At 30.1% G+C, this 230,686-nt stretch carries 215 protein-coding genes, 1 tRNA gene, 2 pseudogenes, 1 riboswitch and 1 other annotated feature (1 of these 220 only partly in view); of the genes and pseudogenes, 36 read left to right on the forward strand and 182 right to left on the reverse strand.

Going from position 1 to position 230,686, the window contains the following annotated elements; translation table 11 throughout:
- Positions 1-190: 190 nt before the first annotated feature.
- The 5 genes from ACSYT2_RS11615 to murG form a co-directional block, all read right to left on the reverse strand.
- The gene (locus ACSYT2_RS11615) at positions 191-1,384 is read right to left on the reverse strand and encodes a pyridoxal phosphate-dependent aminotransferase (protein ID WP_430855369.1); all 1,194 of its coding nucleotides are present in this window, start codon (positions 1,382-1,384) and stop codon (positions 191-193) included.
- 16 nt (positions 1,385-1,400) lie between these two features.
- Positions 1,401-2,225 carry a PHP domain-containing protein gene (locus tag ACSYT2_RS11620; protein ID WP_430855371.1) on the reverse strand — a complete coding sequence of 275 codons (825 nt, stop codon included), beginning with the start codon at positions 2,223-2,225 and terminating at the stop codon, positions 1,401-1,403.
- 122 nt (positions 2,226-2,347) lie between these two features.
- Positions 2,348-2,662 (reverse strand): DUF1292 domain-containing protein, encoded by a 315-nt coding sequence (locus ACSYT2_RS11625; RefSeq protein ID WP_438384819.1) that lies wholly within the window; start codon positions 2,660-2,662, stop codon positions 2,348-2,350.
- 147 nt (positions 2,663-2,809) lie between these two features.
- Entirely contained in the window at positions 2,810-6,322 is a 3,513-nt protein-coding gene (nifJ, locus tag ACSYT2_RS11630; RefSeq protein WP_430855373.1) for a pyruvate:ferredoxin (flavodoxin) oxidoreductase, read from the reverse strand.
- A 279-nt stretch (positions 6,323-6,601) separates the two neighbouring features.
- Positions 6,602-7,672 carry an undecaprenyldiphospho-muramoylpentapeptide beta-N-acetylglucosaminyltransferase gene (gene murG / locus ACSYT2_RS11635; protein ID WP_430855374.1) on the reverse strand — a complete coding sequence of 357 codons (1,071 nt, stop codon included), beginning with the start codon at positions 7,670-7,672 and terminating at the stop codon, positions 6,602-6,604.
- Positions 7,673-7,804: 132 nt separating this feature from the next.
- Between murG and ACSYT2_RS11640 the strand changes: the two genes are divergently transcribed.
- Positions 7,805-7,984 (forward strand): alpha/beta-type small acid-soluble spore protein, encoded by a 180-nt coding sequence (locus ACSYT2_RS11640; RefSeq protein WP_430855375.1) that lies wholly within the window; start codon positions 7,805-7,807, stop codon positions 7,982-7,984.
- A 41-nt stretch (positions 7,985-8,025) separates the two neighbouring features.
- Here ACSYT2_RS11640 and recJ read toward each other — a convergent pair whose 3' ends face one another.
- From recJ to ACSYT2_RS11680, 8 genes are all read right to left on the reverse strand, one after another.
- Complete coding sequence (gene recJ, locus ACSYT2_RS11645; protein WP_430855376.1) at positions 8,026-9,801, reverse strand: single-stranded-DNA-specific exonuclease RecJ; 1,776 nt, start codon at positions 9,799-9,801, stop codon at positions 8,026-8,028.
- Between the two features lie 20 nt (positions 9,802-9,821).
- Positions 9,822-10,373, reverse strand: coding sequence for a DJ-1 family glyoxalase III (locus ACSYT2_RS11650; RefSeq protein ID WP_430855377.1), 552 nt, complete (start codon positions 10,371-10,373; stop codon positions 9,822-9,824).
- A 20-nt stretch (positions 10,374-10,393) separates the two neighbouring features.
- Complete coding sequence (locus tag ACSYT2_RS11655) at positions 10,394-13,306, reverse strand: DNA topoisomerase IV subunit A (RefSeq protein WP_430855378.1); 2,913 nt, start codon at positions 13,304-13,306, stop codon at positions 10,394-10,396.
- 17 nt (positions 13,307-13,323) lie between these two features.
- Entirely contained in the window at positions 13,324-15,273 is a 1,950-nt protein-coding gene (locus tag ACSYT2_RS11660) for a DNA gyrase/topoisomerase IV subunit B (protein ID WP_430855379.1), read from the reverse strand.
- 185 nt (positions 15,274-15,458) lie between these two features.
- Complete coding sequence (locus tag ACSYT2_RS11665) at positions 15,459-16,850, reverse strand: glycosyltransferase family 2 protein (protein ID WP_430855380.1); 1,392 nt, start codon at positions 16,848-16,850, stop codon at positions 15,459-15,461.
- 444 nt (positions 16,851-17,294) lie between these two features.
- On the reverse strand, positions 17,295-18,641 hold the full coding sequence (gene gdhA, locus ACSYT2_RS11670; RefSeq protein WP_430855381.1) for an NADP-specific glutamate dehydrogenase: 1,347 nt from the start codon (positions 18,639-18,641) through the stop codon (positions 17,295-17,297).
- Positions 18,642-18,913: 272 nt separating this feature from the next.
- On the reverse strand, positions 18,914-19,531 hold the full coding sequence (locus ACSYT2_RS11675; RefSeq protein ID WP_430855382.1) for a DUF2238 domain-containing protein: 618 nt from the start codon (positions 19,529-19,531) through the stop codon (positions 18,914-18,916).
- 63 nt (positions 19,532-19,594) lie between these two features.
- Positions 19,595-20,569 (reverse strand): rhomboid family intramembrane serine protease, encoded by a 975-nt coding sequence (locus tag ACSYT2_RS11680; protein WP_430855383.1) that lies wholly within the window; start codon positions 20,567-20,569, stop codon positions 19,595-19,597.
- Positions 20,570-20,644: 75 nt separating this feature from the next.
- Between ACSYT2_RS11680 and ACSYT2_RS11685 the strand changes: the two genes are divergently transcribed.
- Positions 20,645-22,225 (forward strand): hypothetical protein, encoded by a 1,581-nt coding sequence (locus tag ACSYT2_RS11685; protein WP_430855384.1) that lies wholly within the window; start codon positions 20,645-20,647, stop codon positions 22,223-22,225.
- Positions 22,226-22,318: 93 nt separating this feature from the next.
- Here ACSYT2_RS11685 and pepF read toward each other — a convergent pair whose 3' ends face one another.
- Both pepF and ACSYT2_RS11695 read right to left on the reverse strand, forming a co-directional pair.
- On the reverse strand, positions 22,319-24,118 hold the full coding sequence (gene pepF, locus ACSYT2_RS11690; RefSeq protein WP_438384820.1) for an oligoendopeptidase F: 1,800 nt from the start codon (positions 24,116-24,118) through the stop codon (positions 22,319-22,321).
- Positions 24,119-24,148: 30 nt separating this feature from the next.
- Positions 24,149-24,547 (reverse strand): DUF6762 family protein, encoded by a 399-nt coding sequence (locus ACSYT2_RS11695; protein WP_430855386.1) that lies wholly within the window; start codon positions 24,545-24,547, stop codon positions 24,149-24,151.
- A 161-nt stretch (positions 24,548-24,708) separates the two neighbouring features.
- Between ACSYT2_RS11695 and ACSYT2_RS11700 the strand changes: the two genes are divergently transcribed.
- From ACSYT2_RS11700 to ACSYT2_RS11710, 3 genes are all read left to right on the forward strand, one after another.
- Entirely contained in the window at positions 24,709-25,089 is a 381-nt protein-coding gene (locus ACSYT2_RS11700; RefSeq protein WP_430855387.1) for a hypothetical protein, read from the forward strand.
- A gap of 68 nt (positions 25,090-25,157) precedes the next feature.
- The gene (locus tag ACSYT2_RS11705; protein WP_430855388.1) at positions 25,158-25,817 is read left to right on the forward strand and encodes a metal ABC transporter ATP-binding protein; all 660 of its coding nucleotides are present in this window, start codon (positions 25,158-25,160) and stop codon (positions 25,815-25,817) included.
- Position 25,818: 1 nt separating this feature from the next.
- Positions 25,819-26,610 (forward strand): metal ABC transporter permease, encoded by a 792-nt coding sequence (locus ACSYT2_RS11710; protein WP_430855389.1) that lies wholly within the window; start codon positions 25,819-25,821, stop codon positions 26,608-26,610.
- 38 nt (positions 26,611-26,648) lie between these two features.
- On the opposite strand, the gene ACSYT2_RS11715 is transcribed toward ACSYT2_RS11710, so the two are convergent.
- Together ACSYT2_RS11715 and ACSYT2_RS11720 are read right to left on the reverse strand one after the other, a co-directional pair.
- The gene (locus ACSYT2_RS11715; RefSeq protein WP_430855390.1) at positions 26,649-27,062 is read right to left on the reverse strand and encodes a Fur family transcriptional regulator; all 414 of its coding nucleotides are present in this window, start codon (positions 27,060-27,062) and stop codon (positions 26,649-26,651) included.
- A gap of 68 nt (positions 27,063-27,130) precedes the next feature.
- Positions 27,131-27,682: a manganese efflux pump MntP gene (locus ACSYT2_RS11720; RefSeq protein WP_430855391.1), complete on the reverse strand. Its 552-nt coding sequence runs from the start codon at positions 27,680-27,682 to the stop codon at positions 27,131-27,133.
- Positions 27,683-27,880: 198 nt separating this feature from the next.
- On the opposite strand from ACSYT2_RS11720, the gene ACSYT2_RS11725 reads away from it, so the two are divergent.
- Positions 27,881-29,098 carry a 6-phosphofructokinase gene (locus ACSYT2_RS11725; RefSeq protein WP_430855392.1) on the forward strand — a complete coding sequence of 406 codons (1,218 nt, stop codon included), beginning with the start codon at positions 27,881-27,883 and terminating at the stop codon, positions 29,096-29,098.
- 364 nt (positions 29,099-29,462) lie between these two features.
- Here ACSYT2_RS11725 and ACSYT2_RS11730 read toward each other — a convergent pair whose 3' ends face one another.
- On the reverse strand, positions 29,463-30,779 hold the full coding sequence (locus tag ACSYT2_RS11730; protein ID WP_430855393.1) for an aminotransferase class V-fold PLP-dependent enzyme: 1,317 nt from the start codon (positions 30,777-30,779) through the stop codon (positions 29,463-29,465).
- A gap of 145 nt (positions 30,780-30,924) precedes the next feature.
- Here ACSYT2_RS11730 and ACSYT2_RS11735 point away from each other — a divergent pair, with 145 nt between their 5' ends.
- Positions 30,925-31,665: a hypothetical protein gene (locus ACSYT2_RS11735; protein ID WP_430855395.1), complete on the forward strand. Its 741-nt coding sequence runs from the start codon at positions 30,925-30,927 to the stop codon at positions 31,663-31,665.
- A 19-nt stretch (positions 31,666-31,684) separates the two neighbouring features.
- Positions 31,685-32,299, forward strand: coding sequence for a DUF4397 domain-containing protein (locus tag ACSYT2_RS11740; protein ID WP_430855766.1), 615 nt, complete (start codon positions 31,685-31,687; stop codon positions 32,297-32,299).
- Positions 32,300-32,369: 70 nt separating this feature from the next.
- Here the strand turns inward: ACSYT2_RS11740 and ACSYT2_RS11745 are convergent, their stop codons facing one another.
- Positions 32,370-32,981 carry a TetR/AcrR family transcriptional regulator gene (locus tag ACSYT2_RS11745; protein ID WP_430855396.1) on the reverse strand — a complete coding sequence of 204 codons (612 nt, stop codon included), beginning with the start codon at positions 32,979-32,981 and terminating at the stop codon, positions 32,370-32,372.
- 198 nt (positions 32,982-33,179) lie between these two features.
- Here ACSYT2_RS11745 and ACSYT2_RS11750 point away from each other — a divergent pair, with 198 nt between their 5' ends.
- Positions 33,180-35,108, forward strand: a complete 1,929-nt coding sequence (locus ACSYT2_RS11750; protein WP_430855397.1) for an ABC-F family ATP-binding cassette domain-containing protein — start codon at positions 33,180-33,182, stop codon at positions 35,106-35,108.
- A gap of 269 nt (positions 35,109-35,377) precedes the next feature.
- Here ACSYT2_RS11750 and dut read toward each other — a convergent pair whose 3' ends face one another.
- The 4 genes from dut to ACSYT2_RS11770 all read right to left on the reverse strand — a co-directional run bounded on the left by dut (position 35,378) and on the right by ACSYT2_RS11770 (position 40,607).
- The gene (gene dut, locus ACSYT2_RS11755) at positions 35,378-35,815 is read right to left on the reverse strand and encodes a dUTP diphosphatase (RefSeq protein WP_438384821.1); all 438 of its coding nucleotides are present in this window, start codon (positions 35,813-35,815) and stop codon (positions 35,378-35,380) included.
- Between the two features lie 134 nt (positions 35,816-35,949).
- Positions 35,950-36,903, reverse strand: a complete 954-nt coding sequence (locus tag ACSYT2_RS11760; RefSeq protein WP_430855399.1) for a hypothetical protein — start codon at positions 36,901-36,903, stop codon at positions 35,950-35,952.
- A 78-nt stretch (positions 36,904-36,981) separates the two neighbouring features.
- Entirely contained in the window at positions 36,982-39,219 is a 2,238-nt protein-coding gene (locus tag ACSYT2_RS11765) for a putative bifunctional diguanylate cyclase/phosphodiesterase (RefSeq protein WP_430855400.1), read from the reverse strand.
- A gap of 128 nt (positions 39,220-39,347) precedes the next feature.
- Positions 39,348-40,607 carry a uracil-xanthine permease family protein gene (locus ACSYT2_RS11770; RefSeq protein WP_438384822.1) on the reverse strand — a complete coding sequence of 420 codons (1,260 nt, stop codon included), beginning with the start codon at positions 40,605-40,607 and terminating at the stop codon, positions 39,348-39,350.
- 334 nt (positions 40,608-40,941) lie between these two features.
- Here ACSYT2_RS11770 and ACSYT2_RS11775 point away from each other — a divergent pair, with 334 nt between their 5' ends.
- Positions 40,942-41,646 carry a polysaccharide deacetylase family protein gene (locus tag ACSYT2_RS11775; protein ID WP_430855402.1) on the forward strand — a complete coding sequence of 235 codons (705 nt, stop codon included), beginning with the start codon at positions 40,942-40,944 and terminating at the stop codon, positions 41,644-41,646.
- A 59-nt stretch (positions 41,647-41,705) separates the two neighbouring features.
- Here ACSYT2_RS11775 and ACSYT2_RS11780 read toward each other — a convergent pair whose 3' ends face one another.
- The 4 genes from ACSYT2_RS11780 to chbG all read right to left on the reverse strand — a co-directional run bounded on the left by ACSYT2_RS11780 (position 41,706) and on the right by chbG (position 45,574).
- Positions 41,706-42,218: a tryptophan transporter gene (locus tag ACSYT2_RS11780; protein WP_430855403.1), complete on the reverse strand. Its 513-nt coding sequence runs from the start codon at positions 42,216-42,218 to the stop codon at positions 41,706-41,708.
- 115 nt (positions 42,219-42,333) lie between these two features.
- Positions 42,334-42,569 (reverse strand) — a binding site (T-box leader).
- A gap of 47 nt (positions 42,570-42,616) precedes the next feature.
- Complete coding sequence (locus ACSYT2_RS11785) at positions 42,617-44,362, reverse strand: putative bifunctional diguanylate cyclase/phosphodiesterase (RefSeq protein WP_438384823.1); 1,746 nt, start codon at positions 44,360-44,362, stop codon at positions 42,617-42,619.
- Between the two features lie 211 nt (positions 44,363-44,573).
- On the reverse strand, positions 44,574-44,762 hold the full coding sequence (locus ACSYT2_RS11790) for a DUF4250 domain-containing protein (RefSeq protein WP_430855405.1): 189 nt from the start codon (positions 44,760-44,762) through the stop codon (positions 44,574-44,576).
- 14 nt (positions 44,763-44,776) lie between these two features.
- Positions 44,777-45,574, reverse strand: coding sequence for a chitin disaccharide deacetylase (chbG, locus tag ACSYT2_RS11795; protein WP_430855406.1), 798 nt, complete (start codon positions 45,572-45,574; stop codon positions 44,777-44,779).
- A gap of 253 nt (positions 45,575-45,827) precedes the next feature.
- On the opposite strand from chbG, the gene ACSYT2_RS11800 reads away from it, so the two are divergent.
- Positions 45,828-46,697, forward strand: coding sequence for a Cof-type HAD-IIB family hydrolase (locus tag ACSYT2_RS11800; protein WP_430855407.1), 870 nt, complete (start codon positions 45,828-45,830; stop codon positions 46,695-46,697).
- 77 nt (positions 46,698-46,774) lie between these two features.
- On the opposite strand, the gene ACSYT2_RS11805 is transcribed toward ACSYT2_RS11800, so the two are convergent.
- The 13 genes from ACSYT2_RS11805 to ACSYT2_RS11865 form a co-directional block, all read right to left on the reverse strand.
- Complete coding sequence (locus ACSYT2_RS11805; protein WP_438384824.1) at positions 46,775-47,641, reverse strand: tRNA 2-thiocytidine biosynthesis TtcA family protein; 867 nt, start codon at positions 47,639-47,641, stop codon at positions 46,775-46,777.
- A 93-nt stretch (positions 47,642-47,734) separates the two neighbouring features.
- The gene (locus ACSYT2_RS11810) at positions 47,735-48,385 is read right to left on the reverse strand and encodes a TIGR00266 family protein (RefSeq protein ID WP_438384825.1); all 651 of its coding nucleotides are present in this window, start codon (positions 48,383-48,385) and stop codon (positions 47,735-47,737) included.
- Positions 48,386-48,410: 25 nt separating this feature from the next.
- The gene (locus ACSYT2_RS11815; RefSeq protein WP_438384826.1) at positions 48,411-48,701 is read right to left on the reverse strand and encodes a Dabb family protein; all 291 of its coding nucleotides are present in this window, start codon (positions 48,699-48,701) and stop codon (positions 48,411-48,413) included.
- Between the two features lie 128 nt (positions 48,702-48,829).
- Positions 48,830-49,576 carry a hypothetical protein gene (locus ACSYT2_RS11820; RefSeq protein WP_430855411.1) on the reverse strand — a complete coding sequence of 249 codons (747 nt, stop codon included), beginning with the start codon at positions 49,574-49,576 and terminating at the stop codon, positions 48,830-48,832.
- Between the two features lie 21 nt (positions 49,577-49,597).
- On the reverse strand, positions 49,598-50,938 hold the full coding sequence (locus ACSYT2_RS11825) for a TIGR03111 family XrtG-associated glycosyltransferase (protein ID WP_430855412.1): 1,341 nt from the start codon (positions 50,936-50,938) through the stop codon (positions 49,598-49,600).
- Positions 50,938-51,525, reverse strand: coding sequence for an exosortase family protein XrtG (xrtG, locus tag ACSYT2_RS11830; RefSeq protein ID WP_430855413.1), 588 nt, complete (start codon positions 51,523-51,525; stop codon positions 50,938-50,940). The genes ACSYT2_RS11825 and xrtG overlap by 1 nt, the downstream gene beginning before the upstream one ends.
- Positions 51,526-54,042, reverse strand: coding sequence for a 6-pyruvoyl-tetrahydropterin synthase-related protein (locus ACSYT2_RS11835; protein ID WP_438384827.1), 2,517 nt, complete (start codon positions 54,040-54,042; stop codon positions 51,526-51,528).
- A 22-nt stretch (positions 54,043-54,064) separates the two neighbouring features.
- Complete coding sequence (locus ACSYT2_RS11840; RefSeq protein WP_430855415.1) at positions 54,065-54,421, reverse strand: 6-carboxytetrahydropterin synthase; 357 nt, start codon at positions 54,419-54,421, stop codon at positions 54,065-54,067.
- 37 nt (positions 54,422-54,458) lie between these two features.
- A complete protein-coding gene (locus tag ACSYT2_RS11845) occupies positions 54,459-56,048 on the reverse strand; it encodes a glycosyltransferase-like membrane protein (RefSeq protein WP_438384828.1) in 1,590 nt (529 codons plus the stop codon).
- A gap of 279 nt (positions 56,049-56,327) precedes the next feature.
- The gene (locus ACSYT2_RS11850; RefSeq protein ID WP_438384829.1) at positions 56,328-56,786 is read right to left on the reverse strand and encodes a YdeI/OmpD-associated family protein; all 459 of its coding nucleotides are present in this window, start codon (positions 56,784-56,786) and stop codon (positions 56,328-56,330) included.
- Between the two features lie 105 nt (positions 56,787-56,891).
- Positions 56,892-57,272 (reverse strand): RidA family protein, encoded by a 381-nt coding sequence (locus tag ACSYT2_RS11855; protein WP_430855418.1) that lies wholly within the window; start codon positions 57,270-57,272, stop codon positions 56,892-56,894.
- Positions 57,273-57,299: 27 nt separating this feature from the next.
- Complete coding sequence (gene ilvA, locus ACSYT2_RS11860) at positions 57,300-58,520, reverse strand: threonine ammonia-lyase (RefSeq protein WP_438384830.1); 1,221 nt, start codon at positions 58,518-58,520, stop codon at positions 57,300-57,302.
- 133 nt (positions 58,521-58,653) lie between these two features.
- Positions 58,654-60,006: an FAD-binding oxidoreductase gene (locus tag ACSYT2_RS11865; protein ID WP_430855420.1), complete on the reverse strand. Its 1,353-nt coding sequence runs from the start codon at positions 60,004-60,006 to the stop codon at positions 58,654-58,656.
- A gap of 234 nt (positions 60,007-60,240) precedes the next feature.
- Between ACSYT2_RS11865 and ACSYT2_RS11870 the strand changes: the two genes are divergently transcribed.
- Complete coding sequence (locus ACSYT2_RS11870; RefSeq protein ID WP_430855421.1) at positions 60,241-60,384, forward strand: hypothetical protein; 144 nt, start codon at positions 60,241-60,243, stop codon at positions 60,382-60,384.
- Positions 60,385-60,420: 36 nt separating this feature from the next.
- On the opposite strand, the gene ACSYT2_RS11875 is transcribed toward ACSYT2_RS11870, so the two are convergent.
- The 4 genes from ACSYT2_RS11875 to ACSYT2_RS11890 all read right to left on the reverse strand — a co-directional run bounded on the left by ACSYT2_RS11875 (position 60,421) and on the right by ACSYT2_RS11890 (position 66,097).
- Positions 60,421-61,650 (reverse strand): leucine-rich repeat domain-containing protein, encoded by a 1,230-nt coding sequence (locus ACSYT2_RS11875; RefSeq protein ID WP_438384831.1) that lies wholly within the window; start codon positions 61,648-61,650, stop codon positions 60,421-60,423.
- A gap of 189 nt (positions 61,651-61,839) precedes the next feature.
- Entirely contained in the window at positions 61,840-64,077 is a 2,238-nt protein-coding gene (gene clpA / locus ACSYT2_RS11880) for an ATP-dependent Clp protease ATP-binding subunit ClpA (RefSeq protein ID WP_438384832.1), read from the reverse strand.
- Between the two features lie 5 nt (positions 64,078-64,082).
- A complete protein-coding gene (locus ACSYT2_RS11885) occupies positions 64,083-64,382 on the reverse strand; it encodes an ATP-dependent Clp protease adaptor ClpS (protein ID WP_430855424.1) in 300 nt (99 codons plus the stop codon).
- A 95-nt stretch (positions 64,383-64,477) separates the two neighbouring features.
- Positions 64,478-66,097 (reverse strand): Na/Pi cotransporter family protein, encoded by a 1,620-nt coding sequence (locus ACSYT2_RS11890; protein ID WP_438384833.1) that lies wholly within the window; start codon positions 66,095-66,097, stop codon positions 64,478-64,480.
- 243 nt (positions 66,098-66,340) lie between these two features.
- Between ACSYT2_RS11890 and ACSYT2_RS11895 the strand changes: the two genes are divergently transcribed.
- Complete coding sequence (locus tag ACSYT2_RS11895; protein WP_430855426.1) at positions 66,341-66,757, forward strand: hypothetical protein; 417 nt, start codon at positions 66,341-66,343, stop codon at positions 66,755-66,757.
- 86 nt (positions 66,758-66,843) lie between these two features.
- On the opposite strand, the gene ACSYT2_RS11900 is transcribed toward ACSYT2_RS11895, so the two are convergent.
- From ACSYT2_RS11900 to ACSYT2_RS11910, 3 genes are all read right to left on the reverse strand, one after another.
- Positions 66,844-68,145, reverse strand: coding sequence for a DUF2812 domain-containing protein (locus tag ACSYT2_RS11900; protein ID WP_438384834.1), 1,302 nt, complete (start codon positions 68,143-68,145; stop codon positions 66,844-66,846).
- Positions 68,129-68,461 carry a PadR family transcriptional regulator gene (locus tag ACSYT2_RS11905; protein ID WP_430855428.1) on the reverse strand — a complete coding sequence of 111 codons (333 nt, stop codon included), beginning with the start codon at positions 68,459-68,461 and terminating at the stop codon, positions 68,129-68,131. The genes ACSYT2_RS11900 and ACSYT2_RS11905 overlap by 17 nt, the downstream gene beginning before the upstream one ends.
- A 175-nt stretch (positions 68,462-68,636) precedes the next feature.
- Positions 68,637-69,338 carry a flavodoxin family protein gene (locus ACSYT2_RS11910; RefSeq protein WP_438385019.1) on the reverse strand — a complete coding sequence of 234 codons (702 nt, stop codon included), beginning with the start codon at positions 69,336-69,338 and terminating at the stop codon, positions 68,637-68,639.
- Between the two features lie 413 nt (positions 69,339-69,751).
- On the opposite strand from ACSYT2_RS11910, the gene ACSYT2_RS11915 reads away from it, so the two are divergent.
- The 4 genes from ACSYT2_RS11915 (at position 69,752) to ACSYT2_RS11930 (ending at position 74,348) form a co-directional block, all read left to right on the forward strand.
- Complete coding sequence (locus ACSYT2_RS11915) at positions 69,752-70,135, forward strand: BlaI/MecI/CopY family transcriptional regulator (RefSeq protein WP_430855429.1); 384 nt, start codon at positions 69,752-69,754, stop codon at positions 70,133-70,135.
- Positions 70,135-71,826 carry a M56 family metallopeptidase gene (locus ACSYT2_RS11920; RefSeq protein ID WP_438384835.1) on the forward strand — a complete coding sequence of 564 codons (1,692 nt, stop codon included), beginning with the start codon at positions 70,135-70,137 and terminating at the stop codon, positions 71,824-71,826. Before ACSYT2_RS11915 ends, ACSYT2_RS11920 begins: the two co-directional genes overlap by 1 nt.
- Before the next feature lie 110 nt (positions 71,827-71,936).
- A complete protein-coding gene (locus ACSYT2_RS11925) occupies positions 71,937-73,352 on the forward strand; it encodes a glycosyl hydrolase family 18 protein (protein WP_438384836.1) in 1,416 nt (471 codons plus the stop codon).
- Between the two features lie 135 nt (positions 73,353-73,487).
- Positions 73,488-74,348: a hypothetical protein gene (locus ACSYT2_RS11930; RefSeq protein ID WP_438384837.1), complete on the forward strand. Its 861-nt coding sequence runs from the start codon at positions 73,488-73,490 to the stop codon at positions 74,346-74,348.
- A 96-nt stretch (positions 74,349-74,444) separates the two neighbouring features.
- On the opposite strand, the gene ACSYT2_RS11935 is transcribed toward ACSYT2_RS11930, so the two are convergent.
- From ACSYT2_RS11935 to ACSYT2_RS11995, 13 genes are all read right to left on the reverse strand, one after another.
- Positions 74,445-75,434 carry a hypothetical protein gene (locus tag ACSYT2_RS11935; RefSeq protein WP_438384838.1) on the reverse strand — a complete coding sequence of 330 codons (990 nt, stop codon included), beginning with the start codon at positions 75,432-75,434 and terminating at the stop codon, positions 74,445-74,447.
- 320 nt (positions 75,435-75,754) lie between these two features.
- Positions 75,755-77,047 (reverse strand): DUF3329 domain-containing protein, encoded by a 1,293-nt coding sequence (locus ACSYT2_RS11940; RefSeq protein WP_438384839.1) that lies wholly within the window; start codon positions 77,045-77,047, stop codon positions 75,755-75,757.
- A 724-nt stretch (positions 77,048-77,771) separates the two neighbouring features.
- The gene (locus tag ACSYT2_RS11945; RefSeq protein WP_438384840.1) at positions 77,772-78,494 is read right to left on the reverse strand and encodes a hypothetical protein; all 723 of its coding nucleotides are present in this window, start codon (positions 78,492-78,494) and stop codon (positions 77,772-77,774) included.
- A gap of 424 nt (positions 78,495-78,918) precedes the next feature.
- Complete coding sequence (gene codA / locus ACSYT2_RS11950) at positions 78,919-80,184, reverse strand: cytosine deaminase (protein WP_438384841.1); 1,266 nt, start codon at positions 80,182-80,184, stop codon at positions 78,919-78,921.
- A gap of 12 nt (positions 80,185-80,196) precedes the next feature.
- Positions 80,197-81,450, reverse strand: coding sequence for a cytosine permease (codB, locus tag ACSYT2_RS11955; RefSeq protein WP_430855436.1), 1,254 nt, complete (start codon positions 81,448-81,450; stop codon positions 80,197-80,199).
- Between the two features lie 307 nt (positions 81,451-81,757).
- Positions 81,758-82,747, reverse strand: coding sequence for a questin oxidase family protein (locus ACSYT2_RS11960; protein ID WP_438384842.1), 990 nt, complete (start codon positions 82,745-82,747; stop codon positions 81,758-81,760).
- 153 nt (positions 82,748-82,900) lie between these two features.
- A complete protein-coding gene (locus ACSYT2_RS11965) occupies positions 82,901-84,115 on the reverse strand; it encodes an amidohydrolase (RefSeq protein ID WP_438384843.1) in 1,215 nt (404 codons plus the stop codon).
- Positions 84,116-84,426: 311 nt separating this feature from the next.
- Positions 84,427-85,554 (reverse strand): glycerate kinase family protein, encoded by a 1,128-nt coding sequence (locus tag ACSYT2_RS11970; RefSeq protein WP_430855439.1) that lies wholly within the window; start codon positions 85,552-85,554, stop codon positions 84,427-84,429.
- A gap of 42 nt (positions 85,555-85,596) precedes the next feature.
- Positions 85,597-86,859, reverse strand: a complete 1,263-nt coding sequence (locus ACSYT2_RS11975; RefSeq protein ID WP_438384844.1) for a GntP family permease — start codon at positions 86,857-86,859, stop codon at positions 85,597-85,599.
- Positions 86,860-86,966: 107 nt separating this feature from the next.
- The gene (locus ACSYT2_RS11980) at positions 86,967-88,031 is read right to left on the reverse strand and encodes a CdaR family transcriptional regulator (protein WP_430855441.1); all 1,065 of its coding nucleotides are present in this window, start codon (positions 88,029-88,031) and stop codon (positions 86,967-86,969) included.
- Between the two features lie 228 nt (positions 88,032-88,259).
- Entirely contained in the window at positions 88,260-88,634 is a 375-nt protein-coding gene (locus ACSYT2_RS11985) for a hypothetical protein (protein ID WP_430855442.1), read from the reverse strand.
- A 4-nt stretch (positions 88,635-88,638) separates the two neighbouring features.
- Positions 88,639-89,064 carry a MarR family winged helix-turn-helix transcriptional regulator gene (locus tag ACSYT2_RS11990; RefSeq protein ID WP_438384845.1) on the reverse strand — a complete coding sequence of 142 codons (426 nt, stop codon included), beginning with the start codon at positions 89,062-89,064 and terminating at the stop codon, positions 88,639-88,641.
- Positions 89,065-89,250: 186 nt separating this feature from the next.
- On the reverse strand, positions 89,251-90,060 hold the full coding sequence (locus ACSYT2_RS11995) for a dimethylarginine dimethylaminohydrolase family protein (protein WP_438384846.1): 810 nt from the start codon (positions 90,058-90,060) through the stop codon (positions 89,251-89,253).
- Positions 90,061-90,437: 377 nt separating this feature from the next.
- On the opposite strand from ACSYT2_RS11995, the gene ACSYT2_RS12000 reads away from it, so the two are divergent.
- A complete protein-coding gene (locus tag ACSYT2_RS12000) occupies positions 90,438-92,234 on the forward strand; it encodes an AIPR family protein (protein WP_438384847.1) in 1,797 nt (598 codons plus the stop codon).
- Between the two features lie 646 nt (positions 92,235-92,880).
- Here ACSYT2_RS12000 and ACSYT2_RS12005 read toward each other — a convergent pair.
- From ACSYT2_RS12005 to hemA, 20 genes are all read right to left on the reverse strand, one after another.
- Positions 92,881-93,078 (reverse strand): hypothetical protein, encoded by a 198-nt coding sequence (locus ACSYT2_RS12005; RefSeq protein ID WP_438384848.1) that lies wholly within the window; start codon positions 93,076-93,078, stop codon positions 92,881-92,883.
- Between the two features lie 240 nt (positions 93,079-93,318).
- On the reverse strand, positions 93,319-94,245 hold the full coding sequence (locus ACSYT2_RS12010; RefSeq protein ID WP_438384849.1) for a DUF8370 family protein: 927 nt from the start codon (positions 94,243-94,245) through the stop codon (positions 93,319-93,321).
- Between the two features lie 217 nt (positions 94,246-94,462).
- Positions 94,463-95,701, reverse strand: coding sequence for an AAA family ATPase (locus ACSYT2_RS12015; protein ID WP_438384851.1), 1,239 nt, complete (start codon positions 95,699-95,701; stop codon positions 94,463-94,465).
- A 277-nt stretch (positions 95,702-95,978) separates the two neighbouring features.
- On the reverse strand, positions 95,979-97,535 hold the full coding sequence (locus ACSYT2_RS12020; RefSeq protein WP_438384852.1) for an ABC-F family ATP-binding cassette domain-containing protein: 1,557 nt from the start codon (positions 97,533-97,535) through the stop codon (positions 95,979-95,981).
- A 246-nt stretch (positions 97,536-97,781) separates the two neighbouring features.
- Complete coding sequence (locus ACSYT2_RS12025) at positions 97,782-98,339, reverse strand: DUF3867 domain-containing protein (RefSeq protein ID WP_438384853.1); 558 nt, start codon at positions 98,337-98,339, stop codon at positions 97,782-97,784.
- A 76-nt stretch (positions 98,340-98,415) separates the two neighbouring features.
- Positions 98,416-99,480 (reverse strand): ABC transporter substrate-binding protein, encoded by a 1,065-nt coding sequence (locus ACSYT2_RS12030; RefSeq protein ID WP_438384854.1) that lies wholly within the window; start codon positions 99,478-99,480, stop codon positions 98,416-98,418.
- Positions 99,481-99,547: 67 nt separating this feature from the next.
- Positions 99,548-100,087, reverse strand: coding sequence for a hypothetical protein (locus ACSYT2_RS12035; RefSeq protein WP_438384855.1), 540 nt, complete (start codon positions 100,085-100,087; stop codon positions 99,548-99,550).
- A 101-nt stretch (positions 100,088-100,188) separates the two neighbouring features.
- Positions 100,189-100,731: a nitroreductase family protein gene (locus tag ACSYT2_RS12040; RefSeq protein WP_430855449.1), complete on the reverse strand. Its 543-nt coding sequence runs from the start codon at positions 100,729-100,731 to the stop codon at positions 100,189-100,191.
- A 31-nt stretch (positions 100,732-100,762) separates the two neighbouring features.
- Positions 100,763-101,536 (reverse strand): formate/nitrite transporter family protein, encoded by a 774-nt coding sequence (locus ACSYT2_RS12045; RefSeq protein ID WP_430855450.1) that lies wholly within the window; start codon positions 101,534-101,536, stop codon positions 100,763-100,765.
- A 96-nt stretch (positions 101,537-101,632) separates the two neighbouring features.
- Positions 101,633-102,922, reverse strand: a complete 1,290-nt coding sequence (hemL, locus tag ACSYT2_RS12050) for a glutamate-1-semialdehyde 2,1-aminomutase (protein ID WP_438384856.1) — start codon at positions 102,920-102,922, stop codon at positions 101,633-101,635.
- A gap of 114 nt (positions 102,923-103,036) precedes the next feature.
- Positions 103,037-103,999: a porphobilinogen synthase gene (gene hemB, locus ACSYT2_RS12055; RefSeq protein WP_438384857.1), complete on the reverse strand. Its 963-nt coding sequence runs from the start codon at positions 103,997-103,999 to the stop codon at positions 103,037-103,039.
- A 3-nt stretch (positions 104,000-104,002) separates the two neighbouring features.
- Positions 104,003-105,475 carry a uroporphyrinogen-III C-methyltransferase gene (gene cobA / locus ACSYT2_RS12060; RefSeq protein ID WP_438384858.1) on the reverse strand — a complete coding sequence of 491 codons (1,473 nt, stop codon included), beginning with the start codon at positions 105,473-105,475 and terminating at the stop codon, positions 104,003-104,005.
- 7 nt (positions 105,476-105,482) lie between these two features.
- Positions 105,483-106,361, reverse strand: coding sequence for a hydroxymethylbilane synthase (gene hemC / locus ACSYT2_RS12065; protein WP_430855454.1), 879 nt, complete (start codon positions 106,359-106,361; stop codon positions 105,483-105,485).
- Positions 106,362-106,632: 271 nt separating this feature from the next.
- A complete protein-coding gene (gene asrC / locus ACSYT2_RS12070) occupies positions 106,633-107,595 on the reverse strand; it encodes a sulfite reductase subunit C (protein ID WP_430855455.1) in 963 nt (320 codons plus the stop codon).
- Positions 107,596-107,606: 11 nt separating this feature from the next.
- Entirely contained in the window at positions 107,607-108,398 is a 792-nt protein-coding gene (gene asrB / locus ACSYT2_RS12075) for an anaerobic sulfite reductase subunit AsrB (protein ID WP_438384859.1), read from the reverse strand.
- Between the two features lie 2 nt (positions 108,399-108,400).
- The gene (gene asrA, locus ACSYT2_RS12080; protein WP_438384860.1) at positions 108,401-109,408 is read right to left on the reverse strand and encodes an anaerobic sulfite reductase subunit AsrA; all 1,008 of its coding nucleotides are present in this window, start codon (positions 109,406-109,408) and stop codon (positions 108,401-108,403) included.
- An 11-nt stretch (positions 109,409-109,419) separates the two neighbouring features.
- Positions 109,420-110,190, reverse strand: coding sequence for a formate/nitrite transporter family protein (locus tag ACSYT2_RS12085; protein ID WP_430855458.1), 771 nt, complete (start codon positions 110,188-110,190; stop codon positions 109,420-109,422).
- 75 nt (positions 110,191-110,265) lie between these two features.
- Entirely contained in the window at positions 110,266-110,940 is a 675-nt protein-coding gene (locus tag ACSYT2_RS12090) for a Crp/Fnr family transcriptional regulator (protein WP_438384861.1), read from the reverse strand.
- Positions 110,930-111,595: an NAD(P)-dependent oxidoreductase gene (locus tag ACSYT2_RS12095; protein ID WP_430855461.1), complete on the reverse strand. Its 666-nt coding sequence runs from the start codon at positions 111,593-111,595 to the stop codon at positions 110,930-110,932. Before ACSYT2_RS12095 ends, ACSYT2_RS12090 begins: the two co-directional genes overlap by 11 nt.
- Positions 111,553-112,758, reverse strand: a complete 1,206-nt coding sequence (gene hemA, locus ACSYT2_RS12100; RefSeq protein WP_430855462.1) for a glutamyl-tRNA reductase — start codon at positions 112,756-112,758, stop codon at positions 111,553-111,555. Before hemA ends, ACSYT2_RS12095 begins: the two co-directional genes overlap by 43 nt.
- Positions 112,759-112,928: 170 nt before the next feature.
- Here hemA and ACSYT2_RS12105 point away from each other — a divergent pair, with 170 nt between their 5' ends.
- Entirely contained in the window at positions 112,929-113,570 is a 642-nt protein-coding gene (locus tag ACSYT2_RS12105; protein WP_438384862.1) for an undecaprenyl diphosphate synthase family protein, read from the forward strand.
- A gap of 34 nt (positions 113,571-113,604) precedes the next feature.
- Here the strand turns inward: ACSYT2_RS12105 and ACSYT2_RS12110 are convergent, their stop codons facing one another.
- The 6 genes from ACSYT2_RS12110 to ACSYT2_RS12135 form a co-directional block, all read right to left on the reverse strand.
- Positions 113,605-115,047: a HAMP domain-containing sensor histidine kinase gene (locus tag ACSYT2_RS12110; protein WP_430855464.1), complete on the reverse strand. Its 1,443-nt coding sequence runs from the start codon at positions 115,045-115,047 to the stop codon at positions 113,605-113,607.
- Complete coding sequence (locus ACSYT2_RS12115; protein WP_438384863.1) at positions 115,047-115,751, reverse strand: response regulator transcription factor; 705 nt, start codon at positions 115,749-115,751, stop codon at positions 115,047-115,049. The genes ACSYT2_RS12110 and ACSYT2_RS12115 overlap by 1 nt, the downstream gene beginning before the upstream one ends.
- A gap of 82 nt (positions 115,752-115,833) precedes the next feature.
- On the reverse strand, positions 115,834-117,186 hold the full coding sequence (locus ACSYT2_RS12120) for a sodium-dependent transporter (RefSeq protein ID WP_438384864.1): 1,353 nt from the start codon (positions 117,184-117,186) through the stop codon (positions 115,834-115,836).
- 164 nt (positions 117,187-117,350) lie between these two features.
- Positions 117,351-118,352: a tyrosine-protein phosphatase gene (locus tag ACSYT2_RS12125; RefSeq protein WP_438384865.1), complete on the reverse strand. Its 1,002-nt coding sequence runs from the start codon at positions 118,350-118,352 to the stop codon at positions 117,351-117,353.
- Between the two features lie 9 nt (positions 118,353-118,361).
- The gene (gene metA / locus ACSYT2_RS12130) at positions 118,362-119,285 is read right to left on the reverse strand and encodes a homoserine O-acetyltransferase MetA (RefSeq protein ID WP_430855468.1); all 924 of its coding nucleotides are present in this window, start codon (positions 119,283-119,285) and stop codon (positions 118,362-118,364) included.
- Positions 119,286-119,334: 49 nt separating this feature from the next.
- The gene (locus ACSYT2_RS12135) at positions 119,335-119,868 is read right to left on the reverse strand and encodes a DUF4825 domain-containing protein (protein ID WP_438384866.1); all 534 of its coding nucleotides are present in this window, start codon (positions 119,866-119,868) and stop codon (positions 119,335-119,337) included.
- 145 nt (positions 119,869-120,013) lie between these two features.
- Between ACSYT2_RS12135 and ACSYT2_RS12140 the strand changes: the two genes are divergently transcribed.
- Together ACSYT2_RS12140 and ade are read left to right on the forward strand one after the other, a co-directional pair.
- Entirely contained in the window at positions 120,014-121,039 is a 1,026-nt protein-coding gene (locus ACSYT2_RS12140; RefSeq protein ID WP_438384867.1) for a lactonase family protein, read from the forward strand.
- Positions 121,040-121,142: 103 nt separating this feature from the next.
- Positions 121,143-121,244, forward strand: a riboswitch (purine riboswitch).
- 31 nt (positions 121,245-121,275) lie between these two features.
- A complete protein-coding gene (gene ade / locus ACSYT2_RS12145; RefSeq protein WP_438384868.1) occupies positions 121,276-123,012 on the forward strand; it encodes an adenine deaminase in 1,737 nt (578 codons plus the stop codon).
- Positions 123,013-123,230: 218 nt separating this feature from the next.
- Here the strand turns inward: ade and ACSYT2_RS12150 are convergent, their stop codons facing one another.
- Both ACSYT2_RS12150 and yidA read right to left on the reverse strand, forming a co-directional pair.
- Positions 123,231-123,902, reverse strand: a complete 672-nt coding sequence (locus ACSYT2_RS12150) for a ferredoxin-like domain-containing protein (RefSeq protein ID WP_430855472.1) — start codon at positions 123,900-123,902, stop codon at positions 123,231-123,233.
- 3 nt (positions 123,903-123,905) lie between these two features.
- Positions 123,906-124,715: a sugar-phosphatase gene (gene yidA / locus ACSYT2_RS12155; protein ID WP_438384869.1), complete on the reverse strand. Its 810-nt coding sequence runs from the start codon at positions 124,713-124,715 to the stop codon at positions 123,906-123,908.
- Between the two features lie 211 nt (positions 124,716-124,926).
- On the opposite strand from yidA, the gene ACSYT2_RS12160 reads away from it, so the two are divergent.
- Both ACSYT2_RS12160 and ytaF read left to right on the forward strand, forming a co-directional pair.
- Positions 124,927-125,847 carry a phosphatase domain-containing putative toxin gene (locus tag ACSYT2_RS12160; protein WP_430855474.1) on the forward strand — a complete coding sequence of 307 codons (921 nt, stop codon included), beginning with the start codon at positions 124,927-124,929 and terminating at the stop codon, positions 125,845-125,847.
- A 78-nt stretch (positions 125,848-125,925) separates the two neighbouring features.
- Positions 125,926-126,549 carry a sporulation membrane protein YtaF gene (gene ytaF / locus ACSYT2_RS12165; protein ID WP_430855475.1) on the forward strand — a complete coding sequence of 208 codons (624 nt, stop codon included), beginning with the start codon at positions 125,926-125,928 and terminating at the stop codon, positions 126,547-126,549.
- A 70-nt stretch (positions 126,550-126,619) separates the two neighbouring features.
- On the opposite strand, the gene ACSYT2_RS12170 is transcribed toward ytaF, so the two are convergent.
- The 3 genes from ACSYT2_RS12170 to ACSYT2_RS12180 are packed head-to-tail and all read right to left on the reverse strand — an operon-like array spanning position 126,620 to position 127,899.
- A complete protein-coding gene (locus ACSYT2_RS12170; protein ID WP_430855476.1) occupies positions 126,620-126,754 on the reverse strand; it encodes a clostri-philic family protein in 135 nt (44 codons plus the stop codon).
- A 57-nt stretch (positions 126,755-126,811) separates the two neighbouring features.
- Complete coding sequence (locus ACSYT2_RS12175; RefSeq protein ID WP_438384870.1) at positions 126,812-127,480, reverse strand: peptidylprolyl isomerase; 669 nt, start codon at positions 127,478-127,480, stop codon at positions 126,812-126,814.
- Between the two features lie 11 nt (positions 127,481-127,491).
- A complete protein-coding gene (locus ACSYT2_RS12180) occupies positions 127,492-127,899 on the reverse strand; it encodes a DUF3785 family protein (RefSeq protein WP_438384871.1) in 408 nt (135 codons plus the stop codon).
- Between the two features lie 122 nt (positions 127,900-128,021).
- On the opposite strand from ACSYT2_RS12180, the gene ACSYT2_RS12185 reads away from it, so the two are divergent.
- The 3 genes from ACSYT2_RS12185 (at position 128,022) to ACSYT2_RS12195 (ending at position 130,066) form a co-directional block, all read left to right on the forward strand.
- Positions 128,022-128,825: a hypothetical protein gene (locus tag ACSYT2_RS12185; protein ID WP_438384872.1), complete on the forward strand. Its 804-nt coding sequence runs from the start codon at positions 128,022-128,024 to the stop codon at positions 128,823-128,825.
- A gap of 54 nt (positions 128,826-128,879) precedes the next feature.
- Positions 128,880-129,446: a hypothetical protein gene (locus ACSYT2_RS12190; RefSeq protein WP_430855480.1), complete on the forward strand. Its 567-nt coding sequence runs from the start codon at positions 128,880-128,882 to the stop codon at positions 129,444-129,446.
- 68 nt (positions 129,447-129,514) lie between these two features.
- On the forward strand, positions 129,515-130,066 hold the full coding sequence (locus ACSYT2_RS12195; protein ID WP_438384873.1) for a hypothetical protein: 552 nt from the start codon (positions 129,515-129,517) through the stop codon (positions 130,064-130,066).
- A 67-nt stretch (positions 130,067-130,133) separates the two neighbouring features.
- Here the strand turns inward: ACSYT2_RS12195 and ACSYT2_RS12200 are convergent, their stop codons facing one another.
- The 18 genes and pseudogenes from ACSYT2_RS12200 to ACSYT2_RS12285 form a co-directional block, all read right to left on the reverse strand.
- Entirely contained in the window at positions 130,134-131,654 is a 1,521-nt protein-coding gene (locus ACSYT2_RS12200) for an FAD-dependent oxidoreductase (protein WP_438384874.1), read from the reverse strand.
- 6 nt (positions 131,655-131,660) lie between these two features.
- Complete coding sequence (gene rbr, locus ACSYT2_RS12205) at positions 131,661-132,260, reverse strand: rubrerythrin (RefSeq protein WP_430855495.1); 600 nt, start codon at positions 132,258-132,260, stop codon at positions 131,661-131,663.
- Between the two features lie 191 nt (positions 132,261-132,451).
- Positions 132,452-132,604 (reverse strand): zinc-ribbon domain-containing protein, encoded by a 153-nt coding sequence (locus ACSYT2_RS12210; protein WP_430855496.1) that lies wholly within the window; start codon positions 132,602-132,604, stop codon positions 132,452-132,454.
- Positions 132,605-133,089: 485 nt separating this feature from the next.
- Positions 133,090-133,245, reverse strand: a complete 156-nt coding sequence (locus ACSYT2_RS12215) for a rubredoxin (RefSeq protein WP_430855497.1) — start codon at positions 133,243-133,245, stop codon at positions 133,090-133,092.
- Positions 133,246-133,368: 123 nt separating this feature from the next.
- Positions 133,369-134,145, reverse strand: a complete 777-nt coding sequence (zupT, locus tag ACSYT2_RS12220) for a zinc transporter ZupT (protein WP_430855498.1) — start codon at positions 134,143-134,145, stop codon at positions 133,369-133,371.
- Between the two features lie 107 nt (positions 134,146-134,252).
- Positions 134,253-134,714: a GyrI-like domain-containing protein gene (locus ACSYT2_RS12225; RefSeq protein WP_438384875.1), complete on the reverse strand. Its 462-nt coding sequence runs from the start codon at positions 134,712-134,714 to the stop codon at positions 134,253-134,255.
- Between the two features lie 274 nt (positions 134,715-134,988).
- Positions 134,989-135,819 (reverse strand): ABC transporter substrate-binding protein, encoded by an 831-nt coding sequence (locus ACSYT2_RS12230; RefSeq protein WP_430855500.1) that lies wholly within the window; start codon positions 135,817-135,819, stop codon positions 134,989-134,991.
- A 10-nt stretch (positions 135,820-135,829) separates the two neighbouring features.
- Positions 135,830-136,759 (reverse strand): prenyltransferase, encoded by a 930-nt coding sequence (locus tag ACSYT2_RS12235; RefSeq protein ID WP_438384876.1) that lies wholly within the window; start codon positions 136,757-136,759, stop codon positions 135,830-135,832.
- Positions 136,759-137,598, reverse strand: a complete 840-nt coding sequence (locus ACSYT2_RS12240) for a carbohydrate ABC transporter permease (protein ID WP_438384877.1) — start codon at positions 137,596-137,598, stop codon at positions 136,759-136,761. Before ACSYT2_RS12240 ends, ACSYT2_RS12235 begins: the two co-directional genes overlap by 1 nt.
- Positions 137,579-138,460 carry a carbohydrate ABC transporter permease gene (locus tag ACSYT2_RS12245; protein ID WP_430855503.1) on the reverse strand — a complete coding sequence of 294 codons (882 nt, stop codon included), beginning with the start codon at positions 138,458-138,460 and terminating at the stop codon, positions 137,579-137,581. Before ACSYT2_RS12245 ends, ACSYT2_RS12240 begins: the two co-directional genes overlap by 20 nt.
- Complete coding sequence (locus tag ACSYT2_RS12250) at positions 138,453-139,721, reverse strand: ABC transporter substrate-binding protein (protein ID WP_430855504.1); 1,269 nt, start codon at positions 139,719-139,721, stop codon at positions 138,453-138,455. The genes ACSYT2_RS12245 and ACSYT2_RS12250 overlap by 8 nt, the downstream gene beginning before the upstream one ends.
- Complete coding sequence (locus ACSYT2_RS12255) at positions 139,721-140,809, reverse strand: ABC transporter ATP-binding protein (protein ID WP_438384878.1); 1,089 nt, start codon at positions 140,807-140,809, stop codon at positions 139,721-139,723. Before ACSYT2_RS12255 ends, ACSYT2_RS12250 begins: the two co-directional genes overlap by 1 nt.
- Positions 140,810-141,105: 296 nt before the next feature.
- Positions 141,106-142,371, reverse strand: coding sequence for a DEAD/DEAH box helicase (locus ACSYT2_RS12260; protein WP_438384879.1), 1,266 nt, complete (start codon positions 142,369-142,371; stop codon positions 141,106-141,108).
- 223 nt (positions 142,372-142,594) lie between these two features.
- Positions 142,595-143,215: a nitroreductase family protein gene (locus tag ACSYT2_RS12265; RefSeq protein ID WP_430855507.1), complete on the reverse strand. Its 621-nt coding sequence runs from the start codon at positions 143,213-143,215 to the stop codon at positions 142,595-142,597.
- Between the two features lie 74 nt (positions 143,216-143,289).
- Positions 143,290-143,730, reverse strand: a complete 441-nt coding sequence (locus ACSYT2_RS12270; RefSeq protein ID WP_430855508.1) for a MarR family winged helix-turn-helix transcriptional regulator — start codon at positions 143,728-143,730, stop codon at positions 143,290-143,292.
- Between the two features lie 1,424 nt (positions 143,731-145,154).
- Positions 145,155-145,334, reverse strand: a pseudogene (locus ACSYT2_RS12275) (cell wall-binding protein); the annotation flags it as partial.
- A gap of 30 nt (positions 145,335-145,364) precedes the next feature.
- Positions 145,365-145,619 carry a hypothetical protein gene (locus ACSYT2_RS12280; protein ID WP_438384880.1) on the reverse strand — a complete coding sequence of 85 codons (255 nt, stop codon included), beginning with the start codon at positions 145,617-145,619 and terminating at the stop codon, positions 145,365-145,367.
- A gap of 21 nt (positions 145,620-145,640) precedes the next feature.
- Complete coding sequence (locus ACSYT2_RS12285) at positions 145,641-145,931, reverse strand: hypothetical protein (protein WP_438384881.1); 291 nt, start codon at positions 145,929-145,931, stop codon at positions 145,641-145,643.
- A 190-nt stretch (positions 145,932-146,121) separates the two neighbouring features.
- On the opposite strand from ACSYT2_RS12285, the gene ACSYT2_RS12290 reads away from it, so the two are divergent.
- Both ACSYT2_RS12290 and ACSYT2_RS12295 read left to right on the forward strand, forming a co-directional pair.
- Complete coding sequence (locus tag ACSYT2_RS12290) at positions 146,122-146,595, forward strand: hypothetical protein (RefSeq protein ID WP_430855511.1); 474 nt, start codon at positions 146,122-146,124, stop codon at positions 146,593-146,595.
- Positions 146,592-146,939, forward strand: a pseudogene (locus tag ACSYT2_RS12295) (tyrosine-type recombinase/integrase); the annotation flags it as partial. The gene ACSYT2_RS12290 and the pseudogene ACSYT2_RS12295, both read left to right, overlap by 4 nt.
- An 85-nt stretch (positions 146,940-147,024) precedes the next feature.
- Here the strand turns inward: ACSYT2_RS12295 and rlmD are convergent.
- From rlmD to ACSYT2_RS12315, 4 genes are all read right to left on the reverse strand, one after another.
- A complete protein-coding gene (gene rlmD / locus ACSYT2_RS12300) occupies positions 147,025-148,377 on the reverse strand; it encodes a 23S rRNA (uracil(1939)-C(5))-methyltransferase RlmD (RefSeq protein WP_430855512.1) in 1,353 nt (450 codons plus the stop codon).
- A gap of 10 nt (positions 148,378-148,387) precedes the next feature.
- The gene (locus ACSYT2_RS12305) at positions 148,388-148,744 is read right to left on the reverse strand and encodes an RDD family protein (RefSeq protein ID WP_430855513.1); all 357 of its coding nucleotides are present in this window, start codon (positions 148,742-148,744) and stop codon (positions 148,388-148,390) included.
- A gap of 23 nt (positions 148,745-148,767) precedes the next feature.
- Positions 148,768-149,454, reverse strand: coding sequence for a hypothetical protein (locus ACSYT2_RS12310; RefSeq protein ID WP_430855514.1), 687 nt, complete (start codon positions 149,452-149,454; stop codon positions 148,768-148,770).
- Positions 149,455-149,553: 99 nt separating this feature from the next.
- Positions 149,554-150,159: a helix-hairpin-helix domain-containing protein gene (locus tag ACSYT2_RS12315; protein WP_430855515.1), complete on the reverse strand. Its 606-nt coding sequence runs from the start codon at positions 150,157-150,159 to the stop codon at positions 149,554-149,556.
- Between the two features lie 151 nt (positions 150,160-150,310).
- Between ACSYT2_RS12315 and ACSYT2_RS12320 the strand changes: the two genes are divergently transcribed.
- Positions 150,311-151,630 carry a serine hydrolase gene (locus ACSYT2_RS12320; RefSeq protein ID WP_430855516.1) on the forward strand — a complete coding sequence of 440 codons (1,320 nt, stop codon included), beginning with the start codon at positions 150,311-150,313 and terminating at the stop codon, positions 151,628-151,630.
- 36 nt (positions 151,631-151,666) lie between these two features.
- Here ACSYT2_RS12320 and ACSYT2_RS12325 read toward each other — a convergent pair whose 3' ends face one another.
- The 43 genes from ACSYT2_RS12325 to ACSYT2_RS12535 form a co-directional block, all read right to left on the reverse strand.
- Positions 151,667-152,566 (reverse strand): RluA family pseudouridine synthase, encoded by a 900-nt coding sequence (locus ACSYT2_RS12325; RefSeq protein WP_430855518.1) that lies wholly within the window; start codon positions 152,564-152,566, stop codon positions 151,667-151,669.
- Positions 152,567-152,570: 4 nt separating this feature from the next.
- Complete coding sequence (locus tag ACSYT2_RS12330) at positions 152,571-153,980, reverse strand: LCP family protein (RefSeq protein WP_430855519.1); 1,410 nt, start codon at positions 153,978-153,980, stop codon at positions 152,571-152,573.
- Positions 153,981-153,995: 15 nt separating this feature from the next.
- The gene (yqeK, locus tag ACSYT2_RS12335) at positions 153,996-154,565 is read right to left on the reverse strand and encodes a bis(5'-nucleosyl)-tetraphosphatase (symmetrical) YqeK (protein WP_430855520.1); all 570 of its coding nucleotides are present in this window, start codon (positions 154,563-154,565) and stop codon (positions 153,996-153,998) included.
- 5 nt (positions 154,566-154,570) lie between these two features.
- On the reverse strand, positions 154,571-155,170 hold the full coding sequence (gene nadD, locus ACSYT2_RS12340) for a nicotinate-nucleotide adenylyltransferase (RefSeq protein WP_430855521.1): 600 nt from the start codon (positions 155,168-155,170) through the stop codon (positions 154,571-154,573).
- 2 nt (positions 155,171-155,172) lie between these two features.
- Positions 155,173-155,478 carry a ribosome assembly RNA-binding protein YhbY gene (yhbY, locus tag ACSYT2_RS12345; RefSeq protein WP_430855522.1) on the reverse strand — a complete coding sequence of 102 codons (306 nt, stop codon included), beginning with the start codon at positions 155,476-155,478 and terminating at the stop codon, positions 155,173-155,175.
- Positions 155,479-155,489: 11 nt separating this feature from the next.
- A complete protein-coding gene (gene obgE, locus ACSYT2_RS12350) occupies positions 155,490-156,776 on the reverse strand; it encodes a GTPase ObgE (RefSeq protein ID WP_438384882.1) in 1,287 nt (428 codons plus the stop codon).
- Between the two features lie 168 nt (positions 156,777-156,944).
- Positions 156,945-157,244, reverse strand: coding sequence for a 50S ribosomal protein L27 (gene rpmA, locus ACSYT2_RS12355; RefSeq protein WP_430855524.1), 300 nt, complete (start codon positions 157,242-157,244; stop codon positions 156,945-156,947).
- Positions 157,245-157,247: 3 nt separating this feature from the next.
- Complete coding sequence (locus ACSYT2_RS12360; protein WP_430855525.1) at positions 157,248-157,619, reverse strand: ribosomal-processing cysteine protease Prp; 372 nt, start codon at positions 157,617-157,619, stop codon at positions 157,248-157,250.
- A 5-nt stretch (positions 157,620-157,624) separates the two neighbouring features.
- On the reverse strand, positions 157,625-157,933 hold the full coding sequence (rplU, locus tag ACSYT2_RS12365) for a 50S ribosomal protein L21 (protein WP_430855526.1): 309 nt from the start codon (positions 157,931-157,933) through the stop codon (positions 157,625-157,627).
- A gap of 305 nt (positions 157,934-158,238) precedes the next feature.
- Entirely contained in the window at positions 158,239-158,529 is a 291-nt protein-coding gene (locus ACSYT2_RS12370; RefSeq protein ID WP_430855527.1) for a hypothetical protein, read from the reverse strand.
- On the reverse strand, positions 158,522-159,067 hold the full coding sequence (locus ACSYT2_RS12375; protein ID WP_430855528.1) for an RNA polymerase sigma factor: 546 nt from the start codon (positions 159,065-159,067) through the stop codon (positions 158,522-158,524). Before ACSYT2_RS12375 ends, ACSYT2_RS12370 begins: the two co-directional genes overlap by 8 nt.
- A gap of 4 nt (positions 159,068-159,071) precedes the next feature.
- Positions 159,072-160,805: a carboxypeptidase-like regulatory domain-containing protein gene (locus tag ACSYT2_RS12380; protein ID WP_438384883.1), complete on the reverse strand. Its 1,734-nt coding sequence runs from the start codon at positions 160,803-160,805 to the stop codon at positions 159,072-159,074.
- Between the two features lie 150 nt (positions 160,806-160,955).
- On the reverse strand, positions 160,956-161,669 hold the full coding sequence (locus ACSYT2_RS12385) for a hypothetical protein (RefSeq protein ID WP_430855530.1): 714 nt from the start codon (positions 161,667-161,669) through the stop codon (positions 160,956-160,958).
- A gap of 18 nt (positions 161,670-161,687) precedes the next feature.
- Positions 161,688-162,224 (reverse strand): RNA polymerase sigma factor, encoded by a 537-nt coding sequence (locus ACSYT2_RS12390; RefSeq protein ID WP_430855531.1) that lies wholly within the window; start codon positions 162,222-162,224, stop codon positions 161,688-161,690.
- Positions 162,225-162,487: 263 nt separating this feature from the next.
- Positions 162,488-163,924 carry a ribonuclease E/G gene (locus ACSYT2_RS12395; RefSeq protein ID WP_430855532.1) on the reverse strand — a complete coding sequence of 479 codons (1,437 nt, stop codon included), beginning with the start codon at positions 163,922-163,924 and terminating at the stop codon, positions 162,488-162,490.
- A gap of 13 nt (positions 163,925-163,937) precedes the next feature.
- The gene (locus ACSYT2_RS12400; protein WP_430855533.1) at positions 163,938-164,642 is read right to left on the reverse strand and encodes a TIGR03936 family radical SAM-associated protein; all 705 of its coding nucleotides are present in this window, start codon (positions 164,640-164,642) and stop codon (positions 163,938-163,940) included.
- The gene (locus ACSYT2_RS12405) at positions 164,626-166,482 is read right to left on the reverse strand and encodes a TIGR03960 family B12-binding radical SAM protein (protein ID WP_430855534.1); all 1,857 of its coding nucleotides are present in this window, start codon (positions 166,480-166,482) and stop codon (positions 164,626-164,628) included. Before ACSYT2_RS12405 ends, ACSYT2_RS12400 begins: the two co-directional genes overlap by 17 nt.
- 137 nt (positions 166,483-166,619) lie before the next feature.
- Positions 166,620-167,249, reverse strand: coding sequence for a hypothetical protein (locus ACSYT2_RS12410; protein WP_430855535.1), 630 nt, complete (start codon positions 167,247-167,249; stop codon positions 166,620-166,622).
- A complete protein-coding gene (locus ACSYT2_RS12415) occupies positions 167,236-168,000 on the reverse strand; it encodes a hypothetical protein (RefSeq protein WP_438384884.1) in 765 nt (254 codons plus the stop codon). Before ACSYT2_RS12415 ends, ACSYT2_RS12410 begins: the two co-directional genes overlap by 14 nt.
- 21 nt (positions 168,001-168,021) lie before the next feature.
- On the reverse strand, positions 168,022-168,789 hold the full coding sequence (locus tag ACSYT2_RS12420) for a hypothetical protein (RefSeq protein ID WP_430855537.1): 768 nt from the start codon (positions 168,787-168,789) through the stop codon (positions 168,022-168,024).
- Positions 168,789-169,640, reverse strand: coding sequence for an ABC transporter ATP-binding protein (locus tag ACSYT2_RS12425; protein WP_430855538.1), 852 nt, complete (start codon positions 169,638-169,640; stop codon positions 168,789-168,791). The genes ACSYT2_RS12420 and ACSYT2_RS12425 overlap by 1 nt, the downstream gene beginning before the upstream one ends.
- Positions 169,640-170,014 carry a GntR family transcriptional regulator gene (locus ACSYT2_RS12430; protein WP_430855539.1) on the reverse strand — a complete coding sequence of 125 codons (375 nt, stop codon included), beginning with the start codon at positions 170,012-170,014 and terminating at the stop codon, positions 169,640-169,642. The genes ACSYT2_RS12425 and ACSYT2_RS12430 overlap by 1 nt, the downstream gene beginning before the upstream one ends.
- Before the next feature lie 184 nt (positions 170,015-170,198).
- Complete coding sequence (locus ACSYT2_RS12435) at positions 170,199-171,053, reverse strand: site-2 protease family protein (RefSeq protein ID WP_430855540.1); 855 nt, start codon at positions 171,051-171,053, stop codon at positions 170,199-170,201.
- 27 nt (positions 171,054-171,080) lie between these two features.
- On the reverse strand, positions 171,081-171,854 hold the full coding sequence (locus tag ACSYT2_RS12440) for a peptidoglycan DD-metalloendopeptidase family protein (protein ID WP_430855541.1): 774 nt from the start codon (positions 171,852-171,854) through the stop codon (positions 171,081-171,083).
- A 164-nt stretch (positions 171,855-172,018) separates the two neighbouring features.
- The gene (locus ACSYT2_RS12445; protein WP_430855542.1) at positions 172,019-173,185 is read right to left on the reverse strand and encodes an FtsW/RodA/SpoVE family cell cycle protein; all 1,167 of its coding nucleotides are present in this window, start codon (positions 173,183-173,185) and stop codon (positions 172,019-172,021) included.
- A gap of 139 nt (positions 173,186-173,324) precedes the next feature.
- A complete protein-coding gene (mgsA, locus tag ACSYT2_RS12450) occupies positions 173,325-173,684 on the reverse strand; it encodes a methylglyoxal synthase (RefSeq protein WP_430855543.1) in 360 nt (119 codons plus the stop codon).
- A gap of 20 nt (positions 173,685-173,704) precedes the next feature.
- Positions 173,705-174,868 (reverse strand): rod shape-determining protein RodA, encoded by a 1,164-nt coding sequence (gene rodA, locus ACSYT2_RS12455; RefSeq protein ID WP_430855544.1) that lies wholly within the window; start codon positions 174,866-174,868, stop codon positions 173,705-173,707.
- 175 nt (positions 174,869-175,043) lie between these two features.
- The gene (gene minE / locus ACSYT2_RS12460) at positions 175,044-175,313 is read right to left on the reverse strand and encodes a cell division topological specificity factor MinE (RefSeq protein ID WP_430855545.1); all 270 of its coding nucleotides are present in this window, start codon (positions 175,311-175,313) and stop codon (positions 175,044-175,046) included.
- Positions 175,314-175,329: 16 nt separating this feature from the next.
- Positions 175,330-176,127, reverse strand: coding sequence for a septum site-determining protein MinD (gene minD / locus ACSYT2_RS12465; RefSeq protein ID WP_430855546.1), 798 nt, complete (start codon positions 176,125-176,127; stop codon positions 175,330-175,332).
- Between the two features lie 20 nt (positions 176,128-176,147).
- Positions 176,148-176,792 (reverse strand): septum site-determining protein MinC, encoded by a 645-nt coding sequence (gene minC / locus ACSYT2_RS12470; RefSeq protein ID WP_430855547.1) that lies wholly within the window; start codon positions 176,790-176,792, stop codon positions 176,148-176,150.
- Between the two features lie 241 nt (positions 176,793-177,033).
- Positions 177,034-179,931 carry a penicillin-binding transpeptidase domain-containing protein gene (locus ACSYT2_RS12475; RefSeq protein WP_438384885.1) on the reverse strand — a complete coding sequence of 966 codons (2,898 nt, stop codon included), beginning with the start codon at positions 179,929-179,931 and terminating at the stop codon, positions 177,034-177,036.
- A 212-nt stretch (positions 179,932-180,143) separates the two neighbouring features.
- Positions 180,144-183,050 carry a penicillin-binding transpeptidase domain-containing protein gene (locus tag ACSYT2_RS12480; protein ID WP_430855549.1) on the reverse strand — a complete coding sequence of 969 codons (2,907 nt, stop codon included), beginning with the start codon at positions 183,048-183,050 and terminating at the stop codon, positions 180,144-180,146.
- Positions 183,047-183,538: a rod shape-determining protein MreD gene (mreD, locus tag ACSYT2_RS12485; protein ID WP_430855550.1), complete on the reverse strand. Its 492-nt coding sequence runs from the start codon at positions 183,536-183,538 to the stop codon at positions 183,047-183,049. The genes ACSYT2_RS12480 and mreD overlap by 4 nt, the downstream gene beginning before the upstream one ends.
- A 9-nt stretch (positions 183,539-183,547) precedes the next feature.
- Positions 183,548-184,393 carry a rod shape-determining protein MreC gene (mreC, locus tag ACSYT2_RS12490; RefSeq protein ID WP_430855551.1) on the reverse strand — a complete coding sequence of 282 codons (846 nt, stop codon included), beginning with the start codon at positions 184,391-184,393 and terminating at the stop codon, positions 183,548-183,550.
- A gap of 3 nt (positions 184,394-184,396) precedes the next feature.
- Positions 184,397-185,413 carry a rod shape-determining protein gene (locus ACSYT2_RS12495; protein ID WP_430855552.1) on the reverse strand — a complete coding sequence of 339 codons (1,017 nt, stop codon included), beginning with the start codon at positions 185,411-185,413 and terminating at the stop codon, positions 184,397-184,399.
- A 19-nt stretch (positions 185,414-185,432) separates the two neighbouring features.
- On the reverse strand, positions 185,433-186,122 hold the full coding sequence (radC, locus tag ACSYT2_RS12500; RefSeq protein ID WP_430855553.1) for a RadC family protein: 690 nt from the start codon (positions 186,120-186,122) through the stop codon (positions 185,433-185,435).
- Positions 186,123-186,160: 38 nt separating this feature from the next.
- Positions 186,161-186,727 carry a Maf-like protein gene (locus ACSYT2_RS12505; protein ID WP_438384886.1) on the reverse strand — a complete coding sequence of 189 codons (567 nt, stop codon included), beginning with the start codon at positions 186,725-186,727 and terminating at the stop codon, positions 186,161-186,163.
- A 270-nt stretch (positions 186,728-186,997) separates the two neighbouring features.
- Positions 186,998-187,681 (reverse strand): hypothetical protein, encoded by a 684-nt coding sequence (locus ACSYT2_RS12510; protein ID WP_430855555.1) that lies wholly within the window; start codon positions 187,679-187,681, stop codon positions 186,998-187,000.
- 130 nt (positions 187,682-187,811) lie between these two features.
- Positions 187,812-188,441: a C40 family peptidase gene (locus tag ACSYT2_RS12515; protein ID WP_430855556.1), complete on the reverse strand. Its 630-nt coding sequence runs from the start codon at positions 188,439-188,441 to the stop codon at positions 187,812-187,814.
- Between the two features lie 128 nt (positions 188,442-188,569).
- Entirely contained in the window at positions 188,570-189,091 is a 522-nt protein-coding gene (locus ACSYT2_RS12520; RefSeq protein ID WP_438384887.1) for a GNAT family N-acetyltransferase, read from the reverse strand.
- Between the two features lie 196 nt (positions 189,092-189,287).
- Positions 189,288-189,467 (reverse strand): HTH domain-containing protein, encoded by a 180-nt coding sequence (locus ACSYT2_RS12525; RefSeq protein WP_430855559.1) that lies wholly within the window; start codon positions 189,465-189,467, stop codon positions 189,288-189,290.
- Positions 189,468-189,568: 101 nt separating this feature from the next.
- Positions 189,569-191,131, reverse strand: coding sequence for a beta-N-acetylhexosaminidase (locus ACSYT2_RS12530; RefSeq protein WP_430855769.1), 1,563 nt, complete (start codon positions 191,129-191,131; stop codon positions 189,569-189,571).
- 209 nt (positions 191,132-191,340) lie between these two features.
- Positions 191,341-192,792 carry an aminoacyl-histidine dipeptidase gene (locus ACSYT2_RS12535; protein ID WP_438384888.1) on the reverse strand — a complete coding sequence of 484 codons (1,452 nt, stop codon included), beginning with the start codon at positions 192,790-192,792 and terminating at the stop codon, positions 191,341-191,343.
- A 170-nt stretch (positions 192,793-192,962) separates the two neighbouring features.
- Between ACSYT2_RS12535 and pyk the strand changes: the two genes are divergently transcribed.
- Positions 192,963-194,381 (forward strand): pyruvate kinase, encoded by a 1,419-nt coding sequence (gene pyk / locus ACSYT2_RS12540; protein ID WP_438384889.1) that lies wholly within the window; start codon positions 192,963-192,965, stop codon positions 194,379-194,381.
- Positions 194,382-194,497: 116 nt separating this feature from the next.
- Here the strand turns inward: pyk and rpsA are convergent, their stop codons facing one another.
- Positions 194,498-195,643 carry a 30S ribosomal protein S1 gene (gene rpsA, locus ACSYT2_RS12545; protein ID WP_430855562.1) on the reverse strand — a complete coding sequence of 382 codons (1,146 nt, stop codon included), beginning with the start codon at positions 195,641-195,643 and terminating at the stop codon, positions 194,498-194,500.
- 387 nt (positions 195,644-196,030) lie between these two features.
- Between rpsA and ACSYT2_RS12550 the strand changes: the two genes are divergently transcribed.
- The 3 genes from ACSYT2_RS12550 to ACSYT2_RS12560 are packed head-to-tail and all read left to right on the forward strand — an operon-like array spanning position 196,031 to position 197,997.
- Entirely contained in the window at positions 196,031-196,654 is a 624-nt protein-coding gene (locus tag ACSYT2_RS12550; protein WP_438384890.1) for a hypothetical protein, read from the forward strand.
- Between the two features lie 21 nt (positions 196,655-196,675).
- Positions 196,676-197,329 carry a PspA/IM30 family protein gene (locus ACSYT2_RS12555; protein WP_430855564.1) on the forward strand — a complete coding sequence of 218 codons (654 nt, stop codon included), beginning with the start codon at positions 196,676-196,678 and terminating at the stop codon, positions 197,327-197,329.
- 11 nt (positions 197,330-197,340) lie between these two features.
- Positions 197,341-197,997, forward strand: a complete 657-nt coding sequence (locus ACSYT2_RS12560) for a DUF1292 domain-containing protein (protein WP_430855565.1) — start codon at positions 197,341-197,343, stop codon at positions 197,995-197,997.
- 47 nt (positions 197,998-198,044) lie between these two features.
- Here the strand turns inward: ACSYT2_RS12560 and ACSYT2_RS12565 are convergent, their stop codons facing one another.
- From ACSYT2_RS12565 to ACSYT2_RS12610, 10 genes are all read right to left on the reverse strand, one after another.
- Complete coding sequence (locus tag ACSYT2_RS12565) at positions 198,045-198,251, reverse strand: heavy-metal-associated domain-containing protein (RefSeq protein WP_430855566.1); 207 nt, start codon at positions 198,249-198,251, stop codon at positions 198,045-198,047.
- Positions 198,252-198,279: 28 nt separating this feature from the next.
- Entirely contained in the window at positions 198,280-200,511 is a 2,232-nt protein-coding gene (locus ACSYT2_RS12570) for a heavy metal translocating P-type ATPase (RefSeq protein WP_438384891.1), read from the reverse strand.
- Positions 200,512-200,533: 22 nt separating this feature from the next.
- Positions 200,534-200,803: a metal-sensing transcriptional repressor gene (locus tag ACSYT2_RS12575; protein WP_430855568.1), complete on the reverse strand. Its 270-nt coding sequence runs from the start codon at positions 200,801-200,803 to the stop codon at positions 200,534-200,536.
- Positions 200,804-200,942: 139 nt separating this feature from the next.
- The gene (locus ACSYT2_RS12580) at positions 200,943-201,359 is read right to left on the reverse strand and encodes a CBS domain-containing protein (RefSeq protein ID WP_430855569.1); all 417 of its coding nucleotides are present in this window, start codon (positions 201,357-201,359) and stop codon (positions 200,943-200,945) included.
- Between the two features lie 59 nt (positions 201,360-201,418).
- Positions 201,419-202,393: a serine hydrolase gene (locus ACSYT2_RS12585; RefSeq protein ID WP_430855570.1), complete on the reverse strand. Its 975-nt coding sequence runs from the start codon at positions 202,391-202,393 to the stop codon at positions 201,419-201,421.
- Positions 202,394-202,413: 20 nt separating this feature from the next.
- On the reverse strand, positions 202,414-204,216 hold the full coding sequence (locus tag ACSYT2_RS12590; RefSeq protein WP_438384892.1) for a MutS-related protein: 1,803 nt from the start codon (positions 204,214-204,216) through the stop codon (positions 202,414-202,416).
- A 136-nt stretch (positions 204,217-204,352) separates the two neighbouring features.
- Positions 204,353-205,225: a metal ABC transporter solute-binding protein, Zn/Mn family gene (locus ACSYT2_RS12595; protein WP_430855572.1), complete on the reverse strand. Its 873-nt coding sequence runs from the start codon at positions 205,223-205,225 to the stop codon at positions 204,353-204,355.
- 131 nt (positions 205,226-205,356) lie between these two features.
- On the reverse strand, positions 205,357-207,291 hold the full coding sequence (locus ACSYT2_RS12600) for a glucosaminidase domain-containing protein (protein WP_438384893.1): 1,935 nt from the start codon (positions 207,289-207,291) through the stop codon (positions 205,357-205,359).
- A gap of 153 nt (positions 207,292-207,444) precedes the next feature.
- The gene (locus ACSYT2_RS12605) at positions 207,445-210,162 is read right to left on the reverse strand and encodes an AAA family ATPase (RefSeq protein WP_438384894.1); all 2,718 of its coding nucleotides are present in this window, start codon (positions 210,160-210,162) and stop codon (positions 207,445-207,447) included.
- Positions 210,152-211,285 carry a metallophosphoesterase family protein gene (locus tag ACSYT2_RS12610; RefSeq protein WP_438384895.1) on the reverse strand — a complete coding sequence of 378 codons (1,134 nt, stop codon included), beginning with the start codon at positions 211,283-211,285 and terminating at the stop codon, positions 210,152-210,154. The genes ACSYT2_RS12605 and ACSYT2_RS12610 overlap by 11 nt, the downstream gene beginning before the upstream one ends.
- A 225-nt stretch (positions 211,286-211,510) precedes the next feature.
- Here ACSYT2_RS12610 and ACSYT2_RS12615 point away from each other — a divergent pair, with 225 nt between their 5' ends.
- Positions 211,511-212,794 carry a glycosyl hydrolase family 18 protein gene (locus tag ACSYT2_RS12615; protein WP_438384896.1) on the forward strand — a complete coding sequence of 428 codons (1,284 nt, stop codon included), beginning with the start codon at positions 211,511-211,513 and terminating at the stop codon, positions 212,792-212,794.
- A gap of 69 nt (positions 212,795-212,863) precedes the next feature.
- Here ACSYT2_RS12615 and ACSYT2_RS12620 read toward each other — a convergent pair whose 3' ends face one another.
- The 4 genes from ACSYT2_RS12620 to ACSYT2_RS12635 form a co-directional block, all read right to left on the reverse strand.
- Positions 212,864-213,472: a copper homeostasis protein CutC gene (locus ACSYT2_RS12620; protein ID WP_430855579.1), complete on the reverse strand. Its 609-nt coding sequence runs from the start codon at positions 213,470-213,472 to the stop codon at positions 212,864-212,866.
- 271 nt (positions 213,473-213,743) lie between these two features.
- Complete coding sequence (locus tag ACSYT2_RS12625; protein WP_430855580.1) at positions 213,744-213,926, reverse strand: alpha/beta-type small acid-soluble spore protein; 183 nt, start codon at positions 213,924-213,926, stop codon at positions 213,744-213,746.
- 131 nt (positions 213,927-214,057) lie between these two features.
- A complete protein-coding gene (locus ACSYT2_RS12630) occupies positions 214,058-215,206 on the reverse strand; it encodes a GH25 family lysozyme (RefSeq protein ID WP_430855581.1) in 1,149 nt (382 codons plus the stop codon).
- Between the two features lie 145 nt (positions 215,207-215,351).
- Positions 215,352-215,426 (reverse strand) — tRNA-Trp (locus tag ACSYT2_RS12635).
- 162 nt (positions 215,427-215,588) lie between these two features.
- Between ACSYT2_RS12635 and ACSYT2_RS12640 the strand changes: the two genes are divergently transcribed.
- The gene (locus tag ACSYT2_RS12640) at positions 215,589-216,656 is read left to right on the forward strand and encodes an NAD(P)H-dependent flavin oxidoreductase (protein ID WP_438384897.1); all 1,068 of its coding nucleotides are present in this window, start codon (positions 215,589-215,591) and stop codon (positions 216,654-216,656) included.
- A 166-nt stretch (positions 216,657-216,822) separates the two neighbouring features.
- On the opposite strand, the gene ACSYT2_RS12645 is transcribed toward ACSYT2_RS12640, so the two are convergent.
- The 3 genes from ACSYT2_RS12645 to ACSYT2_RS12655 all read right to left on the reverse strand — a co-directional run bounded on the left by ACSYT2_RS12645 (position 216,823) and on the right by ACSYT2_RS12655 (position 219,614).
- Positions 216,823-217,812 (reverse strand): Gfo/Idh/MocA family protein, encoded by a 990-nt coding sequence (locus tag ACSYT2_RS12645; RefSeq protein ID WP_438384898.1) that lies wholly within the window; start codon positions 217,810-217,812, stop codon positions 216,823-216,825.
- 118 nt (positions 217,813-217,930) lie between these two features.
- Positions 217,931-218,341 (reverse strand): universal stress protein, encoded by a 411-nt coding sequence (locus ACSYT2_RS12650; RefSeq protein WP_430855584.1) that lies wholly within the window; start codon positions 218,339-218,341, stop codon positions 217,931-217,933.
- Between the two features lie 154 nt (positions 218,342-218,495).
- Positions 218,496-219,614, reverse strand: a complete 1,119-nt coding sequence (locus ACSYT2_RS12655; protein WP_430855585.1) for an aminopeptidase — start codon at positions 219,612-219,614, stop codon at positions 218,496-218,498.
- A 149-nt stretch (positions 219,615-219,763) separates the two neighbouring features.
- Between ACSYT2_RS12655 and ACSYT2_RS12660 the strand changes: the two genes are divergently transcribed.
- Entirely contained in the window at positions 219,764-220,123 is a 360-nt protein-coding gene (locus ACSYT2_RS12660; RefSeq protein ID WP_438384899.1) for a FlxA-like family protein, read from the forward strand.
- Positions 220,124-220,195: 72 nt separating this feature from the next.
- Here ACSYT2_RS12660 and ACSYT2_RS12665 read toward each other — a convergent pair whose 3' ends face one another.
- From ACSYT2_RS12665 to ACSYT2_RS12700, 8 genes are all read right to left on the reverse strand, one after another.
- Entirely contained in the window at positions 220,196-220,675 is a 480-nt protein-coding gene (locus tag ACSYT2_RS12665; RefSeq protein WP_430855587.1) for a COG2426 family protein, read from the reverse strand.
- A 196-nt stretch (positions 220,676-220,871) separates the two neighbouring features.
- On the reverse strand, positions 220,872-221,486 hold the full coding sequence (locus ACSYT2_RS12670; protein ID WP_438384900.1) for a hypothetical protein: 615 nt from the start codon (positions 221,484-221,486) through the stop codon (positions 220,872-220,874).
- A 227-nt stretch (positions 221,487-221,713) separates the two neighbouring features.
- Positions 221,714-222,526 (reverse strand): MerR family transcriptional regulator, encoded by an 813-nt coding sequence (locus ACSYT2_RS12675; protein ID WP_438384901.1) that lies wholly within the window; start codon positions 222,524-222,526, stop codon positions 221,714-221,716.
- A 64-nt stretch (positions 222,527-222,590) separates the two neighbouring features.
- The gene (locus tag ACSYT2_RS12680) at positions 222,591-223,334 is read right to left on the reverse strand and encodes an ABC transporter permease (protein ID WP_438384902.1); all 744 of its coding nucleotides are present in this window, start codon (positions 223,332-223,334) and stop codon (positions 222,591-222,593) included.
- Positions 223,321-224,049 (reverse strand): ABC transporter ATP-binding protein, encoded by a 729-nt coding sequence (locus tag ACSYT2_RS12685; RefSeq protein WP_430855591.1) that lies wholly within the window; start codon positions 224,047-224,049, stop codon positions 223,321-223,323. The genes ACSYT2_RS12680 and ACSYT2_RS12685 overlap by 14 nt, the downstream gene beginning before the upstream one ends.
- Before the next feature lie 150 nt (positions 224,050-224,199).
- Positions 224,200-225,687 carry a glutamate synthase subunit beta gene (locus tag ACSYT2_RS12690; protein WP_430855592.1) on the reverse strand — a complete coding sequence of 496 codons (1,488 nt, stop codon included), beginning with the start codon at positions 225,685-225,687 and terminating at the stop codon, positions 224,200-224,202.
- 14 nt (positions 225,688-225,701) lie between these two features.
- A complete protein-coding gene (gltB, locus tag ACSYT2_RS12695) occupies positions 225,702-230,246 on the reverse strand; it encodes a glutamate synthase large subunit (RefSeq protein WP_430855593.1) in 4,545 nt (1,514 codons plus the stop codon).
- A gap of 188 nt (positions 230,247-230,434) precedes the next feature.
- On the reverse strand, positions 230,435-230,686 hold the 3' portion of the coding sequence (locus ACSYT2_RS12700; RefSeq protein WP_430855594.1) for a glycoside hydrolase family 18 protein. 1,152 nt of this gene lie beyond the right edge of the window; only the last 252 of its 1,404 coding nucleotides appear in the window; its start codon lies beyond the right edge, outside the window — the gene reads right to left on this strand; the stop codon is at positions 230,435-230,437.

Below are 230,686 nucleotides of genomic sequence, written 5' to 3' on the forward strand. Positions count from 1 at the left end.
CCGAAGCTTGCCTGAGAAAAATCTTTTAGGCCCGCAGATTCCTTTTCACTCTACCTCAATAACTTTAATAACATATATATTTACAAAATTTATCCACATATCTATAAGGATTACTAATTTCTATAGAGTAAAAAAGAGAAACACTATTTGGAACAGCGTTTCTCTTAAGTCTAATTATTTCCTGTACCTACTACTTGATTTTCTTCAAGAATCTTTCTATTCTGTCTAACCCTTCAGCTATAATTTCTTGTGAAGTTGCATATGAAAGTCTTATATAATCATCTAGCCCAAATGCCGCCCCAGGAATAACAGCTACTTTTTCTTCATCTAGTATTGCACTAGCAAAATCAACAGAATCTTTTATTATCTTTCCATTAACTAATTTATTTATATAACTTCTTATATTTACCATTACATAGAAAGCACCTGTTGGCTCTATGGCTTCTATTCCATTTATTTCTTTTATTCTATCTATCATGTAGTTTCTTCTTTTCTCAAATTGAACTACCATCTTTTTCAATTCTTCTTCTGGTCCATTCAAAGCTTCTACCGCTGCATATTGAGTTATTGAGTTAATATTTGATGTTACATGGCTTTGTACAGCTATCATAAGTTTAATAATTTCCTCCTTAGCTCCCACAAAACCAACTCTCCAACCTGTCATTGCATATGACTTTGATAATCCATTTATCACTATAGTTCTATTATAACTATCCTCTGAAATAGAGGCTATACTTACATGTTCCTCACCATCATATATTAATTTTTCATATATTTCATCTGATATGATTAATATATCATGTTCCTTGGCAAATTCTGCTATTTCATTTAATTCTTCCCTATTATAAACAGTTCCTGTTGGATTATTAGGACTATTTAAAATTATTGCTTTAGTTTTATTTGATACCACAGCTTCTAATGCTTCTACAGTATATTTATACTTATTTTCCTCCTTAGCATCAACATATACAGGCACTCCATCTGCTAATTTTATTAATTCAGGATAACTAACCCAATATGGAACTGGAACTATAACTTCATCTCCTGGGTTTAAAATTGCCATAAATACATTAGCTAAACATTGCTTTGCACCTGTAGAAACAAGAATTTGATTTGTATTATACTTTAATCCATTATCTCTCTCAAACTTTTTACATATAGCCTCTCTAAGTTCTATTATCCCTGATGTAGGTGTATATTTTGTTTTACCTTCTTCCATTGCCCTAACAGCTGCATCAATAATATGCTTTGGTGTATTAAAATCAGGCTCTCCTGCCCCAAAACTTACAACATCAACTCCTGCTGCTCTCAATTCTTTAGCCTTTGCTGTTATTGCTAAAGTAATTGATGGATTGATATTTTGCGCCTTCTTTGAATATTCCATTTCTTTCTCTCCTTCATTATGACTTCTGTTTAAAGTTTATTATTTTATCTAATAATAATTCATTAATACCTTGATTTGCCAAAATTGGCTCAGAATCCCTTGAGCCATGGAAGTCACTGCCCCCTGTAATTAATAATTTATATTTTCTACTCAAGTTATAGAAAACATTTATTTGTGCTTTACTATGACTTGGGTGATATACCTCTAATCCCTTAAGACCATAACATTTTAATTCTCTAACAATATTCTCTAGCTCTAAACTTCTATATATCTTACCTGGATGTGCTAATACCGGAAGACCACCACTTTCAGTAATGATTTCTAATACCGTTTTAAAACTCAGCTTCTCACCTTTTACATATGCCGACTTTCCTTGCATTAAATAATTAGTAAATGCTTCCCTAAAGTTTTCAGCATACCCTTTACTAACCATGGCATTTGCAATATTTCCTCTTCCAATAGATAATTCACCATTAATTGCAATTTCATTAATATCTATATATATATTACTTTCTTCTAATCGCTTAAGAATTTCTCTTGTTCTCTCTACCCTTGATTCTCTTAAACTATTTACTGTTTCATTGAGCCTATTATTATTAAGATCAATAAAATAACCTAATATATGTAGTTCCATATCTTTATACTCAGTACTAAACTCTATACCAGGTATTATATGTATTCCTTCATATTCAGCTTTTATAATATATTGAGAGGCTACTGTATCATGATCTGTTATTGATATATATTTAATTCCCTGTTCTTTGGCCAATTGGATTATTTCTTCTGGTGTAAAATACCCATCAGAGTAGGAAGAGTGAATATGTAAATCTGCATACTTCATCCTCTACACCTTCCTCACTTTATATAAAAAATATAGCATTTATATCTGACATTGTAAATGTATTACTTTCATTTTATTCCAAACTTTTCATAAAAAAAGAGTGGTTAATACCACTCTTAGTTTTACTTTTCTACTAATTCATCATTATAGTAAGCAGCAACCTTTTCAAATTCTGCTTCTTCAGGAACAACTAATTCTTCACCTTCAGCTCTAAACATGTATACTGATTCATCTTCTTGATTTTGTGCTAATACATATTCTGTTCCTTCATATTCAAAAGCATCTATAATAGGACAAGAAACAACATTTCCGTTCTCATCTTCTAAATCTATTACAAAACTTTCATGTTCTCCACATCCACATCCTTCATGATCATGATCATGTCCGCAACCTTCGTGATCGTGTCCACATCCACATTTATTTAACTCTTTATCCATTTCATCTTCCTCCTTTAAATAAAAAAAGTAGTTGTCTTAATTGTAACCTTAATTAGCTAAAAATAAAAGCTATTTCTATATTAAATTTAATTTTTCTTCCTATTATACAAAAAGAGACGAGCATTTCTGCTCGCCTCTTCAAATATATTATTCTTGAGAAGCTAGTCTCTTATATCCGTTCAATCTTTCCATTGCATCATTATAAGTTTTTTCAAATAATGCATCTGCTGCTTCTGGGAATGCCTTAGCTAATGAAGAGTATCTTACTTCACCCATTAAGAATTCCTTAAAGTCTGCAGTTGGTTCCTTAGAATCTAGTGAGAATGGATTCTTTTGACCCTTTAATTGTGGGTTGTATCTATACATTGACCAGTATCCACATGCAGTAGCTCTCTTAGCTTCTTCCATGCTGTTACCCATACCAATCTTGATACCATGGCTTATACATGGAGCATAAGCTATTATTAATGATGGTCCTTTATAAGCTTCAGCTTCAGCTATAGCTTTAAGAGTTTGGTTCTTATCTGCACCCATATTAACTTGTGCAACATATACATAACCATAGCTCATAGCCATCATACCAAGGTCTTTCTTCTTAGTGCTCTTTCCTGATGCTGCAAACTTAGCGATTGCTGCAGCTGGAGTAGCCTTTGAAGATTGTCCTCCTGTATTTGAGTAGATTTCAGTATCAAATACAAATATATTTATATCTTCACCTGATGCTAGTACATGGTCAACTCCACCATATCCGATATCATAAGCCCAACCGTCTCCTCCGAAGATCCATTGAGATCTCTTAACGAAGTAGTCTTTTTCTTCTAAGATTTCCTTAGCTAAATCATTGTTTACTGTATTTAAAGCAGCTTCTAATCTTTCTGCTCTATCTCTTGTTCCTTCACCATTGTCTTTATTCTCTAACCAATCTTCAACAACAGCTTTAACTTCTTCAGAAACACCTGATTCTAATAATGTATTTAACTTTTGAGCTACTCTTTCTCTTATAGCTGTAACTCCTAAGTGCATACCTAATCCGAACTCTGCATTATCCTCAAATAATGAGTTAGCCCATGCTGGACCATGTCCATTATGATTAGTTGTGTATGGAGTTGAAGGTGCTGATCCACCCCAAATTGATGAACATCCAGTAGCGTTAGCTATCATCATTCTATCACCAAATAATTGAGTTATTAACTTAGCATATGGAGTTTCTCCACAACCTGCACAAGCTCCTGAGTACTCAAGTAATGGTTGCTCGAATTGGCTACCCTTAACTGTATTCTTATTCATTGGGTTCTTCTTAGCTGATACCTTTTCAACTGCATAATCCCAAGCTTCTATTTGATCTTCTTGAGTTCCTTGTGGCTTCATAACAAGGGCTTTTCCTGGTGCCGGACATACTTGTACACAGTTTCCACAACCAGTACAATCTAATGGAGTAACTCCAATTGTAAAGTTTAATGGTTCTTCTGACTTTAATGCCTTAGCAGCAACAAGCTTCATTGATTCTGGAGCATTTGCCTTTTCGTCTTCTGATAATAAGAATGGTCTTATAGCAGCATGTGGACAAACATATGCACATTGGTTACATTGTATACATTTATCTTCTATCCATTCTGGAACATTTACAGCTATACCTCTCTTTTCATGTGCAGCAGTTCCTGCTTCGAATGTACCATCTTCCATTCCTAGGAATGTTGATACTGGAAGAGCATCTCCCTCTTGTCTATTCATTGGAATAACAATATTCTTAACAAAGTCAGTTTGTTTATGATTATTTTCAACTACTTCATCTTGAGCATCTTTCCATGAAGCTGGAACTTCAATCTTAATGATTGATTCAACACCCTTATCTATAGCAGCATTATTCATATCAACAACTTTTTGACCCTTCTTACCGTATGAAGTTACAACAGCATCTTTTAAGTACTTAATAGCATCTTCAACTGGTATAATGTTTGCTAACTTGAAGAAAGCAGATTGCATTATCATGTTGATTCTTCCACCAAGACCTATTGATTGAGCTATTCCTACAGCATTGATAGTGTAGAACTTAACATCGTTCTCTGCAATAAATCTCTTATATGAAGCTGGTAACTTTTCTTCTAATTCTTCTGGACTCCAGATAGTATTTAATAAGAAAGTTGAACCTGGCTTTAATCCATCAAGTACATTGTACTTATGAACATAAGATTGATTTGAACAAGATACGAAATCTGCCTTATTTATTAAGTAAGGTGATTTAATTGCTTGCTTACCAAATCTTAAGTGAGAAACTGTGATACCACCTGATTTCTTAGAATCATAGAAGAAGTATCCTTGAGCGTACATGTCTGTATGATCTCCGATAATCTTGATAGCACTCTTATTAGCACCAACAGTACCATCTGATCCTAATCCCCAGAACTTACAAGCTGTTGTTCCAGCTGGAGTAGCATCGATATCTTCATGAACTTCTAATGAAGTGTTAGTAACATCATCAATAATACCAATTGTAAATCCATTCTTTGGCTCTTCCTTAGCTAAGTTTTCATAAACTGCAGCTATATGACCTGGATTTGGATCCTTAGAACCTAAACCGAATCTACCACCAACTATTAAAGGTGCATTTTCTTTACCATAGAATGCATTCTTAATATCTAAGTATAATGGTTCTCCAGCTGATCCTGGTTCCTTAGTTCTATCTAATACAGCAATCTTTTTAACTGATGCTGGAATTACTTTTAATAATTTTTCTACTGAGAATGGTCTAAATAATCTAACCTTAACTAAACCAACTTTTTGTCCATTTGCATTTAAGTAATCTATTGTTTCTTCACATACATCTGTTACAGAACCCATAGCTACTATAATTCTATCAGCATCAGGTGCTCCATAGTAATCGAAACAGTGATATTCTCTACCAGTTAACTTAGTTATTTCAGCCATATATCCTTCAACAATATCTGGAATAGCATCATAATACTTATTAACTGCTTCTCTTCCTTGGAAGTATATATCAGCATTTTGTGCAGTACCTCTTGTTACTGGATGATTTGGATTTAATGCTCTTGCTCTGAAAGCTTCAACTGAATCCCAATCAACTAACTTTGATAATTCATCATATTCAAGAACTTCTATCTTTTGAATTTCGTGAGAAGTTCTGAAACCATCGAAGAAATTACAGAAAGGAATTCTTGATTTAATTGCAGTTAAGTGAGCAACTGCTGCTAAATCCATTACTTCTTGTACTGATCCTTCTGCAAGCATAGCAAAACCTGTTTGTCTTGCTGCCATAACATCTTGGTGATCTCCAAAGATATTAAGAGCTGAAGTTGCTAATGCTCTTGCTGATACATGGAATACTCCTGGTAGCATTTCCCCAGCAATCTTGTACATATTTGGAATCATTAATAGTAAACCTTGAGATGCAGTGAATGTAGTTGTTAATGCACCTGCTTGTAATGATCCATGAACTGCACCAGCAGCCCCTGCTTCTGATTGCATTTCTACAACCTTAACAGTTTGTCCAAATATATTCTTTCTTCCTTGAGCTGACCATTCATCAACATGTTCAGCCATTGGTGATGATGGTGTTATAGGAAATATTGCTGCAACTTCAGTAAATGCATATGAAATATGAGCTGCTGCCGCATTTCCATCCATAGTTTTCATTTTTCTCATCGCGTAGACCCCTCTTTCTTTTATATAAAATTAAATAAGAAACTTAATTTAATAAGGATAAAATTTATTCAACATAAAAGGCTATGAATTATTAAGGAATTATATGTATATTTTTTATAAATATAATTGTTATTAATCCTTGTTAATTTATTAACACTACCTTCCTTATCAAAATAAATCTACCCTCTTAATTATATAACACTAATTTTTTTTTGCAAGGGTAATTGTAACTCATAAAGAAATTGGCAATAATACAAACTTTCTGTCAATGACAATTTATTACTTTATTGCAGATAATATAGTTTCTATTACCGCATCATTTCCCACCCTATCTTTTCCAGAATTCATATTTTTAATAAGTACTTCTTTACTACTTCTCAACTCATTAACCTTCTTCATAAAGCTTTCCTTATCTATTTTCTCTTCCTCCATTACTAAGGCATATCCCTCTTTATTAAAGGAATTTGCATTCAGTATTTGATCACCTCTACTTGCCTTTTTTGATAATGGTATAAGCAATGTTGGTTTTCTAAGAGCTAAAAATTCAAATATAGAATTAGCTCCTGCCCTAGATATAATATAATCAGCTGCCATCATTAAGTCTGGTAACTCTTCACTTACATATTCAAATTGCTTATATCCTTTTTTACTCAATAAATTATTATCTATATTCTCTTTACCACAAATATGGACTATATTAAACTTGCTTAATAACTCTTCTAAATTTTCCCTGATCACATCATTTATCACTTTTGACCCCAAACTGCCTCCCATGATGAATAATACCTCTTTTTCATCTTTAAAACCGCAAATCTTCAGTCCATTAAGTCTTGAGCCTTTGAATATTTCTTCTCTTATTGGGCTCCCTGTTAATACTCCCTTGCCACCTTTTATATAATTTAAACTTTCCCTAAATGTTACGCATAACTTATCACAAAAAGGTGCAGATAATTTATTTGCTAACCCCGGAGTTATGTCTGACTCATGGGCAACTACAGGTATCTTTTTCATAGATGCTGCAATTACAACAGGTACTGCAACAAAGCCCCCTTTTGAAAAAATTACATCTGGCTTTTCCTTTGTCAATATTCTTCTAGCCTCAAGAACACCCTTCATTACCTTAAATGGATCCGAAAAGTTCTTTAAATCAAAATATCTTCTTAATTTACCTGATGAAATTTCATAATAAGGAATATTACTTTTTTTGATTATTTCTTTTTCAATTCCATCTTTGCTCCCTATATATTTTACCTCAAATCCCTCTTTTTCTAATCTTGGAATAAGAGCTAAATTAGGTGTAACATGCCCAGCAGTTCCTCCACCAGTCATAATAATTTTATACTTACTCAAAATATCAACTCCTTACTATTCATATTTACTTTTAACCTACATAGCTTTTCCACTTTTCCCTTTAATTTTATACAATAAAATCTACAAAATTGCACAAGCTATTATTACAAATATAAAAGGAGGTGAAATACAATGGCACAATTAGTACCTGAAGCAAAACAAGGATTAGCAAAATTCAAAAATGAAGTTGCTAACTCTCTTAATGTACCATTTACTGAATATAATGGTGACCTATCTTCAAAACAATGCGGTAGCGTTGGTGGAGAAATGGTTAAAAGAATGGTTGAACAATACGAAAATGGACTAAAGTAATCCATTCTTAAAATTGAGAGGATAGCCCTAAGCTATCCTTTCTACTTTACTAATCTAAAATTCTTTATATTTAATTGAACACTTCTCTTACCTTTAAACTCATTTATAGTTGGATAGTATATAACATCCATTTTAAAACCACCATAACCATCATCTAACAGTTTAAGTAATCTTTCTTCGCCATACAAACTAGAAAACTCTTCTTTAAAATTCTCACACTTATCAAAATTTATTCCTTCAATATATCCAGCATTCCCATCAAATTTAAATCTAAACTTCATAAAATTCTTTTCTTTCCCCATAAAGAACATTCTGGTCACCTCTAAATTCTTTACAGCAAGTAGCGGACTACTATTCCCTTTACCAAAAGGTCTAAGAGCTTCTATTTCAGAAACTAATTCTTCGTTTATATAATTTAATGATACTGGTGAATCAATTCTAACTATCGGTACTATATCTTCACTAGATAAGGGACATTTTTCTATAAGTGCTTTCTTTAAAAGAGGTAAATTTTCCTCCTTTACAGATAGACCAGCTGCCATTGGATGGCCACCAAACTTCTCTATATATTCCTTGCACTTATTTAATTCTTCAAACATGTTATATCCTTCAATACTTCTTGCAGAACCCTTTGGCATATCCTTCCCTTTAGTCATAACTATTGTTGGAATATTAAATGTCTCTTTTACCCTCCCTGCAACTATTCCTGCTATACTCTCATGTATATCTTTATCATAAATAAGTATAACCCTTTCATTTGGATTAAATTCAGCTTTAAACTTCTCTATTACTCTTTCTACACTTTCTGCCGTTAGTTCTTGTCTAATCTTATTTAACTCAAAAAGTTTATTAGCAAGTTCTGTTGCTCTATCATCATCTTCAGTTATTAATAGTTTTACAGATAAATCTGCTGTCTCTAATCTACCTGTTGCATTTATACATGGTCCAATAACAAATCCAAAATGATATTCACTTATTTCTTTATCACCTAGGCCAGTTGCTTTAATTAGTTCTCTCAATCCTTTACTATTTGTATTATTAATTAGCTTTAGTCCCTCTTTTACTATTATTCTATTTTCACCCAAGAGTTCTACTACATCACAAATAGTTGCTATTGCAGCAAATTGAAATAACTCTTTAAAATCTTCAGTATCTCTTCCCATAGACTCTACTAAAGCATAACAAAACTTCAATGCAACTCCAGCACCACATAATTCCTTAAAAGGATACTTACAATCCTTTTGTTTTGGATTTATTACGCAGTCGGCATCAGGAACTACATTTATTCTTCTATTTCCCTCTTCTATATAAGGAATATCGTGATGATCAGTAATAATAACTTCTAAACCTAATTCTTTTGCAACCTTTACCTGCTCAATGGCAGAGATTCCATTGTCACAAGTCAATATTATCTTTGTTCCTTCATCTGCTAATTTCCTTATCCTATTACTATTCATTCCATATCCTTCATCTTCTCTATTAGGGATATAGTATTTAAAGTTTGCTCCTAATTTCTTTAGGGTTTTATACATGATAGTTGTACTACAGACCCCATCACAATCGTAGTCTCCATATATAACTATTCTTTTTCCTGATTCTATAGCATCCTTTATAATTGCTACACCTTTCTTCATATCTTTCATAAGATTAGCATCATATAAATTATCTATAGTTCCCTTAAGAAAAAGAGAAGCTTCTTCTTTGGTTGATATTCCCCTATTAGCCAGTAATCTTACTATCAATGGATTTAATTCTAATTGACTACTTAATCTTTCAAATTCATCCTTTTTATTGATTACCATCCATCTCTCCATCAAAGCTTCTCCTCCTATATTATTTATTTAATTAAAGAATTGTACATCATACCTTCTTTCAATTCAATATAATTCTTATTACCTAGTAATTCTAATAGCTTATATGAAAATTCCATTGCAGTGGCAGGCCCTCTACTTGTAATAATATTGCCATCCACCACAACATTTTCTTCTTTATAATTACATCCTTTAAGCTCCTTATCGAAGCCTGGGTATGAAGTGATATCTTTACCTTTTATGATATCAGCCTTTGCTAAAACTATTGGTGCTGCGCATATAGCTGCAATAAGTTTGTTGTTTTCATTAAAGTATTTAATAAACTCTATAAGTTCCTGATGATTTTGGAGATTTCTAGCACCAGGCATACCACCTGGTAGTACTAATAAATCATATTCTTTTAAATCATCGCCTATGCACTTATCAGCTTTAACTACTATTTCATGAGCTCCTGTAACATCAATATTGCCTATGCTGACCATATCACAAGTTATTCCAACTCTTCTGACTATATCAACTACTGTTAATGCTTCTATTTCTTCAAAGCCTTCTGCTAATAATACTGCTACCTTCTTCATAAAATCATCTCCTCAGCTCTTTATAGTAAATTAACTGTTTTTATTTCATCATCAAGGGATACTAACATTGCATTACTTCCTCTTCCTGCTCTATTTTGTAACTTAACATCAACCAATCCCACATCACACACTTCTTTATTCTTTGATATTAATTGGAATTTATACTCATTGGCAGATGTTACTGCTATTTCTCCACTATCATCTTGACTCATGGTTATAAAAGCCTTACCATAAATAACTTCATCCTCATCCTTAAGGCTTATACCTGTTACTCCAGAAGCTACTTTCCCCATTGTATTAACATTTGTTACAGGGAATTTAATTGCCATTGCTTTTTTCGTAATCATTACTAAATGTCCTATACTCTGACTTGAAATATCTATAGCTATTACCTCATCTTCATCGCTTTTAAATTTGTATGCTTGTTGCATTAAATAATCACCTTCAAATTCTTTAAGTAAGGTTTTCTTTATAAATCCTCTCTTAGTGAAGGTATAAACAGCAAGTTTATCATTAAACTCCTTAATTGAGAATAATGCAATAACTTTTTCCTTCTTTCCTAATCCATCAACTAGACTTTCTATAGATATCTCTTCTTTTATAGCTTCTTGTATTAAGAATGATGCAATCTTTATTATATTGCCTCTATTTGTGAACATTAGCAATTCACTTTTTGAATCTGTATTAACCTTTAAATTATCTTTCTTATTAGCTCTTGCGAAAGCCTTTAAAGTTCCTCTACCTGTAACTCCGACTGAATATTCAACGTATTCCATACTTTCAGTATATTCAACATTTATAACTTCATCTGTAGATGAAATATTGAATAATTGAGTTCCTAAAATATTTCTCGGTAAATCTTCTAGTGCTGGTAGCTCAAGAGTAAAGTTCAATCCATGCTTTGTTTTTACTTTTAAGAATTGCTTTTCATCTTCAATTATATCTACCTTTACAACAAATTCTCCATCTCTTAGCTTTATAGCTTGAATCTTTGAATAATTTGTTACAAACTTATCTAAAGAACTTTTCTTTATACTTCCCTTATTAGTTATAAACTGTATATATTTACTTGGATGTAATACATCCACTGATAACACGCCTACAATTGATTCATCATCAAGGTTTAAGGACTTTATTAATTTATCTACCCTCTCACCTTTTTCTTTCCACTTTCCTTCTGGAATATTCATTCCTCTTAATTGATACATATTCCCTTTATCTGTAAATAAAAGTAAATTATCTCTAGTATTAGATTTTATAAGATATTTAAGTTCATCTCCTTCTCTATACTCGATATCCTCAGCATTAGAGTTAGACCTAATATAATTCTTTTGTGGAATTCTCTTTATGAATCCATCCTTTGAAAGTGTAATCATCACATCTTCAATTATTATTAATTCTTCTATATCTATTTTCGCTTCACTATCATCCTCTACGATTTTAGTTCTTCTAGGATTCTTATATTTATCAGTTACCTCTTTTAATTCCTCTTTTATAACCTTTAATAATTCCTTCTCTTCTGATAGAATCTTTCTAAGTTTTTTAATTAATCTTTCTAATTCCTTATATTCCTTTTGGAATACGTTGATTTCTAACCCAGTTAATCTGTATAACATTAATTCAAGGATTGCAGTTGACTGTGGTTCCGTAAATCCAAACTTATTCATTAAGTTAGTTCCTGCATCCTTTTTAGATTTAGACTCTCTAATTGTTGCTATAACTTCATCTAAAACATTTATTGCCTTAATAAAACCTTCAACTATATGGAATCTTTTTTCAGCCATTTCTAATTCCCTTCTAGTTCGTCTTATTACTATATCCTTTTGATGATTAACATAATGAGTTATTATTGTTTTTAACCCCATTGTTTCTGGTTTACCATTGGCTAAGGCAACCATATTGAAGCTTATATTACATTGTAGGTCAGTTTTCTTATATAGATATTTAAGTACTTTATCTGCAACACTTTCATCAACAGCCTTCTTTAATTCAATTACAGCACGGATACCACTTCTATCTGATTCATCCCTTATATCAGTTATAGATTCAAGAGCTTTTGCATGCCTCTTATCACCAGTCATTTCAGATATTGTTTGAAGAAGCTTTGCTTTATTTCTTCTATAAGGGAATTCTGTAATTACTATCCCCACTCGTCCATTCTCAAGTCTTTCTATATTAGCTTTTGCTCTATAACTAACTTTACCTTCCCCTGTCTCATAGGCAGAAAGTAAGGAATTCTTCCCTATAAGTATTCCTCCTGTTGGAAGATCTGGTCCCTTAATATATTGCATTAATTCCTTAGTAGTTATTTCAGGATTGTCTATACAGGCAAGTACCCCTTCTGTTACTTCTCCAAGATTATGTGGTGGTATATTGGTTGCTAATCCTACAGCAATACCAAATGTACCATTTACCAAAAGGTTAGGATATCTACTAGGTAATACCTTTGGCTCTAATTCACTATCGGAATAATTTGGAACCATTTCTACTGTATCTTTATCTATATCCTTAATCATTTCCATAGCTATTGGTGTAAGTCTAGCTTCTGTATATCTCATAGCAGCTGCACTATCTCCATCTATAGATCCCCAGTTCCCATGTCCATCTATTAAGGGCTCTCTTGTTGAAAAATCCTGTGCAAGTATTGTTATTGCATCGTAAACTGATGTATCTCCATGAGGATGAAACTTACCAAGTATATCTCCTACTATTCTCGCTGATTTATAATATGGTTTATCTGGAAATGCTTTAAGTAAATATGCCCCATAAAGAATTCTTCTGTGTACTGGTTTTAATCCATCTCTAACATCTGGAAGAGCTCTTTCTTTTGCAACTTCAACGGCATATGGTAGATAATTTTCTGGCATAGCCTCTTCAAGAACTATTGGAATAATATTGTTATCCTTAGGTATATTATTTGATTTCTTTGCCATATCTCGCTCCTCCTCCCTTAAAACTCTGCATATTTGTACATGTATTTTCTTCTTGGCTCAACAACATCTCCCATAAGTAGAGATATCATTCTCTCTGCCTTAGCAGCATCCTCTATCTTAACTTGGAATAATGTTCTTGTTTCTGGATTTAAGGTAGTCTCCCATAATTGATCTGGATTCATCTCTCCAAGTCCCTTATATCTCTGAATAAGAGCTCCCTTACCTATTTCTTTCTTAACTCTTTCTAATTCATCATCAGTAAAGGCATATTTGGACACTTCCCCATTCTTTGTATTCTTATATACCTTATACAACGGTGGTTGTGCTAAATAAAGATGTCCATTAGCTATTAAAGGCCTCATATACCTATATATATATGTCATCCAAAGTGTTCTAATATGATATCCATCCACATCGGCATCACTCATTATTATAATCTTATCGTACTTAAGATTCTCTTCCTTATAATTATCTAAAGTACCTGTGCCTATAGCAGCATTAAATAATTTAAGTTCCTCTGAGGCTAATACATTTTCAAGTTTCTGTTTTTCTGTATTCATTATTTTTCCTTTTGAAGGCATAATAGTTTGGAATCTCCTATCCCTAGCCTGTTTCGCTGATCCTCCTGCTGAATCACCCTCAACAACAATGAATTCATTAACGGTATTATCTTTTAAAGTACATACTGCTACCTTACCTGCAAGAGGTGCTGTACCTTTGCCTATCTTTTTCTTTTCGGCCTCATTAATCTTTTTTATTTTTTCTCTTCTTTGAGCTGCTTGAAGGGCATTATTTATTATGTTACTTGCAAGCTCCTTATTATCCTCAATCCATTCACCAAGCTTTGTATAAGCTAAATCATTCATCATTGTATAAGCTTCATTATTACCAAGTTTTGTCTTAGTTTGTCCTTCAAAAACAGGATTAGTAATCTTAATTCTTACTATGGCGGTCATACCTTCTCTAAGATCGTCGCCCTCAAATTCTTTGTCCTTTTCTTTAACTAACCCTAACTTTCTTGCGCCTTCTTTAAAAGCCCTAGTCATACCAGTCTTAAATCCTGTTTCATGAGTTCCTGCTTCTGTTGTCGGTATATTATTTACATAACTTGCAATATTATCCGTAGTAGAGTCTGTAAATTGCATACAAACTTCTCCATACATCTGTATATTATTCACACTTCTATCTCCCTCAAATAATATAGGTATTTGATGAAGTGGTGTCTTACTTTCATTTAAATATTCAATAAAATCTAAAAGTCCTCTTTCTGAGTAGTATTCTTTTTTTACTTCCTCATCTTTTCTATTATCTATGAATTCTAACCTTATCCCTTTATTTTGGAATGCTAATTCTTGAAGTCTCTCATCTATAACATCAAATTTAAAATCAACAGTTGTAAATATATCCTTATCTGGCATAAATGTTATTTTAGAACCATTTTCTTTAGTTTTTCCCACCATTTCTAGTTTAGTAACTGCTGTTCCTGGCATATCTTTCTTAACTTCTTTATCATATGCATACTCGAATCTCTGACGATAAATATTCCCACCTTGATGTACTTCTACTTCAAGCCACTTTGAAAGTGCATTTACCACCGCAGCACCAACTCCGTGTAACCCACCAGAAGTTTTATAATTCTTATTATCAAACTTACCACCGGTATGTAACTCAGTAAATACCATCTCTACACCAGTCTTCTTCTTTATAGGATGCATTCCAGTAGGTATACCTCTTCCGTTATCCATAACAGTTACACTTTTATCTTTATTTAAAATTACCTTCGCAGTATCACCATATCCATTTGATATTTCATCTATTGCATTATCCAATATTTCCCAAACACAGTGATGTAATCCCTTGCTACCAGTAGAACCAATATACATACCTGGTCTCACTCTAACAGGTTCTAATTTTTCTAGGGATGTTAAATCTGTTACATCATATGTGGAATTAATTTCTCTAGCCATCTTTGCCCTCCATATTCTATATGTACTTTCTCGAAGATATTATTTTCAATACTTAATATAAAACATTTGTTTTATCTACATTAAAAATATACTTTTTTTTCTTACTTATGTCAAAGGATACATATATAAATTAAGGCGAAGCCTGCTAAGTATACTTAACAGCTTCGCCTTAAAATCATAATTGTCTATACATCACATATCTCTACATTTCTAACATGTTTTGTAGGATTCCACTCTTTATTGTTCTTTCTTAAAATTCCTTGGATAGTAATTGGTATCCAAGTAAGTGTATAGAAAGCATATAATAAATATCTAACAAAATATATAAGAGATTTCTTTCCTAGGAAAATAAATGTTGCTACTAGGAATATTGCATAAAATCCAAAATTAGTTGCTGCTATTATTGTTCCATCAGTAACACCCTTTAGTAAAATAGGTAGCAAGAAAATATTCGATGAGAAAAGCACAAGCATCGCAAATAATCCTTTAGATATTTTCTTATCTAGTATAAGTACCAGTGGTGTTATTACAAATTGTAATATTGCTATGGCTTTAAATCCTGCATCTCCAAACAAGTTACTTACTATAAATATATTAGCACCATCCGGGCTATTAGCATGAATCATTGTTAGTACTGCTGATACACCTAATAGTAATGTTGCAAATGGCTGTAATACATATAATGCGCAATCGAATATATACCATTTTCTTTCCTTAATGGCCTTTTTAGCAAGTTTAAAGAAATACCTTGAAGCAACATCTGTAAATCCTTGCATCCACCTTCTTCTTTGTATCCATGATGCCTTCAATTTTAATGGCTTTTCATCGTATATCTTAGCATCATGTGCCCATCCAATTTTTCCACCATTTAATACAATTTTACAAGTAAACTCTAAATCCTCAGTTAAACAAGTTGCTCCCCAACCTAATTCCTTTAAAGTATCAAAATCTATAGCAAATCCAGTTCCACCTATTTGATTAGAAAACCCAACATTATTCCTAGCAAGTTGGAACATTCTATTTTGTGACCAGAATGCTATTGAATAAGAAGTTGCAATCCATGAATCATCTGGATTTTTACTATCTATATAGCCTTGTACAACTTTATATCCTTCTTTCATTTTAGAATTAATTTCTTTTAAGAAGTCTTTATGAACTAAATTATCAGCATCAAAAATACAAACTGCATCATACTTCTCTTCCATCTTATATAACTTATCAAACATCCATTCCAGTGCATAACCTTTTCCTCTTTGATCTTTATTAAATCTTTCAAAGACCTTGGCACCAGATTTCCTTGCAAATTCTGCTGTTTTATCATCACAATTATCCGCAATTACAAAAATATCAAATAATTCCTTAGGGTAATCCTGTTGCTGTATACTCTCAACAAGTTTACTAATAACTACCTCTTCATTATGTGCAGCTACTATCATTGCAAACTTATTTTTAGGAGTATAATCTTTTTTTTCTTTTTTTCTAAATAATCCGAACATACCCAATATTAGGTAGTAGCACATTATTGCAAATACAAATATTTGAAATACTGTTGTTATATTATATATAATTTCTCCCATTTTATTCACTCCTAATGTTAAGTAAGAATCTTTCCCACTTATTATTGTTAGCCTATTTATGTCATAATACATCCTTATTAATATAGTGCAAATGTCTTAAAAAATCAAGTGCTTAAATCTTAATTTTAGATTAAGCTTTATATCTCTCTTAGTTAATCCCTTTACAATTTTCATCAAATATTTATATCTACCTTATCTTCTTATTATTAATTTACCCAATATATTATTATCATATAAATAATAATATATGGAAATTTAATAGTTTGTTCTAAAGCTTCATGAATTTACAATTCATCTCTTATTTAAAATGAAAAAAATAAATAATTTCAAAACCTTACATTATTAGATCCACTAAAACTTCTACTAATAAAAATAAAGAGACTGTCGCTAACGGATTTAAAACCCGCTAATGCGACAGCCCCTTCTGGTTATTAGTTTATACTATTATACAATACCTTGAGCCATCATAGCATTTGCAACCTTCATAAAGCCTGCAATATTTGCTCCGACAAGTATATTTTTTTCTGCTCCAAACTCTTTAGCTGCATCACTTGCATTCTTGTAAATACTCACCATTATATTTTGTAACTTCTCATCTACTTCTTCAAAAGTCCATGATAGTCTCATGCTGTTTTGTGACATTTCAAGTGCTGAACAAGCAACTCCACCTGCATTAGCAGCTTTTGCTGGTCCAAACATTATACCATTGCTTTGTAATACTTCTATTGCTTCTAAAGTTGAAGGCATATTTGCACCCTCTGAAACAGCTATAACACCATTTTTAACTAAAATTTCAGCTGATTCTTTATTTATTTCTCCTTGTGTAGCACATGGAAGGGCGATATCACATTTAACCTCCCAAATATTTCTACATCCTTCTACATACTTAGCATTTGGAACCTTATCTAAGTATTCCTTAATTCTACCTCTCTTAACTTCTTTAATTTCCTTAACTACATCTAGGTTGATTCCATTTTCATCATAGATATATCCATTTGAATCACTTAATGCAACAACTTTAGCACCTAATTGAGTAGCTTTTTGTGTTGCATAAATAGCAACATTACCTGATCCTGAAATTACTACTGTTTTACCATCAAAGCTAGTACCATTATCTTTTAACATTTCTTCTGTAAAGTATACTAACCCATATCCAGTTGCTTCTGTTCTAGTTAAACTTCCACCATAAGTTAATCCTTTTCCTGTTAGAACCCCTTGGTCATTAGCCCCTCTAAGTTTCTTGTAATATCCATACATATAACCTATTTCTCTACCGCCAACACCAATATCTCCTGCAGGAACATCTGTATCTAAACCTATATGTCTATTTAACTCAGCCATAAAGCTTTGGCAAAATCTCATAACTTCATTATCTGACTTACCTTTAGGATCAAAGTCAGAACCACCTTTTCCACCACCAATTGGAAGTCCAGTTAATGAATTTTTAAAGATTTGTTCAAATCCTAAGAATTTAACAATACTTGCATTAACTGTTGGATGGAATCTTAACCCACCTTTGTAAGGCCCAATTGCACTATTAAATTGAATTCTAAATCCCCTATTAACATGTACATTTCCTGCATCATCTACCCATGGTACTCTAAATAATATTTGTCTTTCTGGCTCTACTATTCTTTCTAATAGACCAGCTTTCATGAACTCAGGATGCTTATCAAATACAGGTACTAACGAATTTAATACCTCTGTAACAGCATCTTGAAACTCTGCTTCTCCTTGATTTCTGCTCTTAACTTTCTCTAACACACTTTCTACATATTGCTTACTGTTCATTTTTTCATCCCCTTAATAATTTTAATTTACCTTTATAATACAATAATTTTTTTTCCATTACTACAAAAAAATAATAATTGCAGTTACTTTTAATAATATTCATACTATTTCTTTATTTTATTTAACAATTTGTTAAATATCTTTAATATGTAAAGCTTTGCCCCTAGATTTTATATACTAATATCTTTAATATCTTCTTTTTTTGCTTATATATAATAAAAATTAGGATAGTAAAACATCCATTTACTATCCTAATCCTTATTAAAATTTAATTATTCCTTATCTTCCATTTCATCTATTATTGCTCTTATGAACTTAATATTATTTCCCTTACAGTGAAGATACATAAATATACATGAAAATCCTCCACCTATTGTTCCGCAAATAATATCCCACATAGTATCGTGAAGGTCGTTCATCTGAGCTGTAAGTCCAAAGATTTGATCAGTAGCAAATTCCCAAACCTCCCATATTCCTGCGGAGGCAATTGCAAATATAAATGGAAATATTACTATTGTTATCTTTCTCATTGATTTATTTTCTTTGTTCCCACTTAAATATATGTATATTATCAAACCAAAAAATGCTAATAATATACCCGAAGTCAAGTGTAAGAACTTATCATAGTATGGTATTCCATAAAAATTCAAAACATTTGCTAAGTACATAGAAATAAATATAAATGCCAATGTTACAACATATGCTGCTTTAGACCTTCTTAAGAAAGTCTTGGTAAATAATAATCTTGTAACAAAAGTGGTTAGATATATTAATCCTATTCTCCAAGCCTTTTCTCCACCCCTTGAAGTTAAATCCCAGATTAATGTTGCAGCAAGTAGGATGTAAAAGAAATATGTAATAGCAACATCATATTTAAGTTTTTTCTTCATTTTATCTCTCCTAATTAATAATACTTTTAAAGTATTATACCAAAATCTAATTACTTAGTGTAACTATTTTACCTTTTTAGGAATCACTATTATTATGACAGAAATGATCATTCCAACTATTAACCCGCCAACATGGCCATAATTATCAATATTAGGAAGGCTTAATCCTATAAACAAATTCATTCCTATAACAACCAACAAATTGCTTAATACGCCCTTCTTTAATCTCCCTCTTTCCTTAATAGCATATACAAGTAATGCTCCTAATAATCCAAAGATCGCCCCTGATGCTCCAATAGATAATGTGAATGGTGATAAGTAATAACTAAGCAAACTTGATCCTAATCCTGCCATAAAATATATTACTAAATACTTAACTTTTCCATATAAAATTTCTATTTGTGTTCCTATTGAATATAATGCATACATATTAAAGGCTATATGTATTAATCCACCATGTAAGAAGTTGCATGTTATAAGTCTCCACACTTCTCCCCTTTCTATTAAGGGCCCATACTTCCCTCCCATGAAAAGTAAAACGCTCCCATCAATATCCATAATATTTTTTGATAAAAAAGCACTTATAATATATATGACTATATTAATGCTTATTAAAAGAATTGTTAATCTACTTTCTTTTACTGGTATTCTAAAATTCTTCTCTTCTTTCTCCTGTACTTTAATAGCTATTCTAGCTAAAGCCTCACATCCACTATCGCAATATATTGACTTATTCTTTTCTATATTAAAAACAACCTTTGGAATTGCATCATTTAAACCATGTATATAATTATCTCCTGATAAAACAATTTTATGTAAAGTAAATGGTTCATTTTTTCCATTTAAATAGTCTAACGCTTCAACAGAATCAACTTCTTCATGCTTTCCATCTGTAATAATAACTGCAAAAATCCCCTGAGTAAATTTTTTTTGTGCAATCCAAACCCCTTCTCCCCTGTATTTACTCATATACTGATCCATATAAAATCCTTCACTACTTGTAATATACCCAAAAAAGTTCTGAACAAAATTATTCATTTTTATCTCCTTTTCACTTTATTCTCCTAAAGTTTATATATATAATATTTAATATATCTATTTATGGAGGTCCACATGATAGACAGTAAATTTAACAAATTATATAACAACACACTTCTAATTGCAGCAGTACTTGTGATTTTCACCTCTCTGTTATTAGAAAAACCTATTAACTTTACATTTATAGATATACTATTTATAGGTATTTTAATACTACTATTACTTATTATTGTTATATATAAAGATAAATTCTTTCCTAGAATAATATTATTTTATGACTTTATACTAATATCTTCATTATTTATTTTCAATTTGAAAACAACCATTTTAGTAATAGTATTAAGTCTATTATTTTATAGTATATTTATATCTTTTTATGGAGGGTACCAAATTAATCTTCAAACTAATTCTATAATATTAGAAGGTTTCATCATTATAATAAGTCTATTTCTTACAAAGGGTTCAGTGATGGTCTTTACGAATTTTATAGATGATGTACCTCTACTATTGGTCCAAGTAATTCTTTTAAACTTATTTTATCACTTATTTTACTATATTCTAAGTTCTTTAGATTTTTTAATTCAAGCAAAAAAATTAAAACAATTAAAAATACTTGATAATTTAAATATTATATTTATTAACTTTGTGTATACTACTACCTTAACATATTTAGCTCTTACACTTTACACATTAATAGGATATATATCTATTATTATACTTTTAATATTAAATACAGTTGTTGCCTTTTTATTTATAAAAAGCTACAAAGAAGAACAGGAAAAAGAATGTATGTCTATTATTCAACAAGCTGTTAAGACTTCTTTACATACCAGCGTTAATATAAATCAAAAAATCTATGCTTATATAGAGGCTATGAATAATATTTTACCATCTACTATATTAGGACTATATTTTTTCTTTGATAATCATAAAAGTATTTTACCTGTAAGTCATAAATATGAAGAAAATATTAACTTAAGAGATTTATCACTATGCACTGATAAGTTATCTAACTTTATGACCCTTATTGAATCAGGATCACCTATAACTTTAATAGGTTCTGAACTAAGTTCATATTTCTCATTTATAAAAGAACTAAATATGGAAGAATCTTTATTTATTATTGTTCCATTAACCATAAATGCAAAATCTTTAGGATTTACCCTTATTCATCCTAAATATCACAACTACAATAATGGATCTGTAAAACTTCTTGTAGAAGCTCAATCCTGCTTAGGATTACTAATGGAACAAAACTTTAAGACCATATATCATCACCCATTAAAGCTAAATAGCTACTCAGATTTATATAAGTGCATGGAAGAGTACATTGAAAATAAACTAACATTTACTTTAACTAAAATTTATGTTAAGAATATTAATAGCAATATTAACTTTAAAAACAAAAGTCTACAAAGTGATATAATTAATATAATAGATAAAACAGATAAAATCCTATTTTTAAATAAAGATACTTTTTATCTAATTCATACACTTGAAGACTCATTAAATGTATTAAATTTAATTCAAACTTTAAAGCATATTATAATAAACAAATTAGATTCTACTATTGACGATAGTGACATTTTATATACTAATATAGAGTATCCTACTGATGCAAATAACATTTTTGACATAACATCTAAACTTAGTTAGATGGATTCTTAGGTCTTTAATACATAAGTCCTAAACAGTACACAATGCAAAAAAATAAAGCTAGCTGGTAAAAAAGCTAGCTTTATTTTTTATTTAATCTAATACTTCTAACATATCTAATAATTCATTAAATCTGTTAATTGTCGCCTCTAATGGAGCTGATGTTGTCATATCAACCCCAGCTTCCTTTAAAATATCTATTGGATATTTACTTCCACCCATTTTCAAGAATCCAATATATTTATCAACTGCTCCTTCTTTTCCTTCTAAGATAGATTTAGCAAATGCCGAAGCAGCTGCATATCCAGTAGCATATTGATATACGTAAAAATCAGAATAGAAATGAGGTATTCTAGACCACTCTATATTAATCTCCTCATCTACAATCATATCTTCACCAAAATATTTCTTATTTAATTCCCCCCACTTTTCATTATAATCCGCAGCAGTAAGAGCCTTGCCTTCATTTAATGAATCATGAGTAAATATCTCGAATTCCGCAAACATTAATTGCCTAAATACTGTTGTTCTTATTTGCTCAAGCTCCTGATTTATTAAGAATAACTTCTTCTTTTGATCTGTTTCTTTTTCTATTTGATAATGAATCAAAAGAGCCTCATTAGTTGTAGAAGCTACCTCTGCACAGAACAATGTATATCCTGCATAATAGTACGGTTGATACTTCCTAGAGTAATATGAATGTATTGAATGACCCATCTCATGGACAAGAGTTGATATATCATTAAGTTCATAATTGTAGTTTAGTAGAACATATGGCATAGTATCATATCCTCCCCATGAATATGCTCCGCCTCTTTTTCCCTTATTTTGGTATATATCTATCCAACCACTATTTATACCTTCATTAAATATATTTAAATACTCTTCTCCTAAAGGTTTTAATCCTTCATTTGCAAGTTTAACACCTTCATTAAAGGGTATATTCTCTTTTTCTACTTCTATTACAGGTACATATAAATCATACATATGCATCTCATCTAATCCAAGAAGTTTTTTCTTGATACTCACATATCTGTGAAGAGATCCAATATTATCATTTACTGTTTTTATCGCTTTTTCATATACTGAAACTGGAATGTCATTCGGTGCTAGTGATGCTTTAAGTGGGGAATCATACTTTCTAACCTTAGCACTAAAATTAAAGTTCTTTACTGAACTTGTTAATGTTGTTGCTAGGGTATTTTCAAACTTTTTGTATTCTCCAAATAATTGCTTAAATGCTTCTTTTCTAACTTCTCTATTCTTACTCTTTATAAAAGATGAATAATTCACTTCTGTTAACTCAACAATATCTCCATCCTCATCTTTTATTTTTCCAAAGGTCATATCAGCATTTGTAAGCATACTGTGAATACTTGATGGAGCGTCTAAACAATCTGATGCTAGTGCTAATAATTCTTCCATATCCTTTGTTAGTATATGTGGCTTCTCTTTTAAGATATCTTTAAGCATAAATTCATAAGCTTTAAACCTATCATCTTCTTTTATTAATCCTTCAACAAAACCATCTGGTAATGATAAAATTTCAGGAACAAAGAAAGCATTGTAACTTGCAAACTCTGCCATAAAAGCATCAATTTTATTCATAAAGCCTTGATGCTTTTGATTCCCTGTATCCTCATCTGATTTCATGTGGGCATATACATAAAGTTTTTCTGCCAATCTAGATATCTTTTCGCTAGTATCTATATATTTTAGTATCTCTTCCTTATCATTTAACTTACCAGCAAACTCCTTAAGTTTTGGGCTCTCATCCTTTAAAATCTGAAAATCCTTTTCCCAAATTTCTTCATTTTGATATATCTTATCTAATTTCCACCTATATTCCTCACTTATTTCTTCTCTCTTTTTTAAAGTCTTACTATCACTCATACTTGCGCCTAACAGCTGCCTCCCTTCGACCTATTTATATTCTTCTTCCTTTCCTTTTATAGCATCAAAAACTTTTATCATTTCTTTTTCTATTAATGCTACACACTTCTCTAATGTTTGTTTCATTTCTAAATATTCATCATTGTACTGGAACTTTATTATGAAAGTTGGGTTGTATTCATCTAACTCTTCTTCTACTTCAAAGCCATTTTCTATAAATATATCTTTATTAAATAAATCATATATTGCAGAGTATTCCCATTCTTCTACATCTTTATTTGTATCAAAATATAAATTAACTTTATTATCTAATACAAATAATTTCGTTACATATAACGCCCCTTCATTAACTTCAAAACTTCCTAATTCTTTTGTTATATATCCAGTTTCCTTATCTTTCTCCATTAAAACTAAGCTTGAAAAATCCATATTCCTTCATCCTTTCCTGTCTATATATTATTAGTATTTACCTATATTATAGAGTTTATTAGTGAATTTAGGCAATAGTACCATAAAACATTAATACTTCTCTTTTATTTTTATGTAAAAATATGGTAATATTTCTTTAGATAATTCTCTGGAGGTGCTTTATGAGAAATGATATACCTACTATAAATAAGAAATTAATATTAAGAAGAAAAAAGAGAAGAAATAAAAGATTAGTAACTATTATCTCAATAATATTTCTTTTATTAACATCTGGCTATATTATTCGCAAAATATATATACAGACCCGTTGTAGGGATTTAGAATACGCTGTAGATTACTATTTAACCTCTGGTAATGAAGCTAATGGACTTTTACTAGTTAAAACCATAACCCTAGTATTCTCAGACAATGATACTGCCGTAATTGAGGCTTATGGACTAAATAAATCAGAACCACATGCTAGCACTGCTATTAAAGGCTATTTCAAAAAGGATTCATTTAATTCATGGACACTTGAAAACTCATATCCTATAGAAAATTAAAAGTAGTGTTTGCAAACCATTCGCAAATAGGTATATAATATAGTTAGATTAATTTGGGAGCTGATAATTTGATAAAAATAAATAATATGTCTTTCGGTTACGACATGGCTTCATCTATACTACTTAAAGATATCGATCTTGAAATACCAAAAGGGGTATATCTTTCTATAGTTGGAGAAAATGGTAGCTGTAAAACAACTTTAGTAAAGCTAATTTTAGGACTACTAACTCCTGTATCTGGCTCTATTGAATTACATACAGATAACGTTGCTTATGTTCCTCAAAGGGTTGATAGCTTTAATTCTGAATTTCCTATCTCTGTTTATGAGATACTAAAGACTCATGCCAAAGCCTTACATCTTGATGTTAAATCATCTGTTGAAGATGTATTAAAAAAGGTTAATATGACCTCCTTTAAGAATAAGCTTATCGGTAATCTTTCTGGTGGACAGCAACAAAGAGTATTTATTGCAAGAGCACTTATGGGAAAACCTGATTTAATAGTTTTAGATGAACCATCAAGTGGAGTAGATAATAAAAACCAATTAGAGATTTATTCTCTTTTAGATAAGATTAATAAGGAATATGGGACAACAATAATTTCTATAGAACATAATATGGATACAGCTTTAAAATATTCTAGTCATATACTTAAAATTTGTGAAGGAAAAATTACTCTTCAATCAAATAAAGATTTTAGAGAGGATATTCCATTAGAAGGAGCTTAATATGTTTGAATTAGATTTTATGAGAAATGCCTTTATGGCAGGTATAGTTGTTTCTATCTTATGCCCAATTATTGGGCTATTTATTGTTCTAAGACGTAATTCTATGATAGGGGATACTCTATCCCATTCATCCTTTGCAGGAGTTGCAATTGGTTTGGTTATTGGTATCAATCCTCTTTTTACAGCCTTCATATTTACTACACTATGCGCTGTTATCATAGAATTTCTAAGAGGCTATTATAAAAAATATGCTGAACTTGTTATGTCAATAGTATTAACTCTAAGCTTAGGTATTGCAATTATTTTAATAAGTTCTGGTAAGGCAGCTGCCAAAGTAAATTCTTTTTTATTCGGTAGTATACTAACAGTCTCTAAAGGTGATCTTATTATTATTGCAATTGCTGGTGTAATATGCTTAGGTGTACTAGCACTAATATACAATAAACTAATATATGTAACTTTTGATGAAGAAGGGGCTAAAACAACTGGTATAAATGTTAAACTAATTAACTACCTATTTACTATATTAGTAGGTGCTACAATATCATTATCTATAAGAATAATGGGTATACTAGTTATTTCATCAATCATCGTAGTTCCAGTTGCTACTGCTATGCAACTTCAAAAGAATTTTAACAAAACATTATTGTTTTCAGTAATATTTGGTTTTATAGATATAATGTTAGGATTAGTTCTTTCTTATTATATGAATAGTGCCCCAGGAGGAACAATAGCTTTAACTTCTGTTATTGTTTTAATACTAACTCTTATATTTAATAGATTTAAAAAATAAAAAAAGCAGCATAAGCTGCTTTTTTTATAATATAAATACTATTTTGGCTTCTTACATTCTTCACAAACACCCTTCATAATAAGATTGTGCTCTAACAATGTAAACCCAGTTTCAGTTTGTACAATTTCTTCTATTTGCTTCATAGGACAGGGAAGTTCTATCTCTTTATGGCATATACTACATTGTAATAAATGCTTATGCTCCTCACCCTTTATTCTATATGAAAATATTCCATCATTTAAAGCAAATTTATCTATTATACCCTTTTCCTCAAAAACTTCTACTCCTCTATACACAGTACTTAAATTAATTTCTACTCCGTTTTCCTTACATTCCTCTAGTATTGCTTCTACTGTCATACTTTTATCAGCTTGAGACAAAACGTGTAATATCTCTATTCTTGCCTTAGTAACCTTTAATCCTTTATTTTTTAAAAAATTATTAAAGTTCATAAATTCACCTACAATTCACAGTGTATAATTATGTCTTTATTATATCATATAAGAATATAATTTGCCCTTTAAAAAAATATGAGCTTTATGGCAAAAAATATCAAAGCAACTCCCCCAAAAAAATCTGCATATTTAACTACAAAGTTTATCTTTCTTATATACCTACATAGAAAAAATGCTATTGTGCATATTAATGCTGATATAAATCCAATCAATATTGAATCTACTAACAGAATATAAATAGTACCAATATGATGTAGTGCTGTGAATCCAACTACTAGTGCATCAATACTTACAGATATGCCTAGAACTATCACCATACTTCCCTTTGTTAATATAGAGTCACCTTTTTCCTTATATCCCTCTATAATCATAAATATCCCAATGAAAGCTATTACTGCCCCACCAAGAATATGTGGAATTGAAGCTATATATGTATCAAAAAGATATCCCATTCTCCCACCTAGAAATGTTAGTAAAAACTGAAAGAATGCAAATGATATAATGTATCCAATTTTTTTCTTTCTATTAATAACTGAGTTCACTCCAATCCCTAAACTAACTCCAAAAGCATCCATAGCTAGCGCTACTCCAATTAAAATCACCGAAAAAACATTCATATCTAAACAACCCCATCTTTATATATTTATATATTCTATAAATAGTTCATATTAGAGGTTTATATGCACTTTTTTGAAAAAACTCTTTATTTAACACATATTTTATTGTATAGTATTCAATAGAGTAGATAGTTTAGCAAATAGTATATCACATTTAAACTATACAGTATAAAATGACGAGATAAAAGGAGAGTTATTATGCCAAATTGTATAATCGCACAATCCGGGGGTCCTACTTCTGTAATTAATTCTAGTGTAGTGGGATTAATTAGAGCTAATGAAGAATTCAAGAAATATGATAAAGTTTATGGTGGACTAAACGGAATAGAAGGTATCTTAAATGAAAATATAATTGATTTATCAGCTTTAACTTCTGAAGAAATTGATACTTTTAGATATACTCCTTCATCAGGGCTTGGATCTTGTAGATATAAGATGAAAAGCTTAGATGTTTCAAGTGAAGAATATGATAAACTTTTAAAACTTTTAAAAGATTTAGATATAACAACATTCTTCTATGTTGGTGGAAATGATTCAATGGACACAACTGCAAAGCTTGGAAAATATGCAGAAGAACGTGGCCTTGATATAAACTTCATAGGAATTCCAAAAACAATCGATAATGATTTAATGTACACTGATCACACTCCAGGTTTTGGAAGCGCTGCAAAGTTCATTTCAACTTCCGTATTAGAAACATATTTAGATTCATCTGTATACATAAATAATGGTATATTTATTTTAGAAACAATGGGTAGAGATACTGGCTGGTTAGCAGCATCAGCTTGTACTGCAAGATATAATGGAGAACAAGTTGCAGACTTTATATACCTTCCTGAGAGAGCTTTTGATATTCAAGAGTTCTTAATAGATGTAAGAACTAGATTTGAAAAACAAAATCATGTTTATATAGTAGCATCAGAAGGCTTAAGAACTAAAGACGGAAAATTCCTTACAGAATCCAATTCTTTATCCCAGGATACGTTTGGACATGCTCAATTAGGCGGTATTGGAGCTTACTTAAAACAACTTATATTAGATGCTGGAATTACTAAGAGAGTAAAATCTTTAGAATTAGGTGTTCTACAAAGATGTGCTATGCACTGTGCATCTCAAATTGATATAGATGAAGCATTTAATGCTGGATATGAAGCATTAAAATATGCTGCTGAAGGTAATAATGGCTGTATGGTTGCAATTAAGAGAGAAAATAATGCACCTTATACTTATTCATTCTTCTTAGTTGAAGCTAGTAAAATTGCAAATAACGTTAAATACTTCCCAACAGAATGGATTAACGAAAAAGGCAATAATATAACTGAAGAAGCTTATGAATACTTTAATCCACTTTTAGATGGAGTTCCTACTTTATACATTGAGAATAACCTTCCAAAGTATAAGGTATTTACTAAATAAACCACACATATATTAGACCAAAACCATTAATTAAGATAGCTTAGGAATGTTCCTAAACTATCTTAATTTTTTTCTTTATAGTCATATAAGAAAGCTGGTAAAAATAAATATGAAAACAAGGTCCATATTCCCTCAAGTAAAATTATTGAAATTAACTTAAGAGGGAGTATGATAAAAATAACACAAAACATAATAAAAAAACTACTAGTCACTACCCTACTTATATCAGTAACCACTAATTTTCTACCACAATTGGGGCAATTTATTTTATTAAAATCATCTTGCTTTAATAAATAGGACCTACTTAAATCATAGTCACACCTTTTACACTTTCTCCACATTTATCTTCCCCCAAAGAATATTGCTATAGCTTAAATCCAGTATATTTATTCTTTAGTGCAATGCTTTCAATAGCATCGAGAAAATAATCAACTTCATCCTCATTGTTATACATACCGAAACTTACCCTTATCATTCCTGGCATTCTTTTTGTTTTATCATGAATAAATGCACTTGCATCTTTTTCACTTATACGCATAAGTCGTCTACAGTACGGATGTGCACAAAACCATCCTTGCCTTACAGAAATCCCATAACTTTTTGCTAAAATCTCTGCTACTGTCTGATGATACATAAATGATAAATTGAATACACCTATTCCTAATCTATCCCACCTATAATTAATGTCTCCATAATTTATAATACTAGGAATAGACTTAAGTCCATTCATCAGTCTCTCTCTAAGATATATTTCCTTCTTGTGAAGTTTGTCAAAACCAATTTTATTTAATTCGTCCAAAGCTTTTGATATTGATACAGCACCAAAAAAATTAGGAGTTCCTGCCTCATCTCTTTCTGGAGCTAATAAATACTCTACATCCTTATCCATCACAAAATTTACAGTCCCTCCTCCTTCATTAGGAGGTAAAGAATTATCAAAATCTTCTTTTAAACCAATAATCGCTCCAGCTCCAAATGGTGCGTACAACTTATGAGCTGAGAACACTAGAAAATCTATACGTTCTTCAGGAGAATATCCCCACATATTAACTTTTACATGAGGAACCAGCTGTGCACCGTCAACGATAATCTTAGCATTATACTTGTGTACAATTCTAGCTATCTTGTGTATATCATTAATATATCCAGTTACATTTGATGCACCCGTTACAGTAACATATTTAACTCTACCTCTATAATTTATGAGTTTTTCCTCTAATTCATCTATTTTTAATCTTCCTACCTCATCAACTTCAATATGGTCTACTGTGCATTGCTTTCTCCATGGTAGGTCGTTAGAGTGATGCTCCATCCTAGTAGAAATCACTACTTCATCCTTATTATTAATTAAAGTTCTAGCCAATTTGTTAATTCCATCTGTGGCATTATTCACATATATTACAGTATACTTACTTTTCTCCTTTATATTAAAGAAATTCATAAGATGATCCCTTGATTCATTATATATTCTTGTAGTTATTTCTGCCTTATGTCCAGCTCCTCGCCCTATTGATCCATAGTAACTGCTTAAATTAATAATCGAATCTACCACACTCTTTAATGGTGGAGTTGTTGCTGCATTATCAAAATTTACCCCGCGTACTTTAATTCCATCTAAGGTATCTACCTCTGAATCTATTCCCATCAATATCTTATGAAAATCTACCTTTATTTCATCCATCTGCATCTCCTCCACTATATACTATTCCCTATCACCCATTATTGTTCTACTGTTCTATCATCATATTAATATACATAGGATTTAAGGTAACAAGTACTTTTATAACTCATATATTTATAATAAAGTATTCTTTTGGAGGTATAAGATGAGACCAGATCAAAAATATATGCCAGCTTTTAGGCAAAATTCTGATGGGGATATAAAATTTGCTCCATTCACTCCTCAATCCCCCCTGAATTCTCCATCAGCAGGTTGGATACCTATATTATTCTTTAATAATTCCCCTCTGGGTAATCCCATGCAAAATAATACAGGGCTTTCCATGGGATCTCAAATAACACTACCTAATATGAGTAATTCTTTCTTTCCAAGCTTAAATACTAAGGATAATTCCCAAAATAATTCAACTAATCAGCTAAATACTTACTCAACTATTATGCCAAACAATAATCCTAACAATACTAATAAAAATCAAAATAATATATCAAACAATAACTCTGAAGATTTATTTCCAGATGAGTCTAATTCCAACACTTTATATTCTTATAACAACACTAATGAAAATTCTAATGAAACACAAAACATAAATAACTCTAAACCTAATAAATCTAATAATATGAATAATACTTCTACAAATCAAAATGATATTAATAGAAGTCCTAATCCAATCGATTTATTACGTGATTTTGATTTAGATTTAGATGAGGATGTAGATTTAGTTAGAAATTGTTGTAATGGTCATATTAATAAAATATATAAAGAAATTGAACAAGATAGCCCTGGAGTTCTATCTCTACTTGAGGCATATAATATTCCACGTCCTATGGGCAAGCTAATTATTAGACGAGTAATTAAAATTTCAGTAAATCACTGTAAAAGGGAGTAGGTGAAATATTTTGTTTTTAATGAATGATTCTTTACCTAGACTAAAAGGAACTGTTAGAATGCTTCATGCTGCCGCTGGTGCACCGAATGTGGATATATATAGCAACGGTAATCCTATCGCAATGAATCTAGCCTTCGGAAAAGCAACAGACTATAAAGATTTTTCCCCTGGTAAAAATAAAATTCAGATTTATACAGCTGGTACTTATGATAATCCTATTTACTCAGAGGATATTGAAATAATGCCAAATGATATTGTTACCATAAGTATTGCATTACTTGAAAGTGATATTAGTTTATTTACTTTAAAAGATGGTACTAGCACTGGTAACCCTCAACAAAGCTTTTTAAGATTTATAAATCTCTCAACTAATGCTCCATTACTTACACTTTCCTTGCCAAATGGCGATACTTTATTTAATGGTGTTGAATATCTAGAAACTACAGGTTACTATAATTTATCTCCAGGAATATATGACTTTTTACTTACAGCTACTGGTGCTTCTGCTTTGCGCTTCTTTATAAAACAAATAAACTTGAGGCCAGGCTCTTTTCATACCCTTTATATAATAGGACTTTTAAATAATACCCCTAGACTAGGCTCCTTGTTTCTTAAAGATGGTTTTGAAAGTTAATAGAAAATTAAAGGAATCAGATGACAGGACCTGCCATCTGATTCCTTTTTTAAATACTTCTTATGTAAGACTACTGTATCATAGCTAACACCTTTTTAAATAAAATAGGCTTTACAACCTCTATATCTGCTGGTTCTTCTAATATAATAGCACTATAGCATACGCTACCTACTAATTCAAAAATCATAAATAAGGTATACTCTGCTTCCTTTAAATTCATATTCCTATCAACTAAATTTTCAATGAAAATTCTAGCAACATCTTCAACCTCTTTATATTCTTCAGGTTTCATAAGGGCCCTTCTATATAATCCCCACGAAAAATTTTTATTTATAAGTTTTAGCATTAACCTATTTTCTTTAAAATAATTAATTACGTAATCAATAAAGAATATTGTCTTTGCTTCAAATTCCTTGATTCCCTGTTCCTCAGTTTTTACTAACCCTTCCCTTACTACAAGTGCACTTTTTTGAAGGATTAACTTATTTATTATATCGTACTTATCTTTAAAGTATAAATAAAATGTCCCCTTAGCTACCCCAGCTCTTTTTACTATATCATCTATGGCTGTATTTTGAGTTCCCTTTGTAGTAAATAACTCATATGCTGCTGAATATAATTCGTATTCTTTTTTCTTTTTCTTGGCACCAACTTTACTTTCTACCTTATCTTCATTAGCCATTTCTTCCTCCTCCATGACTAAAAGTCATTTATATCTATATTATACTTTACTCTCATTAATAATTAAATCACTCTTTACTATTTCTTTAAAATTGCTATGATAACTGTTAAATAGTATAATTAATTAGGATATTAGGATTACAGGTTTATAAAACCCATTATATATAGTTTACCTAATAATATGGCGGAGGAAAAGTAAATGATTGTATTAAGTTGTAAAAACATTAGCAAAAGCTATGGAATAGATGAAATTCTTAAAGATGTTACCTTATCTATTAACGAAGGGGATAAGATAGGAATAATAGGTTCAAATGGCGAGGGAAAATCCACATTATTTAAAATTCTTTCAAAAGAACTTTCATATGATGATGGTGAAATTTTTATAGATAAAAATAAAACTCTAGGTTATCTTTCTCAGCATTTGAATTTAGATTCTGAAAGTACAATATATAGCGAAATGATTTCTGTATTCTCAGATTTAACTAATCTAGAGGATAAACTTGCTATACTTGAAGTAAAAATGAATGAACCTTATGATGACAGTAATGCTGACTACCATAATAAACTTATTAAAGACTACACCACTGCTCAAGAGCTTTACTCACATAGGGGTGGATATACTTATAAAGGGGAAATAGGTAGAGTCCTAAAAGGACTTGGCTTCTTAGAAGATGATTTCCATAAAGAAATAGTTACACTAAGTGGTGGACAAAAAACTAGAGTTGCTCTTTGTAAACTACTTTTACTTTCACCTGATATTCTATTATTAGATGAACCCACAAACCACTTAGATTTAGAAGCTATTGAATGGCTAGAAGAGTATTTAAAGTCTTACAAAGGAACTGTATTAGTTATATCCCACGATAGATTCTTCTTAGATTCAGTAACTAATAGAACATTCCAAGTTATTAATGGTCATGTTAATACATATAATGCTCCTTATACTAAATATCTGGAGCTAAGGAAGAAAGATTATGAAACTCAGCTAAAGGCTTTTACTCTTCAACAAGCAGAAATAAAAAGGCAGGAAGCTATAATAGAAAAGTTTAGATCCTTTAATAGAGAGAAAAGTATTAGAGCTGCTGAAAGTAGAGAAAAAGCATTAGATAGAATTGAAAAAATTGATGCTCCAGATTCTGAAAAAGAAGCTTCTAAAATAGAATTTGAGACTTCTGTAAAGAGCGGATATGATGTTTTACATATAGAAAAACTAAGTAAAAGCTTTGGTGATAAGCATCTATTCTCTAACTTATCTTTAGACTTAAAAAGAGGAGAAAAGATAGCTCTTATTGGCGAAAATGGTAGGGGTAAAACAACTCTATTTAATATAATAATGGATAAACTTAAGGCTGATAGTGGAATTAAAGTTTTAGGAACTAACGTAAATGTAGGATATTATGATCAAGAACAGTCAAATTTATCTACAGAAAAAACTATTATAGATGAAGTATGGGATGACTTCCCTGAGCTTACTACATCTAAACTAAGAGGAGCTCTAGCTGCATTTTTATTTACTGGTGATGATGTATTCAAAACAATAGATAAACTTAGTGGTGGAGAAAAATGTAGGGTTAATCTACTTAAATTAATGTTATCAAAATCCAACTTATTATTACTAGATGAACCTACTAATCATTTAGATATTCCTTCAAGGGAAGCATTAGAAGAAGCTATTTTAAGCTATGACGGTACTTTAATAGTTATATCCCATGACAGATACTTCTTAAATAAAGTTATTAATAGAATTCTTGAATTACATGAAGAAGGTGTTTCAGAATACCTAGGTAACTACAGCTATTTTGTTGAGAAAAAGCAAAACCCTCAAAGGTTTGAAACCCTAGAAGAAATGTCTGGTGGTAAGACAAAAACCCAAATCAAAGATGAAAAGAAAAAGAAACGTGAATCTGAAAAAGAAGCTAAGGCTAAGAAACTTAGACTAAAAAAAATAGAAGATGAAATAAGTAAAGCAGAGGAAACTCTACTAGAGCTTCAAGAATCACTATGTAAAGAAGAAATATACTCTAACCCACAGGAAAGCGGTAGAGTTAATAAAGAAATTAAAGAAACAGAAAGTACTATTGAATCATTATATGCCCAGTGGGAAGAACTCAGTGAAGAACTTCTTTAAAGGACGTACTAAACTCTAGAGGTAATGTAACTAAAAATATCTTGGATGAATTGATTCCGCCTGATTTAGTTTGATTTCGGCAAGTATTTCTATCTTTTATCAAAAGGATAGGCTCCATTCAATTAATCAAAGATATTTTTTCTGTTATATTACCATAGTTTATACTACCTATTAAAAGATTCATAAAATAAGAACAAGGACATATAAGAGTCCTTGTTCTAGTTTACATAACATCCATAGTTAGTTCCTCATTGATATAAATCCTATAACTAAATCCCTGAAGATCCGTATCCTTTTTCGCCTCTTTCTGAGTCAGTTAAAGAGTTTACTTCTTCGACTTCTACTCTCCATACTGGTTTTATAACCATTTGAGCTATTTTCATACCTTCTTCTACAACAAAGGCTTCATTGCTATGGTTTATCACTATAACACCAATTTCTCCTCTATAGCCCTCATCTATAGTTCCTGGTGAGTTAACTAATGATATTCCATGCTTAAGTGCTAAACCACTTCTTGGTCTAATTTGAGCTTCCGTATTCTTTGGTAGCTCTATTTTAATTCCTGTATGTACTAATCCTCTTTCTCCTGGATTTAAGATTAACTTTTCTACTGAATATACATCTAATCCCGCATCACCTTCATGGGCATAATTAGGTATAATTGCTTTTTCATTTACTTTCTCTACTTTTAATAAAAACTTATCCATAGTATCTCCTATTCTTATCACTAATTTTAATTTTATTATAACAAGAATAAACATATAATTCTACTTTCTATTAATTACTAAAAATAAAACAGGTTTCTAGCTAAAGCTATAAACCTGTTTTATCAAGTGTCATATTAGTGTCCTTTCCTACAACACCTTTGATTTTTTATTTTATTAACTGCAAATATTATACTTCTATTATTACATTCATCAATTGTAACCTCATTCCAATTAATATATGAAGGCTTATCGAAGTATCTCTTATCAATTAACTGAATTACTCTATAGCTTCCTTCAGGAACACAAGTGAAAATAACCTTTCCATCACAATTTGTCTCCTTCGAATCTACTAATTCTGGACAAACCCCATTAAGTTTATATAGATTGATTTTTACTCCCTTAATTCTTGTCCCTTCTTTAACTGTAAGAGTTGAGTATACTACTATTTCCCCCTGAATTTTCTTTCTACATTCATATTCTTTTTCCTTATTCTCATAACAATCTACCCTATTTACTTCATTCCACTCATCTTCACAATTTAACCACTTATTGTCCTCTTCTTCCTCAAAAAAACTCTGAACTGATGAACACTCACAGGTATCATCATATTCCTCTACATGTTTTTTTTCAATTTCCTCACAGTAGCTTGAAGAAATATCTTCTTCATAGAACTCTTCCTGCTCAACTTCCCTATGATCATCATAGTCACATTTTCTCTCTTCTAACTTTTCCTCTTCTTCATATTTATACTCTTCTTCTACTATGCTGTCTTTCTCCCTATCTACAGATGGAATCTTAATGTCTATGTCTGTATCACTGTAATAGCATTTCATTTCTTCAGCGTCTATCTTACTTTCTATACAGCCTGAGTCTACACCTCCAAAAACCTTACTCTCAGATCCACAGGTATGGTTTTCATTAAGACCATCTGGATAACTTATGTCAAAATTAACTATTAAATCATCTTCTCTTACTCCTTCTCCGATCTCTTGTTTTTCTTTTAAATATTCTTTCATGAATTTCTCTATGACAGGGTCACTATCTTTCATGTTTGTACAATAAATCTTTTTGCCCTTTTCATTCTCCACAAAAAAAACCTCCTTAGTTTTCTTCTACTATAAAATATGAGAAACTAAGGAGATATGTGCTATATTTAGGCCATCCTATTATTTTAAAAGAAGTGCTTTTTCTTTTTCTACTAAATTTAATACGCTTTCAAAACTCTTTGGTTTACTAAAATAGTATCCTTGAATAATATCACAGTTATAATTTATTAAATAATTATATTGGTCTAAGTCCTCCACACCTTCTGCTACAACATCCAACTCTAACAAGTGTGCCAATTCTATTATTTTTTGTATTATAAATTCATTCTTATTATCAATTCCTATATCATCTACAAAACTCTTATCTATTTTTACTGTATCTATTGGCAGTATCTTTAGATAATTCAAGGATGAATATCCTGTTCCAAAATCATCTAGGGCTATTGATACCCCTAATTCCTTGAGACTTTTAAGTGTTCTTATACTGCTTTCTGGTGACTTCATAATAACACTCTCTGTTACTTCAAATTCTATATATGAAGGGTTTATTTTATATTCTTTTATTTTCTCTTTTATAAAAGGAACTAACTGCTTATCTCTTATTTGAACCTGTGATAAATTAATGGCCATCTTAAACTCAACATCAGTGATATTCATTATCTCAATGCACTTTTTAAATGCATCTTCGATAAGATAATTACCAATAGGCACTATAAGTCCTGTACTTTCAGCTAAAGGTATAAACTCCCCTGGAGAAATTTGTCCAAGCTCTTTACTATTCCATCTAGCCAAACATTCAAATCCTTGTATTCTATTGCTTCTAGACCAATACTTTGGCTGGTATTCAAAATATATCTCTTTATTATCTGGAACTTTTCTTAAAGCTGCCTTCAATATTAAATCCCTACTAAACTTTTCAGCTATATTAGGATTATAAATATAATATTGATTCTTACCACTTGCCTTAGCTTCATACATTGCAATATCAGCCTTCTTTAATAGGCTAAATATCGTATTACCATCGCTTCGGTACATACTAACTCCGATGCTTACAGTACAATATATTTCTTTTCCCTTTACCTCTAAAGGTATATTAAATGTTTCTATTATATCCTCTAATACTTTTATAACTTCTCCCTTATGTATAACATCTTCAATAGCAATTATAAATTCATCTCCACCAAATCTTGCAAGAGTACACTTTTTTGTAAGAATGCTATTTAATTTCATGCAAAAAATCTTTAATAGCTCATCTCCAGCATCATGCCCATATGTATCATTTACATATTTAAAATTATCTAAATCCATAAATAAAATAGCAAAATCATTGTCCCCTTCTTTAGCTTTTAATAGCATTCTTTTTGCTTTATCAGTAAAATATCGTCTATTAGGTGTTCCCGTAACATCATCAAAATGTCCCATATAATAAATTTTCATTTCTTTTTCTTTATTGTCTGTAATATTGCTCATAGATCCATATATATATATTCCATCTTCCTCAACTATTCTTTTACCTCTTTCCATTAACCAAACTATCTTTCCAGAAGTAGTCTTTATTCTATATTGAAGTGAAATATACTCACTATTATTCTTAATGAATTTCCTATATGCATCTCTATATAGCTCTCTATCACTTGGTATTATATACTTAATCCAATCTTCGCTATTTAATTTATATTCTAGCTTATGGTCTAATTCTAATAAGTAGGCAATTCTACCACTTAAGGTTATTTCACTAGTTTCAATATTAAAGTAAAACATTATATCTTGGCTTCCTTCTAATGCCCTTCTATAATTTTTTTCACTTAATCTCAGTAACTGATCTTGCTTCCTTTTTTCTGTGGTATCTAATAATATACCTGTTAGATAATAAGTACTATTTTTCATCTCACCTTTGCCAGAACACTCCATTAATATTGCCTTTCCTGAATTATCAAATACAGTGAACTCTAAGGTAAACTCTTCCTCTATACTTTCTTCTATCATATCATTAAAAAAGCCTCTTATATACCCTCTATCCTCTTCACTTATAAAGGTATAGAATTTTTCAAAACTATCAATAACAATGTTAGTTTTGAGTATTTCTCTTAATCTACTTGATATAATAAATAATCTTTCCTGGCTATCCCACTCCCATACTGCTCCATTTAAAGCTTCTAATGCTAACTTATATCTTATATAATTTCTATCATTAAGCGCTTTAATTCCATTACGCATCATAAAGCCACAAACTATTCCATTAATCACAAGACATACTGATGCTATAGTTGAGTATTCACTTTTATTTATTAATAATATCCCTGCTAATAAGCCTAATAAAATCATAAATGTCTTGCATATCCTACCTAAAAGTATCACATATCCACCCCATTATATTATCATTGAAGATATTTCTCCCTTATATAATATTACCATATACTCCATATATCGACATCATAAAAATAAAAAAATATCTGATATTTCACAGATATTTTCTTATTATTTTTTTATTTAATTTTTATTCCATTAAGAATCATATTTAAGACTACTCCTACAATTGCGGCAAAACTTAGTCCACTAATTGCTACACTCTCTGTTATACGTATTCCTACAAATATACCAAATCTACTTTCTATAAATGATCCTCCAATTCCTAATATAAGAATTGTAACCATAACAATTATATTCTTCCAATCAAACTTAACTTTTTCTCTTTTTATCGTTTTAGGTCCAATTATCGCTATCATAGTAAATAACATTAAGCTTATACCACCCATAACTGGCTGTGGAACTGTTCTTATAGCTGCTCCAAACTTAGCAACAAAGCTTAGTACTATAGCTAATACTGCTGTTATTCTTAATATTGATGGATCATAATTTTTTGTTACTGCAAGTACTCCTGTATTTTCTCCATAAGTTGTATTAGCAGGTCCTCCAACTAGTGATGCAAATATTGTTGCTAATCCATCTCCTAATAGTGTTCTATTTAAACCTGGATCCTCTATGAAATTTTTTCCAACTACTTGTCCATTAGTTGTTATATCTCCTATATGTTCCATAAAAACCGCTAGTACTACTGGTGCTATTATTAATATAGCTCCAATATTAAACCTAGGTAATGTAAATGTTGGTATAGATACTATTGCTGCTTCGCTTATTGCAGCAGTATCAACAAAACCTATAATTAATGCAACTATATATCCAACAGCTACTCCAAATAAAATTGCTATTTGTTTTGCAAAACCTTTTCCAAAATACTTAATTATTAGTGTTGTTCCTAATGTTATTGCTGCAAGTATCCAATGTCCACTTGCCATATCAAATGCTGTAGGTAATAAATTTAATCCTATAACCATTATCATTGGTCCTACAACCTGTGCTGGTAATATAGCTCTAATCTTTTCTACTCCTATTTTTTTAACTAATAAAGATGATAGTACATATATTAATCCTGCAACAAACATTCCACCCTGAGCAAATCTTAAATCTCCATATTTCTCCGATACTGCTATAATAACTGGAATGAATGCAAAGGATGATCCTAAGAATACTGGAACCTTTCCTTTTGTGCAGAAATGGAATATCAATGTTCCTACCCCTGCTGTAAATAACGCTATCGATGGGTCTAATCCAGTTAAGAATGGAACTAATACAGTTGCTCCAAACATAGCAATTAAATGTTGTAGTGCTAGTACCCCTCTAAATAATCTTTCTTTTAAAGTTCTGTTTTTAACCTTTTCTACATCTTTTAAAATTGTTTCTTCCATAATAATGCCTCCTTAAACTTTCTAAGGAGAAAATAACTTTCTCCCTTTTTCAGCCTCTCTGGACTGTAATTAAAAGGTTCTTAAATTTAAATACAAAAAAACTTCATACTTGTCGTAAGAAGTTATAATTACACACAAAAATATCTATAATCTTCTTACTAGCCTCTCTGGACCACCTTAAAGAATTCTTAGTATTACCTTTAATTCTTCGTTATTATATCATATACAAATGACATGTTTCAACAAATAATTTTTCTAATTTTATATAATGGATAAAAGATTATTTAAAGAACATAATAACTATGATATTTAATATAGCTAGAAGGTGATACAAATGACGAAAATATTTAGAAAGTTTATTATTACTATTACTACATTCTTATTTTTAATCAACGTTCCAATTTTATCTGTGCTGGCTAGTCAAGAAGAAAAGTCTATTTACTTAACCTTTGATGATGGACCTGGTGGAAAAGTAACTACTGAAGTTTTAGATATTTTAAAGTCCGAACAGGTTCCTGCTACATTTTTTTTGATTGGAAATCAGATTAATGGTCAAGAAAAACTAGTTAAAAGAATAGCTGATGAAGGACACTCCCTAGGCCTTCACAGTATGAGTCACAATAAAAATAAGTTATACTCATCAAATCAAGCTTTTCTAGATGAAATGCTTGAGTCACAGGCTGTTATAAAAGAAGTTACAGGTGAGTCTCCTAATATATTACGTTTTCCCTTTGGATGTAATAATACTAGATATCACTTAAAAAAAGAATTAGTTGAATTACTTCATAAAAATAATATGAAGATATATGACTGGAATGTAGATAGTACAGATGGTGCAAATCATACTGCTTCTCCCAGTACATATATAAAAAAATCTAAAAGTGATAAAAATCCTATAGTACTATTAATGCACTGTGGGTATATGAATAAAAATTCCGCTAAAGCTCTTCCTGAAATAATTAAATTTTATAAAGATCAAGGCTATGTTTTCAAAGTAATTTCTAATGATACAGCAGAAATTTTTCATTATTTAAAATAATAAAATGCCTATGAGATTTGATTTTCTCATAGGCATTTTATTATCACTTATTAGCTTTATTACATAACAAAGTTAGTTTGTTTAATTGCTCTTTCTACCACTTTAAATATTATTAATCCAATAATAACATTTATTATTGCTGTTGGAATAACAACTGCTAAAATAGGAGCAATTATTGATCCCTTTATTCCAATAATTACTGCTAATGATGTAAGAAATGTTAGTCCACTTAATCCTGTTCCAAATAGTAATAATACAATTGCTTGTACATTCTTATTTACTTTCTCTCTTAGAGGCATTAGAACTAAATACATAACATTACAAGTCACCAACTTATCAATTATATTAGGTAGTTGTCCACCGACTGTCTTAGTTGTTAAAGCTGTAAATATTCCAATAATTATTCCTGAGAATAATGTAGTCTTATAGTCCTTATTTAATATCATTATTACAAATAACATAGCAAGTGCAAAATCTGGCTGAGCCGGTAACCCTATTGCAGGAGTTACCACATGCAAGATTACTCCAATTGCGATTAATATAGCATTTATTATCATTTTCTTTGTTTTCATTTTAATTCCCCCTAATTAATATTTATTACTTTTCTATCCTGAATTTAATCCTTCATTTCATAACATATCTATCGCCCCTCAATTATTTTATAAATAAAAAAACTCCGTCCTATAATAATAGGACGGAGTAAATATCCGCGGTACCACCTAAATTGCATAAAAAGTGCCTCTCTTCAAGTACTAACATACTCTATTTGCTGTAACGTGCAACCCACGGCTAAACTACTCTCTAAATAGATTTCATCTCGCTCCTCAAAGGCCCATTCATCATTAGCTATAGTACTGAAATCTCACCATCTTCAGCTCTCTTTAACCTTGCACCTGATTACTATCCCTTTTCACAGGATTTATATCTTTAATTTAATAATATGTATTTTTTACCTTTTTGTCAATAAATTTTATAAAGTTTTTCCCAAAAGATTTTTTATCTTCTCGAAAACTTCTGGCTTACTGAAGTAGTAACCTTGAACCACATCACATAAAATTTCTTTTAAGTAATCAACTTGTTCTATGTATTCAACACCTTCTGCAACTACATCTATACCTAATTCATGAGATAATTGAATTATGTTTTCTACTATACATCTACTCTTATCATTATTCACTAAATCTATAACGAAACTTCTATCTATCTTTAGAACATCTATAGGCAATTTAGTTAGATAATTTAAAGATGAATAACCAGTTCCAAAATCATCAAGGGCTACACTAACACCTAAATCCTTGATTAACTGTAATCTATGTATATTATCATCAAAAGTTTTCATTAACATACTTTCAGTAATTTCCACTTCTATGTACTTAGGGGAAACTCCATATTTCTCAATAAGTTCACTAAAATCCTTCACTATGGTTCCATATCTTAATTGAACTTCTGAGAAGTTAACTGCAATTTTAAAATTGTCATAACCTTCTTCTAAAAGTGCCTTAACTTTTTTAAATACTTCCTCTAATACAAACCGACCTATGGGTAATATCAATCTTGTATTTTCAGCTATAGGAATAAATTCTGCTGGACTAACTAATCCAAGTTCTTTGCTATTCCACCTTATTAGTGCTTCAAATCCATTTACCTTTGAATCCGTCAATGCTACTTTTGGCTGAAATACAACATAAAACTCATCATATTGTATAGCAGTTCTCAATCCCTTTTGAATAACATATGTCCTACTAACCTCTGTACTTATGCTTTTATCAAAATATTCCCATACGTCCTTACCATTACTCTTAGCTCTGTGCATAGCTGAATCCGAGCTTTTTAGTAATGTACTGAAGTTTTGTCCATTTTCTGGCGATAAAGCTACACCTATGCTTACTGTTATGTACAATTCGTTATCGTTAATTGTAAAAGGCTCTTCAAATATATCCTTAATACTTATAACTAATTGCTCTGAATCCTCTATACATTCTATCTCTGGCTTAAAAACTATAAATTCATCTCCACCATATCTACATATTAAATCATTATCACCAATAACATTTATTAATGAATCTGCAATGTGTTTAAGTAACAAATCTCCATCCTCATGACCGAAATATTCATTAATAATCTTGAAGTTATCTATATTTATTAGTAGTAATGTTCCTCTTAAATTCTCTTTTTCAGAATCCATTAAATAATTATCTATTATTTCTTTAATATAATATTTATTAGGAAGTCGAGTAACAATATCATAATCAATTACATTCCTTAGTTCTTCTTCTAAATTCTTTTCTCTTGTTATATCGTGTATATAACCCCTATATGAGTCTAAGTCTCCATCCGCATTTATTGATGGCTTTAATTTGAGCTCTACCCAAATAATATCATCAAATATATTTAACATCCTAAACTCTAGTATTATTTTTTCTTTTTTATCTATACCCTTATTCCAATATTCTTGAATCTTTTCAATATCTTCTCTATACATATGTTCTAAACATTTATCATAGCTAACTTTTGTGTGATTCTTCCCCTTATCACTCAAAGTTGAAACTATATTTCCAAATACTTTGAACATTCCACTTTCTATATCGAAAATCACCAAATTATCCCTTGAATACTCCTTAAGTTCATCTGCATAAAGCTTGAAATTCTTCTCCCATCCAACTTCCCCTTTGGATACATTTTCAAACTCTATTTTCCCCTTATTCCCTTCCTTCATTATACTTACCAATCAATCTACTTATTGTTGCCTTCCACTTCGTTATTTTCCTTTTTATCCTTTACTAATGATGCTACTAATGCTGCAGTAGCTCCTAAAAGAACTAATAATTTACCTGTCTTTTTTATATTCATAAATAAAACCTCCTACATTAAATTATTTCTTATATTTCTATTATAACCCATAGCCTTAGCCCTATACTATCCTATATTTACTTAAATTGATTTAATTCTTTATTATACTCATACCCAATTTGGCTTAATTTACTTACGATGTCATCTTCTAATATTTCTAAATCATCACATAATACCTCTAATGAACTATAGTTATCCCTAAGCTTCATGTTTATCATGCTTAAAAGTATGTTGGGGTCCATTTCTCTTATAGAATTTTTATCCATAATTCTCTCCTTATTTATAAGTCTGAAAAGCTAATTAATTCAATATTGTTATCTACTATAAATTTTTTCACCTTATCTGAGGTAAGTATTTTTAGTTCCTCTTCTCTTAATGTATTATATGAACTTATTTTCCTTAAATCTTCATCTACAAATGCCGGATGTGACATAATTTCTAATACATCATATTTTCCCAAGGATTCTTTTATAATATTTATTAATGATTCTTCTGAAACACCGTCTTCATAGAAATCAACAGCAAAATTGTCTGGACAAGAAACACCTTCTCCCCTAGTCATGGATATTACATCTTCTTTTACTAAGGGAAAATTGTATCCAGTACATAATGCATTTATAGTCTCTGTTCTAGGGCATCTAATAGGAACATTATATTCTTTAGCAAGTCTTACAACTATTTTGAATACCTCTGGATGAAAAACATAAAAATGATGATGCCCATCTATATGGCTTAATTTCATTCCAGTCTTGATAAACTTATCTAATTGTGCTCTTAATTCTTTTTCTACATCCTTTGGATTCATTAACCTTGGATTAGGCTTTTTGAAAAACTCTCCATTCTCATCTACTATATTTTTAACCTCTTCAGTTGGTAATACAGGTCTTCCACATGTAATTGTAAGATGTATTCCAACATTAATTCCTTCTGCTTTAGCTAACTCAATAGCTTCATCAAAATAAGGCATATTAGCCATAGCTGTTGTATCTGTCATTACTCCATCTTTTATAGCTTTTATTATACCCTTAGATACTCCTTCAGTTATTCCAAAATCGTCGCCATTTATTATTAACTTCATAATATCATCTCCCAAGTTACTTATCGTTTTCAATATAACATATATTTTATTTAATTAAAATATATCCTAACAATTCTCAATGGATTCTCTTAGAATACGCCCATAACTTATATTATAAATATATTAAATATTTATTTCCACACCTTTCATCATTATTTATTCCTTTCCTACTGTTAAAGGTGCTTTTATATATACATTTCAAATTTATAATAGTAGAATGGTTATGATAACTTAAAATACTAGGAGGGTTTTTATGAGATTAATTGCAACAGACTTAGACGGTACATTACTTCAAAGAGACAGCACTATAAGTACTGATGATCTAAATGCCATTATAAAGGCAGAAGAGCAGGGTATTAAGGTTGTTGTTGCTACAGGTAGACAATATACTAGTGCAAAATCACTTTTGAAAAATTGTAAATTTGAGCCTGATTATATGATTTGTGATAATGGTTCAACAATATACTCTGTAAAAGATGATAAAAAACTATGCTCTTTCCCTTTACATAAGGATAAAATAATAGAAATATTAAATTATCTTAATAAAAATGATTACTATTATTCTCTTTCTTCTGATACATGTAGGGTTGAATTAAAAAACTTTGCCGAAAAATTAAAATCTGAATTTGAGAGAAATAAAAAGAGAATACCCGATTTAAATCCATTCCATCTTACTTCATTAATTGATTTGATTGATAGTGAAGGAAAAGATAGAAGTAATGATGTTGATTGCTCTGAAGATATTATTAATTTAGATATGAACTTTTACAATATAACAGCTATTTCCTTTGATCCAGAAAGAATAGAACAAGGAATAGAAGGTGCATCTAAAATCCCTGGTATTTCAGTAGTTTCATCAGCTTATAATAACTTTGAAATGCTACATGAACATGCATCCAAAGGTAGTGCTTTAGAATATTTAGCTAATCATTTAGGGGTAACACTTGATGAAACAATGGCTATTGGAGATAATTTTAATGATTTATCTATGCTTCAAAAAGCAACTCATAGTGTAGCTATGGGAAATGCTAGTGATGATATAAAGAAAATATGTAAATATGTAACTTTAGATAACTCAAAAAGTGGAGTTGGACATGCTATAATGAACTTTGCTATTAAATAAATTTGAAAATATAAATAAAGCTAACACTTTAATCATAGTGTTAGCTTTACTTACATGTTGACTAGAAAATTATATTCCTATTCTTCATCATAATAATCTAAGAATGAATGTTTTTCTCCATTCTTTTCCCAGCCTAAAATACCTTCCATACCAACATTCTCTGCTGCTTTGAATATTGACTTATCTACTCCATCGAACTTTGTCTTAAGATCCTTTATTAACTCTTTAATCTCAAATCTTTTATTTCCAATCTTCTTCGCAGCTATCATACATGCACAGTTTAGAGGCCAAATTCCACTGTAATTTATAAATCTTCTAATAGAATCTTCTTCTACAAGATATAATGGTCTTATGAGTTCCAAGTTTTCAAAATTCTTAGCCTTAAGCTTTGGTAGCATTGTTTTAAAGTTACCTGCATATAATATGTTTAACATTGTCGTTTCTATAACATCATTATAATGATGTCCTAAGGCTAACTTATTACATCCAAGCTCTTGAGCCTTTGCATATAAAGACCCTCTTCTCATTCTTGCACATAAATAACATGGATAGTCACTTGCCTTCTCATCTATTACATTGAATATTCCTGAATCATATATATGAGTTGGGATATTCAAATAATCCAGGTTTTCCTTTAATAATTCCTTTACTTGTGGATGATACCCTGGATCCATTGCTATAAACTCAAGGTCAAATTTAACTTGCCCATGCTTTTGTAATTCTTGAAATAATTTTGCCATAAGTAAACTATCTTTACCACCTGAGATGGCAACAGCAATCTTATCTCCTTCTTGAACTAATTCATATTGTTTAACAGCTTTTACAAACTTAGACCAAATCTGTTTTCTATATTTTTTAACTATACTTCTCTCTATTTCACTTAAGGGCTTCTTTTCTTCATCTGGAATTATTCTTTCACAGCCCTGTCCTGCTATATTACTCATAATATCACCTCATACAAGTGATATTATATCACCTAAAAGTATAATTTCAACTATATACTTATTTAATTCTACTATTTATGTTATCTGTTAAACCTATGTTCCTGGTGTCATAAGGTATGAAGGATTTTTAGTCTGTATCCATATTTCCCCTGGCCCTTGGAATTTACAAACATATCCCTCTCCACTTACTAAAGATGTTATACCATTAGAAATCATTTCTACCGAATACTTAATAGTACTTTCCCATAATACAAGGTGGTTTGTATCTACTACATATCTTTCTCCAGGCTCTAATATCTTTTTATAAATTGCACCATATGAACATAAAGCTATTGTTCCCTCACCTGATACCTCTACCTGAAATAATCCTTCACCAGATAATATCCCTTTTCCGCCTGCACCTTTTGTTTTTAACTCTATCTCTCCATAACTAGCTAAAAAAGCATTTTGTCCTAATCTGTATGTTCTGCTTCCATCCATATCAAATAACTCTATGTCACCTAAGAAGCTTGGTGATACTACTAACTCTCCCTGTTCTTTTGCCCTATACTCCTGTAAAAATGTACTTTGTCCTGCAAACATTCTTCCTAGAGCTCTTTTCATTCCACCAGATTTCAACTTCATATCAAAGACATCCGCCATTGATATCATTGCACCAGCTCTTACTATAAACTTGTCATCTTTTTCCGCATTTATCTTAAGAACTGTATTCACATTACCATATAGAATCTCAAATTTACCCATTATTCTCCCCCTAACTCATTTTTAATTAAAATTCATAATCTACAACCACTCTACTTTCTGTAACCTCTTTTATGAATCCCCCTACTTTTATATGCTCTGGATGTTTTTGATAGTTATTTAAATCATCAATATTATCAAAATCAGAATTTAACACAACATCATATGCCTGTTCTCCTTGATTAATGTTTATTCCAACCTCAATAAATTTTAGTTCTTCAATAACACCATTTAAAGCCTCTAAAGATTCTTTTATTCTCTTTGCATTTTCTATTTTCTTTTCGTCCTTTAATCTCCACATCACAATATGCTTAATCATTCTTTACTCCTCCTAATTAGTTCTTTTCTATATTATAACAATTCTAAAATCAAATTTCTTCTATACTAATAAATTCCTAGTTAATTTTATAAAAAATAGCTATATCCATAACAGATATAGCTATTTTATCACTCTATGTGTTTTTTCTTTTTAGCTATTAAACCTACTCCTAAGAAACAAGAAACAGCTATTATCGGTGTAAGACCTCCAAATATTGGTCCTTGAGTTATATTTATAAAATCATTATTTGGTGCCCAATCAATATTAGTTGGAGACCATTGACCAGTAGCAGAAGCTATAGCAAATTCGAATTTGCTATCCTTCTCTGCTAGCCCTATCTTATCTAATGGTAACCTAACCTCAAATCTAGTTCCATCTGAATTTTTAAATACTTGATTTTCACCTACATAAATTGGTGTAGAATTATTTGCTTCATTAAGAAACACATTTACCCTTAAACTATTATTATCCCATGGTTCATATGATGCATTAATCTTATATGTAGTTACTGCTCTTTCACTCCACTCCCATGATTCTTTCCCATTATTCTCCCAAGGGAAAAATACACTTTGCTCATAACCATTATTTATATTTATAGGTACCCAAATATCCCATCCTGAACCAACCTTATATCTTTCCACATATAAATATAAATAATTGTCGTCTGTAAAATATCTTATTTCTTTAAGATCCTGATTAGTATCAGAAGTGTCTCCTATAGAATCACTTATAGTTGGCTTATCATTCCAATCCTCAAATAACCCATCAATAACAATTGGTGCTTCTACCTGTTCCTTCTCTTTTGCATTTACAGTAGTATTTCCAAACATACAAAATATTAATGCTAAAATTATAATTAATCTTTGTTTCTTCATATTTCATCCCCCCTGTTAATTCTATTTTCCATTATTAACCCAATGTTTTACTTTTCTATAAAGCTGAGTCCTATCTTTTACACTCCCTTTTATAATCTCCTTCTCTTGTTCAAAGGTTTTCGCATTCCATGAATTACCACTTTCTGCCGCATTCAATATTCCCGCTGCTCTCATAAAAAATACAAGCATTCTATAGATAGGTAATATTAAAAGAATATATAAGTTTTTATTCATGTATTTCTTAGTTTCTATTTGGTCTTTTAAATACAACCTACCTACAAAATACTGAATAGTAGAATTAGAAAAATAAACAATATACATAATTATATTTGCTCCCAAAATCAATTCTAATGGATAATCCATAAATACTAAGTAAAACATTGCAAAGTACCATATTAATCTAGGAAAAACTAATGTATGATCTTTAAGCATATTATAATTAAGAACGTTAAATATCCCTTTTTTCTTAGTTCGAGCCCAGAAAAGTGTAGATACTTCTATTTCCCCTCTCTGCCATCTTTGCCTTTGTATATATAGTTTGTCTAAATCATCTATAGGATCTACAAAGAAAAATGCATCCTCACAAAGCACAACCTTTCCATTAAGAAATTCTCTAATTTGTGATGTCATATGTGTATCCTCGCCAAGAGTCTCACCATTATATAGTTGTGTTTTTAAAACAGCATCTTTTCTAAAAGCTGAACATGCTCCAGCTAATGTAAACATAGTATTAGTTTGAGATTGAAATCCTCTTCCTACCAAAAAAGCTTCACAGTATTCAAAAAGCTCACATTTTTGAAATATTCTTTTTGATATTGATTTAGTTTTTTCTATATCTTTATAATTTGTAAGAATAACTCCAGTCATTGCAATTATCTCATCGTCATTTTCGAATTTATAAACCATATTATGTATAGCATTCTTATCTAACATACCATCAGAATCAATATTTATAATATATTTTCCCTCTGCCATATATAAGCCTTTATTAAGTGCTTTAGCTTTTCCTTGTGAGGAATCGAGCCACCAAAGCCTTAAGGATGTATATCTCTCCTGTAATTCACAATAAATATCATATGAATTATCTTTAGAGCCATTATCAATAAGTAAGACCTGAATATTTTTTATTGGATACTCTTGTTTAGTTATTGACTCAATACATGTCCTTAAAGTCTTTTCAGAGTTATATACTGGAACTAATATAGTTACATATGGGCAGTACTCTAATTTATTTTCTTTTTCCTTTTTTAAATATCTAATAAAAACAGTAATTACTGATAATATTCCTGAGAATATATCTACTAATATAGGGATTACAAGCCATACACCCCAAAAAGTGAATCCTTCTAGAACTTTCTCCATTACTTTATTTCACCAACCTTTTGTTTTGACAACTGGCTTTTAGTAAATACTTTATAATAAAGAATTATAGTCAATACAAAAAATAGGATTCTAGCTATAACTAAATGGGAAACATCAAAAGCTTCCTTCCCAAAAGTTTTTACCATAAACACTATAAAAAGAATTCTAATAATGTTAGCAACAACTAAATATAAATTACCTACTATTAAAACTATAATCTTCTTTCCAATTGTTACAAAAGGGAAAAATATAACTAGTGCAGTATATACCAATAATTCTATAACACCAGAACATTGGTAGTTAATTGACATACTTATTACTCCTCCACCCTTTGGCTCTATCATCATAATTCCATATGTCCTAAGAACTTCAAACCACTCTGTATTTTTACTTATTAAATCTAGAATATAAGTAAGAGAGTCAACAAGCATTTTTTCTAAAGGTCCCATGAAAAACACCATTGCTATAGTAAAAAAACCTATACTACCCACAAAGAATTTAAAGAAATCCATCTTCAAATTTCTAAATAGTACTATTGCTAAGCACCAAAGTGCTATAACTAAAATAAATACAAACCCTCTTGCCAACTAACTTCCCCTACTTTCATTATCTAAATATCTTTTCAGTCTTCCTTTTTGCGTTGATCTAATAATTACCAACAAGGAAATAATTGCTACAATTGATAATACTTGCCCTACCCATTCATTAGGATATCCTATCTCAATAAGCACTTCATTTTCATTTATTACTACCAAATTATTAAATCTGCTAAAATCACCCTTTATAGCTCTAAAAGTATCTAAACATGCTAAGGAAGTTACAACTCCACTTTCCTCTGATGTTATCATAATTCTTTTATCAGATTCAAAGTTAATATCTACCTTTACCACCTGTCGTTTAGGTAGTACATTCGCTTCCTTGTTTAACAAGTCTTCTAGAATATTAATTGCTACTTTATCCTTTGTCATAGTTGCATAATAAGGTAAGTTCAGTCCTAAGAATACTAAATTTTCATTATAATAACTGAGATAATCTAATACTTTTGTTTCAATTACACTATAGCTATCTATATTTTCTTCCTTTGCCCCAATAATATACTCACATCTAAAATCATACAATTCCTCTGGAAAATCCCCTAATTCTACTTTATTTCCTTTATAATAAATATCACCATAACTCTTTTTTAAATCAATTAACTGAGGAACTACTCCGAGAAATCCTGATTCATCCATACCTCTAATATCAAGAACAACCCGTACTCCATATTCAGATAAATCTTTCACTAACTTTTCTGCATTATTTTTATTTCGATATTTAAATCCTGATAAAAATATACTTTTATAACCTTTTAGTTCATCAAAATTATAGTCATCAATATATGTACTATCACCAATGGTGAAATCAGGAAAATTATAAATTATGTTACTTGCATACTCACCTATCCCTATAGCATCAAATGTTACCTTCGTTCCAAATCCCTGTTCTATAGGATATTTATAAATAATGTCCTTTTCATCCTCATATCTTTTTTCATATCCTACTTTATCAGCCCAGTAATCTAAATCATTAAAATCCTTTATAAATGACTTCTTAATAACTAATGTATCCGCACCAAGTTCTAAACTTCTATCAAACATAGTTGCAAAATAATTGTTTTCTAGGGATGTATTTATATTTATTATGTTGCTGGCAGTTTCTGCACCATGCCACTCCCATCCGAATATTTGTTCTATAATATTTTTATCATTAATATAACTTATGTAATAGCTTGGAAATGATCCATAGTCAGATGCATCTAATATTCCTATTCTTTGAACCGCCATTTCACTTGCAATCTCTATTGAGTTACTAATGTCCTCCGGAAATTCTCTATTTACTCCTAATCCTTCAAAGCTCATCATAGAATCTAGTGAAATAATAAAGCAGATTAGCAAAAGTAGTGATTTTCTTAAATTTTTCCAAAATAATAATGCGGCAAAGACCAACGCAATTGCAATCCCAGTAATTTTGATTATAAACATAAATTGACTAATAGGTATCTCTTTTAGTACTGGTAATAAAACTTTATGAGTTCCTATTAATATTAATATTGATGTTATAAATAATCCTCTTACTCTATTTCCTTTATAGGAAAATATTATTCCAAATATACTTATAAAAACAAAGCTTAAACCAAAATAATATACCTCAATATTACTAAATCTTAATAAGGGATTTAAAGACTGTGAAAATATATATGTTGATCTATCCATCACTTGAGATACTTCACTTTTACTCATATTAAGTAGGCCACCTTTGATGGCAGGAATCAACCAAAAACTAGTAACCAAAACTCCTAATACTACTATTCCTAATAAAACAAAATTCTTTCTTACTTTCTTGTTTCTTATTGCATCAATAATATTAAAAGTAAAAAGAAATAATAATATCATAATTGCCAAAGAAGCATTTGTAAGTGTTATCACTGCTATTAATAATGCCAATAAGAAGTAGTTCCTTACCCTATTCTCTTTCATTGCATAATAATATACTAGAAATAAATATGGAATTAACATATTTATAATAGTAAGAGGTAAATTTCCTTCTGCAAATAGCACTCTTAAGTTATTTGGAATAAAGAACCACATAATACCTAAGAATAATCCTAACTTCTGCCTTTCACTATGATATCCCCATAAAAGAAATCCAAAGCCTCCTACTATAAATACAAATACTATAAATACATTAAATGTAATAAATATATTATTAGTAAATAAATTAATAAAAGCTATAAGATAGTATGTAATAGGCTCACTATATCTGAAAATCTGTACACCATTATACCAAGCTGAATTAAAGTTATTAAATATATTTCCTTCTCTAAAAGTATCATAAAGAATATTGCCTTTAAATAAATGTCCAAAAGTATCAGATCCCCAAGGATATGTACCAGATTTATTTATATTTATTATAGTAATTATAGACGCTATAAGCAAAATAATTGCACAGTACATCAATTGTATTCTCTTAGCTTTTTGAATACTTCTTCTTTCTTCAAGAGCAACTTTTCTATTTAGTTTTTCTTCTTTTTCTATTGCATCTTCTTCTTTTATTAATATAGCCACCCTCTACCTCCTAGCCTTAGTACTACTTTTTTATGATATAAGTTCTAGTAGGATTTTCACTGATTTCTAATTGACTTAAAACTAAACTATTACTATTAAGAGAACTATTAATATCATTAAATATCTTTTTACCTATGTTTTCCATAGTTGGGTAGGATTCTTTGAAATATACTAAATCATTTAAGTACTTTCCTTCATACTCTTTAAAATAATCTTCAAAAAACTTTTCAATTTTGGAGAAGTTAATGAAATTATTGGAATTAACATTGATATATATGACTGTTTCCCAAGTATGTGGATGTATATTTGACTTTACACCATCAAAATTTACTGAGTGTCTTGCATTAATATAAAATTTAAATTTGTAAATATGCTGCATACATACCTCCATAATTATTAGTTTTGTTTATAATTTTCTAATCCCCTATAACTTCAATGTACTTACGATATACTTGTTCAAATCCAAAAGTAGCTAGCAACATAAAAAATGGTAAATGATTAATTAAATATCTTGATCTACCTTCAAAGAATAATAGAAATAATACAATCCCCGTCAGTGTTAATCTAATAATAAAAGTACTTTCATTATTATCCCCTTTATTTCTTATAAAAATGGGGTAAATAATTAGAAATAATATAAGTAACCAGGGTCCTTGAAGTATGTTCGCTAATGTGTAATAGTCTTCCCCAGTTGGTAGAAAAATATCTTGTAACTTTTCACTCATCCTTCCTGTAGAATATGGCTCCCCTCGCATAAAGTTCCCTTCACCACCATAATAGAAAGTCCCATCTGATAATATCCAGCAAGCTTTGTTAAACAAAAATTTAATATATCCACTAACCCCAAATTCCTCAAGTCTATTTTTTATCACTTCTAAATTCCCTTCAACTTTTGCTTCCTTTGTTGGTAAACTGATAGTATATTTAATATCTTCCTCACTATAAGCACCATATATAGTTCCTCTATTCTCTACATATACACTTTGCATTCCCATCATAATAAAGTGAGTAAAAGGTACTTCTTTATCCTCTCTATCATCAAGGTTATATCCATTAACTACTACGTTACTTGTAAATTTGTTATATACTACCTTGGTAAAAAGAAATCCAAATCCTATTAATAATATAAAGGCTATAAGGCTAATTACTTTCCTTTTTTCCTTAATACTATAAATTATTTCACTTATTACTATTGCAATAATAACTATTATTGCTGTTGGCTTTATCTGATATCCTATTACTGCTATAATACCAATTAATAATAGTAATAATATTTTTTTAAACTTATTTTTTGATGCCTTTTGAACTAAATAGATATAAAAAATAAGTATTGGAAATAGCATACTTAATGTATCACTATATGGAATTACTATCCAAGGCGAAAATGCAAATAATACTAAAAATAAAGAATATATTATAACTATAGATTCTTTCCTAAAGATCTTTTTACAAACTAAAAGTGATAACAACATAGAAAGATCTACAAAAATAATATTAACTACAACTAGAAGAAATCTATAATCCAAAAAATTAAATATCAATGACAACTTGTATAGTTTGCTATATATTAACATGATAAATATATTATTTGGGTATAACATGAAATAATTTTGATCGAAGGCTTTCTGATCTGAGACAAGATTAGCAGCATGATCTATTACTCCACCAACATCCCATCCTGGATTAAAGTATATAGATTTAGCAAGTATTATTTGAATTAAAAACATAATTGCAAATATTATTAGAAATGTTATATTTGTATGTGACTTTATCCATAAAAGCTTGTTCTTATTTTTATTTATAATATAATATACAATTAATAATATCCCTAAAATCGTTCCACCTATATAGGTGGATCTTATCATCCTAAAATGAACAAGATCATTAGTATTGAAAAATAAAACATTTATGTATATACATGAGAAAAATACTAGGAATATAATAGTAAATATAGTTATCAATCTTCCTATTCCTTTTTTCTCTTTAAGGCTAAAATGCTTACTCATTTATAACATTTCCCTCCATGACAATTATACTTTTAATTATACAAATAATTACCTTTTAATTGCTTTTTCATCATTCTATACTATATATCCTATTCTCTATGGAACCAATAGTCAAGGCATTACTAGAACTTAGCAGATTTTACTATTTATTATATTTACATTAATTTTTCAATTAAACTTACTTGTTACATCATCCTATAAAAACACTTATATATTTAAATAAAAAAGATCTACATCAAAATAACTTTTGATACAGATCTTTTATAATCAACTAATATTTCACCTTAATTTTTCTTTGTTTTTTAACATCTCAAATGTGCTTTCTATGCGTTTCTTTCGTGTTTCTTCCTTTTTCGCTGACTCTATCCAATTAGAATACTTCTTCTTATTTGAGAATGATAAGCTGTTCCAGAAATCATATACTTCACTATATGATTTAATTTTTTCCTCAATATCCTTTGGAAGTTTTATTACCCTCTCATCTTCATCTTTCTCAATAGTGACTACTATATCATCACCTATATCTTTATTCATCTTACTTCTGATTTCCTTTGTAACACCAATTATATGACATTCTGTTCCCATTCTAACAATTGATCCTCTATACTCAACTCCATCAAATGTTGCTTTTACCTTAACTCTCTTTCCTCCAAGCACTTCTTCAACATTAAAGGGTATTTCTATATATGCTCCACCTTTTTCTGGGACTTCCTTAAGCTTACCAATAAATTTCTCCATCTACTGACTCTCCTTCTGCTAAAAGTATTAAATTAAAGGAGGATAGATTTAATCTATCCTCCTTAACTAATATAAATATCTAATTATATTTCTATACACTATATTCTACTCAATAATACCTATTGCTTCAATCTCTACTAATGCATCCATAGGTAACTTTGCAACTTGTACACAACTTCTTGCCGGTGGGTTATTCTTAAAGTATTCCGCATATACTTCATTTACTAATGCAAAATCATCCATACTTTTTATATAAACACAGGTCTTAACCACACTATCCAATGAACTTCCACCTGCTTCTAAAATAGCCTTTACATTTTCTATGGATTGCTTTGTAGCTTCCTTTATCTCAGTGCACAAAACTCCAGTTTCAGGATTTAAAGGAATTTGACCTGAGGTATATATTAAATTTCCTACCCTTTGTCCTTGTGAGTATGGCCCTATAGCTTTAGGAGCTTTTTCTGTTACTATAACTTCTTTTTTCATATATAACTCTCCTTTATTGATATTGTTTTATTGATATATCATCTTAGATTTTATTAACTTGGGATCATATCCATTATCTTTAAGAGCCTGGATTATAGACTCTTTATGTTCATGCCCAAAAGTCTCCATAGTAATATCAAGTTCAACTGCACTCTTTCTGTTAATGTTCACAAATTGATTATGATCTAACTTTATAATATTCCCTTGAGAATCTGCAATAACCTTAGATACATTTGTTAATTCTCCCGGTTTATCTGGCAATAATACGGATATAGTACAAATACGTTCCCTTTCAATTAGTCCATGTTGTACTAATGATGCAAAGGTTATTACATCCATATTTCCACCACTTATAATAGAAACAACCTTTTTGCCAGTAACATTCAGATGTTTAAGTGCTGCAATAGTTAATAGACCTGAATTTTCTGCTAACATCTTATGATTCTCTAACATATCTAAAAAGGCTCCTATTAATTCATGATCCTCTATTGAAATGATATCATCAATATTTTCCTGAATATATGGGAAAATTTTTGATCCTGGTGTCTTAACAGCTGTACCATCTGCTATGGTGTCTATATAATTTAAAGTTATAACTTCTCCAACCTTTAAAGATTCTTGCATACAGTTTGCCCCAGCTGGTTCTACACCTATAACCTTTATATTAGGATTTATTAACTTAACTAATGTAGAAACACCAGCTACTAATCCCCCTCCACCAATTGGTACTAAAATAATATCAACTGTAGGAAGTTCCTTTATTATCTCCATGGCAATTGATCCTTGCCCAGTTGCTACATCTAAATCATCAAAGGGATGGATAAATGTATACCCCTTTTCTTCTGCAAGCTTTAAAGCATAGTTACATGCCTCATCATATACATCTCCATATAATATAACTTCTGCCCCATATGATTTAGTACGGTTTACTTTTATAAGTGGAGTTGTAGTTGGCATAACTATAACTGCCTTTGCATTATATACCTTTGCTGCATATGCTACCCCTTGTGCATGATTCCCAGCTGAAGCAGTTATTAATCCCTTACTTCTTTCTTCCTCTGTAAGGGTACTAATTTTATAGTAAGCCCCTCTAATTTTATAAGCCCCAGTTTTTTGCATGTTTTCAGGTTTTAAGTAAACCTTATTTCCAGTTAAATCTGAATAATAATCGCTATAAACTAATTTAGTCTTTAAGATTACATTCTGAACTGTTTCATACGCTTGTTCAAATTTTTCTAATGTCATCATTGTTTTTAACCCCTTTTTCTAGTGTATAATTGCTTTTGCTAAAGTTCAGTTAATTTTATGATATCATCTTGGTATTTTATGTCAAGTTTAACTTTACTGAGCTTTTCTGATATAAAAAAATAAAGAGAACCATCTAGGCTCTCTTTATTCCTTGAGGAAAATCAAATATATTTTCTGGGTCATACTTAGATTTTATCTCCCTAAGCCTTCCTATATCTTTATAATACTCTTCTTCATAATTATCTAATTCAGCTAATGGGAAATTTATAAAAGATCCATCTGTAACTTTTTTTATGTACTTAAATTTTTCTAACATCCATTTACTATTAATTTGTGAATATTTTGAATCCTCCCAAACTGATTGTAATGCCATTATAAATCTTGCATCTCTAAAGCTTACTGCCATAGCACTATTATCCTGATCAGAAACTGCTCCACCTAATCCATAGAATGAGATTGCTGTATATACGGCTCCTTCTGCTCTATTATCAACTAGATTTATAATCTGTTCAATTTCTTCTCTACTATAGTCTCTATAAACAAATCGTCCTGATGACTTATACTTTTCATAATCAGGATGACTGTCTTGAATAGCTCTATTGGCTTCTAAAACAGACATATATTCCAAAGAAATATCTATTTTGCTTACAGCATTTTTAAATGGCTCTAACAACTTCTTTGCTTCATAATTATCACCATAAAATAGCCCTGCCATCTTAATTCCTTTTCCTTTTTCTTTAGAATTATAAATTCCCATTTTCATATTCATACGTCTATCTAAATTTTTAAATTCTCTTTGCCATACTTGTACTAATTCTATTTTTTCTTCTATATCTATTTCATTGCAATCTATATTTATTAAAGTAGCATTTTCAGCTTTACTTGGTATCTTAAATGTCATAGAAACAATAACACCAAAATTACCGCCTCCTGCCCCTCTACATGCCCAAAATAAATCTTCATTTTTTCTTTCATTAGCTATTATAATATTACCTTTATAATCCACTAATTCTAATTCAACCAAACTGTCAGAAGCTAGTCCCAAAAACCTGCTAGAGTAACCCCAGCCACCACCTAGTGTTAATCCTACTACTCCTACTGTTGGACATCCGCCCCCTGGAAATGGATATTTTCTAGATCCCATAGCTTCATATAATTCTCTATTTCTAACTCCACCTTCTATTTTAACTAGACCATTTTCTTCATCTACATATATATTATTCATCTTACTAACATCAATAACAACTAGGTCATTACCTGTTGAATATCCTTCATAATGATGACATCCTGATCTTATCCTTATAGGAAGTGAATTTTCCTTTGCCCAAATTAATGCATTGATTACATCTTCATTATTATGACAATATACTATTACTAGTGGATACTTCTCAATTGCCCTATTCCACGCTTTTCTACTTTCTTCATACTGAAAGCTATCCCTTGTAATCACCTCCCCTGTTAAATTATTAAAATTAAAATTCATCATTAAATCCACCCTCTGCCATCAAATTCTATTAAAAATTTATATCTGCCTTTTAATTACTAATTAGATATTAACATATTTTTAATTGTAACTCATTATTGTATTTATACAATAACATTTAAAATCCTAGCTATTTTTTATAAACTTTTATAAATTAATATCTTTTATAATAACTTTTAAATAAAGTAAATGTTAAAATATATTATATCTATTAAATATTTTAAGGAGAGTTTATAAATGAATTTATATGATAATATAATATGTCCTATATGTGGAGATTTAATGGAGAAATATCTCTTTGATTATAATACTAATAATGATGAAAAAATAAACTTTAGTTGTCCTACTTGTGGTCATAAATTAACTAAGCTTTTAGAATAAAAGAGGATGGCTTGTCCATCCTCCCTTAGTTATAAACTATTTTTTCTTTTTTAGTAATAAAGTAGCTCCCCCTGCAATACTACCAACTGCAAACAAATTACTAATTGACCCCACATCTCCTGTTTTAACCAAATCATTGTTCTTTGAATCTCCTGCCTCATCCTTTTCTGTAATTGTTATATCAATATAATCCTTAGTTATTGCAGTAGTATTCTCTAATTCAGCAACAGCTAGCTTTAATCTCGCTTTATATTTCCCAGGGGTTAGATTCTTTAATTCTTCTAAACTAATAATTTTATCATCTAGTACTAATTCTATATCATGTCCACTATTAAGCATCTCTGTTTTTTCTTGATAACCCATCCCACTTTTATCAACTAAAAGTAAGCCCCTAAGCATATCTTGAGATACAGTATTTCCTTTAGTTATATTTAACTCACTAGAACTTAAAATAAGCTGTTTATTCTCATATACCCTAGGTATCAAATTCCTCCAACTATCAATTTGTACACCTGGTAATACTGGATTAGACGTAAACTGATTGTCCTTTATACTAAGCCACTTTAAATTTTTTAATTTACTTATATCATCTCCTAAATCAACTAGGTTACAGCTATCCAATGATAATCTTTCTAAACTATTTATATTAAATATTTTTTCTAACTGACCTGAAATATTTTTATTTCCATTTATAATCAGCTCTTTCAAAGAAGATAAACTTTTTATTTCTTCACTAATATTTGTTAAATTCTTGTTACTAATGATCAAACTTTTTAAATTACTTAAATTAGCTATATCCTTTGGTATTTCAGTTATCATATCATTATTACTTAAAATTAAGCTATGAAGGTTTTTTAATTTATATATTTCCTCCGGTATTTTTTCAAATTTATTCCCATGTATATATAATTGTTCAAGTCCTGTAAATTTTTCAATTATTTTAGGTAAGCCAGTTAATCCTTCATTAGCTAAATATATTCTTTTAATACCTTTAATTTCTTCAAAGGTTACCTCTTTTATATCTTCTACCCCTAACTCCTCGCATACATTCAATATCAAGGGTTTACATTCTTCCCAGTACTCATATGGTATTACCCCCGTCTCTTCTTCCTGAATAATGTCTTCAACATTTTTCACCTTAGCTTCTTCTTTTTGTACTACCCCTACTAACTCTTCTTTTGCACAAACAGCTTCTAATCCAACATTTGTTATTATAGTTGATGATACTACCAATGCCATTAATACTTTAATTAATTTTGCTTTCATTTTAATACTTACCCCTTTCAAGCCTCTAACTTATCATTTCATATATTATTATCATCCACAGTTATTTCCACTTTTTGTTAAGTTGTTGCCAACTTATTGCCAAACTATTATTTCAATCAATAAAAAAATTGCTAAGTTACTCTTAACTTAGCAATTCTTCAATATTCTTATATAAGCCCTTCTATTATCTCACTCTTCATTAATAACTATCTTTCCATCTATATAATCTACTTTGCACTTTCCACCCTTTTTTAATTTTCCAAATAGAATCTCATCAACAAGCAAGGACTTTATCTCTGTATTTATTACTCTACTAATCTCCCTAGCACCATATTCCTCACTAGTACCTTTTTCCTCAATAAAGTTTATACATGCCTTTGATGGTAATAATTCAATACCTTTAAATGCAAGCTTCTCACTTAATAACCTAAATTCTTTCTCTACAATCTTAGTAGCCATCTTTTTATCAAGACTATTAAAAATTACTGTTTTGCTTAGTCTATTTCTAAATTCAGGAGTAAATACTCTCTTTACTTCATCAGTTATTCCATCTTTGCTTATATTTCTTTCTCCAAATCCAATAAGGCTTTTTCCAACCTTACTTGCTCCAGCGTTTGATGTCATTATTAATATTACATTTCTAAAATCAGTTTTCTTACCTTGGTTATCTGTCAAAGTAGCATAATCCATAACCTGCAGCAAAATATTAAATATATCATTATGAGCTTTTTCTATTTCATCTAATAATAATACACAATGAGGATTCTTTTTTATTGCATCTGTTAACAATCCACCTTCTTCATATCCTACATATCCAGCTGGGGCACCAATTAACTTTGCTACTGTATGCTTTTCTACATATTCACTCATATCAAATCTTACTAATTCAATGTTAAGTATTGAAGCTAAGGATTTAGCTATCTCTGTCTTTCCAACCCCAGTAGGGCCTACAAAAAGCATACTAGCCACAGGCTTATTATCATCATTTAATCCTGCCCTTGAAAGTTTAACTGCATTAACGACTTCTTCAACAGCTTCATCTTGGCCAAATATTTTTGATTTAAGCTTTTTTTCAATAAGTGATAATTTTTTTACTTCATCAGTCTCTACAGTTTGTTTAGGAATATTACAAATTTTTGATAAAACCTCTTCTATTAACTTCTTATCTACTGTTTGAACTTTTTTATTTAAGGGATGCATCACCCTATATGCTCCAGCTTCATCAATTAAATCTATAGCCTTATCGGGCAAATATCTATCATTAATATATTTATCACTTAATATTACAGCATGTTCTATTGTACTTTTACTATACCTTACATTATGATACTCTTCATAATACTCCTTAAGACCATTAAGAATTTCTATAGTTTCTTCAATTGATGGTTCTTTAATATCTATATTTTGAAATCTTCTAATCAAACTTTTACTTTTTGTAAAATGTTTATTAAATTCCTCATAGGTAGTAGCCCCGATAAATCTTATTTTCCCCGAAGTTAAATATGGTTTTAGCATATTTGATACATCAAATGAACCTCCATTTATTGCACCTGCACCAACTATATTATGAATTTCATCTATATAAACAATAGGGTTTTCTACTGTAGATACTCCATCCATAACGCTTTTAAAGCGTTTCTCAAAATCCCCTCTATATTGGGTTCCTGCAAGCATTCCACCTAGGTCAATTGCAAATATTTTTGCGCCTCTTAATTTTCCAGGCACCTTACCTTCATTAATTAACTTTGCCAATCCATTTGTAATCGCAGTTTTTCCAACTCCAGCTTCCCCTATATGGATAGGATTATTTTTATATTTTCTACATAAAATTTGCATTGTTCTCTCAAGCTCTGGCTCCCTCCCTATAAGAGGATTTCCTTCATCTACTATGTCATTAATACATGTAACATATTGTTTCCAACTTAAATCAGTGTTATCTACACTACTTTTTTCAACACTTACTTCATTATTACCAATAGAAGCTGATTCCTTTTTATCTTCAAAATCAAGACCACACATCTCATATAATAAATTGGACCATTCTACCCCTTGTTGTAAGATATAATATGCTGCATAACTATCTTCTAAATTCATTATTCCATCTATTATGTGAGTAATCCCAACTAAATCATTTTCAGATGATACAGCTTTTATACTTCCATAAGATATAACCTCATTTAGTGCATAGCTTACTTTAGGATCTTCATCCTCTACTGTATCTAGATTTTCTTTTAAATACCTCTTTAAATCTTCCCTTAATTTATTAATATCACCATGGCATCTTTTAAAACTCTCTCTAAATCCATCATTAAAAGTAACCACATATAATAGATGCTCAGGTGTTACATATTCATGCTTTTCTTCCTTAGCAAAGCTTACTACTTTAATAAATATTTCTTCTAGAATATCTGAAAATCTTATTTCCATATTTCTTATGCCTCCTCAACTTTAATTCTAAAGGGAAAGCCCTCTTCTCTTGCTAGTGCAATAGCTGAATCAACCTTTGTTTTTGCAATATCATAAGAATATGTACCTACTACTGCTTTGCCAGCTTTATGTACACTCATCATAATAGTTACAGCTTCTTCATTACTTTTCTTAAATATATTAACTAATATAAAGACTACAAATTCCATTGATGTGAAATCATCATTATACATTACAACTTTATATCTTTTAGGTTCTTTTATCTTAATTTTAGTTATTTCTTTTATTGATGTATTAATACCCATCTACCTTTCTCCTTCTAATTAGAAATATCTTATATTATAGCATACTCCTTTTATATTATTAAAAAAATAGGAGTCACAGGACTCCTATTCTAGATTTATATTCTATCATCATAACTTTCTTTAACAGTAGCTATGTTCTTAGCATGATCTCCTATTCTTTCAAGATTCGATAATAAATCAAAGAACATTACTCCAGCATTTGCCTGACATAATTTAGAGCTTAATCTCTGAATATTATTTTCTCTAAATTCATCCTCTAACCCATCTATCTTTTCCTCTAATTCCTCAACCACTACACTACTATTTTCCTCTTCATCTTCATAGCTCTTTATTGCTAAGTTAACAGATTTTAGAGTAACTTTAAATATTTCCTTTATTTCTTGTAATGCATCTTCTGTTATAAAAATATTATTTCTATATTTAAGAGTTGCAAGCTCTGCTATGTTCTCTGCATGATCTCCTATTCTCTCTATATCATTTATTGTATGATATAGCTGACTTATTAATTTAGCATTTTTTTCTGGTAAATTATGTTCTGAAATCTCTACTAAATACTCAGTTATCTCTTTTTCTAAGTTATTTATTATTTTTTCATTTTCATATACCTTCTCTATATCCTCTTCCCTAGGTGTAAAGAATGCATTCATGGCTAGCTCTAGATTTTCTCTTGCTTTATATAGCATTCGCGTAGTTTCTTTCACAACCTGTCCACTTGCTACAACTGGTGTTTCTAAAAGCTTTTTATCAAGATATATGGCTCCATCACTTTCAACTTCCTCATTATCTGGCAATATACGATTTACTAACCTAACTACGTATGATGCTACTGGTAGCATTACTATTGTTATAACTATATTAAAGATAGTATGAGCATTAGCCACTTGTCTTCCAATATTATCAGGTGTCATAGTTGATACTATACTTACTACTTGTGATGCAAATGGTAAGAATAATATAGTACCAAATATCTTAAATAATAAATGTAACAATGCAGCCTTTTTCGCTGTTCTATTAGCTGTCAATGAAGCTATAATAGCTGTTACACAAGTTCCTATATTACATCCTAGAATCATTGGGAAGGCTACTGGCATATCTATAGTCCCTACTGAAGCTAACGCTACTAGTATTCCAGTAGTTGCTGATGAGCTTTGAAGTATAGCAGTCATTATAATTCCTACTAAAACTCCTAATAAAGGATTATTTCCTACACTTACAATAAATTCTTTAAATATAGGTAAATCAGCTACTGGTTTCATTGAAGATGACATTAGACCCATACCCATAAATAATATACCAAAGCCTACTGATATAAATGCTATATCCTTTATCTTTTTCTTCCTAGCTAACATAGCTACTATTACACCTATACCTATAAATATAGGTGCTACAACCTCAAGCTTGAAACTAACCATCTGAGCTGTTATTGTTGTACCAATATTAGATCCCAATATTACCCCTGTTGCTTGGTTTAATGACATAAGACCTGCATTTACAAAGCTAACCACCATAACAGTGGTTGCACTAGAACTTTGAATTATTGCTGTTACAATAGTGCCAACAAATACCCCCATAATTCTATTGCTTGTTATTTTTTCTAATATACCTTTTAGCTTATCACCCGCTATATTCTCTAATCCATCACTCATTAAATTCATTCCATATAGGAATAGACCTAAGCCTCCAAAAATTCCTGTAAAAATTTCAAAGTTACTCATAATAAATTTTTAATCCTCTCGTTATATGTTTTCTCTTAAATTTAAATTCCAAATGTTTATTGTTAAAATTTAGTTAATTTTCTGTTAACTAATCCTTTACACTTTAGAATGTAACATCTTATTGATTTCATTGTCAATATAATATACATCACTATAATTTATTTAAACCTCTTTACCTTATAATTTGTACAAAAATCTATATATTATCATATAATTAAAGTAATCTCTTTTATGGAGGCAATTATGGACGCTACCCCTGAAAATATTGAAGCCTTTATTAAAAACTGGAATCTAAACATGGCAACTCTTGAACAACTTGGTTCTTTAATAATAGCAATAGGATATATTTATTTTATTTTCGGTGCTGATTTAGACATAAAGGAAACTTTAGATATAAATACAAATGGAGCAAGTCCAACAACTGTTACTTTAAATGGCGCAGAAATTATTTTACTTGGCTATATAATATTATGGGTAGTTGCTAAAGAACGCTTAAAGGAAAAAGAATTTGAAAATGCCTTTACCTCTAATAATACTTCCCTTTCTCCATTCATCCAATTAGCTGATTCTTACTTATTGAGTGTTTTTGTTAACTTATTAAGAGTTGATGCCCTTGCTAAAATTGATCTTATTAATAAGTCTGGTGAAGCCTTTGTTTAGCTAAAATAAAAAAGCACCAATCTTACATAAATCTATCCAAAATATAATGGACAGTTTAAAAATGATTCGTGCTTTCTATTTTAATCTTATTCTTTAAATACTTTCTCATATACCTTATTTATTAATTCATCTTCACTTAAGCTATTATCCCAACTATTAATTTCAATGCGCTTATTTGGAGAAACAATAAGATAACTCTGAGCTTTCTCATTCATATATACTTTAATATCCTCTGGCAAATCAGTTTTCTTTTCAATATACTTTATATCAATTTCATTCATCCAATTCATTATCTTCTTTAAATCATACTTTATTATCCATTCATATTTACTTTCTAATAGGTCATAGCTTAAATTAATGTTCTTACCTTTATTGCTATAATATAGTTTATATGCAAAAATACTATTATCTTCGTTTACATATAAATAATCTTCATCTCCTACTTCATCATTAAAATCCTTTAGTGTTAAGATATAATTATTATCTTCTAAGTTACTCATTTTCCACATACTCCATGAATATTCAGAAATTAAATAGTTAAACCCTATAAATAATATTATAGTAATTAAAATATACGCTATTATATTCATTCTTTTCTTTTTCTTATATTTACTTCTACTAATGAATTTCATTACTATAGCTAATATACCAGCCATTAATAAATTTAATATAATAGCTTTCAATGCAAATTCATCTCCGTCTACAGCCATTAACAGCACTAATATCAATACTATACCTAGTTCTAATTTATGAATTACCCTTCTAATACTTACTCCTTTAAAATTATAGTAATCCCCTGCTTCATCCCTTTTTAAACTTCCTTTAGACCTAGCCACCCAAATAATAAAATTAATAATACCTATAATATTATATATGGAAATCATCATTACCATAATTAATGTAACTAATTGCAAATTACTAGCTAAGAAATTAGCATCATGACTGCTAATTGTAATTACATACTGCATAAATAAAAGAGATATAATCATGACTAAATTCATACTAATACTCTTTAATGATCCTTTGAATATACAATTAAACTTCTCATTTTCATCAGTATGAATGGGAATTCTTTCTATATCCTCTTCACTACAATAAACCTGTATTTTTTCCCTTTCGCAAACAAACTCCCATCCTGCTGCTATACAATATTCCCTATACCCTAATACATTATCGCAGTTTTTACCATCAAAAAAAGATACTTTATCCATTATATCTACTGAATATTTTATCCTTTTAGGCTCTATCTTTGTAAATTTTAATAATATCCCCCATATACCTTGCAATTTCCATCCTTTTAATGCCATATCTTCTAAGTACTTTTCTAAAGCCTTATATTCATAAGGTAAAATATCAAATAGAACCCATTTACTATTCATTATTCCCATAGTCTCTCTCCTCTAAAAATGACTTTCCATCCTTAACTAAAATCATTAATCTCTTATATTCTTTATTTAATATCTCTAGCCCTTTATCTGTAATAATATAACTTCTTTTTCTTCCTATAACTTCTGTTTCTTTTATAATATTTTCCTTTTCAAATTTACCAAGTAAAGCATACAATGTCCCAGGTCCTACCCTTACGCGTCCATTAGATATCTTATCTACATTTGACATAATATCTACACCACAGCTCTCACTTAATAATGACATTAATATATAATACATTGGCTCAGTTAAGTTTTGGAATTGCTCCCTTGCCATTACTATCACCTCCAATATCGATATTCGATATTACTGCTTCATTTTAATATCTAATATCTATACTGTCAAATAATTTATATTAATACATATTATTCCTTAATATGAAATTTCTACATATAAAAGTGATTATATATACTTCATTATTAGAGAGGATTATATCCTCTCTACTTACCTATCACTTCCAAGGTCTTACCTTCCCTAACCATCCATGTTTTTTCCAATAAGTAACATCTACCTCGTTAAATCCAAACTTCTTCTGCATAAAACGCATTCCATAAAATAGAGCCTTTACTTTTATTCTTGGAGTAACATTATTATTTTTTCTTTTGATTCTATTTGCTATTTTCTCTACTTTATTTTCAATCTCTAACTTCTTTTTATCACTAACATGGCTCCAATCAGCAGCAGCTACATTTACACCATACCTATAAGTTCTTGCTACTCCCCAAAACAACATATTATCTTCAATATCTTTTATAGTTGACTTCGTACCTCCTCCTGCTGCGGTTGATATAATTAAAGCCTGCTTCTTAAACATACTTTCATTTGGTTGATGAACCATCCACTGAAATCCAAAATGATCTAAAAAAGCCTTCATCTGCCCTGTAACATGATATACGTACACAGGTGAAGTCAAAACAATTAGATTTGCCTCATCTATAACCCTCATAATTGGCTCTATATACCGATAATCTGGACATTTTGTGTTGTCCGTAAAACATTGAAAACAACCACGACAAAAGTTTGGTTCATCCTTGGGTAGAAAGAACTCTTTTATATCACTTTCATTATCAGATAACTTTTCTAAAAATTGTTGTGTAATGTTATAAGTACTTCCCTTTCTTTGTACACCATGAATAACTGCAATCTTCGTAATTACTCCCCCTTAACACTTACCTTATTCATATTATATTGTGAAATTTATTTTTGAGAATAATAATTCCCCCTATAACTGCTATTTTATAAGTTTCTTGATATCTTTATTTCTAGCTTTCTCTATATATTCATTACTTCTTTTCTATATTTCTTTCTATCTTTATATCTTCTTAAATGCATATATCTCAACTCTAAATCTTTTAAAATATATTTTTATTAACTTAACACCTCAATATAATTCAAATTGTTAACCAGTATAAACGCCTTATCCTATTACCTTTACAAATGTAAATAATCAATATACTTTCATTTATTTAAATTTTTTACAAATTTAAATATAATTGTTTGTATTATTGTGATATATATGTTAGTATTTTCCTAAGGACTACATTTGTAGGAAGGAGTGATTAAAAATTGAATAAAATACCTGATATTTCAGATACCGAATTACTAGTAATGAAGGTTTTATGGAATGAAAGTCCACTGACATCCACCAAAATAATATCGAATTTAAAAACCAATAAACCTTGGAGTCCCAAAACTATTCATACACTAATCAGTAGATTATTAAAGAAGGGAGCACTCTCAGTTAATAAAAATACTACCCCATATGAATACACACCTTTAGTTACTGAAAAAGAAGTTCAAGTTTATGAAACAAGATCTTTTTTACACCGTATTTATGATGGTTCACTTAAGATGCTATTAAATAACTTTATAGAGGATGAAAATCTTTCTAATGATGATATTTCTGAATTAAAAAAGATACTAGAAGAAAATTTAAATGGAGGTGAATAATGTTCTTCCTAACTAAAATATTCCATAATGTTATTAATATATCTATGTTAGCTAGTGTAGTTGTTTTAGTAATTGTTCTTTTTAAAATATTATTTAAGAATAAATTAACTGCAAATTTGCATTACTATATTTGGTTTATAGTCATAATAAGATTGCTAATCCCCTATTTCCCAAATAGTTACTTTAGCATATTTAATTTATTACAAAACTCCAATGCAGAAAATATAGTTCAAACTAATATAATACAAAATGATTATTCTAATAATCTAGATACTATAAATCCTACTGAAGGTAGCTTAAATTCTAATATATTAAATGACAATATTAATACTTCAAAAAATTTAATCGCAAAAGATAAGCATATATCAAAAACCCTGTCAATAATATGGATAGTTGGTTTATTTACAATTTTCTCAACCACTATATTTTCATATTTCATATTTTTATATAGAAACAAATATAGTACCCGTTTAATATCAACTGAATTAAATGATTTACTAAATGAGTGTATGAGAAAATTAAAAATTAATTCAAAAATTAAAATATATTACTGTAATTCAGTAACTACACCTACAGTTTTTGGTTTTATTAATAAGACTATTATCATTCCAGATTACCTTTACAGTGAATTATCTACAGATGATTTAAGATATATCCTTTATCATGAGTTGTGCCATATAAAGAGATATGATATTGAAGCTAATTTCCTTATAATGTTGCTTCAATGTGTTCATTGGTTTAACCCAATCCTATGGCTTGCATTTAACAAAAGTAAATCTGACTGTGAAAATGCCTGTGATGCTTTTGTTCTAAAAAGGTTATCAACTGAAAAAATTAAACCTTATGCTGAGACAATAATAAAATTAGCCTCAATAATCAAAACTTCAAAATCTACGAATTTAAATCTAGGTATTATTAATAAAAAAGATATAAAAAGGAGAATTTTTATGATAACTAAATTCAAGAAAAAATCTGTTATTGTTACTTTATCTAGTTGTATTATTATAGCAATTATTTCTGTAATTTGCCTTACAAATCCTAAAGTAGAAGCTAATAATCCTACATCAATTCCACCTGACTCTATATCTGAAACTGATAGTCCTATACAAGATGTTATTTCTAATAATACTAAGGAGAAAGAAACTGATTCGCTACAACAAGAAAAAAGTATAAAACAAGCTGAAACATCAAAGCCTCAAACTGTTCCATTATCTTCTGAAACAGTAATTAATGATAAAATTATATATAAAAATAATAAATTAGGCATTCAATTAACCATGCCTCTTTCTTGGAAAAATAAATATATAATTAATGAGTCGGATTCTAGCTTAATGATAAGCTATAAATTAGATTATTATTCTAAATATAACGATGACAGCTCAAGAAGCTATTTTAAATTTGAAGATACTCCACCCGATTCTAATTCAGCATATGATTACCCTAAAGAAAGACATGTTGCCACTATATGGAATACTAATAACTATAGTTTTGACTATATGGCGCATCTGGATTCAATGGAGGGTGTTCCTAGATTCGTTACTATTAATGGTACAAAATTTGTAATCGGTGGACCTACTGATGCTCTTGAACTGGATGATCCAGATCGCCCAGGTCTTCAAGATTTTAAAAAATCTCTTCCGGCAGTTCTTAACAATATAAAAGAAATAGATATCACCTATACTGAAAAATAACAAAAAACATTCTGTAACTTTAAGTTATAGAATGTTTTTTATTACCTCCACATTACTACATTTTTTTCCTATCTCAAGCTTTATTATATATATAAAGGGGGGGATTTTTTATGAATAAAAATCTATTAAAACTATTAATAGCAATACCATTAGGTTTAACACTATTTATTGGACAGACTTCTACTTTAACTATGGCTGAAACAAAAGTTAAAACAGAAGATAAATCACCAAAGCAAATTTCAGTTGGATATTACCCATACTATGGTGACTTTTCCTCTATAAATGCAGCCAACCTTACTCATTTAAATTTTGCATTTGGCTACATTTATCATAATGAAACCTTACCTAGACCTAATATGATTGATCCAAGCAAAACCTCAGATGAAAATTTAATAGGCACTATTTTCTTACCTGAAACAGTTAAAGCTTCCCTCAAGAGAATACCAGAACTTAAAAATAAGAATAAAGATTTAAAAACATTACTTTCTTTAGGTGGATGGGGTGGTAGGGGTTTCTGTGACGCTGCTGCTACAAAGGAAAGTAGACTAAAAACTGCTAATTCTATTAAAAATATTATTACGGAATATGGTTTAGATGGAGTGGATATTGATTGGGAATGTCCCGTTAATGGTGGATGGGGGGAGATTAAGTTCTCTCCAGAAGACAGGCATAACTATACCCTGCTAGTTAAAGATTTAAGAGAAGTCCTAGGAAATGATAAACTAATAACTATTGCATCAGGTGCTACTTGGGATTATATAGTTGCTGGAACAGAGTTTGCAGAGCTGGGTAAAATCCTAGACTTCATAAATGTTATGAATTACGCCTATTCTTATGGTGGACCTAAGTATGATTCAGCTCTTTACAAAAGTTCAAATGATCCAGGAGGGATTAATACTGATGATCTACTTAAAGCTTGTGTTAATCAAGGTGTTCCAAAGGAAAAATTGGTTATGGGAACAGCTTTCTTTGGAAAAATACCAACTGACAATTCAGGTGCCCCAAATTATATAAATATGAATATTTTATCTAAACTAGGTTTAACTTCATCAGGTGATTATGGATATGCTTATAATTATATCAAAACCTTAAAAAATAAAGCTGGAGTTGAAGAAAGATGGGATGATGAATCTAAAAACCCTTATTTGGTATACGTAGATCCTGTAACAAAAACAGAGAGCTTTATAATATCCTTTGATAATGCAAAATCAATGCTTATAAAAGGTAGATATGCAAAAGAGAATGGATATGGTGGCGTTATGGTATGGGAGGTTACTCAAGACTCTCAAAACGAATTATTAAATAATCTTTATAATGGTTTATATACTGACTTCTCAGTAAATAAAGCTGCTGACTTAAATAATGATGGTATTGTTGATACTTTAGATATTTCATATATTGCTAGCCAATACAATTTATCAAGTACTAACATTAATTTTAATACTTCCTATGATTTAAATGATGATAATATAGTGGATATCTATGATATTGTTCTTTTAAGCAGAACCTTTTCTAAACTTAATTAATATTTTAAAATAACCAAGGCTATTGCAAAATTAGCTCATAAAGTTGATTTTTGCAATAGCCCTTAAAATACTTATACCCTTTATGTTATAATTTTAAAATAAAAGACTAACACTTTATACTTAAAGGAGTTCAAAATGAGAATAATATCTAAAGAAAATCTATGTACAAATAGACCACATATAAATTTAAAGAAGTTGACAATGAAAACTTCTTTAAGAGTAGGTGAAGTTACTGAAGATGGATTTAAAGGTACCTACATAATAAATCAACATACTCAAAGATTATGTACTAATCAAAATTATACTATTGAATATAGTAAAGGGATTGAAAAAATCACTCTAGATACTGATATATTAAATGAGAAGTTATTAGTTGAAATCAATTATTCACATAGAAGTGGAGCTAAATCTGCTAAATTTAAGGTTTATTTTATATTAGCTAAAATAAAATATGCTTTACCATTTAGTTCATTTCAAGATGTTTATCATGACTGTATGAGTATACTAGCTAGAGAACTCCATGGAAAAGAAGAATTATCCTACATCCAAGAAAGTTATAATAACTTAGAAAGTGATGATATTACAGTAGATATAGAATTAAACTTAGAGCGATTAGAAGAGTTTAAAGATAAAGTAGACTACAAAAGAAATGTTGCTTATTTTGTTATAAATAATATTCCTTCAGCTACTTCAAAATATGATATTAATACTGAAATTAAAGAAATAGTAGTAAGTGATAATTTAAAAGTGCTAGGATACAGCTATAAGGAACGTCTTTATAACATATTAGAACCTACTGATAGCACAAATATAATAACTTTAATGCCGACTGATATTATTTGTGACTTAAGTGAACCTAATTTTGCTACAGTTAGTGTTTACACTGAATATGGCCTTGGAAAATTATTAGATATTAAAAATAATGTTATTCCAAATGCTAATACACTATCATTATTTGCTAATATAATAGACCTAGGATTAGATGTTTTGAACTAGATTAAGATTGCTTAGTGCTTCTAGCACTAAGCCTTTTCTTTTCATATTTAACATTTAGAAAGTTATAAAGTATACTATTTCTCCTTTTAAATAGCTTTAAATAGGATACCTTCTAAGACGTACCCCATGGATAGCTATTCTACCTTGAATAGCTTCAGGAATTGCTTCATAGATAATATTATCAATTTTAAGAAGTGGAACCTTTCCCTCATGTATTACAGTATATATATGCCCATTAGCTTCTAATCGTGCCTTTACCTCATCTAACCTTTGTTCTTCATTAGGAAACCATTCTTCTGTATCAATAAAAATAGATTGAGAACGTTCAATCATTGGTAGTATAAAATTTATACCTGTCCCGGTTTGACTACTTATAGCATTTTTCTTCATATTTAAAAATGATTTTACAGCTATTTCAACTCCATGATATATATTAATTTCAAATAATCTTTTTACTAAAGGAACACTTTCAACTAATTCATTAATCCTAATAGCAACCCTTTCTAATTCACTTTTTGAAAAAATATCTTGTAAACATGCACTTTCACGAAGGAGCCATATAATAAAGATTGTTTCATCTTTTACTGAGCCTTCCCCTAGAATCTCAATACGAATACTCTCTGTAACATTTAAATATTCTTGCATATTGCTACGATATTCTTTTATAGAAACACTTGCACTTTCATAAAAGAAATCACACCCTAAAAGACTTGGAATTTCTTCAAGTAAATCAATCCCCTTTAGAGAATCTGCCATTGTTAGCTGAAGTTTTTTTAAATCCCTATTTGGTAAATCAGATGCCTTTTTTAACCACCAGCTTAAGTCACCTTCTACTTTATCTTTTTTATTTAATAATAGTCTTAGAATAGTATCTTGATATAAGCTTACATTTGAATTATTAAGTGTTTCTTTCTCCAAAAATAACTTATCTCCAACTTCAGTTAAAGCTAAATCTAAGTAAGTCTCTAAAATAACCGCTGCTGCTATACACTGAAGAGATACCTTTTTTGCATTTGTCATATGAGTACTATCTTGCCCATTTAATGCAACAATTGAAAAGCTTTCTGCTAACTTTAAATCTCTCATTACCATTCTGCTCCTTTAAACTATTATATTGTTTCTATTTAATCTCCTTACAATTTAATATTACTATTAACTATATTTCAATTCAAATCTATACATTTATTTCATATACTTATTTGTAATTCTCTTTTGGAAAATTCCATATTTATCTTACAAAAATACTAACAAAAAAGTGCTAGCTTTTATACCAACACTTTCAAATCTACTGTATAATTTTTATTTTTCTCTCATCACATCAATTTACTGATATATTGACTATTAAAATATATTCTTTATTTCACTATTATACTATTAATTCCATAATACTTACTAAAATATTGATTCTAAACATAATTTTTATCATTTGATAAATCCATACCACTTAAAAATTTTCTTTTCGAATAGGATATAGAATTTGTTTCAATTTCTAAGTTTCCTTTTACCTTTTCAGCTTCTACATAATTGACTAATTCAGTGTAATCTTTATTATATTCAACTCCATTTCTTAATGAAGGTGTTACCTGCAATCCTATTAAAATAACACCTAATAATATAATTGATCTATATATAACTTTATATTTATCAATAATACAGTATAATCTAGATCCTAGTATACATATCCCTAGGATTATAAATATCCCCCCGCCAAATGAAGATCTTGCGTAATAAGTACTTGGATATATCATTATTGCATTTGAAATAATTGCTGATAACATTAATAACAGCGATATAAACACCTCTTTATTCTTATGTCCATAAATTTTTATATACATTGCTAATGCTATAAAAAATAATATTCCTATTATTAAGTATTCTTGTTTTATTACTGTTTTTAATACCGGTAAATAATTTTCACTGAATTTCACACCTATATCTTTTGGAATATTATAAGCACTATATTCTACTTCTGCTCTTACTGAATTGCCTGGCGCAAACATTAAAATCATAGCTCCTATAGACGAAGAGATAAGCCCTAAAACACTCCATATCTGAATTTTATTATTCATTATCTTATAATAAATAATATATATTAAGTTAGCTCCTATAAGAATGGGTACTACGTTCTCATTTGTCATTCCTGCTAAAAATCCTATTAATGATATCCATATACAGTTTTTTATATTATCATTAATTTTTTTCTTTCCAAAAAACTCTAGTAAATAAGGATAGATATATAACATAGATAGCGTCATAAGCCATAAATAATTAAATGATCCTACTTCCCACAATACAGTTTCTGATACAATCGGCACACCAAATAATATCAACATATGTACTAGCCAAACCTTGAAAAAATCATTTTTTTCATCATAAATTCCTAAAGTACATTTATATATTACGAAGCAGAATAAAAAGAAAACCCCTGTATTACATACTGCAAATATCCATCTTCCACCCCATAAAAATAAATGTGATAGAATCATAGAAATCATTCTTCCACCCCAATTATTATAGAATATATTTAAAGATTTAAATATATCAGCGAAACTATCTATTCTATCATTTGTTCCAAAAATAAATGCATAATTATAATCATCAGCATACATCGGTTGAACATATGATAATAAGAAAATTGAGAATAACATTATACCCAATAATATTATTGGCATTACCTCATTTGTTCTTCTCTTTTTCAAAGTTAATCAACTCCATCTTTTATTTTATATAATTTTAATAAAAACTACTTTGTCTTTTATAAACCCCAAATTAACGTTTTACAACTTTCATCAATTCTAGTTAATTTATATGCTTTATTTTTGTAATTTTGGGATATTTTTTAAAAACTAGCACCTTAATAATATCATGCCTATACGGAGTTGTTAAGTAAAAAGTATACTTTCAGCAATAATATTCAATTTTCATTAAATTCTATAATCCTTTATTCTTTAATCCTTGTACTAACTTCACTTAAAATTCCCTTATATCAAACTCATATATATTTTCTCTATTTAGATCTATAATATCTCCATGCGAAATTCCCCTTTTACCATAACTGTTATAAATTCATAGTTATCTCACCACTGAATTTAACTTTGATCCAAAGCTTTGATAATAAATAATCTGCAAACTGGCAACCTTTATATGGTGTATTAATAGTTGTTAATGATGCTATATATTTATCTCTAAATCCTTAGGTATCCTCCCCCAATAATTAAAATATCTAAAATCTCTAAAGAAAACTCTATGTACAAGTTGAACACTCTTACTTTTCCCTTAATATTCAATTTAGTTTTATTATGACAAATATGAGACTTGAAATATACTAAATTATATTTTAATAAAAAAGAGTCATGAAATTAATTCACAACTCTTAATACACATTTTACTACTTTATATTTATTCATTTAATAAATATTATTTTTATTTTGTTATTGTTATATTTCCTGTATAAATCACCTTTTTAATTCCACCAGTTTCTACGTATAATCTTATTTCATAGCTTCCTGTTTCACTAAATTCAAACTTTTGTTTACTTAAATCTATAGTTTTACCAAAAGCAAGTCCAGATGCGGACCCAACAACATGTTGCCCTTTTTCATATAGATCGTATCCTAGATAATCAAATTCATAATTAGATTTAATTATTCCTTTAGGCTTAAAATTATTTAATCCTTTTACTGATTTAGGTACAGATAATCCACTTGTCGTTACCTTAACATCATTAGCTTTAACTGTAAATTTATCAGTCTTTATAACTTTATCTACCCCATTAATTGTAATAATAACTTTTAATGTTTTTTCTCCAAAATATAGTTTATTAAAATAAACCTTAGGATCGATAGTTTTTAAATTAAATGTTTGTGATTTATTTGATAAAGTATGTGTTGCTCCAGTTTCTAATTTACCAATATCATTATAAATATTAACTTTTACCTTTGTAAAAGCTTGTGGTGAGTATATAGTTCCTTGAATAGAATATGCCTTTCCATACTCAACAGTAGCTATATTTTTGTAGTTGCTTATAGTTGTTTGTGCTATTGTTCCACTTGAGTCTGTAGTTTCTTTGGCACTTACATTTTGAATAGGTGCGCATAGCATTACAAAAATTAATGCTAATACAAAAATAGACTTATTTTTTTTCATAACTTTTCCCCCTAGTATTTGTTTTCTTTTATATTTTACCATTAATTACTCTTTTTGTTAATTTTTTTATCACTTACTTTGATTTTTTATTATTCTTTTTTATAAATCCCGCAACTTGTTCTTTATTCTTTGTATAGACTCTAGATAAGTATCAAAGACAATTACTTCATCTAAATTTAAATTAGTATAATAAAAAAAGCCTAAACATTAGTGTTCAAGCCATTTTTATTAACTATCAATTGTATAATATTTAAAACCTTTATCTATTTACCTTTCTCTATACACCAAATAATTATTATCTGTATTATTAAATTAGTAATAATACAGAACTAGCACAAGATTTTTATTAATCTTGTGCTATCTCTATCCCACTACTAATTTCATTGTTGTTTTTGAAATCACAATTATTCTAAATAATATCTTATTATTTCCTAAAGTTCACTTCTTTTTCTTCATTCATATTTACATATGACTTACTTGGTACAGTTTTAGCAATTATTCTTCCTTCTCTTATAGAATATAAGACTTCCGATCTTCTTCTAACTGCATCATAGCCACTGTCAGCATTTAATAAAATTAAATTGCCTGGCTTACCTATTTCTATTCCATATTTATCTTCTATATTTAAGGTTCTTGCACTATTTGTTGATACAAACTTTAATGATTCATTTATATCATCATAGCCCATCATTTGACATACATGTAATCCAAAATGAACTACTTCTAACATATTTCCTGTTCCCATTGGATACCATGGATCAAATATATCATCATGTCCAAAACTCACATTAATTCCAGCTTCATTAAGTTCTTTAACTCTTGTAATCCCTCTTCTTTTAGGATATGTATCAAATCTTCCTTGAAGATGAGTATTAACTAAAGGATTAGAAACAAAGTTGATTCCTGACATCTTCAAAAGCCTAAACAACTTATATGTATATGCATTATTATATGATCCCATAGCAGTAGTATGACTAGCTGTTACCTTATTCTTTAATCCACTCTCTAAAGCTCTTGTTGCAACAACTTCTAAGAACCTTGATTGCTCATCATCTATTTCATCACAATGAACATCTACTAATACATCATACTTTTTAGCTAATTCAAAAACCTTATTAATTGATTCTACTCCATACTCTCTTGTAAATTCAAAGTGAGGTATAGCACCTATTACATCTGCACCTATTTTTAGCGCTTCTTCTATTAATCCTAATCCATTTGGATATGAAAGAATTCCTTCTTGAGGGAATGCTACAATTTGTAATGTAACATAATCTTTAACTTCTTCCCTTACTTCAACCATTGCTTTTAATGCAATCAGACTATCATCAGTAACATCTACATGAGTTCTTATAAATTGAATTCCATTTGCCACTTGCCATTCTATAGCCTTTTTAGCTCTACTTTTAACATCTTCTTTAGTTAAAAATTCTTTTCTCTGAGACCATCTTTCGATTCCTTCAAATAAAGTTCCACTTTTATTCCACTCTGGCTCTCCAGCTGTAAGGGTAGTATCTAAATGTATATGTGGTTCTATAAAAGGAGCTGATGCTAATGCTCCATTTCCTTCTATAACTTCTTCATTTTCTGCAGCTTCTAAAGCTGATGTTATTTCTACAAACTTACCATCAACTATTCTTATGTCAAATAATCCTTCTCTATCTAATAATTTTATATTTTTAATTAACATTTTATAATCACCCTATTTACTAGTTATTTTTGTTCCTATTATATAAACTAAAATTGTTGTTATTATTGCATTCAATGCAATAACTCCTACTGATATAACATTTGCAACTATAAATCCTGATAAGAATGCTATTATAGCCACCCAATTTATATCTATGAACTTTGTATTTTCTATATTATCATATTTTCTTTTCTTTACAAAGAAATAATCAGCTATTATTATTCCGCCTACTGGAGGTAACATTGAATTTAAAAAAGTTAAAAATGCTGTAAAGTTGTTATTTAGCCATACAGCTCCTATAGTTCCTATTAACCCAGCTATAATTACCATCTTATTCTTAGGTAATTTAGTAATATTCGAAAGTCCAAGAGCAGCTGTATAAATAGCATTATCATTGGTTGTCCATATATTTAATCCTAAAACTATTATTGCTGGAATAACTAACCCTTGAGAAAACATAACATCTGCTATATCTGAATTTCCTGTAACAAGTGCTCCTACTGCTCCAAATAAGAACATTAATGAATTTCCTATAAAGAATGCTATTACAGTAGTTGATACTGATACCTTCTTACTTTTTGAGAATCTTGCAAAGTCTGGAGTTGCAGTTCCTCCACTTATAAATGATCCTACACATAATGTTACTGCTGTTACTAATGCCATTTTATTAGTTGGCTCTATATTCATTAATCCTTGAACCCCACCTACCGAGTTAGTTGCCATTATTGCTGAAGTACTACCTAATACTGCTATTGCTGGTACTGCTATAGCACTTAATATTGTTAATGACTTCATTCCAAAGTAAGCTGTGGCTGTCATGGCTATACCTGTAACTGCTACTAATAAATATAGGTTTATATTAAATCTATTAGCTACTGGAATTGCAAACATTGCTATTCCAACACCAAACCATCCTATTTGTGTAATACTAGTTATAAAAGATGCCAAATATGAACCTTTTTTACCAAATGAGTATCTAGCAAGTAAATGCATTGAAAGTCCTGTATCTGCACCTATATATGCTAACACTCCTGTGTAACATGCTAAAATTAGATTACCTATAACTACTGCTATAAAGAACTCTTTTAAATGTAATCCTGTCCCTAAATTTCCTCCTGTCAGCATACTTGCTGAGAAGAATGTAAATCCAAGCATAACCACGAACATTGAAAAGAATCCTTTCTTATCATTTTGTTGTACGTGCCCTAATGCATAATCATGATCATGATTATCAATATTTTCTGTTGCCCTTATCTTTTGTTCCATTGTCATTATCCCCCTAAATCTTTATTTAGGAAAACCAGCACTTACCTTTATTTATAAAAAAACGACCATTCTTTTTAAGAAGGTCGTTAAGATCTATAATTAGATATAAGAACTAATTGCTCCACATACATTGATTCCGTTACAGTTTAGTTCTATCTAATTATAATTATCTGCCGTTTATTCCGACCTTATTAGTCTCTCTGGACTAAATTTAAAGGACTAGTTTTCTTGAAACCATTATATACTTCCTTGTCGAATTAAGTCAATATTTTTTTCATTTCAATACTATTATCTTGTTAAGATAAATTTAATTAAAAGTTCTTAGATAAGCCATATATTTATATACTTTATCACCGGATTTTTCAAATTCAATCCTACAACTATTTGCAAGTTTTATTGTATGGTCATTATTAGACCTAATGCTAGCCATTAATATATCTTTAAATTCAGGCAAGCTTTCTGGTATATCAATGCTTAAATCCTTAATCTCAGTACTTTCTATAGAAACATATGCAGCTAGAATAGCTAACCAATAATTCTGTAAAATCTTATACTTATCCTTAACTAAAGGTAATAAATTTTTAAGTGCTTCTTTAGATGTAACTCCATGTAAGATTGTAAAATTTTTAGTTTCTATAAATAATTTATTTATAATTATATCTAATTGTGACATTACTTCTTCATCATCACCTTTTAAAGTAAAAGCATTCTTATTAAATCCATCTAGTCCATATATCTTTTCTATTCTATCAGCAATTAAATCACCACTAAGATCTTCATCTTTAACTGATTTTACAAGTATTCTAATATTCTCTAATATTTTTCCACCTTTGTCGGGTAAAACATCAAATTGATGTGGTAGGAAGGTTGACGCAAAATAACTAAGTGATTTTACCACTTCTTCCTCATTCTCACTTCTTACAGCAAAAGATAACCTAATTAGTGGATGAAAGGCACGAGCTGCAACTCCCTTGATTAATTTAGGTAAAAATTCTCCTACTATCTCTAAATAATTTGATTTATTTATTTTTTGAGAAAAATAATCATAATATGAACCAAAAGAATCTTCAACTCCTAAGAACTCCTCAAAATTCTTGTCACCTATATTGTATAGCTTAGTTATATCTTCCTTAGATATTTTTATACTCTCAATCCTTTTATCTAAATACTCTTCTATTTCATTAAAAGGAACTCCTAATTCATATAGGGAATAACTTACCATAGGTATATGACTAGATAATCCTCCATCAAAATCAATGGCATAATCTTTATATTTATTAAAAAACTCTTTAAACATAACTCCTCCTATTGAAAATCACTTTCAATTATATTTTACCATACTGGTTTAATTTGTAAATAAGCTTTCTTCCCTTCTAATAATATCTATTAGCAAAAAAGTATCAGGTTATCTTCATTCAGATTCCCTGATACTTTAAGTCTTTTCTCTATATTAATATCTAAATTTTCCTGAAACAAATTTACCTTTAAATAAAACAACTCTTTCTGGACAAACTCTTGCTATTAGATGGGCAGATGATTCTGCCTTTGCAAATAATATATTTGCTTTATCTCCAACCTTTGGCCATACTTGCTTACCCTCTTTGTCAAGTGGAGTTATACCATTTGTCACTAATGCTAAAGCTTCTGATAGTGATACTTCATCGCACATAGAAAATATCTCTGCTGCACGACTTGCACGTTGAATCAAATCCCCTGTACCAAATGGACTCCAATGATCATTTATATTGTCATTTACAATATTTACACTTATTCCATGGCTTTGTAATATTGGAATAGACAATGCCTTTGTATCAATTGGAGCAGTTGTATTAATAGCAATTTTCCCTTCTTTTAATCTTTCAGCAATAGTTTCTAACTCATTATTAGAAATATCCCCTAATGCTAGTCCATGACTGATTCGTACTTTTCCTTGTAAGTTTGAATTTATTGTATAATCAATTATACGATTAATTTCATGTATACCTAAAGTACCTCTATCATGCAAATGAATATCTATTTCTTTGTTAAATTTTTTAGCTAAATCAAAAGTTGTTTTTAAAGATTTTTCAATATCATAATCAATAGTTGCTGGATCTAAGGCTCCTATAACTGTAACCTTATCATACTCCAATGCTTGCGTTAATAATCTTTTCTCCTCAGTAGCTAGTGTTCCATGCTGTGGGAAAACCACAATTTCATAATCTAGCTTATGTTTATTATTTTCTAGAACTTCTTTTATGATATTAAGATTATCAAACTCAATAGTAGGATCCACATTTACATGAACACGTAAAAATGTTGCTCCATTCCTTGTAATTAAATCAATTAATGCTTGCGCCTTTTCTGGTGTTTCTATTAAGAAATCTTTTAAAAATCCTTCTTCTTCTACAATTCTTTCAGCTACATTACTCATAGGGACAACTGCTTTCCACTTGCCACCATAGTGTCCTTTATCTAAATGAATATGATTGTCTACCAAGGATGGTACTGCTAAATATCCTTTTGCATCTATAACTTCCTGTGCATCTTCTGGAACATTATCTGCAATTTCTTTTATAATTCCATCTTCTATAAATAAAGAAACTTCCTTTGTTTTAGTTATGATGTCATTTTTAGCAATCTCTTTTCTACCTATTTCAAGTAATACGTTTTTTATCCAACTCATTTATATTTGCCCCTTTACATTTTATTATTCTCAAAGTAATTTTATATAGTTTAGCTTTCCTTTAATTATGTAAGATTAATACCATCGTACCATAATTATACATAATATGATATAATTATTAACCTTGTTTTGTATTTATATTTAATTTGTCTAAAAAGTTCTAAAAAATATAAAAAGAAGTAATAAAAATAGCATACTTATTTTCATTACTTCTTTTTTAGAGCTTAAATTTTCAACTCTGGTACACTTTCCACCATTGAATCATATTAATTTATTCTGATATTTATATAATTCATAAATTACAATTTAATCTAAATTAATATTCTAACAACACTTTCTACTGTCTTTTCTAAATTTTCAACCCCATCTCTTAATGCTTCATCTAAGGAAGTTACTCCTCTTAATATTCCAAAGATAGATGTTATTCCTATTCCATACAGATTTTCTGAGCCTTCTTCTACTTTTCCTGCAAAAGCAATAGTTTTTATTCCTTGCCTTTTTGCTGATGATGCAACTCCCATAGGAGTCTTACCAAAGATAGTTTGACTGTCTATACAACCTTCACCAGTAAATACAAAGTCTGCTCCTTTTATTTTTGCTTCAAGATCTGTATGTTTAATTATTAGATCTATTCCTCTTAGGAGTTTTGCATTAAGAAATGCTAAAAGTGCTGCTCCTAGCCCTCCTGCTGCTCCTGCTCCTTCAATATATGCTACATCTTTTCCTAAATTCTTCTTTATTACATTAGCATAGTTTTCTAAGGCTTTATCTAATGCTACTATCATTTCCTCTGTAGCACCTTTTTGAGGTCCAAATATTCTTGATGCTCCCGTTTCTCCTATTAATGGATTAGTAACATCACAAGCAACTTCAAATGTTATACCTTTAAGACTTTCATTTAAATTACTTAAGTCTATCTTATTAAGCTTTGATAAAGCTAAACCTCCAAAAGGAAGTTCCTTTCCCTCACTATCTAATAAATGTCCACCTAAAGCTTGTATCATTCCTGCTCCACCATCATTAGTAGCACTTCCACCGATTCCAATTAGTATGTGTTTTGCTCCATTTTTTATTGCATCAAGTATTAGTTCTCCAGTTCCAAAAGTTGTAGCTATTAGAGGATTTCTTTCTTCTCTTTTTACAAGCTGTATTCCACTTGCACTTGCCATTTCTATTATTGCTTTACTTCCATCTCCAAGAAGTCCATAAGTTGCTTTTACTTTTTCTTTTCCAATTGGAGGAGTTACAAATGTTTCTACAAGTTTACCTTCTGTAGCCATAACTAAGGCTTCTACAGTTCCTTCTCCCCCATCTGCCATTGGTACTTTTATGCACTCTGCATCCTTAACAACTTTATTTATAGCTCTTTCCATTGCATCACAAGCTTCTTTTGCTGTCATACTTTCTTTAAATGAGTCTGGTGCTAATACGAATTTCATTTTTCTACCTCCATCTATGCTAAAACTAATTTATTGCCTACTTTATAAAATTACTCCAAATATTATTGTTGATACTACTGTCATTACTAAACCTATTAAAGATTCATATGGTATAAGTTTTAATCTCTCTTTTATTTCCATACTAACGCTTCCTCCTGTTGCATGGAAGAAACTTCCGTGAGGAAGATGGTCTAATACTGTGGCTCCACTATGGACCATAGCTGCTGCATTTAAACTAGGTATTCCAAGTTCAAGGATTGTAGGTCCAAATACAGATGTTCCAACTGCTGTTCCTGAGGTAGTTGATGCTGTTGCTGCAGACATTAATATACCGGCTATTGGCGCTAGTAATATACTAGGTAAACCAATACTATCTACACCATTTATAATTAAGTCTTTTAATTGTGAGTTAGAAATTATACCTGCTAATGTTCCTGTTCCAAGTAAAAGAATTGCAACACCACTCATTTTATTTAAACCAGATACTGCATAATCAGAAATATGCTTTCCTTTTCCCATTATTATTGCTCCAATTATACCTCCAACTGGAAGTGCTATTAATGGATCTATAACTATTCCTGCAATAGGTCTTAACATAAGTAGTATTATTGTTACTATAGGACCTGAAATCGCTGCTATAAAGCTTGGTAATTCTTTAACTTCTTTTTCTTCATTATCTGTATCTTCAATTTTTGTTGCCTTTTTATCTAACCATTTTGCTAAGATACAAGTTACTACAATCCCAAATATTGCGGGTATAATACCTGCAATCATTAAACTTGTTAAAGGAACTTGTAAATTCTCTGATGCAACAATTGCATTTGGATTTGGTGACATTATATTACCTGCTTTTCCTCCACCTATCATTGCTAACAAAATTGCTGCTCTACTAAGTCCTGCTTTTTTTGCAATTGCTATAGCTATAGGTGAAACTGTAATAACTGCTACATCCACAAATACTCCAACCATAGTTAAAAGCATTGTTGCTATTGCTAATGCAATAAGTGCTCTTTGTTGACCTATTTTACTAACTATTGTTTCTGCTATTTTAATAGCAGCCCCTGATTCAATAAGAACTCCTGCCAAAACACCAGCTGTTAAAATTCTAAGAATAGCAGTAATCATTCCCTTTGCGCCATCCATCATAAAATTAACGGTATTAACTAATGAAACTCCCCCTACTAAACCTCCAATTAATGCTCCTAAAATTAATGCATATGCTGGATGAATTTTTTTAATGATTAAAGTTATTGAAATAATAAGTGCAACTATTGCACCTAATGCTGATACTGAAATGACATCCATTTTTTAAACCTTCTTTCAAACCTTTTTTAATAATTTCATTCTTATTTTACCTTCCCTGGTAAATGTTTTCATTGTGAGTTTGCATAATCTTTATTAAAAAAAGTTTGTTAACCAGAATATATATTATAATATATATATGTACTTATTAATCTAAACATATCAATGGAATTATTAAAGGATAGCCCTGTTAACTCCTCTATTTTAGATAATCTATAACTTAAAGTATTTCTATGTATATGTAATAATTCTGCCGTTTTACCTCTTTCAAAATTTTCACCTACGAAAACCCTAAAAGTATCTATAAGTTCATTCCCTCCCTCTTGTATTTTCTTTAAAATTTCTTTTACATCTTTATTTTTAACTATCTTCTCTATTTCACAATAAAAAATAGCATCTTCATCTCTTATTACCTTTTTCTTTATATTTAAGGCCATAACAATATTTATAGCACTTATTCCTTTATAAAATGCCTTAGATAATATATCTGTTTTCTTTAAAAATATTATAGTATTTATTTCTTCTTTTCCATGAGCTAGCAGATCATCTATTGTCTTATTATTTTTTTCCATATTCCCATTAAGAATAATACATAACCTAGATGAATTTAAACTAATTCTTTTTACTTCGTTATTAAAATAAATCTCTATTATCTTTTTTATTTTTTTAGTACATTCTTTTTTATAATCTATTATTAAGATATAACCCTTCTCTTCTATGCTAATATTAAGTTCCTTACCTCTATCTATAAATTCATCATCATATATTTCCTTTCTGTGAAGCCATTCATATAAATATTCTTCCTTTAGTTTATTTCTTATTATGTACTTCTCAATGCTATATTCCTGCTGTATTAAAAGCTCTGTTGTTACCTTAACTAATTCAGCAAAGGCTCGTACATTTTTAGGATTTCCAGTTATACCAATTACTCCTATACTACGATTATTAAACATTATAGGCATATTTACTCCAGGCTTAACCCCCTTTTTTTCTTTATATACTTCTATAGCTGAAGTTCCTTCCAAAACTTCCTTAGCACCTAAATGCAACTTACCAATTCTATCCTTGTCGCCACTTGCAATTATTATTCCATCCTTATTCATAATGTTTACGTTATAGGGTATTATATCCATCATTCTATCAACTATTTTTTGCGCTAAAGATTTACTAAGCATAATATTATTACCTCATAAATTATTAATATTTTTATAATTCAATTCTTTGAAATTGATATCTTCTTAAAAACACTTTATATTTTATCATATTTAAACCATCAGATATATTTTTGTAAAATAAAAGGGCTAGTTTTCAAACTAACCCTATCTTTTACTATGCTATTTTAGCTGTACACTCCTCATAGTGAGTTCCATAATAAAATAAATCATCTTAAAATATTTATTCAATCATAATATAAGGAATGCAAATAGTACTATTAGAGAAACTATTGAAAACCCTATAGTCTTCCAATATTTATAATAACATCCTTCTGTAATAGCATATATGCAAAATGGAATCAATGCACATAAATAAGCTATATGATCCACTGATCTATTTTTAAATGAATATAATCCAACCACAAAAAATATACTACCAAATATAAGCATGGATATTACCTTTACTCTAATTTGTTTTTTAGAAACCCCTCTTGGTAATTCTCCATGTTGTCTAATTGCTAAGCTCATTCCATTTTTTAATATTAGGTAACTGATATTAGTTAAAATTTCAAACATTCCAAAAGTAACAAAAAAAGCTCTATAAATTTCTTCTTTCCAAGGCATTTTATTATTCTCCCCTTAAATTTGAATTAATGATTTCAAGGTAATCTAATAATTTTCGAATATCCTCATCTTTAAATCCTTGTAATGCTTTATTATTTGTATTGATAGCATCTTTTGTTAATTTGGTGGCTAGATCTCTACCATCCTTCAATATTTTTATCTTATAGGATCTTTTATCTGTATCATTTTTTCCCCTAATAACTAAGCCTTTGTTAACTAACTTGTCAACTATTGCTCCAACAGTTGCCTTATCTGATTGCATATTCTCAGCTATTTCTACCTGACTTAATTCTCCCTTTTCTAAAAGTAATTTAACTAGTGCCCACTGTGAACTATTCAAATTATACTTTCGTATATTTTCATCTAGTTCTCTCTTTAGATTTCTTGCTGTTAAATTTAATAAATACCCTAAAGACTCATTAAGTTTCATATCCCCTCCAAACTAGTAAGTATACATACTATATTATGGCTATTCCCTTTTTTTGTCAACGACAAAAGAGTTAGTCGTTACACTAACTCTTGTTAAACTTTACTATACCAATTTCAACATTCTATAATCATAGTTCAAAATTCCACTTACTGCCTAAATATAAAACCAAAATTCATAACACAGTAATTATTCTCTTAATAAATCTAATGTACTACAATCAACACTGCCTTCACCTTTAACTATTTCCGTATAATCTAAAATTTTAACATTATACCCTAACTCCTTTAACTTATTACCTATACTTATATTACTAGTAACTAATTTTTTATCCCCTAAATAAACAATATTAGTAGCAAAATTATCCGCTTCTTCTTTTGTTACTTCTATTATATTTTTTATATATTTTTTAACAACTTCTTTATCATAAACATAGGGAGATACTAAAGCAGATTCCCCACCTAATAACCCAAAAACGCAATCTAAATGTAACATACTATTATCAAAGTTAATTGATATAACTTCCTTTTTTATTCCCTTAATAATTAGTATTTTTTTCAGTTCTTCAATAGCATCTAAATTTGTTCTACTACTTACTCCTACAAAAATAACTTTATCTCCTACTACTACATCTCCACCTTCTATATTGTTCTGCATAATGTAATAATCAAGATTTTCTTTTGAAGCTAGCTTCTTTATGGGATTAATTTCCACTTCTCTTTCCTTTAAAGACATTTTACTTATAAATAAAAAATTTTCTATTACAAATGCTATATCTTTTGCATATACTTGCTTTGAAGAGCTAGTAATATCAATAAATATAGGTTTAACACCATTTTCAATCAAATAATTTATGTATCTATTATATTGATTAAGTGCTAAAGTGTAATCTACTTTATTGTAAAATCTATTTGATTTACTAGTTATTCTATAGTTAGCTGGATAACATAACAAACAAGATTTTAAAGTATCACATCCATTATCTACATATATTTTCATTAAGTATGCTCCTTTTTATATTTATGTTTTAGTTTCCCTTACACCATATAAAAAATACATTTTTAAAATTAAAAGTCATTATAATAGAAATAGCCTGAACTTTAATGTTCAGACTATTTCTATTAACTATTTATTTTTCGTCCATAATCATCTTTACATCTAATTTAATTACTATACAATCTTTGTAGTTTAATTATTATAACCATATTTGTAATTATAATCCAATTATCTATCAGAGCTTAACAGGAAATTACATATAAATGAGTTGGTAAAATAATTAAATGTAGCTCAAAGATCTTATATGACTAATACATTGAAAATTTTGTTAATATGTGATCTAATAAAGTTAGTAAATTCTTTAAATAAGGAGTATAGTAATGGAACAAGATTATTTTAAATTTCATATTGATAATCTAAAAAATAAATATTCTACATTTTCAAACCTTAAAGATTATCATATTTTTTCTTTATTATGTATAAAATACTTTTTCTTTAGTGATGCAGGAATACCATTTGATCAAGATATAGTTCTTGAATATTTAACTGATGGTCCAAATGATGGTGGTATTGATGCAATATTCAATGATCCTACAAGTGAAGGTAATGATGTAATAATAGTCCAAAGTAAATATTATGAACACTCAGAACTTTCAGCACAAGATGTTGCTGGTGAACTATATAAAATTAATGAAACTATTAAATTACTTCAAAACAATAAGGTATCCAGCTTTAATGAAAAACTTGTTACAGCATTTAGAAATGCCACTAGTCAATGTGAAGAGAATGGAGAAATTCGTATTTGTTTCTTTACATCATATCAACCTAAAAACAAGCGTGAACGTAATATAATTGAAAAGAATATAAAAACATATTTTAACAAATATGACCTGGAAATGAATTTCAGAACCGAAGTTGAATCTCAAATTGAATTATGTGATAATGGTAAGCTTTTTGTTGATTACGATAAGCTAGCACTAGATATGAAAGATAACTATTTGAAATACGAAGACTCTATAATTGTTAATATATCAGCTCAATCTTTACAAGAACTTCAAAATAGAAGAAGAAATGGATTGTTAGGTATGAATCTCAGATATTATGTTAGACAAAAAACTGTAGATTCAGGAATTGAAAAAACTATTTCTAAAGAACCAAAAAACTTCTGGTATAAAAATAATGGTATTCTAATAGTTTGTGATAACTATGAACTAGATGGAACAGAAATTAAATTATTTAATTTTTCAATAGTTAATGGTGGCCAGACAACTAATAGAATTGGAAAGATTGATATTGATACGGATTTCTATTTACAATGTAAAATTGTAAAGTCTAGAGGAAATTCAAGAGATGATAAGGATAAATTTATTACTAATATTGCAGAATCAACAAATTCTCAAAAGCCTATAAAAAAAGCTGACTTAAAATCAAATACACCTGAGCAATTACGTTTAAGAGAACGTCTGTATAAAAAACATATTTATTATATTACTAAAAAAGGTGATAAGACACCAAAACAATATTCTGAACCTTATCAAACAGCTACATTAGAACAAGTTGGAAAGTTAAGTTTAGCAGCCATTTTACAAATGCCAGGTTCAGCAAGGAGTAATTCTCAAAGAATGTATAATGATGAATACTATTACTCTATCTTCGGACCAGATGCACGAGAAGGTGTTATAGCAGATCTTATTAAAATATCATATTATTATGATCAATTTGTTAAAACTAATATTAAAGATAAAGGATATGATGAAAAAACAGTTCTTCCTATGATAAAAAATGGACGAACATTCCAATATGCCTGTATTACTTTATTATGCAAAATTAACTCTGGTGTATTGTCATATGACATAATTGCAAGTTTATTGAATAATACAGATGAACTAAAAATAGTATTAAGAACAATGGGTGATATGAATTCTATTATCTCAAATCATATTGAAAACGAATCAGAAACTTTCTTTGAAATTTTTAGTGAAATAGGTGAAGAAGTATTAGGATATTGTTTTGAAAATGCACTTGAAAAAGCTGAAATTGAGCAAAAGACTTTAGCTCCATCAGATTATTTAAAAAGCGATTTAAATTACTATAAAGATGTAATTAAAAGATTATGGTCAAGATTTAACAAAAGTACGGATTTAAGAAATAATATTAATAAATTATGCAATAAATAGTACATATTATTTATCATTAAGATTCAGAAAATATAGGAATATATATTTAATTTGTCCAAGCTTAATAGTGACAGTAGCTAGATTTGTGTAAAATTAAATCTATCTACTGTCTTTTTGCATGATGTTTTTATAAGTAAACTAATTTCTATATAACTTTTAATTTTCAATCCTCACATACCTCTCCATAATTACATAATACTATCTTTCAACACCAAAATATTATTAATAATTACTAGCCTAAAGATTAATTTTTTAATATACTCAATCCCTTTATTTTCTAGTTCTTCTTGCACGACACCAAAAATGCTCATAAATTTAGTAGGTATTTTATTAACTTATATAACTTCTCGTAACCAAAGTTTTTAATAATTTATTCCACAATAGTATATGAATACAGATATACATGTCGCTTAAAACTCTTCAAAATCTTCTCTAGTATCTAATTCATTTAATGTAGGTATATTTCTATGTTTCAAGCCATTCTTAACGGTATAAACTATCCAATTTTGATTGTTATCTTTATATGATACATTCCCTTAATCCAACCACCTAGGTATATCACTATTTGTTCTCTTTAGTACTACATCTACAAATTCATGTACTACAGTTTTTATTACATTATTCATATCAGAACCGCGAGATGGATTTAATGGAGATATAATAATAATTTTTCTTCAAGTTTCTGATTTAAATTAGTAGTAATTCTATTATAGTTTGCTTCAATAACTTCCAAAACGTCATCTATGCAAGTTTTATCTACAACATTGTAATTGATAATAAAATGTTCTGTTTCTATTTTATGCTTCTGTATATATTTCTCTTTTTTATCTTTTCTTACTTCCATCAGCCTATCATATCCAATGCCCTATTCAATTCATATATATCCAATTTTACTTTTAAATAGAATTTAACACAAATTAAAAGAGCTAGCTTTTAGCTACCTCTTTAATCTCAATTTATTTTTCTAGTGTTGTTTGTTTGGCTTATGCTATTATATTGGTATCATAAAAATTCAAATAACAAAGTAAATTATTATAAAATAAAGCCCTCTAAAAGCTATGCTTTTGAGGACTAAAATAAACCATTACTCGCTTTTTAACTTCTTATTCTTCTCATGAGCTTTAAAAATAATTTCATCTACATCTATATTGTTAAGAATCTTTTTTCTTTCCTTATATAACTCTAAATATTCAGGATTTTCATTAATAAAACTATATACTAATTCTTTAGATTTTGGATACTTCTTTTTTAGTTCTTTTTTTATAACTTTTCTCTCACCATTTTTTAATACTCTAACTAAAGAAGTAGATGCATTATTTATTTCTCTCTTGCTATAATACTCTATCACTTCAACATCATAGAAATTATCATAACTTAATATTAACTTATCTGTAACAATGCTTTTAGGTACCAATATAATCCTTTTACCATTAATGCTTGGTAGTTTATATTCTATGTTAACCCACTTCTTTAAGCCTTCATCCCAAATATTATTTTTGAATGATATCATTGGTATATTACAAATATCACACTGACTTTGAGTAAATTCTATTAAATACTTCCTAATAACATTCGTCGTTATATCTGATATACTATCTTTCCCAATTCCATCTATCATTAATTCACAATCTGATAAATCCTTTAAATTCCCAGTTTTAGCAGCCTTACTTTCAGCTAATTTTTGATATAATCTAATAGCTTTTTTCCCTCTTACACCATTTCCATCTATAGAATTTTCTGATAGACCTAAATGAGTTTCTGATGGTTCTTTTAAACCATTTAAAATACGTTTTGCATTTACTTCATCATTGTTCCTTATTAAGTTCATAACTTCACTGAAAAAATTTATAATAGCATTATTACACTTTTTAGCGAAATCACCTCTTAATTTTGTAAATATATACGGGTCTATAAATAATTCCAAGTCATTATCTAATTCTATATCTACAAATTCTAAATCCTCTTGATTTTTTTTAATATTGTATAACGTTGATATTTTTATATTAACCACCTCATAATTTTATTTTATCTATGATTAACTAAAAAACAAAATCTATAATACTTTCATTCTCTCCATCATCACTTATTTAGAAAAAAGTCTTGAAATAAATACAACATTAATATACAATATTAAATAACCGATAATAATATTAAAAATCAATTTGCATTTATTAACTTTTGAGCAAAAATAGTGCCAACTATTTTGCTCTTTTGTTTTTTAGGAACGTTTATTTTATATTGGGTAAACCATTAAATGATCCTGATAAATATTGTTTAACAATTTTACTATCTTTTCTTATACCTTTAAAATTTGCTAAACATTCAATTTTACTAACTCCATACTCATTTTTATCTATAAAATATATTTGGTCTTTTCTCAGATCTTCATCCAATAACATTATGTTGTGTGTAGTACAAATTAATTGTGCATTTGTTGTATTTGAATTAAATAACCTTACTAAATGATTTACTAATAGTGGATGTAATCTTGCATCTATTTCATCTATTATTATAATTTTGCCATTTTCTATAGCGTCAATTATAGGGCCTGCTATTTCAAACATCTTTTTTGTTCCATTAGATTCAATCCCTATATTCTTTTCTATAGTCCCAACTTCTGACCAATCTTCAGAATATACTTTATGAAGAACCTTTAAATCTACCTTTTTAACTGATGGTAATGGCTCTAATTTATTTATAACACTCTTTTTTAAAGATTCCATGAAGAATTTTCTACTCTCATCCTCTTTTATTTCTAGATTAATATCTAAAACATCTATAGCTGCCTTGTTAAGAAATCTCAATACTTTTTCTTTATTCTCTTCATTATCTTCTATATAGCTAACAGTAGATGATAAAAACTCATTGGTATCATCTCCATCAAAAATTTCAATACTATCAAACCAATTATATACTTTCATAGCAAGTTCATTATTTCCAAAGTTAGCCCATGATAAAAATAATGCATCTTCTCTTGTATTTTGAATCAAATGTTTAACATTATCAAAATCACTCGTAACACTAATGTCTTTCCAGCTAGAACTTCTTCTAACAAATACTTCAGTCTTTCTCTTTACCTTTTTATATAAATACTCTCTTTCTATTTTGCTATTTAATATAGAAAAACCGTACTCATATAAAATATTATCAATTATAAATGAAACCTCAAAAGATTTAGGCTTATTAGCTCCTACTTCGTTGAAAGCAAAGTTATTTGGAACAGATATAATCTTTGATTGAACTTCAAAACCTGATAAAACACAATTACACATATACTGTAGTGCGTTAATAAGATTACTCTTTCCACTTCCATTTGCTCCAAATACTAAAGCCGATTTATTCATCCTACCATATTGAGTTTTAAATGTATTCTGATCTATAAACTTCCTATCTTTTCCTACCTCCATTGATAATGCAGTTTCCGTATAAAAAGAAGTATAATTATCAAATTTATATCCTACAAGCATATTTCTACCTCACCAAATTCAACACTTGAAATTTATTATTATTGTCCTTTTATGTTAATTCTATACCATAATACTCCTAATGTCAATATCTTAATTTGCATTTTTGCATTTTTTTATCGTTTTTTATATTTAATACCTTAGTAAGTCTTATTTCTTATATTTACATTTTTTCTGCAAAAATTATTTTTAAAGCACATACCAATTATTTAAATTCGAACAAAACAGCTTAAACACTAGTGTTTAAGCTGTTTATATTAACTACTAAACTGAGTTGTCGTTAAGTTATTTTTAATGTCCAATCCTCACAATTCCAAGTTTCAGTAATTATATCTCTATAAAACTCTGGCTCATGGGATACAAGTAATATTGATCCTTTATACTCTTTTAATGCTCTCTTTAATTCATCCTTAGCCTCTTGATCTAGATGGTTAGTAGGCTCATCTAGGATTAGTATGTTAGTTTCCTTATTAATTATCTTACATAATCTAACCTTAGCTGCTTCTCCTCCTGAAAGAACCATAATCTTAGATTCTAATTGCTTTGTTGTCAATCCACATTTAGCTAAAGCTGCTCTAATTTCGTATTGAGTATATGATGGGAATTCTGCCCAAGCTTCTTCAATACAAGTATTAGTATTTCCACTTCTATCTTCTTGTTCAAAGTATCCTATTTCTTGATAATCTCCTCTTTCAACTTCTCCGCTTAATGGTTTAATTAATCCAAGTAAGCTCTTTAAAAGTGTTGATTTACCAAGACCGTTAGCTCCAACTAAGGCTATCTTTTGCCCTCTTTCCATATATAAGTTAAGAGGTTTAGTTAATGGACTATCATATCCTATTACTAAGTCCTTAGTTTCAAATATAACCTTACCTGCTGTTCTTGCCATTTTAAAGTTAAATTCTGGCTTTGGCTTATCCTTTGAAAGTTCTATTACTTCCATCTTATCAAGCTTCTTTTGTCTTGACTTTGCCATATTTGAAGTTGCAACATTAGCCTTATTTCTTGCAACGAAATCTTCAAGACGTGCTATTTCCTTTTGTTGCTTTTCATATGCTTGTTCTAATCTCTTTTTATTTTCCTCATGAATTCTCTTAAACTCATAGTAGTCTCCTACATATCTTGTAAGCTTTCTTTCATCCACGTGGTATATTAAGTTAACTACATCATTTAAGAATGGTATATCATGTGATATTAATATAAATGCATTCTCATAGTTATTTAAATATCTCTTAAGCCATTCTATATGCTCTTCATCTAAGTAGTTAGTAGGCTCATCTAGTAAAAGTATATCTGGATTTTCTAATAATAGCTTTCCTAATAATATCTTAGTTCTTTGTCCACCTGATAAATCATCTACATCTCTATCTAGTCCTAAATCTAGAAGCCCTAGCCCCTTAGCTACTTCTTCTACCTTTGGATCTATAACATAGAAACCATTATTATCTAGAAGGTCTTGAATTACTGCCGTTCTTTCAAGCATCTTTTCTAATTCTTCTGGTGTGCAGTCTCCCATCTTTTCATATAGTGTATTCATTTCTGTTTCCATATCAAAAAGATATTTAAATGCATCTCTTAATGCATCTCTTATACTTTGTCCCTTTGTTAGTGCTGCATGTTGATCCATGTATCCAACTCTAACATTATTTGACCAGATTACTTTTCCCTCATCTGGCATTAATTTTCCTGTTATTATATTCATAAAGGTAGATTTACCTTCTCCATTTGCTCCAATAAGTCCTACGTGCTCACCCTTTAAAAGTCTAAAGGAAACATCCTCAAAAATAGCTCTATCCCCAAAGCCATGGTTCATTTCTTTTACAGTTAAAATACTCATATGTTCCTCCTAAAACTCATCATCTTTATAAATCAGACTTCTTTATTATAAATCATTTTATAATAAAAGAAACTGAAAATTTTTTGATAAATTGAAAATTTATATTTTTTTATAGTTATATATGTCTAAAACCCGCATTCTACAAGCATATTCTTTACCATATGAGAATATAAGAATACGGGAATCATAAAATTCATTTCAAAAAAACAGAGTGAACTTTTTATTCACTCTGCTTTACTCAATTCATTAATAATTATATTCTTTTATATCCTCACAAACCTTAATAGCTAAAGGCTTCTCTTCCCTAACCTTTTTATAAGAACATAAGAATTCATTTAGCTCTATATCTGCTAAGTCAATTTTTCCTTCACTTTGAAGGATTACATTTTCTTCTTCTAGTATTATTTCAAGATTATTTTTATCATTCTTTATGAAATATACTGATACTGCCTTTGCAGTAAGTCTGTCTTTATATTTTTCTTGGAATCCCATTGTTTTTCTTATAGATTCATAGTTGTTACCAACGTCAGCTAAATTTATACCTGCTGATTTAAGCTGTTCATCAATTATACTTGAATCAAAACCATATCTCTCCATAAGCTTTTTTTGTATGTTTAAAAACTTATCCTGTGATATATTATTTTCTTCCATATACTTATATATATTTTTAGTAAAATCAGCCATAGTAATCTTACCTTCTGCCATTTGATAATACAAAGAGTACATATAGTCTTCAAGCTTATCTACATCTTTATCTTTAGCCTTATTCTTAAGCTCATTAAAATCTATTATTCTATCGTCCATATAATCACTCCTTTTGTTATATTATATATCAAACTTTACTAATTCACTACAAAATTCAATGATTTATCACTACTTTCTACTCTTCTCCAGATTCTACCCCTAATCTTGTCATTATCTCAAAGTAGTTATCCTTAACTTCTGTGTCTAAATCTCTATAGAACTCGCATCTATCCATCATTTCTTTTGGCATATATGCATTTGGATTATTTCTTACATTTTCAGGTTGTTCCTTTCTTGCTTCAGCATTTGGAGTTGTATAACCTATTTCATCTGCTATTCTTAAAGCACTTTCTTTTCCACTTACAAAGTTAATAAACTTTTCTGCTCCCTCTAAATTAACAGCATTATGAGGTATCGCTAAGCTATCTATCCAGAAGTTAGCTCCTTCATTAGGAACAACATAAACTAAGTTTGGATTTTCATCTTGAAGATTTAGTCCTTCCCCTGACCAAATCATATTTACATCAGTTTCTCCACTTGGTATCATTGTAGTTCCTGAATCACTACCATATGCTGTTACTAAAGGTTTTTGCTTTACTAATAATTCCTTAGCTTCTTCTATTTCTTTAGGATTTGTTGTATTTAGTGAATATCCTAACTTCTTTAAAGCAGCTCCCATTATATCTCTGTATGTATTAAACATAAATATTTTATTCTTGTATTGCTCATCCCATAGTACATCCCAACTATCTACTGGTTCTTTTACTACATCTTTATTGTATACAATACCTACAGTTCCAAACATATAAGGAACTGAAAATTTATTACCTGGATCTATTTCTAAATCTAAGTAGTCTTTATCCATTTGGTTAATATTTTCTATATTATCCTTATTTAACTCTTTAACTAAATTTTCATTTATCATTCTTGGCATTAATGCATCTGACACTAATATTACATCATATTTTACACCACCAGACTTAACCTTTTGATACATTGTTTCCATATCGTCAAAAGTATCTACATTTACCTTAATACCATATTCTTTTTCAAATTCTTTTAATGTTTCATCATCAATATTTTCTCCATAGTTAAGGAAGTTAACTACCTTACTTGGGTCCTTAGTTCCGCAGGCCACCATTAGTGTACCAATTAATAATACAGATAATAATAAGCTTAAGATCTTTCTTGTGTTTTTCATAATTTCCATCCTTCCGATTAATAAAAATAGCATCTTACTAAGTAAGATGCCCTAAATTCAAAAAGTATTACTTCTTCTTTTTAGATAATATAACTTTAGATTCTATCCTTGGCTTTCCTATTGGACTTTTCCCTGCATTTCTATACAGCTTCCAATGTCCATAAAAGCTAACTAAGACTAAAGGTATATATAATCCTGCTAATGCTTGTATTAATGAAACCAATGGTGCAATTACACCAGCAACAAAGAATAGAATATTTACATCATAATTACTACATAATCTGTTATACATAATTAAAGTATAAATAGACCAAGCTATTGTTAATAGGGTTCCTATTACCTTTCCTACTCCCTCTCCCATAAGAATAGTAAGGTAACCACCAGCAAAGAAACTTGCTATTGCTAATACCATAAAGTACATCTTACCTTTTCCTAATTTGATTAAAAGATAAGAATTTGCTATTGGAATCCATGCCAACCATGGATTTTCAACCTTTTCAACCTTAGAAATTTTATAAATTGCTAGTGCTGCAAATACATAATTCCCTATACCTAAAACAATAGTAGTTAGAACTCCTACTAGAGCATTCATTATATTATTTTCCACACTCATCATCCCCTTTTTACCCTATCTTCATAATACATAGCATAGATAATAACCCTTTTTGTTCTATTATTATATTATTTATTGCAAATTTAAGCAATATATTAATAGTTATTGTAGCTTATTATCTCTTTTTGTTCTTTTCTTATCTTACCTCTTACTTCATCACTTTGCCCGTATCCTAATGAAATAATAAGTTTAACTTCCCTATTCCTCGGAATTGATAATGTATCCTTTACACCCTTCTCTTTAAACCAGCCAATCATACAAGTCCCAAGACCTAGTTCAGTTGCACCTAAGCATATATGTTCACATGCAATTCCAATATCTAATGATGTGTAGTCCATTCCTTTAATCTTAGCTCCTACCCCTGAAACTAAATTTCTCTTCTCTGCTACCACTACTATAAATACCGGTGCAGTTAATGCAAATTTATTCATACCAATTAAAGGATCATAAATACTCTTTACTAATTCTTCTTTTACTTCACTATCATCAACAATAATAAACTTCCATGGCTGAGAATTACATGCTGAAGGGGCTACCCTTGCACCACCAATAATTTTTTCTATTATTTCTCTCTCAACCTTAGCTTCACTATAACTTCTTACGCTTTGCCTTCTATTTACCAAATCAAAAAAGCTCATAAATTCACTTCCTAATAAGTTTTAACTATAATTATACCTCTTTTTTCTTTGAAATGTATGAATATGCTCCACCTAATATTATAGCTCCACCAATAAAGTTACCTATAGTAACAAATATTAAATTACTTGCCATCAAATTGATAGGTAGTCCAGATCCTTGAGGAATCATTGCAGCAATTGAAAATAATCCCATATTTGCAATACTATGCTCATATCCAGCAGTCATAAATGCAAATACTGCCCATAAAGTCATCATAATCTTAGCGGCTTCATTTTCTAATTTATATGTCATCCAACATGCTGCACATACTAATATGTTACAAAAAATCCCTCTAATGACCATTTCAGGAGCAGTCAATCCTATTTTACTTTCTACAGTCTTTACAATATATGCTCCAGTATAATCACTAATCAATCCTCCTTGGACTAAAAGAAAAGCTGAAACAATTGAGGCAACAAGATTTCCAATCCAACTAAATCCACATATTTTAAGTAAGTCTAAATAGCTTGTCTTCTTTTCAAAAGCACCAACTGCCATTGTCATACTATTACTTGTAAATAGATCAGCTCCAGCAAAGCTTATTAAACATAAAGCTATACCAAAAGATAATCCCATTACGATCTTAGTCCAAGGAGAACCTGCTGTACTAAGCAACCCACCTATTGTATAAGCAAGCATTGTACCTAGACAAACATATAATCCTCCTAATAAACTAGATATACTATATTTTCCTAAACTTTCATTAAATAAACCTATTTTCTTCTCAGCAGAATGGGACATTAATTCTAATTCATTTTTATACAATCTGTTCAACTCCTTAAAATAACTAGTTCATAAAGATTGTATATTATTGATAATTTTTTATCAAGTGCCATCATATTGCTAATTATATATTTTTTTCTATTTAACTTCCATTTCTGTTTTAACAAACTCTTCAAAAGCCTTAACAAATTTATATACATGGGTTATGTTATGGGATGTTGATAAGAATAATGACTCATATTGTGAAGGTGGTAAATTAAATCCACTATTAAGCATATGAAGGAAATACCTTTTAAATCTTTCCTCATCACATCCCTTAACATCTACATATGAAGTTACCTCTTTATCAGTAAAGAAAATAGTCATCATACCGCCAAATCTATTTATTGTAATAGGTAAATTATATTTTTCACTAACTTTATATAACCCATCTTCAAGCTTCTTACCAATATTCTCTATATGATTATAATATTCTGGGTGATCATATAATTGGTTTAATGTAGCTAATCCTGCTGCCATAACTATTGGATTTCCTGACATAGTTCCTGCTTGATATACTCCTCCTAAAGGTGATAAATGTTTCATTATTTCTTTTTTTCCGCCATAAGCTCCACATGGAAGTCCTCCTCCCATTATTTTGGCATATGTAACTAAATCTGGCGATACATCAAATAACTCTTGAGCCCCCTTGAATCCAACTCTAAATCCTGACATGACTTCATCAAATATTAATAATGCTCCAAATCTATCACAATACATTCTTAACTTTTTCATAAATTTATCCTGGGCTTTTATAACTCCCATATTACCTGCTACTGGTTCTATAATAACTGCGGCTATTTCCTTACCATAGTTCTTAAATAGTTCCCTTACCTGATTTTCATCATTATAAACACCTATTAATGTATTCTTTATACTATCTTCTGGAACTCCCTGTGATCCAGGTATTCCTTCTGTTAATACTCCAGATCCAGCCTCAACTAAAAATCCATCAAAATGTCCATGGTAACAGCCTGCAAACTTTATTATCTTATCTCTCTTTGTATATCCTCTAGCTAACTTAATAGCACTCATAGTGGCTTCTGTTCCTGAATTAACCATTCTCACCATTTCTATATTAGGCATTAATTCACATAAGAGTTGACTCATCTTTAGCTCCAATTCAGTAGGCGCACCAAAGGCTATAGCTTTTTTAGATGTATCTTGAATTGCTTCTACAACCTTATCATTGCAGTGACCTAGAATTAATGGACCCCAAGCAAGAACAAAATCAATATATTCTTTTCCATCTTCATCAGTTATAACTACACCTTTTCCACTCTTTATAACTGGAGGATTTACTCCTAAATTTTTATAAGCTCTAACTGGACTATTAACTCCACCTGGCATATATTCTTTACTTTCATTAAAAATTCTTTCATTCTGCATTATGTAACTTCCTTTCTTAAGAAAAAATCCTTAATACGAGCTTAGTCGTGGATTTTTTCGTCCATCTGCATTTCCGAAGTTTACCTTAGGAAAACCTTGCAGTGGCATATATTCCTATTTTAGTTTCTCTGCTGCATATACTGCATAGTAAGTAATTATTATATCTGCCCCTGACCTCTTTATTGAAGTTAGCATTTCCATAACTACTCTTTCTTCATCTATAAGACCTTGATTAGCCGCTGCCTTAATCATAGCATATTCTCCACTTACACTGTAAGCTGCTACTGGCACATCTGTCTTATCCTTTACTTCTCTAATAATATCTAAATAAGAAAGTGCTGGCTTTACCATAACTATATCTGCACCTTCTTTAATATCCATCTCAACTTCCTTTAAGGCTTCTCTCCTATTTGCTGGATCCATTTGATATGTTTTTCTATCACCAAAACTAGGTGCTGAATTAGCTGCCTCTCTAAAAGGTCCATAGAATGCTGAGCAATACTTTGCCGAATAACTCATTATTGCTACATTTTTATAACCTGAATTATCTAATGCTTCTCTAATAACACCTACTCTTCCATCCATCATATCAGATGGTGCTATCATATCTGCTCCTGCCTTTGCATGAGATACTGATATCTTAGCTAAGTATTCTAATGTTTTATCATTATCAACATATTCCCCGTCTAAAATACCACAATGTCCGTGATTTGTATACTCACACATGCAAACATCAGTAATTATATATAAATTTTGATTAATTTCTCTAATTTTTTTTATAGCTCTTTGTATTATTCCATCATCATTAAAGGATTCAGATCCACATTCATCCTTAGTATGTGGTATCCCAAATAAAATTACTCCTTTTACGCCTGAATTTACAACCTCTTCTATAGCCTCATGAAGCATATCTATTGAATAGTGATAACATCCTTGTAATGAGCTAATTTCATTCTTAATTTTCTCACCCTCAACTACAAATAAAGGTAATATAAAATCATTTGGTGAAAGGGTTGTTTCCCTTACCATTGACCTTATTCCTTCATTCATTCTTAGTCTTCTTCCTCTATTTATCATAAATTACACTTCCTTATTTATAATATTTACAATTTCCTCTAAGAATCCTTCTTCTGAATGTTTTCTACACATTAGAGCATTAATTTTACTTTTATTTAATGCATTCAATGTATGAGGTCCTATTGCTACACATTTCTTTTCCTTAACTCTATCAAGACCAACCATTTCAATCATATTTGCTACAGTTGTTGGACTAGTAAATAGTACAATATCCACTTCTTCAAAGCTTCTTTCATTTAATAACCTGCCTGGAACTGTATCATATATGTGTACTCTATCTACATTCAATCCTAACCCTTCAATCTCTTCCTTTAAATATTCTCTACTTTTTGATGAACATGGAATAAGAACCTTTTCTCCCTCTACAAGATGACCCTTTAATGACTTAAATAATCCTTCTCCTACAAACTCCTTTGCCATTACAAAAGCTTGGATCCCTCTATTCTCTAAAGCCTTTCTTGTTGCCTTTCCTATTACTGAAAATTTAGCATTTAAACCTCTTATATCATATTTCTTTTTTATTAAATAATCAAAGAAGATATTAACAGCATTTACAGAAGTTAATACTATATGATCATATTCCTTTAATTTTTCTAAATATTTATCTAAATTGCAGACTGTACTCTCTATTTTTATTGAATTTATTTCTGTAACTTCTGCTCCTAGTTCACTTAACTTGCTCTTTAGGTTTGAAGATTGCTCCTTAGAACGTGTTATACATATATTATGACCAAATAAAGGCTTATTCTCATACCAGGACAGCTTCTCATTTAATGAAACTACATCCCCAACTACAATTATACATGGAGATTCTAGCCCAGCTTCTCTTACCTTTTCTTCAATATCCGCCAATGTTCCAGTAACCTTCTTTTGCTTTGACGATGTACCTCTCATAATAACTGCAGTAGGTGTTAAGGTCTCCTTACCATTCTTAATAAGATTCTTTACTATTTCCCCTAAGTTAGCTAAACCCATCATAAATACCAAAGTTCCATTTTCTTTAGCTAATGCTTCAAAGTTCACCTTTAAAACCCCTGCTGACATTCCTGTTACAATATGAAAACTTTGAGACATACCTCTTTGGGTAATAGGAATTCCTGCATAATTTAGAACAGATATTGGTGAAGTGACACCTGGTATTACTTCAAAATCTAATCCTTCTTCTACTAAAGATAAAACTTCTTCACCACCTCTTCCAAATACATAGGGGTCTCCTCCTTTAATTCTTCCAACTACATGCCCATCTTTAACTAATTTAACTAACATTTCATTTATTTGCTCTTGAGTTTTATAATGTGCTCCTGGCTCTTTTCCACAATAATATACTAGACAATCTTCATTTAAATAATTAAGAATGTTATTTGATACCAATCTATCATACAAAACAGCTGTACACTCACTTAATGCCTTAACAGCCTTTATGGTTAATAACTCCTCATCTCCAGGTCCAGTTCCTATAATATAAGCCTTACCCATCCTATTTCTACCTTTCACTAGCTAATATTTTTTCTGCTAATGTCCTTCCTAACTCTATATTATCTTCTTTTTTACCTAAAATATCTTTTTTGATTATTTTATTGCCAACCATATATGTACCTAAAATATATATATCATTGCCTTTTATTTTCGTATATGCACCAATAAGACTATGACAGTCTCCATTTAAAGCCTTCATAAAACTTCTCTCAGCCTCTACCTCTAGTCTTACATCTTTATTATCTAATACTTCAAAATATCTTTTATTAGGACTTTCCTTTAGACACTCTATCCCTAAGGCTCCTTGACCAATTGCAGGTAAAAATACTTCTGGATCAAAATAGTCTGTTATTATCCCTTCATCATCAAGCCTTTTTAATCCAGCAGCTGCAAGAACAATTCCATCTAGTTCTTGAGTCTTCATCTTTTCCAATCTTGTTTGCACATTTCCCCTAATAGGTACTATCTCTAGGTCACTTCTTAGTTCCTTAAGTAAAGCAGCTCTTCTTAAACTACTAGTTCCTATCTTCGCTCCTTTTCTAAGATCCCTAAAGGGTATACCACCATTTGAAATAAATGCATCACGAACATCTTCTCTTTCTGGCATTGCAACAATCTCAAAGTCATTCCCTAAGTCAAAAGGTACATCCTTCATACTATGAACTGCACCATCAGCTCTGCCATCTAATAAAGCTAATTCTATTTCCTTTGTAAATAAACCTTTTCCACCTATTTTATCTAGTGTTACATCAAGTCTCTTATCACCTTCAGTAACAACTAATAATTTTTCCGAATCTATATTTACTTTTTCTCTTAATAAATCTATAATTCTCTCAGTTTGTGCCTGAGCTAAAATACTTTTTCTAGTAGCTATAACTAACTTCATAAAATTCACCTCGTTAATCTATATTACCTCATTCTTCTATTTTATATTCTATCTTCCATCAAGTCCAATAAAGAATATCAATAGCCCATAAAAGTATTTACTTATATCAGTAAATCATATCTTTGACTTAAAACCACTCTTTAAATATTTATTACTTAATAATATAAAATAAACAGCTATTCTCATCTTTCTTTATAAAGCTCAATTTTAGCTATAGCAAAAGAATATATGAAAATAACTGTTATTTTTTTATATCACATCTATATTTACTTTAGTATCTAACTCCACTCCAATAAACATTTTCCTTAATAATAACTTTATCAGAAAGATCTACATCTTGAAGAGCCCACTTCTTAAACTCCATAAACCCTGTTCTATCTACGATATAGCCAATATGTTCTTTTCCACCTGGAGCATTTTTATCTATATATTCAGTAACATAATTATAAGTATTAGTTATAACTTTGACTATACTATCCTCATCAACCCATACCATAAAGTCTTCAGCTAATCTTGGATTCTTCTTTCCTGTTCTCCCCATAATAACTAGTCTATAATACTTTTCTTTACTTCTAGTCCACGCACCTGTTGGACAATTAATTACACACTCTCCACAACCTATGCACTTACTATGGTCTCTAACCACCTTATAGTTCTCTGCATGTAGTGCTGATGTAGATTTCTTTTTGCAGGCTTTAACACAAGCTCCACAAGATACACATCTATCCTTCTCATACTGAGGTAAAGTCATACCAATAATCCCAAAGTCATGCATTCTTACCTTCATACAGTCATTAGGACAACCTGTTAATGCCACCTTAAAGTGAAGATCATTTGGGAATATAGCCTTTTCAATTCTCTTTGCAAATTTTGATGTATTATAATTTCCATAAGGGCAAACATTATTCCCTATACAAGCTGATACATTTCTAGTACCTGCTGCTGTATATCCCTTATCTGGTACCTCTTGATTTATATCTAATCCCTCTATTATCGGTTGAAGTAATTTATTTACTTTATCTATATCTCCAAACTTAATTCCTGGTATTTCAAAACCTTGTCTTGTTGTTAAATGAACTGTTCCATTACCAAAAGTATCTGCTATTTCTTGAATTAGTCCAAGATATTCTGCCTTTAAATGACCACCTGGAACCCTTACTCTAGATGCTGTTATTCCTCTAGTCTTAGTAATTCTAAAAGCATTCTTTTTTAGTTTCTTAGTATTAATATCCATATACTCATCTCCTAATCTCTTAAAAGTTTACCTTCTGAATAGTTAAAGACTGGTCCATCTAGACAAATATAGGTATCTCCAACTCTACAGTGACCACATTTACCTAATCCACAGCACATCTTTCTTTCATGAGATATCCAAATATTCTCCTCTTTCATCCCTATATTTAAGAAAGCTTGAACTGTAAATTTCATCATCATAGGTGGTCCTACAACAATTACCTGAGCAGTATCCATATCATCAAAATCTAACTCTGGTACATATTCAGTAACTAATCCAACATTACCTTTATATCCTTCTTCTGCTGAATCAACAGTTAATATAAAGTTAAGATTTTCATTCCATCTCTTCATATCCTCTTTAAAAAGTACATCCTTTGGAGACTTAAATCCCGAAATAACTGTTACCTTTTTCCCCTCTCCTGGGTTATAAGCAAAATGATCTACTATTCCTTTTACAGGGGATAATCCTGTTCCACCTGCAACTATTACAACTTCCTTACCTCTATAGTTTTCAATATCGAATCCATTGCCATAAGGTCCTCTTAGAAATAATTTATCCCCCTTATACTTTGTAAATACTTCCTCAGTAACCTTACCAACCTTTCTTATTGTAAGATCAACATACCCTTCCCCTATTCCACTAACTGAAATTGGAGCTTCACCAAACTTAGGTAATGAAACTTCAAAGAATTGCCCTGGCTTAACATCACCCTTAAATGACATTCTGAAGGTGTATTCTATCTCCGTGTGCTTTATTACCTCTAAAACTTCTGAAATAAATGGTATATATTCGTTAGTCATAATTATTTCACCTCATCCGTAACTTGTTGTAATTTATTAATACAATTTGAGAAAGAAATATACTCTGGACAGATATCATCACATCTACCGCATCCAACACACATATGATATCCCCACTTTTTCTTATAGTCATGAACCTTATGAAGAACTTTATATCTCATTCTTTCACCCTTAGCTTTTCTAAAGCTATGTCCACCAGCCATATCAGTAAATCCATCTACCTGGCATGAAGCCCATACCCTTCTTCTCTCTCCTGCCTTCTCATTATCCTTATAGAATATATCCTGCATTGTAAAGCATGTACATGTTGGGCAAACGAAGTTACATCTTCCACAAGCAATACACCTTTGATTATATTCATCCCATACCTTTGAATCTATTATTGAATTATCTAAGTTTTCTGGTATATTAACCTTAACTTCGTTCTCTTCTACAAATTCTGGTCTTACTTCTAATTCACTTTTGTTTATTTCTGATAATGCTATATTTAACTCATCATCCTTAACATCTATGTAAACTTCTTCTCCATCCAACTTAATATAACAGCTATATTCATCAGTTTTATTAGTTCCCATATTTACACAGAAACAATTTTCATAGCTCTTATTACATCCCATTAATATAAATTTAGCCTTTTCTCTAATCTTCTTATAATATGGATCTACAGCACCATTTCTTAAATAAATGTCATCTATTCTTCTTAGTGCATGAATATCGCAACTTCTTAAAAAGACTAACACTGACTTTTCTCTAACTTCAGCTTCCTTGACCTGATCTTCAGTAAAGAAAAATAATGTTTGAGTTATTGGTAATAAAACTTCTTTATATGAGAATTCTGATTTTTTATTAAATTCTACCTCTCTAATATTTTTTATCTTTCCGTATTTCACTCTATCCGTATCAGAAAATGTTCCTTCCCCTTTAAATATCTTTGGTGCATATATTTCATAGTTCTTTGATAAATTTTCTAACAGTAGATTCATATTTTCTAAATTAAGTTTATATCCCATATTACACCTCTCTAATTAGATTTTCTTGAAATTAAGTAATATGGAATTGCTAAAAATACTATTCCACCTACCATATTTCCTAATGTTACAAATAATAAATTATAGAAATATCCACCTATGGACACTGCTGCTCCTGCTGGTGATAATAGTCCTATTGTTAGTAATGTCATATTTGCAACACTATGTTCAAAACCTGCTGTTATAAATACAAATAGGCACCAAAAAATCATAATTAACTTTCCTGATTCTGATTTACATTTAAAACTACACCATACTGCTAAACAAACTAGAATGTTACACAATACTCCCCTAAAAAATAATTCTGATGCTGGTAATGACATTTTTGTTGCTGAAGTTTTAGCTATGAATTCTCCTACTGGTCCTGTTGCCAGCCCTGATAAAAAGAATAAATAACCAGCTAATATTGATCCTAATAAATTTCCTATAAAGCTAACTACCCAAACCTTAATAGATTGAATCCAAGTAACAGATTTATTTAGAGCTCCTACTGCCATAACAAAATTATTTCCTGTAAATAACTCTGATCCAGCCATTATTACTAAGCTTAATGCTACCCCAAAAGATGCACCCATCATAATTTTTGTCGCTGGTGAACTTGCACTACTTAGTAATCCTCCAATAGTAAAAATAAGCATAATTCCAAATCCAACATAGATTCCTGCAAGTAATGAACTAATAACATATCCAACTTTATTATTCTCTAATAGTCCACTTTTTGCCTTAGCCGCTCCTGCAACATTATTAAATTCATCATTAAACATTCATATCACTCCTTTGATATTGTTATTTTACTAACAATATCAAAAAAACTCTGTGATAATTATCACAAAGTTTCCTTATTTTTTAAAATATTCTGCTAATTTCTCTCTATCTTTTATAATAAATTTTTTATCTTTAACAATAATTAGTCCTTCATTTTGTAATACTTTAACTGCCCTAGATATGGTCTCTCTAGGTGTCCCAAACATATCAGCAAGATAGGTTATACTTATATTCAAATTTATTAAAGTAGATTTTTCACAATCTATTCCATAATCTTTACCTAGTTTCCAAAGTTTTGCTGCTACCCTTTTCTCTATTTTTATAGGAGTAGAGTTTTTTACTTGCCTATATAGTCTTCTGACCTTTTTAGCAAGGGAATTTAATACAGCCTTAGTAAGGTCAAAATCCTTCTCCATAAGCTTGATAAATTGTTCCCTATTAAAACAAAATATTTCTGAATCCTCAAAAACCTCACAATTTATTGATGATTTAAGATCATCTAGAATAACATCATTAATAATTTTTCCTCTACCAAGTATAAATACAATTCTTTTCTGAGCTTTTTCACTAATTTTATATAAAGCAACTTTTCCAGTTAAAACAATAAATATTGTTTTTATATTATCTTTATCATAAAATACATGTTCACCCTTTTTATATATCATTTTATGCCCAATTTTATTAAGCTCATCTAATGTTTCTTCCCTAATACCTGTAAATAACTCTAACTCCTTAATTTCATTCTTCATTATTTAAGACCTCTAAATCAAAAAACATTCTAAGCACCGTATCTCCCTTTCCCTTATTAAAAAAGAAAAGAAAATCTTCTTTAAAAATAAAATCTATAACACTCTTTTTTATACTTGGGATATCTTTAACCTTATTCCTAATAATTGTTGTAAATCCAATAAAATTATCGTACTTCTTCAATTCTACCTCTGCTTTCTCTCCGAGGAACATAGATCCCTTTGGGTTTCCTCCTCTGGTATTAATCCCTATAACTATATTATCTAAATCTCTTTGAACAGGAATAGCTCCCATTCCATCCATAAATGATGATGAATCAATATATATCTTATACATTTCTTTGCAATCTCTTTTTATAATATCCCTAACTTCTTCATCATTAATTGCAATAATAAGGATATGCTTATCTTCGATGAAGCTTCTATCATACTCCTTAATGATAGTTTTAAGATTATAACCTTTAAGTTCCATAAGCTCAGAGTTCTCCTCTTTGCTTAAAACTTCTACATAACAGCCTTGCTTCAAAAAATGTCTAGCTTTAATATATCCTGCTTTTCCTGCACCAACTATGCCAATTCTAAGCTTATTCGATATTAATGATAGCAGGGAAAGCTCTATTTCTCTACTAAGAATATCTTTTTTATTATTCTCAAACACTCCTCTTCACACCCTCTTAATTTTTCTTCCTTTAATACCTCAATAGCCCTATTTATATAAAGATCAGATGTGCTCTTTAAAAGCATTTCTACTAAATCATGGTCTTCTTTTGCCTTAGATTTATTTTCATATGTAACTATTCTTCTACTGAAGTTTTCATTACCCTTATCTTTTAATTCCCTTATAATTGGAGATAGCTCTCTTAAACTTTTCCAATCTTCATACTCTTTAACATATTCATCAACAATATATTTATAAGCCTTCATCTTTTCAAGTCTTAAAGCCTTATTATCGTCATCGATTCCACTTATTTCATCAATATTATACACACTAGTTCTCTCAATAAGATTAACTCCTGCTTCTACATCCCTTGGAACTGCCATATCAAATATCATCAATGAATTTCCATCTTTCTTTATATCATTTTCCAAAACTACAGGATGGGGTGCAGATGTACATGAAATAATACAATCCATATAATTAATACAATTCTGTTTTTCTTTAAATGTCATAATCTTTACATTTGTGCCTGTTAAGTCATCCACCTTTTCTGGATTTCTTACTACAAGGCATATTTCCTCTATATTATGACCTAATAGATATTTAATAGCTAACTTACCTATTTCTCCATAACCTATAACCATAACTCTTTGACAATGTTCTTTTACTAATTTATTTACTACAATAGATACTGATGATACTGGTATTTCATATAATTTAGTTTCCGTCCTAAATTTCTTACCACAAGTTATAGCTTCTTGAAACAGCCTTCCTAGCTCCTTATTTGCCCCGCCTATATTTTGTGATTCCCTATAGGCTTCTTTAATCTGTCCCAATATTTGATCCTCTCCAGCAATTTTTGAATGATACCCACAAGCTACTTCTAATAAATGCTTTGATACCTTTTTCCCTTCTGTGTAGAAAGCAAAAGGTATAAGTGATTCATCCCAACCTACTATTTCAAAGATTTCCTTTAATATTTCTACACTTTCATGAGAATTATTAATGTAAATTTCTGTTCTATTGCAGGTACTAACAAGAACTACTTCATTAAACTTTTTTAAAAGCTCTTGCAAAATAAACTCCTTTTTACTCTTCTTTATGCTAAAACCCTCTCTTATTTGGATCGGAATATCTCTCTTTATTCCAACTAATGCAATCATATTCTCACTCCAACCTTATATATCACTCATATTTTTTCATATTATATCTTCATTGTATATTAATCTATTTAATAATAAAAGAATATACTTCTATTTTGCCTTTTACTCTAGTATTAATTCTTTCATTAAAGGTAATAATATAACTATATTATTTTAAGGGAGGTACAAAAATGAGAATACCTAATCATATAGGAATCATTCCTGACGGTAATAGGCGATGGGCAACTTCAAATGGTATGACAAAAGATAAAGGATATGCTCTAGGGATAACCCCTGGACTTTTACTTTTTAAACAATGTGAGAAATATGGTATAAATGAGCTTACTTTCTATGGATTTACTGTAGATAATACTAAGCGTCCTAGCGAACAGAAAGAGGCATTCATTGATGCCTGTATACAATCTGTAGATCTACTAACTAAAGAAAATTCTGAAATATTAGTTATAGGTAATACAGATTCACTCTCCTTTCCAAAGGAGCTACTTCCCTTTACCAAAAGAAGAACCTTTGGCAAAGGTGGAACAAAGGTCAACTTCTTAATTAATTATGGTTGGGAATGGGATCTAAATCTACTAAAAGCTGCTGATAAAAATAGAAAGAACATAAAAAATAATATTCATTCAAACGATATATCTAGAATTGACCTTATTATTAGATGGGGAGGAAGGCGAAGATTAAGTGGCTTTCTACCTGTTCAATCAGTATATTCAGATTTTTACATAATAAATGATCTATGGCCGGACTATAAACCTGATCATTTAGATGAAGCCTTAGACTGGTATAATAAACAAGATATTACTTTAGGTGGTTAGTAAAAATGACTAGGATACAGATATTTTCTGTATCCTAGTCATTTTTAATACGTTTATAATCTTTATACATTTTAATAGAGAAAATAGTACTCTCATTCCCTCTCCTATCTAGTAAAGAAATTTCTCCACCATGATTCTCTACTATTTTATGAGCAATAGCTAGACCAAGGCCTGATCCACCATCACTTCTTCTACTTTCATCCCCTCTTACAAAAGGATCAAAAGCCCTATTCTTTATAGCTGCTGGAATTCCTATACCATTATCTGCAACTTCAATAACTATAAATGTCCCTAAATCTCTAAGTTCAACTCTTAGGATAGTTCCATCAGGATTATATTTAATTGAATTCTCTATCAGATTTGTTATCACCCTTTTAAATAATCTACAATCTATTTTAGCTAAAATAACCTCCTCAGGTATATTAACTATTAATTCAAAATCTCTTTCATTTAATTCATCAACATACTCAACCACAATCTGCCTTAAAAACTCGCATATATCGATTTTTTCAAGCTTCAAAGTATATTGAACACTATCCATTTTTACAAATTCAAATAAATCATCAACTAACTCTGCTACCCTCTCTGATTTCTTATAGATAGTTTCATAATATCTCTCCCTGTGTTCCTGATCCTCTATAAGCCCTTCGGATAAAGCAGCAGAGAATCCTCTTATAGTTGTTATTGGCGTCTTAATGTCATGGGATAAATCTATTAACATTCTTGTTTTACTTTCTTCTAATCTTTTATTTTCCTCTTTACTTACCTTAAGCTTATCTATTAGAAAATTGATTGTATTGCTTACAACTACGAATTCCTTCGCTTCATCTAATGTTAACTTTTCATCATAGTCACCCTCAATAACTTTTCCCAAAGCCTCGTCAATCTTTTTAAGAGGTCTTTTTATTTTTCTTGCAGTCCACATACTATAAATTGTTATACTTATAATAAATAGAACTAATGATACACTAACTACCTTTATATAAAGAACATATATAGGCTTACCCATGCTATATGGTACAGAAAATAGATTAACTACTATTGATACTTTTTCAATAGGCAGTCTTACTATAACTCTACGTAACTCATTTTGTTCATTTGTAAATTTATGAATAAGGACATAGTACTTACTCTCCTCATCACTCATTGCAACAATATCTAGTAATTCATCTTCTGTATACTGAATTTTGTTCCCTATTGGTACGCTCCCCTTAGTTTCAATTACTTTCCCATTAGAATCTAGTATCTCCAAGTACCCACCCAACTTAGCAATATCATTTGTATCCATCTTCTCATAACCTTGATAGTTTCCACTTATCAAATTTAATATTGATGAATTACTATCATTAACAGACTTAGACATTTGATATCCTAAATATAGATATGAAATTATAAATATAATAGCTAAAACTAGTACAAATGTTATATAGTACTTAAATAAAGACACTAATAACTTATCATTTTTCTTTCTTGACATTACTTGCTTACCTTCTTCTCAAACTTATAACCAAGTCCCCTTACAGTCTTTAAATAAATAGGATTCCTTGAATCCTTCTCTATTTTGTCTCTTAATCTACTTATATGAACCATTATCGTATTATCTCCACTTAAAAATTCCTCATTCCAAACAGCTTCAAATATTTGATTCTTAGTTAAGATTCTCCCTGAATTCTCCATTAAGTATTTTAAAATTCCATACTCTATTGATGTTAACTCAATTTCTTCTCCTCTTACAATAACCCTAACATTATATGTATCTAACTCAACCTCACCAATTATAATTGATTCACTCTTATCTTCTTTAGCACTAAGCTTGTACACTCTTCTTATTTGAGCATTAACCCTAGCTACAACTTCTAATGGATTAAAAGGTTTAGTTATATAGTCATCAGCCCCTAAATCAAGGCCTAATATTTTATCTGAATCTTGATTTTTTGCTGAAAGCATCATTATTGGTATGCTGTGTAATTTTCTTATCTCTTTTACTAATTTGTATCCATCTACATATGGCATCATTATATCTAAAATCGCTAAGTCTAAATCTTTATTTTCTTTAATCTTATCCAATGCATCTAATCCATCAGAAGCCTTAACTATTTCATAGCCTTCTTTCCCTAAATACAAATCTAGTATTTCTAATATTTCCTTTTCATCATCACAAATTAACACTCTATATCCCATTTCTACCCCCTTAAAACCTAATTCATAATAAAAAAGAGTCCTTTGTTGGACCCCTTTTATTATACAGTATTTGAAAACTATTTTAAATGAATGATTTGATAAAGACTATTAAAATTAAGATTGGTGTAATATATCTAATTAAAAATAAAATGCCATCAACTAATTTACTATTATTTAATGATCCATCATTTGTAAGCTCTCTCTTTACAAATCCTTTTTTAATAAAGTGACCAGTAAGTATTATTAAAAGTAATCCATTAATAGGTAATAATATCTTACTAACAAAAACATCAAATAAATCAAAAATAGCTAAATCAAATATTTTTATATTAGCTAATACCCCATTAGGATTTGCCGATAAGGCTGCTAGAGAACCTATAATGATTATTATTGCTATATTTATAACTAATGATTTTTTTCTATTTATTTTTAACTCCTCTGTGAAAGTAGCTGTTAGTACCTCTATTAAAGATACTGAAGCCATTGTAGCTGCCATAGCTGTTAACATAAAGAATATTATTGCTAAAATGCTGCCTCCTGGCATCTTTGAGAAAATAAGAGGTACTGTATTAAACAATAATCCTGGTCCACCTGAAGGCTGTAATCCAAAGGAAAACACTGCTGGAAATATAGCTAAGCCTGCAAGTATTGATACACCAGTATCAGCAATGGCAACCCTACCTCCAGTTTTTATTAAATCATTATCATCTGTAAAGTAACTACCATAGGTAACCATTGTACCAGTACCAACTGAAAGTTTAAAGAATGCTAATCCTAAAGCTGAAAGTATCACACTAACTGTAACCTTTGAAAAATCTGCTTTTATTAAGAATGTAACACCCTCCATAGCTCCTGGTAACCTTAAACTTGTAATTACACATAATACAAGAAGTCCAATAAGTAATGGCATTAATGTTTTAGTAAGCTTTTCTATTCCACTCTTAACCCCAAGAGCAATTATTGTACAAGCTACAGCTAAAACTATAAATTGCCATATAATTGGTGATAGCGGCCCTAAACTTGCTTTATTAAACATTTCTGACGCAACTTCCGCATTGATCCCTTTAAAAGCACCACCTAATGCTTTAAATACATAAGAATATACCCATCCAGCTACTACAGTATAAAAAAATAACATACAATATGTTGATAATAATCCTATTATCCCAATTGCCTTAAACCATTTTTTATCAGTAACTTCTGATACCGCTCCATAAACATTTTTTCTCGTTCCTCTACCAATTACGAATTCACTTATTAATGTTGGTAGTCCAATTATTAACACGCATCCTAAGTAAATAATAATAAATGCTGCTCCCCCATTCTCACCAACAACGTATGGAAACATCCATATGTTACCTAACCCAACGGCAGAACTTAATGTTGCCAAAAACACAGTTAGGCTTGAAGAAAACTTCTCTCTTTTCTCTTCCACAATATCCACTCCACTTTTTATTTACACTTTTATCTAGTATACTTAAAGATTATATATCCCTCCCCTACTTTATTGCAAGCACTTTTACCTTAAAATTATTATTGCTAAAATAAATTAAAAAAAGACAACTAAGTTGTCTTTTTCTTAATTAAATATTATTACTATTAATAAAGAAATCTATTCTTAATTTCTTTCCTCTTCTTTTTAGTAAGCCCATACTCTTTTTCTAAGTAAGTATCCATATTACCATACTTACCTCTTATGCTCTTAAATGATGCTTCTAAAAGTTCTTTTTTCACTTCAAGCATAACTTTAAGTATTTCTAAATGCTTAGGATTAGATATCTTATCTTTTACTGCTTCAATAGTTTTATCATTTATAGGCTTTCTATAAATATTAGTAAGAAGATAATCCTCCATTATTGTTTCTTCAGGGACTCCTAGTATTGATAAAATTAATGCTGCTCCAAATCCTGTTCTATCTTTTCCTGCTGAACAATGAAATACTATGGGAACTCGTTCTTCATTCTCTATGCAATCTACTAACTCTTTATAAGCAGGATTATTAAACACCATAGTTTTATATCCCTTCATCAAGAATTCTGTTGCATCAAAATCACTAGATGACTTAAGCTTAAATATAGACATCATATCAAAATTATCTTTTGTTTCATCTAATTCTGGCATTCCAGATATATTTATATAATCTATTCCATCTATTTTAGGATCCGGCATACTTTTCACCTCAGTAGGGGATCTTAAATCTAATATTGTTCTAATCCCCAAAGCCTTAAAGTATTCTATATCCTTAACTGTTAATGATGATAGTTTATCTGCCCTAAAGAATGTATTCCACTTTACCCGTCTACCATCTTCACTCTTATATCCACCAATATCTCTAAAATGATGTACTCCCTTGAAAGGTATTAAAGTTTCTGCAACAACTTCTGATTGATATCCCTCAGCTTTTAAAATAAATAAATTTCTTTTTCTTTTATTTGGATCTTTAATAACTAACTCACTACCACCCTTTAATTGCTCTATTAGTATCTCTTCATCATTGTTTATGAGAAATATTTTTACTAAGCTAATTCCTTCATCTCTCCAGCTAATTCTAAGCTTATCCTCTCTAAGTCTTAAGCATTTAACATCTTTGAAATATCTCATAGAACCTCCCTAATTATTATTTATATCACAAATATTGAAAGGTGTATTTTGGTAAACACAATAATTTAACCAATTTGCAAATACAATATGAGCACTACCTCGCCATTTCATATTTGGAAGTAACTCTGGATTATTATTCGGGAAGTAATTTTTAGGTATATTTATATCTAATCCCTTTTCCTTATCTCTATAGTACTCATCTTTCAAAGTATCTCTATCATACTCTAGATGACCTGTAATAAATATCTTTCTATTATCCTTAGTAGAAACTATAAAAACTCCAGCATCCTTTGATTCTGAAAGTATTTCAAGTTCTTTTATCTTTTCTATATCCTTACGTTTAACCTCTGTATGTCTTGAATGAGGTGCATAGAAAGGATCATCTAAACCTCTAGTTAATTCAGCCATTTCGTTATATACCCTGTGAGAAAATACCCCAAATTGTTTTTCACCTAATGGATATTTTTGTACTCCATAATGATAGTATAGACCGGCTTGAGCTCCCCAACAAATATGTAATGTCGAAAAAACATTGCTATTGCTCCATTCCATTATTTCCTTTAATTCATTCCAGTATGCCACATCCTCAAACTCCATCTGCTCTACTGGTGCCCCTGTAATAATAAGCCCATCAAACTTCTCATCACATATCTCATCAAAGTAGCTATAAAACTTATTTAAATGTTCCATAGGTGTATTTTGGGATGTATAACTCTTAGTTTGAATTAATCTTATTTCAACTTGAAGCGGTGTATTGGATAAATATCTTAAAATTTGATTTTCTGCCTGAATCTTTTTAGGCATTAAGTTTAATACTGCTATTTTTAATGGTCTAATATCTTGCCTTTCTGCTCTTTCATCATTCATAACAAAGATATTTTCCTTGCTTAACACCCTATATGCTGGTAATTCTATCGGTATTTTTATTGGCATACTAATCGCCCCCTTTTAATAAATATTAAACCATATATCTCTAAAAATGTTAACTATTAAGTTTACTCCAAATCGCTTCCTTCTTATCTGTGGTTATAAGGTCATCACATTCACTATTATTCAATCTATAATTCTTTAAATCTACTCCATAAATTTCTTCTATCTCTCCCCTGTCCAGGGTGAAATTAATATCTATTGGTGCTTCTATATTAATAGTTATAATATCCACATTATCTATTAAAATAAATAAAAAGGTCATATTCTTAACTATGATTTCCTTAACTTTTTCCTGATCCCAGTAATTTATATAATCACCTTCATTCATTCCATCATTTATTCCATAATTTATTACTAAGCCATAGGGTTTATCCGTAGTTTTTAATGACATATCTTTAAAGTACTCATTTCCAGTCAAACTCTTTATTATTCCTCCTACAGCACTTGCATTACCTATTTTCGTTGAATCATTTTTAATTAAGAAATTAATGGCTTCTTCATCCTTGGAAATTATAGTATTATTGCATCCAATAAAAAAAATACTACAAATAATTAAACTAAAACCTAATATAATTCTTCTCTTCATATACTTTACCTCTACCTATTCTTTTCTATCTATCATTATATTATACCTTATAATTGTTAAATTTCTACTATATACCTTTTTAAGTAATATTTTATTTTAATTATATTTATGTTATAATTGTGTGGAAATATTTGGAGGTGTTTGTATGAATGAGCATTTACTAAAAGGATATATTGGTACTTATACAGATGGTGATAGTAAAGGTATCTATGGATTTAATTTCGATTCGAATAATAATAAGTTTGCTAACATATCTCTATCTTATGAAATTGATAAACCTTCTTACCTAGCAATAGATAAGAATAATAATAGACTATACTCTATTGCTAAGATTAATAATGATGGTGGAGTTGCTGCATTTAATATTAATGATGATTTGAGCTTAAACCTTATAAATTATGATGTTGAAGAGGGGAATCCTCCATGCCATATAAGTTTATCAAATGATAAAAACTTCTTATTTTCAGCCAATTACCACGAAAATAAAATAATTTCATATTCTCTAAATGAGGATGGTTCCTTAAATCCCAAGAAAGAAGTCTTATCCCATGATGGTGATAATCCACATATACACTATGTTTCATTAGATCCTGGGCAAAATTTTCTATATTCATTGGATTTAGGTCTAGATAAAATGAATATTTATGAATTTAAAAATGGTTCTCTTCTTAAAAGAAATGATTTAACTATACCTTTTAGTAAAGGGTGTGGCCCAAGACACATGGTCTTCCATCCAACTAAGGGATATGCTTACGTATTGACTGAATCTTCTTCTGAGATAGCAGTATTTAAATACGATACCTTTGGCAAGCTTAATCTGATAAATGTATTATCTACTTTACCTAATAAATATTGTGGTGTTAAATCTGGTGCTGCCATCCATATACACCCTAATGGCCAATATCTTTATACATCAAACAGAGGTCACAACTCAATTTCTATATTTGCAATTGATGAAGAAACTAGTAATCTTACTTTACTAGGACATCAATCTACTTTTGGTAGTGGTCCTAGGGATTTTTCAATAAGTCAAGATGGCAAATACCTTATGGTTGCAAATCAAGATACTTCATCAATTGTTGCTTTCTCAATTGATTATAAAACAGGTATGCTAAATGATGTACTCGATACTATAAATGTACCTAACCCTGTATGTCTAAAGTTTCTATAATAAGCTTATAAATAATATATAGGAGAATCTCTAACTATGACTGTAGTTAGAGATTCTCCTATATATTTAAATTTAACCTTTGACATTAAGTTAGTACCTAACTATAATGGATAGAAATAACCTTCGTATAAGCTCAATAATATGGTTTGAGCGTTTCTATCATACTACCGTAAAGAGTATGGCTATGAAGTACTAAATGCCTCGGAGGTTTCATAAAATAAACAGAGGTGGATTATATGAAAAAGATAAATTTAATTGAACAAATACAAGGAGCTTCCAAAAATATTCCTTGTGATTTAGTTATTAAAAACATTTCTATTATAGATGTATTTGGACAAGATTCCTATATTGCTGATGTAGCTATAAAAAATGGATATATTGTTGGTATTGGAGATTATGAAGGAACTAATATCCTAGATGGTACTAATAAATATATTTGTCCAGGCCTAATTGATGCTCACGCTCATATTGAATCTTCCCTTACTACCCCAAAGGAATATTATAAATCTGCTTTACTTCATGGCATAACAACTATGATTGCAGACCCTCATGAAATTGCAAATGTATTAGGTACAGATGGTATTAAGCTAATGTTAGACCTTAGTGAGAACCTACCAGTTGACTTTTACTTTATGTTACCTTCTTGTGTTCCTTCTACTTCTTTTGAGAATTCAGGTGCTATTTTAAAAAGTAAAGATCTAAAACCTCTTTATAATAAAAAAAGAGTCTTAGGATTAGCTGAAGTTATGGACTTTCCAGCACTCCTAAACTGTGACGAGGATATGATAGAGAAAATACTTAACTGCAAAGAAAAGGGATTAAGGATAGATGGACATGGTGCTGGATTAAACTTAGATACTTTAAATGCATTCTGTACAGCTAACATCAGAACAGACCATGAATGTCACCTTCCTTCTGAAGTTATCGATAGGATAAGACGTGGAATGTATGTATTAATCAGAGAAGGTACTGTTGCAAAAAACTTAAAGGATCTCATTAAGGTTGCTACCATACAAAATAGTCGACGACTTTGCTTCTGTACTGATGATAAGCATATCGATGACCTTCTAAAAAATGGTAGTATTGATTCCTCTATTCGTTATGCAATAGCACAAGGATTAAAGGCTGAAACTGCAATACAAATGGGAACACTAAATTCTGCTGAATGTTATAAGCTTGATACTAAGGGGGCGATTGCACCTGGCTATGAAGCTGACTTTATAATACTTGAAAATTTAAATAACTTTGAAATAGATTCAGTCTATAAAAATGGTAAATTAGTAGTTGATAAAGGACAAGTTATCAATAATGAAGAAGAAATTGCTAATGTTTTAAACATAGAAAATAGCATACATTTACCTACCCTTAATAAAGAATCTTTTTCTATAGATATTAGAAATAAATCAGTTATAAATGTAATTCAATTAATTCCAAATAAGCTTGAAAGTAATCATCTTAAAGTGGATATTAAAGATTTAAATATTACTGAAAAGTTTTTATCGATACCGGATCTAGATTTACTAAAAGTTGCTGTTATTGAGAGGCATAATAATACTGGAAACATTGGCCTTGGAGTAATAAAAGGGCTTAATCTTAAAAGTGGAGCTATTGCTACTACTGTTGCCCATGACTCACATAACCTAATTGTTTCTGGTACTAATGACCAAGATATGCTATTTGCTGTAGAAAAGCTAAAAGAAATTGGTGGAGGAATTATTGTTGTAGAAAATAAAAAAGTTCTAGCCTCAATACAGTTAGAGATAGCTGGATTAATTACAGCTAGAACTACTGATGACATTATAAATGACTTAGATAAACTTCATAACTCAATTAAAATAGTAGCTCCTACTATTGATTTTAATCCTTTCCTTACATTATCATTTTTATCCTTACCTGTTATCCCAGATATTAAGATAACTGACAAAGGATTGTTTGATGTAATGAACTTTGAATTTATTCCAACAGTTGAATAATCTCTTTAAAGGATGTACTAAACTATAGATGTAATTTAATCTAGAACTAGAACTCTCATATGTCTTTTCAGGTCTACTAACTCTTCGAGGGGTAGCCTTCCAATAAATATGAGAGTCCTTGTTCATTTAAATTTAAATATCTTCTCATACCAACTAACAAAATAAACTATGGTTATGTAACATAACATCTATAGTTAGTTAGTCATTGGTATGATGTATTACTTTACAACATTCTTTCTGAATTCATCAAGGCCTATTCTATCAATCATGAATCCAAGTTTTTCTCCCATTTCAGCATTAGCTATATAGTAATCAAATATATTATCAACAATTCTTAAAGCTTCCTTTTCATCAACTTTATCAATAATAACATCAGCTAATCTTGGATGATATCCTCCAGAACCTCCTGCTGTGACTAGGAATCCTTCTTTATCTGCAATTACACCTACATCTTTGCTATAAACACTTCCACATGCATTTCTGCATCCAGCTACCCCTATTTTGGTTCTACAAGGCATCTTCATTTTTTGATATTTATTTGAAAGCTTCATTCCAGTACCAATAGTATTATACTTAGACCTTTTACAATATCCAGCAGGGCACATTTCTACATTTTTAACTGAGTTTTGCTCTAGAACTGCTGGTTCCATTCCAAGTTCTTCCCATATAGCAGGCAAATCACTTTCCTCTAAATTAGTTATTAGTATTCTTTGTCCCGAATTTATTTTTAATACTCCATTATATTTCTTAGCTACTTTTGCAATTTTCTCTAAGGTTTCAGGTAGTATAAACCCTCCAGGAATATGTGGAGTTATACCATATTTTCTTTTCCCATTATATATCTTCTGTAAGTTACCACAGTGTGCTCCCATAAAATCTCCATCCTTCATTAGTTATATATTTAGTATAAATTTCTCTACTACTTCAGCAACTCCATCTTCTTCATTGCTCTTCGTTATATATTTTGCAACTTCTTTAACTTCCTTATGTCCATTTCCCATTGCAACACCTAAGCCTGCGTATTCAATCATTGCTAAATCATTACCAGCATCCCCAACTGCAATTACCTCTTCCGCAGCTATATTTAAATGATCTGCTAATGCCTTAAGACCTACACCTTTATTTCCATCCTTATTTATAATTTCGAAGAAATAAGGGGTACTCTTTGCTAAATAATACTTTTCATACATTTCTTTTGGAAGCTTTTCTATAGCTGCATCTAATATTTCTGGTTCATCTATAAACATTATTTTAACTATATTCTCATCTGCTCCAACTTCATCAAAATCACATATATTAATATCAATGCCATTTATATCAGCTTCCACTTCTGTATACTTACTATTCTTTGGAGTTATTAATCCTCTTATTGGTGAAAATGCATGAATATTCACTCCAAGCTCTTTACTAATATTATAAGCATAATGAAGATCTGAACCCTTTAACCCCATTTCACAAATTATTTTCTCACTTTTAGTTTCTTGAACTAAGCATCCATTATAACTTAATACATATTCATCATTATCTATTAAATCTAGCTCCTTAAGGTATCTTTTTAATCCATCTATTGGTCTACCAGATGCTAAAACTATCTTAACACCCTTTTCCCTAGCTCCCTTAAGTGCCTTCTTTGTTCTATCTGTTACTACTTTATCTTCATTTAATAAAGTTCCATCCATATCTAATGCTATTATCTTGTACATAAAGCTCTCCTCCAGGTCTTACTTTCATATTTTACACATTTCAATGTAATTATATCATAAAGATACTTGAAAATTTTCTCTATATTATTCAAATGTTAAAATCAAAATTTATATTCATAGATAATAAAACTCTTACTTATTCACTCTTCTTACATATAAAAGACTATTTTATCAAATAATATAAATACTAAATTGTAGGAGGTGAATAGATATGAAAAAATCAATTAAGTTTCTTATAATACTTCTTTTATGTTTTTCTATTACTAACTCATTTATTATAACTACATTCGCTAAATCTGATAGTGAAGTATATCTTAGCTTAGATTCTAAAAATGAAAACATTCTCCCTGTAAATTTTAGAAAAACAACAGAGCTATCAAAACTTAATGGAACTAAAGTAAACTTGACTGGGTTATCAGATCTAAATATTTCAGGTAGTTCTCAATTTACTGCCTTATCATTCTTGAAATTAAAGGAAGATATAAAAACAAAGCTTCCATTTGTAGATATAGATTTAAGGCAGGAATCTCATGGCTTTATTAATGGTAATGCAGTAAGCTGGGTTGGTTATGGAAATAAAGCTAATATAGGATTATCATTAGAGGAGGCTATACAAAAGGAAAATGCTCAATTATCTAATATTCCTTTTGGTAAATCTATTTCTCTTGATAATGGTAAGTATAATTTAGTCCCTACAGTTGTTGAAAATGAAGAAAAGCTAATTACACCAAATAACACAAAGTATCTTAGATTAGCTGTTACAGATGGAAATAGACCTACTGATGATATTGTAGATATGTTTGTTAATTATGCAACTACTCAAGCTAAGGGCAAATGGCTACACTTCCATTGCAAAGCTGGTGAAGGTAGAACTACTACATTTATGACTCTCTATGATATGCTCAATAACTCTAAGAATGTATCCCTAGAAGATATAGTTAATAGGCAATTTATATTAGGTGGTATTAATTTATTGAAAGCTGGAGATGAAAGTAAAAGAGTAGATTTCATAAAAAACTTCTATACTTACACTAAAGAAAATGATGATAATTTTAAAACTACTTGGAGTCAATGGATTAAGAAAAATAACATTCCTCCATATACTTTACAAGATGAACTCCCTAAAAAATAATAGGGGGTTCATTTTGTAACTAAAGTATTTAATGATTCATAATATAATATTAACTAGAAATTTGTCGAGGTTTAGGTTATGATTGAATCAATTTTACTAGTTTCATCAGTTTGTATAGATGCATTTGTAGCTAGCGTTGCTTATGGTACAAATAAAATAAAGATTCCAATATTATCTGCTATGGTTATTAGCTTAGTTGGTTCTATAGTTCTTGGTATCTCTTTATTCTTTGGTGGATTTATAAAGGATTTTTTACCTGGAACACTTCCCATTATACTAAGCTTTGCAATATTAATGATTTTAGGTGTTTATAGATTGTTTGAAGGTCTATGCAAGAACTTTATTCAGAAAAAGAAAAAATTAGACAAGCCCGTTACCTTTAAAATATTTGATATGAACTTTATATTACAAGTTTATGCAGATGAAACTAAGGCTGACTTTGATAAGTCCAAAGTTCTATCAATAAAAGAAGCATTCTATTTAGCATCAGCTCTTTCATTTGATAGCTTAGCAGTAGGATTTGGTAGTAGCTTAGTAGGTGGGGGTTATCTACAAACCATTCTCCTTTGTTTTCTCATTGGTGTTACTGCAGTATTAGTTGGATTTTTTATAGGAAAGAAAATTCAAGAAAAAGCCAATTTAAATCTTTCTTGGCTTTCTGGAGTAATACTTATGATATTAGCTATAAATAAATTATTTTAAGATATATTAGCTTCTTTAATTTTAATATATCAAAAGAGGATATCTCTAAAATTTAGATATCCTCTTACTTTTACTTTAATGGACTTCCATTATGATTTTCATATTCTGTAGGATTTTTATCATTTCCTACATTATTTTGATTACCATGTAATCTTTGTCTTCTTTCACCCTTTTGTGTTGAATTATTTGATATATTTTTACTCATAATCATCACTCCTCATAAATATTGTCCCACTCTTCTTAATATTTATGACTGGAATTTTTACATTTTTTCTGGATCACTATACCCTATACCTTTTGTATCTACTTTTATTGATTCTATTACTACATCAGTATTTGGCTTATCCTGCGCTCCTGTTTCTACAGTCTTTATTTTGTCTACTACATCCATACCATCTATTACCTTACCAAAACCTGCATACTTACCATCTAGTGATGCAGAATTATTCCTTGATTCCTCTGTTACAATAAAGAATTGACTTCCTGCACTATCTTTATTTTGAGATCTTGCCATAGAAAGCACTCCTGCGGTGTGACCAAGGGTATTATACTTATAACCATTTTCACTGAATTCACCTCTAATGCTATAGCCAGGACCACCAGTTCCATTTCCTTCTGGACATCCTCCTTGAAGAACAAAACTCTCTATTACTCTATGGAATGTTAACCCATCATAGAATCCTTTGTTAGCAAGACTTATAAAGTTATTTACCGTATTAGGTGCATATTGTGGATATAATTCTGCAGTGATTGTTCCATAATTTTTAACTTTTATAGTAGCTATAGGTAATTCTTTTGGCGCTACTACTTCTTTATCCCATCCATCATTTTTTGTAGTGGTTCCCTGATCCTTTGTACCACATCCCACCAATAATAGTGCTGTAGTTGCAACTGTAACTGCAACTAGCTTTAATAACCTACTCTTCTTCATAATACCCTCCCTTAAATTTCAAACTCCTCAATTTCTATTGTATAAACGCCACATTCAGCACAAACTATTATACTTACTATATAGCTATTATCCACTTTACCTGATCTTAATAATTTATTGAAGCTTTCTTCTTTTTCCTCAGCTTCTAAGTCGCTTATTATAAGCTCATTATTTTTTGTATATAGATAAAAATGATATTCTAAGAACTTATAGGCTTTCTTTACTCCTTCAATTCTACTTTTACACTCTTGGCATTGATAATCATAGTAAGCTACTTCAAAATCTAGCTCCCTATCTTCCAGAATATTTAATATGTCTTCCTCTGTAATATTCTCAATTGGATTTACTTCATCATTAAAAAATCCATCGAATTTATCTTCATCTAATCTGTATTCCTTATCTTCAGCTATAAACTTCATATATAACAACTTCCTTTCATTCTTAACCTTTACATCTTATTATAATATCTCTACTTTACTTTTTAAACATTATTTTCACATTTATTGTACACATGAATAATATATATAGAGGTGAATTTTAAATGAGAAAGCTAATTATTAAAAATAACCACTGTGAGTCTACAATTCTTACAAATAACAAGACCTTAGAAATTACCTCTGATTTAAATTCATCTACAAACTCTTTAATTATTGATAATACTATTTCAAATCAAAGTATAAATAATATACTTTTGGAGGGAAACTTTAATAAGTCTCATCTATATATTAACTCTTCTTGCAAATTAAAATTCAATAATAATTTTCTTTGTAATAAATATATTAAAATTAATACAAACTCCTTAGTAACAATAGTTTTAGAGGGTAATTTAACAAACTCTCAAGGATTTATAATAACTAGCTCATGTAACCTTATATTCTCTTCATCACTAGAACTTAATAATTTTTCAATAATTATTGATGATACTACTATTTACAATAGTGATATATTTATTTCTGGAGACCTTTCAAACTGTAATTTAACAGTAAACTCTCCTTGTAATTTATATTTAGATTGCAAGCTTAAATCATTAATTGTAAATGATAATGTTCCTAAGGTTAATATCAATTTATCTATAGATACAATAATAAAGAATTCATTTATTGACTCTAGTATCACAGTTACTGGGTATCCTTCTACTATCAATGAATTTAAGTCTAATACCTTGTTTTATGAAAATCTAATTGATATAAAGGATATTTTGAAAATTTTAAAAATCTCTAATGGGGTAGGTCCAACTTCTATAAATATAAATAAAAAAGGAAAGTATACAATAACTGCATATATTATATTAGGAAAAGATAAATCAAAAAAAATAGGACTGCCTATAGAAATTGAAGTAATATAAATTGTACTTAAAACTATATTCTTTATAGTTTTAAAATTTTTAGGAGATGATTTTATGGCTTATAGCTATACTTTAGTTTTATCAGGTGTGTCAATTTTAGGATTTACAGCTACAGCTTCTAATAGAACTGGTGCTGATTTAACAGTAAATGAACTTTCTGTTCAAAAATTATCAGGAGGTACATTTACTCCTATTACAGGTTTAACAATTCAAGGAACTGCTACCGCAACTTCAATAACAGTATTATTTCCTTCTGCATTATTGACCACTGATTTAGTATTAGTTCAGATAATAGATGGTGCTAATAAATCACAAAGAGTTGCTCTTGACTTAGCCACAACCCTTGTAAATCATTCTACAGAAACAGAGTATATCTATCCTTCAGAAGAAGGTTCATATACTTTAGGTCTTGATAAAGTAAATGGAATAGATTTCTCAACTGCAGATACTGAGACTCTTAATATAGGTATTGCACCAACACCAGACCACTCATCAATTACAGTGACTAAGCCTTATTTGGTTAAATTCACAGGTCAAACAGATCTAGTGAAAATTACACTTAATAATGCTAGTGGTGATGCATCTGAAGGTGCATATGAAATAACTTTCGATGCCAAATAGCTAAACTTTATAAAATGAAATTTAGGTCTAGGATTTCCTAGACCTTATCGATAAGAAAGGATAACACTATGTATGTAGAACTGACCTCAACAAATCTCTGTTCAAACTCTATAACCTTTGAACTTTCAGAAAGTATACCTAAGTTAAATAAATCTGATATATTTTGCTTTTATAACAATTTTCCTAGCGAAATTACCTCATTAAAAAAGGTAGACTTAATTGGCAAAAAATATATAATAACTTTTCAAAATAGCCTATTACCTAATGATATTCTAACAATATATATATCTAATTGTATTTATGACTCAAATATTTTAACCTCTGCTTATTGCGAAGAATCAAATAATATTTATATAAACTATAAAATACCAACTGTGCCTAGTAATTCTTATAAATTATTTATTGAGAGTTTAAATTCTATTTCCTTCCCCGTTGAAGGTGACTCCTTTGTTATTTGTAACGGAATAGATACTTTTCTTAGTGAGGTTAAATCTAATGAATATATCTATACTCAAGGTGAGAATATTCCACTACTTTTTGAGCTTTTTGATGAAGATTTTAACCTTGTACCAGATGGAAATTATACTGTTAAATTTAAAATAAGTGCGGATATTAATTAAAATATCTGCCGCACTTATCTTTAATTAACCTCTTTATTATAGTTCTATTTGAAAGATCCCATAAACTCTATAATATTTTAGGATTTATTTTATTTTCTCCATCTTTGTATCTTTTAAGTGGTTCTGTTGCCGGCCCCTCTAAAATGCCACCTTCATAATTAAATCTAGAGCCATGGCAAGGACAGTCCCAACTCTTTTCTATATCATTCCAAGATAACTCACAGCCTAAATGAGTGCAGGTAATATCCACTATAAATAGTTCACCACTATTATCCCTATATGCTCCATACCTATTCCCATCTAAAAATATAATTTTCTCCTCGCCTTTCTTAATATCTGTATCTAAATCTCCCATATTAAGCTTACCCTTAATATATCTATAGGCAACGTCACCATTATGTTTTAAAAACTCAGTTGAAAAGTATGTTTTCATCCTTGATGGATTGAAAGTTTCCTCATACTCTGATTTTCCATCAACTATTAAATCAGAAATAATAATTCCTGCTAAGGTGCCATTTGTAAGACCCCACTTATTGAAACCAGTTGCTACAAATATATTTTTAGTACTCTTATTAAGAGCGCCTATATAAGGCATATAATCTGGGGTAATATAATCCTCTGCAGACCATTCATATTTATAATTACTTACTCCAAAATTGCTAGCTCCGTAATCCTTTAGAACATCGTAATAATTAATATCTTTACCTTCCCCTACCTTATGATTTTCTCCACCTATCAATAACAACTTCTCTCCGTTTCCATTAATATAGTGAATACTTCTTCTAGGCTCATCTACGCTAATATACATACCTTCTAAATTAGTACTCTCTGTATATCCTGCAACAATATATGATCTATCTGGATTTAATCTTGCAAAGTAAAAACTCAATCCATCATAAAAAGGAAAATGAGCTGCTAAAACTAGCTGATTACATTGAATATACTTTCCTTCTCTAGTTTTAATTGTGCACTTTGCCCCTTCTTCTACTTCGACAATAGGACTATTTTCATATATTGTAGCCCCCTCTTTTATTATTAAATCGCCTAAATTATCGCAGTACATTTTAGGATTAAACTCAGCTACATTGTTAAATAATATTGCTCCTTTAACTTCTAATGGAATAGGTAATTCATATACAAACTCACAGTCTATCCCTATTTCTTTACAAACATCAAACTCTTCCCTTAAATCCTTCATTCCTTTATCTGAATTAGCAAAAATATACGAAGTAGTTCTTTTGAATTCACATTCTATTTCATTTTCCTTAATTAAGTTCTCTATAAAATCTATAGCTGACTTGTTTCCATCATAATAGTTTTTTGCTTTCTCAATACCATATTTCTTTTTTATTTTTGAATATATAATATTATGTTGTGTTGTTATCTTTCCTGTGTTTCTTCCAGTACATCCATATCCAATTTCATTTGCATCTACTAACTTTACTTTTTTCCCTTTCTTTGATAGTAGATATGCTGTAGTGAGTCCTGCTATCCCCCCACCAATTACTGCGCAGTCACACTCTTCACTAGAATTTAATTTGCTATACCCTCTATTAACTGATGATTCTATCCAATATGATTGGTTCATTATTCACTATTCCTTTCTAGTTTCAAATTGTGTATCTTCAAATAACATATAATAGCCCTGGGGATAAGAGCAAACTGGACATAATTGTGGTGCTTCCTGTCCTTCATATACATATCCGCAATTAGTACACATCCACTGCACTGACGTACCCTTTTTAAACAGGGTTCCATTCTCCATTTCTTCAATGTATTTAGTAAATCTATCATCATGAAGTTTTTCTATAGATGCTACATTATCAAATATTGTTCCAATAGGTACAAAGCCTTCATTTCTTGCAATTTCAGCAAACTCACTATAAACCTGATTCCATTCTTCACGCTCATTATGTTGTGCTGATTTTAATAATCCTAAAGTATCTGGATAATCTCCAATTGGATAAGCTGCTGTAATATTTATATTTTCACCATTAAACTGCTTAAGTGCACCATAGTATACTTCACCATGAGCCTTTTCTTGGTTTGCAGTATATTTAAATAAGTCCTGAATTATAAATAAACCTTCCTTTTTAGCAACTTCAGCTGCAAAATCATATCTATTTCTAGCTTGACTCTCACCTGCAAAAGCTCTTAATAAGTTTTCTTTAGTTCTACTATCCTTTAACTCCAAAGCTAACACCTCTCTAAACTTATTTTAATTTCATAATTATTATCAGTATAGTGTTTGCCTATTGTAATTTAATTATTTATATATTATAAGATTCTTAATGTTTTTAAGAACCCTAATGATTATCGGTGTAATTTTATATAACAAAAAAAGCTATAAGAATTAACTCTTATAGCTTTGCAATAGTCTAAAGACTATCTTCTGTTATTTTGCTCTTTCTTAGCTCTTCTGCAATCTGGGCATCTCTTTGGTTCGTTTTCGAATCCTTTTTCTTTGTAGAACGCTTGTTCTCCTTCTGTGAATATGAATTCCTTACCACAATCAACGCATACTAAAGTCTTATCCATTACAAATCCTCCAATTTAAAGACCATTTCGATAAATAAATCCCTAACCGGAGAACATTATTATCTACTGAATCTTTAATTTTCTTTTTTTATTTTTTGTATTTCTACGACTTAATTTTAGCACTATTTTCTTTAAAATGCAATATTTTTTTGGATATTCTCTCCCAATTTATACTTGATAATTTTATATATTTCTTCGTAATTAACCATTATTTGAAAATTTGTTTTTTATGGACTTTTATGCTTTATGCTCTCTTATCCATCAATTTACATAGTTATATGTTTTTATCTATTTTATTAATTTTTCCTCCTTATTTTGATAAACTTCCTATATCTCTTTTCCCAATTTCTTAGTGTACTAAAATTTGCTTTTTTATATAATAATCTCATTGAAAAGTCATCTTAATTAAACCAATATCAGTATGTTTTTTAATATAAAAGAGATATTCTAATTTCACTAGAATATCTCTTAATCTTTATTTAAAATTACATTTTTTCAAAAGCGTCCTTACCTAATCCACATACTGGACAAACCCAATCTTCTGGAATATCTTCAAATGAAGTTCCTGCTGCTATTCCTGTTTCATCATCTCCAAATTCAGGTTCATAAATATAACCACAAGGACATAAGTAATTATCCATTAATAATTCTCCTTTTAATCTCTATCCTTATATTCTATTTAAGTATTAATTAAAGTGATACTCTTTATAGAAATTTAATAGAAAAGTGGCTATGCCCGGCTTTCATTAAACTATTTATATATACTAAATTACCATACTTATAGGCATAATGCATATACCTGCAAGTGTTGACATTAAGGCTAGTCTATTATATCCATATTGTCTTGATGATGGTATTAATTCTTCTAAACTTATATATATCATTATTCCAGATATTGCTGCAAATATAGCACCAAGTACAAAATCATTTATAAATGGTCTTAATACTAAAAATGCTAGTAATGCCCCTAATGGTTCTGCTATTCCTGAAAGAAATGTATATTTAAACGCCTTCTTTTTACTTCCTGTAGCAAAATATATTGGCATAGCAACCGATATTCCTTCTGGTATATTATGCAATGCAATAGCTATTGTAATAGTAATTCCAAGGCCAATATCATTGTACCCTGCCATAAACGTTGCAATCCCTTCTGGGAAGTTATGAAGAGTTATTGCAAGCATTGATACAAATCCTACTCTAAACAAATTTTTATGTGGTTTATCACCATTCTTTTCATCAAATTCTTCATGTGGTACAAATTGATCAATTCCCATTGCAATTCCTATACCAACTATTAAAAATAATATAGATATTACAACTCCCAACTTCTCTCCCATACTTTTACCAAGAAGTGCTTGTCCTTGCGGTAGTAATTCTGCAAAAGATACACTTAACATAATACCAGCTGCAAAGCCTAAAGCTACTGTTATTGTCTTTTCACTTTTTGATTGTGGAATAAATATAATTAAAGCCCCTATAATAGTAGCCATACCTGCAATAATAGATAATCCTAATGCCATTAAGGATTGTTCATTTATCATAGACTCATCTCCTTTTCTATTTAATTATAATATAAGATCTCAATAATGGGTATAACTTATATACTCCACTTCTACGATAAATGCTCAAAGAAAATATTTAATTTCAATTAATTTAATGCTATGTAAATGTGTATCTCCTGATTTGATAAGTCTTCTGAATTATTTTGATACTCCTCAAAGTCACTAGAATATTTTCTATCTAAATTCATGTTCCAAAGCTCTGTCCAGAATTCTCCCACTGCCTTTTGAACATCTCCGTTAATAATAAACTTTGCATACTTACCTGATTCTATTTTCTTTATAACCATTTCACTTGGTAAACCATCTGAAGAATTTATCTCGCAAGAAGTAATGAAATTAAATGGTTTTGTATAATCTCCTTCATAATCTGTATACAAGCCTATAGTCTTTTTATTTACTTTACTAGATATTGATAAGAATGATCCAGTACCCAAAAATTGTCCCCATAACTCACCAATATCTATCATTGATTTATAATTTTCATTTGTTGTCTTTATTAGGATACCTGCTACCATTTTTTCTTTTAGATTAACAATTTCATAATTCATTTAATAATCTCCTCTCACCCTTTATGATCTAAGGATAGCATTCCTATGTGGACAACATTATGTCCTATAAAAATAAAAAACAGCACAAAAATATTCATGCTGTTTCTATTATAATTGCCTTATGAAATCAAGTGTCCCCTGAAAATATATTATCATAACTTTAAACCAATTTTATTCTTATTAAACCTTTTTAAGATTATTTTAAGACAAGCATCAAATTACTTACATCTTATAAAAAAATAGTAATATTTATACCTATATTATTAATTTTTCATTAAAATATATTGCAAATCAATTTTTCAGCGTTATATAATTTTGTAATTTCTTTCTCTCTATACATCCATTCTTGACATAAATTAAAATCTTCAATTCTAAAGTTATCTTGCTTCTCAAAATTAAATTCTCTTAACCTCATTGCTGATTCCTCTGAATATCCTGCAGACTCAATACAAATATTCACTTTCCCCTCTGGTGATAAACCATTAAATAGCTCTATTGCTTCTTCTACTGCATTATGGAAATCCTTTATAGTCTCCTTATTATTTAAGTAGAAGTTTTCATCAAAAGCCCACATTACTAAGTTTTTATCACTATTTCTTGAGTTCCATATTACCTTTCCACCCTTTTCAATAACATCTGTAACAAAAGGTTCTATTGCAACTAAAGCATCAATTTCTCCATCCTCAAGAGCTTTAATTCTATCATATGTATTGTTAATCCACTGAATCTTTGCATTAGGAACTATGTCCTTCAAATCATTTTCTAAATATAACCTAAATAACCCTGCCCTATTTACTCCTACCTTTATTCCATTTAAATCTTCCGGAAGATTTTTACCTCCTACAAGATTTATTGTACGTGTTAGATTAGATGTTATAACTGCTTTTTTTCCTCTCTCTAGCATATAGAAAAAGAATGTTACATCCCCTACCATTCCATCTACTTCTCCATCGTAAAAGTCCTGATTCTTATTAAATGTAAAATCCTCAGTAATATGTAAATTAACCTCTACATTATGTTTCTTAAATAATCCCTTCTTATCAGCTATTAACACTGGTACTGTAAGAGGATTCTTTCTTATTAAGCTTAAATTTATAGCACTCATAATTTTCTCCTTACTTCATAATTAACATAATTAAAAATTCTAAACTTAAAATTGAATGGAAACTATTTATTAATAATAGTGGTCTTGGTCCCCACTCTCTCCCCATCTCTGGATATACTTCTTGTATCTTATAGTAGTCTTTATACCAACGAATATATCCATAATAATAAAATATCACTACTCCCGATATAAACATTAAAACCGTAATACTTCCAATAATGAATAAACTAATCCATGCTACTATCATTAATATTCCTTCTGGTATTATTAATTTAATTGAATTTCTAAAGCCAATAACATGTGGAAGAGTTACACGTACTCCCTTATCCTTCTCATAATCTGATGTGTTATTTGTAGACATTAAAAACACAGTCATTATCATTGCAACTAATGAATATAAAAGTATTGAATAGCTATTGTAACCTGTTTGTATATATGCTGATACAAAACAACTTATTGCACCTACAAATATTCCTGATATTAACTCTCCAACTGGATAAATAATATAAGGCTTAGGTCCTAGTGAATAACCAACTGCTGCTACTACACTGACTATACCTATTATTAATATATTTATATTCCTTGTTATTACTACAATTGATAAACCACAAACTCCACTTAGTCCAAGGAAAAATAGGATAACAATTATAGCATCTATTAATCTAGCTTCACCTCTAACTAATCCTTCACTTCCTAAGTGACCAGTAAAAGTTTCTTCATTTTCTTCATTTTTCAAGTAAGCTCTTATCTCATTTGCTACATTAGCTACTATATTTAAACTAAAACCTGTAATAAACATAAGAATTAATGGTATTATTTTTAAACCACCAGCTAAATAAGCTCCAAATAATCCTCCACTCAAAACAGGTAACCCAGTTGCAAATCCAGTTCTTACTTCCATAACAGTATAAGCTCTTCTAAAAAAATTACTTCTTTCCATTATTTAATACTCCCTGCTGTAATTCCAGTGTATATATATTTCTGTAGACAAATAAAAAATAACAACATTGGAATCATACTAATTACGATTGCTGCACTTATTATATGCCATTCTGCTAACTCAGGCCCAATAAATTTAAATAATGTTGTTGATACAGTATTTAACTTCTCCCCTGGCATATATAAAAATGGAATATAAAAATCATTATATATTGCTATAGTTTTTATCATACATATAGTTGCAGTAGCAGGCTTTAATAAAGGGAATATAACTTTTCTATATACTTGAAAATAGCTTGCGCCTTCAAGCATTGCCGCTTTATCTAATTCTATAGGTATTCTTTCAAACATTTGTAGATAAATATAAACCATCAGTACATCTGCTCCAAGATAAAGAACTATTGCTGCTAATCTAGTATTATAAATCCCCATAGCATCAATAATCTTAAAGGTTGCCACCTGAGATATCTCCATAGGAACCATAGACACAAATAAGTACATAAATAATACTATTTTTTTAAATTTAAAATCAAATCTACTAATTGCAAAGGCAACCATAGATCCTATAATTACACTTCCTCCAACTCCAAATAAAATTAATATAAAGGTGTTAGTAAAGCCGACCATCATCTTACCATCAATAAAAGCTGTTTTATAATTATCAAAATTTAAAAAGCTTGTAGGTGGAACTATTCCTGCTGTATTAATAAATTCACTATCTGTTTTAAATGATCCAAAAAATATAGTTATCAATGGAAATAGTATAATCATTGTCCATAATATTAAGCTACTATATTTAAGAACATTTAATCCTATCTTCTTAATACTCATCATTATCATTCCTATACACTTTCTTTTGAATATATGTCATCACTACTATTACCACAGTTATTACAACAGCCATACTAGAAGCAAGTCCAATCATTTTCTTATCGAAGGCTGTTTTCATAGTCTGTAGCAAGAATGTAGTGGTTCCATTAGAACCATTTGTCATTATCATTGGTATTTCAAATACTGAAATTGCTCCAATTACTAAAAGGACAAAGTTTATCTTTAGCACTGTATGAATATTAGGTAATATTACATACCGAACCTTTTGCATCATTGTTGCTCCTTCTATTTCTGCTATCTTTAAATACTCCTGTGGGATTGATTGGATAGCACCAAAATATATTATAAAACTTGTTCCTGTATGTCTCCATAAAGATATACTTGCTAATGTATAATTAACAAACCTTGGATCCCCAAGCCAATAATTAATATACTCCCCTAATCCAAGAGAATTTAATATATAGTTAAAGGTTCCATCAGGTGCAAAGAATACGCGGAACATCATAGAAATAGCTACTCCACTTATTAATATTGGAAATACAAAGGTTGCTTTAAAGAATCCCTTTAATTTAACCTTAAAAGATAATAATATTGCAAAATATAATGCTATTATTATCTGCAATATACCTGAGATAAAGTAATAAGCACTATTTAAAAATACCTCAAAATACTTGGGATCAGTTAAAATCTTAATATAATTATCAAAACCTACAAATTCTTTTGTTGATGATAGTCCATTCCATGAAGTAAAACTATAACCTACTAGGTCAAATATAGGTAAAAATCCAAATATAAATAATAAAGATAAAGGAAAAAAAAGAAAGAGAAAAATTATTTGTCTTTCTTTTTTTCTGAAATTGTTATTATTCATTATTTTTTACTGCTTTAGCCCAATCTGACTCTAGTTTATTTATATAATCTTCATAACTTTCATTTTGATTTGGATATAAACCTATATTAATAACCTTTTGTAATACATCTCCTATTCTAGCAACTCCAACTTCATTAGCAATCTTATTGTATAGTTCTTCTGTTTCTGGTGTTTCTGTTGGAGCTGTTAATACTATATTACTTTCTTCAAAAATCTTCTTTTCTTCTTCATTTAAATCTTCTTTACTTGGTGACATTCCATCTAAATCCTTAGCATATCCACTTGCTGAAGATATAAAGAAGTCTAAGAAAGCTCTTGCAGTAGCTTTATTTTCACTATTTTTATTTATTCCAACAACTGTAGGGGTTCCAAAAGGAATACTTGTTTTCCCTTCAAACTTAACTGGGAAAGGTGTAATCTTTATTTTATTTGCTGTATTCAGTTTTTGTATTGTAGGTACATCTTGAGAACCTCTCATTATCATTGCTACCTTCCCATCGGCTACCATTTGATATCCCTTAGCTTGATCTGCTGTAATTGGATCCTCTTCAATAAGACCTCTTGAAGCTAACTCATAAAATAAATCCATAACTTCACGTATTGGTTGACCTTCTTTAAAGGCAGTTCCTGCTTTTAGCATTTCTGATCTATACTGCTCTCCACCATAAGATGTAAGTGCTCCACCCCATACTGCAGTTCTCTTATAATTTGTAAAGAATGGTACTGCATCTGTATTTGCTTTTATCTTTTCACAAGCTGCTATAAATTCTTCTGTTGACGTAGGCATTTCAGTTATTCCAGCCTTATTTAAAACCTCTTCATTATATACAATCCCTAATGAGTTAATTACAGCTGGTAATCCATATACATTTGAGTTGTAGTCAGCCTCAGTTACATCAATATACTTCTTTTCAAGTTCTTCTACTGTCCCAAGGGATTCAAAATAATTTTCGTATTCACTAGGTGTACCATTCATACTAAAAGGTACAAATAAGACATCACCATAATCCTTTGTGTTCATACGAGTTGTTATATATGTATCGTAATCTGAAGATGATTCCCAAACAATATCTTCAACCTCTGGATACTTTGTAATAAAGTCCTTTTCTATTTTTTCATATAATTCAGTTGCATCAGGTCTGTCAGTTACTACTGTAATAGTACCCCCAATTTTACCCTCTGCCTCCTTCTTACTAGTTCCACAACCAGTAAGGGTTAAGGCTAATGCCATTAACAAGCTAACCACTTTTAACTTTTTCACTATATATTCCTCCTTATATTTTCTTTTGTCCTTTTATCAAAAATATTTGCATTACTAAGTTTAAAACTAATATCTATATGTTGCCCTAAGGTAAAATCTTTTATTTCATAAGTTTTCATTGTAAATTTCTGATCTTCATTACTAAGATATATTACTACCTCTCCACCAAGATACTCTATTCTTTCTATCTTTGCCCTCATAGAAGCTTCACTGGATTCAACAATATTAATATGCTCTGATCTTACCCCTAATATATATTGCTTATTTTCTTCAATATCTAATAAATCTTCCTCTATATTAAAGTTCATAGAATTAGCTACTTTAAGCTTATTTCCCTTTCTTACAGCTTCAAATAAATTTATTTGTGGTTTCCCTATAAAACTAGCAACAAATATATTTTTAGGATTTTTATATATTTCCCTTGGACTGTCTACTTGTTGTATCTCTCCATCATTTAAAACAACAATTCTATCTGCCATTGTTAGTGCCTCTACTTGATCATGAGTTACATATATAGTTGTTCCATTAATTTCTCTATGTAATCTAGTTATTTCATTGCAGGTTGAATATCTTAATTTTGAATCTAAGTTTGATAATGGTTCATCCATTAAGAAAAGTTTAGGTTCTCTTACCATAGCTCTTGCTAATGCTACCCTTTGACGTTGCCCGCCAGATAGCTTTTTAGGTTTTACATCTAATACCTCATCTAATTGTAATATCTCTGCTGCCCACTTAACTTTATTAGCCCTCTCAAGTTTACCTACTTTTCTAAGCTTCATCCCAAATTCTATATTTTCTTTAACAGTCAAATGTGGAAATAATGCATAATTTTGAAAAACCATTGCGACATCTCTATTTTTAGGTTCTACTTCATTAATTACATTCTCATCAATTTTTATCGTCCCATTTGTTAAATCTTCAAAGCCACAAATTAACTCAAGTAATGTTGATTTACCACTACCGCTAGGTCCTACTATTACTATAAACTCGCCCTTTTCTATAGAAAGAGTGAAATCTTTAATTACCTCTCTTTCACTACCTTTATATGTTTTAGCAACACCCTGAAACTCTACATAACTAATACCCATCACCCCCTACTTTATCTATGCTTATTTTTTCAAAAAACCTTTTCTATTATACCTTATTAATAAAATCTATACTACATTATTAGATAAATTTTTCACATATTATTTCTTTATTTTTAAGTTTTTATGGTATTATTTTATCTATATTATGTTATGTGATTTATATATGCATATTTAATATATATAACAACACTATAAAGATATACATGGTACCATATAAAATAATATTAATCCAGGACTATAAAAACTCTCCATATGCAAATTAATCCCACTTACATATGGAGAGCTTCTTATTTTCACTATTGTGATTTTCTTTTTTGACTATACCCTTGCTTTCTCTTTTTATCAGCATACCAATTTCTTTTTGGTTTTCTTGAATCCACCTTTTTCTTAACTTCTTTTTTTTCAATTGGTTCGTTAGTAATAATAATTCTCTCAAACTCAACTGGCTCCATTACAGGTATGTTCTTTCCGATTACCTTTTCAATAGCTTTTAATTCATTCTTTTCCTCATTGTCACAGAATGTTATTGCAACTCCACTATGCCCAGCTCTTCCTGTACGACCTATTCTATGTACATAAGTTTCTGGAACATCAGGTAAATCATAATTAATTACATGAGATAATTCATCTACATCAATCCCTCTTGCAGCTATATCAGTTGCTACTAAAACTCTAATCTTACCTTCTTTAAAATTACTTAAGGCAAGTTGTCTTGCATTTTGTGACTTATTACCATGTATTGCTTGTGATTCTATTCCTACCTTAGTAAGATCTTTAACAATATTATTTGCTCCATGCTTTGTTCTTGAAAATACTAAAAGAGATTTAATTGACTCATCTTTAAGAAAATGAACAAGTAAGGATTTCTTTTCCTTCTTATTAACAAAATATACTCCTTGAGTAATCGTATCTATAGTAGATGAAACTGGTGCTACCTCAACTCTTACTGGATTCTTTAGTATTGCATTTACTAAGTTCATTACCTCTGATGGCATAGTAGCTGAGAATAAAAGATTTTGTCTAACCTTCGGTAATTTAGCTACTACCTTCTTAACATCACGAGACATACCCATATCAAACATACGGTCAGCTTCATCTAATACAAAATGTTCTACATTTCTTAAATCAATATACTTTTGATCTATTAAATCAAGTAATCTACCTGGGGTAGCAATTAGTATATCAACTCCAGATCTTAATACCTTAACTTGAGGTTTCTGAGATACCCCACCAAATATTACTGTATTCTTTATATCCATATACTTTCCATACATAGTAAAATTCTCTTCTATCTGAATGGCAAGCTCCCTAGTAGGCGCTAATATTAATGCTTTTATTAATCTTTGTCCATTTTCTTTACCTTTATTCTCCTGGATATTTTGTAATACTGGAATAGCAAAAGCTGCTGTCTTTCCTGTACCAGTTTGTGCACATCCTAAAAAATCCTTTCCCATTAATAATGATGGAATTGATTGTTCCTGTATTGGTGTAGGATTTGTATATCCAGCCTCATTTAAAGCCTTTAGTATTGGTTCAACTATATTTAAATCTTGAAATTTCATATATTATATATTCTCCTCTTTAAGGGTCATCATAAAAACTCAATGTCCTTATCTAACTCTATCATAAAATAATTTCTTATCTTTATTTCTCCACAAAAAATAAAACAGAAAAAGACACTCTTCATATGTAAGTAACAAACCCATACATATACAACGAGTGTCTCTCATATCTATTATACCACTTTTTTAGTACAATAGCATTATTTATTTATCTAGGCTCTAATTAATAGAATTTTACAAACTCAGCAGCAGGTTTTCTATACCCTCTTATCTTATTACTACTTTTGTCCATTTTCCCCATAGTAATCATAAGAACTGGCTCTTCATTATCTGGAATATTAAATAATTCACAAATTTTTTCTTTATCAAAGGATATCATTGGACATGTATCCCATCCTTTATCCTTAGCTAATAGCATAAATAACATTGCTGATAAAGATCCATTTCTTATTGCTTCATCATGTTGAAACTCTTCTCCTGAATCTTCATATATATGCTTAATACTATCAATCATAATTTCATATTCAGTTTTATCAATCATACCTAACATCATTGATCCTTCATATATTTTACTTGCTGATAAATAAGCCTTTTTATCACCAGTAACTATAATTGTTGCTGATGATGTTTTTATTTTATATTGCTTTGAAGAATACTCATAAATTTGATCTATTAATGACCTATCTTCTGCAACATAATATTTAGCATGCTGTAAATTAAATGCTGAAGGAGCTAATGATAGTTCTCTGAATATATCATTAAAATCCTCTCTAGGTATCTTAATATTTTCTATAAATTTATTAGCTGATCTTCTTTCTCTTACAATTTTTAAAAATTCATTCATTTGTACACTCTCATTTCATCTTTTATTCTATATACCAAATACCATTTTAAATTAGATTACTTGATATCTCTGTTCTACTTTTTATTATTACTCGTTAAAACCTTTGAAGACATATCTTTTAATGACTTTATTAATATTGCCGTCTCTTCTTTATTCATATCTGAAGATATCATTTTATTCCAATCATCTAAAATTCTCATAATTTCTGACTTTATACTTAATGCTTTTTCAGTAACATATATTTTATAAGCTCTTTTATCCTCTGGATTTACATTCCTAATTATATACCCATTATCCTCAAGCTGCTTAATAGCTCTTGCTGCTGCACCTTTATCAATAAGTAAAGTAGACGCTAATTCTTCTTGATTCACTCCATCTTTATTGTAGAGATTTACTAAAAATATATATTGCGAGGAGTTTAGTTTATAAATCTTTAGTTCATTATTAATATAAATTTGAAATTGTCTATATAGTACTGATATCCATTTCCCTACGGTATCATAATTACAATCCATTATATATCCCCTTTTAACTTTTATAATAATAGTTTCATTGTAAACTATTATACTTAACTTTAGTTGCGTAGTCAACTTTTCTTGTAAAACTTAATAACCTCATATTATTCTTTTTACAATTACATAGATATGGTATCATGGTATTATGTAATTATTTACATTATTTTCTATGAAAGGTGGTGCGTATTATGATTGCCTCAGATAATAATATTATAAAATTAATAAATATATCTATTAAAAGTTCTATTTATATATATAGCCCAATATTTATACTTATTTTTTTCAAAAATTCTATCAATATTAAACAACCTATTCTATTATGCTTACTATTATTTTCAATAGGAATTTACTATTCAATAGCAAAGTATAAATTGCTAACTCATAAGTATAGATTTAAGACTCTTACTTATGATTTAGTCGCTTTTTTATCACTGATATCAATTTATATTTTATTCGATAACTATATGTTTCCTGTAGTTGTAATGTGGCCTTTACCATCTTCTATCTATTCATACTATTACTATAAACAAATGTACAAATAAGATAGTTTTCACACATCTAACAACCACATTATTTTATATTTCACTCAAATAACACTTTATACTCATCTATAACAAATGAATTATGTAATTATATAAAAAATTCACCCTACCATCATTTTCAGTGGCAAATAGGTAGATTTTTAATAATTTAACTTACTATAAGTCATTATAAATCGTTCTATTACTTAACTAATTTAACTGTTGTTTCAGCATGAGGTGTTTTATAAAATACTTAAAAATATCAAAATATTATAGTATATTTTGATATTTTTTGTTTCAAATTTCTATTCCCATTACTGAAAGTAAAATATAAATTAAGCTATATAAAAATATATTCAAATGCCTACATCGGTGGCAAATAGGTGGAATCTTTTCTTTTTCCACCCTAATGTTAAGCTCTCTATTTAAGAATTGTAATACATTTAATTTACTATATTCGTTAGACTTTTGTTAGTTACCTGTTAGTTACATATGAAAAATATAGATTTTTATATAAAAACTCTATACCTTGTTTTGTATTATTTTTAGTAATTTTTATTCGATTCAAAAAATCCTTCTTAAATTATATGTGCTTTTAAAATACACATGTAAATACTCTTACATATCCATATATCTCATCCATTTTGTTATATAGCTTTTTGCTATTAGTTATGATATCAACCTCATAACATATAATATGTTTTACTACAGTAGTATCATATCTTTAAAGCTTTGACACTCATTTATAGTAAAAAAGACTAAAATAAGAACTATATCCTTCCCAATTTTTTCATTTAAAAAAATTTAAAAGAGTATCTTAATATTAAGATACTCTTTAGTTATTCATTTCCTTTAATTTTAATCATACAATCTTAAGATTGTATTTTTTATAGTTTATGCTCTTTATATCTTTGTTCCAACTCCATTGCCATCTATTCTCCAACCATCACTTACTGTATTGGTTGCCATATTTCCGCCACTCCAGAAGTAATACCACTTACCATTTATTCCTAACCACCCTGTTGCCATTGACCCATCTGATTGCAAATAATACCAATATTTATCTACTTTTCTCCATGCATTTTTTACAAGACCTCCACCTTCATAGCAATATTATTTCCCTTTAATTTGATACCAACCAAGTGTAGCCATTCTAAATCCTTCATTTGAGGCATCTCTTGATTTAAAATAACTATTTATATTCATAAGTAATTCTCCTAACGAAGGTAGCGCTATTCCAAATGATGCTAAAAATTTACCTAATGCTGTTTCTGTAACAGCACCTCCATAGAAAAGTGATACAACAGCCACTGCCATACCTATACCTAGCTTATTAACTATAGAATTTCCCTTGTGTAATTGTATCATTCTCTAGTGCATAAAAGTTGATTACATCATATGGAGCATCTTTATAACTCTTAGTAAATTTTTTAAGCTATCATGAAAATTTGTCGTATATTCACCAATTATTTTGCCAGATGAATCATAATTAATATGTGTAACCTCACCTGTTGTTTTATTAATTTTATATGAATAACTATCTTCTAAATTTATAAATTCCTCAATAATTTTTTCATATTCTACTTTTTCATTCTCTTTGAAATTTCCATTTTCCAAAACATCTAATGCTAAATAAGAATTACTATATTCTTTTGGTAAAATAACTTTAGCACTTGGCATAGTGGTACAAAAAAACAAATACATAGTGTTAATGAAATTATTTTAGGAATTTTTTTTGGTTATCATAATTTTATCTCCCTTGATTTTACCATTTTGTTTATTTTACCTTTTTTGTTGTAATATGTACATGAAAAACTTGCCAAATATATATTTTAATGATATTAGTTAATATAAAAGGAGGTTGTTAACTTTGTCAAAAAAAAATTTTATAATTATACTACTACTAGCAATAATAACGCCTACACTATTTATGGTTATTGACTATAAAAGAGAAAAAAATTTGATTTTAAGCGGATATGAACTAAATGATGAATTCTTAGAACATAATTTTAATAAAATTTCTCAACAATTACTTAAATATAGTACTGATGGGGATAACGATAATATTTCTAAAGCTAGTCTTCTTAGCTATACGATAAATGAATCTACATACTATTTTAGGAAAAGTTCTCACTACACTCATCATGAGTGTTCACTAAATACTATTTTTAGTCTATTTGAAAGAAATATAACAAACTATAAAATTAATGAACTTTTAGATAGTTCTATCTTACCTCAATTAGCATCATTATTTGATACCTTATCTTCAGATGTTGATGATCCCATTATAAATGGTAATATAATTGATTTATTAAAAGAAATATGGGGAGAAAAAATTAATTAAAATCACATTCCTTATATCAAAAAGAAATGAAATTTAAATATGGGCCTTACTATAGTAACAGTAAATTTATCTGTACTAAAGAAAATGGTGAACAAATTACAACTGAATCATTAAAATATTTATCTAGAGTTGTTAATTATGATCTTAAGATAAATTATAACTTTCACAGCCTTAGACATACTCATGCAACAATGTTAATTGAATATGGAGCTAATATAAAAGATGTTCAGAATAGATTAGGACATTCAAAATTATCAACAACAATGGATACTTATGCACATATTACCCAGAAAATGAGAAATGATACTGTTGATATCTTCGAAAAAGCTTTAAAAGGATATTAAAATTTCCACCCACCCAACCTTTACGGTGGCAAATGGGTGGAAATATAATAATTTAACTCACTATAAGTTATTATAAATGGCTCTATTACTTAACTAGCTTAACTACTGTTTCAGCATGAGGTGTATTAGGGAACATATCTTTAACCCTAGTCTTAACCACCTTGTATCCTGCATTAATTAAAATTCGTAAGTCATTAACTAATGTCTTAGGATTACATGAAACATATATTATTTCCTTAGCCTTAAACTTTATAACATATTCTAAAGCCTTAGGATGAACTCCACTTCTAGGTGGATCAAGAATTATTATATCAGGCTTAACCTTAACATTTTGGATTGTTACAGCAACATCACCGGCTATAAATTCACAGTTATCTAATCCATTAAGCTTAGCATTTTCCTTAGCTGCTTCTACAGCTTCTTCTATGAGCTCAATTCCAACAACTTTCTTAGCATTAGGTGCTACTATTTGTCCTATGGTTCCTGTTCCACAATAAAGGTCGAATACTACTTTATTATCAGAATTCCCCATGTACTCCCTAACAATACTATAAAGACTTTCAGCTCCCTTAGTATTTGTTTGGAAGAATGAGAATGGAGATATATTAAACTTTAAACCAAGTAAATTTTCTTGAATATGATCTATTCCATATAATACATTAACCTTTTCTGGTATAACTGCATCTGATAATGAATCATTTTCTGTGTGTAATATAGAAACTAATTTGCCATTGTATTCTGCATTTTTTAGGATTTCAGTATATTCAGTTAAGTCAAAATCTATTTGAGTTGTAGTTACTAAATTAACCATTAACTCCCCAGTATTTTGTGCTTTTCTAATAACTAAATGTCTTAGATATCCTTCTCTTTTCATTACTCTATAGTAAGGTAAATCTTGTTTCCTGAAATACTCTACAGTTAAAGTAATAACCTTTCTGAAGTCTTCATCAACAATTTTACATTGATCAACGCAGATTATACCGAAGGATTTGTTCTTCATATGCATTCCAACAGTTAATTCTCCACCCTTTTCCATATCTCCAAAGGTGAATTCCATCTTATTTCTATATTCCCATTGCTCCTGACTTCCTGTTACCCCTTCATATTCTCCAGTTGTAACATTGGCATTAACAAAAAGATCCTTTACTTCTTCTCCTAGAATTTCAAGTTGTTTTTCATAAGATAAAGTTTGTGATGAGCAACCTCCACAAACACCAAAATGAGGACACTTAGCATCTATTTCATATTCTGCTCTTTCAACAACTTCTAAAGGCTTAACCTCAGCATAATCAGCCTTTTTCTTTTTAACTCTACCTTTTATAACTTGACCTGGAAAAGTATTTTTTACATATATTTTTCTATCTCCCTCTTTTGCTATACCCATTGAAGGAAATTCTGTTTTTTCTATTTTAACTAGTATTTCGCTACCTTTTCTCATTAATTAACTCCTATGCTTCTTCTTTTGTTTCAACTTCTAAAACATCTTCTACTTCATTTTCTGAAACTTCCTCTATTGAGTCTACAGCTTCTTCAGGAACATGTACCATTTCTTCATCAATAACTTCATCTTCCATGTCATCTAATTTCATTATTCTCTTCCCAAAAGTTGTGTTATATTTGCTTCCTTCAATTATAGGATAGTATAATACATTAGCTACAAAGAATATGATTAATAAGAATACTTCTGTTGTTACCATTGTAAATCCGAAAAGTCTTAATATTAATTCTAGTATTAATAACCCTAATGCTGAAGCAATAAATACGAACATCTCATCTAATAAACTTGCAAATAACCTTTTTTTCAAACCTTCTCCTCCTTCATAGCCTACTATTTAGTTTCTTCAACTGGTTTAATAAAATCAAATACTTTTGTTTCCAGTTTATAGACTATGTAATCCTTATGAACAGTAAATTCTTCGTAAAGTCCGTTAATGCTACTTTTTATTACCCCTTCGCCACTTTCACTATTTAAGATATCAATTATTTTGCTATTTATTTCTTTATAATCTCTATCTTTTTCATTAGTTAATAATGCTGAATATGATGCCAGCGAAGTTTCACCGAAATCAAATTTTCCTGTCTTTAAGGCATCTTCGCCATCAAAATTTAAAGAAAGTTTCATGGTTATTTGACCAGTTGATAACTTTTCTCCAAAAATTTTCATACCAAAGTATAAACTTTCAAGACGGTTCTTTTCTGCATTTTTATTATCTAAATAAATATTATTATGATTTACAGTTTCAGAATTCTCTTCCTTAACTGTTTCATCCTTTGTATACTCTAATCCATATCCTTTTGTCTTTTCTTCAACACTCTTTAAAAGATCATTATATTTTGTCTTTAAATCATCTAAAGTTGTATCCTTAGCCCATTCCCCTTCAAGCTTATCATATTGCTCCTCTGTAGCAGTCTTAGCTTTGCTAGTATTATCAGCTTTCTCATCCTTTTTTCCACATCCAACTATTGATAATGAAACAATAGCACATATTATAATAGCAACTATCTTCTTTGACATATTAACCCTCCCTAAGCTTTCGTATATATAAGCATCTAAATATTCCCCTAACAAAGATTAATTATATCATTAAAATTACTATTTTAAAACTAAAATACGCTATACTGTTACCTTATCTTTTAAATCTTCGAATGACTTCTCTCCTATGCCTTTGATGTTTTTTAAATCTTCAATAGTTTTAAATCCACCTTTATCCTCCCTATACTTTATTATATCCCTTGCCCTTGCTGGTCCTATTCCTGGTAATGCATCTAGGTCACTTTCACTTGCTGTATTTATATTAACTATCCCCCCTGTATTTATTCCCGAAGTCACTGTAGATGATGCAGTAACAGATTGTGCCTCATCTTTATTTGGTATTATAATTGACTGATGATTTTTAAGTTTTTCTGCTCTATTAATTTTCCTAACATCTGCTAAATCAGTTATTCCTCCTGCCTTCTTTATTAAATCTTCTATAATACTCTCCTCATCTAGCCAATATATATTAGGTTTATTGATCTCGCCTTTTATTTCTACTACAATCTCTTTACTTTTTAATGGTATAGTTTTTTCATCTGGATTACTCTCATCTTCTACAAATATACTTTCATTATTATTCTTTTTTAATTCTTTACTTCCACCTTTTATATATGATATCAATAAAAATACTCCTACTATAACTAGTAATGCTATTATTCCTATAGTTTTATAATTCTTCTTCACATAATCCCTCTTTTCGTTAATGGTACTTCTATATTATTTACAATTTATATAAATATAACCACAAATTTTATTATTTTTATATTAATAGTGGAATTCTCTTAAATTATTTGTTAGAATATATTTGTCAAACTATGTAATATGAGAGGTTCATATGAAAAATTATAGACTTTTAAATAGATTATTTTCTTTTATTTTTATATTTACTTTTTTAACTTCAACTATGGATGGCCTTAATGCTAATGCCGCTTCAAGCCCTCCTAGTTTAAATTCTGAAGGTGTTGTTCTTATGGATGGCTCTAGCGGTGAAGTTCTCTATTCTAAAAATGGAGATACACAATACTTCCCAGCTTCCACTACAAAAATAATTACTGCACAAATAGTATTAGAACATACTAAATTAGATGATAAGGTAACGGTTGGTAAAAATCCTCCCTTTGCTGATGGAACATCAATTGGTCTTAAAGAAGGTGAAATATATACAGTACGAGAATTACTAGCTGGTTTACTTCTAGAATCAGGTAATGACTGTGCTGAAGCTCTAGCTGAACATGTTTCTGGGTCTATTGAGGAATTTTCAAAGTTAATGAATGAACGAGCAAGAGAAATTGGAGCTGTAAATTCTAATTTTACTAACCCTAGTGGATTACCTGATAAAAATCATGTAACAACCCCAAAAGACTTAGCTTTATTTATGAAAGAAGCAGTTAAAAATAAGGATTTTGTTGAGATTTCAAAAATATCTGCGTTAGAATTACCGCCAAGTAATCTAGATGGATCTATAAGACATGTAAACAATCATAATTACATATTATTACCTAACTCAAGCTACTACTATCCTTTTGCGGTAGCATCAAAAAAAGGTTATACAGTTGCAGCTAAATTTACAAATGTTATATCAGCAGAGAAGAATGGACATACTCTTATAGCCTCATTCTTAAAAGGTGAAGGAATATCTCAAGTTTACTCTGATGTTGCTAAGATATTTGATTATGGATTCGAAAACTTTGCAAGAACAAAAATATATTCTGAAGGTGAGGAAGTAGGCTCCTTCAAGGTAAACGAAGAACTAACAGTACCTCTTCTTGCAGCTAAAGATATTTATTACACCACAAAGATTGGTGATAACTCAAAGCTAAATGTTTCATTAGAATATGAGACACCAACTAACCTAGCTACAAAGGCTTTTAATAGAGGGGATATACTCACAACAGCTAAAGTTTTAATTGATGGAAAAGAAGTTGATTCAATAAACTTAGCAAGCGGGATAACTCGTGAATATACTAGCACACTTGCTATTAATAGTTTCTTTGAAGATAATAAAACTAATATAGGAATTTTTATTTTCTTATTTCTACTTTTTATTCTGTATATAAGATCTCACAATCGTAAAAAAAGAAGACGAAGAAAATTCCAACAAAAGTTGCAAAAAGCAGGCAATCCTAATAATAATTATAAATTAAAGAAACCATAAAAAACACTTTGGACAAAACCAAAGTGTTTTTTATATTTATTTAGATATCTTTTTAATCAATTCTTTCATATCATCTGGTAAATCAGCTCTTAATGATAATACCTCCTTAGTCCTAGGAGATTTAAAATCTAATCCATAAGCATGCAATGCTTGCCTTGGAATTAAATCCTCTTCCTCATATCCATATAAAGAATCACCATAGATAGGATGTCCTAAATACTTTAGATGAACTCTAATTTGATGTGTTCTTCCTGTTTCTAGTAAACACTCTACTAAATCTCCACCTTCGAAACTTTCAACCACCTTATAATGAGTTATACTTCTTTGACCTCTCTCATCAATTATTCTCTGTATTCCATGTTCATCACCCTCAGGTCTGTAGATAGGAGCATCAATAGTTCCTTCTTTCTCCTTCAAGTGTCCATGAACAATAGCAAGATATCTTTTTTCTAGATTATTATCCTTCATTTCTTTTGAAAGAGCCATATGAGCAAACTGGTTTTTTGCAATAATTATCAACCCTGAAGTATTCATATCTAGTCTGCTTACTAGTCTTACAATACAGTCCTGATTGCTCTCTTGAAAATAATATAATACTCCATTTGCCAAAGTACCTGTTGGATAGCTTCTAGTAGGATGAACCACTAAATATGGTTGTTTATTTAAAACTAATATATCTGAATCTTCATAAACAATATTAATATCTATCTTTTCAGGAATAATATTTTGGCTCTCTTTTCTTTGTAGCTTCACTATAACCTCATCACCTTCATGAAGCCTATGTCTCATTCTAACAGGATCATTATTAACCAAGATTCTTTGCTCTAATGCAGCCCCTCTAATTAACCTTGTTGATAATTCTAATTCTTCCTTTAAGAACTCTCTTATAGATGCCCCTTCATATTTACCTTCAACTTTTTTTTCTAAAGTACTCATTCTATTATTCTCCTAGCTTCTTATAATCATTACCTATTACAATAACTACATCATAGGCTGCATATTTTTCATCCTCAGGTTTTTTATCACTCTTTTTTATTTTCTGAATATCTGCATTTACAAGTTTCCTAATTTCATCATCATTAGCCTTAATTATACTCTTATCAGTAGGATCTCCATTGCCTGTATCTACCCTAGTCCAGCCTGCGGCTTCTAAATCCCCTTTAACTTGTGATGCTAATCCATTAATTCTCGTACCATTAAGTAGTAATACTTTAACATTCTCCTTCCTTATAGATGTTTTTGTATTACTTGAAGAATGTAATCCAGATAGAAGCTGGCTATTGGCCTTTTTGTTAAATACAACATAGGATTCACCACCTATGGTTTTATTATCTCCTTGAATTGTTTCCATTTGTAATCCATCATTTGCTAGATTCATGAATTTTAATCCATAAGATACCATCTTTGATGCTGGCATATTACTATCCATATTACTTGATATAGTTTTTAATATCTTTGGTATTTTAAATACTATAGTTGGACTTGTGCATTTATCTACTACCTTCTGAATGAATTTATGTTGATTTTCAATTCTATCTAAATCTCCGTTGGCAAATCCACTACCATCGTTATTCTTTCTCCATCTAAAGAACTCTTCCGCTTTCTTACCATCTAAATGCTGATTTGGACCCTTCTTAAGATTAATATGTAGGTCCTGTGCATCATCATCATAAATCATATCACGCTCAATATCTATGTTTACTCCACCAATTGTGTCTATAAAATCTCTAAATGCCTTATAATCAATTTTCACCATATAATTTATATTAACTGAAAGCATATCTTCAACAACTTGTTTTACCTTAGAGTCTCCTCCCCTTTGGTAAGCTGCATTTATTTTATAGTGTTTACCATTCTCAGTTACAAGAGTATCTCTTGGTATTGAAACTATCTTTGCATCCTTACTTTCAGGGTTATAATTTACAAGCATTATAGTATCTGTTCTTTTTATATCCTTATTCCCAGCTTGGTTAGGATCTCCAATATCCATTCCAAGAACTAAAATATTCACAGGTTCATTTCTACCAGGTGCAACCCCTACAATAGTACTGCTATTTTCTATATCCCCAAAGAATTTAACTATGGAAATCACTCCAATCATAATAATAAAAATAAGTATTGAAGCAGTTATTACTAACGCCTTCTTTGCTATAGACATTTCTTTACCTTTACTTCTATCTATCCCATCTTCAGCTACTCTTCTTTTCTTTTTTCTACTTATTTCTTTATCAGCAATTGTATTTCTTTCCTCTAGTCTTTTTCTCTTTCTTATTTGCTCCATTTCTTCTGGCGATCTTCTTCTTCTTTTTTTTCTCCTAATAGACTCAGGTTCCCTTCTCTCCCTAGTCACTTTTACTCCCCCTTTTTACTTCCTATTGATTATTAAATAGTTTCTTGCTTTTATAGTATTTAAATCAATAAGGGCCTCCTGCTTTAGTAAAAATTCAATTGTATGTGTTAATCCTAACAAAACTCCACCATCTAAATTTTTAATTGTTTCTTCTCGTATTTCATCCACCCCTGGATATACTCTTGATGGCTCTATCATATCTGAAATATATATTATCTTCTCAAGCTTTGTCATATCTTCTTTACCAGTTGTATGCCATCTAGTAGCTTCTAATATCTCTTCATCATCTACATTTAATTCTGACTTTGCAACTATTGGTGCTAGAATACTATGCCAAAGTTGAGGGCTCTTTTTCTCATCTTCAGTTAATACCACATTATTTTGTAGCATTAATTTTTCCATTTCTTCTATTCTCATATTTTTAGCTATATCATGGCATAAAGCTGATAGCTCCGCTTTCTCTTCTGATACTCCATGTATCCTAGCTAATTTTTTTGCAATTGATACTACCCCTAGGGTATGCATAAATCTACTATCATTAAGATTCTTTTTTATATATTCGTAAGCATCTTCTATTAAGCTCATTATTATCACTCCCTATATAGATTTTCTTCTTCTATAATCTTTAGGACTTTTTTATCAAGAAATTTATCTACCTTTTCTCCATCCCTTATCTTTTTTCTAATATCTGTAGAAGAAATATTACGTTCTGATACTTCTAAAAAAATAACTTCACCTTTATATTTACTCTCTACTCTTTTCTTTTGTTCCATAAGTTCCAAGTTATTAAAACCTGGACGCGTAAACACTACAAATTTACAAAGTTCAAATATCTTATCTACACCTCTCCACTTCTCTAAATCCATTAGACAGTCTGCACCTGTTATAAAATAAATCTCTCTATTAGATTCCCTAAAGTGTTCTAAGGTTTCATAAGTATAACTCATTCCCTGTTTCTTTATTTCGTAATCTGAAACTTCAAAACCTTCTTTTCCCTCTATAGCTGTTTTAACCATATTAAACCTTAGGGAAGCCCCAGTAATCCTCTTATTTGTTTTATGAGGTGGGCTTCCCGCAGGCATAAATATAATTTTATCTAAGTTTAATTTTCGCTTAGCTTCTTCAGCTATATAAATATGGGCTAAATGTATTGGATCAAATGTCCCTCCAATTATACCCAATTTTTTCATAATTATTTCTTCTTTGGTTGAGGTAATTCAATCTTTGGATTCTTCTTTGATTGTTTGTATAAAACAATTTTGCTTCCAATTGCTTGAATTCCTTCTGCCTTTATTTTTGAACAAATATAATCTGAAGTTTCTCTAGTTTCTAAACCACTATTTTCTAATATCTTTATTTTTATTAATTCTCTTTTTTCTAAACATTCTTCAAGTTGCTTTAAGAATGCTTCTTCTACACCATTTTTCCCAATTTGGAATATTGGTTGCATATCGTTAGCTAAACCTCTTAGGTACGCTCTTTGTTTTCCAGTTAGCATTTATTTTCCTCCTACATTAAGTACTCAAATTCAAAGTCGTTAAGACTTACCATATCTCCATCTTTGATACCCATTTCTCTAAGCTTATCTAAAACTCCCTTGTTCTTTAGAACCTTATGGAAGTATCTTAGTGAATCAGCATCATGGATATTTACAGAATTTAATAGTCTATCTACGAAGCTACCAAATACGAAGTAAGTATCGTACTCTTCACCTTCTTCAACTCTAATATCATAAGTAAATTTCTTTTCTTCTGGTATGTATCTTTCTTCATCAGCTATTACAAGTTCAGTAACAGGAATATCTTGAAGCATCCTAGCTGCTTCCTTTATTACTGCATCAACACCTTCTCTTGTTGCTGCTGACATTTTAAATACCTTATCAAATCCCATTTCATTAACTTTCTTCTTAAAGTTTTCATAAACTTCTTCATCATAAAGCATATCAGTCTTGTTAGCTACAACAATTTGTGGTCTATCCCAAAGCTTTACTGAGTAGTTTTTAAGCTCTTCATTAATCTTTATAAAGTCTTCAATAGGATCTCTTCCTTCTATTCCCGATATATCAACAACATGTATTAAAAGTCTTGTTCTTTCAATATGTCTTAAGAATTCTAATCCTAAACCAACACCTTCTGATGCTCCTTCAATAATACCTGGAATATCAGCCATTACAAATGGTTCTGTTCCTTCTGGTGCAACAACTCCTAAGTTTGGCTTTAAAGTTGTGAAATGGTAGTTAGCTATCTTTGGTTTAGCTGCTGTAGTCATTGATAAGAATGTTGACTTACCTACATTAGGGAATCCTAATAAACCAACATCAGCAAGTAACTTAAGTTCTAAAACAATAAACATTTCCTCTCCAGGCATTCCTGGCTCAGCAAAATGTGGTGCCTGTCTTGTTGGAGTACAGAATTTAGCATTACCTTTACCACCCTTACCTCCTCTTAAGAATGTAAAAACATCATCCTTATGAGAAAGGTCAGCAATTACCTTATTAGTTTCTGCTTCTCTAATAATTGTACCCATTGGCACTGTTATATAAAGATCTTCACCATCTCTACCATAACACTTAGATGTCCCTCCATTGATACCATCTTCTGCTATGAATTTTTTTCTATATTTAAAATCAAGAAGAGTTGTCATACCTGTATCTACTTTAAATACGATATTACCGCCCTTTCCTCCATCTCCGCCGTCTGGTCCACCTAATGGAACATACTTCTCTCTTCTGAAGGAAACTGAACCGTCTCCACCCTTACCTGATCTTACAAATATCCTAGCCTTATCTATAAACATAAAATCACCTATCCTTCTGTAAAATCTCTTTTTTATCTAGTGTTTCTTACTATTCACCTTATTATAGCATTAACTTCTCTTTAATAAATTAAACAAATATTAAAATAATCTTAATATCCTATTATCTAAAAAAGCACCCTATGCCAGGGTGCTTTATTTAAAGATTAATTATTCAGCTATTTCTTCTACGTTTACTGGGTAAACACTTGCTTTTTTCTTATCTTTACCCATTCTTTCGAATTTAACAACTCCGTCAATCTTAGCGAATAGAGTATCATCCTTACCCTTTCCAACGTTGTTTCCTGGGTGGATCTTAGTTCCTCTTTGTCTAACAAGTATGTTTCCAGCTAGAACGAATTCTCCGTCTGCTGACTTAACACCAAGTCTCTTTGACTCAGAGTCTCTACCATTCTTTGAACTACCTACCCCTTTCTTGTGGGCAAATAATTGAAGGTTCATAATTAGCATTGTCTACACCTCCTCTTTTAATAAAGTAATATATTCTATACGTTTTTTAATTCCAAACATTTCATCCAAGCCTAAGATTGTACTCTCAAGACTCTTCTCAAAGGTTTTTAACAAAACCTGTGCTTGCTCTATCTCCTCCTGGGTAAAACCATTAAGATCTACTGCAAGAAATCCATCCTTTATTTCATAGTTTACATTTAGTTTTAAAACTTCATCTAAACCTATAACAACACTTTGAGATAATACTGATACAGAATTACATACCATATCATAAGCATCCCCTGCTAATATGGCATCTCTACCAATTAACGCGTGATTATTAATATCAAAGGATAGTATGTTATCATTTTTCGATTTAATTTTTACTTCTATCATAAGAATTAAGCTTCGATCTTTTCGATAACTAACTTAGTATAAGGTTGTCTATGACCATTTTTCTTTCTGTAGTCTTTCTTTCTCTTATACTTGAAAACAGTTATCTTCTTAGCCTTACCTTGAGCTAAAACCTTAGCTACAACCTTAGCACCTTCAACTACTGGAGTTCCAACCTTTAAAGTTTCTCCTCCAACAGCAAGAACTTCAGTTAATTCAACTGTTGATTCAACTTCTGCGTCTAACTTTTCTACGAAAAGAACGTCACCTTCTTGAACTCTGTATTGTTTTCCACCTGTCTTTACTACTGCGTACATTAACAAACACCTCCTCATAACGGTCTCGCCACTATAGGTACAAGGCTCAAATCCTTGTTTTATAATAAAACCTGTGCGTGAGCGGTTTACTGTAATAGTCTATCACAATTCAAAAATATTGTAAAGCGATTTTTCTCCATCAAAGCTTATATTTCTTATTAAGATTGATCATATAAAAGTGGCTAAGCCACTCCTTTGTAGTAAATAGATAAGAGAAGAATTCCTCTGTGAATTCTAAATTATAACACTAGTTTAGCACTTATAATTATTTCTTAAAAATAAACACCTAACTTCTTTACTCTTAACTATTTTATTCTATATTCAACACTATCATATTTTTTTATCTCATTCTTTTTTATCTCATCAGCCTTAGCAAAGATATATATACTTGGAATGGCTACTATCAATAATATAGCTGCAATACATGTTCTTATTTCTAACTCAACTTTATAATTCCAAACATTAATTATAGTCTCTTTTAAAGACTTTCTTTTAGCATTAGTTATAATATCCTTTTTAAATTCAGATGATGCTTTCACATTTGAAAACTCATCATCAATAAAATCCTTAAATAAATCATCAAACTCATTACTCATCAATCTTACCTCCACAATAATTTTTTATAAAATCTTTACCTCTCCTTAGCCTTGTTTTCACAGTGTTCTCATTCATCTCAAGTATTTCAGCAATCTCTGAAACCTTCAAGTTCTCAAAATAATACATATAGAGAGGAATCCTATAATTTTGTGGAGTTTCAAATAAACTTTTACGCAAGATTTCCCTAGAAAAATTATTAACAACTTCATTTTCCACGTTTGTATTACTTATATACTTATCATCTAACTCCTCATACATATACTTATTTTTCTTTTTTAGATAGGTTAAACATACATTTATGGTAATTCTATATATCCAAGTATATATAGAAGAATCCCCTTTAAATTTATTAATATTTTTATAGATTTTTATAAAAACATCTTGAGCCAAATCTTCACTTTCGTCTCTATTTCCACTTTGAAGATAACATAATCGTATAATACTATTACTATATTCTTCTACTATTTTTTCAAAAGCAGTATTTTTATTTATTTTTATATCTTTGATTAAAGCATTTATCTCATAAACCTTATTCATCCCCCTATGACCTACCCCATCCCTCTAAGAAATTTTTCTCTATATCTTCTAACTCTATTTCATTTAGTTTATCATAGTATTTATTAAACTCCTCAGTATTTCTTCTGGTATAATCTCCATAGTATTTTATTATAGGATATAAAAACTTCCTACTAACACCTTCTTCTTCTATTTTAGACTTATACCATTTAACTGCCTCATCATATTTTCCTTCAAGCATTAATTTATCCCCATTATTTAATTGCTTTTCTTTTGTTGTATATTTTAACTTATCTAGAGTAGTCTTTGCTATTATATAATTATTTTCATCATAGAATATCATTGAAATATCTAATTCTTTTTCCTCAATATTACCTATATATTCATTCCCCTCTGAATTATATTTCTCATTACCAGAAAAATTTCTCATAAGAAAACTTCCATTATCTAATGGTATTTTAACGTTAAACTTTTCATCAATTTTACTATCTAAAGAACACATGCTTCCACCCTCAAAAAAACATATACTAACACTTTTAGCTCTAGCTATTTCAGGTAGATTAATAGTAATCCAATCTTTATCTTCTTCTATTGTATTAGTATCATCTACTTCAAAATAGTCTAATATCCCAAAATCTACTTTAACAATATTTTTATCAACCTTAATTCCTTCTAGTTGATCTTCCTTAGCTATATTCTTAGGATATACATATGCCCTATCTATAAGATATCCATCAAATGACACTTCATAACTATATCTTCCATCCTTTACACCCTCATAACTATAATACCCATCTCCATTTGTATATACTGATCTACTTACCGCCGTATCTAATATATTTCCTCTTTTATTATAGGTATACTCATTTGCAGTTCCTATCGTAATCTTCTGATAGGGCACCCCTTCTCCATTTTTTGTTAATCTACCTTCTACTACATTACTCCAATCCTCCCTTTCTGGGAAATTTGTGTAACATCTAAAATCCACATACTTTAACAGGTCTACATCTTTATATATAAATATATCGTGATCTTGGCGATCGTATGGCGTTGGATTAGTTTCTCTTAATGTGTCTTTACTTAATTCTTCTTTTACTTTTTCTACTCTTATAACCAACTCTTCATTAAATTCCTCATCACTACCATAGTTATACATAAGGTTCATATACAAGATTTCAAAGTCTTTTTTATCAATATTCTCTTTACATAATTCTATTGCTTCTTTCCCTTTTCCATCCTTAGCCATAAATATTATTTCATTAATTAACCCTACATCTTTTATTCTTTCATTCTTCGATGTTTTTGCCGCTTCAATATACTTAATAGCTTCATCTTTATTACCTAATGCTACTAAGGTATTTATAAGCATACTTAAGTTTTCTCCATAAAACTTATCTTCTTCACCTAATAGTAATCCATTTCTAAAATTATCAATTGATTTATTTACCCTATTTACATTTCCTAAATTTCCTGAGGTATGACCATAATTTGAATAGAATCCTTTATCTTCTATTACATTATAATAACCAGTTCCAATATCATAATAAACCTTTCCTGTAGTTGGAATTAACTTAGGTATCTTTGTAAAAAGCTCCATACTTGCAGTACCATAATATCTTTTACTTTTTCCTAAGAATTCTCCATCCATTTTCCTCATAGTGCTTCCTACTATATAAAGTAATCCTGGTATAAACAAAAATATCGTTACCAAAAATAAAAATAAATTACCTAACTTTATACTTTTTTTATTTTTTCTCATTTTACTATCCCCCTTATTGCCTTCTTATTAAGTTAGACTAATCTATTTTGAAATAGTTTCATTATTTATCACATAAAAATAAGACACAATAAAAACTGTGTCTTACTTTTGTGAAATATTACTTATATACCATTAAAATTAGTTGTAACACTAAGATAGTTTCGCTACAAAAGTTCCATCTTCATTAAGAATAACATCAACATTACTAACTTGAACATCTCCATTCTCAAAAGTAACCTCTACTTTAATAGTCTCAATACTTTGACCTACTAAATCTGCGCCTTTATTACCATCAATTAGATAGTCTCCGTTTGGTATCCATAAAAGTCCAATGCTCTTTTTTGCATCTTTATTTATAATTTCTATAGAATTTTTTGTAGGACCAGGTTCAAATACCATACCATTATCTAATTTTGAACCGTCTAATAAAGCAATAATTGCTTCGTCATTTTCAATATAATATTCATTAAAATCTTCAAGGATTCCTGTCCTGCTAGTTACATTTACTTTCTTTATGCTATCTCCAGTAATCTTAAGTGGATTTGTAGAGTAAATACTATTATAAAGCTTTCCTTTAAATAACCCTACTTCACTTCCTTTAGCTAATACCTGTTCTGTATTGTCTGCTGCATGAGCAACTATTGAAAATGAATTACTATTTTCAAGTCCACTATCCCCCCTAAGATTAACCATCATTCCCCCTAACATAAATAACATAGTTAATGATGCAACCATTGCAAACTTCCCTACATATCCTCTTCTTTTTTCTTCTTTAACTTTTGCTCTATATTCACCTTGTACAGTAGGCAGCTTAATCTTTTCAGTAGCTTTCATATAATTATCTATTTCATTTTTTCCAAACACTAATATCACTCCTCTAATTTATTTAACAACTTTCTTCAATTTTTTTATTGCTCTAGAATATTTTGCTCTTACATTAAGTAAAGAAATATTTAACAGCTTAGATATTTGCATATGACTAATACCTGCTGATAACCTTAAGGCTACTATTTCTTTTTCCTCTTGATTTAACTCTTCAATTAATCTAAGAAACTCCATAGTACTTTCTACTTCCTCAGTAAAATTACCATCACCACTAATAGCTAGATCATCCCTAATCTCTTCTCGCTTTACCTTTTTTAAATGATTCAATGATATGTTCCTTGCAATTGTCATTATCCAAGCTTTTGCATTACTACCTTTTTTGTATCCTTCTGAATTGTTCATTATCTTTATAAATGTTTCTTGTAAAATATCCTCTGCAACTTGATAATCATTTACAATAGATAATGCTAAAACAAATATGGGTCTCTTTAATTCTGAATATAATCTTCCAAGAGACTCATCATCTCCATCTTTTGATTTAACTAGCCAATCATCTAACTTAATAGCTATTATATCTTCACTCTTATTAATCATAAATTCCTCCATATTGATGTACATCTACTTATATAACAATCCAATATCTACTTATGTGACTTATATTATAATAATTTTACCATTTTTATATTTAAATCCCTATTCACCCCCTCTATTTTAGAGTTTCTTGATATCTTTATTTTATGATTTCTTATTTTCTCTTCTTCTACATATCCTTTTTTATTTTGGATACTATCTAGAAATAAACTTATATCTTAAAACAAAAAAGTAGTGTTGTATTTTTACAACACTACTTAATAAACTTACAATTTTATTAAATACTTAGCTAAATTAGTTTTTTGATTTTTAAATATTATAGGCTCAATTCTATAGCCTTCCATTCCATTTATATAATTAATATAAATTTCCTTATCTAAAGCATCAATATTTTTTAAGAAAGATAATAAATCTCCCTTTATCTTATCTTCATAACTATCATCAACCTCAATAAAGAAATCATTAATACCATTTTCATTATTGTATCTCATAATTTCATTGTGGATTAATCCTTCTAAATAAGATAACTTAAGAAGTCTACCTGCTCCATTACATAAAGAACAGTTTTCTTCCATGTATTCATAAATACTTTTACCTATTCTCTTTCTTGCAATTTGCACTAAGTTAAGCTCTGTGAATGGGAATATTTTTATATTTCCACCATCTTCTTTTAATGCCTCTTTAAGCTCTTTCATAACTATAGCCTTGTGAGATTTTTCTCTTAAATCTATAAAATCTATAACTATTATTCCACTTAAATTTCTCAAAAGAATTTGTCTTCCTATTTCTCTTGCTGCCTCTAAATTAGTCTCAAGAATAGTTTTCTCAAAATTTCTCTCTTTTATATTCTTACCTGTATTAACATCAATAACATGCATTGCTTCTGTTTTCTCTACTACAATAGATCCTCCACATGGCAATACAACCTTACTATGTCTTAATTTAAGTAATTCTTTTTCTATTCCATAGTGATCAAATAATCCTCTTGTATCATTATATAGTCTAACCTTTACCTTATCTTCACCTTTTAGATATTCATTAGCAAAATTAAAATCATCTATATTATCTAAAACAACCTTAACTGGATCAAGACCTATTTTATCCCTAAATACCTTTGTCAAAGATATATTATCACCATAAAGCTTTCTTAAATTAGTAGAATACTTCATTTTTCTTTGTATCTCTTCAAAGTCTTTTACAAGAGCCTTTCTTTCATGTTCAAGCTCTTCTAAACTAACATTGCCAGCCTCTGTTCTTACAATTAACTTTGCACCTTCTATAGGCTTAAGCTCTGCTAAAAGAAGCTCCTTCTTTACTTCATCTTTAAATCTTTTAGAGAATTCTATTCCTTCTCCTTCTGCTTCAAGAACTAAGTATTTTGATGGGAGACTATATTTTTTAGTAATTTTAGGTCCTTTATCATTTAAAGATTCTTTAATTACCTCAACTATAACTTCATCACCTTTTTTTATGCCTTGTCCTTTAAGCTCATTACTGAAGTAAAGATATCCATCCTTATCTAATCCCATATCTACAAATATAGAGTTAGTGGCAGGGATTATATTTTTAACCCTGCCCTTATAGATCTCTCCAATTACAGGTCCTGTACTTTCTTCTTCAACTATACACTCCTGTAATATACTATTATTTCTTATTGCTATCCTAAGAATATTTTCTCTTCTCTCTATAAATATCTCTTTCATCTATACACACATCCTATACACAGTTATATAGTGGAACTAACTTATCATCCTTCATATAGTACATTTCTTCTCTCTTTGTGTCTACAAATGCATCATTATTAGCATTTGAAGTTCTTTCCTTAATATAATCAACTAAAAGATCTGCTGCTAAATGCTCTCTACTACCTGATTTTATTAAAATATTTAGGATTAATTCATTATCCTTTACCCAATACTTAAATTCATATATGAAATCCTTAAGGTTAACTTCCTTTTCACCTTTTTTACTCTTTTTAATAGTATTCCATTCTTTTTCTTCAAGTAAATTCTTTACTTCATCCTCTAAACCTTCTGTACTATTGTATAGAACTTTAACTGTATATCTACAAGCATCAATTAATGCCATAGCTTGTGGCATTTTCTTCTCATTTGGCAAAGTATCTGGTACTCTTGTAGCTGTTAAGAATCTTATTCCTGATGCTGTTTTTTCATTTAATCTATCCACTATTTCTTGTGTATCCATTTCTTCAACTAGGATTATATCCATATATTCACCTACAGAATATACTCCAACAGATAATGGTTGAGCTATAGATAATGCCATATGAGGATTAAAACCTCTTGAATATTGTATAGGTAATTCTGCTCTTCTAATTACCTTTTGTATAGTTCTCATTAAATCTAAGTGAGAAATAAATTTTATATTACTTTCTTTAGTATATTTAATTAAGTAACGCACCGTGGAAACACTCCCCTTCTTTAAAGTTTACATTCACACCACAACCGGTACAACCTTTTCTACAGTTTTGAGTAAGCTCTGCCTTCTTAGCTTTCTCATTTTCAACCTCAAGGTACTTTCTGTTAACTCCAATATCTATGAAGTCCCAAGGAAGTATTTCATCATAGCTTCTTTCTCTATATGTGTAGAAATCTCCATCTATACCACATTCATTAATTGCTTCTTGCCAAATGTTAAAGCTGAAGAATTCTGACCACCCATCAAATTTAGCACCCTTTTCATAAGCCTTAATTAGTACTTCACTAAGTCTTCTATCTCCTCTAGCAAATACTGCTTCCATGTATGATGTTTTTTGTGCATGGTAGTTGTAATTAATACTTCTTGATTTAATAGAGCTTTTAACCGCATCTATCTTCTTTGTTACCTCTTCCATTCTAGCCATTGGAGCCCATTGGAATGGAGTAAATGGCTTTGGTACTAATATTGAAGTACTTACATTTATTCTTAAGCCCTTCTTTCTAATACCCTTTGGTACTGCAAAATATTCATCTGCCATTTTTTGAGCTAAATCACCGATTGCAGCACAATCTTCTAATTCTTCATATGGTAAACCTATCATAAAGTATAACTTAATACTACTCCAACCTGCTTCAAATGCACTTCTAGCTGCTTCAAGCATTCGTTCTTCAGTTAACCCCTTATTAATTATGTCTCTCATTCTTTGAGATCCAGCCTCTGGTGCAAAAGTTAAACCTGTCTTTTTAACCTTTTGTATTTCCTTTATTAAATCCACTGAAAAGGCATCAACTCTTATTGAAGGTAATGCAATAGCAACCTTATCATTTTCATGCTCTTCCATAAGATCTTGTATTAAGCCTTCTATATCTGAGTAGTCACAAGTACTTAATGAAGATAGTGATACTTCTTGATACCCAGTATTCTTAATTAATTCTCTTGCTTGCTTAACTAGCGTTTCTCTACTCTTTTCCCTAACTGGTCTATAGATCATCCCTGCTTGACAGAATCTACATCCATTAGTACATCCTCTAAATGTTTCAAGTACAACTCTATCATGAACTATGTCAGTATAAGGTACTATTATACTTTCTGGGAACTCTACCTTATTAAAGTCATAAACTATTCTCTTCTTAACCTTAGCTGGCACATCCTCAAACTTAGGCTTAAACGATTTTATAGTTCCATCTTCCTTATAGTCAACATCATATAATGAAGGCACATAAATTCCTTCAATATGAGATATTTCTCTTAAGAAGGCCTTCTTATCCCACTTATCTTTTTTGTACTTCATGTAAACATCAAGTACATCATTCATCATTTCTTCCCCTTCTCCTATTTCGAAGAAGTCTACTATTCCAGCAAGGGGTTCTGGGTTATATGCACATGGACCACCAGCCATAACTATTGGTTCATCTTCTCCTCTTTCCTCTGCTCTTATTGTTACTCCAGCCATATCAAGCATATTTAAAATATTTGTGTAACTCATTTCATATTGAAGAGTAAAACCAAGAATATCAAAATCACCTATTGGATCTTTTGTTTCTAGGGCATATAATGGTATATTATTTTTTCTTAATTGAGCTTCCATATCTGGCCATGGCGCAAATACTCTCTCACAGTATGTATCTTTTCTTTGATTTATTGTATGGTAAAGTATTCTTGTTCCTAAATGTGACATTCCTACTTCGTATACATCTGGAAAACAGAATGCAAATCTAATATCTACATCTTTAGGGTCTTTAATTATTTCATTTAATTCTCCACCTATATATCTTGAAGGTTTTTCTACTTTACATAGAATGTGATCTGTTATTTTATTCATTAATAGATCCTCCTAGTTTTAATATCTAATGTGTCTTAACATCCTTATATTCTAACACAAACCGTGAAAAATAGTAAATTGAAAATATATCAAATAAACATATAGTCCAATAGTAGTAATATCTATATAAAACAAAGCTAGCCTAAATTGGCTAACTTTGTTTCATTACTACTATTTTTCTTATTACTTATCTTCCCATAAATATTATTCAAAGCACACTTATAGGATAGTCTTAAACTACCTAAGACTGCCAAAAGTATTCCAATATTTATATATAATTGATTATTTAAAATCCAATCATTAATTCCAAGCCCAAGGAAAAGATTTATTATTACAAATATCATTAATACAAAGAATGATAGTAGTCCTGACATACTATCAAAGTACCTTTTCATCCCTTGACCATAAAACATTGGAGTTATTATATTAACAAAAATTAATCCTACTCCTAAAATAGTTAATGGTATTAACTCTGAGTTTAAATTTACTACTTTATTAACAACTATCCCAATAGCAAAAGAAATAATTACTGGAAGGTAAATTGATACATATCTCATTTTAACTATATCCTCTGTTTTATTAGGCATAATAGATAAAGAGTTATATTCAATATTAGTCATATCATATAAACTTCCATATAGGCATGTAATTAATATTACCCCACCTAAATTATATAAACTACTTATAAGATATATAATCATAAGCATTATTGGTATCTTAATAAATTTATATTTCAAAACTTTAAAATATAACCTATAAGCCTCCATCTTCTATATCTCCCACTATATGCTTATTTAGATAGATCCAATTGAAATAATATATAGCAATAATAACTATTAATCCTATACTGATCCCTATATACTTATTTCCAATAAACATTAAAAACTCATTACTTGATGCATTTAGTAATAATTTATCTACTCTGCCCCTAATACTATTAATTATTGTCAATATAGTTACTATTCCTAATACCTTTGAAAACACTCTAGCTGGCAGTAATAACCTTTTGTTATATTTTGATAAGTGATCTAGCGTTGCACTTATAGATACAGCTATAAATACTATTAATAACATCCCTCTGATCCCTATCATAAACCCATTTATATCTGAAGAAAAATATATAACAATAAACATTGGTAATATGCACGCTACTATCATAAAGAAAGAAGCAACTCTACTCCCTAGAAAATCCTTTTTCTTAATAGGTAAAAACTCAGCTAATGCAAATCCCTCACTATTTAATTCATCACTATTAGATATTTCCGAAATTGATAGATCAATATAAATTATTATTGTGACTAAACATGTAATAAACATTCCTGGATCTATAATAGTTGTAATACCATTATTAATAACAGTATCTAAATCTAATTTATTAAGCTGACTATTTCCCAATCCCCAACTCATCCAAAATAAAAGAGTATAACTAATAATTATAGCTACATGTAGTACCTTATTGAACTTTAATGTTTTATATGTTAATCCCAAGGAATAGCTATTAAAATACTTTAACTTCATTATTACCGCACCTCCATAAATCTAACCAATTTCCCAATCCATACTTTTTAATTTATCTATTACATATACATAATTAATCTTATAAAAAATATAGCTAGTAATCAGACCTAATATAATTCCTACATAAGTATTTCCTATAAAGTTCAGTAATAAGCAGTTATGTGATGTGTCAACTACAGATTTAATTATAGGAAACATACTATAGTAATTAAGAGCTACATAAAACAATATTATAACTAACATATATACCCAAAATAATATATCCATATTTTTTATATACTTTTCCTTATTCTTCTGAAACCTATATAAGTTTCTTTTAGTTAAAAGTATTAATGTAATAATCATAAATACTATCACCATTCCCCTAGTAGCAATCATTAAATTAGTACTAGGCCTAAAGAGAAACATTGCTATATAAGGACCTATAAAATAACCAGCTATTATAAATATACTTAGTACCCTCGGTTTATAAATATCCTCTTTCTTCATTGGGATAATATTAATAATACTTTTAAAATTTCTAGCGTCCTTATGATTAATAAAAAGAAGTCTCTTTGTTATTATAATTATCATTATGTGATATACTAAACTCCAAGTAATTTTGCTATAAATATCTATATCTTCAATGCTTGATATTTGATTTAACTCCAAACTTCCATTCCACCCAATCAGAAAGCCTCCCAACATTATAGCTAATACAAATACATATGATGCTATCCCTATCCCATCTTCATATCCTAAGTACATCAACCTTATAAACTTTTTATCTTTTTTCTTATTCCGATTCATTATTTATTACCCCAAATATGAAATGTTAGAAGTTCTTCTATATTAGGTAGTGATATTTGCAATTTCTTTAAGTCTCCTATTAAGTTTTCTCTTAATATTAATCCTTCAAAGGAATTATCCCACTTCTTAACTCCAACAAATTTATCTTCATTTTCTTCTAATAAGGAAACCTCACCTCTTACTACAGCATACCTTTCTTGAATTATATCTATTGAATCTGATTCTAGTATCCTTCCGTTATGAATTAAGGTTATATAGTCTGCTACCTTATCTAAATCCGATGTTATATGGGTTGATATAATAATTGACTTCTCTCCATCCTCAACAAAGGTTCTTAATTCATCTAACAATTCCATCCTAGCTACTGGATCTAGTCCTGCTGTTGGTTCATCTAGTATTAAAAGCTGTGGTTCATGAGCTAATGCCAAAGCAAGCATAGTCTTAGTCTTCATACCTGTTGATAGTTCACTTGCCTTCATATTTTTATCTATCTTCCATTTCCTCAAACATTCTCTAAATAGTTCCTTATCCCAATTATCATAAAAGTAAGAAAAAGTTTCTTCATGCTGCAATATAGTTCTGTTTGATAAAAGATAACTTTCTGCTGGTACATAACCAACATAATTTTTCACATAAATCTCATCTTTGATATTATCCTTACCAAATACATTTATTGACCCATTTTCCCTAGCAAAACTATTTAATATTAACTTTAATGTAGTTGTTTTACCTGCTCCATTCTCACCTATAAAACCCATTATCGTTCCTTTTTTAACATTAAAACTGACATCCTTTAAGCTGAAATTATCAAAGTTAACTGATATATCTTTTACCTCTAATGTATTTTCCATTAATACCCCTCCAATATCTCATTTACCCTTTTTAATACCTCACCCTTAGTACTCCTATTTTCTATAAGTCTATCTACTACATCCTTTAATTCATAAAAAAGCTTTTCTTTATTTTCCTTTATTAAATCCTCATTATTTTTTAATTTAACAAAGGTTCCTACCCCTGAAACTGAATAAGTTATTCCCTCTTTTTCAAGCTCTAAATAAGCTCTCTTAATTGTAATAGTACTTACATTTAGTTCTTTTGATAATCCCCTTACTGAAGGTAGCATATCATTCTCCTTGAGCTTTCCCTCAATAATATGACTTTTTATCCCTCTTAGCACCTGCTCATACATTGGCAAATCACTGGTATAATCTAATACTATAGTCACACAAAATACACCTCCTAAAATATGGTGTGTATACCTTATATTCACACTATACACCCTTTGTATTTTATTGTCAATATTTCTTTAAATTGTATTTTTCTTGTAGTAATTAAATCCTTCATTTAAAAACCATTATGTAAAAATAAGAGGATGAAGAAAGGCTCTATTTTCACCTTTCTTCATCCTCTTATCTTTCTTTTTTTATTTTAATAAAGTCTCCTAAAGATATATTCCCATAATCCTTTAAAGCTTCTATAAGTTCATCCTCATAAACAATTCCAAGAAACTTTAATTCTTCATCTAAAACAAAAAAAGAATTAAATTTATTTCTGTCAACTAGACTTAATACCTTAACTAAATCTCTCTCATAATAGACAGAAATACTTTTATTCTCAATATAGTCATCCTTAATTAACCTTCTTCTCTTTTTAATCAAATTCCCCATGAGTATATATATTGTATTTTTCTTTTCCAAGAAGGTCGTATATGTTATCAAAAATGCTGCTAGTAACAAACTAAAATTAGCCTTATGTATATAAACTGTTAAAAAGAATAGCACTAATAGTAATCCTGAAAATATAAAACTTACATTTACCAATATTTTTTTTGCCCTTTTATATAAAATTACCTTACCTAAAAGAATCTCATAAATTCTTATTCCATCTAGAGGATAAGCTGGCAACATATTAAATACTGCAAGACCTATATTCATTCCTATACTACTCTCTATCCAGATTACATTAAGGGTAACCCTTATCCACATTAATATTATTGCCAAAATCATATTAAACAGAGGCCCTGAAAAATATATAAGTAATTTCTTATTTTCTGATACATCTTCAAGATTTTGAAGCTCAGCCTTAGCCCCTGTTATATGAATTTGTATATTGTATAAGTTTACCCCAAAGGATTTAGCAACAATGATATGAACTGCTTCATGCAGTATTACCCATAAGAATCCTAATAATAATCTGCTGTCAAAACTACAAATAACTACTAAAATCATAAATTCTAATAGCAATATTTTCGTTTTCCTCTCCATGTAATGCTCCTATTAAATTGCTGAAAACTAAACACTCTCTAAAGACGAAAAGTCAATAAATTCAGTTGGATCTTTTTCTATTCCCATATAAATAAATTTATAAACAATTCCCTTTGTTTCTGTTGAATCAATAATCCCTGTTTTCCCTATAACTTCTCCTTTTTTAACTACATCTCCCTCTTTCAAATCCGTTGAAGAAAGTAATCCGTAATATGTTTCAACCCCTTTACCATGATCTATTATTACATGCTTTCCACTATCCTCTTCCTTAACTTCTCTAATAGTACCATCAAAGGTTGCTTGTATTTCTTTTTCTCCATCAGTCTGAATTACTAACCCAGTATTCTCTCCCTCTAAACTTTTAATTTTACCTACTACAGGAATCATATATTCTTCTTTAATTGAATCCTTTAAGGTTTTATCACCTGTTATAAGGCTTTTAATCTCATCGATATAATCAAGCGCAGTTTCTTTATAGTTCTCTACATTTGGAATATTAACAGCAATAACTGCCTCATTTATATCAAAATTTTTATCTACAGCCTCTTTAGAAACAACATATGCTTCCTTTGCCCCCTCTATTGGTATCATTTTAATTCCTAAAAATAACACTAATAACATAAGTGAACCAACTAGCTGTAATATAAATTTCTTAACTAGCTTTTCCCCAAAGTTCTGTGACCCATTACCTTTTCTTCCGTATAATGATTCCATCCCTGTATCTCTACTTTGTACTCTTCCTGGCGCTTTCTTTTTCATATTCCCATAGTACCTTTCATATTGGGACTTATAATCTACCATCTCTTTCCTCCTAATAGTTTTACTAATCTATTATATTTACCATTATGAAAAAATATGATTTCATAATTTTTATCTTATTGACATGAAAAACCCCCTATCATATTTCTAAAAATTACTTTTTAATAATTAAGTGATCTTCAAAAATATATTAGGAAGTTTCCGATTTAGAAGTATATTTTTTGTTTTCTCATACCAATGTTCAAAACTAGGGCTACAGCCATAGTTGTTGTTACTAATGAACTACCACCATAACTCACAAGTGGTAATGTTATTCCTGTTATAGGTAAAAGACGTATTGTCATTCCAATATTTTGAGTAACTGCAAATAAGAAATAGGATACTATTCCCACAGCTATTAATGAGCCAAATCTATCTCTAGCATTTCTAGCAATCACTATCATTTTAGTTATTAATACTCCGTACATAAATAATAAAAATAGCGCTCCTATAAATCCCCACTGCTCCGCTATAGCTGAAAAAATGAAATCTGTTTGTACTTCTGGAACATGAGTCCCTGCATATCCAGGTGATACTTCCGGATTAAAAGATGGCTTTGACCCTAAAATCCCACCTGATCCTATTCCTATTAGACCTTGATTCAATTGATATCCATTACCTGAATAATCCTCCTCCGAACTCATAAACTCTAATATCCTGTCTTTTTGGTGTACAAAGATAAGCTCTGTATTCCAAAGTATAGTAATAGAAATAAATAATATGCTAAATCCTCCAATTATTATCCTTTTGTCTAAACCTGCAATAAATAACATTCCTAGAACTATAAAGAATGAAACCATTGTCATTCCCATGTCCTTCTGTATCAAAATTAAAAATACTGGCAGTAATACATATCCTGCAATCTTGCTTAAGTTCTTAAAATTATTTATTTCACAATCCATTTCATCTAGTAGCTTGGCCAGCATTAAGATAATTGCAAACTTCGCAATTTCAGAAGGTTGCAATGTTGTTATTCCTAAGTTCACCCATCCTTTAGCTCCGTTAACCTCTACCCCAATTTTAGGTATCCATACTGTAATTAATAAGATTACTGATCCCCAATAAAATATTGGTATGTAGCCATATATAACCCTATAATCTATTACTAAAAGGAAATATACTACTACCATAGAAATTAAAAAATGTATCATTTGCTTCTTGGCAAAATAAAGAGGTCCTACCTTTTCAAAGACTCCACCTTTTGTACATAAATAAATATTAAGTATACCAAATAAAATTAAACCCATAGTTGAAAATAGCAGTGCCTTATCTATTTCTCTTATCAATCTAAAATCTAGCTTATATCTACTTATAAGCCTATCCCTTTTAAACATCCTTACACTCCCTTATTTAAAATATATACCACAATATATTATATCCCCTTCTATGTTTCCTATTAAGGCAATATGGAAAATGTAAGAAATTTTTAATTTACTATATAATAAAAGAAAGGTAACCATGGTTACCTTTCTTTTATATATTAACTATAAGCTTTTCTGCAGTACCAATATTAGTAGCAACTGGTACTTCATGAACATCACATATTCTAATAAGTGCTGAAACATCTGGTTCATGAGGCTGCGATGTCAATGGATCTCTTAAGAATATTACTAAATCTACATTTCCTTCTGCTAAACTTCCTCCAATTTGTTGGTCCCCACCATATGGACCTGACAAATATCTATGAACATTTAATCCAGTAGCTTCTGAAATTCTCTTTCCCGTTGTTCCTGTGGCTACAAGTTCATGGTTCTTTAGTCTTTCCTTATGCTTTATTGCAAATTTAATTATATCTTCCTTCTTTTTATCGTGAGCTATTAATGCAATCCTCATCTATAAATCCCCCAATCATTTTAGAAATGTATTTTCTTTTTTCTCATACCTATATTTAATACTAGTGCAACTGCCATAGTAGTTGTAAGTAATGAACTTCCACCATAACTTACAAGTGGCAATGTTATTCCTGTTATTGGTATAAGACCTATTGTCATTCCTATGTTCTGAGTTATTGCAAATAGGAAGTATGATACCATCCCAATGCAAATTAGTGAACCGAATCTATCTTTTGCCCTTCGTGCTATATTAACCATCTTTGTTATTAATACTCCATATAAGAATAATAAAAATAAAGCTCCAACTAGTCCCCATTGCTCAGCAATAGCAGAAAATATAAAGTCTGTTTGAACTTCAGGCACATGAGTCCCTGCATATCCTGGTGATACATCTGGATCCATAGATGGCTTTGTTCCAATAAGCCCACCTGAACCTATTCCAACTAAGGCTTGATTTAATTGATAACCATTGGCTGAATCATCTGCTTCTGGATTCATAAATGATACTATTCTAGCCTTCTGGTGTGGCAATATTAGTCCAGAATTCCAAAGAACCACTACCGCAACAAATAGTATTAAGAATCCGCCGCCTATTATTCTTTTATCTAAACCTGCAATAAATAGCATCCCTAATATTATGAAGAAACAAACCATTGTCATTCCCATATCTGGTTGAATAACTATTAATCCTACTGGTATTAAACAGTATATAGCAAGCTTTGTAAGATTTTTTATATTATTAATCTCACAATCCATATCATCTAGTAATTTTGCTAACATTAATATTATAGCGAATTTAGCTAGCTCTGCTGGTTGTAGGGTCATACCTATATTAATCCACCCTCTTGCTCCATTTACTGTTTTACCTATTCCAGGTATCCATACTGCAACTAATAAAGCCACTGATCCCCAGTAAAATATAGGTACATATCTATATATAATAGTATAATCAATAGCTACAAAGAAGTACAATGCTACCATTGATACAAAAAACCAAATCAGCTGTTTTTTTGCAAAATAATAAGGTCCTAAGGTTTCAAATACTCCACCTTTTGTAGATAGATAAATATTTAATATTCCAAATAATATTAGGCCTATTGTTGAAAATAGTAAGGCTTTATCTATTTCTCTAATAAGTCTAAAGTCTAGTTTATATCTACTTAAAAGTTTATCTCCTTTAAACAATATCCTACCTCCATCTCTCTCTAAATGACAATTCTATTATATATTATAATTTCCTATTTCTCTATAGGATAATAGTAATCCAATAAAATATAAGAAAAACTTCATAATTTTAAAAAATAATATAACAAATAAGGAAGCCCATGGCTTCCTTAAACATTATCAATTAGTTCTTTGTTTATCTTCCTCTTACTCCTTTAATAGGAATATTAGCTACTAAAGATGAAGCCGAATCCCCTTCAACTGCATCACTCTTTGTAACTGCAATTTCTACATCATCAGATTGAATTTCTATATACTTTGAAAGTACCTCTAGAATTTCATCTCTCATTTTATCTAAAGTTTCTGCTGGAATATCTCCTCTATCATGAATAAGAATTAATCTTAATCTGTCTTTTGCAACATCCTTTGGCTTTGGTTTATTACTAAAATTACTAAAAAGTCCCATAATATCTCACGCCCCCTTATTTACGACCAAATAATTTCTTTATTGATCCAAAGAAACCTGTTGATCCTGTATTTAAGTCCATTATAGGAACTTCTTCACCAGCTATTCTCCTAGCAATATTCCTAAAAGCTTGCCCTGCATAGGCCTTGTCTTCTAGAACTATAGGTTCTCCTTTATTAGTAGAAACTGTTATATTTTTATCGTCAGGAACAACACCAATAAGTTTTATTGATAAAGTTTCTATGATGTCACTAATATCTAACATATCTCCATTTCTAGTCATTTCATAGTTTAATCTATTTATTATAACTCCATGATCTTCTAATCCTTTTGCATCAAGCTTTCCTATAACTCTATCCGCATCCCTAACTGAAGTTATTTCAGGATTTACAACTACCAACGCTCTATCTGCACCAATTACAGCATTTTCAAAGCCTTGCTCAATTCCTGCTGGTGAATCTATAAGAACATAATCAAATTCATTCTTAAGTTCATTTACAATCTTAAGCATTTGCTGTGGACTTATATCATCCTTATCCTTAGTTTGAGCTGTTGGAAGTAAACATAAATTTTGGAATCTCTTATCCTTTATTAAAGCTTGCTTTAATCTACATCTTCCTTCTATAGCATCAATTATTGTATAAACTATTCTATTTTCTAATCCCATTAAAACATCTAAATTTCTAAGACCTGTGTCTCCATCAACAACTACAACTTTTTTACCTAAAGCAGCTAGTGCTGTTCCTATATTTGCTGTAGTAGTTGTTTTTCCTACTCCACCTTTACCTGATGTAATTACTATAGATACTCCCATTTACTGATCCCTCCATAATTTTAATATATATATTTGTTAGTTAAATATGGCTCTACAATTATGGCATCATCTTTTACTTTAGCCACTTCTGGATACTTTGGTTTTTCTGAGTCTGGAGAGATAGTAATAATATCTCCTATTTTTAGTACTTCAGGTTGAAGTGAAAATGCAGCAATAATTGCTTTGCTATTACCACCAACACCTGCAAATACATTCCCCTTAATGCTCCCTAAAACAATTATGTTTCCAGCAGCATAGATCTCAGCTCCACTGTTAACATCTCCTATTATTACAATATTCCCCGGGAAATTAACACTTTGTCCACCTCTAACTGTTTTTCTAACGAACTTTGTTCTACCTTCATAAACCCCATTAAAAACCTTCGTTTCCTTTTCTTTTTCCTTTGCTTCTATGTCTTCAAAAACTATTTCTTTTACTGCAATTTCTTCTAATAATATCTCCTTTAATCTTTCTACATCTCTTTCTGTCAATGCTGAAAGATTTACTGTTATGTAGAGTGTTGATCCCTTGTAAAATTTCTTTCCTTTGGAAAGCTTTTCTACTAAGGATCCAAGCATATCATCGAAGCCATCAAACTTGTCAATTTGAATTTCTGCATTTAATCCTTCTTTATTACCTTTAATAATTATTCCACTGTTACTCATTGGCTACCCTCCACCAATTTCTATCACTTATAACTTAATTCAACGTAAATATTGAATTTCCTTCTTAGTAAACATTTATCCTTTATAAGTATACCATTAAAGACTTTATATTTGTAGATATTATGACAAAAATGTTGAATAACGTTAATCACTTTTCATCATTTATATTATAATAAGAAAAAGTTAATGCTAATTTTATAACATTAACTTTTATCCTAGTTTAACTAATGAATTTTTAGTCTTATTTAGTCACTTTATTATCTGGTGGTACCTGTAAGACAAACTTTTGGAAAGTTTCAGATTTAGAAGCGTAACTTGGGTCATCTTTAAGTAATGAATCTTTAAAATAGGCCTCAAAAGCTGTTCTTGCCACAGATGCAATACTACCACCATGACCGCCATCATATACTACCCCTACAAAAGCTATTTCTGGATTATTAAGTGGTGCAAAACTTACATAAGTTGCATAAGGGGATCTACCATATTCCTCTTGCTTATCGCTTGAATCAGCAGTACCAGTCTTACCACCAGTTGATATAGGGAATCCCATCCATGCTGCTTTAGCTGTACCCCCTTCCTCCATATTAACCTTAGCCATTCCTGCCTTTATTGCATCTAATGTTGATTTACTTATGCCAGTTTCACCTAATATCTCTGGTTTAAACTCCTGAACTATTTCATCATCTGGATTAGTTATTTTATCAACAAGATGTAATTTATATCTTGTCCCACCATTTGCTATAGTAGATACATACTGCGCTAATTGCATTGGTGTAAAATTATCCATACCTTGTCCTATTGCAGCATATACTGCTTGAGCTGGTGATCTAATAAGTCCTGCTCTATCAAAAATCACATATTGTCCTATTCCATCAGCTATAACCTTAGCCTGCTTATCAGTATCTATCTTCCTACCTTTTTTTTCTGCTTCATTAATGTTACTAGCATACTTTTCAGAATTTTTCATTATACTTTTTATATCATCCACAAGTATTTTTGAAAATCCTTCTACATTGCTTATTGCTTCGTTTGTGCCCACTTTATTAAAAGCACTTGTTATTTTATCCTTCAAATCCTTTTTAGCTTGCCTAAGTTTTTCTGAGTCATCATCATTGTAAGAATAGTCAAGAGGTACAAAAGTCTGGCCCCCCACTGCCCCAGCCTCTATTTTCTCTGCTAAATCAAATTTAGATCCTGCTATTTCCCTTGTTTTATATGATTGAAAATTATATACTTGTCCAAAATTTTCTTCTATCTCTATACCTGTACTCGGCTTCTCTTTACCATTAGGATCTGTTCCTAAACCAAATTTCCATGCATAGTTTGCAATAGAATCTAGCCCTTTAATACTCTTGCCAGAATTCATATACATTTTATGTGCTAGTTCATAAAAATAAAAGTTACAGGATTCTTCAAGTGCCCTATTTAAACTAATGGGTCCATGATAACCTAAGCAAGTTGGATCAAATTCATCCCCATATACCTCTGGATGTATATTAAATACATGTGTATCATTAACAGTTTCATTTATACCAATAGCTCCACTCTCTAGCGCTGCTATCCCTGTCATAGGTTTAAATGTTGATCCTGGTGGTATAAGACCTAATGTAGCATAATTATAAAATGGTCTTGGATATATATCCTTATCATCACTTCTAATTCCAGTCTTTGAGTCCTTTGGAAATATATCATCAACTGATTTATTTAATCTCATTCTTGAAATATACTCCTTACCAAAGCTCTCTAAGTCTGGGCTAAAATACTCTTGAATCTCCTCTTTTGATAGGGTACCTGGCACTGCAAATTTATTAGGATCATAATCTGGATAGGATACTAATGAAAGTATTCTCCCGGTCTTTACTTCTACTGCTATTGCAGCTCCTCTATTTGCATTTGGATATTCTCCACCAGACCTAATTTTTGCCATAACATCTACTAATGACTGCTCTACTGCCCATTGCATATCTTTATCTATAGTAAGGTGAACATTGTTTCCAGGATATGATTCTAATTTAAAGAGTTCATTAGTAACCCTCCCCTTTGGATTTACTTTAACTGTTGTTCCTCCCTTTACCCCTTTAAGTTGTTCCTCAAAAGATGATTCAATTCCCGATACTCCAATTAGATCTGATGAAGCATCGTATCCTTTTATCTCAAAATTATTCTTCTTTCCTTCATCTATTTTTGATAAGTATCCCAAAACTGAAGATGCTAAATTATTATAAGGATACTTCCTTGTAGGTGATAATGCTACATCTACTCCTGGTAGATTATTTAACATTTGATATATAATTGATGATGTATCTTTATTTATATTATTAGCTAAAGTAACAGTTTTATATCCTTTTAGGCTTTGAATTTTTATGGCATCTTTTATTACTAGGTATTCTCTTATTTGCCTATAAGAATATTTTTCAGTAATAATTTTTGCTAACTCTTCCCCTGTAGTTTTTTTATCTATATATTTTTTCCTTCTTTCATCATAGGATTTTTTCTTTTCCTCATAGTTATCTTCGCTTTCCTTAGGTTCAGGATCAACCAGGCTTATTAAATCATAACTTTTTACTAAATAATAAAATACATCTTGTGGAGTTATCTCTAATAGTAAGTTATCTACCTTCTCTATATCAGAATCACTTAAATCTTCAGTATCTCCATCAAATAATTCTTTCTCAATACTTTCATTCATTCCCCTATCTCTTTTAAATCTTATATCCTCAAATTTTTGAGATGTGGCATCTGAACTTTTATATTCTAAATACCAATTATTATTTTCATCTAATTTAAGCATCAAATCATCTTGAAAAACCTCACTATTCTCCGCAAATACCTTAGCTAGTGAATCTACAGTACTATAAAACTCCTTGTCAGCAATATCAGTTGCTGTATATGTCATACTAAAAGTCTGTACATTAGTTGCAAATATATTACCATTTTGATCATATATCTTTCCTCTTGGTGCCTTCTCTGCTACAAACCTAGTAGCAGTTGTATTTGCTTTATCCTTATAATCTTGATTTTTATATATCTGTATATATATAAGTTTCACTACTATTGCAGTAAATACAAAGCCCATTATAATTATAAATATATTATATCTTGAAAATTTCTTCTTTTCTTTTTGCTTGTTAACTATCATTATTGCCCCCCTAAATATAAACCCCTACTATTTTGTATAAAATAGCCTTTTATTATAATAATTGTATACTTCTTTTTTCAAAGAAGAAATTCCTTCAATTTTTCTAATTCTTAATAATAATGTAACTTTTTTTATTTATATAAATTCATATCACCACTCTAAAAGAAAAAAACTCTATTACTAATTAGTAATAGAGTTTTTATTCATTTACATTATTTCGTTGCCTTATTATCTGCTGGTGCTTCCATAACATACTTTTGGAAACTTGCTGATTTAGATGCATAATTTGGATCCATTTCAAGTAACTTCTCCTTGAAGTATGCTTCATAGACAGCTCTAGCTACTGGTGCAACATATCCACCATGACCACCATCATATACTACTGCTACAACAGCAATCTCAGGATTATCTAATGGTGCAAAACTGACATAAGTTGCAAATGGAGATCTTCCAATTTCTCTTTGCTTTTCAGAGAAATCTGCAGTACCTGTCTTACCTGCTGTCTCTATAGGGAAACCAACGAAGGTATTAGTTGCAGTACCACTCTCATCCATATTAACCTTTTTCATACCTTCTTTAACTGCTGCTAAAGTTGATTCTTTTAGTTTTGTCTCATCTAATATAACTGGAGAATACTCTTTAATAACTCCACCGTTTGGATCAGTTATTTTATCTACATAATGTAGTGAATATCTTTTTCCTCCATTTGCTATTGTAGATACATATTGTGCTAATTGCATTGGGGTGAATGTATTCATACCTTGCCCGATAGCTGCAAAAACTTCTTGTGCTGGTGATTTTATTTCTGCTGCCTTATCATTAGTAACAAATCTTGCAATTACATCAGCAATTACTTTTGCTTGACTATCTTTATCAACAGTTGTATTCTTTGATGCTTCATAATCCTTAACATTTTGACTATATTTATCTGAATACTTCATTATATTTTTAATATCTTCTATAATAGTTCTTGAAAATTCATCTGTTCCTAATGCCTGTTCATTAGTGCCTATCTTACTAAATCTATCAGCAATCTTGTCCTTTAAAGACTTTTTAGCTTCTTTAAGTTTTTCTGAGTCATCTTCATTATTTGAATAATCAAATGGAACAAAAGTATTTATTCCCTTATAGTTTCCACTTTCAAGATACTCTGCAAGCTCAAATCTTGCATAATATATTGAATCTTCTTTAAATGATTCGAAATTATATACTTGCCCAAAATTTTCTTCAATTTCTATACCTGTACTCTTCTTAGCCTGACCTTTAGGATCTGTTCCTAGTCCAAATTTCCAAGCATACTCTGCAAGAGAATCTAGTGCTTTAATATCTGATCCTGCTTGCTTATATAACCTATATGCAACTTCGTAGAAATAGTAGTTACATGAAACTTCTAAAGCCTTTTTTACATCAATAGATCCATGGGTAGAACGATTTGATGTATATATTAAACACTCTGGACCAAAGCTATCTCCATATGTGTCTGCGTGTTCAGTAAACTTTCCTTGGTCAACAATATGAGTATCTGGTCCAACTACTCCACTTTCTAATCCTGCTATTGCCGTAAGAGGCTTAAATGTTGATCCTGGAGGTATCAACCCTTGTGTAGCATAATTAAGAAATGATCTTGGATATAAATCGTATTGATCTCTCCTAACCCCATTACTCATAGGGAATAAATCATCCACAGTCTTATTTAATCCAAAGTTTTTTATTAGCTCAGATCCAAACTTCTCTAAATCCGGACTAAAATATTGTTCATTTTCTTCCGTAGTTAATTGTCCTGAAACAGCAAATAAATTAGGATCATAATCTGGGTATGATGCTGATGCTAATATTCTTCCTGTATTTACTTCAGTTACAACTACTGCGCCTCTATTTGCTCCTGGAAAACCACCATAAGAATCTCTTTTGTTTAATCGAATATCTTCTATTGTATCTTTTAAGGATTGTTCTGCTGCATACTGCACATCTTTATCAAGGGTTAAATGAACATTATTTCCTGGATATGATTCCAGTTTAAATAACTCTTCTGTAACTCTTCCTTTTGAATTAACCTTAACTGTTGTTCCGCCCTTAACACCTTTTAGTTGCTCTTCAAAAGCAGATTCAATTCCTGCAACCCCTATTAAATCTGTTGATGCATCATATCCTCTTAGTTCATATCTATCTTGTTTAGATCCATCTATTTTAGATAAATATCCCAAAACTGATGAAGCAAGAGTCTTATATGGATAATCTCTTATAGGTCCTAATGTTACATCTATTCCTGGTAAATCATTTAATTTTTGATAAAGAATAAATGCCGTGTCTTTATTAACATTACTAGCTATAGTAACAGATCTAAATCCTTTAAAACTCTGCATCTTTATGGCATCTTTAACTACTATGTAATCTCTTATTTGGCTATAAGAATATTTTTCACTTAATATCTCTGTCAATTCTTTTCCAGACATATCCTTATACTTCTTTTTATTAGCCTCATAATCTGATTTATCTCCTTCTAATGGCTCAGGATTTACAAGACTTATTATGTCATATGTTTTAACTAAACTATAAAAAACCTCTTCTGGTGTTATCTCTAAAAGCTTCTCATCAACTTTACTTATCTGAGTATCCGAAAGATCCTCTATATCATCACCATATAATTCCTTTTCTATAGCTTCATTTAAACCTCTATCTCTTTTAAATCTAACTTCTTCTATTCTTTTAGACTCAGGATCTCTACTTTTATAATCTATATACCAGTTATTATTTTCATCTAACTTAAGTAACAAATCATCCTTAAAATTCTCTCCATTTTCCCTTAAAATCCTTAATACTGAATCTACAGTTGAATAAAATACACTATCTGCATCATTTGTTTTTGTATATGTAATTGTGTAAGTCTGCTTATTTGATGCTAATACATTTCCATCCTGATCATATATTAAACCTCTTGGTCCATTCTCTGATACAAATTTTGTTGAAGTTGTATTTGCTTTTTCCTTATAATCTTCATGTTTATAAACTTGAAGGTATATTAACTTAACAATTATAAGGGTGAAAATACATCCCATGATTATTGTAAAGGTAGTATACCTTGATAATTTTTTCTTCTTTTTTGGCTTATTAACTATCATTTAATCCTCCATGAGCTCTTTTTATCTTCCCACTCAGAGAATGCTATAACAACTCTGTAAGTTAAGAACATAATTATTGAATTATAAAGTGCTGCATACACTCCTTTTAATAAATCTACATTTATTTTCAAGAAGTAAAATATAATATAAACCCCTAAGAACTTCAAAATAGTTGTAATAAAAATTGTCAGTACCGGTATAAGTTTCTTTTTTCTCCATATCCCTTCTCCAACAGTTCCTGCTAAAACACAGCATAACATATTAACTAGTGCATTAACACCAAATCCTCCAAAGAAGAATATATCTTGTAACAATCCACTTATAACTCCTATAATAACCCCTTCTTTTTTACCATTAATAATAGAATAGCTAATTGCAAAAATAAATAAAAAGCTTGGGCTTGCACCTTTTATAGATATAAAAGGTACAAATGAATTATCTACTATTAATAATAAAATTGAGATTAAAATTAAAACTAATCTTTTCATAGCTCACCTCTAGTTATACTTTATTTCTCTCTTATCTTTTGGAGCTATTATAAGTAGTTCTTCTAGTTTGTTAAAATCAACATATGGCTTAACTACAGCGCTTTTCATAACCTTAACCTTATCTTCTTCTACTGAAACTACTTCTCCAACTCTAATCTCTTTTGGGTAAAGCATTCCAAGTCCAGATGTAAGTATTACATCACCTTCTTTTATTGTGGAATCTATAGAAAGGTTAACTACCTTTGCAAGATTCTTTCCAGAACTATCTTTATACCCTTTTAATATACCACCATTTTCCCTAGTACTTTCTGACATTACGCTAACTGCTATATTTTCGTTAATTATACACTGAATTATAGACCAATCTTTTCCCACACTGGAAACTTGTCCCATCAACCCATCTGCTGCAATAACTACCATACCTTTTTGAACTCCATCATCACTTCCTTTATCCACAATATATCCATCTAATATATTGCCACCACTAACACCTATAATATTAGTAGCTATGTAATCATAATTACTTCTTTGATCTTTAAAATCTAGTAACTTCTGAAGTTCCTCATTTTTTTCTGCTAAATCAGAATACTCTGTCAATTTATTTTCTAACTTTGCATTTTCTTTAGTTAATTCTTTATTTTCCTCTTTGACTTCTGAGAAATTCAAGAAGAAATCAACAAAATCCTTTACACCTCTGTTCATGTTATATGCAATCTTTTGAATTGGGTTTAAAGCACTCCCTGCACTACTTTCTAACCCTTTGCCTTCTCTCTTGACTGTAACTACTATTAACCCTAAAAAGGCAACTGACAGCACTATTATAGTAACTGTCAGTTTGTTCTTTAGAAGCTTCATATATTAAACTCTTTCATCTCTGCTAATTTTATCAAAGTCTTCAAGAGCCTTACCTGCTCCTAAAACTACACAGTCAAGAGGCGCTTCAGCAATATGTACAGGCATATTAGTTTCACGAGTAATTAATACATCTAATCCCTTTAATAAGGCTCCTCCACCTGCAAGCATTATACCTTTTTCCATGATATCTGCTGCTAACTCTGGTGGTGTCTTCTCTAATGTAGTCTTAATTGATTCAATTATTGCATATACTGGCTCTTTTAGAGCATCTCTAATTTGAACTTCTGATACTTCTATTACCTTAGGTAGTCCAGTTATTAAATCTCTACCTTTAATTTCTATTGTTTTTTCTTCTTCATCAACTTTAAAGGCAGAACCTATTTCCATTTTTACTGTTTCTGCTGTTCTCTCTCCAATCATTAGGTTATATTCTTTTTTAATATAAGCAATTATAGATTGATCTAATTCATCACCTGCAACTCTTAATGATTTGCTAGTCACAATTCCTCCAAGTGAAATAATTGCTACCTCAGTAGTACCTCCACCAATATCAACAATCATACTTCCTGTTGGTTCACTTACTGGAAGTCCTGCTCCTATAGCTGCTGCCATTGGTTCTTCCATAAGAATAACATCTCTAGCTCCAGCAAGCTTTGTCGCTTCTTCAATAGCTCTCTTTTCAACTTCTGTTACGCCTGAAGGATAGCATACTATTATCCTAGGGCTCTTAAATGAGCTCTTGCTTACAGCCTTTTCAATTAATGATTTAATCATTGTGTGAGCAACATCAAAATCTGCAATAACTCCATCCTTTAAAGGTCTAATTGCAACAATGTTCCCTGGAGTTCTCCCGATCATTAACTTTGCCTCTGCCCCTACAGCTAGTGGCTTTTTAGTAGTATTATTTATAGCAACAACTGAAGGCTCTCTTAAAACCACACCTTTTCCCTTAACGAAAACTAGTGTGTTTGCAGTTCCTAAATCTATTCCCATGTCTTTACTTGTTCCAAAAAATCCCATTGTATTTTTCCCCTTTCAGTTATATAATTCCTTTTTCCTTTAAACTTATAAAATCTTTATCACCTAAAATAATATGGTCTAATAAATCTATTCCAATTATTTTTCCACATTCCTTAATTCTTAAGGTAATATTTATATCTTCCTTGCTTGGAGATGGATCTCCTGAAGGATGATTGTGACATATTATAATCGATGCTCCTCCACATTTAATTGCTTCGCAATAAATTTCTCTTGGATGAACTATCGATGAGTTAAGGCTTCCTTTAAATACATCTTTAACTTTTATAATCTTGTTTTTTGTATTCAAAATAATTAATTTTAGAACTTCTTGATTTAAATAAGCCATTTCACCCATTAACATATTTCCTATATCCCTTGGTGAATTTATACTAATCCTATCAGCATTTGCTTTTAAGGTATTAAATCGTCTAAAAAGCTCTGCTAAAGCTAAAATTTGAGATCCTTTTACATCTTTAACTCCTTTAATGGAAGTAACATCTTTATATGAGGCGTTTAAAATTCCATTTATTCCATCTAGCTTGCTTAATATCCTCTGGCTTAAAGTTAGAACATTTTCTCCCCTTACACCACATCTTAAGATAATGGCTAATAATTCAGAATTACTTAACGTATCTGCTCCAAAGGATATTAGTTTTTCAATTGGTCGTTCTTCTATAGGTATATCCATTATTTTAAGGTTGTTGTCCATTTATACACTCCTCTTAAATATAGATTCCCCATCCCTCATTATATTATTTCATTAATCATATATTTTAGCCTATTTAAAGGTAGTCCAACTACATTGTAGTAACAACCTCTTATTTCTTCTACAAAAACTCCACCTTGTCCTTGAATTCCATATGCTCCTGCTTTATCCAATGGCTCACCACTCTTTATGTAATCAGTGATCTCCTCATCAGTCAATTTTGAAAATTTAACCTCTGTTGCTAAAGAGCTTTTTAAAGTCTTTCCAGTTGCAGTATTTATTAAAACCACTCCTGAATATACTTTATGACTATTCCCACTTAAGCTTTTAAGCATTCTAAATGCCTCTGAGTCATCCTTTGGTTTTCCAAGTATAGTATCATTTAAAGTTACTATAGTATCTGCTGCAATAATAATCACATCTTCTGTTATCTTTTTTGCTACATCTTGGGCTTTCCCAAGTGCTATTTCTTTTACATATTCAGAAACATTCCCCTGATACTTCACCATATCTTCATCGAAATCACTAACCATAATTTCAAAGTCTTTTACAACTCTACCTAATAGTTCTTGTCTTCTTTCTGAAGCTGATGCTAATATTACTTTCAAAAAATCACTTCCTAAAAAATATACCATTTTAAAGTATTGCCCTATTTACATAATAATAGACATTTTTTTTAGTGTAATCTATAAAATATAACTTATACTAAAGAAATCTACTCTTATTCCCATAGTTTTATGTAAAATGATAATCTCTCTATATTAGGTATAATAAATGGTTAAGTATTACTACACCTAATATAGTTTATCATTATATAATCCTTTAAACAAGTAGGTTTAGGCAATAATAAAGGATTTTAATTTATTCTTAATATTTTATTAAGCCTTGTATTTTATTAGTAAATTATACATAAAAATCATTGATTCTTTAACATTTTCCTTTTTATATTTTGCCGGTAAATTTTTTATGTTTTCTACAAGTACTGACATCTCTTCATCCTTTTCATTAACATTATTTAAAAGTTCATCCACCCATACTTTAAGCTCATCTGTATTTATACTCTCTGCATCTTTTTCGTAAAGCCCATTAATTATTTTTAGGTATGCATCAATCACTTCTACCTTTGCTTTTTTTTCCATTGAGTTTTGTGGTAAATCGCATTTAATCCTAAAATTATTTATGGAGGAACTTGTTAACTCCCCCATTTTCTTTTCAAGAATATCTCCCTCATATACTCCAGCCATAATTTTGAACTTTCCTTCTTCCTCAACTACAAAAGCTGGAAAAACCACTGGCATTGTTGATATTGCTGTTTCTGCTGCTTCTTTAGTGGAGTATAAACCGCATTGAATAATTCCAAACACCTTATTTTCTTCTTTTGTACTTGGTACAGATTGCGAACTAGGATCTTTTTTTGATGTGTCTATTGGATTAATATCTGATGAGAATAAAATTTTGAATAATCCCATACCTATTCCTATAGCTAAGATAATAATAAATATTAGCCATATTAAAAAATTCCCACCTTTTTTTTTCTTATAATCATATCTTGTGTATCTCATGTTCTCCCTCCCTATTTATTCTATACATTATTTATATTAGGGAAGAGACAATTATATTCATTATGTAAATAAAAAGAAAAAAAAGATCTCCACCTATATAATTTAGGTAGAGATCATATTAAAATATAAACTAAAATACTCGTCTTCCGCCAGCAAATCTACTGCTATAATACCCTTCATTTAGGGAACTTACTCTTACACTGCCGCTAGAAGCTGCATGTATAAAGTCACCATTGCCAATATATATTCCTACATGGCCTAATGACGCATAAGTGTTAAAAAACACTAAATCTCCAACTGATAAATTGTTTCTAGATACTGCTGAACCTGCTCCAAATTGTGATTGAGAAGTACGTGGTAAACCAACGCCAAAATGTTTATATACATAACTTGTGAATCCTGAACAATCAAATGAATTTGGCCCATTAGCACCATAAACATATGGTCTTCCAAGGAAGTTATATGCATAGTTAATAACTTGATTTGACGAACTATTTACTCCTCTCGTTAATGGTTGTGAGCTAGTATTATTACTAACTTCTCTATTAGAATTATTACCTGTTGATTCATTATTTCTATTTACAGGTTTAGGTGAAACTATAACCTTATTCACCTTTAATTCACTTGTCTTAAGTGTTACTCCTTGTTTTGTCTTAGCGCTTGTATCTGCACTAACATCACTTACACTTACCATACCAATAGCTGCACACACAAATGCACCAACCATTACTTTAATAAGTACCTTTCTTTTTGAAAACATAGATACTCCCCTCTCTTTTAACGAAAGCTCGTTACTCCCACAATAGTTTATAGTAAACATTTTCACACACATGTATAGGGACTTCCCCTACCTGTACTATTATATAAATATGTAACTATATAGTCAAGCTACTTTTCATAATTTTTCCTTTTCATGATAACAAGGTCTCTTTCTTTTGCCTCTCTATCCTCGAAAAAGTCTTTTGAAACTCTAGCTACTTGGAAGTTTCTACTACTCCAAAAAGAAATTCCTTCTAGGTTGTTTCCAACAACCCCCACCTCAATTGTATCTATTTTATACTCTCTTATAAAATATTCTATGATTATTTCAATTATTTCAGAACCTAATCCTTCATTTCTAGCACTCTCTTCCATTATAAAAAGCCATACAAATAGTTGGAACTTACCTTCAAGTTCTACTCTCCCCTTAAATACCGCTATTAACCTATCTTCTTTATATATTTTAATAAAACTCTCATTATCTGTTACATAATATTCTAAGTATCTTCTATAAAATATCTGACTATCTAAAGAGTAACAAGTATGATCATCCTTATTGTTCTCTTTTATCCACTTAGCAAGTTCATCTAAGTCTTCTTCTTTTACACTTAAAAATCTATACCCCTTACAATCGAATTGGATATCTAACACAAAAGCACCCCTTTTTTATATTTATTTATTATTTAATATTCTACAATTCTTCTTTTTTCCCTTCATATAAAAAATTTTTTGCAATAAATAAATAAATAAATAAATAAATAAATAGTACACCTATTACCTCAACCTTCATCATTAACTATATTAGAAGATTAAAGTAATAGGTGTACTAATTTTGTTATTATATTTACTATTTGTTTATTGAGTAAAAACATCTCTTTGGAGAGATAATTTTCTCTTCTGTTTTTAAAGACTTAATTGCCTTATCAATTTCCTTCTTATCAATTCCTGCTAATTCAGCAATTTGCCCACCTTTTAGTGGCTCTTCTGAATTATTTAATATTTCTAATACTTTCTCTTTAACGTCCATTATTTTCTTACCTCCATAATCTTAATATTAATATTATATCCATATTAATATTTTTAATCAATATTTAATATTATTTAATAGGATATATCTTATTGCTTCTGTTATTTATTATATATTTCTGGATCAGAGTAATATTCTATACCTTGATTCTTCATTCTCATGGCATGAAATTTCAGTCTATTCCTATAATCTTCCCAAATTCTTGATTCCTTAGTGCTCCATCCAATCTCTGCATGACCTAATAACCTTGGGTATATCATATAATCCATAGCTTTTGAATTTATTATTGTCTCTGACCATAAAGGAGCTTCAATGCCTATAACTTCATCCTTTGGTGCATAATCTGTAGGATCCCATTTATAAGCATCTTCTATTGGATTAAATCCTGCCCATACCAGACCATAATCGCTTCCTTCCTTATACTTCATATCTAAATAAGTCTTACCTGCAATAGATATAATTTTTTTCAGATTCTTTTGATTAGTCCACTTATTAGAGTCAGACCAATTCTGCAATATAAAATTTTCACTTATTTCAGGTACTGTGCCAGCTGGATCCCATCCAATTGGAGTTTTACCATATTTCTCAACTAATTTCGTTACTCTACCTATAAAGTAATCATAATCTGACTTTTCAGTACTATTTGCCTCATCCCCTCCTATGTGAATATACTGTGAAGGTGATATTTCAACAACTTCTTTTATTATGTCTTCAATAAATTCATATGTTTTCTCATCACGACACATTAAAGTACTAAAACCAATATCTATTCCCATATATAAGGCACTCTCTCGTCCATTTTCATTAAGGAATCCATAAGATGCTAATGCTGCATTTGTATGACCTGGCATATCAAATTCAGGGATAACTTCTATATATCTTTCACTTGCATATCTAACTAATTCCTTAAAGTCTTCTTGTGTATAGTATCCACCAGATCCGCCACCAACTTCTGTACTACCACCCTTAATTGTTAAATTGGGCCATTTTTTTATTTCTAAACGCCAACCTTGGTCATTACTAAGATGCATATGAATTTTATTTATTTTATATTGGGATGCAAAGTCAATTTGTCTTTTAATCTCATCTACTGTAAAAAAGTGTCTTGCCACATCGATCATTAATCCACGGTAACCATATTCAGGACTATCTTTAATTGTTGAAAAAGGAATCTTCCATTCTACATCAGTAACTAATGTTCTTTTTTCTATACTTGATGGTAATAGTTGTCTTAATGTTTGAACTGCCCTAAAAAGTCCTTCTGCTTTGTTTCCTACTAATTTAACACCTTCTTCAGTAGTAACTATTTGATAACCTTCATTTCCTTTATTTTCTTCTCCTCCTAAAGTGGTCAAATAAATATTTCCTGGAGGAACATCATCTGATTTTATAATATCTAATTCAAAACCTGTTGATGGCCTAAACTTATCTCTAATGAACTCAGCAACTTTGTATACTTCCTCTGTCTCTTCGCTACTATTACCCATCACATAAATTGAGGTGTCTTCTGTAAGTATAAACTCTCCCTCACCTACTTCATAGTTCAAAGGTTTCGGTATGAGTGCTATCTCCTCTGTCTCTACTGTATTAGATTCTGAATACTTGCTTTTTACAAATATCGATACAGATACCGTTAATACTACTAATACTATTATTAGTAGCATTAGTCCCTTTTTTGACTTCAATCTTAATCTCCCTCCAATCATTATAGATCTTATATAAATAATCCTTGTATTTATTTTACAATATAATATGGATATATGTGGTATTTTGTCAAAGTTAACTTAAATTATTAGCATAAATAATAATTTAAATATGAAAAAAGGCTGCATCAGAATTATTTAGTCATTCTGATACAGCCATTTATAAAATCTTACTTTATTTCTTTTAATACTTCTAATAAAAATTCCCATACATTTTGAGTAGAAGATATTGATAAATGTTCCTCCGGTGTATGCGCATCTCTTATATTAGGTCCAAAACTAATCATATCTAGATCACCTAATCTTTCTTCAAATAATCCACATTCAACACCTGCATGAATTGCGTATACCTTTGGTTCCTTACCATTCATTCTCTTATACACATCTTTACAAATATCTCTTATATTAGATTCTGCTTTATATTCCCATGCTGGATATCCTGCATTTGCTAAGAACTCTCCACCTAATAATTCAGTAATTGTTTTAATTCTATTAACAACTTCATCCTTTAAAGAAGGTACGGAACTTCTAACCGCACTATCAAAGGCAACTTCCTCTTCTGTAGTAGCTACAATACCTAAGTTAGTTGAGCTTTCTGTTAATCCTTCAATATTCATGCTCATTGTATTAACACCATTTGGATAGATATAAAGTAAGTTTACTACTTTTTCCGTACAATTTTTTGTAAACTTTTTCTCTATAGATTTAGAAGACTCCTCTACAGTAAGAGTTACTCCAGGATCTTGAGCTGATAATTCATTTTTTAATACGTCATTCCACTTGTTAATTTTTGAAATTAATTCATTAACAAAGTTTTCTTGAATTGCAATTACTGCCTCTCCTTCTCTTGGAATAGCATTATTCTTTGAACCACCATCGATTGAAACTATTGAATACTCAACTATCTCTAATAAATCTTTAAGAACTCTACCTAAAATTTTATTGGCATTTCCTCTCCATTTATCTATGTCCATACCTGAGTGACCACCTTTAAGTCCTCTTACCTTTATTTCATATATCTTTTCTCCTGCTAAATCTTCTCTTTCAACCTTTATTGAAGATTTAGTTCTTATTCCACCAGCACAACTTACTAACAAATATCCTTCTTCTTCAGTATCTATATTAATAAGAATTTTACCATTGATATGTTCTTTAGAAACTGCCATTGCTCCAGTCATTCCAGTTTCTTCATCAGAAGTTATTAGAACTTCTATTGGAGGATGCTCTATAGTATTATCAGCTAGAACTGCCATTGCATATGCTACAGCAATACCATTATCTGCACCTAAAGTAGTACCTTCTGCATAGATATTATCACCTTTAACATATAGCTTTAATGGGTCCTTTAAGAAATCGTGGTCTGTTCCACTATTTTTTTCACAAACCATATCCATATGCCCTTGTAAAATAACTATTGGAGCATTTTCATATCCCTTTGAAGCAGGTTTTTTTATAATAACGTTTAATGCTTCATCTTGAATTACTTCTAATCCTAGATCCTTTGCAAATTTTACTAAATAATCACTTATTTCTTTTTCATTTCCTGAACCTCTTGGTATATTAGATATCTCTTCGAAATATTTAAATACACTCTGTGGCTTAATATTTTGTAAATTTTCCATATTCATACTTCCTTTCATCTATAATATGTTAATATTATACTAAGAACATTTTTAGTATATCATATTTATGTGATCTTTATTTAATTTTATAGCTAAATTAACTTACTTTTATAAAGTTTGCATATACTAATTTTGACGAATTACAAATTATTTTAGGAGGGTTAACATTTATGCAAAAAACAAAAATGATATTTACCATTGGTCCTGCTAGTGATAAGGAAGAAATACTACGAAAGTTTATTGATATAGGAATGAGTGCAGCAAGGTTGAACTTTTCCCATGGAACTCATGAGACTCATAAAGAAAAAATAGATTTAATAAAAAAAATTAGAGAAGATATGGATTCTCCAACTGCTATTATCCTTGATATAAAAGGTCCAAAAATCAGGACTCATAACTTCATTAATGATGGTGTTGAACTTATGAAAGATCAAGAATTTTCATTCATTTGTGGTGAAGAAATACTTGGAGATAATAAACGTTGCTCTATATCTTATGACATTCTTTATAGGGATGTTAAGATTGGTGGAAGTATTCTTGTAGATGATGGATTATTAAAATTTGAAATAATCGATGTAATAGGTAAGGAAATTAAATGTAAAGTTATAGCTGGTGGTTTAATTAAAAATCATAAGGGTGTTAATGTTCCAAATGTAACTATTCAACTTCCTTCAATAACCGAAAAAGATATAGATGATATAATCTTTGGCTGCAAGATGGGTGTTGACTTTATAGCTGCTTCATTTATAAGAAAGGCTAGCGATATTCTAGAGGTAAGAAAAATTCTTAAGGATAATGATGGAGAAAACATAGGAATAATTGCTAAGATTGAAAGCCAAGAAGGTGTTGATAATATTGATTCTATCATAGAAGTTACTGATGGAGTTATGGTTGCTAGGGGTGATATGGGAGTTGAAATTCCTATAGAAAAAGTTCCTATCATCCAAAAAAGTATCATAAAAAAATGTAACAAAGCAGGTAAGATTGTTATTACTGCAACACAAATGCTTGATTCAATGATTAGAAATTCCCTTCCAACTAGAGCTGAAGCTTCTGATATTTGTAATGCAATATTCGATGGTACTGATGCAATTATGCTATCTGGTGAAAGTGCTTCTGGAAGTTTCCCTATTGAAGCTGCAGAAACAATGTCAAGAATCGCCAAAGAAACTGAGGATAATTTAGAGTATGATCATTTAATAAATAGAACTAACGAACCTTCATTAACTGCTTATGCTGATGCTATTAGTTACTCTGCTTGTAGAACTTCTGTAGTATTAAATGCAAAAGCTATAGTTGCTGCTACTAAGAGTGGTTCAACTGCAAGATTGCTTTCAAAATATAGACCAAAACCTACCATAGTTGCTATTACACCTTATGACGATGTAAGAAGAAGCCTTACATTAAACTTCGGTGTATTGCCTATTAGATGTTCAATGTTTAATACTACGGATGAAATTTTAGTAGAAGCCAAGAAAAAAGCTATTCAGTTAAATGCTGCTAATATAGGTGATGATATAATAGTTGCTGCTGGAATGCCAACTACACAAACTGGCGGTACTAATATGCTTAAAATTGAAAAATTATAATTCTTTATTTTTAAGTCCACTATACCTATTTAATATCATATATTTTCTCATAAATAAGGCTGTTCAAAATATTAATTTATTTTGAACAGCCTTATATAATCTATAAAATTCAATTCTTAGAATTTAAAATCCTTAAATAAATCCCCTAAAGTTACTTCTTCATTGTTATCAGTATATTGAAGATATTCCTTACTCTTTTCAACTGCATCCTTAATGCTTAAACTTAATTTCTTATCATTTTTATTTATGCTTAAGACTTTAACCTTAACCATTTGACCTACCTTTAATACCTCTTCAGCTTTAGCAATATTCTCATCTGTAATTTCAGTTATGTGTACAAGGCCTTCTACACCAGGTAAAATTTGAACAAATGCTCCGAATCTAGTTAATCTAATAACTTTGCCTTCGAATATTTCTCCCTCTTTAATTGAGTCCCCATGAACTTTCCATGGTTCCTTATCAACATCCTTAAGTATTAAAGCTAACCTTTCTTTTTCAGAATCAACTTCACCTACAAATACTTCAACCTTATCTCCAACATTAACTACATCTTCGACTCTTTTAACTCTTTCCCAAGCTAAATCATTTATATGAATTAGTCCATCTACTCCACCAATATCGACAAAAGCTCCAAACTTAGCTATTCTAGTAACTGTTCCGCTTCTTTTTTCTCCTGATTTAATTGAAGCCCAAACTGCTTTTCTATCCTTAGCATATTGTTCTTCTTCAATTACTCTTCTTGAGCCAACAACTTTTCTATTTCTTAAATCTAATTCTATTAATCTAATTTCTAAGTTCTCTCCTAATACTGAATTAGAATCCACTCTTTCTCTTGAAATTTGTGATCCTGGAATAAATACTCGTGTGCTTCCATAGTAAGCTACTACTCCACCTTTCACAACTTCTTTAACCTTCACCGAAATAATTTCTCCATTCTTAAACGCCTTTTTTAATTCTTCCTTTTCTGTAACAGCTAAAGCTCTTATTCTTGAAAGAACCACATATCCTTCACCATCATTAGGAGAGATAACATAAACATCTATTTCATCATCTTTCTTAACTACTTCTAAAGGGCTAACCTCTTCAGTTGTTAATTCTTCCTTTGTAATTACACCATCAAAAGCATAGTTTATATTAACAGTAACCTCTTTCTCATTTACTTCAATTACTCTACCTTTTAGTATTTCCCCTTGACTAATTCTCTTAACATCATAATCATTTAAAAATTCACTCATGCTATTATTGGTTATTTCATTTGTCATATTAATCACTCCCTAAATTCTTTTTCACATACCTATAATTTTATACGAATGTAACTTTTTATACAAGTATCTACTCATTAGATTTGAGTTGTTCATATTCCTAGACTTTGTTATAATCCATTAATAAATTTTCACTGATTAAATATAGATATTACTCTCAAGTCATATGGTATAATATAGTATGAAGCCACATATATTTTTTATAAATAGTATTTTAAACCACTTATAAAGTTATAATTAATAGATAATCATAGATATATTAAGATATAAAGAGTTATCGCTTACCTCTTTAGTCTTTTTGACTCTATTTGTGTAAATCCTGGATAATATACTATTTGTTATACTATTATTAATGAAATATAATATAAACATAATCATTCTTGGGGGGTGCAAGTTATAAAAAAGTTAAATAAAAAGCTCATATTTACTTTAATACTTGCTTTAGCATTTACATTTACCAATTTAGGATTAGATGTAATTTCTTTAGTAGGTGATTTACCTAATTTAGGCACAACAGTACAAGCACAGGATGAAAATTTACTAGCAAAGAGTGGAAAAAGCTCCAGTTCAAAAAGTTCTGGAGGTTTTAAAAGTTCCAGTAGTTCGAAGAGTTCAAAGAGTAGTAGTAAATCCTCTGGTTCCTCTTCATCAAAAAAATCATCTGATTTTAAATCTGGAAGTTTTTCTAGTTCTAGCTCAAGTTCTAAGGAAAAAAGTAGTGGATCCAGTAGTAGTAAAAGTAGTGGAGACTTTAAATCTGGCTCATTCTCAACATCAGATAATAACTCTTCCAAAAATGATAAAAATACCACTACTAATAATAATTCTGGAAGCTATTCTGGAAGTAGCGGAGGTGGGCGTAGTTCCTATCGAAACTCATGGTTTAGGATGCCATTCTTTATTGGCAGTGGCTCTGCATCAAGCATGATATTTACATTAATAGCAATGGCAGTTATCTTCATTGTTGTTATAGTATTTATTAAAATCTATTTGAGAAATAAAAGAAAATAGTTAACTTTAGGAGGTTATATTATGGGAATTTTTACAAGAATGTCAAACATGGTTAAAGGAAAGGTTAATGCAACTTTAGATGAAATGGAGAATCCAATTGAATTATTAGATCAAAAGCTAAAGGATATGGATGAACAATTAAGTAAAGCAAAATTAAACTCAGCTCAAGTATTAGGAAATGTTCATGAAATTGAAAAAAGAATGAATTTAGCTCAAAAAGAAGCAGCCGATTATGATCAAAAGGTTAAATTAGCTCTTTCAAAGGGTAATGAAGATTTAGCTAAGAGAGCTTTAGCTAAAAAAGTAGACAGTGATAAGAAGTATGAATCATTAAAAGCAAGCTATGAAACTTCTAAAGTTCAAGCTGATTCTTTAAAGAAAAATCTTAGAGCTTTACAAGAAGAAATAGATAAAACAAGAAGCTATAGAGATGAAGCTGCTGCTAGATACTCAAATGCTCAAGCTTCTAAGAAGGTTAATGAAGTCTTAGCTAATGTTCAAACCAAGACAAATTCTATTAAAATTGATAATATAGAAAGAAAAATCGCTAGAGAAGAATCTTTAGCTAATGGTTTAGGTGAATTAAGAGAAGTTGATGATTTTGATAGCGAATTTGAAAAGCTAGATGAAATAGATCTTGATTCCGAATTAGAAAAATATAAATCTGGACTTTAATAGGTGATCTAATGGCTAGGGACATTGATTTTATTAATGAGGAACGAGATTATTGGGGCAAAATTTTCACTGATATAACTTATGCAATCAGCGAGATATCCCCATTCTTAGAAGAAAGTCAATTAAAGCAAAGAAGATATTACACTAAAATTAGAATATTAAATGAATACATTGATAAGCTTAATGATACTGAGCTAGATTCAAAAAAGAAATCAATCTTTAATATGCTAAAAAGTGATGATAGAATTGAAAATTTAAGAGCTCATAAGTTGAAAAATACAAATACCTTTAAACAACTAGAAAACTGTTCAAAATGCCAATGCTTAAGCTGTGCTTTCGAGTGTAAATTTGGTGGCTGTACAACCTGTAAAGAAAATTCCATTATTAAAAGTTGTGATAAGGAAAAACTTAACTTAAGAAGTTACACAAATTTCAACTTAGATCTTACAAACAATGATACAGGAAGGGCAAGTAAGTACAAGGTTCTTGGCACTGTAGAGAATTGCGAGCTAGATAAATTATATATTTTACTTGAAAATATGTATGACTCTAATGATAAGCTTGTTCTATACTACTATCCTGGTATTAAAGACGATGATTTTGGTGAAATTACAGATGCTGAAGAGTTTGACCTTGCTGTTCAAACCTATCAAGAATCAGATTATTAAGAAAAAAGCTAAGGTTTAAGCTTAAACCTTAGCTTTTTCATATTATTCTAAACTGTTTCTATAGAAACAACATCAAATCCTTCTTCTTCAACAATCTCTTTGATTTCTGCTTCGGTAATATTACCTTCTACAACAGCTTCTCCAATTTTAACCTCCATAGATGTAACCTTACCTGAATCCTCTAATCCTGTCTTTATATGACCTACGCAATGCATACATGACATTCCTGAAATTTCAACTTTAAACTTTGCCATTTTTTCATTCCTCCTAAACTAATTTTTATTAAAATTTAGGCTTAAAGCCTTTTAATCTTAAAGCATTTAATAATACTGATACTGAGCTAAAACTCATTGCAAATGCTGCTATCATAGGATTTAATAAAGGCCCTCCAAAAGCGTACAGTATTCCCATAGCTACTGGTATACCTAAAATGTTATATCCAAATGCCCATCCTAAATTCTCTTTAATATTCTTTATAGTAGCCTTACTTAATTGTATTGCTCCTACTACATCTAATATATCACTTCTCATTAAAACTATATCTGCTGATTCAATTGCAATATCTGTTCCTGATCCTATTGCCATTCCTATATCAGCCATTGCAAGTGCTGGTGCATCATTAATACCATCTCCAACCATTGCAACCTTCTTTCCATCATCTTGAAGTCTTTTTATCTCATTAGCCTTATCTCCTGGCAGTACATCAGAAATTATTCTATCAATTCCCACTTCCTTAGCTATTGCTTTTGCAGTCTTCTCATTATCTCCTGTAAGCATAACTACTTCTATTCCAAGCTTATGAAGAGCTTCTACTGCCTTCTTACTATTAGCTTTTAATGTATCAGCTACTGCTATAACACCAACAAGTTTTTTATTTACAGCCATATACATAGGTGTCTTCCCTTGCTCTGCTAATCTTGCAGCTTCATCAGCTATTTCATCTATCCTTATCTTATTGTTTCTCATTATTTTTGTATTTCCTAGAAGAACTTCATTTCCTTCAATGATTGTTACTATTCCTTCTCCAGGAATTGACTTAAACTCTTTTACATCCGATAATTCTAACCCTCTATTCTTACCCTCTACAACTATAGCATCAGCTAGTGGATGCTCTGAACCCTTCTCAGCTGAAGCTGCTATTCTTAAGAATTCTTCTTCTGATATCCCTACTGTTACTATGTCAGTAACCTTAGGCTTCCCTTCTGTAATAGTTCCTGTTTTATCAAAAACAACTGTATTTATCTTATGAGCTCCTTCTAAAGCTCCACCACTCTTAATTAAGATACCATTTTCTGCACCCTTACCAGTACCAACCATAATTGCTGTAGGTGTTGCAAGACCTAATGCACATGGACAAGCAATAACTAAAACTGCAATAAATATAGTAATTGAGAATTCAAGGCCTTTACCTGTAAATGCCCAAACCAATGATGATGCTATAGCTAAGGCTATTACAGTTGGTACAAAATAGCCTGATATAATATCTGCCATCTTTGCAATAGGTGCCTTAGATCCCTGTGCCTGCTCAACTAATTTAATTATTTGAGATAATACAGTATCTTTCCCTACTTTAGTAGCTTTATACTTAAACATTCCAAACTTATTAATACTTGCTCCGAATACAGTATCGCCAGTACTCTTATCTACTGGAATACTTTCTCCTGTAAGCATTGATTCATCTATAGTTGTGTTTCCTTCTGTAATTTCGCCATCTACTGGAAGTTTCTCCCCTGGTTTAACTAAGATTATATCTCCTGCCTTAACTTCATCTATTTGAACTACCTTTTCTACTCCATCAACTATAATAGTTGCTGTCTTGGGTGCTAATCCCATAAGCTTTTTTATTGCTTCAGAAGTTTTCCCCTTAGTTTTGGCCTCAAGATATTTTCCTAAAGTTATTAGTGTTAATATTGTTGCACCAGATTCAAAATATAATTCCATAGCAAAATGAGCATTCCCCGATGCAATTTTATAAACAGCATATATCCCATGTAAGAATGCTGCAGAAGTACCTATTGCAATTAATGAGTCCATATTAGGACTTAATTGTATTAGATTTTTAAATCCATGAATAAAGAATTTCCTACCTACTATCATAACTGGTATAACTAAAACTAATTGAATAAGTGCAAAATTCATTGGATTAATCATTGGATCAAAAATGCTAGGAATCGGAGTTCCCATCATATGTCCCATTGATATATAAAGTAATGGTATAGCAAATACTAATGATAATATAAATCTATTGCGTAAAGATTTAATTGCCTCCTCCTTATCACTATCATCTATCTTTAAATCATCATCCTTAACCTCATAAGCACCATATCCAGACTTTTCTATCTTAGCTATAATATCTTCAACAGAAAGTTTCTCTTCATCATAGCTAATATATAAATCCTCAGTAGCTAAGTTAACCTCTGCTAACTCCACTGCTTCTAATTTATTTAAAACTCTTTCTACTCTACTAGAACAAGCCGCACAAGTCATTCCTGTCACTTTAAGATTTCTTTTCATTTAATTCCTCCATTTCAGGTTGCTATTTATCAATTAACTTACTAACGATATCAACAACCTCCTCTATTTTTTGATCTTTCTCGCCTTCATTATTTACCGCATCTTTAAGGCAAGTATGCATATGCTGAGTTAATATAAGCTTATTAGCTTTCTTAAGCAGCCCCTGTGCTGCTATTATCTGATTTGAAACATCAATACAATACCTTTCATCCTCAAGCATTTTAATAGTAGCTTCCACTTGTCCCCTACAAGTTTTCAAAAGCTGTAATGCTTTTTTCTTATCTGAGTTCATCACAACACCTCCACTCCCACCCCGTATAGGGGGGGTATGTTTTTAGTATATGTCTTCATTCTTATTTTGTCAACATATAACTTTATTATTTTTCCCTTATAAAAAAGAGACATAGTCTTACTATGTCTCAATATCTTTATTATTTTCTTTTAACCTTACTAAGTTCATTAAAGCAATAATTTATAATGTCGCTTCTTTTTATTATCCCTATAAATGTTCCATTATCATCCACCACTGGCACAAAATTTTGATTAACCGCTAGATTTATTAAACTCTCTATATCTGCATTGATTGAAACACTTTTATGAGAAAGTCTTTTAGGTATTTCACTAACCTTTACACTTTCTGTATTTATAAAGTTCAAATCTGGCGTATTTTTAAGCTTCCAAAGCAAATCTCCCTCTGTTAATGTTCCTACATACTTTCCTGATTTATCTATAAGTGGGATGGCTGTATAACCGTGATGCTCCATTCTCTCCATAACTTGTCTCATTGTTGAATCTGCGTTCTCGCAAATCACTTCATTCTTTGGTGTAAGAAAAAATGCTATATTCATAATTCTCCCCTTTATATCTAGTTAGATAGTTATTCTGTATAATTCTATTTTAACATAAATTAAGATAGCTTGTCAGACTTAATATCATATATTGCTTTGGAAATACTAGCAATATTTTCCCTGCCTTTCTCTCCTTCTCCTTTAGTACATACGCATAGAATATATGGCTTGTCCGTATAAATTATTCCTATATCATTTATATAGTCAGCATAATCTCCAATTTTATGTGCAACTTTTTCATATGGTATATATTTATCTAACCTATCATGTGAACTTGTATTCTTCATTAATTCAATAATTTCAGAATACATAGGGTTATCAAATTGTCTTTCGTAAAGATTTTGTAGGATTATCTTCTCCTGCTTAGGTGTAAGTAAATTATTATGATTATTCATTTCAATTCCTGTTATTTTAGAAATATATTCATCCTTACTTCCTACAACTCGTTTCAACATATTTGTAGCTATATTATCTGACTCTACAATCATATCCTTAAGTAACTCATCTATAGAAATTTTTTGATTTACTTTAATATCCCCTTGAAGAACTCCTGCGCCACCTTCATAGTCATATTCTTCATAAGCAATTTTATCAGTTTTACTTAATTCTTTATTTTTTATCTTATCTGCAACCATCATTGCAATGGGCACCTTTACTGTGCTAGCTGCTTCAAATTCCTTATTTTCATTTAATACATATTCAGAACCAGTTGTTAGGTCATAGTAATAAATTCCATAAGCCTCCTTATTTGAACCAAGTATAGCTTCTACTTTTTCTTTAATCTTATCCGTTATTTTATCTGCTTCTTCTCGTTCCTTCTTTTTAATATCTTCTTTAACTGCTTCTGCTTGAGCCACTTTAATTCTTTCCTCATCTGATTCACTTCTATTTTCTACTATCTTTTTCTCTTCTAATAAAACACTTGCACTAAATCCTACTATCAAAGCTAGAATAAATATAACTATTCTTTTCTTATTTCCCTTATTATTTTTAGTAATATTTCTTCTCTTATCCCTCACCTTATGTTTACACACAATATTATCCCTCCACGTAATTAACCTTCTATTATTTCTATTCCGGCAATCCTCATTAAGTAGACAGCATTTTGAGTAGTACTTTTTCCCCTTCTTAACTTATAATCGAAATTTATTCTATTATTATCATAAAACTCCCTAAAATTATAATTTTCTATTTCCCTCATACTTTCTTCAAGATCGCATAACTCCAAATCATGAGTTGAAAGTAAACCTATTGCACCATTTTCAGCTAACTGCTTAACTAGAACTGTTGCACCTATATGCCTATCCCTAGAATTGGTACCTTTAAATATTTCATCTAATAAAAATAGTACCTTCTCTCCTCTTTTACATGCTTCAATTATTAATTTAATTCTTAATATTTCTGCATAAAATGAAGATATACTTTCCTCTAGATTATCCTTAGTTCTCATACAAGTATATATATTCATAATACTGCATCTAAAACTCTTAGCACAGCTCGGTGCCCCTATATAGGCTAAAACAATATTAATACCTACAGTTCTTAAAAATGTACTTTTTCCTGACATGTTTGACCCAGTAATTAAAGTAATTTGTTTAGGTGAGTTTAACTCATAATCATTTGCTACAGCTCTATCTCCAATAAGTGGATGTGATATACCTACTCCATTAATTTCTTTATCTTCAGTAATTTTAGCAAAAGACCACTCTTCGTGATCAAAACTAATATTTGAAATACTGCAAAGGGCATCAAATTCACCCATTACCTCAAGCCATTGCTCTATTTTATCTCCGTTTGCCTCTTTCCACCTATTTAAATTATATAAAATAAATACATCAGCAAATACAAATACATTAATTATAAAGAAATAGGCATTTCCTGCCGAATCGCCTACCCAATCTAATAAGCTTGATAATTTTTTCATTTCAACTTTGCAAGATATATTTGAATCTTCATTAAGTTTCTTTTTCAAATTTTGAAGATAAGAGGATTCAAATTCTTCGTCTTCAATTAAAGATAGAATATTAGAATATGATTTGACACTATATTTTATAGAGTGAAAAAGTTTTATAACCTCCTCTCTATCCTTAGTTAAAACTTTTATAACTCCATAATTAACTATTAAGTCTAATATTAACATAGATGGTGTAATTACTTTGGTTATTGCTAAAAATAATCCTATAAGGGTTATTGCTATAAATGTAGATGCAATAAGTATTTTGGTCTTATTACCACTACTTTCTTCTTTGCTCCATTTAATTAAATCCTCAAGCTCCTCACCCTTACTTTTCTTAAATGTAGCATCTACATATAACTTTTGTCTCCATTCAACCTTTTCTCCAAGCTCTTTAATTGCTATTTGCTTCTCTTGTATTTCTTTCTCAGTAGGAAGTCTTTTTAGTGATAGAAGTTCCCCTAACTTCCTTCTACCACTCTTTGTTCTAGTTGTATTAATCATTTGAAATAAAGAGTTTTGTCCAAAAACATCTAGGTCCTCACAGAATGGATGTCCTTCTTCAATTAAATCTTCCCCCTTATCTACAAAAGACCTATATTCACCATTTAACCTTTTGATTCCTTTATTATTCACCTCAAGAATTAACTCAAGCTTCTCTCTTCTATTTATCTTCTTACCATGTATTGTTGCAATAATTATAAATGCTGTTACTCCCATAAATAAAGTTAATCCTGCATTTAATGTTCCTGAATTCTTATATACTTTATAAATAGCAAATCCTGCTACAAGTACAATTAATAATCTAGCCCATCCTATTTGTGCAATTGATTGATTTAACTTATTTATTTCTTCATTTGCTTTTTTTATATTATCATCATAAAATTTTTCAGCTTTATTCATAATTATACCTCTCTTTTATTCTATAATTCTAAGATATCATAGTATAGTGTAAAAACCAATATTTAGTATTACCCGAAATAAAATAAGCAGAATAAATAATTTTAATAATTATTTATTCTGCCTATTAAAAATCACTCTACTTCATTGAATTATATATAACATCTAAATTATATCTCATAGCTTCAATATAGCTCTTTCCTTCGACTTTAGTCTCTAATGTATATATACTTTCAACTTTTCCACCTATATCAGTTGCATATGATTCAGCTTTTTTATTCGAGTCTGTTCCTTCTGAAAAGATAGTTGTAATATTATTATCTATGCAGTATTTAATTAAATTCACCTTATCTTGAGGGCGTTCTTCTCCCTCTTCCCCAAAGATATCATTTATTGACTTTTGTTGTAATCCAAAGTCTCTACATAAATAGGCAAAAGCTGCATGACTTGTTACAAAGTCTTTAGTTTTTATATCTGAAAACTTAGTTTTATATTCATCATATAATCCATCTAATTCAGCCTTAAATTTATTGTAGTTCTCTTCATAGTAATCCTCATTATCTGGATCTACTTCTACAAGTGCGTTCTTTATGTTATAGCTTTGGCTAGTTGCTCCCTTTAAACTTAACCATAAGTGAGGATCTGTTTTATTACCATTTCTTATTATATCTGCATCCTTACTACTATCTATAAGGTTTATATCCTTCCCTTCAAGCTGACTTAACCAATCTTCCATCCCAAGACCATTATATATAAATAGTTTCTCATTCATAACCTTTTCTAAATCCCTTGGCTTAAAATCAAAATCATGAGGTTCTGTGTTTTCAGGCACTAAAGTAGTTACTTCTACCTTATCTCCGCCTATTGCCTCAGTAAATTCTTTTAATGGACTTATAGAAACTGTTACTTTTAATTTATCACTAGTTGTATCTTCATTTTTAGTATTACCACATCCTATTAAGGCAATTGGTAAAATCATTAACATTGATAATTTTAATAATATTTTTTTCATTTTCCACCTCTACTTGTTGCATATGATTTGCATTTACAATTCTATCTTCATCATAACCCCTTTACTATTTAATGTCAATTACTATTTAAAATATAAAAAATGACCATCATTAAAATGATGATCATTCTTATTTATGCTTTAAGCTTTTTTGACAATCTAACTATATCGTATATATCTACTATACCATCTCTATTGAAGTCCTGCTTTTCATTCCATCCACTTTGTCCTTTTGATATATTATATGAGCTTGCTAAAATAGCTAAATCTTTAGTATCTATTATTTTATTCCTATCTAGATCTTCCTTTTCTATCCTGGTTTCTCCTGTATTTATAAATTTAATGCTATCTGCCTTAGCATATCCTAATTTACTCCAATCATATTCTCCATTAAACCTACCATCTGTAACTGGAGTTGTTCTTTCTGAATAAAACTCATAACAGCTTGTCCCATTAACTAACTCAGTAGAACCATATAGCAATGCAACTACTGATCCAATATGACTAGAATTATTCGTTTTCGGCGCTGTAGCAACCTGATACAATGTACTTCCACTTATATCTGTAACTGGAGTTGTTCCTGTGTACATACCTAATTGATAGTAATTATAATCTTTCATTTTAGATATATTATTACCTGCCATCCTATAATCAGCTAAAAATGCATAATGAACTGCTTTATCTGACCAATAAGGATCTGCAGCATATTTAACATTTGCTCCAAGAGCCTTATCTCCTAAAAATCCCCCATAATAAGTGAAGTTACTTGGATCTGCATAACCTCTTGATATATAATTTTTAGCAAAATCCGTAACACAATCTTCTATACTAGTGAATTTACTAGCATCACCTGGCCTATTATCCTGTGCATTTAATCCAAAAAGATTGTTTTTATCTTGTGCATTAGCTGATACTCCCCAATCAGATTCATTAATTGCAACTCCTAGCATTAGTAATCCATTAACACCATATCTATTTTGAGCATCTATTATAGTTTTTCCGATTCCTTTTAACTTACTTCTTTCATAATGTTTGTTATTCTTGTCTTCTGCTATCAACCTGTCTATAGCCTCTAAAATGAACTTATCTATTTCAGACGCTGTATAATCTGTTTTTGTCCTAAATGGTAAGTACTTATAATAAGAGTAGTATGGATCATTAGGATTAACAGCTGATTTGTTAGTACCTGATTTAAGATCTCTTGTTAAAATAGTTAATCCATCTCTTATATCCGTTCCCTCATAAAAATATTTCCCATCATAACTTGAGTATTTTTTCCCTTTTTCTAAATAACTAGGTGCTACCCCAACCATAGTTGTACTTTGAGTTGCCCCTGGATTATCCATACTAGTAATAATAAAATGATACAATATACCATCCTCCACAAAATAGTAAGATGGATTCTTTACTTGACTCATAGGAACAATAATTAAATCCCTACTACTAGTGGTTCCATATCTATCAATTTTTCTATTAAGCCAACCTTTATATCCTGATATAAGAACTTTTGCTTCATTCTCCCTCTCTTCTACTATAGGTGCTTCACTCATATATCCATCATTAATATAAGTATATGCATTTTTAAGTTCTGGATCTGAATAGAAAAATGAATTTGTTTCTTTCTTAGCCTCTTCATTTGTATAGTATCTCCATAACCTTCCTATGGATTCTGTTGCATAAGTAACAACACCTTCATTATTAATAACAGCTGGAGTTATTCCAGAATCAGAATTTTCTTTTCTTAGCTTGTCCGCTTTTTCAACTGCTTCTTTATATGAATCTGCTCTGTCTGCATAGATATAACTCATATCACTCTTAGCAATAGCAATTTCATAATTAGCACTTGTTTTCTTAACTAAAGTCTCATATTCCTTTGTAACCTCTTTAAACTCTTCTGGTTTAAATGTACTCATTCTAGCTTTAACCATTATATTATTTGATTCTTCTTCACTTACTAAAATTGTTTCTTTAGTAATAACTTTTTCATATTTGTCATCAGCTGCACTTACATAAATCTGTGGTAGTAATAACGATATTAATACTACTGTTGATATAACCTTCTTCTTCATAAATAAACTACCCATCTCCCTTTTTTTAATAATCCATATTCCTATTTTATGTTACATCTACCAAATACTGTTTGCAATGTTTAATCATAAAAGAAATATATTAAAAGTTTATTACACAAAGAAAAAAGGAGCCTATAGCTCCTTTAAATAACCTTATAAATAAATTAAATTTGCCTCTATCCCCTTCTCAGCAAGAATATCCTGTTCTCGTTTCTGACAAGTGAATATAAGACCTTGACCCTTAAGCTTATCCTCTATAAGCAAAAGAGCCTTCTCCCTACGAACATCATCATATTGCACAAAAGCATCATCTAAAATTATAGGACACTCTTCTCCTTCAAATAGTAACTCAACAAAAGCAAGTCTTAGTGACAAATATAATTGATCCCATGCCCCATTACTTAAATATGTTCCCTTAAATAAATTGCTACTATCTCTAACCATCATCTCATAGTTATCTGCTAGCTTAACCTCTTCATATTTACCATTTGTAAGTCCTTTAAAGTTATCAGCTATTTTACTATTTATCGCTGGCCCAACCTCTCTCCTGATTTCTCCAAAAGAATCTTTAAGGGTTCCTAATGCTATCTCAAGTGCTTTAACTTTTTTCTCACCCTTTTTGATATCACCTTCAACATCTTGAATATCTTCTTCAATAGCAACAATACTTCTCTTGCCAATCATCCTTGTGCTAATATTATTTTCAAGATCCTTTATATTCTTTTCACACTCTATAAGTTCACTTGATTTTTTCTTTTCCTCAATCTCTATTTCATCTTCTGATTGATATGAATATTGATTATCTTCATTGATAATATCTTTAAGTTCTTCTTTTATTGCATCTATATCTCTATCTTTTAAAAGAGCTTTATATGTTTCCTCCATAGCAATTAGATTTTTCTGAACTTCGTCACGCTTTTTAAGTTTACCCTTATACTCCTTAATATAGACTTCAATATCTAATAAATTCCCCAAATCAAGATCCATTACTTCAAGCTTCTTTTTAAGTTTTCCTTCTCTATCAGCTATCTCTTCTTCTAATACAATAAAACTCTTTCTTTTACTTTCAACTTCAGACTCTAATGCATTAATATCTCTTGACAACTTTTCATATATAGATATCTTCTCTAGAACCTCATCAACATTTATACATCCAGATACATTTTTCAATGAATTAATCATCTCTAAATTCTTTTTGAATTTACTCTTAATACTATCGTAGCCATCTACATTTATCATTTTTTTCTTTTCTTCAATCCTAAGTATAGCTCTATCCTCATAATCTTTATATAATGAATATTTTTTTAATAAAGACATTAATTCACTAAAATCCTTTGCTTTTAATTTCATCATATATTCATTTAATCTTTCTTCTATTACACTAATATCTTTATTTAATCTATCTATTTCCTCTTTCGCCTTACTTTTATCATTTAATTCTTTCAAAGCTGAAGTACTTTTAAATGTAATTAGAGCTCCTCCTCCAATTAATAGTAATCCTACTATTAGAATAGGAAGTCCTAAAAATGATAATCCAGAACCTATTGCTATTACTACAAAACTAATAATCCTATTAGTTTTTTCTTTTTTAATTTTATAATCTAAATTTTTATCTATCTTATTTTTCTCAACTATAAACTTAATCTCTCTAAGAGCCTCTTCATATGTTCTAAAGTCACCTTCTATTTCATCCTTCATATCTTTTACTAAAACTACATTTCCTAGAAGCTCTCCTCTTCTAGCCAATTCATCTTCTTCTTGGCTAATTGAAGAATTAATTTTATTCATATATTCAAGCTTTTCTCCTAAGGTCTGCTGTTCATACTTTAATGCTATAAGTTTATCTTTTATATCATCTCCAAATAGATTTATAAATTTATAGTCCTCAATTTCTCTCTCTAACAGCTTTAGTTTTTTCTCATAATCTTCTAACTCTTCCTTAAGCTCCTCACTTCTATCTAAAAAGTTCAAGTAAATCCTATTATCTTCTTTAAGGCTATCTATAAAATTTTCATCAATTATATCTCCACCTAAGTCATTTTGAATTTCCTTTTCCCTTCTTTTAAGCTCCTCAGATTTTCTTAGATAATTAGTAATGTCTTTATATTCTTTTTGAAGGTTAATTCTCTTTAAATATTTTTTATATACTTCAAGTTTGCTTATCTCTTCCCTTAATGTATCTCTCTTTTCTCTCTCTAAAAGAAGATCGTTTTCCCATTGAAGATTTTTTTCTGCTAAATTATATCCCTCATATCTTTCCTCAAGTAAATCTGAATATTTCTTTTTTAATATATCTAAGGATCCTACCCCTCTAGTTGTAGTAAATTCTTTCTTAATTGCCTCAAGTTTCTCTAACGCCCTTGCTGCAGGTATTTCATCTTCTCCACATCCAAATAGAGTAGTAATTCTATCCATAATTTCTTCTTCTTTATCTTTAGTAAAAGCAACAGCAAGTTGGCCTATAAATAGGGTTTTTTCAAAGGTTGATCTATTAATTCCAAGAAAACTTTTACCTGGCTCATCAAGATTTATGTCATTAACCTCTTCTCCTGTCAATCCATCTACTACTATAGAACTATCTTCTTTCTTTGTTGTTCCAAAGGTTCTTTGTAATATATATTCTCTTCCTTTGTGCTCTATAAGAATAGTTCCTTTTATTGAACCTCCCTTAAAGGGTAAATACCTTTTCCTATCACCTTCACCTTTCCCTCTCTTTTGTGGAAGTCCATAAAGCATACTCTTTATAAAACCTTCAATAGTACTTTTACCTTTTTCATTCTCTCCGTATATAATATTTAATCCTTTCTCAAAGGTAATAACTTTATTTTCAATGCCTCCAAAGGAATCTATTCTAAGTTCTTTAATAATCATCTATCTTCACCTCATCTTCAGACAAACTAGCTAATCCAACCTTTAGTGCCATCATTATTAGCTCTTTATCCGCCTCTGTTTCGGCTTCTTCTAATTCCTTCATAAGTTTCTTAGCAAAAATTCCCTTAACCGAATACCCTCTAGAAATTTCTTCAAGATCTAACTTAAGCCTTGTTTTATCTATAACCTTACAAAAGTAAAAATCCTTAATAAGCTTTTCCCTTAATATTTCTTCATCTATATTAAATTCCTCAGAAATTTCTCCCTTTAAAATTAATTTATATAAATTTTCTTTTCTATCTTCTTCTTTTACTGCTTCTAGAATTTTATTCCTAACCTCTTCATATCCAAAACTATCAGATATATCAACCTCTACTTCCTCGTAATTCCTCTTAGAGGTTCTTACAAAATCTAAATCCACTGCACCTTTTGAAACATAACCATAAATTATTCCCTTATCACCAAGTTCATCAAAACCTCTGCCTTGTGGACATCCACTATAAGCAAAGAATGTTGAACCTTCCTTGTTAATACCACTAAATCCATGACGATGACCTAGTGCAATATAGTCCATTCCACTATTTGAAATATCTGATATAGTAATTGGATTATATTCATTTCCTTCTTGAGAATTTGATAATTCTCCATGAATAACCATTAAATTTATTCTATTATCCACCTCTGAAAATCCATTAAGTATTGAGCTTCTTAAATATTTTTCTTTAAATCCAGCTCCCCATACATTAATATCTAATTCACTAATATATACCTTCTCAATATCCCCTTTAAAAATGTGCACATTATTAGGCCACTTAATTAACTTATAGAATGAATTATTCCCATAAGGATCATGATTTCCCGGACTAATAAATACTCTTGTATTATCTAATTCTTTAAATGAATTCTCTATAAAATATAATGTTTCTCTATTTAAAGTAAGATTATCGAAGATATCCCCTGCTAACAATAAAATATCCACAGACTTTGCCTTACAAATGTGGATAATTCTCATAAATACTTCTTTTAATTCCTCTTTATTAACTTTACTTTGCTTTTCTCCAACTTCCTTAAAAGGTGTATCAAAATGAAGATCAGCAGTATGTACTATCTTAACCTTTTTCATATTATCACCTATCCATCGAACTTTTGTTCTCATTTTATCACATTTTACTTATTTAAAAAAGTGTCTATCCAAGTATTTTAGCCACCTTTATCTACTTTTTATTTTTAATAATCGCTTCTTTTAGATTAATTGGTATTATTATACATATTTTTCTTTATTCCCTTGTTTCCTTTAATCTTATTAATATATAATTATTACTGAGATTATTTGAGGGGGAATGATAAAATGAGGACTTTAAATAAAAAGAAGAAGTTTATTATATTTTTTATATTGGGAATAGCACTACTTTCAACTGGCGTTTTTTTTACATTAAATAATTTTAATAATAATAAAACTCCCCAAAAAGAAACTATAATAATAAATGATAATACAATAGCAAATAGAGAATCAACCTCTTATAAAGAATGGGACCCTACAACGACTTATAATAAGGGAGATAAGGTTTCATATAATGGTAAAATATATGAGTCAAAATGGTGGACACAAGGTGAGTCTCCTGAATCTAATTCATCAACTGCATGGACTCTTATTGGTGATGCTGATGTTAACATTAAATTTAATGATGATGATGATATTGAAAGCCCATCTACTGAAAATCTGTCTAATAGTGATTTTAAAGTTGTTGGATATTTTCCTGAATGGAAACCTAATAAAGAAAAAGAAATACAATATAGCAAGCTTACTCACATAAATTATTCCTTTGCTATTCCTAATAGCGATGGAACAATAAAGGATTTAGATAATCCTGACTTAGCAAAAAAAATAATAAAAAAAGGTCACAGTAATGGTGTTAAAGTATTGCTTGCAGTAGGGGGCTGGGAATATAATGGTTCACCTCTTGAAAATACCTTTATTGCTGCCACAGATTCAGATTCAAAATGTAAAAAGTTAGCTAATAGTATTATTTCTACAGTTGATAAATATGGATTTGATGGTGTTGATATGGATTGGGAACATCCAAGAACTGATGGTAATTCTAAAAATCAATATGCTAGTTTACTTAAATACCTTAAAGAAGGATTAAAGAAAAAAGATAAATTACTTACAGCTGCCGTTCAAGCCGGTGTTAATGCTGATGGCGTTATTAGTTGGGATGCTGCTGGTCATTTAGATTCTGCTTTAGATACTTTAGATTGGATCAATGTTATGGCTTATGATGGTGGTGATGGGGATAGACATTCTTCTTACGACTTTGCAGTTAATTCAGCAAATTATTGGAGGAAAACTCGTAAACTACCTGCTAGTAAAGTTGTTTTAGGTGTGCCTTTCTATGGAAGACCTAGTTGGGCATCTTACGAAGATATATTAAAGGCTGATAATTCTGCTTATAGAAAAGATAAAGCTACCATTGATGGTAAAGAAGCCTATTATAATGGAATTGATACTATTAAGAAAAAAACTGAATGGGCTAAGGATAATGTATCTGGAATTATGATATGGGAAATTTCACAAGATACAACAGATAATGATAAGAGTCTAATAAATGCTATTTATGAAACAATAAAATAATCAGACTTAAAAAAGCTATAGTTAAATAATTTGTAAAATTAATTAACTATAGCTAATTAATATTCAACTTTAAACTACTTTTGTTCCATGTATTTCACTAGCACCAGTATACTCAAGTAAGAATTCTCTATTTTCAGTATTTACACCTTTACCAGGCATTATAGATATTCTACCATTTGAATACTCAACTAACTCTTTTAAATTATCTTTTCCTTCCATAGCATTACTAGCTCCACCCTTAGTTAGGATTCTATCTACGCCAAGTTCAACTAACTCATCTATAGCAACTTTTTTATCTTCTATTTCATCAAATGCCATATGGAATGTAACACTCATTGGCTTAGCTAATTCTACTAACTCCCTAGTTACTTCTCTATCTACTCTACCATCCTTAATTGCCCCAATAACTACTCCATAGGCTCCAAAATCTTTACATAGTTCAATATCTTCCTTCATTATTTCAACTTCATCTTTAGAGAACGTAAACTCTCCACCTCTAGGTCTTATAATAACCATTACTGGAATATTTAGTTTCTCAACTGCCATTTTAATAGTTCCCGCACTAGGAGTTGTCCCATCTTCCTTTAAATTATCACATAATTCAATTCTGCTAGCTCCCTTTTCTGCCGCTATAATTGCATCTTTATAACTTCCAACACATACTTCAAAAATCTTCATAAGTTCTTCCTCCGTAAAATTATAAGTTAACGTTATCATTTATAAAATAACATAATAATAAATATTATGTACATTAATATTTATTTTTTAAAATATTAAACTAATAGTTAACATAATATTTTGATAATTATAGTTTTCTATCAAATAAAAAGAAGGAGGATGATTACTATCATCCTCCCGGTAGTTAAAATACGTTTTTTAAGTTAACATTCTGGTGGTGTAATCTCCATAATGATATCCTCCTGCCAAGTAAGATTCTAGTAGGTGTTTACTATAACTTACTTTCGTATTCTTCTACCATTCTTTTGACCATTTCGCCACCTACGGAACCACATTGTCTTGAAGATAAGTCTCCATTATAATCTGAGAATGGAACTCCTAACTCCTGTGCCACTTCGTTTTTGAATCTGTTTAATCCATTTTTAGATTCAGGAACTAATGCTTTATTTGACATAACGATCCCTCCTTAGCTTACGGCTAATTATAGGATATTCAACATTTCTATTGAATCATCCTACACTATTATATTGTCCATATAACCTTTATATATTCTTTTTAATTTAAGGAAGTTATTCCAACTTTGACCTAACTTATTTTTAATTTTTGACCAACATAAATTTTATTAGGATTTGATATTCCATTTAGCTGAGCAATTTTTTGATAGGTTGTTCCAAACTTAGTAGCTATACCAGATAGAGTATCACCTGGTTTTACAGTATATATAGTTACGGTTGATGAACCTACACCAGATACTAAAACCAGATCTCTAGTATAAACCCAACTCATTATTTCTTGCAATAATGCTTCATTCCCATTAATCTGCATTACAGTATAAATATTTGATTTAACCCAGCTAGGCACCGCTTGTCCTGTAGCATAATAATCTCCTATTACTCTTACCCTTGAACCAACCATAATACTTCCTGATGGATTCACTGATCCTGATCCACTTGGAACTTTAATTTGTTGACCTACATATATTTTATTAGGATCTGATATTCCATTGATATTTGCTAACACTTGATAAGTTGTTCCAAACTTCAATGCTATTCCTGATAAAGTATCTCCTGACTTAACTATATATATATCAGTATTTGGATTTTCAGGTTTAGGTGTTGGTGGTGTAGAACTTCTACTTAAAAATATTCCCTCAGTAAACTCATTCATATCACAGTTTCCTGCTACTCCTGGAACATTTCCCTTATCACTATACTGAAATCCTACCCAATCATTCCATATAGGGTTTGACCCTGGAGCAGATACTCCATAATGAGCTATCCAAAGTGGGTATACTCCTAATCTAGTATCTATATTTGAATTTGCGAAATAGGTGTAAGTGTATACAACCAAATCTTTACCTGTTAATCTCTTAACCTCATCAATAAATTGTAAAGCCCTTGATGTTAATTCTACTTTTCCCATACCATCAGCACTTTCAAGATCTATTGCTAATTTACAATCTGGCACCCTATTTCCTATAGTATTTACGAAATGATTTGCTTGAGCTATTGGATCTAGATTTCCTCTGAAAAAATGATAAAACCCTACATCTAATCCTTGTGCCTTTGCATTTTGATAATTTTGTGAGAAAAATTTATCTACAAAGCTTACACCTTCGGAAGTTTTCATATAAACAACTTTTATACCACTATTTTTAACTTGTACAAAGTCTATATTCCCCTGCCAATTGCTCACATCTATGCCGTCGTAATTGGATGAACTTCTACTTTGCATATACTTAAACACATCCTTTCTATAATAAAATATGTTTAAGTATCACTTTTTTCTACACTATTTATTAAACTAAATGAAAAATTTCCAAATTATATATTTTTATGAAAATAAAAAAGATCTTAGCAACTATGCTAAGACCTTTATCTGGCAGGGGCAGTAGGATTTGAACCCACAACCAATGGTTTTGGAGACCACTACTCTACCGTTGAGCCATACCCCTAAGACGAGATTAATTGTAACATGATAAGGATTACCTGTCAACTATCATTATAAAAATAATTTTTATAAAACTATTGTATCCTGATTGAAGTTACTTTATAATGATAATATATTTTGATAGTCAAACTATTTTACTGTCAAAAGAAAGTGAGGGTAACGAGATATGAAATTTAAATCTTTAAAAATTGGGGAACTTGTTGCACCACTTCCTATAGTTCAAGGTGGTATGGGAATAGGTGTATCTTTATCAAATCTAGCTTCTGCAGTAACAAACGCTGGTGGAATTGGTGTTATATCTGCTGCACAAATAGGTTATAGAGAAAAAAACTTTGAAAATAATGCATTAGCCTGCAATCTAAAGGCTCTTAAAGAAGAAATCCGTTTAGCTAAAGAAAAGTGTCATAACGGTATCTTAGGCGTAAATATAATGGTTGCTACAAAAGCCTATGCCGAACATGTTAAGACTGCAGTTGAGGCTGGAATTGATATTATTATTTCTGGTGCTGGACTACCTACTATGCTACCAAAGCTAGTTGCAGATTCAAAAGTTAAAATAGCACCTATTGTATCTTCCTTAAAAGGAACTAAAGTTCTTTTAAAACTTTGGGATAAACGTGATAATGTTACTGCTGATATGGTAGTTATAGAAGGTCCAAAAGCTGGTGGACATTTAGGGTTTCATGCAGATAAAATAGAAATTGAAATAGACAACTTTGATAAAACTATAACTGATATAATTGAAGAAGTTAAAAAATATAGTGTTAAATACAATAAAGATATTCCTGTAATAGTTGCTGGCGGTGTCTTTGATGGTAATGATATCGCGAAGTATTTAAGTCTTGGTGCTAACGGTGTTCAAATGGCTACAAGATTTGTTGCAACTGAAGAATGTGATGCGGCTATGGAATTTAAGGAAGCATATATTAATGCAAAAAAAGAAGATGTTGTCATTGTAAAAAGTCCTGTTGGAATGCCCGGAAGAGCAATATTAAATCCATTCGTTAACCGTACTAAAGAAGGTCCAATTAAGGTTACTAAATGTTATAATTGCTTAACTCCATGTAATCCTGCTGATACTCCATACTGTATTAGTAAGGCTCTTATTAATGCTGTTAAAGGAAATATTAGTGAAGGATTAGTTTTCTGTGGTGAAAATGCTTCTAGAATTAATTCTATTACAACCGTTGATTCTCTAATGAAAGAACTTAAAACTGAAATTATGAATGCATAACATATTTAAAGGACGTACTAAACTATAAATGTTATGTAATCTAGAACAAGGACTCTCATATGTCTTTTCAGGTCTGCTAACTCTTCGAGAGGTAGCCTTGCAAGAAATATGAGGGTCCTTGTTCTTATTTTATATATACTTAAATTTTACGGTACCCTAATTAAATCTAGTCTGCTAGGTACACTAACCCAATTTGTTTTCTTGCTTCCTCCATAATTTCTATAACTTTTAAAGAATTATAATGTGAATTAACCTGTGATTCTTTAACATTATTTTGGATAAGACTTATAAACTCCTGAATCTCATAACACATATCATCATCTTCTTGCTCCTGAGATATAATTTCTTCACTACCATCTCTATATATGATTGTAACTTTTTTCAAGGTATTTATTTTCTCAATTAAAATACTTCCCTCTTCCCCTTGGATTTCAGATGGTAAATAGGAATTTGCTATCTTAGAGTACTGGATAACACCGTCAAAATCACCATAATTAAATAATATTGATCCTTCTCCATCTACTCCTGTTTCTAGCATATATGATTGTGCTTTAATTGATTGTGGCTTACCAAATAAGGCTACCATAGGATATATACAATATACACCAATATCCATCAATGCTCCATTTGATAGTTCTGGCTTAAATGCATTCTCTATTATTCCTGATTTATATTTATCATATCTTGATGAATATTGACAATAACTGGCGAAGTACCTTCTAATCTTTCCTATCTTATGAAGGTTATTTTTTATGATATTAAAGTTTGGTAACATAGTTGTTTTCATGGCTTCCATTAATAAAACATTATTTATATTAGCAGCATCTATCATTTTTCTAGCTTCTACTGTATTAGATGCAAACGCCTTTTCGCTTAGTACATGCTTTTTATTATTCATACATATAATTGCCTGTTTTGCATGTAATGAATTTGGTGATGCTATATATACTGCATCTATTTCCTTAGATTTAGACATTTCATCTAAATCACTGAAAAACAATCTAGCTCCATATTTCTTTCCAAACTCCCTAGCTTTTTCTATATTTCTTGAATATACAGCAACTAACTCAAAATCATTTACCTTAGCTGCTCCATTTAAAAACCATTCAGTAATTGCACTAGTACCAACAATACCAAATCTAATTTTTTTACCCATTTATACACACCTCTTTTTCAGTTTATATTTATCCTATCTTATCATAATATCTCCCTTAATATATTCATTTATAAAATATATTAAATAAACTCTACGCCAAAAGCGTAGAGTTTATTATTTATTCTGGTACAATCATTACAATACACTTAGCACCCTTAACTACATGTGCTGTTACTGAGCCTATCATTCTAGTTAATCCCTTTTTAGTTGACTTTGTCATTACTATTACTTGGATATCATCTTCTTTTGCTTTTCTTAAAATTTCATCTCCTGCATATCCAAAAGTGAAGTATCTGTTTACTGAGTAATCTTTAACTGTCTCTGCAGCCTTTTCTAATATATTATTTCCAATAACTTCTGAAGTCTTAAGTTCTTCTGCAACTGCCATTCCATTAACAAATACTAATTCTTTAACATTCATTAATGTAATTTCCACTTCTTCTTTATTAAATAATCCTTTAATAAATTCTAGTGAATGCATACTCCTCTCTGTTCCATCAACTGGTACTAATATCTTCTTTTTACTCATTTTACATCTCTCCCTTCTTTATATTAATAATTCTATATTAAACATCAAAATTCCTCTTTTTTAGACAATTTCCCTACTATGTTTAGGAAAACTCTATAAGCTAAAATATAAGACCATAAATATTTTCTAAATCTCCATTACCTTAATATTTCAATTACTTTAATAAAACCTCTTCAATAAACTTACCCTTTTCATAGAATAATTCTCCATCTGCATATATCTTCCCAGAGTTTCTCATGTCACATAACATATCCCAATGGATTGATGATCTATTTTTCCCGCCTGCTTCTGGCATTGAATCTCCTATTGCCATATGAACAGTGCCACCTATCTTTTCATCAAATAACATGTTTCTTGTAAAGTTTTTAATTCCATAGTTTGTTCCTATAGCAACTTCACCAAAACGGCATGATCCTTCATCAGTTTTTAGCAATGTTTTCAATAAATCCTCACCTTTCTTTGCCCTTGCCTCTACCACTATTCCATCTTTTATTTCAAGCTCTATCCCCTCTATTTCCTTACCTGCATATATTCCAGGGAATGAGAAAGTTATATGTCCATTTACTCCATCTTCTACTGGTGAAGTAAAGATCTCTCCATCTGGGAAATTCTCCTTTCCATCACAGTTAATCCACTTTCTCCCCTTAATATTAACCTTTATATCAGTCCCTTCAGAAATAATATGAAGCTCACTCTTTTTATCAAGGTATTCTACCCATCTTTCTTGCTCTTTACTAATCTTCTTCCATTCTGCAACTGGATCTTCCTTATCTAAAAGACCTGCTCCATATACAAAATCTTCATACTCACTAATACTCATTGAGGCTTCCTGTGCATCAGCATAAGTTGGAAATTGTGTGCCACACCACCTTAAGCTTCCATCCCCTGTTCTCTTTGAATAAAATTCTCTCCACTTTTTAGCACCTTCTTGAGCTTTTCTTAAAACTTCAGGATCTAGGTTTGAAAGATTTCGAGTATTTCTGTATCCCCAAGCTGTAAGCCAAACATCTGCTTTTTCTAATAAAGTCTCATTTATTATATTTCCATTCTTAAGCTGCTCATCTGTAGAATATTTTAATTGCATTTCACGAGCTTCTTCTGATTCTAATTTATATTGAACATTTCCACCGGCCTTAGTTGCTTCCTTTACTACTTCTACTAACCATGGACTTGCAATATCTGAGCATGATACATATACCAAATCTCCTGGTTTAACTTCTGTTGAATAATTTACTAGTAACTTTGCTAACTTATTTAACCTTTGATCTGCCATAATATTCCTCCATAATACATAATGCCTTAATATAAATATTATAACATTTTATACTATTTAATTATCTAAAATAATAAAACATAATTTAAGTTTCATTTAAGCTTCAAGTTATACCCTGTTATTAGCAAAAGATATAGGGGGTTGATATTATGCAAATAGGCTCAATTTCAAATACTATAGTTCAAAGTTCAAATAGTGTCACTAATACAGATAACTTACAAAGTACTATAGAAAACTTACAAAGCCAAATTGAAACACTAGAAAATAATAGTGATATGGATAGAACTCAAAGAGATGCTCAAATTCAAGTATTAGAAAATAGAATTCAACAACTTCAATCAAGAATTAAACAATCTACTGCAGAAAATACAAAACAACTTGAAACATATAATAATAACACTAAGGAAAATATCTCTAATAATACACAAAATAGGGATGAAATAAGAGGTGGTGTTATTATATCAGCTAGTTTAAAGGATATAATAAATGCAAATCATTCTATAGAATAATAAAGATAGATTTGACTTACAAAAATAGGAGTTATATATGCTAATAGCATATACAACTCCTATTTTAATTACTTAAAGTAAATGTAATACTCCATAAGATCCTAATGTCATTATAACTCCAGCAATTGCAACTCCAATAGCTATAGATATAATTGCATATTTCATAGACATATTAAGTAAAGCTGCTATAGCTGCTCCTGACCATGCCCCAGTACCTGGTAATGGTACTGCTACAAATAAGCAAAGACCTATGGCCGAGTACTTAAGAACATCCTCTGATTTTCTCATTAATCTATCTTCAAATTTGTGTGTAATTCCCGAAAATATTCGTGTCGTTTTAAGCCACCCAATTATCTTCTTACCAAATAATATTATAAATGGTACTGGTATTAAATTACCTATTACTGATATAAAAAATACAGTTGTCCAACCCATACCAAGAGCAGCTCCCAAAGGTATCGCCCCTCTTAATTCTATTATTGGTGTCATTGATGTTATTAGTAATGCCACCTCTTTCCCTGCGAAAGAAAAGAAATCGTATATTGCCTGCATGTTTACCTCCCACTTTATATAACCTTTAATAATAAAAAATTAACTATATATTGCTTAAATAAGCAACTATCTCTCTACATACCTTTATATTGTATAACATTATTCATATATATTTACTTTTGTTTCTAAATATTTAACATAATTAATTATTTATTCTTATTTGTGTGCTATAAGCAATATAACCTTTATAATTGTACTATGCAATCTTAATACCATTGCTCCTATTTTCTCCTATTAATAGTCCTTCTCTTATATCATCAAACTTTATCCATAATTCTTTATTATACTTTCCATAAACGTGAGCTAATGTAATATAACTCCTATTAAGTTTTTTATCATTCCATAGTCCTGCATCTTGCACTAAAATTCTTTCACATTCATCTATAGTTGATAGTAATATATCTGAAACTTCAATGGTATCTCTTTCATCTGCCACACAATACTCCATTGCTCTATCAATAATTGATGTATTCTCGTTATCTTCTCTTTTATATTCATTTGAATATAATACTGTTCCTTCCTGATAACTTCTGGACTTATCTACTCCACTATAATAATCTTTTTCTAATATTACAGCTGCTAAAATAGGATTAACTCCCTTATCTTTTAGTATCTCATGAACCTTATTAAGACCTCTTATAGACTTACTCAAGAAAAGATTATAACTTGAAGGATTATCACACTTATAGGAGAAACTTTCGATTTCTAAAAGTATTCTTTCCCCCTCCTCTGATAATGCTAATTCAAATAATCCTAGATATTTTTTCAAATCTTCTATTACTATCTCGGGTTTTAATTCATATTTTTTCATAAACGACACTCCTAAAATTTATTCTTATATTTTAAGCTTGTCCATAACTTTATTCCTTATTCATCAATATCTATATTTAAAAAGTTCAATTCATATATTAAAGGATCCTACTATTCTTACTATAGGATCAAAATTAATTCTCTTAATTATAAAATAAATATTTTCTCATAAAAATAATCCATATGAACTTATTCACTAAGTTCATATGGATTCCTTACTTAACTCTTTTATTTAAATTCAATTGGTATTTGAATCTCGGTTAACCAGTCTTCTTCTGTTTCCTTGTTCCAAATTCCATCTATATATGATTCTCTTGGATTATCAATAACATTATAATTATTTTCCTCTATCCACTTAAATGCAAATATATATGCTTCTCTTAACCTTGAATAAGGTCCCTTATGCAATACACACACTGCCTTCTCTACCTTATTTATAACTTTAAATTTTATTATCTCTGTATCTTCCTTTAATTCAGTTACTGCTTCACAAATTTCTACATCTATATCTTTTTCCTTATACTCACCATCATGGTAAATGTTAAAACAATACTCAGGCGCTGCACACTTACATCCTAATCGCCCCATCTCTTTCCCCATTACTTTTGGACAAAGATAAAAGAAATCATTATAACTTTTTACCACTTGCCTCATTGAGGCTACAATAACTTCTGGTAATTCTCTAATCACTGGTGTATACATATATTTAACATCTCCTTTAATCATATTAGAAAAACTTTTTATCTGAGCTAACTTAATTTTTTCACTTTCCATATTTTTTAATATTTCTTCTTCCTTAAGCTTTAAAAATAACTCTAATGCTTTAGTATTTTCAATTACTTCTTTTATATCTTGAAGAGCTAATCCCATTTGTTTTAAGGTTATTATTTCATGAAGTTTAGGTAACTGATCAGTGGTGTAATATCTATATCCTGTAAATTTATCTACAACTGCAGGCTTTAATAAACCTATTTCATCATAATGTCTTAATGTTTTTGTAGTTATCTTGTTTATGTTTGAAAACATTCCTATTGTATACAAATTAACTCCTCCTTTTCTCTATATTTATATCTTAACCTTTTACCTAAGGGTAATGTCAAATACCTTACTCCCATTTAAAAGTTTTTATTGAAACTGTTATACAAACTATACTTATTGCTATCATTAAAATTAATTGAATTGCAATATTATTTAAAGGTTCTCCTAGAGATACACCCTTCATTAATTTTATTCCTTGAGTTAATGGCATAATATCTGCAACTACTTGCAATCCTTTTGGAAATATCTCATAAGGAATAGTAGCTCCTGATAAAAATACCATAGGAAAATATACTAATGTACAAACTAAATTAGCAACTTTTATATTAGGTACTAGACTTGCAATAAGCATACCAATACTATATATAGCAGTTGTCACTAATATAAATGTTGGAATAAATTTCATCACTGATCCTATCATTACATAACCAAATAAAAATTTAGCCACAATAAAAACTGCTAATGCAGATATTACTGAAATAATAAATCCTATTAACATTTGAATCATAAGTATATTGATAGGACTTACAGGTGTAACCTTAAGGCCTTTTAATATCTTTTTACTTCTAAAATCTGATATACTTAGGGGCAATCCCATTAATCCTGTTGCACAAATTCCAACTGATATAAATGCTCCAAATGATAGCTGTATCATAGTAAAGTTAGCACCACCAAAAGCCGGCTTATCTCCATATATAAATCCAAGTAATAATACTATGCCTATTGGAAATAATATTCCAAATAATATTCCATCTATCTCACGTATTGCTAACTTTAATTGTGTTTTAAGCATTGTCTTAAATAACTTCATATTCCATTTCCTCCTCACCTATATACAATAAATAAGCCTCTTCTAAACTTGCTTTTCCAGATTTCTTTATTACATTTTGTGGTGAGTCACAAATTACTTCTTTACCTCTTTTCATAATCATTATTCTATCGCATAAGTATTCAACTTCATCCATATAATGAGAAGTCAAAAAAATGCTTACTCCTTTATCTTTTAGAGCCTTTAACTTACTCCATATTTCTCTTCTGGCTTTAGGATCAAGTCCTGTTGTAAGTTCATCTAAAAAAATTATTTTAGGATTAGGTAAAAGTGCTAATAATACTGATAGCTTTTGTCTTTCTCCTCCTGATAAATCTGCCACGAAATTATCAATCTTATTACTAAGGCTAAATTCCTTTAATAGCTCTTTATACTCAAATGGTCTCTCATAAAATGAACTTGTCATCTCACATACTTCTTTTACTTTTATCTTATTTAAAAAATTCGATTCTTGTAGCTGTACACCTACACTTTGAAAAAGTTTTTTTCTGTCCTTTACAGGATTCATTCCTAGTAATGACACCTGTCCATTATCTATTTTTTTAATCCCTAAAACACACTCAATAGTTGTAGATTTTCCTGCACCATTATGACCTAGTAATCCAAATATTTCTCCTCTATCTACCTGCAAATTTAAATTATCTACTGCTATAAAATCTTTGTATTTCTTTGTAAGGTTTGAAATTTTCAATATCATTCTTATTCCCTCCTATCATTGTATTCACCCTCTAAAATCAATACTAGTGCTTTCCCTTAGGGTAAAGTCAACAGGTTAGATACTAAATATTTATAATTTATTTGATTAAATAAAATAAAACTCGAAGTAAAAATTACTTCGAGCTTTATTTTACGCTAGATTACTATATCCCATCAAACTAATATCAACTTCTTTAGCTACTTCACGCCCTTCTCTTATAGCCCAAACAACTAAAGATTGACCTCTGTGCATATCGCCAGTTACAAATATATTTTTAACCCTTGTATTATATTTACCTGGTTCTGTTACAACATTAGTACGTCCGTCTACTTCCACATTAAAAGCTTTGGTAACATAACTTTCACTTCCTATGAAACCAGCTGCTATTAACACTAAATCCGCATCAATCTCATATTCAGATCCTTCTACCTCAGCCATTGATACTCTACCTGTTTTCTCATCACGCTTACCCTTAAGTTTTACAAGCTTAACTTTAATTAGATTTCCAGCTTCATCTGCTATAAATTCCTTCACTGTAGTTTCATATATTCTTGGATCTTGTCCGAAAATATCTATTGCCTCCTCTTGCCCATAATCTGTTTTACAAACTCTAGGCCATTCAGGCCAAGGATTATTTTCTTTTCTTTCATCAGGTAACTTTGGCATCATTTCTAATTGAATAACTGACTCTGCTCCATGTCTTATTGATGTACCAACACAGTCATTACCTGTGTCTCCACCACCTATAACAATTACCTTCCTACCCTTAGCTGATATATAATTTCCATCCTCTAAATTAGAATTTAGTAGACTTTTAGTTGTAGCTTTTAAGAAATCTACTGCAAAATATATTCCTTTAGCCTCTCTCCCTGGAGCCTTTATATCTCTTGGGTTAGATGCTCCACAGGCTAAAATTACTCTATCATACTCCTTAATAAGCTTTGAAGCCTTATAATTTGCCCCTATATTTGCATTAGTTATAAATTTTATTCCCTCTTCCTTCATAATATTAACCTTACGATCAATAACATGTTTTTCAAGCTTCATGTTAGGAATTCCATACATAAGAAGTCCACCTATGCGATCTTCTCTCTCATATACTGTTACATTATGACCTCTCTTATTTAGTTGATCAGCAGCAGCAAGTCCAGCTGGTCCTGAACCAACTATTGCTACCTTCTTACTAGTTCTAACCTTTGGTGGCTCTGGTACTATATATCCACTTTTAAAGGCATTTTCTATAATTGCCTTTTCATTTTCTTTTATCGATACTGGCGAACCATTAAGCCCACAGGTGCATGCTACCTCGCAAGGGGCAGGACACACTCGTGCTGTAAACTCCGGAAAATTATTTGTTTTTATCAGACGACTATATGCTTGTTCCCAATTACCTGTATAAATTAAATCATTCCACTCAGGTATTAAATTGTGTAATGGACAACCAGAAACTGCTCCATTTATAACTATCCCTGATTGACAAAAAGGTACTCCACATTCCATACAACGTGCTCCTTGAATCTGTTGCTTTTCCTTAGGTAATAAGGTATGGAATTCATTAAAGTTTCTAACTCTTATCTTTGGTTTTACAGCTTCACTATTTATACGTTCAAATTCTAAAAAACCTGTTGCTTTCCCCATAATTTATTTCCTCCTTACTTCCTTGTACAAGCATAAAAAGCTTCAATTTCAGCTTGTTCACTATTTAATCCCTTAGCTTCCATTTCAACAATTGCACTAAGCATGCTCTTGTAATCATGTGGTAGCACCTTTTTAAACTTAGGCAAATATTCCTCAAAATTATCTAATATATCCTTACCCTTTTTAGACTTTGTATACTTAACATGATCCTCTATCATTCCCTTTAATTCTAATACATCATACTTTGAAGTAATTACTTCTGAGGATACTAACTCCTTATTAAGTTTCATATATAAATCCCTATCTTCATCTAATACATAGGCAATACCACCACTCATACCTGCTGCAAAATTCTTAGAAGTTTTACCAAGTATAACAACACGTCCACCAGTCATATATTCACATCCATGCTCTCCTACACCTTCTACTACTGCAGTAGCGCCAGAGTTACGAACGCAAAATCTTTCTCCTGCAACACCATTTATATATGCTTTACCACTAGTCGCTCCGTATAATGCAACATTTCCAATTATAATATTATTATCTTCTTTAAATCTTGATTCCTTTGGTGGGTAAACTACAAGCTTACCACCTGATAATCCCTTACCGAAGTAATCATTACTATCACCAATAAGTTCAAGGGTTAACCCATTAGTAATAAATGCACCAAAACTTTGTCCCCCACTACCATTGCATTTAACTATGAATGTATCATCTTCTAAGGTATCACCATAGCGTTTAGTGATTTCAGAACCAAATATAGTACCAAGGGTACGATCTATATTTGTTACATCTATTTCTATAGTCTTCTTTTCCTTACTTTGAAGTGCTGACTTTAACTTCTTAAGTAATACTTTTTCATCTACTGTATCTTCCAATTTGAAATCATAAAATTCCTTTTCATTATAGTGAATTTCATTCCCTGCAAATGGATTATTTATAATTCTAGAAAGATCTATAGTTCCTGCATTACCATTTACAGATTCTTTTTGCCTTAATAAATCTGTTCTACCAACTAAGTCATCAACCTTACGAATTCCAAGCTTGGCCATATATTCTCTAAGCTCTTGAGCAATAAACTCCATAAAGTTCATTACATATTCAGGTTTACCCTTAAACCTCTTTCTTAGCTCAGGGTTTTGTGTTGCTATTCCAACAGGACAAGTATCTAGATTACATACTCTCATCATTACACAGCCTAAAGTTACTAATGGTGCCGTTGCAAATCCAAATTCTTCTGCTCCAAGAAGTGCAGCTACTGCTACATCCCTACCACTCATAAGCTTACCATCTGTTTCTATAATTACTTTGGATCTTAAATCATTCATAATTAATGTTTGATGAGTTTCTGCAAGCCCAAGCTCCCAAGGAAGGCCAGCATTATAAATAGAATTCCTTGGTGCAGCTCCTGTCCCTCCATCAAATCCTGATATTAAAATAACTTGAGCACCAGCTTTTGCAACACCAGCTGCAATAGTGCCTACTCCCGCTTCTGAAACTAGCTTAACCGAAATTCTAGCATTCTTATTAGAATTCTTACAATCATAAATAAGTTGGGCTAAATCTTCAATAGAGTATATATCATGGTGCGGTGGTGGTGATATTAATCCAACTCCTGGAGTTGAATGCCTAGTTTTAGCTATCCATGGATATACTTTTCCTGCTGGTAGTTGTCCTCCCTCACCAGGTTTAGCACCTTGTGCCATCTTTATTTGTATTTCTTTCGCGCTTACAAGATATTTAGAGGTAACACCAAATCTTCCTGAAGCAACTTGTTTTATTGCTGAACACCTATTAAGTCCATCTTTACCTATAGTTAGTCTATCTAAGTCTTCTCCACCTTCACCAGAATTAGACTTACCTTGAAGCTTATTCATTGCTATAGCAAGAGTTTCGTGAGCCTCTTTAGAAATTGATCCATAAGACATAGCCCCTGTTTTAAACCTCTTAACTATTGACTCAACACTTTCAACTTCTTCTATTGAAATTCCTTCTTCTGGGTAATTAAAGTCTAGTAATCCTCTAATATTAACAACTGAAGTCTCATCATTAATTAATGATGTATATTCTTTGAAAAGTCCATAATCCTTATTGCGAGTTGCTGTCTGTAATAAATGAATTGTCTTTGGATTATATAAATGTTCTTCTTCTCCACTTCTTAATTTATGGCTACCTACACTATCAAGGGTTAAATCAACTTTTAGTCCAAGAGGATCAAAAGCTTTTGAATGAAGAATATCTACACTTTTTTCTATATCTTTAATAGAAATTCCCTCTACCCTGCTTACTGTATTTGTAAAGTACTTATTTATAACATCTGAGTTAATACCTATTGCCTCAAATATTTGAGACCCTTGATAAGATTGTATTGTTGATATCCCCATCTTTGATGCTATCTTAACTATCCCCTTAAGTACCGCTTTATTATAGTCATTTACTGCTGCATAATAGTCCTTATCAAGAATATTACTTTTAATTAATTCCTTTATACTATCTTGAGCTAAATATGGATTAATAGCACATGCTCCATATCCTAAAAGTGTTGCAAAGTGATGTACTTCTCTTGGTTCTCCACTCTCAAGTATCATTGCTACAGAAGTCCTCTTCTTAGTCTTAACTAAATGTTGTTGAAGTGCTGAAACTGCAAGTAATGATGGTATGCCTACATGATTTTCATCTACCCCACGGTCTGATAATATTAATATATTTGCACCATCACTATAGGCTCTATCTACTTCAAGGAATAGATGCTCTATAGCACGATCTAAAGGTGTATTTTTATAATAGGTAATTGAAATTTCTTTAACTTTGAATCCATCTACATCCATTGATTTAATCTTAAGTAAATCTGTACTAGTTAGTATTGGATTATGAACTTTTAATATTCTACAATTCTCAGCTACTTCTTCTAATAAATTCCCATCTTCACCTATATATACAGATGTTGATGTAATTATCTCTTCCCTAATTGCATCTATTGGCGGATTTGTTACTTGTGCAAAAAGTTGTTTAAAATAATTAAATAAAGGCTGATGTTCCTTCGATAATACTGCTATCGGACTATCTGATCCCATCGCTGAAACTGCTTCTGAACCATTCTTGGCCATTGGTAAGATAGAGGTCTTAATATCTTCATAGGTATATCCAAAGGCTTTTTGAAGCCTTGCTCTTTCTTCATCTGAATATTCTTTCACAGATTTATTAGGAATATTAAGATCCTTTAGTTTTATTAAATTACTATCAAGCCATTCCCCATATGGTTGTTTAGTTGCATAATGTTCTTTTAATGCATCATCATCAACTAACTCTCCCTTAACTGTATCTACAAGCAACATCTTTCCTGGTCTAAGCCTATCTTTAACTAATATTTTCGATGGATCTATATCTAATACTCCAACTTCTGAAGAAAGAATTAAATTATCATCATCTGTAATGTAGTAACGAGAAGGCCTTAACCCATTACGATCAAGAACTGCTCCCATTATATCTCCATCACTAAATAAAATTGATGCTGGTCCATCCCAAGGTTCCATCATAGTTGCATAGTATTGATAAAAATCTTTCTTTGATTGACTAATATTATTATTTTTGCTCCAAGGTTCTGGAATTGTAATCATAACTGCTAGAGGTAAGTCCATTCCACTCATAACTAAAAATTCTAATGTATTATCCAACATTGCAGAATCTGAACCTGACTGATTTACAACTGGAATAACTTTAGTCATTTCATCCTTAAAATACTTTGATGACATATTTTCTTCACGGGCAAGCATTCTATCTGCATTACCACGAATAGTATTAATCTCACCATTATGCACCATTAATCTATTAGGATGTGCTCTGTCCCAACTTGGATTTGTGTTTGTACTAAATCTTGAATGGACCATAGCTATTGCTGATTCATAATCAGAATCTTGTAGGTCCAAGAAGAATGAACGTAATTGTCCAACTAAGAACATTCCCTTATACACTATTGTTCTGCTTGATAAAGATACTACATAAGTGTTGTCATTACTTTGTTCAAAAACCCTACGTACTACATAAAGTTTACGATCAAAATCTAATCCTTGGTTAATATCCTTAGGTCTCTTGATAAATCCCTGCATTATATGAGGCATGCATTCAACTGCTTTATTGCCCAGAACATCAGGATTAGTTGGAACTTCCCTCCATCCAAGGAATTCTAATCCTTCCTTTTCAACTATTATTTCAAACATCTTCTTAGCTTGATTTCTCTTTAATTCATCCTGAGGGAAGAAGAACATTCCAATTCCATAATCTCTCTGAGAATGCAAAAAGATGCCTGAAGGTTTGACTGCTTTAACGAAGAATTTATGTGAAATCTGTAATAAGATTCCTACTCCATCTCCAGTCTTACCTTCGGCATCTTTGCCGGCTCTGTGTTCCAAGTTCTCTACGATCTTTAAGGCCTTCGCTACAGTTTCATGAGTTTTAACACCCTTGATATTTACTATAGCACCAATCCCACAATTATCATGTTCAAATTCAGGATGGTACATTCCGTAAGCCCCATTGCCTACCTGATTTCTTTCATCCATATATACTATCCTCTCTTCTATTTATTTTTATAATTAATATACTCTTTTATTATTAAAAAGTAAATATATTCTTTGTAAAAAAATTATATTTTTAGTTTTTTTAGTATTTAAGTGTTAAATTTTAAACCTCTAAATAAAAGGGAATATTCTTAATCAAATAGAATATTCCCCTCAATAATTATTAAAATTTATTTTTTCTTACTTATGAATAAAACACATCCAGCTAACGCAAGTAGCCCTAATGTTGGGAGTATAACTGTATCTCCTGTTTTAGTAATTGCATCACTCTTTATTTCTTCCTTTGGCTCATTTACCTCTGGAGTAGGCGTTTCTGGATTAATCACAGGCTTGGTTATATTTAACTCAGAAGCAATTTGTGCAACTAATGAATTATCATAATCAGCACTGAATTCCCAGAACATAGTTCCTCCTAAATTATT

Origin of the sequence: Clostridium zhoujianii (assembly GCF_051590805.1) — a bacterium.
Taxonomy (GTDB): Bacteria; Bacillota; Clostridia; order Clostridiales; family Clostridiaceae; genus Clostridium.

Bases quoted from the DNA above. Each gene is read 5' to 3' on its own strand.
- ACSYT2_RS11615 (WP_430855369.1), bottom strand. From the start codon at position 1,384: ATGGAATATTCAAAGAAGGCGCAAAATATCAATCCATCAATTACTTTA.
- ACSYT2_RS11620 (WP_430855371.1), bottom strand. From the start codon at position 2,225: ATGAAGTATGCAGATTTACATATTCACTCTTCCTACTCTGATGGGTAT.
- ACSYT2_RS11625 (WP_438384819.1), bottom strand. From the start codon at position 2,662: ATGGATAAAGAGTTAAATAAATGTGGATGTGGACACGATCACGAAGGT.
- nifJ (WP_430855373.1), bottom strand. From the start codon at position 6,322: ATGAGAAAAATGAAAACTATGGATGGAAATGCGGCAGCAGCTCATATT.
- ACSYT2_RS11640 (WP_430855375.1), top strand. From the start codon at position 7,805: ATGGCACAATTAGTACCTGAAGCAAAACAAGGATTAGCAAAATTCAAA.
- ACSYT2_RS11650 (WP_430855377.1), bottom strand. From the start codon at position 10,373: ATGAAGAAGGTAGCAGTATTATTAGCAGAAGGCTTTGAAGAAATAGAA.
- ACSYT2_RS11655 (WP_430855378.1), bottom strand. From the start codon at position 13,306: ATGGCAAAGAAATCAAATAATATACCTAAGGATAACAATATTATTCCA.
- ACSYT2_RS11660 (WP_430855379.1), bottom strand. From the start codon at position 15,273: ATGGCTAGAGAAATTAATTCCACATATGATGTAACAGATTTAACATCC.
- ACSYT2_RS11665 (WP_430855380.1), bottom strand. From the start codon at position 16,850: ATGGGAGAAATTATATATAATATAACAACAGTATTTCAAATATTTGTA.
- gdhA (WP_430855381.1), bottom strand. From the start codon at position 18,641: ATGAACAGTAAGCAATATGTAGAAAGTGTGTTAGAGAAAGTTAAGAGC.
- ACSYT2_RS11675 (WP_430855382.1), bottom strand. From the start codon at position 19,531: ATGAAGAAAAAACTTAAATATGATGTTGCTATTACATATTTCTTTTAC.
- ACSYT2_RS11680 (WP_430855383.1), bottom strand. From the start codon at position 20,569: ATGAATAATTTTGTTCAGAACTTTTTTGGGTATATTACAAGTAGTGAA.
- ACSYT2_RS11685 (WP_430855384.1), top strand. From the start codon at position 20,645: ATGATAGACAGTAAATTTAACAAATTATATAACAACACACTTCTAATT.
- pepF (WP_438384820.1), bottom strand. From the start codon at position 24,118: ATGAGTGATAGTAAGACTTTAAAAAAGAGAGAAGAAATAAGTGAGGAA.
- ACSYT2_RS11695 (WP_430855386.1), bottom strand. From the start codon at position 24,547: ATGGATTTTTCAAGCTTAGTTTTAATGGAGAAAGATAAGGAAACTGGA.
- ACSYT2_RS11700 (WP_430855387.1), top strand. From the start codon at position 24,709: ATGAGAAATGATATACCTACTATAAATAAGAAATTAATATTAAGAAGA.
- ACSYT2_RS11710 (WP_430855389.1), top strand. From the start codon at position 25,819: ATGTTTGAATTAGATTTTATGAGAAATGCCTTTATGGCAGGTATAGTT.
- ACSYT2_RS11715 (WP_430855390.1), bottom strand. From the start codon at position 27,062: ATGAACTTTAATAATTTTTTAAAAAATAAAGGATTAAAGGTTACTAAG.
- ACSYT2_RS11720 (WP_430855391.1), bottom strand. From the start codon at position 27,682: ATGAATGTTTTTTCGGTGATTTTAATTGGAGTAGCGCTAGCTATGGAT.
- ACSYT2_RS11725 (WP_430855392.1), top strand. From the start codon at position 27,881: ATGCCAAATTGTATAATCGCACAATCCGGGGGTCCTACTTCTGTAATT.
- ACSYT2_RS11730 (WP_430855393.1), bottom strand. From the start codon at position 30,779: ATGGATGAAATAAAGGTAGATTTTCATAAGATATTGATGGGAATAGAT.
- ACSYT2_RS11735 (WP_430855395.1), top strand. From the start codon at position 30,925: ATGAGACCAGATCAAAAATATATGCCAGCTTTTAGGCAAAATTCTGAT.
- ACSYT2_RS11740 (WP_430855766.1), top strand. From the start codon at position 31,685: ATGAATGATTCTTTACCTAGACTAAAAGGAACTGTTAGAATGCTTCAT.
- ACSYT2_RS11745 (WP_430855396.1), bottom strand. From the start codon at position 32,981: ATGGCTAATGAAGATAAGGTAGAAAGTAAAGTTGGTGCCAAGAAAAAG.
- ACSYT2_RS11750 (WP_430855397.1), top strand. From the start codon at position 33,180: ATGATTGTATTAAGTTGTAAAAACATTAGCAAAAGCTATGGAATAGAT.
- dut (WP_438384821.1), bottom strand. From the start codon at position 35,815: ATGGATAAGTTTTTATTAAAAGTAGAGAAAGTAAATGAAAAAGCAATT.
- ACSYT2_RS11770 (WP_438384822.1), bottom strand. From the start codon at position 40,607: ATGGAAGAAACAATTTTAAAAGATGTAGAAAAGGTTAAAAACAGAACT.
- ACSYT2_RS11775 (WP_430855402.1), top strand. From the start codon at position 40,942: ATGACGAAAATATTTAGAAAGTTTATTATTACTATTACTACATTCTTA.
- ACSYT2_RS11780 (WP_430855403.1), bottom strand. From the start codon at position 42,218: ATGAAAACAAAGAAAATGATAATAAATGCTATATTAATCGCAATTGGA.
- ACSYT2_RS11785 (WP_438384823.1), bottom strand. From the start codon at position 44,362: ATGAAGGAAGGGAATAAGGGGAAAATAGAGTTTGAAAATGTATCCAAA.
- ACSYT2_RS11790 (WP_430855405.1), bottom strand. From the start codon at position 44,762: ATGGATAAAAATTCTATAAGAGAAATGGACCCCAACATACTTTTAAGC.
- chbG (WP_430855406.1), bottom strand. From the start codon at position 45,574: ATGAAGTTAATAATAAATGGCGACGATTTTGGAATAACTGAAGGAGTA.
- ACSYT2_RS11800 (WP_430855407.1), top strand. From the start codon at position 45,828: ATGAGATTAATTGCAACAGACTTAGACGGTACATTACTTCAAAGAGAC.
- ACSYT2_RS11805 (WP_438384824.1), bottom strand. From the start codon at position 47,641: ATGAGTAATATAGCAGGACAGGGCTGTGAAAGAATAATTCCAGATGAA.
- ACSYT2_RS11810 (WP_438384825.1), bottom strand. From the start codon at position 48,385: ATGGGTAAATTTGAGATTCTATATGGTAATGTGAATACAGTTCTTAAG.
- ACSYT2_RS11815 (WP_438384826.1), bottom strand. From the start codon at position 48,701: ATGATTAAGCATATTGTGATGTGGAGATTAAAGGACGAAAAGAAAATA.
- ACSYT2_RS11820 (WP_430855411.1), bottom strand. From the start codon at position 49,576: ATGAAGAAACAAAGATTAATTATAATTTTAGCATTAATATTTTGTATG.
- ACSYT2_RS11825 (WP_430855412.1), bottom strand. From the start codon at position 50,938: ATGGAGAAAGTTCTAGAAGGATTCACTTTTTGGGGTGTATGGCTTGTA.
- ACSYT2_RS11840 (WP_430855415.1), bottom strand. From the start codon at position 54,421: ATGCAGCATATTTACAAATTTAAATTTTATATTAATGCAAGACACTCA.
- ACSYT2_RS11845 (WP_438384828.1), bottom strand. From the start codon at position 56,048: ATGAGTAAGCATTTTAGCCTTAAAGAGAAAAAAGGAATAGGAAGATTG.
- ACSYT2_RS11850 (WP_438384829.1), bottom strand. From the start codon at position 56,786: ATGGAGAAATTTATTGGTAAGCTTAAGGAAGTCCCAGAAAAAGGTGGA.
- ACSYT2_RS11855 (WP_430855418.1), bottom strand. From the start codon at position 57,272: ATGAAAAAAGAAGTTATAGTAACAGAAAAAGCTCCTAAAGCTATAGGG.
- ilvA (WP_438384830.1), bottom strand. From the start codon at position 58,520: ATGATGACATTAGAAAAATTTGAACAAGCGTATGAAACAGTTCAGAAT.
- ACSYT2_RS11865 (WP_430855420.1), bottom strand. From the start codon at position 60,006: ATGATGAATTTTAATTTTAATAATTTAACAGGGGAGGTGATTACAAGG.
- ACSYT2_RS11870 (WP_430855421.1), top strand. From the start codon at position 60,241: ATGAATTTATATGATAATATAATATGTCCTATATGTGGAGATTTAATG.
- ACSYT2_RS11875 (WP_438384831.1), bottom strand. From the start codon at position 61,650: ATGAAAGCAAAATTAATTAAAGTATTAATGGCATTGGTAGTATCATCA.
- clpA (WP_438384832.1), bottom strand. From the start codon at position 64,077: ATGGAAATAAGATTTTCAGATATTCTAGAAGAAATATTTATTAAAGTA.
- ACSYT2_RS11885 (WP_430855424.1), bottom strand. From the start codon at position 64,382: ATGGGTATTAATACATCAATAAAAGAAATAACTAAAATTAAGATAAAA.
- ACSYT2_RS11890 (WP_438384833.1), bottom strand. From the start codon at position 66,097: ATGAGTAACTTTGAAATTTTTACAGGAATTTTTGGAGGCTTAGGTCTA.
- ACSYT2_RS11895 (WP_430855426.1), top strand. From the start codon at position 66,341: ATGGACGCTACCCCTGAAAATATTGAAGCCTTTATTAAAAACTGGAAT.
- ACSYT2_RS11900 (WP_438384834.1), bottom strand. From the start codon at position 68,145: ATGGGAATAATGAATAGTAAATGGGTTCTATTTGATATTTTACCTTAT.
- ACSYT2_RS11905 (WP_430855428.1), bottom strand. From the start codon at position 68,461: ATGGCAAGGGAGCAATTCCAAAACTTAACTGAGCCAATGTATTATATA.
- ACSYT2_RS11920 (WP_438384835.1), top strand. From the start codon at position 70,135: ATGTTCTTCCTAACTAAAATATTCCATAATGTTATTAATATATCTATG.
- ACSYT2_RS11925 (WP_438384836.1), top strand. From the start codon at position 71,937: ATGAATAAAAATCTATTAAAACTATTAATAGCAATACCATTAGGTTTA.
- ACSYT2_RS11930 (WP_438384837.1), top strand. From the start codon at position 73,488: ATGAGAATAATATCTAAAGAAAATCTATGTACAAATAGACCACATATA.
- ACSYT2_RS11935 (WP_438384838.1), bottom strand. From the start codon at position 75,434: ATGAGAGATTTAAAGTTAGCAGAAAGCTTTTCAATTGTTGCATTAAAT.
- ACSYT2_RS11945 (WP_438384840.1), bottom strand. From the start codon at position 78,494: ATGAAAAAAAATAAGTCTATTTTTGTATTAGCATTAATTTTTGTAATG.
- codA (WP_438384841.1), bottom strand. From the start codon at position 80,184: ATGTTAATTAAAAATATAAAATTATTAGATAGAGAAGGATTATTTGAC.
- codB (WP_430855436.1), bottom strand. From the start codon at position 81,450: ATGGAACAAAAGATAAGGGCAACAGAAAATATTGATAATCATGATCAT.
- ACSYT2_RS11960 (WP_438384842.1), bottom strand. From the start codon at position 82,747: ATGTTTAAAGAGTTTTTTAATAAATATAAAGATTATGCCATTGATTTT.
- ACSYT2_RS11965 (WP_438384843.1), bottom strand. From the start codon at position 84,115: ATGAGTTGGATAAAAAACGTATTACTTGAAATAGGTAGAAAAGAGATT.
- ACSYT2_RS11970 (WP_430855439.1), bottom strand. From the start codon at position 85,554: ATGAAATTCGTATTAGCACCAGACTCATTTAAAGAAAGTATGACAGCA.
- ACSYT2_RS11975 (WP_438384844.1), bottom strand. From the start codon at position 86,859: ATGGATGTCATTTCAGTATCAGCATTAGGTGCAATAGTTGCACTTATT.
- ACSYT2_RS11980 (WP_430855441.1), bottom strand. From the start codon at position 88,031: ATGCTTAGTAAATCTTTAGCGCAAAAAATAGTTGATAGAATGATGGAT.
- ACSYT2_RS11985 (WP_430855442.1), bottom strand. From the start codon at position 88,634: ATGCCTTGGAAAGAAGAAATTTATAGAGCTTTTTTTGTTACTTTTGGA.
- ACSYT2_RS11990 (WP_438384845.1), bottom strand. From the start codon at position 89,064: ATGAAACTTAATGAGTCTTTAGGGTATTTATTAAATTTAACAGCAAGA.
- ACSYT2_RS11995 (WP_438384846.1), bottom strand. From the start codon at position 90,060: ATGAAAATATATGTAGATAATGGATGTGATACTTTAAAATCTTGTTTG.
- ACSYT2_RS12000 (WP_438384847.1), top strand. From the start codon at position 90,438: ATGGAACAAGATTATTTTAAATTTCATATTGATAATCTAAAAAATAAA.
- ACSYT2_RS12005 (WP_438384848.1), bottom strand. From the start codon at position 93,078: ATGGAAGTAAGAAAAGATAAAAAAGAGAAATATATACAGAAGCATAAA.
- ACSYT2_RS12015 (WP_438384851.1), bottom strand. From the start codon at position 95,701: ATGCTTGTAGGATATAAATTTGATAATTATACTTCTTTTTATACGGAA.
- ACSYT2_RS12020 (WP_438384852.1), bottom strand. From the start codon at position 97,535: ATGAGTATTTTAACTGTAAAAGAAATGAACCATGGCTTTGGGGATAGA.
- ACSYT2_RS12025 (WP_438384853.1), bottom strand. From the start codon at position 98,339: ATGGACGATAGAATAATAGATTTTAATGAGCTTAAGAATAAGGCTAAA.
- ACSYT2_RS12030 (WP_438384854.1), bottom strand. From the start codon at position 99,480: ATGAAAAACACAAGAAAGATCTTAAGCTTATTATTATCTGTATTATTA.
- ACSYT2_RS12040 (WP_430855449.1), bottom strand. From the start codon at position 100,731: ATGAGCTTTTTTGATTTGGTAAATAGAAGGCAAAGCGTAAGAAGTTAT.
- hemL (WP_438384856.1), bottom strand. From the start codon at position 102,922: ATGCAGAATGAAAGAATTTTTAATGAAAGTAAAGAATATATGCCAGGT.
- hemB (WP_438384857.1), bottom strand. From the start codon at position 103,999: ATGATAAATAGAGGAAGAAGACTAAGAATGAATGAAGGAATAAGGTCA.
- cobA (WP_438384858.1), bottom strand. From the start codon at position 105,475: ATGGGTAAGGCTTATATTATAGGAACTGGACCTGGAGATGAGGAGTTA.
- hemC (WP_430855454.1), bottom strand. From the start codon at position 106,361: ATGAAGTTAGTTATAGCTACTAGAAAAAGTATTTTAGCTCAGGCACAA.
- asrC (WP_430855455.1), bottom strand. From the start codon at position 107,595: ATGGATATTAATACTAAGAAACTAAAAAAGAATGCTTTTAGAATTACT.
- asrB (WP_438384859.1), bottom strand. From the start codon at position 108,398: ATGACTAACGAATATATACCATTTATTTCAGAAGTTTTAGAGGTAATA.
- asrA (WP_438384860.1), bottom strand. From the start codon at position 109,408: ATGGGATATAAACTTAATTTAGAAAATATGAATCTACTGTTAGAAAAT.
- ACSYT2_RS12085 (WP_430855458.1), bottom strand. From the start codon at position 110,190: ATGTTTAATGATGAATTTAATAATGTTGCAGGAGCGGCTAAGGCAAAA.
- ACSYT2_RS12090 (WP_438384861.1), bottom strand. From the start codon at position 110,940: ATGAAGAATGAAATTAAGGAGTTAGAGTTATTTACAGGTATTAGGGAA.
- hemA (WP_430855462.1), bottom strand. From the start codon at position 112,758: ATGATTGCATTAGTTGGAATAAAGAGAGATATTCCGATCCAAATAAGA.
- ACSYT2_RS12105 (WP_438384862.1), top strand. From the start codon at position 112,929: ATGAGAATACCTAATCATATAGGAATCATTCCTGACGGTAATAGGCGA.
- ACSYT2_RS12110 (WP_430855464.1), bottom strand. From the start codon at position 115,047: ATGTCAAGAAAGAAAAATGATAAGTTATTAGTGTCTTTATTTAAGTAC.
- ACSYT2_RS12115 (WP_438384863.1), bottom strand. From the start codon at position 115,751: ATGGGATATAGAGTGTTAATTTGTGATGATGAAAAGGAAATATTAGAA.
- ACSYT2_RS12125 (WP_438384865.1), bottom strand. From the start codon at position 118,352: ATGAGATATTTCAAAGATGTTAAATGCTTAAGACTTAGAGAGGATAAG.
- metA (WP_430855468.1), bottom strand. From the start codon at position 119,285: ATGCCAATAAAAATACCGATAGAATTACCAGCATATAGGGTGTTAAGC.
- ACSYT2_RS12135 (WP_438384866.1), bottom strand. From the start codon at position 119,868: ATGAAGAGAAGAATTATATTAGGTTTTAGTTTAATTATTTGTAGTATT.
- ACSYT2_RS12140 (WP_438384867.1), top strand. From the start codon at position 120,014: ATGAATGAGCATTTACTAAAAGGATATATTGGTACTTATACAGATGGT.
- ade (WP_438384868.1), top strand. From the start codon at position 121,276: ATGAAAAAGATAAATTTAATTGAACAAATACAAGGAGCTTCCAAAAAT.
- ACSYT2_RS12150 (WP_430855472.1), bottom strand. From the start codon at position 123,902: ATGAAGGATGGAGATTTTATGGGAGCACACTGTGGTAACTTACAGAAG.
- yidA (WP_438384869.1), bottom strand. From the start codon at position 124,715: ATGTACAAGATAATAGCATTAGATATGGATGGAACTTTATTAAATGAA.
- ACSYT2_RS12160 (WP_430855474.1), top strand. From the start codon at position 124,927: ATGAAAAAATCAATTAAGTTTCTTATAATACTTCTTTTATGTTTTTCT.
- ytaF (WP_430855475.1), top strand. From the start codon at position 125,926: ATGATTGAATCAATTTTACTAGTTTCATCAGTTTGTATAGATGCATTT.
- ACSYT2_RS12170 (WP_430855476.1), bottom strand. From the start codon at position 126,754: ATGAGTAAAAATATATCAAATAATTCAACACAAAAGGGTGAAAGAAGA.
- ACSYT2_RS12175 (WP_438384870.1), bottom strand. From the start codon at position 127,480: ATGAAGAAGAGTAGGTTATTAAAGCTAGTTGCAGTTACAGTTGCAACT.
- ACSYT2_RS12180 (WP_438384871.1), bottom strand. From the start codon at position 127,899: ATGAAGTTTATAGCTGAAGATAAGGAATACAGATTAGATGAAGATAAA.
- ACSYT2_RS12185 (WP_438384872.1), top strand. From the start codon at position 128,022: ATGAGAAAGCTAATTATTAAAAATAACCACTGTGAGTCTACAATTCTT.
- ACSYT2_RS12190 (WP_430855480.1), top strand. From the start codon at position 128,880: ATGGCTTATAGCTATACTTTAGTTTTATCAGGTGTGTCAATTTTAGGA.
- ACSYT2_RS12195 (WP_438384873.1), top strand. From the start codon at position 129,515: ATGTATGTAGAACTGACCTCAACAAATCTCTGTTCAAACTCTATAACC.
- ACSYT2_RS12200 (WP_438384874.1), bottom strand. From the start codon at position 131,654: ATGAACCAATCATATTGGATAGAATCATCAGTTAATAGAGGGTATAGC.
- ACSYT2_RS12210 (WP_430855496.1), bottom strand. From the start codon at position 132,604: ATGGATAAGACTTTAGTATGCGTTGATTGTGGTAAGGAATTCATATTC.
- ACSYT2_RS12215 (WP_430855497.1), bottom strand. From the start codon at position 133,245: ATGGATAATTACTTATGTCCTTGTGGTTATATTTATGAACCTGAATTT.
- zupT (WP_430855498.1), bottom strand. From the start codon at position 134,145: ATGATAAATGAACAATCCTTAATGGCATTAGGATTATCTATTATTGCA.
- ACSYT2_RS12225 (WP_438384875.1), bottom strand. From the start codon at position 134,714: ATGAATTATGAAATTGTTAATCTAAAAGAAAAAATGGTAGCAGGTATC.
- ACSYT2_RS12230 (WP_430855500.1), bottom strand. From the start codon at position 135,819: ATGAGTGCTATAAATTTAAGCTTAATAAGAAAGAATCCTCTTACAGTA.
- ACSYT2_RS12235 (WP_438384876.1), bottom strand. From the start codon at position 136,759: ATGGAAAGAAGTAATTTTTTTAGAAGAGCTTATACTGTTATGGAAGTA.
- ACSYT2_RS12240 (WP_438384877.1), bottom strand. From the start codon at position 137,598: ATGATAATGATGAGTATTAAGAAGATAGGATTAAATGTTCTTAAATAT.
- ACSYT2_RS12245 (WP_430855503.1), bottom strand. From the start codon at position 138,460: ATGAATAATAACAATTTCAGAAAAAAAGAAAGACAAATAATTTTTCTC.
- ACSYT2_RS12255 (WP_438384878.1), bottom strand. From the start codon at position 140,809: ATGGGTATTAGTTATGTAGAGTTTCAGGGTGTTGCTAAAACATATAAA.
- ACSYT2_RS12260 (WP_438384879.1), bottom strand. From the start codon at position 142,371: ATGAAATTTCAAGATTTAAATATAGTTGAACCAATACTAAAGGCTTTA.
- ACSYT2_RS12265 (WP_430855507.1), bottom strand. From the start codon at position 143,215: ATGAATGAATTTTTAAAAATTGTAAGAGAAAGAAGATCAGCTAATAAA.
- ACSYT2_RS12270 (WP_430855508.1), bottom strand. From the start codon at position 143,730: ATGGATTGTAATTATGATACCGTAGGGAAATGGATATCAGTACTATAT.
- ACSYT2_RS12280 (WP_438384880.1), bottom strand. From the start codon at position 145,619: ATGATACAATTACACAAGGGAAATTCTATAGTTAATAAGCTAGGTATA.
- ACSYT2_RS12285 (WP_438384881.1), bottom strand. From the start codon at position 145,931: ATGCCAAGTGCTAAAGTTATTTTACCAAAAGAATATAGTAATTCTTAT.
- rlmD (WP_430855512.1), bottom strand. From the start codon at position 148,377: ATGAGAAAAGGTAGCGAAATACTAGTTAAAATAGAAAAAACAGAATTT.
- ACSYT2_RS12310 (WP_430855514.1), bottom strand. From the start codon at position 149,454: ATGTCAAAGAAGATAGTTGCTATTATAATATGTGCTATTGTTTCATTA.
- ACSYT2_RS12320 (WP_430855516.1), top strand. From the start codon at position 150,311: ATGAAAAATTATAGACTTTTAAATAGATTATTTTCTTTTATTTTTATA.
- ACSYT2_RS12325 (WP_430855518.1), bottom strand. From the start codon at position 152,566: ATGAGTACTTTAGAAAAAAAAGTTGAAGGTAAATATGAAGGGGCATCT.
- yqeK (WP_430855520.1), bottom strand. From the start codon at position 154,565: ATGAGCTTAATAGAAGATGCTTACGAATATATAAAAAAGAATCTTAAT.
- nadD (WP_430855521.1), bottom strand. From the start codon at position 155,170: ATGAAAAAATTGGGTATAATTGGAGGGACATTTGATCCAATACATTTA.
- yhbY (WP_430855522.1), bottom strand. From the start codon at position 155,478: ATGCTAACTGGAAAACAAAGAGCGTACCTAAGAGGTTTAGCTAACGAT.
- obgE (WP_438384882.1), bottom strand. From the start codon at position 156,776: ATGTTTATAGATAAGGCTAGGATATTTGTAAGATCAGGTAAGGGTGGA.
- rpmA (WP_430855524.1), bottom strand. From the start codon at position 157,244: ATGCTAATTATGAACCTTCAATTATTTGCCCACAAGAAAGGGGTAGGT.
- ACSYT2_RS12360 (WP_430855525.1), bottom strand. From the start codon at position 157,619: ATGATAGAAGTAAAAATTAAATCGAAAAATGATAACATACTATCCTTT.
- rplU (WP_430855526.1), bottom strand. From the start codon at position 157,933: ATGTACGCAGTAGTAAAGACAGGTGGAAAACAATACAGAGTTCAAGAA.
- ACSYT2_RS12370 (WP_430855527.1), bottom strand. From the start codon at position 158,529: ATGAGTAATGAGTTTGATGATTTATTTAAGGATTTTATTGATGATGAG.
- ACSYT2_RS12375 (WP_430855528.1), bottom strand. From the start codon at position 159,067: ATGAATAAGGTTTATGAGATAAATGCTTTAATCAAAGATATAAAAATA.
- ACSYT2_RS12380 (WP_438384883.1), bottom strand. From the start codon at position 160,805: ATGAGAAAAAATAAAAAAAGTATAAAGTTAGGTAATTTATTTTTATTT.
- ACSYT2_RS12390 (WP_430855531.1), bottom strand. From the start codon at position 162,224: ATGATTAATAAGAGTGAAGATATAATAGCTATTAAGTTAGATGATTGG.
- ACSYT2_RS12395 (WP_430855532.1), bottom strand. From the start codon at position 163,924: ATGAAAGAGATATTTATAGAGAGAAGAGAAAATATTCTTAGGATAGCA.
- ACSYT2_RS12405 (WP_430855534.1), bottom strand. From the start codon at position 166,482: ATGAATAAAATAACAGATCACATTCTATGTAAAGTAGAAAAACCTTCA.
- ACSYT2_RS12410 (WP_430855535.1), bottom strand. From the start codon at position 167,249: ATGGAGGCTTATAGGTTATATTTTAAAGTTTTGAAATATAAATTTATT.
- ACSYT2_RS12415 (WP_438384884.1), bottom strand. From the start codon at position 168,000: ATGAAGTTAAAGTATTTTAATAGCTATTCCTTGGGATTAACATATAAA.
- ACSYT2_RS12420 (WP_430855537.1), bottom strand. From the start codon at position 168,789: ATGAATCGGAATAAGAAAAAAGATAAAAAGTTTATAAGGTTGATGTAC.
- ACSYT2_RS12425 (WP_430855538.1), bottom strand. From the start codon at position 169,640: ATGGAAAATACATTAGAGGTAAAAGATATATCAGTTAACTTTGATAAT.
- ACSYT2_RS12435 (WP_430855540.1), bottom strand. From the start codon at position 171,053: ATGGAGAGGAAAACGAAAATATTGCTATTAGAATTTATGATTTTAGTA.
- ACSYT2_RS12440 (WP_430855541.1), bottom strand. From the start codon at position 171,854: ATGGTAGATTATAAGTCCCAATATGAAAGGTACTATGGGAATATGAAA.
- ACSYT2_RS12445 (WP_430855542.1), bottom strand. From the start codon at position 173,185: ATGTTTAAAAGGGATAGGCTTATAAGTAGATATAAGCTAGATTTTAGA.
- mgsA (WP_430855543.1), bottom strand. From the start codon at position 173,684: ATGAGGATTGCATTAATAGCTCACGATAAAAAGAAGGAAGATATAATT.
- minE (WP_430855545.1), bottom strand. From the start codon at position 175,313: ATGGGACTTTTTAGTAATTTTAGTAATAAACCAAAGCCAAAGGATGTT.
- minD (WP_430855546.1), bottom strand. From the start codon at position 176,127: ATGGGAGTATCTATAGTAATTACATCAGGTAAAGGTGGAGTAGGAAAA.
- minC (WP_430855547.1), bottom strand. From the start codon at position 176,792: ATGAGTAACAGTGGAATAATTATTAAAGGTAATAAAGAAGGATTAAAT.
- ACSYT2_RS12475 (WP_438384885.1), bottom strand. From the start codon at position 179,931: ATGATAGTTAACAAGCAAAAAGAAAAGAAGAAATTTTCAAGATATAAT.
- ACSYT2_RS12480 (WP_430855549.1), bottom strand. From the start codon at position 183,050: ATGATAGTTAATAAGCCAAAAAAGAAGAAAAAATTATCAAGGTATACT.
- mreD (WP_430855550.1), bottom strand. From the start codon at position 183,538: ATGAAAAGATTAGTTTTAATTTTAATCTCAATTTTATTATTAATAGTA.
- mreC (WP_430855551.1), bottom strand. From the start codon at position 184,393: ATGAAGCTTCTAAAGAACAAACTGACAGTTACTATAATAGTGCTGTCA.
- ACSYT2_RS12495 (WP_430855552.1), bottom strand. From the start codon at position 185,413: ATGGGATTTTTTGGAACAAGTAAAGACATGGGAATAGATTTAGGAACT.
- radC (WP_430855553.1), bottom strand. From the start codon at position 186,122: ATGGACAACAACCTTAAAATAATGGATATACCTATAGAAGAACGACCA.
- ACSYT2_RS12510 (WP_430855555.1), bottom strand. From the start codon at position 187,681: ATGAGATACACAAGATATGATTATAAGAAAAAAAAAGGTGGGAATTTT.
- ACSYT2_RS12515 (WP_430855556.1), bottom strand. From the start codon at position 188,441: ATGTTTTCAAAAAGAAAGGTACTTATTAAAGTAATGGTTGGTGCATTT.
- ACSYT2_RS12525 (WP_430855559.1), bottom strand. From the start codon at position 189,467: ATGGACGTTAAAGAGAAAGTATTAGAAATATTAAATAATTCAGAAGAG.
- ACSYT2_RS12530 (WP_430855769.1), bottom strand. From the start codon at position 191,131: ATGCTACTAATAATAGTATTAGTAGTATTAACGGTATCTGTATCGATA.
- ACSYT2_RS12535 (WP_438384888.1), bottom strand. From the start codon at position 192,792: ATGGAAAATTTACAAAATATTAAGCCACAGAGTGTATTTAAATATTTC.
- pyk (WP_438384889.1), top strand. From the start codon at position 192,963: ATGCAAAAAACAAAAATGATATTTACCATTGGTCCTGCTAGTGATAAG.
- rpsA (WP_430855562.1), bottom strand. From the start codon at position 195,643: ATGACAAATGAAATAACCAATAATAGCATGAGTGAATTTTTAAATGAT.
- ACSYT2_RS12555 (WP_430855564.1), top strand. From the start codon at position 196,676: ATGGGAATTTTTACAAGAATGTCAAACATGGTTAAAGGAAAGGTTAAT.
- ACSYT2_RS12560 (WP_430855565.1), top strand. From the start codon at position 197,341: ATGGCTAGGGACATTGATTTTATTAATGAGGAACGAGATTATTGGGGC.
- ACSYT2_RS12565 (WP_430855566.1), bottom strand. From the start codon at position 198,251: ATGGCAAAGTTTAAAGTTGAAATTTCAGGAATGTCATGTATGCATTGC.
- ACSYT2_RS12570 (WP_438384891.1), bottom strand. From the start codon at position 200,511: ATGAAAAGAAATCTTAAAGTGACAGGAATGACTTGTGCGGCTTGTTCT.
- ACSYT2_RS12575 (WP_430855568.1), bottom strand. From the start codon at position 200,803: ATGAACTCAGATAAGAAAAAAGCATTACAGCTTTTGAAAACTTGTAGG.
- ACSYT2_RS12580 (WP_430855569.1), bottom strand. From the start codon at position 201,359: ATGAATATAGCATTTTTTCTTACACCAAAGAATGAAGTGATTTGCGAG.
- ACSYT2_RS12590 (WP_438384892.1), bottom strand. From the start codon at position 204,216: ATGAATAAAGCTGAAAAATTTTATGATGATAATATAAAAAAAGCAAAT.
- ACSYT2_RS12595 (WP_430855572.1), bottom strand. From the start codon at position 205,225: ATGAAAAAAATATTATTAAAATTATCAATGTTAATGATTTTACCAATT.
- ACSYT2_RS12600 (WP_438384893.1), bottom strand. From the start codon at position 207,291: ATGAAGAAGAAGGTTATATCAACAGTAGTATTAATATCGTTATTACTA.
- ACSYT2_RS12605 (WP_438384894.1), bottom strand. From the start codon at position 210,162: ATGATTATTAAAGAACTTAGAATAGATTCCTTTGGAGGCATTGAAAAT.
- ACSYT2_RS12610 (WP_438384895.1), bottom strand. From the start codon at position 211,285: ATGAAAAAGGTTAAGATAGTACATACTGCTGATCTTCATTTTGATACA.
- ACSYT2_RS12615 (WP_438384896.1), top strand. From the start codon at position 211,511: ATGAGGACTTTAAATAAAAAGAAGAAGTTTATTATATTTTTTATATTG.
- ACSYT2_RS12620 (WP_430855579.1), bottom strand. From the start codon at position 213,472: ATGAAGATTTTTGAAGTATGTGTTGGAAGTTATAAAGATGCAATTATA.
- ACSYT2_RS12625 (WP_430855580.1), bottom strand. From the start codon at position 213,926: ATGTCAAATAAAGCATTAGTTCCTGAATCTAAAAATGGATTAAACAGA.
- ACSYT2_RS12630 (WP_430855581.1), bottom strand. From the start codon at position 215,206: ATGCAAAGTAGAAGTTCATCCAATTACGACGGCATAGATGTGAGCAAT.
- ACSYT2_RS12640 (WP_438384897.1), top strand. From the start codon at position 215,589: ATGAAATTTAAATCTTTAAAAATTGGGGAACTTGTTGCACCACTTCCT.
- ACSYT2_RS12645 (WP_438384898.1), bottom strand. From the start codon at position 217,812: ATGGGTAAAAAAATTAGATTTGGTATTGTTGGTACTAGTGCAATTACT.
- ACSYT2_RS12650 (WP_430855584.1), bottom strand. From the start codon at position 218,341: ATGAGTAAAAAGAAGATATTAGTACCAGTTGATGGAACAGAGAGGAGT.
- ACSYT2_RS12655 (WP_430855585.1), bottom strand. From the start codon at position 219,614: ATGGCAGATCAAAGGTTAAATAAGTTAGCAAAGTTACTAGTAAATTAT.
- ACSYT2_RS12660 (WP_438384899.1), top strand. From the start codon at position 219,764: ATGCAAATAGGCTCAATTTCAAATACTATAGTTCAAAGTTCAAATAGT.
- ACSYT2_RS12665 (WP_430855587.1), bottom strand. From the start codon at position 220,675: ATGCAGGCAATATACGATTTCTTTTCTTTCGCAGGGAAAGAGGTGGCA.
- ACSYT2_RS12670 (WP_438384900.1), bottom strand. From the start codon at position 221,486: ATGAAAAAATATGAATTAAAACCCGAGATAGTAATAGAAGATTTGAAA.
- ACSYT2_RS12680 (WP_438384902.1), bottom strand. From the start codon at position 223,334: ATGAAGTTATTTAAGACAATGCTTAAAACACAATTAAAGTTAGCAATA.
- ACSYT2_RS12685 (WP_430855591.1), bottom strand. From the start codon at position 224,049: ATGATATTGAAAATTTCAAACCTTACAAAGAAATACAAAGATTTTATA.
- ACSYT2_RS12690 (WP_430855592.1), bottom strand. From the start codon at position 225,687: ATGGGGAAAGCAACAGGTTTTTTAGAATTTGAACGTATAAATAGTGAA.
- gltB (WP_430855593.1), bottom strand. From the start codon at position 230,246: ATGGATGAAAGAAATCAGGTAGGCAATGGGGCTTACGGAATGTACCAT.